We start from the raw sequence: 230,686 nt of genomic DNA, 5'->3' as shown, positions 1-230,686 counted from the left end.
GTTTTTATATAAAACAAAATTAGTATATATCGTCACAAATTTCATATATTTACTGTGACGAATTATCCCATTAACATATGTCTTTATTTTCTGATAATATTAAATACTTAAGAGCCCGAAAAGAAATTTCACAACGTGAAGTTGCCGAAGGCTTGCTCATATCCCGTGATCGTTATGCTAAATATGAGGATGGAAAAAACTCTCCTCCTCCAGAAATATTAGTAGCCATATCGCGCTTTTTTCATATTAGTATTGATATTTTACTTTCGGTAGAAATGAAAAAGATTCCCATGGGAGAATTGCTAAAACTGGGAGATAATCGGATACTATTGCCTATTACGGTAGACCGAAATGGTGATAATTTAATAGAGATTATTCCGCATAAAGCAAAAGCTGGGTATCTTACTGGTTATGCCGACCCTGAGTTTATAGAAAATCTACAACATATATCGCTTCCGTTTTTAGGACACGGAAAACACAGGGCTTTTCCTGTAGAGGGCGATTCTATGCCGCCTCACGAAAATGGTTCTTTTATAGTTGGACGTTATATAGAAAATTTAGGCGAAGTCCTGGATGGCAGAACCTATATACTTATTACAAAAACTGATGGTATTGTTTACAAACGTCTTAACAAAAATGGAAAGAATGATTTAATGGCACATTCTGATAATACTTTTTATCCTCCATATTTAGTAAAGGCTTCAAATATTCTAGAAATTTGGGAATATGTATGCAACATTGGTCGAAATGATAAAGAGCAAAAATCTTCAGAAATCGACGATGTCAAAACGATGTTTTTGGAATTAAAAAACGAAATTAAAGCATTAAAGAATAGATGATTTTTATGCTATCCCATTTTTCTTTTTAAAGTTGGGTATAATATATCTCCAAACTCTTTTATCGCGATTGGCTTGCTTAAAAATTCGGTTACATACTGATTGCTTTTAATACGTTTTATCTCCTCTCTTACTAACGAAGATGAAAGTACGAAGATTTGGGTTTCATATTTTAGATCATCCGAAAGCTTATCGTAAGCCAGCAAAAATTCAAAGCCGTTCATGATTGGCATCTGTATGTCTAAAAGAATAACTAGAGATTGGTTAAAATTCTTCCTATGATTTATAATCCATTCTATTCCCTCTTTACCATTATTAACAGTATTTACATTTGTTACGTCAAGCACTTTTTTTAGTAATTGTTTTATAACAAGTTTATCGATATCACTATCTTCTATTAGCAAAAAAACATATTTAAATTCCATATATAGGTCCTATTTTTTTTTTAGAAATATGTTATCAAGTTTATAATTTTAAATCATACGCAGCTCCTATAATTTAGGAATCGTTACAGTAAATTTACTTCCAATTGTAAATTCAGACTCTAACTCAATTGTTCCATTAAGGCTTTTTATAGCTTCTTGTACTATATAAAGACCTAACCCAGACCCTTTATTACTATCTACAACATAAAACATTTCGAATATATGCCCTTTTGATTCTGGTTTAATCCCAATTCCGTTATCAGTTACTTCAATTTTATAAAAATTCCCTTCAAGATAAGTCTTAATCGAGATACGCATTACATCTTTACTTTCATCAGCATACTTTATGGCATTCGACAGCAAATTATTTACAATAATTTTTAGCCTAAGACCATCAGTCTGAACTTTGTCTGCCATAATATCTATATCAAGCATAATACGATCTGCATTTTTTATATGGGTATGCTGTATTATTGCTCCTTCAAATAAACTTACCAGGCTTACGGTTTCAAAAACAACATCTTTTCTTTTATTTTTAGAGTAATCAATAATATCATTTATAAACTGATCTTGCTTAATTAAGCTTTGACTCATCAGGTTCAGATATTCTCTTATCTGCTCTAAGTCGTCTTCCATTTGTGTAATCTCGATTAATCCTTTAAGCGAAGTAATCGGAGATCTTAAATCATGTGAAGCGCTATAAACAAACCTATCTAGTTCTTTATTTGCAAGCGTTAAATTTTCATTCTTAACTTCAATTTCTCTTTTTGATGCTATTATCCTTTTTACCATTATCGAATAGTAAATGCAAACACTACTTATAATGATTAGAATAAAAAATATATTCGTGAAAATTAATCGATCCTTAATTGTTCGGGTTCCCTCACCTAACGTATTCGAAAAATTACGCTCATTTATGGTTAACCTATCACTTATTATACTAATTAAGCTTAGAAAAGCTTTTTGATCCTCGGGCTTTAAACTAGAGCTCTTTATTTTTTTATCAATCTCTTTTCCTATCTCAGCTAACTGATTAATTAATTGATCTGCTTGCTCCCATTCTTTGATTGCTTTGGCTAAAAAAGAAACTGATCTAAAGTTTCTAAACAGCCATATCATATCATCTAAATCCTTTTCGTGATTGCGTCCGTCTCTTAATCCTTTTTTAATGATTTTAATATCTCCATTAACTAAAAGTAAGATTCTGGCAATCCCATCACCTTGCGGAACCTTTAATTCTTCTTCGTAAAGCTTCCATTGCTCTTTATCTCCTGTGTACAAGTACGTAATAAGATGTCTTACTGCGTCTTTCTGTCCTTTTGAATAATGTGATTCCCCATTAACATAAGCTCTGTTAGCAGATAAAATCTTGATGGTAAAAAAGTTAATAAAAATTAATAATGTACATGATAAAAATACTATAAGTAAAAGAATGTAGACATTAGGAAGTTTTAGGTTTTCTATAATTTTGTTATTCGGCATATTTTAAATAAATCATTTAGAGGCGACATTTAATACCAAGCAATTTTAAATCAATCTAAAATTAAGCATTTATTATACAATTCTAACAAAAATAAAAATCTTAAATAATATATTTAACAAGTCTTATTTTATGTATAATACTAATTTAACTATTATAGTAAAAAAAATGCACACTGTAAATCAAGCAATAAAGCGCAATTACCCTTAAAAATTAACATTTTATTGTTATTCTACTTAACCCATAGATTTTAATATAAACTAAATCTGACTTACATTTGCACCATAATTTAAAGGTCACAAATAAATAAGAAGAGCTAAATCATTTTTAATTCTCTAATAATTAAGTGCTTCCTTTACATTATTTAATGATTACAAATAGCTAGAATATGATAGAATTAAAAAATATAACCAAGAAATTTTACAAAACCGGGAGGGAGATTACTGCACTAAAAGGTGTATCTCTGCATGTACCCGAAGGTAAAATTTTTGGTGTAATTGGTACTTCGGGAGCAGGAAAAAGTACACTTATACGTTGTATTAACTTATTAGAAAAACCAACTTCAGGAGATGTAATCGTTGGAGGGAAATCGTTATTACAACTATCTAATGCCGAATTGGCTCAGGAAAGAAGACAAATCGGAATGATTTTTCAGCATTTTAATTTACTATCATCCAGAACTGTTTTTGATAATGTCGCTTTTCCATTGGAATTAGCCGGGGTTTCTAAAAATCAAATTAAAGACCGAGTAAAAGAATTATTAGAGCTTGTAGGTCTTGAAGAAAAAATAAATGATTATCCAGCAAGTCTTTCTGGTGGTCAAAAACAACGTGTTGCTATTGCAAGAACTTTAGCAAACAATCCTAAAGTATTACTATGTGATGAAGCTACAAGTGCTCTGGATCCTGGAACTACAAGATCTATTTTAAACTTATTAAAAGACATTAACAAGCGCTTAAATATTACCATATTACTTATTACACACCAAATGGAAGTTGTAAAAGCAATTTGCGATGAAGTTGCTGTAATTAGTAATGGTGAATTAATTGAGCAAGGAACAATTGGCGAAATATTTGCAAATCCTAAGCATGCTCTAACAAGCGAATTTATTGCCTCTTCGTTGCATATTGATATTCCAGATTTATACCAGGAACGTCTTTCGGCAGTGTATAAAAAAGGACTAAATCCTTTATTGCGTTTGGAATTAAACGGTAAATCGGTAAACGAACCTATTCTTACTCAAGCAGCAAGAAAATTTAATGTTAATGCTAATATTATAACGGCTCAAACTGCATTTGCTGGCGATGTAAATTTTGGAATTCTTATCGTAGAACTTTCAGGTGATGAAAGTGAGCAAAACCAAGCAATTAATTTTTTTAAAGAGAAACATATTAAAACTGAAATATTAGGCTATGTCTGAATCTATTATAACATTATTATTAAAAGGCACATTAGAAACCATTACCATGACTTTGCTTTCTGGTTTCTTCGGTTTTCTTTTAGGTCTTCCAGCAGGTATATTTTTATTCCTAACACGCAAAGGGCAAATTATGGAGCATGTTTTATTTAACCGAATTTTATCGGTTGTTGTAAACATATTCAGATCAATTCCTTTCATTATTTTAATCGTTTGGATGATTCCTTTTACCAGAGCATTGGTAGGAACTTCTATCGGAGTAAGTGCTGCATTGGTACCGCTTAGTATTGGAGCTGCACCTTTTATCGCAAGATTAGTCGAAAACAGTCTTTTAGGCTTACCTTCGGGATTAATAGAAGCTGCAAGAGCATTAGGAGCAACTCCTTTTCAGATTGTTTATAAAGTATTATTGCCAGAAGCGCTTCCGTCGATTATCAATGCTGCTTCGATTACCTTAATTACACTTGTAGGTTATTCTGCAATGGGCGGTGCTGTAGGTGCTGGTGGTTTAGGACAAATTGGGTATCAATATGGTTATATCGGTTATGATGCTACAATCATGAATACTGTATTAGTTCTTCTTGTTGCGCTTGTATTTATCATACAATTTGCAGGAGATGCACTTTCTAAACGTTTTGATCACAGATAAAAAATAATTTTAATATTAAAATAAGAACATGAATACAAGAAATAAATTTTCAATACTAGCCGGGATAGCATTACTTACATTAGTATTTGCAAACTGTGGAAAAGAGAAAAAAAACGATCCTAATCATATCATAGTTGGAGTTGCTGCAGGACCAGAATTTGCAGTTGCTCAAGCAGCTCAAAAAGTGGCAAAAGAAAAATACGGACTGGATGTAGAGCTTATTACATTTAACGATTATGTGGTTCCCAACGAAGCATTAAATCAAGGTGATATTGATGTAAACGCTTTTCAGCACAAGCCTTATCTTGACGAACAATCTAAACAAAGAGGTTATAAACTAGCTATTATCGGGAAGACATTTGTTTATCCTATTGCTGGATATTCTAAAAAAATAAAAACTCTAGCCGAATTACAGCCAGAAAGCACTATTATAATTCCTAATGACCCAACCAATGGTGGTCGTTCGTTATTATTATTGCAAAAAAATGGTCTTATAAAACTTAAAGATGGTGTTGGGCTTTTGCCAAAGGTGACTGATATTGCAGAAAATCCTAAGAACCTAAAAATAATGGAACTAGAAGCACCACAAATAGCCAGAGCACTAGATGATGCTAATGTAACTATTGCGATTATCAACAATACATTCTCTTCTCAAGCTGGTCTTGTACCATCTAAAGATGCTTTATTTGTAGAAGATAAAGATTCTCCTTACGTAAACTTAATCGTTTCTAGAGAGGATAATAAAAACGAAGAAAAAGTTAAAAAATTCCTTAAAGCATTCCAATCAGAAGAAGTAGAAAAAGCTGCTGAAAAAGAATTTAAAGGTGGCGCTGTTAAGGGCTGGTAGGTTTTAGTATTTAGTACCAGTACTCAGTTACAGTTACAGTTACAGTTACAGTTACAGTTACAGTTACAGTTACAGTTACAGTTACAGTTACAGTTACAGCAAAAGGCAGATATTTTTAAATATCTGCCTTTTGCTTTTTTTTAATACTCCTAAAAACTGCCACTAAAAACTGGTACTAAATACTGCCACTGGTACTAAAAACTGGTTACTAAAAACTAAAAATTAGTACTAAATACTGCGACTGAAAACTATCACTAAAAACTCACTTGCATGATTAGCTTCTTGCCTTTTGTTTTATTCAAGCGAAGAATTTCGTGTGCTTTGGTTACAGTTTCAATATTTAACTCACCGATAATTTCAATATTTGGAGGGGTTACCGATTTCTCTTTTATTAATCGAACTAGCTCTGACAATCCGTTTTTATAATACCCATACTCTTTTTCTACAGAATAGGTGTAGTTAGAAATATTCATGATTATAGCTCCTTTATTAAATAGCGTTTCTCTGGATTCTTCGGTAGAAAGTGCAGTGACATCCAGAAACGTTCCATTTGATTTTAAAAGCTTGGCTGCAATTTCTCCTATTTTATTTCCGACTAAATCCACTACAAAATCAAACTTTTGCTGGTTATTTTTTGCTAAAGCAAAAGTTGCTACATCATCTGTTTTATAATTAATAATTTGACTCTCCTTTACTCCTATTTCTTTTAATGATTGAATGCTTTCTTCATTTCCGGCTGTAACAATAAAGTTTGTGAATTTATTTGCTAAGAGAATTTTTACCAGCATTGCACCAACTCCTCCTGCTGCACCAGTTATTAAAACCGAATCGGTATCTTTTAATTTCATTCGATTAAAAGATTGCAAGGCTGTTAATCCTGCCGAAGGAATTCCTGCTGCTTGCGCAAAAGATAAAAAGTTAGGTTTATGTACCACAACAGATTCTCTAATAGCGATATATTCGGCATAAGTTCCATTGGACCCCATACTTCCTGAACCTGAAAATACGGCATCGCCGACTTTAAAATCTTTGACATTTTCTCCAACCTCAACTACAATACCCGAAAGTTCTCGTCCTAAAATTGGAGAATGCATTAGTTTTCTTTCCAGTTCATTTTCTAACATCTGATAATCGATTGGGTTAAATCCCGAAGCGATAATCTTTATCAATAATTCGCCTTCTTTTATTGTTGGCGTATTGACATTTTCTAAATGTAATTTGCCTTCTTTATCTGCTATAATTGCTTTCATATTTATCGATTTAAAACACAAAAATATTCTGAATATCATTTATATTTACTATTCGTTAACTAATGGTTACTAGTTACTTTAAAGAAACTATTATGGCAAAAATTAAAAGAGATGGTGTTTTGCGTGAAGCAAATTGTACAGAGGAACTACTTGCAATGCGAGATAGTCTGGACGTTTTGGGAGGAAAATGGAAACTGATGATTCTAAGATTCTTAACAAACAGAACGCATCAAGTTATTCATTTTAAAAAAATGCAACGCGAAATCGAAGGAATCTCTGCTAAAATGTTAAGTAAAGAACTCAAAGACTTAGAACTTAATTTGCTTATTACAAGAGTGGTTCAGGATACTAGACCAATTACTGTTGCTTACTCAGTTACTGAATACGGAAAATCAGTTTTACCCGTTACCGAAACCTTGGTACAATGGGGATTAAACCATCGTGAAAAGATTATTGAATCGATTTAATTAGTTAAGTCTAGCGTTTTGATAACTACAATAATCAGGATTCCCATTAATGCCATTCCGAATAAATAATCGGCTATTGTTTCTAATTTTCTCTCCAATTTTTCTTTTAATGTCTTAATCGATAAAAAGGAAAAGAAGCAGGAAAAAATAAGAAATATTGCTATGATCGATGTGAACTCGTCTATATAAGTCGTTTCTGATTTATCAGTGATATGCAAAGACGTTATAACAATCAGGCAAAAACCCAAAAGATTTGCCGATGTGTTTAATATGTGTTGTGAGGTTTTATTAGCCATATCGTAATCATTTTTATTACAAAATTATAAAGCTACATTTTTATTATGAAGAAGGAGCAATTGTTAATTGATAATTATTAATTGTTAATTACTGACGCTCAAGATGGTATAAAATTGGACCAAAGGTTCTCTGTAGAGACGCACCGCAGTGCGTCTACCCAATAAGAGTTAATACGTAAAATAACCTACTTCGAAAGCGGAGACTAAGCCCCGTACGCCCTTCTCCCGAAGTTTCGGGACGCTCAGGGTGACATGCGGTTAGTTTATGGTGTAACATCTTTACTTCTTAACTCACAAGAAACTCAACAAAGATTGTCGAGCTACTCGTGGAGATTGCTTCGCCAGTTCGCTATCGCTCGTGTCTTCCTTCGTCAGGAAGACAAGTTTGGGGGTTAGTTTATGTGTAAACCTATATTGCGTAGACGCACTGCGATGCGTCTCTACAGAAAACCTTTGCGACACTAAACCTTTGTTTCTCAAAACTCTGAACCTTTGAACCTCAGAACCTTTGAACCTCCTCTAACCCATCTCCCCCGCAATCATTTTCCCATTAAAAAACACGCCTTCTCTTTTTGGCAAACGGGCAACTGCTTCGGCTGAACAACTTGCTTTTACCAGAATAAAATTAGCATCATTTCCTACTGCTGGCCATACTCTGGCTCCTGCGTCGTTAAGAGGTAATATCTCGTTTGTAGTGGCAATATGTAAGGCACGACTTAGGCTATATTCGTCTGTCCAACCATATAGTTGTGCACATAATTTTGCTTTTTCGAGCATATCACAAGTCCCAAAAGGCATCCAGTGATCTACGATACTATCTGTACCTGTCATTAATTTTACACCATACTTTTTTAAAGTCGGAATTGGCATAATTGTTCTTCCGATAGGAATTGTAGAAACAACTCCTATACCAAGTGCTCCCATTTGTTCAGCTACTTTTTCCAGATCTTTGGGTTCCATTTTTGCAAGAGCAAAACCATGGCTTATATATGTTTTTCCTTGTAGTTGTTTGTTTTCTTCGGTTCTTTTAATAATATACTCTATAGCGGCTTGCCCTGATGGAAGTCCTTCGTGCAAATGAATATCTATGCCTTTATTGGTATCTATTGCAATTTGAAACATGGTATCCAGCGATTTTTCCATATTGCCATCTACACTTGTTGGGTCTAATCCGCCAATAAAATCTACTCCCATTGCTGCCGCTTCTCGTAATAACGGTTCTGATTGTGAGTATAAAATTCCGTGTTGCGGAAAAGCTACAATTTCCCACCCAAAACTATCTTTGTTATTATCTAATGCTGCAAGCAAATGTTCTAAACTTTTAAGTCCGCTAACAGGATCAATATTGCATTGACAACGGGCAAAATAACTCCCTTGGCTTTGCATTAGTTTTATTGCTTCTTCTGCTTTATGCTGAGAATCTGTAAGCAATTGTGGTATTATCTTTTGCTCCAGCGTTATCATATCTTTTACGGTATATCCTTTTCTTGGCGCAGCATTCCAGTTTCCTCCGTAATAGGTTTTATCAATATGAATATGCATATCACGTAATCCCGGAAGCATCAGAAGTCCTTTGGCATCGACCGTTTTTAATTTTGTAACTGGTTTGCCCGTAGTAATATTTTTTATTTTACCATCGCCAATATGTAAATTATATAAACCCGTTTTGGTGGCTACTACTTCGTTTTTATCGTTGTATTCAAAACTTTCTTCTAGTCTTACATTAACTAAAATATATTCTTTTAAAGCTGCATTTTTTTTATCCTCAGCTTCTGTTTTTGTCATTGCTGTAGCACCAATTCCAGAAAACAATGCAGCTCCTGTTACAGCAGCTCCAAGTCCTAAGAATTTTTTTCGGCTTATTATATTCTCTTCCATAAATTATATTTTATTTTGCTCCGGCTTGTTGTAGTATTTTAATCATTTCTGTATAACCTAATTTCTTAGCATGTCCTAATGGTGTTACGCCGTACTTATCGCCAATATTTACATTACAACCACCATCTATTAAAGCTTTTACGATATTTACATGCACTGGCCCACCATCGCTAAGTAAAACTGCTTCTAACAATGCTGTCCATTTTAAATTATTGATATGGTCTATAGGAAAGTTTGGTGTATTTACTAAAAGTTTTACCACCTCTAGATGTCCTTTTTCTGCTGCTGGAATAAGTGCTGAACCTCCATAACGATTATATACTCTGAAATTTGCCCCGTGTTGTAAAGCTAGTTTTACGACTTCAAGATTTCCTTCTGCACCAGCGTATAAAAACGGACTATTTAGCATATTATCTTGCGCATTTACATCGGCACCTGCTTCAATTAATAATTTTGCTATTTCGTTATTATTGTCATAAACAGCTCTCATCAAAGGTGTTTCTCCTTCTTTGTTTTTTATTTCTAATGAGGGTTTCTCTTTTAAAAGTGTAGTTACACTAACAACATCTCTGGTTTCGACTGCTTCAAAAAGTGTTTTACTATTCATTTTTTCTGTTTTTATATCTGCTTGTTTAGAAGAACATCCGGCTAATAGTAGGACATTCAAAACTAAACAGTATAGCAAATTGCGTCTGTTTTGTATTTTTTCCATATTTTTTTTAAATCATAATTGCTTCTGCAAACAATAATTATTTATCATTTACAAAAATCGCTTAGAATTTTAAACAGCAATGGTATTTTTAATGAGAAGGATGGTAAAGATTATAACTTTCTTTAAAATCGCCTGGTGTTTTCCCAGCATATTTCTTAAATACTTTACTAAAATAGCCATTATCATTAAAGCCTAATTGATACGCTATTTCTTTTATTGATAAGTCGGTGCTTGTAAGCAATCGTTTGGCTTCGAGAATTGTTCGCTCTTTTATTACATCACTGGCTGATGTTTTTAAGAACTTTTGGGAAAGGATATTAAGATAGTTTGGTGTAATGTTGAGTTTATTGGCATAAAAATTTACTGAGGTTTCTGTTTGAAAATTTTTATCGATTAGTGTATTGAAGTTTTTTATTACTTTTTCTGGTCTTGCCGAAAAACTATATTCTGGAAATTGTTTGAGATAGTCTTTTTGCAATAGCTTAAATAATAAATGCAATCGAAGTAAAACTGTTTCTTTTGTAAGCAAATCATTTTGAGGTAATGCAATTTCTATTTCATGCAAATGCTTTTTAAATTCTTGAAATTCTTCTTGAGTTAAAGAAAGACAAGATGGAACGCTTTGCTCAAAAAATGGAAGTTGTGATAAATTTGAAAAAATAGTTATTATCTCTGATGATACCATAAGCTGGAATCCTGTTGTATTTACATTAAGCGACCAATTATGTACTTGCCCTGGTCGTATAAAATATACCTGATTATCGGCTACTGTATGTTGTGTAAAATCTATGCTATGAAATCCTGAACCTTTCTCTACAAAGAACACCATATAAAAATCATGTTTATGTGGTTGCTCGAATGCATTACGTCCTTTTACACTATGCTGAAATAGTGTAATACCCAAAGTTTCTTCGCCAAGTATATTGCCTACTGATAAAGTGGGAATAGGAAATTTGTTCAAGTGTATGGTATATTAGTTATGTATTTTCAAAAATATATAAATAAAGTTATAAAGCCCCACTATCAGTGCTTTTTTCTGAGATTAGCTATTTTACCGTTATTAATTATGAGTACTTACTACTTTTAATCTATTATCCAAAAACTTAAGCAAATAATTATATATACATCAAAGAACTCTATTTTTTTTTATCTAATTCATGTAAATATCTGTAAATCAGTATTATACATATAAATATCACAAGAAACATGTCGAAATAAATAAAAAAACAACTACATTTGATTCACTACCACACTGATACTTAACTATTTAAAATAGTATCATCCTCTAAAAACATTTTCTTCAAAATTTCCCCCATCTATTTTAGAAATAAAATCTAACCATTTAATAACTACTACAATGAAAGAAACATTATTAAAAAATTTAGAAAAAACAAGAGGTAATGATATTTTCCCCTCCTTAGAATTAAAAGAAGAAATTGTCAATGCTTTTTTTCCAGAAAGCACTTCTTCTCTTACCCAAAATTTATCTAATGTAACTGGTGCTTTTTATGGCTTGTTATTAAAAGATATTGGAGAAACTTATGGTTATGATAAAATGGACAACCATTCGAAAAGATTATTCTACGAATTAGGAAAATTAAAAACAATACAGACATTTGGTGTACATCCCAAATTAGAGAAAGATACGAGAGCATTTGCTGCTGTAGTAATTTATGCGCTATACAACTCTAGTCCTGAGTATAACTTTAAAATAATAAAATACACTCCTAATAACACTATTATTGAACTAACGGGAGTTGATCGGTATTTAAGAATATTGACTGAATTAGGTATAGAAAAACATATAACTATCCCAACTCTTTTACCATTTGTAGAAGGGATTAAAGAGATTGTAAATATCAATTGTGAAATAGAATATACTTTTGAAATAACCGATCAAAATTTCAACATTAAATCTGTGTATAACATCAAACAATTATAATATCATGATACCTAAGCCCCAAAAAAACATAGCTGAATTAATAGGCGAAACGCCTCCTTATTTGTTTGAAAATGCAGATAAAATTATATTCAACCAAAGTGATACTGAAATTCCACTTTACAAATCATTTCAATCTTTTGACAAGGAAAATTTCACCGATCTTCTTAAAGTCCTCTCCACATTGGGAAGTCTAAATTTAGCCACTAAATTGAATTCAAATGAGAAGAATTATTTTCTTGGTGAAAAAGTAAGGATAAGAAAAATTTCCTATAACCAGCCATCGGGATCATTAAGTGCCAAAATAACATCTCAATTAGAAAACATTCAAAAAGGAAGGGCTTTAATAGAAGTTGTAGATGAAAAGACTAAAATATTTCAAATGGAAATTGATTATTTCATCATAGATGAACCATCATTTAAGAAAATATTTGATTCTCATTATTCTGCAGGAGAGAACAATCCTCTTACAACCGTATTACCTAATTCTTCTTTTGAATATGTGAATGATGATGAGTTTAACATAAGTATTGACGTATTTACCCGAAATCACTGTTCTGGACATTTTAATAATTATGAAATTGTTCCTGCTGTATTTATGGGTAAATGTATCCTGAAAAACATTTTTAAAACACATCCTGATAGTAATACGGAAATAGAAAATATGGAAATATTTTTAAACAGAGCGATGCCTGTAAACACAGCATTTAAAGTGAACATAAAAACGCAAAATTTGTCAAAGAGTTTAAAAAAATATAAATGTACTGTAAGTGATTCCAATAACGAATACGGGCATTATTTCATTACGTTAAAAAATTTATTTTTAAACTAAAGAAAAGAGGTTTAACTTTAAACAAAGCTAAACCTCTTTATGGCTAAATAAATTCATTTTTTGACAATCTTTTATTCAACATCAATATTACTTATTATTAAAATTTATTATAAACTCGGAGCGTCTGTTTAGTTGATGCTCTTTGTCTGTGCATTTTACTCCATCGCTACATTTATTAATTAATTGACTTTCTCCATATCCTTTACCAGTTACTCTATTTGGTCTGGCTCCTTTATTTAGGAGATAATCTACTGTTGCTTTGGCTCTTCTTTCGGATAATTTAAGGTTATACTCGTTGTCTCCTCGACTATCGGTATGGGATCTAATATCAACTGTTATTGTTGGATAATCTTTTAGAACTTGTACAATCTTATTCAACTCTTTTTCGGAAACAGGTTTTATTCTTGTATCATCAAAATCAAAATAAATTGGTTTTAATCCTAACTTTTTTGTTAGATCTGATCCGTCTGTAATCGATTTGTTATCTTCGGTTGTAAGCTCACTCGCATTAGGATCTGTATCAAGATATTTATTGATTTCAATCATTTGATTTTCGTTCTTTTGAACAATCTTCAAATTTTCTTTTCCTTGCAGATAGCCCACTTTATCATACGTTAGGTGATAATCTCCCGGAGGAACTTTTATAAGATATTCTCCTGCATTATCGGTATAATAATCATCTATCTTTTTTTGATTGGAATCAAACAATGAGATTTTAGTTTTTGGTAATAATTCGCTATATTTTTTATCATATACTTTTCCAAAAACAAGAACATCATACTTTATTTTTAGAGGTTCTAGCTCTACAAAACTATAAATTTGGTCATCGCCTGTTCTGTTAGAAGCAAAATATCCTTTGCGTGTTTGCGGATTAATTATAAGTCCAAAATCATCTCCGGGCGAGTTAATTGGTTTCCCTACATTTACGACTTTGTAGGTGGTATTATCTCCGTTTTTAATTGCTTCGAAAACATCTAAACCTCCTAGTCCCGAATGTCCATCGGAAGCAAAATAAAACTCTCCTGTTATGGATATTGTAGGGAATGTTTCTCTACCAATGGTATTAATCGACGGTCCCATATTTTTGACTTCTCCAAATGTACCATCCTGATTTATTGCTACTTCATACAAATCTGTCTGACCAACTGTTCCCGGTCTGTCTGATGCAAAAATCAAACTCTTACCGTCTAGTCTTAATGCTGGATGTGCATTTGAAAAGGATTCGTTATTAAAAGGTAAATCTTCGATATTGGTCCACTTATCATTTACAAGTGTTGCTCTGTAAATCCTTAATCGGTTAGTTTTTGTATCATCTACTCCATATTTATTACCTAAAAAGTTACTTCGGGTAAAATACATTTGGGTACCATCTTTGGTAAATGCTGGTGTAGATTGATGAAAAACTGAATTTACTTTTCCATTCAGCTTTTTAGCATCAGCCAAGTCACCATCAGCAGTAATTGTAGCTTCATAGAGTTTAAAGAATGGTTTTTTATTCCATCTGTCTTTCATTCTCTCTACCACATTTGTATCTCTGGCTGACGTGAAAACTACCTGATTTTCTTTGTAAAATGTAGCTCCATAGTCTGGCATCTTCGAATTGATACTAACCGGTTTTATCGTATAACGATTGGATTGCCTCTCGACTTCTTTTAGATAATCGGTTCCGGAATTAATAGCTTCTTTTCCTGACTTGCTATTAAGTTCTTTTATGATTTTTGAAGCTTCATCAAATTGCCCATCTGACTTGAGACATTGCGCATAGCGAAACAGTTGCTCATCGGTAAACTTATAATTATCTTTTAATTTACCTATCTGATTATAAGACTTTAAAGCATTTTTGTAATCTCCGTTAAAGTAATAAGAATCTCCTAATTTTGCATAGATTCCCGAAGAGCCAAATTCTTTCTCTACCAGCTTATCATATAAATCGCTTGAACTTACGTATGCATAAGCTTGTTTATCGTATTCTTTTTCTGCTTTATCAACTAATTTAGTCTGCGAATGCATACTAAATAAGCCAAATAATGCTATCCAAAGTAGAAAATGTTTTTTCATAAGTATTTTTTTAATCATTAATTAAAAGAATCTTGGATTTATCATTCGTTTATTTGACTTATTGAAAAGATCAAACCTTAAGAAAATTTCGTGTGAACCTGAGTTATAATTTCCCAGATTTGTAGTTTCATAATCATACGCATACCCAATTTGTATCCCATCGGTAATCTGGAAACCTGCCAAACCACTCACGCTGGAATCTATACGATAGGCTAATCCTAGGGTTAGTTTATTACTAATTAAGAAATTAGCAGATACATCTACAGCTATTGGAGCTCCCTTTACTACTTTTACCAAAACTGCTGGCTTGAATCTTAAATTGGGGCTAAAATCAAAAACATATCCTGCAATACCATAATAATGAGCATTTGTTGTATAAACTGTTGAAGCTACATCATCATAATAATCTGTTTTTAATAATTTAGGAACTGATACTCCTATATACCAATTGTAGGTATGCATATAGAATCCCGCTCCTACATTTGGCAGGAACTTAGATTCTTTTCCGTTTAAATAGGGATCTGGATTTTGAATAGTTAATTTATTATAATCAACTACATAATTATCAAACCCTCCTGAAATACCAAAAGAGAATCTTAAGTCGTTATTACCTATAATTGTATAGGCATAATTAACCATTACTCCTGTATTATTTGTTGGCCCTATCTCGTCACTAACCACATTTAATCCAATACCGTTGGCATGGTACCCTAATGGACTTTGTATTGAAAAGTTCATTGTTTTTGGCGCACCGTCTAAACCAACCCATTGTGTTCTATATAATCCCATTGCACTTACTACTTCCCTTGATCCTGTATAACCGGGATTAAAAGCCATAGTGTTGTACATATATTGCGTATACTGCGATTCTTGTTGTGCCGAAGCATTAAAAACTCCCAATAACAATATTGCTACTATGTAAAATATCTTTTCCATTAGTTTATTTTATTGGTTATTGATATATAAATATCCTGAACTTTCGATACCATCTCTACCATTACTGTATTTTAATACATAGAAATAGGTTCCTGTTGGAAGTTTTGCTCCTTTGTTTACCGTTACGCGCCCATCTGAATATCCTGTGAACATATTATCGCTCTCGTTATATGATCTTGCATCATATACTTTTACTCCCCAGCGATTGTATATCTCCACTCTATTATCTGGATACTTGTTAATCCCTTCTATAAGGAAACTATCATTAATACCATCTCCATTTGGTGATATTGCGTTATTTACAACGATATCAAGGTTAGGATTAATGTCTGGTTTGTTAACTATGGCGATTGTAAAAATTCCATAGCCTCTTACTTGTGAAGTAACTAGTTTTGAATAACTTCCACTAATATTCGGATTGCTTGTAATACCGCCTTCATCTACCCATTTTGCCAAAGCTGTATCCCAACGTACTATAGATAATTTTTTATTGGGATCTGTTACAAAAAAGGCAGCAGGTGTTGTAGCTGGATCTAATGAAAGACTTAAAACAATCTTTTCGCTTCCTAAGTCTTGGGTTGTATTCCAATACTCTACCTCATCAATAGTTAGAATAATATCTTCTTTACTTGTATATGGACGGGTGCTTCCTGCATTATCGAGAAAATATTGGGTTACATAAATATTATTTGCATCTGTACCTACACCATGAAATGAGGGTCTGAAAAACAAATCGTCTCCAACTGGAAACTCAAACAATGCAACTCCTCTTTTTTCTACTTGTCCATCTACAAAGCTCAAATTACTAACATCTATGTGAGTCGCTTTTTCTTTGAAAATTACTTTACCATTATAAGTAGCAGCATCGACAATTCCGCTTTTAAAATCCACCTGCTTCCCTACAGAAATTTTGGTATACAAATGAAAAGGAACTAATGAGGATAGATTATCAAAGACTATATTCTGGAAATCTGAAACTGACCTGCCATCAATATTTTGCGCAGTTGTGCCTGTAAAAAAGGTTGTTCCGTTATTAGCTTCTGTATATCTGACTATTCCGTCATTATTAAAATCTGAATAAACGATGAAATTTCCATCATTTAAAACATTACCCGATATACTATTATTAAAGTCTGATACTGTAGCAAACTGTGTATTAGGCATAATCGTTAGTACTCCCGAATTTGCTGTTTGTGCACCAAGCCTACTTATAAAAAACATCGATATAATAATAGCTTTTATATAAAATTTAATCATATCATTTTATTTAAAGTGTTATCCCTAATTCATGACAAATTGTGTCTTAATTAAAACATTAGAGTTATTAAAACACCTCGATTATCTTATTTATAAAAGAGGTGTTTTTTCTACTTTTATCCTTGATTAAGGAATAACATAGTCTACATCGATATTATCTTGCACATACCCGATAGCCCATGCCATTGAATTAGCATAAAAAATACTATTATAAACTGTTGTACCTCCATTATATGGTTTAGAAAGTGGTAGCCCGGTTGTTGTAATTTTTGCAGGATAATCCGTTGTAGAAGTATTTGTACTTGATGTACCTGTAAGTAAACCTCCATCTCCACAATATACATATCCTAATGTATTGTGTCTAAATGTTGTTACCCTGGCAGGAAGTCCGCTTATTGTTGCCAAACTTATAGTGTTTGCTGGTAGTGTCATAGAATATGAGTTGTTATTATCACCACCTATAGCAAGCCCTTGTATGTTCCCGAAAGGACCATTTAAGATTGGATCAGCAATACTTGCCAACGGATTTATGTAAGTACAATTATTTCTATTAACATCTGCTGCAGTTATTGTAGAACCACAAATTTGATTAACTAAAGTTGCTATACCAGTATTACCATTTTCTTGTGCCTGAATTAATACTCCTTTTTTGTTTTTAACAAAATCTGTCAAAATATTTAAAGTTGTCGCATCTGTCGTGTTATAATTATATCCTAAAACTATGATATCAATTTTATTGTTATTGATTAAGTTTCTTAATGTAGTTCCTGTATTAGTTCCTCCATTAACAATCTTAATTCCATCTACCTGTACTGTACCTGTAGGTCCAAAGTTTGCTAATGAAGCTAATACTGCTCTGGATGCATAAGCCCCACCTGTACCTGGCTGATAAATACCATCTCCTAATCCTAAAACGTTCATTAAACGAATAACGAATGATACGCTTTTGTTACAAGGAGTAGCTGCATTGGTACTATTTGCTGTAATGGCAAATGGATAGTTACCTCCTGATGTTGGTGTACCTGTGGCTGTCATTACCACACTTTGTAATCCTGTCGTTGCAAATGTTCCCGTTGCTGAGAAGCTAATACCATTAACTGTATTTGTTGTAATGGTGTATGCTCCAACATAGGTTACTGTTACAGGAATTGTCATAGTATTTGTTGCATCCATGGCTACTCCTGGTGCATAAGTACCTGCTACTGCTATTCCTCCACAATTTGTTACGTAGGTAACAGGCTGTGAAGCTAAATTTACATTTAATGAACAAGTTCCTACTGTACCTGGAGTTCCCGTAACTGTAAAGGCTATTGCTCCTGATCCTGTTGGTGTTCCTGAACCACTTAAAGTTACATTTTGAGGTCCTAAAACTGATAAATTAATCAGTCCTGATGTAAATGTAATTCCGCTAGCTGTGGTAGTACTTATTGTTGTTTGACCTGTTGCGGTTACATTAATTGGTAAAGTGATTGTATTAGCAGCAATTAAAGGGATATTTTGCATATAAGTTCCATTTTGTGTTGCCGTTGTACAATCCATTGTATAAGCTACTGGAGCAACAGTAACTGGGATACCTGAACAAGCACCTGTTCCAGGTGTTAAAGCATTGGAAGAAAGATTAAAACTATTTGTTCCTGATGCTGTAGGGGTTCCTGTTCCTAATAAATTAACTGTTTGAGTACCTAATGTAGTATAGGTACCTGTTGCGCTAAATGAATATCCATTTACCGTATTGGTACTCATACTCCAAAAACCAAGATTGGTTACATTTACTTCTACAGATAACTTATTTGCAACAGTAAGAGGAATTCCGATATTATAGGTGCCTTGAGGTACTATATTTGCACAATTTAATACAAAATCAACATTGGCTTTTTCTACATAAACGTGAGGCACACATGAAACTGGTACTCCATTTAATGAAATAGTAAGTGCATCTCCCGGATCGCCTACTGTAAAACCATTATTTGGTGTACCTGTACCTGGCAAATTCAAAACATAAGAACCTGCACTAGGAAAAGTTCCGCTAGTTGTAAAATAATACCCATTACTATTTGTTGCTGATATAGTGTAGGTTCCTGGTTGAATTGCTGTAACTGGAACTGTCAAATAATTTGCCAGTGTTAAAGCTACCCCTTGTTTATAGGCACCATTACCAAGTATTTGAAGACATTCGTCTGCCGAAATTCCAAATACTGCTGGCGGAGGCGTACCACAAATACTTAACCATACTCCTTGTATCTGACTCCAATAATCAAAACATCCGGTTGTTGTATTAAATATTAATAATCCATCGGTTAAGTTAGCAACAGCAATTCCATCACGTTGTGCTGTAGTTAATCTTGAAGTTAACATTCCTTTGTTGTTACTTTCTAATTCAAACAATGCTCCGGGAAAGGCTTTGGTTGCCCCGGTACTTATTGTACCGTCCTTTAATTTTGTATTATCCGTTTGTGCAAAAACTGAGCAAAAACTGAGCAAACTAAATAATGTTGCTAGGATAATTTTTTGCGTTTTATATATATATTTCATAATCTTATTTTTTAGTCTAGAATAATATTAGTTGATACTTACGCTTTTTGTACTGAATACTAAAAAGCTGATAAGAACTTTTATCATTTTTTCTCTAGTATTAGTTTTTCTAATTTTTCCAAACGTTGATTCATCGATTCTGAAGCTAATTTCAATTCTTTAATTTCTTTGTCTTTTGCTTCAATTTCTTTGTTTTGCTCGATTATATGAAGGTATATCTCTTCTGTTTTTTCTAATAACTGAATTGATAACTCCGACATATTAAATGAATACCCTTCTTTGGTTTTTTCTAACTCTGTAATTGGAGTTATCCCTGGAAGGTGTTTGTTCTTTTTGATATAATCCTCTACCTCTGATAAACGTTTGAATTTATAATCGGCTTTGATTTCAGAAAAACCTTTAAAATAATCTTCGAATACATAATCCGCATAGTAACTATTGATTGTTGTAATAGCACCATTTACTCTCAATTTTTCATTAGTTGCTGCAGATGGTGTTGTGTATCCAATTCCTACCCATCCGTTTGTATAAATATTTTCGGTATTTAATGTCGCTCCAACATTTGTTGTAGAACTAAACCAAGGCTCTTTTACAGCAGCACTCAAATCTATAGGGTTTACTGTTCCGTGTTCATCAGTAAAATCTAAAGTACCTGTTGCAAGATTTACTTGTAATGTTGTTAATGTTTGCGCATCTCCAACTAAATCTGTCAATTTAAAATCAGAAGAATTTCCTTCTTCATCTTGATAAATCAATGACTGAGTTGTACCATCATAACTCAATGAAGTTAATGTTTCTACTCCTTTAACTAAAACGGATAAATCTATTCCATTAGGAGTACCTACCTCATCTGTATAAGTCAATGTGTGTAAATCCTTAACATTCCCAAATTCATCTGTAACTTGTGTCACAACATCTGTTAATGATGTTAGCGTTTCTTTAATATCTACTGGAGTTCCCGCAGCTTCATTTGTATAAGTTGCAATGGTATTTCCTGTAGTTACTATTGGAGTTATTACTGTTACTGTTTCGTTGGCTTTAATAATAGCGTTATCAACAAAAGCTCCACCATCTGCTCCAACTGTTACAATATTACCAGCATCGGCACTTACAACTTGCGAAGTAACTGCTGTACCGGCTTCATTTGTATAGGTTATTGCTCCTGTAGTTAAATTTTGAGATTCTGTGGTCAATGTTTCCTCTGCTTTAATAACTGTTGATAGCTCTGTTTTAAAAGCTGGATCGTTAAGAATCGTAGAAGAATTAGCAATTACATCGCCTACAACATCTATTGTTGTAGCTGTAGTATTCTCACTGGTATAAACATATTTACCATTATTAGCAGCATCTTTTGTTAATGTGGTCAATGTTTCCTCTGCTTTAATAACTGTTGTTAGTTCTGTTTTAAAAGCTGGGTCGTTAAGAATTGTAGAAGAATTTGTAATTACATCGCCCACAACATCTATTGTTGTAGCTGTAGTATTCTCACTTGTGTAAACATATTTACCATCATTAGCAGCATCTTTTGTTAATGTTGTCAATGTTTCGTTTGCTTTTACAATGGTACTGATATCTACTAATTGTGGATCACCTGCTGCATCGGTATAACTAAATTGATTTGTTGTAGAATCAAAAGTTACTGCACCAGCTGTTTTTGTTGCAATTTCCTGAATTATTGTGGTTACCGCAGGATTATTAGCAATGGTACTAAAGTTTGTTGTTACATCACCAACAACATCTATGTTTACAGCTGTACCTGCTTCGTTATTATAAGTATAAGAACCTGCTCCATTATTTACAAGAGTAGTTAATGTCTCCTCGGCTTTAATAACATTTGTAAGCTCTGTTTTAAAAGCTGGATCATTAAGAATCGTAGAAGAATTAGCAATTACATCGCCTACAACATCTATTGTTGTAGCTGTAGCATTCTCACTCGTATAAAGATATTTACCATTATTAGCAGCATCTTTATCTAATGTGGTTATTGTTTCCTCAGCTTTAATAACTGTTGTTAGCTCTGTTTTAAAAGCTGGATCGTTAAGAATTGTAGAAGAATTTGTAATTACATCACCCACAACATCTATTGTTGTAGCTGTAGTATTCTCACTTGTGTAAACGTATTTACCATCATTAGCAGCATCTTTTGTTAATGTCGTTAATGTTTCGTTTGCTTTTACAATGGTACTGATATCCACCACTTGCGGATTACCTGCAGCATCGGTATAACTAAATTGATTTGTTGTAGAATCAAAAGTTACTGCACCAGCTGTTTTTGTTGCAATTTCCTGAATAATAGTTGTTACCGCAGGATTATTGGCAATTGTGCTAAAGTTTGTTGTTACATCACCAACAACATCAATATTTACAGCTGTACCTGCTTCATTATTATAGGTATAAGAACCTGCTCCATTATTTACAAGAGTTGTTAATGTCTCCTCGGCTTTAATAACATTTGTAAGCTCTGTTTTAAAAGCTGGATCGTTAAGAATCGTAGAAGAATTAGCAATTACATCGCCTACAACATCTATTGTTGTAGCTGTAGTATTCTCACTTGTATAAACATATTTACCATCATTAGCAGCATCTTTTGTTAATGTGGTTAAGGTTTCGTTTGCTTTTACAATAGTGCTAATATCTACCACTTGCGGATTACCTGCGGCATCTGTATAACTAAATTGATTTGTTGTAGAATCAAAAGTTACAGCACCAACTGTTTTTGTTGCAATTTCCTGAATAATAGTTGTTACCGCAGGGTTATTGGCAATTGTACTAAAGTTTGTTGTTACATCACCAACAACATCAATATTTACAGCCGTACCTGCTTCGTTATTATAGGTATAAGAACCTGCGCCATTATTTACAAGAGTCGTTAATGTCTCCTCGGCTTTAATAACATTTGTTAGCTCTGTTTTAAAAGCTGGATCGTTAAGAATCGTAGAAGAATTTGTAATTACATCGCCCACAACATCTATTGTAGTAGCTGTAGTATTCTCACTTGTATAAACGTATTTACCATCATTAGCAGCATCTTTTGTTAATGTTGTCAATGTTTCGTTTGCTTTTACAATAGTGCTAATATCCACCACTTGCGGATTACCTGCGGCATCGGTATAACTAAACTGATTTGTTGTAGAATCAAAAGTTACTGCGCCTTCCGTTTTTGTTGCAATTTCCTGAATAATTGTTGTTACCGCAGGATTATTTGCAATAGTACTAAAGTTTGTTGTTACATCACCAACAACATCAATATTTACAGGCGTTCCTGCCTCGTTATTATAGGTATAAGAACCTCCTCCATTATTTACAAGCGTGGTTAATGTTTCGTTTGCTGCAATAATGTTTGTTAACTCTGTTGTAAAAGTAGGATCATTAAGAATCGTAGAAGCATTACTAATTACATCACCTACAACATCTATTGTTGTGGCTGTAGTATTCTCACTTGTATAAACGTATTTACCATCATTAGCAGCATCTTTTGTTAATGTGGTTAAGGTTTCGTTTGCTTTTACAATTGTGCTAATATCCACCACTTGCGGATTACCTGCGGCATCGGTATAACTAAACTGATTTGTTGTAGAATCAAAAGTTACTGCGCCTTCAGTTTTTGTTGAAATTTCCTGAATAATAGTTGTTACAGCAGGATTATTTGCAATGGTACTAAAGTTTGTTGTTACATCACCAACAACATCAATATTTACAGGCGTTCCTGCTTCGTTATTATAGGTATAAGAACCTCCTCCATTATTTACAAGCGTGGTTAATGTTTCGTTTGCTGCAATAATATTGGTTAGTTCTGTTGTAAAAGTAGGATCACTAAGAATCGTAGAAGCATTTGTAATTACATCGCCTACAACATCTATTGTCGTTCCTGTCGCATTCTCACTCGTATAGAGATATTTACCATTGTTAGCAGGATCTTTATCAAGTGTGGTTAATGTCTCGTTTGCTTTTACAATAGTACTGATATCCACCACTTGCGGATTACCTGCGGCATCGGTATAACTAAACTGATTTGTTGTAGAATCAAAAGTTACTGCACCTACTGTTTTTGTTGCAATATTTTCTATAATCGTAGTTACTGCAGGATTATTGGCAATGGTACTAAAGTTTGTTGTTACATCACCAACAACATCAATATTTACTGGAGTTCCTGCTTCGTTATTATAGGTATAAGAACCTCCTCCGTTATTAACAAGCGTGGTAATTGTTTCCTCGTCTTTAATAACATTGGTTATTTCGGTTTTAAAAGCAGGGTTGTTTAAAATTGTTGAAGAATTTGTAATTACATCACCCACAACATCTATTGTAGTTCCTGTAGCATTTTCACTCGTATAAAGGTATTTACCATCATTAGCAGCATCTTTTGTTAATGTGGTTAATGTTTCATCTGTCTTGATAACATTTGCGAGTTCGGTCGTAAAAATTGGATTGTTTACAATACTTGAAGCATTATTAATTACATCTCCTACAACATCTATTGTGGTGGTTGTAGCATCTTCACTCTTATAAACATATTTACCATCATTAGCAGCATCTTTTGTAAGTGTGGTTAATGTTTCACTTGATTTTACTACTTGAGTAAAGTCAACTGTTTGTGTTACTCCAGACGCATCAACATAAGTAAATTGCTGAGTTGTTGGGTTATAAATAACAGTTCCTGTACTTGGTGCAACTTCATTAGAAATAACTATTCTATTCCATTTGTTATCATACCAATAGTAGTATCCGGCTTTAATGTCTGCAACATTCGCTGTATTAAATACTAATAAACTGTTTTGATTACCATTTGTAATTGTGGTAGCATCCGTAGAACTTGTTAAATTAATTCTTGGGATTAAAATACCTTTGTCACTAGCAACAACTTCTAACTGTGAAGAAGCATTTGGCAATGGTGTTCCGATACCTACCTGTGAGTAAGCCGAATAACTACCTAAGACAAAAAGCAAGGGGAGTAATTTATTCTTCATAAGATTCATTATTGGGGGTTAATAATCTATTTTGAATTTATATTAGAAATAGAGAGACTATCTCTAAAAATATAAGAACTTGAAATTTCGATAAAGTAATAGGTGGTATTCTTCAAAAAAAATATAGTACTTAGAATATGTAGGTTGTTTAAATTCTAAATACAGATTGTCTACAGATATCCCATAGGGAATCCATTTTGGCGTTTAATTAACCTAAGTATTAATTTTGGGTGATGCCAAAAAGACAATATAAATTACAACACTTTAATTGTCTAAGTATTAATTTTGGGTGATGACTAAAGACAATATAAATTACAACACTTTACTTGTCTGAGTATCAATTTTTAGGTGATGACTAAAGACAATGTAAATTACAACACTTTACTTGTCTAAATATTAATCAACAATATATATTATGCTTTTATGTTTTTTCAATATATTTTATAAAATCATCATAAATTGGTAAAGTGATGTATAAACCATTTATGTCTATTTTAATCGTATTGATAAACAAAAGCTTTTTAAATTTTTAACAAAAAAAAATGTTAAAGAGCCTTAAGTGGTATTTCAGTTTTCTTTAACGAAATCTTGTTAAAGTTTCTTTTAACAAAAAACCACACTTAAAATGTAAGTCATTGTAAATAAGAATATTAAAAGTAATAAAAATATAATACAAAATAAAATAATACCTGAATTATTTTTCAACTTAATCTTTTCTTAATATTATAATTGACTCTGTATCTATAAAAAATTCTCAAAAAAAAGCTAAAGCCCCGAATACACAGGGCATTCGGGGCTTTTAATTTTTTAATTTTTGAGTTGAAAACAATTAAAAAAAAACAATTACAACACATTTACAATCAGATAATTGTGTTTTTGTAGTATTTTTTAAGCTAATTAAATCGGATAAACGGCTAAAAACATCGCCAAAGCGTCTTCGTAAATACTCTTTTTAATAAAATTCTTATAAAAAAATAAAAAGTAATTCATTAATAATCAACAGAATTCATTCTACGCATTAAACCCAAAATAGCTAATTATACAACTCAATACTTTTCTGTATGTTTAGCTTAAATGAACCTTATCTGTCTTTGATGATTTAGAGTTAAATTTGAACTTTTATTTTGGTACAACTTTATTTTAGCGTTTCTACATTTCCTGTTCTGGTAAGTACTCCCCAACTCTGGCTTTCTCCTTTTATGGCTCTCCTTAGTGCCTTAAATAAAATGACATACATTAATTGTCGGTAAACAAATCGCTGTGGTATCAACCAGATTAATTTTGTCAATTTTTCTTTCTCAAATATAAAAGCAATAAGGCTTACTAGCATATCTACTAACATGAAAACAAGATAATAAATTCCTATTTTATGCAAACTCTCTATATCGTTATGATTCCAGATTAAACTTAGTATAAGTACTAAATCTGCCAAGGGTGCAAAGACTGGTAATATTATCTGAAAAAGTAATACGTTAGGTAATGCTACCATTCCTAATCCTTTGTATTTAGGATTAAAACATGCATCTCTATTTTTCCAGAAAGCCTGCATTATACCATAGCTCCATCTAAATCTTTGTTTCATAAATTCGTTTAGACTTTCTGGTGCTTCTGTCACTGCTACGGCTTCTATACAATTTATAATGCGGTAATCGCTTCTTAGTATACGAATGGTTAAATCACAATCTTCGGCAAGTGTATCGGTTGTAAATCCTCCTGCTTTCTCGATAGCTTCTTTTCTAAATGCGCCAATTGCTCCTGGAACTACTGTTATTCCATTTATTAAATCGAAGGCTCTTCGGTCAAAATTTTGTGCCGTAGTATATTCGATACTTTGCCATTTAGTAAGCATCGTATTTTCATTTCCTACTTTTACATTTCCTGCAATAGCTCCTATTTCCTGATTGTTTTTTAGCTGCATTCTAAATCCTTTCATCAATTGCGAAATGGCGTCGGTTTTAAGTTGCGTATCGGCATCGATACATACTACAAAATCATTTTTGGTAAGTAAAATTCCGTAGTTTAATGCCGATGCTTTACCTCCATTAGGTTTAGTATGTACTTTTACAATAGTATTATTCTCAAAAGCGTCTTTTACCATTTTAAAAGTACTGTCTTTTGATCCATCATCTACAAAAACAATATCAAAGTCGGGATAATCCTGACGAAGTAAATTTTTGATGGTTTTTACTGCATTTATCTCCTCATTATAAGCTGGTACAATAATACTCACCTTTGGGTAAGAACCTACAATAGAATCATAAGTTGGCGGGTATTTATGGTCTTTCCATTTTTTTATAAATGCCATTACAGCCATGAGTGCAATACGCATGAAGCCAAGAAAAATGGCAACCCAAAATGTGGCAGTTATAAATTGTCCAAACCAATAAGCACAGTCAAAAATAATATTATCCAGCGTTATGTAATCTCCTTTTGCTTTGGGCATAATTTCATCTTTTGTTTTTCCTAACAAATGCGAAACTGTAGTAAACTGAATATTTCTATCTTTAAAATATTTAATTATTCTTGGTAAAGCTTCTACCGTTGCTTGTCTGTTTCCTCCTGCATCGTGTAGCAAAATAATTCCTTTATCGGGATTTGCTTCATATTGTTTTATCGTTCTTGAGTAAATACTATCCGCACTAACACCTATTTCCCAGTCATTAGGATCGATACTTTCTCCTACTGTATAATAATTTTGAATTTTACTTAAAGCAACTGGTCTTAACTCAGCTTCGGTAGTAGGCTCTGCATCTGCATTATAAGGTGCTCTAAAAAGTACGGTGCTTCTTCCTGTTACTGCTTCAATCAATAACCTTGTTGTTTCCATTTCTGCCGAAGCTCTTTCTGGGCTTACCAATGCAATATTAGGATGTGTAAAAGTATGGTTGCCTATCTCGTGTCCTTCATTATAAATTCTTTGCAACAAAGGAATATTGCTTTCTCCCTGCAGTCCTATAACAAAGAAAACTGCTGGTATCTTATCCTTCTTCAGGATATCTAATATTTGGGGTGTATAGGTAGGATCTGGCCCATCATCAAAAGTTAAAACTACTTGTTTATGCACATTTCCAAACTTGCTAATTACATATTTGGTTGGGAATTGTACATAACTTTGTTCTGTAATTATAGACTCAACAGGATCAGTTTCTAGTTTAATTATTCCGGGTTGAGGATCTGTAATTACATCTAGTATTTCTCCATCTCCTATATAATCCGGAGTTTCAAATCTTGTGTTTACGTGTTTGAGTTTTTTAAAATCAAACGGTTTTTCCTGAATGCTTTCATTGGTCAAACTTCGCTGATAAAAACTCCATAATCGTTGGTCTTCACTTCCTAATCTCCACAATGCAGTTCCTGCAACACCGTACTCATCGGCAAATCGTATGGTATTAAAATTTGTGGCTGCATCTGTAAAATAAACTTTATGCTGCTTGCCGTTTCCATCTACGTAACTAAACGAATTATTATAATTATTATCATTAAATTTTATGGTTGCTCCATATTGTTTTGCAAGTGATATTGCTTCGTTATAACTTACTGTTACTCCTTGGCTATTTTGTTGCCAATCGTAACCGTAACCTGCAAAACAAAGTATGATTTTTTCTGAAGGAATATCTTTTACGGTTTCATCCAATACTCTTTCTATCCACTTCTGGCTACTCACATCACCTGGAACACTACCGCCATAATGTTCGTCGTATGCCATTAAAAACATATAGTCATTATACTTGGATAATGCTTTTATATTAAAATCGGTATCGCCAGCCATTATATCCTGTGTAACAAGATATCCTAAAGGATTTAATTTTTGATAGAGTTCTTTCTGGAAGTTTATAATAGGTTCATCACTATTTTCTTTAAACTCTTCAAAATCTATATTGATACCTTGTAATTGGTATTTTTGAAGATTTTTTACAATATCATTAATTAGTCTTTCCCTTTTTACTTTATCATGAAGTATACGATGAATCATATTTCCATCAAATTCGCCTTCGCCTAATGACTCATTAATGTTATTGATTATCGGAATGATTTTTACATGGCTTTTCTTCATAACTTTTAGTGCTGCCGTGTCTATTTCGGTTCGCAATAAATCAGTCTTTGGATCAATAAAAAACCATTCCGGAATAACCATATTAAGCTTATTGATATTCTTCTGTAAGGAGAATAAACTCTGCGGATCCCAATCAACATAAAAAGCAGCTCTAACTTGTTCTATATTTAAAACAGTTGGCTTGGATTTTAGTTTATTGATTTTTCTTTTTTCTCTTAAAAAATAATCAAAGCCTTTATATTTCTTCAATTCTTTGGCACTTAGCTCTACTGGAACAATAGGATTGGACAGACTCTGTTCTGTTTTTACATTACCGCCTAAAAGTGGTAATGGAGGTTTTAATCCTCTTTTTAGGGTAATAAAAAAAATCGGAATCATTAGAATGGCAATAAAAAAAATAAATCTTGTTGACCATTGAAAACTTTTCCAACGGTGCTTAGTGTTGGTCTGAAATACTTGTTTTTTATTGTCCATATATTGTTTTCGTAAAAGTGCTGTTATAATTAATCTTTTTCTGTTACTTGTAGAAATCCACCTTTTTTATCAAATACTAAATCAAGGAATTTTCTATCTTTTACAATTCCTACTTCATAAGTAATAACATTGTTACCATCTATAAGTCTTGCTGCTTCTCTAATAGTTTGATTAGGATAGTTTTTTTGTATGTAGCTTAAAGCTGCTTTAGGAAGTTCTGTTCTGGCAATTGCCAGTTCATATGCTTTTAATATCCCATTATTATCATAAACTGCTAATCCTACAGATGAACCTGTATTAAATTTAGCCAGATAGCGAATGTGATCTGAATCTTCGCCTTCATAATCCTTTGTCCAGGTAGGAACTTTGCCTGTAAACTCTTTTTGAAAAGCAATTGTTACTGCCACAGGAGGAACAACTTCTTTATCTGATTTAACTTCTGTTTGACCAATCATACTTGCTCCATATAAAATGGTTAACGCTAGAAATAGTTTTTTCATAATCACTAATATTTAAAAATTAATAATGGGGGTTAATTTGAATTTAAAATTACAACTGCTAAATGAAAAACAGATTAACTTTTAATCATTTAACACGTATATTTATCATAATTAAAAATTCTGTCATATTCAAAAAATATTGTAATACATTTATACTAAGATAATTAATTAAAACAACATTGAAAACACCATCTAAAATTGATTATTGCATAAATTTTTTCAAAGAAAGAAGTGTGCCGTTATTATCCCGAAACGGGAAAGTGATTACGCAATTTATTGTAACTCTTTTCTTTCTTGGCGTTGCTATTTGGTTTCTGAAACAGGAACAAACAGAATTGCTTCAGGTAAGGAATAGTTTTACAACTGCAAAGCCGCAATGGATTATTGTTGGGATTTGTACAACTGTGCTTTACATCTTACTTCAGGGAGCAATGTATATAAATGCATTTTCGGCAATTGGGGTTAGAATTAAATTAAAACAAGCTCTTGCTTTATTCTTAAAACGAAATTTTGTTAGTGTATTTATTCCTGCTGGCGGGGTTACTTCGCTATACTTTTTTACAGAATCTCTAACTAAAAAAGGGATTGAAAAAGTACAAATTCATTTAGCGTCTGCCATATATGGTTTTATAGGTATCTTATCTGTTATAATTATTGGGATTCCATTATTTATTTACGCTTTATTAAAAGGGTCAATAGCATCTGGTGAGTGGATTGGAATGCTGATAATTATTCTATTAATTCTTGGATTGTTCTTATTATTTAATTCGATATTAAACAAAGGAACTGCCAACAAATTGCTCCTAAAATGGTTTCCTAAAACTGAAATTTTCTTAACCGATTTACAAAACCATACTATAAATCGAAGCCAATTTTTTTATACAATTCTAATTTCTATTTTTATCGACTTAGTGGGAATCGCTCACTTATATATTGCAATGATGGCTTTACAATTTGAACCTTCATTAATCGCAGCATCAATGGGATATATAATCTCTGTTATTTTTCTTATCATATCTCCTTTTCTTCGTGGTCTTGGTCCTGTAGAAGTCTCAATGAGTTTTATATTAATTCGTTATGGATTTACTAATCCCGAAGCAATTTCGATTACATTACTTTATCGGGTGTTCGAATTTTGGATTCCGTTATTTGCAGGAATACTTACTTTTTTATCCAAAATAAATAAACTCTTAATGCGAATCGTTCCGGCATTGTTATTATTTTGTCTGGGAATAATTAATATAATTTCAGTTTTAACACCTGCAATTAGTGGCCGATTAATGCGTTTAAAAAACTTCTTACCTCTAGAAGCAATTCATTTATCTAATTATCTGGTTTTTACCTCGGGATTGTTCCTATTAGTCACCTCATCATTTATGCTAAAGGGTTTAAAAATGGCTTGGTGGTTTGGCTTAGGATTATCTGTAATTTCGATTATAGGAAATCTAACCAAAGCAATAGATTTTGAAGAATCTATTATTGCCTTAATAGTATGTATAAGTTTAATTGCAACTCGCAAAGAATACTATATTAAAACCAATCCCAGGCTTCGTCTTTTGGGTTTACAAACCGCAATTTTAAGCGTAATAGCTGTATTAATTTACGGGGTTATTGGCTTTTATTTTTTAGATAAAAAACATTTCAATATTGATTTTAGCATTGGCCAGTCAATTCGATATACTTTGCAAAATTATTTTCTGCTTGGCAGTTATGATTTGAATCCTCTGGATAATTTTTCGAGACACTTTTTAGCATCAATTAAAATTAGCGGATTTGTTTCTTTTACCTTTTTAATTTATACGTTGATAAAACCATACATTTTTAAAAATCCTGTAACTGCTGCTGAAAAAGAAATTGCGAATGGACTTTTAGAAAAATACGGAAATTCGCCTTTGGATTATTTCAAAACTTACTTTGATAAACTGCTTTATATTTCACAAAACAATGAGGCTTTCCTAGCTTATCGCGTTGCTGGTAATTTTGCTGTAGTACTCGAAAATCCTGTTGCAAAAAACAATGATGAAAGAAAACAATGCATCATCGAGTTTGATAATTTTTGCTATGAAGCAGGTTTAAAAAGTATCTATTATCGTATTCCCGAAGAAAATCTGGAGCTGTATAAATCTCTTGGTAAAAAATATTTTTTTATAGGGCAAGAAGGTGTTGTAGACTTAACGACTTTTAGCCTCGAAGGCGGAAGTAGAAAATCGTTGCGCAATGGATTAAAAAAGATTAGCGATTTAGGATTAAAAGCAACCATAAATTTACCTCCTATAAAAGATGGTTTATTACAAAAAATACAATCAGTTAGTGACGAATGGCTAGAGGAAACTGGACGGAATGAAATCCTTTTTTCTCAAGGTATTTTTTTATGGGACGAATTAAAAAAACAAACTATAATTACTGTCGAAAATAACGAAGAAAAAATTATCGCTTTCCTTAATATCATTCCTGATTATACTAAAGGCGAAGGAACGTATGATCTAATCAGAAAAACTACCGATGCTCCAAACGGAATTATTGATTTTATTATGATTGCACTTTTTGACTACTTAAAATCTCAAAATCTTACTGCTGTAAATATCGGTCTTGCGCCAATGAGTGGTATCGAAAACCCAAATACGATTCAGGAAAAGTCGATGAAATATGTGTATGAAAAAGTAAAATCATTTTCTCATTACAAAGGTCTAAGAGATTATAAAGAGAAATTTTCGCCTTCATGGCATAATCAATATATTGTCTTTTCTGATGATTATGATTTAATACAAATCCCGCAAATACTATCCAAAGTAATTAAACCGTAACTTCTTTTAGCTTTTCGAAAAAGCAACAAATGTTACCTAAATAGGAACGCGGATAAAACGGATTTACTAAAGTAAAGACTCGGATAAAAACAGATTTTTGAAAATTATAAAAATAAAAAAATCTGTGTTTATCTGTGTTTTCGCCTAAGCGAATCCGTTTTATCCGCGTTCCATTTTCCATTTTTTCATAAAGCTTTGCAACGATATACTCTTTTAATAAAAAAGTTTCATTTACTCCTTCCAAGAAAACAAAAAACCTCAAGATTTTTCTTGAGGTTTTACGCAGGAATGAAAGATTATTGCCTACTAATTCAAAAATCTATAACTAATTCCAAGTTCAAATGTATTATTTGCATAAGCTCCTGTATTACCTACGTAATTAGAATACGATAGGAAAAAACCCAATTGATCTAATGCAATTCCTAATGATGTAGAAAAGACCTCATTACTATGATAAAAAACAGATAAATTGATATGATTTTCTGGCATATTAAATCGAGCTCCTACATCTACAATATCTCTGTGTCCTTTTATACTTCTATAAGCAAACATGGGCTCGATGGTAAAGTCATTTTCTCTATTAGACAAGTATATTTTATAACTTATGGCTGAATAAAAAATCGGGATATCGGCATATTTTTTTATATCATTATCTTTTTCAAATAAAAGACTGTTCAGGTTTGGTAATGCTGCTTGTATGGTCAATAATTGTGAAGTATATGCAATACCAAAATCTCCATCTAGAGTAGGATTTTGATTAAAATTCTGTAAAGCCGGATCATCTTGATCTCCTGTTATCTTATCATAATCAAGATTTGCAAAATTAATTCCTGCAGATAGCCCAAAATTCAATTTTTGATCCTTCCCGCTAATTGGTAAATGATACGCATAAGTACCTAATATTCTGGTTCTATTTATTAAACCTGCTTTATCGCTACTTGCTTTAAGTCCTAAACCAACTCTGTCTCCCGAATTATAATCGACTGTAGCGTTCATAATTACCGGATTTCCAGGAACCTGTTCCCATGGTCGTTGGTAGCCTATATTAAAATTCAATCCCTTATCAAATCCTGCCATAGCTGGATTGGTTATAAACTGATTCTGAAAATACATAGACTGAAATTCAGTTAATTGTGCATTAGCTGTATTTGTTCCTACTAAAGTTAAGAATAGGATTATCTGGATATATATCGGTCTCATTGATTTTTTTTTGATTGTACTCATGTCTGTATGGTTATGATATAACAATTTATATTACTTCTTTGTTTCCTTATGAACTCTTGGTTATTAATCCCTTATAATTGTTATGAAGCCTTTAATTTTTGCTAAATCAGGTCCAAGGTCAATAAGATAATAATACGTTTCATTACTCAATGGATCTCCTTGGTAAGTACCATCCCATTCATTGGCATAACTATTTTTAGAATATACTATTCTTCCTGCTCGATCATAAACCGTAACCTTGTTATTTGGATATAAAAGAATGTCTTTAATTTCCCAAAAATCATTCTTGCCATCTCCATTTGGTGTAAGAACATTGGTTGCTATTACCTCATTTGGTGCAACTGCTCTATAAACATCTACAGTATAGGTTTCTTTTGTTGTACCATCTTGTGCTGTAACTACTACAGTAATTTTATTATCTCCTGTATTTAAATTTATTGGAGCACTTGATGAACCATTTGTAACAGCGATACCATTAACGGTGACTGTTGCCGCAGGATCTGTTAGTGTAGGAGTTAATGTGATTGAGCTAACATTGTTTTGTACCGTTGCACCATAATCTGTTATATTACTAGCAAAAGTTGGAGTTAAATCTCCGTTACTAATAGATAAGTCTGATAAAGTTGCATCATTAGAAGTGGCTCTTGTTACAATTATAGTATAGGTTTTAACCGTTACACCATCTGCAGCTGTAACCTGAGTAACTATTGTATTTTGACCTGGCAATAAATTAATTGCATTAGAAGCCGTTCCTCTTGTTACTACTATTCCGTTTACAGTTACTGTTGCCAAAGGATCTTCAGATGTTGGTGTCACACTTTCTACTGTAATGTTATTCCCTACCACAACATTGTATGATGTAATACTTGGTGAGAAAGCTGGGCTTAGTGTTCCGTTACTAACGGTAAGGCTTACTAAATTTGCATCATTTGAAGTAGGTGCTGCCGTTACAGTTAAAATCCCTGTTACATAACTAATAAGATAGTTTAGATCTACTGCTCCACTTGCCGTAATAACATACGTTCCTACTGCACTTCCTGTTACTGCCGTTGTAGTAATTGTAGGTACTGTGGTTAAACTTGCACTGGTATCTCCATTTACAAATCCTGTATATGTTACTGTTAAAGTAGGATTGACAGTTCCGTAAACCTTAGTCTCATTATCAGCTGTTATTACCAAGCTTGCCTGAGTTACCGTAAGTATTGCACCTGTTGTATAACTAATGGTATAATTTGTAGATGTTGCTCCGTTTATTGTAATTGGATAAACCCCAACTGAACTACTCGCAGTGGCTATGGTCGTAACTGTTGGCTGCGTGGTTAAACTTGCTTCGGTATCACCATTTACAAATCCTGTATAAGTTACAGTTAATGGAGGGTTTACATCACCATAAATTTTAGTTTTATTATCCGCTGCAATTGCCAAGTTTCGTGGAGTTATACTAAGTGTTGCTCCGTCTGTGTAACTAATAGTATAATTTGTAGATGTAGCTCCGCTTATCGTAATTGGATAAATTCCTACTGGACTACTCACATCTGCTATAGTTGTAGCTATTGCCTGAGTTGTTAGACTCGTTTCGTCATCTCCATTTACAAATCCTGTATAAGTTACAGTTAATGGAGGGTTTACATCGCCATAAATTTTAGTTTTATTATCCGCTGCAATTGCTAAGTTTCGCGGAGTTATACTAAGTGTTGCTCCAGCTGTGTAACCAATAGTATAATTTGTAGATGTTGCTCCGCTTATCGTAATCGGATAAACTCCTACTGGACTATTCGCGTCTGCTATTGTTGTAGCTATTGCCTGAGTTGTTAAACTCGTTTCGTCATCTCCATTTACAAATCCTGTATAAGTTACAGTTAATGGAGGGTTTACATCGCCATAAATTTTAGTTTTATTATCGGCTGCAATTGCTAAGTTTCGTGGAGTTATACTAAGTGTTGCCCCAGCTGTGTAACCAATAGTATAATTTGTAGATGTTGCTCCACTTATCGTAATTGGATAAATTCCTACTGGACTATTCACGTCTGCTATTGTTGTAGCTATTGCCTGAGTGGTTAAACTCGTTTCGTCATCTCCATTTACAAATCCTGTATAAGTTATAGTTAATGGAGGGTTTGCATCGCCATAAATTTTAGTTTTATTATCGGCTGCAATTGCCAGATTCACTGGAGTTATACTAAGCGTTGCTCCTGTTGTATAGTTAAAAATATAATTTGTCGCTACACCTCCACTTATAGTAATTGGGTAAATTCCAATAGAAGTATTCACATCAGCAGGGGTTGTAGCTATTGGCTGAGTCGTTAAACTCGTTTCGTCTTCACCATTTACAAATCCGGCATAACTAACCGTAAACACTGGATTTGCTGATCCATAAGCTCTAATAATATTAGCAGTTGAAATTGTCAATACAGCTGGATTTACTATACTTATAGCCGTAGGTACATTTACGGTAGTGGCACTATTACTCGTTAAAACTACATCTCCCGAATAAGTGTTTCCTGCTGGAATTGTTCCTTTTAATCGAATATAAACTGGTGTATCTACAATGATTCCAGCGGCTCCAATAGTAATTGCATCGGTAAAAGTAACATTGTCACTACTTACCTCAAATCCTGAAGGTGAGGTTACTAAAATACCACCAAGCATATCAGTTCCTGATACATTAAAAGTTCCCGATGCTGAGGCAGTTCCGTAAGTAGTAGTTAATGCTGATAAAGTACCAGTAGTCACAATTGTTGGTGATGCAATTCTAGTTACTATTATCGTATAAGTTTCTGTTGTTAAACCATCTTGAGCAGTTACTATTGTTGTGATAGTATTTGAACCTATTGCCAAAGCAATTGCTCCCGAAGCACTTCCGCTAGTTACTGCAACTCCATTTACTGTTACAGTTGCATCTGTATCGTTGGTAACTGGTGTTACTGCTAAACTCGTAATTGCATTAGCTACAGTAGTACTATAATTTGTCGTACCTGGTGCAAAAACAGGAGTTAAAGTACCCTCACTTATAGTAAGGTTAGCCAAAGTAGCATCTGTTAATGGCATAACAGTTAATGTTCCTGCAACATAATTAAATGTATAATTATCAGAGGCTGCTCCGCTTACTGTTATAGGGTACGTGCCTACAGGACTGGATGTATCGGCTATTGTCGTTACCGTAGCCAAAGTCGTTAAACTCGTTTCATCATCACCATTTACAAATCCTGTATAGGTGGCGGTTAAAGTCGGATTAACATCACCATAATCTTTAGTCTGATTATCAGCTGTGATAGTCAGTACTACTGGAGTCACGGTTAATGTTCCTGCAACATACGTAAACGTATAATTATCAGAAGTCGCTCCGCTTGCTGTGGTTGGGTACGTGCCTACTGGGCTGGTGGTGTCAGCGGTAGTAGTTACAGTAGCCTGTGTGGTTAAACTGTTTTCATCATCTCCATTTACAAAACCTAAATAGGTTGCTGTAAGTGTTGGGTTCGTATCTCCGTAAACTTTACTTGCGTTGGCTGCGGTTACTGTGATTTCAACTGGTGTTACCGTTAATGTTCCTGCAACATACGTAAACGTATAATTATCTGAAGTCGCTCCGCTTGCTGTTGTTGGGTACGTGCCTACTGGGCTGGTTGTATCAGCGGTGGTCGTTACCGTAGCTTGCGTAGTTAAACTGTTTTCATCATCGCCATTTACAAATCCTAAATAGGTTGCTGTAAGTGTTGGGTTCGTATCTCCGTAAACTTTGCTTGCGTTGGCTGCCGTTACTATAATTGCTACTGGAGTCACGGTTAATGTTCCTGCAACATACGTAAACGTATAATTATCTGAAGTCGCTCCGCTTGCTGTTGTTGGATACGTGCCTACTGGGCTGGTTGTATCAGCGGTCGTAGTAACGGTGGCTTGTGTGGTTAAACTGTTTTCATCATCGCCATTTACAAAACCTAAATAGGTTGCTGTAAGTGTTGGGTTCGCATCACCATACACTTTGCTTGCATTGGCTGCGGTTACTGTAATTTCAACTGGAGTTACCGTTAATGTTCCTGCAACATACGTAAACGTGTAATTGTCCGAAGTCGCTCCGCTTGCTGTTGTTGGGTACGTACCTACTGGGCTGGTTGTATCAGCGGTGGTAGTTACTGTAGCCTGTGTGGTTAAACTTGCCTCATCATCTCCGTTTACAAAACCTAAATAGGTTGCTGTAAGTGTTGGGTTCGCATCACCATAAACTTTACTTGCGTTGGCTGCGGTTACTGTTATTGTTACTGGAGTCACTGTTAATGTTCCTGCAACATAGGTAAAAGTATAATTATCTGAAGTCGCTCCGCTTGCTGTGGTTGGATACGTACCTACTGGGCTGGTTGTATCAGCGGTCGTAGTTACGGTAGCAAGAGTCGTTAAACTATTTTCATCATCTCCATTTACAAATCCGTTATATGTAGCAGTTAAAGTCGGATTGGCATCGCCATAAACTTTACTTGCGCTGGCTGCGGTTACTGTAATTGCTACTGGAGTCACGGTTAATGTTCCTGCAACATAAGTAAAGGTGTAATTATCCGAAGTCGCTCCGCTTGCTGTTGTTGGATACGTACCTACTGGGCTGGTTGTATCAGCGGTCGTAGTTACGGTGGCAAGAGTTGTCAAACTTGCCTCATCATCTCCGTTTACAAATCCATTATACGTAGCATTTAAAGTCGGATTGGCATCGCCATAGACTTTGCTTGCATTGGCTGCGGTTACTGTGATTTCAACTGGTGTTACTGTTAATGTTCCTGCAACATACGTAAAGGTATAATTGTCTGAAGTCGCTCCGCTTGCTGTTGTTGGGTACGTACCTACTGGGCTGGTTGTATCAGCGGTCGTAGTTACAGTAGCCTGTGTGGTTAAACTGTTTTCATCATCTCCGTTTACAAAACCTAAATAGGTTGCTGTAAGTGTTGGGTTAACATCACCATAGGCCTTGCTTGCATTTGCTGCGGTTACTGTTATTGTTACTGGAGTCACTGTTAATGTTCCTGCAACATAAGTAAACGTATAATTGTCTGAAGTCGCTCCGCTTGCAGTTGTTGGGTACGTACCTACTGGACTGGTTGTATCAGCTGTTGTAGTTACGCTAGCCTGCGTGGTTAAACTGTTTTCATCATCACCATTTACAAATCCATTGTAGGTAGCAGTTAAAGTCGGATTGGCGGCACCATAGACTTTGCTCGCGTTGGCTGCGGTTACTGTGATTTCCACTGGAGTCACCGTTAATGTTCCTGCAACATACGTAAACGTATAATTGTCTGAAGTCGCTCCACTTGCTGTGGTTGGGTATGTACCTACTGGGCTGGTAGTATCAGCTGTAGTTGTTACGGTAGCTTGTGTGGTTAAACTCGTTTCGTCGTCTCCGTTTACAAATCCTGAATAACTCGCTGTGAGTGTTGGATTGGCATCGCCATACACTTTACTTGCACTGGCAGCGGTCACTGTAATTGCTACTGGAGTCACGGTTAATGTTCCAGCAACATAGGTAAAGGTATAATTATCCGAAGTCGCTCCACTTGCTGTTGTTGGATACGTGCCTACTGGGCTGGTTGTATCTGCTGTGGTAGTTACGGTAGCCTGTGTGGTTAAACTGTTTTCATCATCTCCGTTTACAAATCCATTATAGGTAGCAGTTAAAGTCGGATTGGCATCGCCATAGACTTTGCTTGCGTTTGCAGCAGTAACTGTAATTGCTACTGGAGTCACGGTTAATGTTCCTGCAACATAAGTAAAAGTATAATTATCAGAAGTCGCTCCGCTCGCTGTGGTTGGGTACGTGCCTACTGGGCTGGTTGTATCAGCGGTCGTAGTAACGGTGGCTTGTGTGGTTAAACTGTTTTCATCATCGCCATTTACAAAACCTAAATAGGTTGCTGTAAGTGTTGGGTTCGCATCACCATAAACTTTGCTTGCATTGGCTGCCGTTACTGTAATTGCTACTGGAGTTACAGTCAATGTTCCTGCAACATACGTAAAGGTATAATTATCTGAAGTCGCTCCGCTTGCTGTTGTCGGATACGTGCCTACTGGGCTGGTTGTATCAGCGGTCGTAGTTACAGTAGCCTGTGTTGTTAAACTGTTTTCATCATCTCCGTTTACAAATCCATTATACGTAGCAGTTAAAGTCGGATTGGCATCACCATAAACTTTGCTTGCGTTGGCTGCAGTTACTGTGATTTCAACTGGAGTTACTGTTAATGTTCCTGCAACATACGTAAAGGTATAATTATCAGATACTGCTCCACTTGCTGTGGTTGGGTACGTACCTACTGGGCTGGTTGTATCAGCGGTCGTAGTTACAGTAGCAAGAGTCGTTAAACTTGCCTCATCATCACCATTTACAAATCCATTGTAGGTAGCAGTTAAAGTCGGATTGGCGGCACCATAGACTTTGCTTGCGTTGGCTGCGGTTACTGTGATTTCCACTGGAGTCACCGTTAATGTTCCTGCAACATACGTAAACGTATAATTGTCTGAAGTCGCTCCACTTGCTGTGGTTGGGTATGTACCTACTGGGCTGGTAGTATCAGCTGTAGTTGTTACGGTAGCTTGTGTGGTTAAACTCGTTTCGTCGTCTCCGTTTACAAATCCTGAATAACTCGCTGTGAGTGTTGGATTGGCATCGCCATACACTTTACTTGCACTGGCAGCGGTCACTGTAATTGCTACTGGAGTCACGGTTAATGTTCCAGCAACATAGGTAAAGGTATAATTATCCGAAGTCGCTCCACTTGCTGTTGTTGGATACGTGCCTACTGGGCTGGTTGTATCTGCTGTGGTAGTTACGGTAGCCTGTGTGGTTAAACTGTTTTCATCGTCTCCGTTTACAAATCCATTGTACGTGGCGGTTAAAGTCGGATTGGCATCGCCATACACTTTACTTGCGCTTGCAGCGGTTACTGTGATTTCAACTGGAGTTACCGTTAATGTTCCTGCAACATAGGTAAAGGTATAATTATCAGAAGTCGCTCCACTTGCTGTAGTTGGATATGTGCCTACTGGGCTGGTTGTATCAGCTGTGGTAGTTACTGTAGCCTGTGTGGTTAAACTCGTTTCGTCGTCTCCGTTTACAAATCCTGAATAACTCGCTGTAAGTGTTGGGTTAACATCACCATACACTTTACTTGCGCTGGCTGCCGTTACTGTAATTGCTACTGGAGTTACAGTCAATGTTCCTGCAACATACGTAAAGGTATAATTATCTGAAGTCGCACCGCTTGCTGTTGTTGGGTACGTACCTACTGGGCTGGTTGTATCAGCCGTTGTAGTTACGGTGGCCTGTGTGATTAAACTGTTTTCATCATCTCCGTTTACAAAACCGTTATACGTAGCAGTTAAAGTTGGGTTGGCATCGCCATAAACTTTGCTCGCGTTGGCTGCGGTTACTGTAATTGTTACTGGAGTAACAGTCAATGTTCCTGCAACATAGGTAAAAGTATAATTGTCTGAAGTCGCTCCGCTTGCTGTTGTCGGATACGTGCCTACTGGGCTGGTAGTATCAGCTGTAGTTGTTACGGTAGCTTGTGTGGTTAAACTCGTTTCGTCGTCTCCGTTTACAAATCCATTATACGTGGCAGTTAAAGTCGGATTGGCATCACCATACACTTTGGTTGCGCTGGCTGCGGTTACTGTAATTGCTACTGGGGTAACCGTTAATGTTCCTGCAACATAAGTAAAAGTGTAATTGTCTGAAGTCGCTCCGCTTGCTGTTGTTGGGTACGTACCTACTGGACTGGTTGTATCAGCGGTCGTAGTTACTGTAGCCTGTGTGGTTAAACTGTTTTCATCATCTCCGTTTACAAAACCTAAATAGGTTGCTGTAAGTGTTGGGTTCGCATCACCATAAACTTTACTTGCATTGGCTGCGGTTACTGTGATTTCAACTGGTGTTACCGTTAATGTTCCTGCAACATAGGTAAAGGTATAATTGTCCGAAGCCGCTCCGCTTGCTGTGGTTGGGTATGTACCTACTGGGCTGGTTGTATCTGCAGTCGTAGTTACGGTAGCAAGAGTCGTTAAACTTGTTTCATCATCGCCATTTACAAATCCATTGTAAGTAGCAGTCAAAGTCGGATTGGCATCGCCATAGACTTTGCTTGCATTGGCTGCGGTTACTGTGATTTCAACTGGAGTTACCGTTAATGTTCCTGCTACATAAGTAAAGGTATAATTATCAGAAGTCGCTCCACTTGCTGTAGTTGGATATGTGCCTACTGGGCTGGTTGTGTCAGCTGTGGTAGTTACTGTAGCCTGTGTGGTTAAACTCGTTTCGTCGTCTCCGTTTACAAATCCTGAATAACTCGCTGTAAGTGTTGGGTTAACATCACCATACACTTTACTTGCGCTGGCTGCCGTTACTGTAATTGCTACTGGAGTTACAGTCAATGTTCCTGCAACATACGTAAAGGTATAATTATCTGAAGTCGCACCGCTTGCTGTGGTTGGATACGTACCTACTGGGCTGGTTGTATCAGCGGTGGTAGTTACAGTAGCCTGTGTGGTTAAACTGGTTTCATCATCGCCATTTACAAATCCATTATACGTGGCAGTTAAAGTCGGATTGGCATCACCATACACTTTGGTTGCGCTGGCTGCGGTTACTGTTAAAACTGCTTTGGTAACTGTACTAGCAACTGTAGGCAGATTTACTGTAACTGCACTATCACTCGTTAAAACTATATCGCCTGAATAAGTACCTGCCGCAATGGTTCCTTTTAATCTAATATGAACTGGGGTAACTGCAATAGCGCCTGCTACTCCAACTGTAATTGCATCGGTAAATGTGATATCATCACTACTTACTTCAAATCCTGATGGGGCTGTAACTAAAATTCCTGCAAGCATATCGTTACCTGATACATTAAAACTTGCTGATGCAGATGGCGTACCATAAACAGTGCTTAACGCTGATAAAACTCCTGTTGTTAAAATGGTTGGTGGCCCTGTTCTGGTTACCGTTACAGTATAAGTTGCTGTTGTTGTACCATCCTGAGCCGTTACTATTGTGGTTATAACATTTGTGCCAATATTTAAGACAATTGCTCCCGAAGCACTTCCGCTAGTTACGGCTGTACCGTTTACGGTTACTGTTGCTGTAGCATCGGTAGTAGTTGGCGTTAAGGTTATGCTTGTAATAGCATTGGCTACTGTAGCGGTATAAGTCGTTGTTGCTGTAGCAAAAACTGGTGTTAAAGTACCCGAACTGATGCTTAGATTGCTTAATGTGGCATCTGTTAATGCCGTTACGGTCAAGACTCCATCTACATATGCAAGGGTATAATTGGCTGAAGCTACTGCGCCACTTGCTGTAATTGGATATGGTCCTATCGGACTGTTGGCATCGGCCAGACTGATAACTGTTGGCGCTGTGGTGATAATTGTGCTGGTGTCGCCATTAGCAAATCCTGTTGGGATTGCTGTAAATGTAGGGTTTGCAGCTCCATAGGCTCTACTGGCATCTACTGCCGTAAAGGTCAAAATAGCTGGGGTTACGGTACTGTTTACTGTAGGTACATTAACAGTTGTTGCACTTGTACTGGTTAAAACTACATCGCCTGAATAAGTACCTGCCGCAATTGTTCCTTTTAATCTAATATGAACTGGGGTAACTGCAATAGCGCCTGCTACTCCAACGGTAATTGCATCGGTAAATGTGATATCGTCACTACTTACTTCAAAACCTGATGGGGCTGTAACTAAAATTCCTGCAAGCATATCGGTACCTGATACATTAAAACTTGCTGATGCAGATGGTGTACCATAAACAGTACTTAACGCAGATAAAACTCCTGTTGTTAAAATCGTTGGTGGCCCTGTTCTGGTTACTGTTACGGTATAAGTTTCTGTTGTAGTTCCGTCCTGAGCCGTAACTATTGTGGTGATAACATTTATTCCAAGATTTAAAGCTATGGCTCCAGATGCGTTTCCGCTGGTTACAGCTGTTCCATTTACGGTTACTGTGGCAGTAGCATCGGTAGTAGTTGGTGTTAGGGTTATGCTTGTAATAGCATTGGCTACTGTAGCGGTATAAGTTGTTGTTGCTGTAGCAAAAACTGGCGTTAAGGTTCCCGAACTGATGCTTAGATTGCTTAATGTAGCATCTGTTAATGCAGTTACGGTCAAGACTCCATCTACATAAGCAAGGGTATAATTGGCTGAAGCTACTGCGCCACTTGCTGTAATTGGATATGGTCCTACTGGGCTATTGGCATCGGCCAGACTGATAACTGTTGGCGCTGTGGTGATAATTGTACTGGTGTCGCCATTAGCAAATCCTGTTGGGGTTGCTGTAAATGTAGGATTGGCAGCTCCATAGGCTCTACTGGCATCTACTGCCGTAAAGGTCAAGATAGCTGGGGTTACGGTACTTAATACTGTAGCTACATTTACTGTCGTTGCACTTGTACTGGTTAAAACTATATCGCCTGAATAAGTACCTGCCGCAATGGTTCCTTTGAGTCTAATATGAACTGGGGTAACTGCAATAGCGCCTGCTACTCCAACGGTAATTGCATCGGTAAAGGCGATATCATCACTACTTACTTCAAAGCCTGATGGGGCTGTAACTAAAATTCCTGCAAGCATATCGGTACCTGATACATTAAAACTTGCTGATGCAGATGGTGTACCATAAACGGTGCTTAACGCAGATAAAACTCCTGTTGTTAAAATCGTTGGTGGCCCTGTTCTGGTTACCGTTACGGTATATGTTTCTGTTGTAGTTCCATCCTGAGCAGTTACTATTGTTGTGATAGTATTTATTCCAAGATTTAAAGCTATGGCTCCCGAAGGACTTCCGCTGGTTACAGCTGTTCCATTTACGGTTACTGTTGCATTAGCATCTGTAGTAGTTGGTGTTAGGGTTATGCTTGTAATAGCATTGGCTACTGTAGCGGTATAACTTGTTGTGCCTGTCGCAAAAACTGGCGTTAAAGTACCCGAACTGATGCTTAGATTGCTTAATGTAGCTACATTATTAAGAGTAGTAACTCCCGCAGGATTACCTGTACTTACTGTGGTTAAATATAATTCTTGTCCAGCTAAACCATTATATTCAACAGTCATTACCTGATAAGTTGTTGCAGGAGCAAGACCTGTTATATCTACGGTTGTTCCCGTGCCATTATAAACACAATACCAACCTGTTGTACCAATTTGTGTTCCTGTTCCAAAAGCTGCATTACCCGTATAAGTAGTATTATCAACTGGTAACGGATTAGCTGCTGACCCTGCATACATAAAAGCTGCTCTTGATGTACCATTACCGTTTGTCCAGCTGGCAGTAGTTGTTGTTTGGGTTGTTGCTCTAAAAGTTACATTAGTGGCTTGTATTGGTGGCGTATTCAATAAATTATTTCGTAAAACAGACATACTAGTTGAAGAAACAGTTACTAAATCTGCTTTACCATCTCCATCAAAATCTCCACTGCTGACACATAAAATTGATCCAACAGAATAATCTACTTTTCCAGCAAAACTAATTGTCCCACCTGATGATGTATTGCGTAAAACAGATACAGAATTTGAACTTTGATTGGCAGTTACAATATCAATATTTCCATCTCCATCAAAATCATCTATTTTAATATATCGTGGCTTACTACCTGTTGCAAAACTAATTTGAGCCCCAAATGCAATATTTCCAATTCCTGAAGATATATTCCTTAATACAGTTGCTGTTGCACCAGAAGTAACATTAACACATGCTAAATCCATCTTGCCGTCTTTGTCAAAATCTCCCGTTACTATATTAAAAGGACTTCCGTTTGCAGGAAAATCAACTTTTGTATCAAAATTGATATTTCCAATTTCCGATGAAATGTTACGAAACACTGATATTGAACTATTTGCATAATTAGATACTGCAAAATCTATCTTACCATCACTATCAAAATCTCCCAAAGTTATGTTGTCAGGATAAGTTCCTGTAGTAAAATCAACTTTAGAACCAAAACTAATATCTCCAATTCCTGACGAAATGTTACGATAAACAGATACATTATTACTACTATGATTTGTTACAATCAAATCTGATTTACCATCGCCATCAAAATCATTAATACCTATACCGTCTGTACCGTTATTAGCAGCATATGTAATACGTGATGCAAAACTAATATCTCCAGCTCCCGAAGATGTATTTCTGAAAATTGAAACTCCATTAGCAGCAGTATTAGATGTTACGATTACATCTAGCTTACCGTCTCCATCAAGATCACCAATATTTATATAATAAGAACTGCTTAATGTAGGGATATCAATCTTAGAAGCAAATGATGCTGTAGTAATAGTTCCGCTTGTTGCGGTATTGCGAAAAACAGAAAATGAACTCCCCGATGTCGAAATTGCTATTATATCATCTTTACCGTCTCCATCAATATCTGCAACCGTCAAATTGCTATTAGCATTAGAAGCAAAATCAACTTTAGGATCAAAACTAATGGTTCCATTATTTGGTGAAAAAGTGACATTAAACGGTACTAAAGAATATCCTATTAAAGTTGTTGTACTATTTATTACAGATATTGGCTGATAGGTAGCGCCAACAGGTACATTGACCGTTAAAATATTTGCAGTAGCATTTTTAACAGTAGCTCTGGAAGCTCCAAAAAACACAATATTTTCTTCTGGTATTACACTAAAACCTGATCCATTTATTATTACCGTAGTGCCTACAGGACCACTAGTTGGAAGAAAACCAGTAACTATTGGTGCCGGTGGAGATGCTGTAGCTCTTGTTATAGTTAATGTATAAGTTGCTGTTGTTAGTCCATCTGTTGCTGTTACAATTTTTGTAATAATATTTGATCCTACTGCCAATGCAATTGTTCCTGAAGTAGCTCCGCTTAGTACAGGAACACCATTCACCGTTATTGTTGCATTAGCATCTGTAGCTATAGGTGTTACTGTTATGCCAGTAGTATAATAATCAACTATTGCAGTATAATTTGTAGTTCCTGATGCAAAAGCCGGACTTAAAGTTCCTGCACTTAAACTCAAATTACTCAATGTAGCTATGTCGTTAGTAAGATTAAGAGTTGTGACTCCCGCAGGATTTCCTGTACTTGTTGCGGTAAGATGTAATTCATTATTCAATGAACCATTATACTCAAGTGTCATCACCTGATAAGTCGTTAAGGGTGATAAGCCTGTAATATGTACCGTTGTTCCAGTACCTTTATAAACACAATACCAGCCTGTTGATCCAATTTCGGTACCTGCAGCAAAAACTGAATCTGCCGTATAAGCAAAATAGTTAAGCGGCGCTGCACTACCACTTGCTCCCGCACGAACAAATACTACTCTGGATGCTCCATTGCCATTTGTCCAGTCGATTTTTGTAGTTGTAGAAGTAGTATTCGAAAAAACAACATTAGTTGCCTGAACCGTTGGTACTCCTACATTTACAATTCCGCTATTCGAAGCAAAAAAAGTTGGATTTATATTTATAGCTGCAGAACCTGTTCCTCCCCAGGTTCCTGTAGAATTTGATCCATTAAGTGATAGTAAAAATGTTGAGTGAATAAATGTTCCTAAATCTGCAATCACTCCAGCTTCAATAGATAAAGTATTATTTACCGCTAAGGCACTATTAAAAGTCTTAATTCCAACACCCGATAATGTCAGATTATGATAAACATAACTCCCCACTGTTTGTGCTACCAAACCATTATAATTTACCTTTCCAATACCCGCAGTTAAAGAGCCACCAATCATAGTGCCTCCAATATTTAACGAACCAATACCAGTAAAAGCTATATTATTCTCAAGTGCAGATCCTGTCATTATAACATTTCCTGCAATATTTGCACTTCCTGTATCAATACTCAAATGACACTTTCTTGTATCATTTACGCCAGCTTCCATAGTAATTCCTCCGGCAGTCAGATTCCCTGATCCTACAGTAAGTGTAGTATTGCCATTATCAACCGTTGGAGCTGTAATCGTAATTTCACCAATAACCGCTAAAGTTCCTGATGAATTAATTGTTAAACTACTTCCCGCTCCCAAAGTAAGTGTAGCGCAAGTAGCACCAGATGCAGAAATTACTGGCTGATTACCTACAGAGGGGATAACAACATTCTCTAATGCTAGCGGAGCTATCCCAAGACTCCAATTTAAACCAGTTTCCCATGCTGTACTTATTGTACCTGTCCAGGTATTAGTCTGTGCATATCCAAAATTAAATAAAAGCAACACCAGTATAGTAAGTATTTTTTTATTCATGTTATTCTATTTTAAATTTATGTAGAAAAGGGGGCTATTCTATTATTGACTTATTGAACTAATGATATTGAGAATAAAAGCAAATCAATTTTTTAATCTATTGATTTTATCTTTTAATGGAAATCTGTGACGAAAATGTTTTTTTTCAGAGAATAATAACCAATACTATTGTGGTATAAAAAGCGTATAATTGGTTAAATAAAAACGGCATGTAAATTACTGAGAATAAAGATAATACCTCATTTGTAAAGAATTTCCTTAATAGTAGTTGCATTTTCGAAAATGAAACGGTTTTAATTTGAAACAATTTTATTAAACCTCAGTAAAATAAGGGCAAATCCATCTGTTATGAAAAAATAGATTTAATCACATAGAATCAAACATTTCTTTCAATTCAAATATTTTTTGTTTAAATTCGTTTATTATCAACAACAAACAACACGCTATTAATTAAATACTTACACATAACCTATATGAAAAATATTTTAAAGCAAGCCTCAGTAATAATGTTATTTCTTACCGTTATTAGTTGTCAGAAAAAATCAGTATCTGATGAGTTAAACGGAAGTTGGGAACTCCGTCATATCGAAGGTATTCAAGTAGCTCGAGTCGATCCTAACTTTAAACCAGGAAACGGTACTTTACTTAAATTTGAAGGGCAAAAATATGAGCGCTATTATGAAGGTGAAAAAGAAGAAGACGGCATCTTTGCCATTACCCCAGAAGATACAGTAATAAACAATAGTAAAGCCAATTACAGTTTTACATTTAATGACAATAAAGAAAAAATATATGTATTATTGGAAGGAAATAAACTAGTAATTTTTAATGGAATTATAGCTGCCGATGGAACAGAATCGACTTATGAAAAACTGTAATTTAGACTATGAGATGATAACCTTATAGAAACAAAACGAATCCTCATCATCTGTATTCTTTTTTAAACAAAAAGCAAAACGCCTGCAAAGAAAATCCTTGCAGGCGTTTTTTATATAATTTATAGTTTTAATCTGTTTTTTGCCACAGATTAAAAAGATTTAAAACTTTGCGTACTTTGCGAAAACCTTTGTGCCCTTTGCGGTTATTTCCCTCCCCCTTCAACAAAGATTATGGAGTTCCTCAAGAAGATTCTTCGACTTCTCTCAAAATGACAATATTGCACAAAACTTTGCCCCTTTGAACCTCTAAAAAACCTTAGAACCTCAGCATCTCAGTATCTCAGAACCTTAAAAAAAAAACCTTTGAACCTCTAAAAAACCTTAGAACCTCAGCATCTCAGCATCTCAGAACCTCTAAAAAAACCTTAGAATCTCAGCATCTCAGAACCTTTGTCTCTTTGAACCTTTGTACCTTCCCTTAAACCTTGAAGCTCTTAACCACATTTAGATGATCCACAATCATTACAAGTAAGGCAACCTTCTTGATATATAAGATTTTCAGAGTTACAATTACTACATTTTTGACCATGAGCTTCTGTACCATCTACGATATAACGTTTAAGGGCACGCGCAACACCATTTTTCCAGGTATTTATAGATTCACCGTCAAGCTGAAGACTGCTAACTAACTCAACAGCTTTATCTATAGGCATACCATGTCGTAAAGTACTCGATATTAGTTTAGCATAATTCCAGTATTCAGGATTAAATTTATGCGAAAGCCCTTCGATGGTTGTTTTATAACCTCTGGTGTTTTTATATTGAAAATCATAACGAGTAGTTCCGTCCTCTTTTTTATTTTTGATAATAAGACCTTCCGAAACCCAACGCGGAATTAAAATTCCATCTTCATCATCTACAAGACCTGTAAAAATTTCATAAGGTCTGCCATCAATTAATCCGATAAAAGCAATCCACTTATCTTTACTATTCTGAAAACGAACCACATCGGCTTCTAATACCTGAGGGCGTTTTGTCGAAAAAATACTTGGTACAGTCGGAGCAGCTTCTTCTTTCTTTTCAGTATTAGCAATAAGCACTCCCGAACGTGAACCATCACGATATACAGTAACACCTTTGCATCCTGCCTCCCAAGCTTCCATATACAATTTATCTACCATTTCTTCAGGCGTTTCGTTAGGCACATTTATGGTAACAGATATAGAATGGTCTACCCATTTCTGAATCTTTCCTTGCATACGAACCTTACTTAACCAGTCGATATCATTACTTGTCGCTTTATAATAAGGAGATTTTTTTACTAATTCATCTATTTCTTCCTGACTGTAATTTTTAGTAATATCATATCCATTAATAAGCATCCATTCCTTAAACCTATGATGAAACACTACATATTCTTCCCAGCTATCTCCTACCTCATCAACAAAATCTACACGAGCATCTTTATCATTTGGATTTACCTTTCTTCTGCGTTTGTAAACTGGCAAGAAAACAGGCTCAATTCCCGATGATGTTTGTGTCATTAAACTTGTTGTTCCTGTAGGTGCTATAGTAAGCAAAGCAATATTACGACGACCATGTTCTTTCATTTCATAATATAACTCTTCATCGGCTTCTTTTAATCGAAGTAAGAACGGATTGTTCTTTTCTCTTTCAGAATCATAGATAGTAAACATACCACGTTCTTTGGCTAAATTTACAGATCCACGATACGCCTCGATAGCAAGTGTTTTATGTATCTTTTCAGAGAATACAACTCCTTCATCGCTTCCGTAACGTAATCCAAGCGCAGCAAGCATATCACCTTCAGCAGTAATTCCAATTCCGGTACGACGACCTTCTTTGGCTTTATTTCGGATATTAAGCCATAAATTTCTCTCTACTAATTTTACCTCATCACTTTCTGGATCAGCATCAATTTTCCCTAATATAGCATCAATTTTTTCTAATTCAAGATCAATAATATCATCCATTATTCTTTGAGCTGCAGCTACATGTTTTTTGAAAAGTTCAAAATCAAAAGAAGCGTCTTTAGTAAAAGGATTATTTACATAAGACAATAAATTGATAGCCAACAAACGGCAAGAATCATAAGCGCAAAGCGGAATTTCTCCGCATGGGTTTGTAGAAAGTGTTTTGTACCCTAAATCGGCATAACAATCAGGCAAAGATTCCTTAATGATAGTGTCCCAAAACAAAATTCCTGGTTCTGCAGATTTCCATGCATTATGAATAATTTTATTCCAAAGTTCTTTGGCTCTAATTTCTTTAGAATACAAAGGATTATCGCTAAATATTGGATATTTCTGAACATATATTCCATCCGCCTTAACAGCTTTCATAAACTCATCATCTATACGCACAGAAACATTTGCCCCAGTAACTTTTCCCTGTTCCATTTTGGCATCAATAAAATCGGCTGCATCAGGATGATTAATAGATACCGAAAGCATCAATGCACCACGACGACCATCTTGTGCAACTTCGCGAGTCGAATTAGAATAACGCTCCATAAATGGCACTAATCCTGTAGATGTCAATGCCGAATTTCTTACTGGCGAACCTTTTGGACGAACATGAGACAAATCGTGACCAACTCCTCCTCTACGTTTCATAAGCTGAACTTGCTCCTGATCCGTTTTCATGATTCCGCCATACGAGTCTGAATTATCATTACCAATTACAAAACAATTTGATAATGACGCAACCTGAAATGGGTTTCCAATTCCTGTCATCGGACTACCTTGAGGAACTAAATATTTAAAATCTTTTATCAAATCAAAAACTTCAACTTCAGATAGCGGATTAACATACTTTTTTTCAATACGAGCAATTTCACTTGCAATACGTTGATGCATATCATTAGGAGATAACTCAAAAATATTGCCTTCAGAATCTTTAAGTGCGTACTTACTTACCCAAACAGTTGCAGCAAGACTATCCCCTTTAAAATATTCTAAAGATGCTTGTACAACCTCTTCTTGAGTGTACATAATCGCATTGTTTTTTGTAGCTAATAATTTGTCCATGATATTGATAATTTTTAGTATTAAATTCTGATGTAAATTTAAAAATAATTAAACTACTAAAAAAATCAAAATAAAAAAGCTTACAAATAAACCAATACAAAAATCTAAAAATCAATACATTAAAAATTTACTAACACCAAAAAGTTAACAAATTTTTATTTTTAATGTAATACCGAATTAATTTTTAATAACAATAAAACTTCTTTAATAAAACAATTTTCATGCTGTTAAAAACCATCAATAATTCATAAAAATTTTGACTTTTTTTACAGAATACTTTCCTTATTAAGAGTTTTAACAAATAATAAATTTTGACGTTTAAAACGTAACGTTGTGCTTCTCCCATAATGCATTTCAGCGTTACGTTAATTTTGGTTCACGCAGATTTTGCAGATTTTGCAGATTTTTTTTGTTTTGGTTTTAGGATTCGGCTTGTGGAATATATTACGGGAGACGCACTGCGGTGCGCCTCTACAAAAAAAAACCATTGAACCTTAGTACCTCAGCACCTTTGAACCTTTGAATAAAAAAAAGAGTAAATACTCTCAATGTTTTAAACACCCTGCTATGCGTCCCTACAAAAACCTTTGAACCTCTGAACCTTTGAACCTCTGAACCTTTGAACCTCTGCCACTTTGAACCTTTGAACCTTTGAACCTTTGAACCTTTGAACCTTTGAACCTTTGAATAAAAAAAGAGTAAATACCCTCAATATTCTAGACACACTGCTATGCGTCCCTACAAAAACCTTAGTACCTCAGCACCTTTGTCCCTCTGCCACTTTGAACCTCTGAACCTCTGAACCTCTGAACCTTTAAACCTCTGAACTAAACCCTCAACATTTAAGACGCACTGCTGTGTATCTCACATAATGCATTTCAGCGTGAAGTTAATTTTGGTTCACGCAGATTTTGCAGATTTTGCAGATTTTTTTTGTTTTGGTTTTACGATTCGGCTTGTGGAATATATTACGGGAAACGCACTGCGGTGCGCCTCTACAAAAACCTTAGAACCTCAGCACCTTTGAACCTTTACTCCTTTGCTCCTTTGAACCTCTGCCACTTAGAACCTTTGAACCTCTAAAGAAAAAAACATAATATAAAGAAAAAATAAATACATATTACATTGACTTTAAACAATATACACATATAACTTAAAATATTTTAACCGAACTTTACTGTAATAAACAACTACATTACAATTAATAAAAATACCCGCTGGGTGTAAATTAATTTAAAAACTGAGCAACAGAGCTTGGTATAAGCAAACAAAACTATTTCTTTCGGCTAATAAGCTATATCTGTTTTAAATAAAGAAAGCGTCTTTTTTTTGAAAGTTAAAAATCATTTCCCCTTTACCTGTTAGATAAAACTTTCATGACGGTAGCGAAGCAAACAGACGGAGTAATTACAGCCTACGAGTTAATAAAATATATTTTATTATGGCAAAAAAAATAAATCAAATAGCATCCGTAATCGTAATATTATTTACTATCCACTCCTGTGCTAACGATACAAGCATTAGCAACGAACCAAAACCTATCCCCATAGTTGTTGTAGAATACAATTACACCCCTATAGAGCTAGAAACAATGGACTTAATAAACAAATACAGAGTTAGCAAAGGCCTAAATACGCTAGGAACAATAAACTATCTTTCACTTAAAGCTGAAGAACATACTAATTATATGATGGCCAATAATGCTGTAAGTCATGATAACTTCGCAGTTCGATTAAAAGACATTGTCAGAACTTTAGGTGTTATTAAAGTCAGTGAGAACATTGCTTATAATTATAATACTCCGCAAGAAGCCTTAGATGCTTGGCTAAATAGTCCCGAACATAAAAAAAACATTATGGCCGATTATACTAACTTTGGTATTTCGGTGAGACAACATCCTATTAATGGAAGAAAATATTACACAAACATCTTTGTAAAATATTAATCTATTAGCTTATACTCTCTGCATTAACTCATCTACTCCAGAATAGAATTTTCAAATCTTATTCCTGTCAACTCTGCTCTCAAAGTTCCTGCTGCATAAGCAATACTTATTAATTCCTGCGAAGATTTCTCTTTCATAGAAAAAACAAAATTACGATTACTTCAAGCATAAACTAAGCCTTTATCTCTCAGAATCTTTACATTACAAAACTTAAAAAAAACCTTATTCTATTGATTTTAAACCCTATACAGATATACATTAAAATAAATTGACCAGACCTTTGCCGTATCAAATAAATCTAGCTGAATCAGTAAATTATTTTTTATTATGGCAAAAAACATAAGTCTAATTATATCATTAATCACAATAGTATTTACGCTACATTCATGCTCTAATGATAGTAGCAATAGCAATGAAACAACAAAGCCTATTCCTGAAATTGTAGTAGACTATAATTATACTCCAACAGAATTAGAAGTAATGGATTTAATAAACGAATATAGAACTAGTATCGGTTTAAATACTTTAGAAAAAATAAACTACGTTTCTGTTAAATCCGAAGAACATAATAATTACATGATTACTAATAATATTGTAAGCCATGATGATTTTGTAGCTCGTTCAGAAGACATCATTAAAGCTCTTGGTGTTATAAAAGTAAGCGAGAATATTGCCTATAATTACAACACCCCAAAAGCTGCTCTCGATGCTTGGTTAGCTAGTCCTGAACACAAAAAAAACATTACAGGAGATTATAGCAATTTTGGTATTTCGGTTACCGAAAACCCTATTAATGGCAGAAAATACTACACCAATATCTTTGTAAAATATTAATAATACAAATCAAAAAGTGAATCCATTTTTTGATTCTAAAATAAATGCAACATCTTTTAAATATTAATACCATAAATACCACATCTTAGATTATTTTAATGTCCAAAAGCAGAAAAACACTCTCAAAAGGAGTGTTTTTTTTTGTTTATTATTCAATAAAAAAAATAAATATAAGATTACTTTAGCATTAACTCTTCTATTTTAGAATAGGAAATCTCAGGATTTGCTCCTGCCGAACCCGCTACTAAAGCTCCAACTGCACAAGCAAGATTTATTGATTCCTGCGGAGATTTACCCGTAAGTAATGAAGTAATTAATGTTGCAAGAAAGGAATCTCCTGCTCCTACTGTATCTACAACTTTTATAGAGTAACCGCTATTATGATACAATTTTCCTTCCCATAATAATGATGCTCCCTCTTTACCCTTGGTTACACACATGGCTTTAGCATTTGTTTTTTTAGCAATAAATGCTATGTTTTCCTCTAAACCAACATAAGGAGACCCCATAGCCGAGGCAATTTCCAGCAACTCTTCGTCATTAAACTTTATAAAACTAGCCGATTGCATTAACTTCTCGATTATATCATACGAGTAATGTGGTTTCCTTAAATTTACATCAAAAACCTTGTAAAGATCATTTTGAAGCAATTCTTCTAATGCTAAACGAGAAACAGAATCCCTACAAACCAGACTTCCGTAAATAAGTACATCGGCTTGAGTAACCAACTTTTTTGCCGTTTCATTTAAAACAATTTTATCCCATGCCGATGGATAATTAATTTCATAACTAGCCGATCCATTTTCATTTAAAGAAACCTGAACTAAACCAGTCGGAAATTCTTCCGATGTGATAATAGCATCGGTTTCAAGACCAAGACTTTTAACTTGATTTATTATCGCTATTCCGTCTGTATCATTACCTACACAACTTATCATCGCAACATTACAACCCAATGCCTTCATACGTAAAGCAACATTAAGCGGAGCACCTCCTATTTTCTTTTCGTTTCCAAAAACATCCCAAAGTACTTCTCCGTAAGAAACAGCATTAAGTTTTTTCTCTTTATTCATTCTAAAATCAATTTAAGTATTGCTATCAAAACCTACATCAGTAAAGTAAAAATAATCTTTTATTTCATGTAACCAAATGAGCAAAAGCTATATCTATAAACAAAAAGACAAGCCTATTTGACTTGTCTTTTATAAATATATTCATTTTTAAACTCTTTGTAATTGCATCACGTATTTTTTTCTTTGTATAAATATAAAGGTAAAAAGTATTCCCAAAAATGACATTCCTACTCCTATTAAATTAGGCGAAGCATAACTGTAACCAGCTATTAGAGGCAATCCTCCTAAAAAGGCTCCTAATGCATTTCCTATATTAAAACTTGCCTGAATTGCTGCCGAAGCAATCATTTCTGCACCCGTTGCTGTCTGAATCATTAACATCTGGATTGGTGCTACAATCGAAAACGAAACACAACCTGTTAAGAAGGTCAAAAATAAAGATGCATACTGATTGTATGAAAAGAAATAAACCAAAAGCAAATCGATAGCCATTACAAAAAGCAACATGATAACAGTAGTTGATGCCGAAAATTTATCAGCTAATTTACCTCCTATAAAATTCCCTATCACCATTCCTAATCCTGCTAAAATCAAGATATAAGGAACATTCTCTGGCGAGAAACCAGATACATTTGTTAGCAAAGGTGCGATATAACTAATCCAGGAAAACAATCCCCCAAAACCTATTGCTGTAATTGCAATTATTAACCAAGCTTCAGTCTTCTTAAAAAACTGCAATTGAGTTTTCATACTTTCGCTTTTATTAGATTCCAGATTTGGCATCCATAAATAAATAAAAAGAAATGTAAGTAATCCGATTACTGCAATAAGTACAAATGTATAACGCCATAAAAAATGATGCCCAATATAAGTTCCGATAGGAACACCTATTAAATTTGCCAATGTTAATCCCGAAAACATAATAGAAACAGCTTGTGCTTCTTTTCCTTTATCAGCAAGTCGGCTCGCTACAACAGCTCCCACCCCAAAAAAAGCTCCGTGAGGTAAGCCCGATAATAATCTCGATGCAAATAATATTTCGTAAGTAGGCGCAATAATCGAAAGAGCATTAAATATAGCCAACATCATTGCCAGAATTAAAAGCATTTTCTTTGGCGGATAATTTCTTCCTATAATAACTAATAGTGGTGCACCAATTACAACACCCAATGCATAAGCAGAAATTAAATATCCTGCTACAGGAATAGAAACATTCATATTCTGAGCAATATCAGGCAATAAACCCATCATCACAAACTCCGTGATTCCAATAGTTAAACCGCCCAATGAGAGCGCAATAAGACTTTTTTTCATTTGATTTTTTATAGAAAAGGAATAGATTTTCTATGGAGCAAATTTACATCCGGCAATGTTAAAATAAGTTGTATATTTACGACATTAACTTGTACATATCGAGCATGCCAAAATTAAATCAATTTGAAACACTTGTTATAGATGAATTTGAAGAAGAAAAATTTCACCTTCCTTTTCATGGTCACACCTATTATGAAATTATTTATATCGTAAAAGGCAATGGAATTCATCATCTTAATCAAAACTTACTTCCGTACAAAACGGGTGACCTATTTGTAATTTCGCCCGAAGATGAACATTGTTTTGATATCAAGAAATGCACTCGGTTTGTATATATAAAATTCACAGATAATTATTTCAATTCTAATAAAAGTCTTTTCTGTGATGATTTATTACTCAATACTCCAGAGTGTTTTATGCGGGATAAACTCCTAAAAGAAACCGTTCTAAAATTAGATGAGCCTTGCAAAACAATCCTAAAAAACACTATAGAAAACATTACAGCTTACAACAGCCGAATAGATGTAACTACTTCTCCAATTGTATTTTATCAAATACTTTCAATCTTTGGACTAATCAAAGAAACCATGCGTGGTATGAATCCTAAAGCACAAGGAAATCATTTTGATAGCGAGCAAATCACATCTTATATCCATCAGAATATTTATTACCCCAAACTGGTTCAGATAAAAGCAATTTCTGCTCATTTTAATATAGCCGAAACCTATTTTAGCGCCTATTTTAAAAGAACATTCGCCATTAGTTATCGTGATTATATCAATAACCTAAGAACGATATTAATCGAAAAAAGAATTACCAACAACCAAATGCCTATCAAGCAAATTGCCTACGAATTTGGCTTTACAGACGAAAGTCATTTATCAAATTACTTCAAGAAAAGAAAAAACATGAATCCTAGCGATTTCAAGAAATTGTAAATTCTAAGACGTGTGTATATTTATTGATTGCCTATAGAGGGAACACGGATAAAACAGATTCGCTAAAGCGAAAACGCGATCCCGAAGCGTCGGGACGGATTTCTTTCTATTGTTTTTTATTTACGTAAAAGTCACAAACTAAGCATCCTTTTGAACCTTTGCCTCTTAGTACCTTAGAGCCTTAAAAAAGAAGTCATAAATCACAACGATTATTTTAAACACAAACTAAGCAACCTCAGAGCCTGTACCTCTGTACCTTTCCTAAAAAAACCTTTGAACCTTTGCCTCTTAGTACCTCAGAGCCTTAAAAAAAAGTCATAAATCACAACGATTATTTCAAACAAAAACTAAGCAACCTTAGCACCTCAGAGCCTTAGTACCTCTGTACCTTTCCTAAACTAAAAATGTCTTATTCAGCTATTTTTATAGCTTATTGCGGCAATAAACCCAACCTTTCTGAGCTTACTTTGTAAAAATCCAGGTGTTTATTATATCGTGAAAACAAGTGTATTTCAGTATAATAACCTCTTACAGTTTAATAAATACCATTTACGGCTTTGATATATACTAAAATTAGATTTTCAGTTCTTTTATTATTTATATTTTCCTTTTCTTATTCTCAAGAAGGAATTCCTATATACTCCGATTATTTATCAGACAACTATTACCTGATACATCCATCAATGGCAGGAGCTTCTGATTGTACTAAATTAAGAGTAACATCACGCAGCCAATGGTCTGGACAAGACGATGCGCCTTCGCTTCAAACATTAAGTCTTAGCAGCCGAATTGGAGATAGAACTGGTGCAGGTATTATACTCTTTAATGATAAAAATGGATATCACTCTCAAAAAGGAATAAAACTTACTTATGCTTATCATATTCTTTTTTCAAGAGATGAAATGGACTTAAATCAACTTTCATTTGGTATGAATGCTGGAGTTATTCAAAGTCAGTTAGACGAAACTTCATTCATTGGGTTTGACCCAATTGTTAACGGAGGTGTCTTAAAAGATTCTTACTTTAATGTTGATTTTGGAGCGTCTTATAATTATCTAAATTTTTATACCCATGCTACAGTTCAAGGTGCTCTCGAAACAAGACGTCAGTTATATACAGAATATGAAAGTAAAAATATCCGAAAATATCTTTTGAGTGCAGGATATACTTTTGGGAGCAAAAAAAGAATATGGATAGAACCTTCATTCCTTTTTCAGCTAGTTGATAAAACCAAAGAAAAAATAATCGACATTAACTTAAAAGCTTATAAAAAAATTGGAGAAGGTAATATATGGGCAGCCTTGTCATACCGAAGAAATTTTAATGGTACCGAATACTATGATGGTATTGATGTTTCTAAACAAAACTTACAATACGTAACTCCTATTTTGGGCGCGAAGTACAAAAATTTCATGTTTGCTTACACGTATTCTAAAGTTATAGGCGATATACAATTTGATAGCGGAGCATATCATCAAGTTACATTAGGAATAAATTTATTCTGCAAAAAAGAACGATATGAATGTGAATGCCCTGCGATAAATTTATAATTCTGATTTAAACAAAAACAACCGATTATAACAAATAAAAAAGCGAATATCCATTTTTAGGCTATTCGCTTTTTAAGTAACTTGCCATTGATATTTTTTTTGCTAATATATTGAATCCTAAAAAACATAAAAAATCTTTTCAAACTTAATTTTGTGATTTTTCAAGAAAACCTAAACCGTTATATATTTCGGTAACATTCACTTAAATTCCATACAAACCTACCCTCTTCTTTATACAGTTTTTTAACTTAAAAAGTTTATCGAAAGCCGAAATGCTTAAATTTGATAAACTATTTTAAATAAAACCGTAATGAACATAAGCGAACTTAATTCCTTAATAATAATTTTGATTTTCGGGTCGCTCATTCTGCTTTCATTTCTTAAGATAACTAATCCTCTGAACGTAAATAAAAAAGCTAATTTTTGTTTCGGAATATTCCTGTTTTTATGGGCAACATTCTGGATTGATGAAATTTCTTTATTCTTAGGCAATCACAAAGTAAGTGAACCTTTAAATTCGTTTATCCACTTTATTCAGTTTACTACTCCTCTAGTATTTTATTTTAGTATTGTGTTTTTTACAAATCCCAATTACAAATTCAGTAAATCCGATTTTAAATACCTCGTTATCCCAATAGTATTCTTTTTTGTATTGCTTCTAAGATCAAAAGAAAACTCAACTTTTCTTAAATTACTTTCGATTACACTTATGCTAACACAATCAGTTTTCTATGCCTTAGCTTCATATTTAAAGATTAGAAAACACAAAAAAAATACACTTCTTTTTTCTTCTAATGCAAATGAAATTGACTTAAATTGGTTAGAATATATTATTTTGTTAATCCTATCAATGAGCTTGATTATTACGGTTTATAATGTGTTTTTTTATTCCTCGACACTAAACGTATTTATAAATAGTGCTTCGTTAATTATAATCTTCTTTATTGCGTATTACTCTCTTAAACAAAAAGAGATTTTTCCGTTGGATGAAAAACAACGCTCAGAGATAATCCTAATAAATGAGCAAGAAGAACTAATCGAAATAAAACGAAAAGTGATTTCTGATGACGAATTGATTGTTATAAAAACAGAGCTAAATCGTATAATGCTTGAGCAAAAACCTTACCTGGATAGTGAACTAAATCTTATAAAATTATCCGAACTCGTAAATCGTACGCCACACCAAGTATCCTATGCTATTAATTCTGGTTTTAACGAAAACTTCTTTCAGTTCATTAATAAATATCGTGTCCAAAAAGCCAAAGAACTATTAGCAAAAGAAGAAATGAACAACCTTTCTATTTTAGGTATTGCATACGAATCTGGCTTCAACTCGAAAACTTCATTTAATAATACGTTCAAAAAAATCACCAATCAAACTCCATCCGAGTACAAAAAGAATAGTCCAAGTTTATAAGTCCGAACTTTTACCTAAAACCGACAACTCATTTCCAAACACTTATATAAAAACAAAACTGGTTCTCATTTATAAACACGAACATTTACGGTTATAATCAAATCTACATTTGCTCCAATAAATTAGAGATTATGTCAGCCGAAAAAAAATTAGAAGAATCATTTGTAGTCATCACAGGTGCAAGTCAGGGATTAGGAAAAGAATTTGCTTTGGAATTTGCCAAAAGAAAAATGAACCTCATATTGGTAAGTTTACCCAATCAGGGACTTTTGGATTTATCCAATGAAATTACTACCAAATACAATGTAAAAACATCTTACTCCGAAACCGATTTAGCTGTTTCTGATAATGTTATAGCCCTTTCTAATTGGATAAACGAAAACTTTAATGTTCATATTTTAATTAATAATGCCGGAACTGGTGGGACAAAAAAGTTTGTCGATGCCAAGGTCGATTATATCAATACCATTATGCAGGTAAATGTTGTGGCAACATCCATCCTTACGCATCAATTATTGCCTAATTTAATGAAACAAAAACAATCTTACATACTAAATGTTTCGAGTATGGCAGCTTTTTCTCCCATTGGTTACAAAACTGTTTATCCTGCATCCAAAACCTTTATCCATTCTTTTTCCAGAGGTTTATATCAGGAATTAAAAGATACAAACGTATTTGTAAGTGTTGTAAATCCTGGCGCAATGAAAACCAACGACGAGATTAAAGCCAGAATAGAAAAACAAGGTTTTTTAGGAAAACTAACTTTATTAGATCCCGAAAAAGTTGCACAATATTGCATCAAACAATTATTTAAAAAAGATAGTGTAATCATGGTAAATCCTATAAGTTGGGCAATACTAAAAATTTTACCAATAGGAATACGATTGCCTTTAATGACACGAGCTATTAAAAGAGAAATTGTATCATGAAAAAAGTATTTGTAACAGGTGTTAGTGGTTTACTAGGTACTAATCTGGTCGAAACATTATTAGACAATGATTTTTTTGTAAAAGGATTAATACGTGATAAAGCCAAATTTGAAGGTCAGAAACATTCAAATCTGGAATTATATCAAGGTAATTTATTCGATGATTTAACCTCAGCATTAAACGACGTAGATTTTGTGATACATATTGCCGCCGAAACAAATCAAAACTTAATTTATTATCGTGATTATCAAAAAATAAATTACGATGCTACTATCCAATTATTCAATGCGGCTATTTACTGCAAGGTCAAAAAATTTATTTTTGTTAGCACAGCAAATACATTAGGGTTTGGTTCTCTGACAGATTTAGGAAATGAAACGAAGAAGATAAAATTACCTTTTACAACTTCATTTTATGCCAAAAGTAAATTAGAAACCGAAGAGTATTTATTGCAAAAAAGTAATAAAATTGAAGTTTTGATAGTAAATCCAACTTTTATGCTTGGTGCTTATGACACTAAACCAAGTTCAGGGAGAATTATCTTAATGGGCTGGAAAAAGAAGATTCTGTTTTATCCGCCAGGAGGAAAAAACTTTGTTCATGTAAAAGATGTTGCTTCAGGAATTATCAAGAGTTTAGAAAAAGGGAAGAATAAAGAAAAATATATTTTGGCTAATAAAAACCTTAGTTACTTCGAGTTTTTCAAGAAGCTCAATATAATTGCAAATCAAAACCCTATTATGATAAAAATCCCAAAACAAGTTTTAATAGGATTAGGCTATTTGGGAGATGGTATTAGATTATTAAAAATTAAAACCAGCATTAGTTCTACCAACATGAAAGCACTTTGTATTGATAATTTTTATTCTAATGAAAAATCCATCCATGAATTAGGAATAAATTACAGACATACTGAAGTCGCTATCAATGATGCTTTAAAATATTTTGAAAGCAAAACTAAATTTAATAAAACCGTTCATCATAAGTAGTAAATAAATCTGTTTATGAAAGACGCACTACGGTGCGTCTCTACAGAAAATCTTTGAACCTCTGCATCTTTGAACCTTTGAACCTTTAAAAAAACATTTATTCCTTAATTTTGCTTCAAAACGAAACCACCATGCAAAAGCATTATTCAGTAGCTATATATCCTCCAGAGGCAACTATCGCTTTGATTAAATCAATGAAAGAACAATTGGCTGATGAAATAAAATGGTTTAACAGCAAAAATTCAGTTGCGCATATCACCATTTGCGAATTTAAAGCTACGGATAAAGAACTTGAAATAGTTAAAGCTAAATTAAGTCGTTTATGCGATTCTTTTGAGCCTTTTGAGGTACAACTCGATAAATTTGATTCTTACCCTAATGGAGCGTTTGTAATAACTCCAAACGAAGTTTCCAGAAACAAATTGAAACCAATTATGAAACGGGTTCACCAATCACTTGTTATTCCGAATATGAAAAAAAGTGATAATCCGCATCTATCTATTGCAAGAAGATTAACTCCTGAAAATATCGAAATTGCAAACCGACTATTTACTACAATTAATACCAACTTTATATGCGATAATATTGTACTAAGACAATTTAACGAAGTTGTAAAACAATTTTCAGTAATCGATACTTTTCAATTCAACAGTAATACACAACCAGAATTAATACAAGGAACACTTTTTTAGTATAAATGCAACCAACAACTTTAAACTATCAACAATCAACTTTAAACCAACAACAATAAACAAATAACCAAATTTCGTATATTTGAATTTCACAAATTATTTGGTATGAAAACAACATCTATAGACGAGTTTTATAAAAATCTCACTGAAGGTTCAGATATTGAACCAAGTTCGTTATTACCGAATAATATAAAAAAAGAAATCGGTCACTTTAATGTTTTCAATACAAAAGAACTTTGGGAAAAACTCCGAGAAAAACCCTTTATGCCTTATGACCGAAGAGCATACTACAAAATAAGCTTAATAAGAGGTAAAAACAGAGCCGAATACGCCGACAAAGTAATTGATATTGAGAAAAATGCTATTCTATTTGCTACTCCAAAAATTCCTTATCATTATGTTCCGCAAGACATCTATCAATCAGGGCATTTTTGCGTTTTTACATCCGAATTTATAACAGGAAATAAAAACGGAATAGAACTCGATGAACTTCCTATTTTTAAATCTGATGGATATCCAATTTTTCTATTAACGGATGAAGAATCTGCAGAAATTGAATTCATATTCCAGAAGATACACAAAGAAATCAATTCTGACTACCTTTACAAATACGATTTAATTCGTAATTATGTATCAGAGTTAATCCATTTTGGGCAAAAGTTACAGCCCATAACAGCTTTATATTCCAAACATAATTCCGCAGCCAGAGTTTCTTCATTATTTATAGAATTACTTGAGAGACAATTCCCTATAGAATCTCCACACCAAAGATTGGAATTAAAAACTGCTAAAGATTTTGCAGCACGATTATCTATTCATGTAAATCATCTTAATAAAGTACTTAAAGAAAATACAGGTAAAACTACTACCGAATTAATAAGTAGCCGACTAACACAGGAAGCCAAAATTCTATTAAAAGAAACGGATTGGAATGTATCTGAAATTGCATATTCACTTGGTTTTGAAGAACTAGCGCACTTTTCTAATTTTTTCAAAAAACAAACTACACTTACACCATTATCATTTCGTACATAATTCGTCTGATTTGAATTTCGCAAACATCAGATTGATATTTGCAACTCTCCAGTTTTACTTCGTTCCTACCTTTGTCTTATCAATTTAAAAATAAATAGAGCAATGGAATTACTGAACAATAAAATACTAATTACTGGTGGCGCAAGCGGTATTGGCTTGGGACTTACCGAAAGATTTATTAAAGAAAATAATACTGTGATTGTTTGCGGAAGACGCGAATCTGTCTTAAAAGAACTTACCGATAAATTCCCGACAGTAATTACTAGAATATGTGATTTATCGATTGAATCTGAACGAATAGATCTTTATAAATGGATATCCGAAAATCACAGCGATTTAAATGTTCTTGTAAATAATGCAGGGATTCAGCAATGGATGAATGTTTCTGACGAAGATTTTTTGAACGCGCAAAAACTGAAATAGCAACCAATATCGAAGCTCCACTACATTTAATTTCGCTTTTCATTAATTTAAAATCGCTTAAAACTGTTATGAATGTTACCTCGGGACTTTCTTTTTCTCCTTATGCCAAAGTACCTGTTTATTCAGCTACAAAAGCCTTTTTTCGTTCATTTACTTTGTCTCTTCGTCATTTGCTAAAAGCAAAAAATATTGAGGTAATCGAGATAATTCCGCCAGCATTAAATACTGACCTTGGAGGTGTCGGTTTGCATAATGCTGCACCAAGTGTAGAAAGTTTTATCGAATCTATCTTTGAACAATTAAAAGAAGGAAAAGACCAACTTACATTTGGATCTAGCGAAACAAGAGCTAATGCAAGTGCAGCCGATTTAAAAACTGCTTTTAACCAAATGAATGCCAATTAATAACAATAAAAGAATCAAAATGACAACAAACACAAAAATAGCCTTGGTAACTGGTGGTAGCAGAGGATTAGGAAGAAATATGGCAATAAGCATTGCTAAAAAAGGAATTAATGTAATACTAACTTATAATAGTAACGAAGATGAAGCTAAAGCTGTTGTAGCCGAAATTGAAAAACTAGGACAAAAAGCAGTTGCATTACAACTTAATACTGGCGGAAATATAAAGAGTTTTGATACTTTTTACAACCAAATTACAACTGTATTAAAAGAGACTTTTAATACAGAACGCTTTGATTTTTTAATCAATAATGCCGGTATCGGAATAAATGCTCCCTTCGCTGAAACTACCGAAGAACAATTTGACCAGTTAATGAATATCAATTATAAAGGTGTTTATTTCCTGACCCAAAAAGCATTGCCTTTTTTACAAGATGGCGGCCGAATAATTAATATCTCAACAGGATTAGCGCGCTTTACAGGACCTGGTTATTCTGCTTATGCTTCGATGAAAGGTGCGATAGAAACATTTACAAAATACCTTGCAAAGGAACTTGGTAACCGAAAAATCACAGCCAATGTTGTAGCTCCCGGAGCAATAGAAACCGATTTTGGTGGTGGAGCCGTTAGAGACATCCAGCAATATAATGATTACGTAAAATCTGTAACCGCATTAGGTCGTGCCGGATTACCAGATGACATTGGTGGTGTTGTAGCTTTTTTATGTACCGAAGATGCCCGATGGATTAATGCGCAACGTATTGAGGTTTCGGGAGGAATGAATTTGTAAAACCATTCACCATTAAGAAATTAAGTTTCATTAAGGATAAACACTTCCCTTTTCTTAATCTCTTAATGGTGAAAAAATATTTAGACAATTAGCTACCTTTATAAAATTATTTTAAAAGTCTTGTCTGTCCATAACAGTAATACAGTGAGAATGCACATTATAAGAGAATTATAAAAATGATTGTATTCCTGATGAGCCATATGAGCTGTAAATGCCCCAACTGCAAAAGGAAACAACAATAGAATCCCAATTGTTTTTATAGGCGGATTAAATAACCCAATAACGATTAGCAAGACACCGATAAGTTCTCCGATGCCAATATAAATTGTCCAAATCTTGTTAAAGCCTAAAGATTCCATGCTTTTCATCATAGATTCTTTTTGAAAAACTTTGAAAAGTGAGGCATACCCAAATACATAGAGATAATACAAATAACTCGCCCAATAAATGATTGTTTTAATAGTTTCCATTTTTTACAAATTTTAATTTTTACCCTGTAAATGTATTTACTAACTTGCATTTATTAAAGTACATACAAAATTGTAGGGTACTGATAAAAAAGTAAGTACACGTTATGAGAAAAGAAAACTCTACCAATAGTATTAATGAAAATTACTTAAACGAAAATTGTGGTATCGCCTACACGCTATCGATAATTGGAGGGAGATGGAAGATAAATATATTAAGCTATCTTATAAATGAGAATAAACTCCGATACAGTGAATTAAAATTCAGACTTACAGGAATTTCAGAGCGTATGCTTATTTCTAAACTTAAAGAATTAGAAAATGATGGTTTAATAAATCGGATTGTTCACGCACAAGTCCCTCCTAAAGTAGAATATGAATTAACGGAACTTGGTAAATCTTTTAAAGAAATTTTAGATTTAATGTCCAACTGGGGAGAGAAAAATAACAAGGTACTAAGGCGCTAAGTTGCAAAAGTTATTCCGCTTGAACACAAAACATTCATCATCTTATCATTCTGAGCGGAGCCGAAGAAAATCCATAAGTGAGTCTATAACCTATTTAGAGTCACTTATGGAGATTGCTTTTTCAACTCACTATAAATTCTTATCTTCTTACGTCAGGATAATATTTCAAGTACTATTTTGTTTGTTTTATGTTCAAACGGAATAACCTTAGAACCTTTCAACTCAGAACCTCAGATAGTACCTCAAAAAGACTAATTCATATATCTATTAAAAGATTGCCAGTATTTGTCTTTGTAAATTTCATATTCAATCTCAACTTGAGAGGCAAATTTATTCTTAATCTCTTCCAGTACTTTTGAAGGTTTTCTAAAATCTTTACAAGCAAAATAAATTTCTCTTAAATTTTCCGCAGTTTCACGCCCTAGATTAAGATATCCTTCGGAATCTTTAAGTTCTTTCATTAAAAAATCATCTTCGATTTCATTTAATAACTGAAATGTTTCATTATCAGGAAATCCGTTATTATCCTCTCCATTATAACCTATTTTTACGGTTACAATCCACGGATGTGATGGTTTAGCATCCCATTCAAACAATGTAGAATTAATAACTGCAATTAGAGGTAAACCACTACTAAGTGTAGCTTCAAGACTAGAATACCCATCATTCTCAGTATTATGCCTTACTCCTTCATACTTCTCTACAAATTCCTTTTGTCTCCAAATCAGAAAATCTTGTAGTTTCTCGATAGGTACTAATTCTTTATTTGCTTCATCTTTACCAATTACATCAATTATATCTATGTTTTCGGTAAAATGTAATTCTCCCAGATAATTATCTAAAAAGATATAAGTTCCGTTAGTTATAATTGGCTTATTCTCTTCATTACAATCTAAATGTACTACTGTAATATCTATTTTATCTGGATATTCCTTATCATCATTTGAGTAAAAAAACAGATTATCACTACCAAAAGTATAATCTCCCATTTTTATAGAAACATTTTTAATATCTGTCGCTGGTTTTAAGGCAGTAAATTTCCAGTTCGGAAGTTTAGGAGCTGCATTAACTAATTCTTCTACAAAAACAATATTCTTTATGTTTCCATCGGCAGTAAGAACCAATTCAGCAGTTTGTTCATTAAGCATTCCAGTCAAAAAGAAATACCCCTCTTTTAAACTTTCTAGTTGGGGAGATAATTTATCAAAAAAATCTTTCTCGATATTTGTACCTCTATTCACAGCGTTGTAAAAATCCTTTTCATTTTTTTCAAACCAATTCCAAAAATCTGCATTTGACTTTATAGCTTCACTCTTTTTTCCAAAAATATTTTTAAGCATACTCATTATATTATTTTCTAATTATTCTTTTAATTTCAATTTATATTCAAATATAACAAAGTGAAAAATTATAAAGAAATTAAAGACATAAAAGGTAACAAAATTATAAAGATTGTTTACCTCTCTCATTTATATAAAAAAACACCTATTTCTTCCTCATTACATCCATTTTCAATTTCTTGAACTAAATAAAATCCAAAAAAAATTGTCGCTTTTTTATTAAAAACATTACGCTTTTAAGTTAATCAAAAAAGCAATTGCTAAATAGCCCTGAAAAGTTATAATAATAGTAGAATAAGTCACATTACAATAGTCTATTTAGTTCATTTTTAAATAGTTAAAAGAAAACAAGAATTCCTAGTTTCAATTAGGAAATTTATCTAACTTTGATTAGTTTTATAAATTTTTTAACCTTTTTCCTACAAAAAAGCAATGATTAATAGTGCCCCAGAAGAAAAACTAAAAGAAAGAATTAAAGAATTATTATGTCTTTATCAGATTTCAAAAATAATTTCAAAATCTAATAATGTTAATAAAGTTACTCTAGAAGAAATCATTTTTTCTGTGGAAAAAGCATGGAGATTTTGTGATGATTCTATAGTCGAAATTCAGATAAATGATTACACACTAGCTACAGCATTAATTCCAAAAAATAATGTTTCCCAACATAGTGAAATAATAGTATCAAATAAAGTCTCAGGATTTATCAAAGTATATTATCCTCAGCCAAAATATAATCTTAATCATTTTCTAAAAGAAGAACAAGAACTTTTAGATACCGTTTCTTTTGAAATTGGTAATTATATTGAAAAATACCAAAATTTAGAAAAAAAAGCAACTCTAAGGAAAACTTTAGAGAGAAAAGACAGACTATCAATTCTTGGAGAAATGACTGCAGGAATTGCACACGAACTTAATACCCCCCTAGCTAACATATTAGGGTTTGCAGAGCTTATTAAAGATGAAACTAAGGATCAAATAATTATTGATGATATCGCCAAAATCATAAATTCAGCAATCTATTCACGTGAAATAGTCAAAAAATTAATGTTTTTTTCTTGTGGTATGCCTCAACAATTACAATTGCTAAAAATAAAGCCAATAGTAACTGATGCTCTCACCTTCCTTAAGCAAAATTTTCAGAAAAAGAGTGTACAATATCAACTTGATTTTCAAGATGATGATATTATTGCAAAAGTAGATTCCATTCAACTTACTCAAGTTTTATTTAATCTACTTATAAATGCAATATACGTAGCCCCAAAGAATAGTATCATCTATATAGGAGTGAATAGTGACGAAGAAAATATGATACTAAAAATAGTAGACAATGGCCCTGGAGTTCCTCATGAAATTAAACAAAAAATATTTGACCCATTTTTCACTACAAAACCTGTAGGCGAAAGCTGTGGTCTTGGACTTAGTGTAGTACATGGAATAATTAAAAATCATAATGGAGATATAGAGGTGATTGATAATACCCCAAGTGGAACGATTTTTTTAATAAAGTTACCATTACAATAATTAAAATGAACTTAAAGAAAGAAAACATACTAATTGTAGATGATAATTATGACATGCTAGATTTGCTTCAGCGCAATCTAAAAGCATTAAATTATCATATCTATAAAGCATCATCAGTAAATGAAGCTTTAGGTATTTTAAAATATACCAGTATAGACCTCCTTATAACCGACCTTAATATGCCGGAAATAAATGGTATTGAATTAATAAAGTTTACTGAAGAACATTATCCATTAATGCCTAAATTGGTAATAACAGGTTTACCATCAATTAATAGTGCCGTAATTTCGATACAAGCTGGTGCATTCGATTATTTGGTTAAACCATTCACAAATGAAGAACTTAAAAAAGCGGTTGAGAATTCCTTTATAAAAACAAGAAATAAAGCAAAAACTCTACTACCGAAAAAAACCTCTATACCAATAGATAATAATTATTCTGGTATTGTAGGTAACTCTGATCAATTAAGAGATTTAATTGAGATAATAAAAAGAGTTAAAAACAACATGGCAACAGTACTTATACAAGGAGATAGTGGTACTGGAAAAGAACTTATCGCTAAAGCAATACATTATAATGGTGTTCTAGCGAAAATGCCTTTTATTACTGTAAACTGCGGTGGAATTCCAGAAGGACTAATGGAATCTGAACTTTTTGGCTATGTAAAAGGAGCATTTACCGGAGCTAATGAATCAAGAATCGGATTGTTTCAAGCAGCTTCTGGAGGAACAATTTTTCTAGATGAAATTGGCACAGCTTCATTATCTGTACAAACAAGACTCCTTAGAGTACTTCAGGAAAAAGAGATTACAAGAGTAGGATCACAAATTCCCGAGAAACTTAATGTTCGAATAATTGCTGCATCTAATACCGATTTATTTCAAATGGTACAAAAAAATGCTTTTAGAGAAGATTTATATTATAGACTAAATGTTGTTAATATCAAGACAACACCTTTAAGAGAAAGAAAAGAGGATATCATTCCTATAATAGATACTTTTTTAAAAAAATACAGTATTGAATATGATAAACCAAACATCTCAATCACCGAAAAAGCGATCGAAATATTACTACGCTACTCTTGGCCTGGTAATGTTCGTGAACTCGAAAATATTATACAGCGTATGATAATAATGAGCGATGATATTATAGATATTCAACAAATTCCAGAGCATCTTAAATATCACATCTCAAGTGGAGAAATAAACATTCTTAAATCACTAAAAGAATATGAAAAAGAACAGATTTTAAAAGTTCTTGCAGCTGTTGATAATAATAAAACTCATGCTGCAAAAATATTACAAATTGACCGTAAAACACTTAATCAGAAAATTATATGAGTCAGAATTGGGTAATTATTCCTCGAATGACACCAAATTCCCATGGCTCAAAAACAAATGATTTTATAAGCTTCTATATCATTAAATTGATTAGCAACTTGTTAACTTTTATATGAGTTTAAGGCATACATTTTGCCTTAATTCATACATAAATACATACAAAAGCAATATTTATATTGTTATATAAAACGAATTAAAATAACCTCAATAAATCAGAAAAAATGGAAAAGATGATGAAAACGAAAATGGATATGATAATGGAAGTGAAAGCTGAAATAAAAACAGGAACTATAAAAAATACATTACCAAAAATTACCAAACAAGAAATTTTAGAAGCAAAAGAAAATACTTGGGATTTTTTCTTTCTATTGCTTTCTAAATATTATGAATTAATGGATGGGCAATATGATGAAACTGAAAATGAATTTAATACTGCCCAGCATACATTAATGGCATATAATATACTATATGGTGAAGTTACTAATGGAGGCTATTTATCCCTAATCCAAAATGGATATGGTGGTTATATATTTGAAACTCTTTTCTCTGAAACAATGAAGGTATGGGGAATAAAAGAAATGGCAATAAATATAGATAAAGCCAAAGAAATTTATTTAGCACATAAGCCTTTTTTAGAAATGGAAAGGACAGAGGAACAATTTTCAAGAATGTATCAAGAGTTTCCACATTTTAATTCTATCGATAAAGATTTCTTCAAGATTATGGACGATGAAAGCGAAAAAATTAAAATACATATCCAGGAAAACATGAGTGATTTCGCAACTGCAATATAATCATCACCTATAAAAAACTGCAAACATCATCATCCTAATCAGGATAAATACGACATGCCTTAAGATTAAACAATGTTGCCATTGTTACTCTTAAAGATTTGTTATATGGTTTTTAACTACAACTTATTTAAGAACGATGGATGCTTATAATTAAACCAACTAAAAAAACAAACTGCTATAAAGCATACGTTTATTAAGTAAAATTAAATTACAATGGAAAATAATAAGATAATAATAGAAGCAAAAGAACTTGAATTATTAAAAGAAATTATATCAACAGCACAAAACAATAGCGATAGAATATACAATCTTTCTATTAAAAGATTATCCAGAGAGCTTGACAATGCAACCGTTATGGCTCATAATCAGATGCCTGAAAAAATCGTAAGAATAAATTCAAAAGTAACTGTGCAAATAGCAACCAACATTATTAAAAATTTCCAGATTGTTGTTCCCGAAAAAAGCAATTTAGATCAGAATAAACTATCCGTAATGTCTCCAATGGGATTAGCTCTATATGGATATTCTGTTAATGATGAAATCTCATGGCAGTTTCCTTCTGGAATAAATAAATTAAAAATATTAAATGTCGAATAAGCAACTTTTCAAATACAAATACTATTTAAAAACAAGTTGTATAACTTTATTATATCAATATTACTGTGAAAATAATTAAACACTCATATGGAACCAACTTAGATTGGGTAGCTCCACTAGCAGAACAATTGGGCGGAAAAGTTGATGGTAATTTTATAATTTCATCAGATACACTTTTCTCTGGAAATAGATATTTTTTGGATTGTGGAGATGATATTGTTGCCTATTATGTCGACGGAACAAGCAATATGGATTTTAACTTAATCCAAAAAAACACTAGCAATGATTTCATCGGAATCTATTATAATTTAACTGAAGGAGGAATACAATATTCGAGTAGTACTTTCGAGCAAGAAATAGGCCGATGGCACTATAATCTAATGGTTATTGATAGTTCACTCGAAACAAATTATTTGATTAAATCGGGAACTAAATCATTTGTTTTTTGCATTTTCATCAAGAAAAGCATGATGGAATCCTACGCCAAAAATAATAATATTACAGTAAAAGATATAGATAAAATTACAGATTCTACAAAAAATACAATGATAAGATTTGACAGGATGAGTAGCGATAGTTATCATATCCTAACCGACTTACAAAAACTAAAAGTTGGTGGTCATATATTTGACTTAAACCTCAAGGGAACTGTACATTTATTGCTATCAAATTTTTTAAAGAAAATGTCAAGCACAAGAATTATTATTCAAACTGTAAACAAAACAGACTTGGCTAATATTGTAGCTGTGCAGATGTTTTTAATCGATAATATTGAAGACCATTTTCCGACTATCAAATTCATTGCGAATAAAGCAAACATGTCTGAGTCTAAGTTTAAAAATTTGTTCAAAAAAATAACAGGTATGACACCTAATGCATTTTTCATGGACAATAAACTACTTAGAGCTAAGGAACTATTAGAAAAAAATCAGCTGTCAATATCACAAGTATCCGATAAGCTTAATTTTACTAACAATTCTTATTTCGCATCAAAATTTAAAGAGCATTTTGGTATTTCACCTAAAACATTTATTAAACAATTATAACATAAAACAAAACTACTTTTTTAATCAACTGTAAAACGATAATACTATATTTTAAAACATAGGACAAGCAAATAAAAAATCCTTGTATGAATGATACAAAACAAAATCACTAGTAAATAACATATAATAAATACTGACAATCAATATTTTAATATAAAAAAACTTAACTTTATAGTGCATAAAAATATATCTCTGTGAAAATAATAGAACATACTTATGGTGCCGACCTGAACTGGGTTGCTCCTTTTGCATTACAAATGGAAGGAAAAACGGATGGTAATTTTATAGTTATACCAGATAGTATCCAAACCGGAACAAGATATGTTCTGGACTGTGGTGATGGCATTATCGCCTATTACATTGATGTAGCTTATAATAAGAGCTTACATTTTATCCAGAAAAACAATACTAATGATTTTGTAGGGATTTATTATAACTTAACCGAAGGAGAAGCTTCATTAAAGAGTAATACCTTTATGCATGATGTTGGTCGCTGGAAATATAATCTGTCAGTTATTGATGGTGGACTGGAATCAAATTATTTTGTTAAGAACGGAAGTAAAACATACAGTCTTTGCATATTTGTCAAGAAAACTACGATAGCTACATTCGCAAAAAAAAACAATATTACTTTTCATAATATTGATAAAATTGCTGATCCTGAAAAAAATACAATTATTAGATTAGACAGAATGAGCAGCGAAAGTTATCACATACTAACCGATTTGCGTAAGCTAAAAGTTGGAGGACCTGTATTTGATTTAAATCTAATTGGTACTGTTCATCTATTACTTTCTAATTATTTAAGAAAAATAGCAAGTCATAGAATTATTATACAAACAGTAAATGAATCTGATTTGGCAAATATTGTAGCAACACAAATGTTCTTAATTAGCAATATAGAAGATCATTTCCCGACAATAAAATTAATGGCAAGCAAAGCAAACATGTCAGAATCAAAATTCAAGAATTTATTTAAAAAAATTACAGGAGCAACACCAAATGCATTTTTCATGAATAATAAAATGCTATTAGCTAAAGAACTACTGGAAAAAAAACAATTATCGATATCTCAGGTTTCTGACAAGCTTAATTTTACCAACAACTCCTATTTCGCTTCGAAATTTAAAGAGCAATTTGGAATAACTCCAAAATCATTTATTAAACAATTATAAAAATACCGGATTAAAAATATCCATAGCAGTGAATAGAAAATAAAAAAGACTAAACAAAAACTTATCTGCAATGAAAAAAATTACACATTTTTATTCTTTAACTCCAGAATGGCAATACAAACTTGCTGAAGAAATGGGTGGAGAACTTATTGATGATAAAATAATTGTTATTCCTGAAACATTAGGACACGGGCAATCCTATTTTACTCAAATAACACCTGGAATTTCTGCATTATTTATGGATTTTGTTTTAACAACTCCTTTAAAAATAAACCGTCTTAAATCTGAAAACGAATTATATATATTCCATTTTGATTTAAGTGATCATACTAATTTAATTAAAATACAAGATATCGATTATGAAATCGGTTCTGCAATAAATGTAGGGCTAGCAATTATAAGTAATGATATAGAGAGCTCCTTTAAACCTGCAGTAGGACATAGAACATTAGCATTACGTCTACTTGTTGATAAAAACTTATTAAACGAATTTGTAGAAAGTCATCCTAGCGAAGAATTTACTAATAGAAGAATAAAAATAAAAAAAACAGTACCTTATTACTACGATAATATGGATAGTAATAGTATATTACTTATCCAATCCCTAAAGAGTAGATCAGTATATGACAGTTCATTTGATCCCTATCTTAAAGGAATTTCTTTAAAATTATTAGGTAATTTTTTAAATAGATATACAGATTCTGAAGCAGTAAAGAATGAAACTACCGAAATTGAAATAGAAGCTATTACCAAGACAAAAAACTACCTTCTAGATCATTTATACAACCCATTCCCTTCTGTACCTTTTTTATCTAAAATGGCTGGAATGTCACCTTCAAAGTATAAAATGTTATTCAAGAAAGAATTTCATAATACCCCAAATAATCTTTTTATAAAAGAAAAAATGCTTCTTGCAAACCGTCTTTTACAAAGTGGAGATTATAACACTTTAACAGAAATAATTTATGAGTTAAATTACACCAAATTAAGCTATTTCTGCACAAAATATTATGACCTTTTTCATAGAAAACCTTCTGAGGATTTTATTAAAAAAAAGAAACAAAAAAACTTTGCTGTTCTTAGACCAGATACTTATCTGTAATTATACAAATACTACTCTTTCTTAGATAAACTAAAAAGAGTAGTATTTAATATTATCTCCTTTTCAATACTTATCTAGCAGTTCAATTTAATCTTTTAGTTTATTCTGTGTTTTACAGACATTGCTATTTATTTCATAATCAAGCATTACCATTCTCTCCAAATATCCGAAATCCCTTTCCCGTTTGCATAAATTTCAGGATTAAGACCAGCAACTAAAGTTATTTCATCTACCAAGTCACATAAATCTTCACTTACACCAAAATCGAATAATCCTTTCTCATCATTAAGTCGATTGAGTGAATTAATAATAATTTCAAACAATTCAATTTTATTTAATTCTGATGCTTTTTCTCCAATTAAGTATAATTTGCCTAGTAAATAGTCAAAAATAGCTTTTGTAGCATCACAATTCTCTTGAGTATATGCTCAATCCCTTTATCATTTTTATCCTCTGTATCTGCCGAAAAATTATCTATCCAGTCATCAAATGGATAATTATCCTTAATTTAATTTTTTCTGATAAGTCATTATACTTTTTTTTACTCAATTTAAATCTTATTGATTTATGCATCTCATATGATCAAAACAAAAAAGTGGATATCATTATAATATCCACTTTTTTTAAAACATATTTCTATTCAAATACCTATTCGTGATGAAAAGAAATAATGAACTCTGAACGTCTGTTTAATTGATGTTGTTTCTCAGAACATTTTACACCATCAGCACATTTATTTATCAATTGAGTTTCACCATAACCTTGGCCTGTAACTCTATCTGCTTTGATTCCTTTACTTATGATATAATTAATAGTAGCTTTAGCTCTTCTATCAGAAAGTTTTAAGTTATAAGCATTATCTCCACGACTATCTGTATGTGACTTAATATCAACTGTTAATCTTGGATAATCTTTTAAAATCTGCACAACTTTATTCAATTCTTTTTCTGAAGATTTTCTAATGTTAGCACCATCTAAGTCAAAATAAATTGGTTGTAAATCAAGAGTTTTTGTTAAATCAGAACCATCAGTAATAGTTTTTCCTCCTTCACCTTCTAACTCTTTTACACTAGGATCAGTTACCAAATATTTATCAATCTCGAAACTTTGATTTTCAAATTTCTTAGGAATCAGTAATTCATGCGTTTGTTGATAATAACCAACTTTATCATAAACTAAAGAATAATCTCCTACTGGTACCTTTAACAAATATTCGCCTGCATTATCAGTATAAAATTCATCTACCATTTTCTTATTTGCATCAAGAACAGTAATCTTAACTTTTGGTAACAATTCATTTTGTTTACTATCATATACTTTTCCGAAAACAACAAGATCATATTTAACTTTAATCGGTTCTAATTCTGTCAAACCATAAATTTGATCATCATTAGTTCTATTAGATGCAAAGAAACCTTTATGTGTTTCTGGATTAATTACAAATCCAAAATCATCTCCAGATGAATTTATTGGTTTCCCAACATTCACAATTTTATAGGTGTTATCAGTATTCTTGAATGCTTCGAAAACATCTAAACCACCAAGTCCTGGATGTCCATCAGATGCAAAATAAAGTTGCCCTGTAGTTGACATAGAAGGAAAAGTCTCTCTTCCTATTGTATTAATAGTTGGTCCCATATTTTTAACTTCACCAAAAGTCCCATCCTCATTGATTGCAACTTCATATAAATCCGTTTGTCCAATAGAACCTGGTCTGTCTGAAGCAAAAATTAAGCTTTTACCATCAGGTCTCAAAGCTGGATGAGCATTTGAAAAAGAATCACTATTAAAAGATAAATCTTCAATGTTAGTCCATTTGTCTTTTACAAGTGTAGCTCTGTAAATTCTAAGACGGTTTGTTTTTGTTTCATCAACACCATATTTATTACCCAAAAAGTTACTTCTGGTAAAATACATTTGATTACCATCTGCTGTAACTACAGCTGTTGATTGGTGGAAAACTGAATTCACTTTTCCATTCATTCTTTTAGCATCAACTAAATCTCCATCATCAGTGATTGTAGCTTCATAAAGTTTGAAAAAAGGTTTTTTATTCCATCTGTCTTTCATTCTCTCTACAACATTTGTATCTCTTGCAGAAGTAAAAATAACCTTATTGTCTTTATAAAAAGATACTCCATAATCAGGCATATTAGAGTTAATACTAACAGGTTTAATTGTAAAACGATTCGACTGTTTTTCAATATTCTGTAAATATTCAGTACCAGCTGCAATTGCTTGCTGTCCTGATTTACTATTAAGCTCTTTTATGATTTTTGATGCCTCTTCAAATTGTCCATTAGATTTTAGACACTGCGAATATCTAAATAACTGGTCATTTGTGAAAACGTAATTATCTTTTAATTTTGCTATCTGATTATAAGACTTTAGAGCATTCTTGTAATCACCATTAAAAAAGTACGAATCTCCTAATTTTGCATAAATTCCAGAAGAGCCAAATTCTTTTTGAACTAGTTTGTCATATAAATCACTTGAACTAACGTATGCATATGCTTGTTTATCGTAATTTTTTTCTGCTCTATTAACTAATCTGTCTTGCGAATAAGAATTATGCAGACCAAATAATACTATCCAAAGTAAAAAGTATTTTTTCATATGTATTTTTGTAATCATTATTAAAAGAATCTCGGATTAATCATTCGTTTATTTGACTTATTGAAAAGATCAAATCTTAAGAAAAATTCATGTGAACCTGAATTATAATTTCCTAGGTTTGTAGTTTCATAATCATACGCATATCCAACCTGTATACCATCTGTTACCTGGAAACCAGCCAATCCACTTACACTAGCATCTACACGGTATGCAGCTCCAATTGTAAATTTATTATTAATTAAGAAGTTTGCAGATACATCAACAGCTATAGGTGCTCCCGATACAAATTTTGCTAAAACTGCTGGTTTGAATCTTAAGTACGGATTAATATCAAATACATATCCTGCAATACCATAAAAATGCGATTTTGTAGTATAGACAGATGATGAAACATCATCAAAAAAATCTGTTTTTAATAATTTTGGAACCGATACTCCAACATACCAATTATAGGTATGTACATATATTCCCGCTCCAACATTAGGTGAAAACTGAGATTCTTTACCCATTAAATACGGATCCTCTGCATTTTTGATATTTAATTTAGAATAATCTACTACAAAATTGTCAAATCCTCCAGAGATACCAAAAGAAACTTTTAAGTCTCCATTATTACCCATAATTGTATAGGCATAATTAAGCATAACTCCAGTATTTTTTGTTGGTCCTATCTCATCACTTACTACGTTTAAACCAATACCGTTAGCATGATACCCCAATGGACTTTGTATAGAAAAATTCATTGTTTTTGGAGCTCCATCAAGACCAACCCATTGCGTTCTGTATAACCCCATTGCACTTACCACTTCCCTTGAACCCGTATATCCTGGATTAAAAGTCATTGTATTGTACATGTATTGTGTATACTGGGACTCTTGTTGTGCCGAAGCATCAAAAATCCCTAACAATACAATTGTTACTATGTAAAAAATCTTTTTCATTAGTTGTAATTATTTTTAATTTAATGATTTTTAATTTTATTGATTATTGATGTATAGGTATCCAGATTTCTCTTTTCCTTCTTCTCCCTTGGTATATCTCAATATGTAGAAATAAGTTCCTGTAGGAAGTTTTTCACCTCTATTTACGGTTACACGACCATCAGAGTATCCTCTAAACATCACATCACTCTCATTATATGATTTTGCATCATATACTTTTACTCCCCAACGGTTGTAAATCTCAACTGAATTATCAGGGTAATCTTTAATACCTTCAATAAGGAAAGTATCATTAACTCCATCCCCATTTGGAGATACAGCATTATAAACAATTACATCATCTAATGGCTTATTATCCTTAACAAGTGCCATTGTAAAAATTCCATATCCACTAACCTGAGCAGTTAATAATTGAGAATACCCAGCATCTTTACTTGTATTAGGAATAGGTTCACTTACTTCTCCTTTTTCCTCAATCCATTTGGACGAAGCTGTATCCCAACGCACAATAACTACTTTCATTCCTGAAGCAACATCAAGAAACTCATTTGGTGTTGTTTGTGAATCTAACGTAAGAGTTAGTACAATTTTATCAGCTCCTTCATCTTGTGTTACATTCCAATATTCCTTGTCATTAATCAATAATATAGAATCCTCTTTACTTGCATGCTTATATTGATTATCTGAATTTTGATGAAAATACTGAGCTATATAGACATTACCATCGCCAACACCTTCCTTAGCATGAAAAGCAGGTCTAAAAAAAAGATCATTCCCTACTGGAAATTCAAACATATCATTTCCTATTTTCTCTACTTTACCATCAACAAAACTTAAGTCACTTGCATCAGTATGAATAGCCTTTTCATTAAAAATCATCCTACTTTCGTTATCAGACTCAATTATTCCTGTTAGAAATTCTGCCTTTCTATTAACTGAAATAATTTGGTTCAGACGAAAAGAAACCAATGTATCTGATTTACTTTCAAAAATCACATCTTGAAAATTAGTCATTTTACGCCCTTCAAGCGTTTGAACTTTTTTACCAGAAAAATAAGTTTTTCCATCACTTATCTTTCTATTCTCTGCAGTCTCCAAACTATAAGTCACAGTTCCATCATTGTTCCAGTTATCAAAAATGTAAACGATTCCATCATTTGTAAAACCTCCCGAAGGCTTGTTAATATATGGTTCATAAACCGATAATATAGTCTTATCATCTACCTTTATGATACCGTCATTAATAAACTGCGCTTGCCCACTTTGAGAAGCCAACAAAACCAGTACAAAACTTAAGATACCACTAGGGTAGCTAACAATTGATTGTTTTGTTTCTTTATATAAGTCATTTTTTTTCATATATAATATTATAATTTATTACACAAATCACACTTTCTATTATGATACAAAGCTAAATCAATCACAAAATCAACTTAACCCGTAAAAGTTATTGCTATATCAAAATAAGACGAATTAATTTCAGCTATATCTAGCTTATATCTCCCTTAAATCTATCCTTAGTATTCACTATCTCATCATTTTATTTCAAGTCATTTCCTTAATACTTAAACCAAATCCAATTAAATAGTTTTTTATAAATTTCAAATAAATAAGAGCTTATAAATCCTCTGAAAAAGAACAAAAAAGAGAACCGAAGTTCTCTTTTCATACAAAAATCTAATCATCAAAAACCATAATATTCAAAATCAAAAGTTGCCCTTCTTTTCACTCAAACACTCTGCTATCAACACTGCAAATTTCTTGTTAACCCATCATACTTTTTACCTCTAAAAGCTTTTAAACTTATAGATTTGGGTATAAAAAAAGAGAGAGCTAAAGCCCTCTCTTCAAAAAAAATAAAAAACTATGTACAAATTGATTGTAGATTAATTTTTCTATAATAAAATATTAGTGTGTTTTATTAAACATCTCTTTTATGATTTCCATAAAAGAGATGTTTTTTTACCTTCACTTACTTCTTACTATTTAAATGTATATTTTGTATTTGTATTATTTTGCGCATAATCTACAGCCCAAGCAAAAAGATTCGCATAAAAAATACTGTTATAAACGGTAACATTACTATCATATCCATAACTAGGTTTTACAACAGGAATACCGCCAGATTGCATTCTTGCAGGGTAATTTCCATTTTGATTATTACTTACCACACCTGCATTGTAACCTGCATCTCCAATAAAAACAAATCCATATGTATTATCTCTAAAAGAGAAAACTTTAGATGAACCTTTTTCAGTAGCTAACACAGTGCTATTCGCTGGTGCTGCAGTAAGAAATATTGAGTTATCAACATCTCCACCCATGTTAAATCCAGCTGTATTACCAAAAGGACCATTTAAAATAGGATCAGCAATATTTGCCAAATCAGTTATATTTCTACCAACTCCATTATTAGCTGCAACAGTTGAAACATTAGTTCCTAAAATACCATTTATAACATTTGGTATGTTAGCATCTCTTTCAGAAGCAAAAATAACCACTCCCTTTTTATCCTTAACAAACTCTGCTAAAACTGCAATTACATCTGCATTAGGCTGGAAGTTGTATGCAATATGAATAATATCAGTATTATCTCTAATAATATTACTTTTAAGTGTACTTGCACTCGGCCCACCGTAATTAACAAGCTTAAATCCTCCTAACATCTGAACTTTACCATTAGGTCCAAAATTATTTGCATTATTTAATACCGCATAAGAAGTTTCACCACTGTTAGCACTTCCAGGGTTATAAAGACCATCTCCAATACCAGCAATAATCATTTGACGGTATGCAAATGTAATTGCTTTAGAACAAGTTACACTACTTGAAGTACTATTAGTGCTAATTGTGTAAGAATATGATCCTCCAGCAGTTGGAGTTCCAGAAGCTTTTAGCGTTATAGTTTGCGCTCCTGTACTCGTGAAAGTTCCCGTAGCTGAAAAAGAGATTCCATTTAATGTATTAGTAGAAATACTATAATCTCCTACATAAGTCACATTTACTGGAACTGCCATTGAGTTTTCACTTGTCATAGCTACATTAGGAACATAACTTCCTGATGTGGTAATACTATTACATGTCATTGTAAATGCAATAGGTTGTGCAGCAATAGTCAAATTATAAAAACATTCTCCACCAGCTCCTGGGGTTCCTGTTACTGTTAATTCTGCTGTAGCTCCACTCGTAGGCGTCCCTGAACCTTTAAGAACAACAGTATCTGCACCAAGTTTTGTCAATACAATTGGCCCTGAAGAGAAAGATACTCCGTTAACAGTGTTGGTTGAAATTGTTGTTGAACCTGTAGCTGTAACATTTATAGGCAATGTAATTGTATTATTAGTTGAGTTAAGCGCAACATTTTGCATGTATACTCCACTTTGTGTAGCTCCGGCACAATTCATAGTATAAGCAACTGGTGCAATTACTACTGGAACTGCATTACAAGATCCACCTGCAACTGTATTGGCGTTTGATGTAAGATTGAAAAGATCTGTTCCAGAAGCTACTGGAGTTCCTGTTGCTAATAATTCAACTGTTTGAAGCCCTGTTGTAGTAAAAGTACCTTGTCCCATAAATGAATATCCGTTTACAGTATTCGTTTTCATACTCCAAAAACCTGTATTTGATACATTAACATCAAGCGTTAATTTATTATCAGCAGTTAAAGCGACACCAATGTTGTAACTTCCTATCGTAGTAAGACTACCACAAGAAATAGCAAAATCAACACTAGCTTTTTCTATATAAATATGTGGCGTACAATCACAAACTACACCATTTAAAATCACAGTTACCACGTCACCTGGATCTCCTGTAGCATAACCTGTATTAGGCCTTCCTGTTCCTTTTAATGTTATATCATAAACCCCTGCAGTAGGAAAATTTCCACTTGCCTCAAAATAATACCCATTGGCAGTTGTAGCTGTCATTGTATATGTACCAGCTTGTGTAACTGTAACAGGAACTGTAAGTGTATTATCTCCTGATAAAGTAACTCCTTGCTTGTACGTACCATTAGCTATAACCAATGAACATTGTGCTGCAGAAACATCAAATACAGCTGGTGGAGGCGTACCACACATACTTAACCATTGTACCCTTAAAGAATCCCAATAATCAAAACAATTTGAATTGGTATTAAATATTAATAATCCATTTGATAAATTAGCCGTAGGGATAGCATTACGTTGTGCTGTAGTCAAACGTGAAATTAACATTCCTTTATTATTACTCTCTAATTCGAAAATAGCTCCATCTTTAGCTTTGGTTGCACCACCGCTAATAGTTCCGTCTTTGATCTTTGCTGTTTCTACCTGAGCAAAAACAGAACCAAAACTTAATAAACATAGGATAACCGCTAAGGCCATCTTCTGTATTTGATTTATATAATTTTTCATATTCTTAAATTTTAATCAGTGTCAAAGCACTTTATAAGTGCTTTGACCAGATTAATTATTAATTGATTTACTATTTATTTGACATTAATTTTTCCAATTTTTCTAAACGTGCATTCATTTCATCAGTTGCTGCTTTTAATGATTTAGATTCAACTTTTAGTTTTTCAATTTCATTATTTTTAGCTTCCAATTCTTTATCCTGCTCAATAATATGTAAATACAACTCTTCCGTTTTTTCAAGTAATTGTATTGATAACTCAGAAACATTAAATGAATATCCTTCTTTTGTTTTCATCAATTCGTTAATTGGTGTAATACCTGGAAGGTGCTTATTCTTTTTAATAAAAGCATCTACTTCATCAAGTTTTTTGAATTTATAATCTGCTTTAATATCAGAGAATCCTTTAAAGTAATCCTCAAACACATAATCCGCATAATAGGAGTTTACAGTTGTTATAGCACCATTTACTCTCAATTTTTCATTTGCAGCTGTAGATGGAGTATCAAAACCAATTCCTACCCAACCTTGTGTGTATATATTGTCAGTATTTAAAGTTGCTCCTTTTTTAGAATCAACACCATACCAAGGTTCTTTTACAAGATCTGCTAGATTTAAAGGATGCAAAGCTTTGTTCTCATCAGTATAATCTAATGTACCTTCATCAGAATTTATCACTAACTTGGTTAATGTTTGATTTGCACCAACCATATCAACCATGTTAAAACTTGTAGTAACACCTGCCTCATCTTTATAATTTAATTCACCTAGAGAACCATCATATTGAAGAGAAGTTAAGGTTTCCACTCCTTTTACTAATGTTGACATATCGATAGGAGAATCTACTCCTGCTTCATCTGTATATGTCAAAGTATGTTTATCAAATACTTGTCCACGCTCATCTGTAGTCTGTGTAACAACATCTTTTAAAGAAGTAACAGTTTCTTTAATAGCTGCTGGATTTCCAGCTGCATCTGTAAAAGTTGCAATCGTATTTCCTTCAGTTACAGTTGGTACAAATGAAGTAACTCCATCAGCTCCTTTTAATCCAGCAAGTTCGTCAGCAGTGAAATCTGCGTATGTAAATGATTTACCATCTTTTCCATTGGCGCCGCTAACTTTAACCCATTCCTTAGTAATTGGATCTAGAACATAAACATTACCAGTAGTAGTATCTATCCAAGTAGTTGTACTTGCTGGTATAGTAACTCCAGGATCTCCAGGAACTCCAGGACCTCCAGCAAAACCAGCAGCCCCGTCAACTCCATCTTTTCCATTTACTTTAACCCACTTATCATTGGCATCTTTAACATAAACAATGCCTGTTTCTGTATCAATCCAAGTAGTGGCATCTGCAGGGATTGTGACTCCAGGAGCTCCAGGAGCCCCAGGACCTCCTGCTAAACCAGAAACTCCATCATTACCATTTATTTTAACCCAGTTTGGAGATTTTGCTACCCATTCTGCATCTCTTCCTGCAACTGTTTTATCTGTACCTGTGTAAACATAAATATCGCCATTTGGTGATTTTATAATCGCATCAAGTGTAGTGATTGAACCCGCAGTACCTGGTTCTCCAGTTGCTCCAGTAATTCCATCTTCTCCATTTAATCCGTTGATTTTAACCCAGTTTGGAGATTTAGATGCCCATTCTGCATCTCTTCCTGCAACTGTATCACTTTCACCAACATAAGCATAGATATTACCATTAGCATCTTTTACAATCGCATCTAACGTAGTAATTGTACCTGCTGTACCTGGCGCTCCATCTATACCTTTAATTCCATCTATACCATTTTTACCTGATAAAGGAATCCATTTGTCATTATTATTTGGATCACGTACATAAACAGTTCCTGTTTCATTATCTATGTAAATAGCCACATTATCTCCAGGATATCCAGTTTCTCCTTTAGATCCAGGAATTCCTTTGCCTCCAATTACACCATCTTTTCCATCTTTTCCATCAAGTCCATTAATCTTAACCCAATTTGGAGATTTTGATGCCCATTCTGCATCTCTTCCTGCAACTGTTTTATCTGTACCTGTGTAAACATAAATATCGCCATTTGGTGATTTTATAATCGCATCAAGTGTAGTGATTGAACCCGCAGTACCTGGTTCTCCAGTTGCTCCAGTAATTCCATCTTCTCCATTTAATCCGTTGATTTTAACCCAGTTTGGAGATTTAGATGCCCATTCTGCATCTCTTCCTGCAACTGTATCACTTTCACCAACATAAGCATAGATATTACCATTAGCATCTTTTACAATCGCATCTAACGTAGTAATTGTACCTGCTGTACCTGGCGCTCCATCTATACCTTTAATTCCATCTATACCATTTTTACCTGATAAAGGAATCCATTTGTCATTATTATTTGGATCACGTACATAAACAGTTCCTGTTTCATTATCTATGTAAATAGCCACATTATCTCCAGGATATCCAGTTTCTCCTTTAGATCCAGGAATTCCTTTGCCTCCAATTACACCATCTTTTCCATCTTTTCCATCAAGTCCATTAATCTTAACCCAATTTGGAGATTTTGATGCCCATTCTGCATCTCTTCCTGCAACTGTTTTATCTGTACCTGTGTAAACATAAATATCGCCATTTGGTGATTTTATAATCGCATCAAGTGTAGTGATTGAACCCGCAGTACCTGGTTCTCCAGTTGCTCCGGTAATTCCATCTTCTCCATTTAATCCGTTGATTTTAACCCAGTTTGGAGATTTAGATGCCCATTCTGCATCTCTTCCTGCAACTGTATCACTTTCACCAACATAAGCATAGATATTACCATTAGCATCTTTTACAATCGCATCTAACGTAGTAATTGTACCTGCTGTACCTGGCGCTCCATCTATACCTTTAATTCCATCTATACCATTTTTACCTGATAAAGGAATCCATTTGTCATTATTATTTGGATCACGTACATAAACAGTTCCTGTTTCATTATCTATGTAAATAGCCACATTATCTCCAGGATATCCAGTTTCTCCTTTAGATCCAGGAATTCCTTTGCCTCCAATTACACCATCTTTTCCATCTTTTCCATCAAGTCCATTAATCTTAACCCAATTTGGAGATTTTGATGCCCATTCTGCATCTCTTCCTGCAACTGTTTTATCTGTACCTGTGTAAACATAAATATCGCCATTTGGTGATTTTATAATCGCATCAAGTGTAGTGATTGAACCCGCAGTACCTGGTTCTCCAGTTGCTCCAGTAATTCCATCTTCTCCATTTAATCCGTTGATTTTAACCCAGTTTGGAGATTTAGATGCCCATTCTGCATCTCTTCCTGCAACTGTATCACTTTCACCAACATAAGCATAGATATTACCATTAGCATCTTTTACAATCGCATCTAACGTAGTAATTGTACCTGCTGTACCTGGCGCTCCATCTATACCTTTAATTCCATCTATACCATTTTTACCTGATAAAGGAATCCATTTGTCATTATTATTTGGATCACGTACATAAACAGTTCCTGTTTCATTATCTATGTAAATAGCCACATTATCTCCAGGATATCCAGTTTCTCCTTTAGATCCAGGAATTCCTTTGCCTCCAATTACACCATCTTTTCCATCTTTTCCATCAAGTCCATTAATCTTAACCCAATTTGGAGATTTTGATGCCCATTCTGCATCTCTTCCTGCAACTGTATCACTATCACCAACATAAGCATAGATATTACCATTAGCATCTTTTACAATCGCATCTAACGTAGTAATTGTACCTGCTGTACCTGGCGCTCCATCTATACCTTTAATTCCATCTATACCATTTTTACCTGATAAAGGAATCCATTTGTCTTTATTCTCTGGATCACGCACATAAATAGTTCCTGTTTCACTATCTATATATATAACTACATTATCTCCTGGGTAATTAGTTTCACCTTTGGCTCCAGGAATTCCTTTGCCTCCAATTACACCATCTTTCCCATCTTTCCCATCAAGACCATTAATCTTAACCCAGTTTCCACTAGCATCTTTAACATAAATATGACCTGTCGTGGTATCAATCCAAGTTGTTGCATCACCAGGAACTGTAACTCCAGTCATTCCAGGTGCTCCAGAGCCTCCAGCCAAACCAGCGATCCCGCCAGTAACTTCACTTGAAATAGCAAGTCTTTGCCAACTATTATCAGATACAGACCAATAGTAATAACCTGGCTTAACGTCTGATACAGTCGCCATATTAAAAACCAGTAAACTTTCTTTGTTACCTTTTGCAATTGTAGTAATATCCGTTGAGCCTGTTAATGTAACTCTTGGGATTAACATACCTTTGTCCGTAGCATATACTTCCAGCTGAGCTGAAGCATCTGGATTTAGTTTTCCTATTCCTACCTGTGAGTAGGCTGAATAACTACCTAAGACAAAAAGTAAAGGGAGTAATCTATTCTTCATATTATTTAATCTTTAATGGGTTATTAAAATTATTTACTTCATTGAAATTGATTCTACTGCAAAAAACCTCATCATGACTTGATATTAAGTCAATTTATAAAGGATTAAAAGCATAAAATCTACTTGCACAAAAAGACAAATCGCCTTGTAGCATCATAGATTTCTCAGCTTTTTTCATTACTTAATAGAATTAATTTTTGCACATTATCAACATCAATGTTCTTCATAATTAAACACTTAGTTTCAAAGCACAAAGTTCCCCGTAAACAAAACTTATTTATACCCTTAAAAGTTTTTATACTTACAATTTAGGGCATACTTACAAAATCTTTAAAACATAGAAATAAGACACTTATAGCATTTGAAATATCTATATCCTCCCATTTACTTTAACCAGTTATTTTTAATACAAATCAGCTTTTTTAATTATTAAAACAAGAAAAAGAACTATGAAATAATATCTTCAAGAAAAAGATATCCAATTTTTCTTTTATCAATGTTTTTTTAATAATATATCAATATCATTCATTTAAAATTCCATAAAACATCCTAAGGTTTATTCATAAACAAGAAAAGGCAGTTCATTTCTGAACTGCCCTTACATCTATAATAAAACCCAATTTAAAATTATGGTTTATAATTTATTCCATTTGTAGTAGCTCTGCTTACTGCCCATGCCATAATGTTACCCCATAATGCAGAGTTTGAACCTCCATTTGAACTAAGTTTAGGTGTGGTTCCATTAAGTAAATTTCGGTTTAACCAACCTCCATCACCTACAAAAAACAGACTAGAACCTGTAGCTCTAAACACTCTTGAACCTCCTGCATTGGTATTGTAATCTACAATTGCTCCCGCTGGGAATCCTTTCATAGCATTACCTCCACCACCATCATCTTCCCAGCCTAAACCGGTTAAATCTCCAAAAGGCCCCTTGATGATCTGATCATTAATAGCGTTAAACGGTTCTACTCTTACTTGACTTACATTTGAGTCCGTGAGAATACCGCTTGGATACCCCATCATTGTTGCTACATTCAACGCAACTTGAGTATTACCAGATTCAGTAAAATAGAGTACTACTCCTCCAGCATCTAGATATCCCTTAAGCAAAGTTGCTTCAGCTGTATTCATATTATACGGATAATGCACTACGATAATATCTGGTTTACTAGCAACCGTACTTGCCATATTACCACTAGTGGAAATAGTAAATCCTTGTGCTTTTACAATACTACTTGTAGAAGTACCAAAATTTGCAGCGGCTTTTATAAGAGCCTGTGCCTCTCCTGAATTGGCACTATAACTACCTCCATTAAAATCAACTAATCTTAAATTAGGAGTTGCTACCGTATAATTCATTGTAATTGAATTAGGACTTAATGTACCATTTGAAGTTATAGTAACTGGAAATGTTCCACCAGCAAGCGGCGTACCTCTACCTGTTAATGTAATAGTCATTGGATTCTGAGTAAAAGTTCCTGAAGATGGACCAAATGTCATTCCATTAACTGTAACAGCAGGAATGGCATATGTAGAACCAAATGCACTAGCATTTCCACTAAGTGAAACAGTAATCGAGTTAGTTGAAGAATTCAATGGTGCATTCACAATCCCAATACCATTAGCGCTTACACCATTAAGTGCAAACATAGGAGCAATAGCCGAAGACTCTACCAATATATCTTTTGTACAGGTAGACTCCGTATCATTCATAGTTACATAAATCTTATCTGGATTTGATACCGTTCTTTCCGCTTTCGGAGAACCCATTCCTCCAATAACAAGCTCTACAGCCCCTGTACTCGAAAACGTACCCGAAGCATTATAATAATACCCATTATCAGGTTTTGCTGCTACTGAAATAATATAAGACCCTCTTTTTTCTACATTTAATTTTAAGGTAAGCGTTGTATTAGAAACACTTTGTCCTTCTTTAAAATCACCTCTTATAACAACATCACTATCACAGTTAAGAATCTTAATCATTGCCTTTGGCGTACCACAATTACCTACCCAGTCATCACCAGTATAGCTTTCAATACAATTGGTCTCTAAATTAAAAATTGTCAATCCAATCGCTGGTTTTGATATCCCATCTCTTTGCTCTGTAGTTAAACGAGGTAATAAAAATCCTTGATTGGAAGACTTTAATTCCAAAACTGCGGAAGCATCTGCTTTTTGAGTTCCTATTCCTATGGGATCTGCATTTTGCGCAAAAACCTGCGCAAAAGACAAGATTGTTATTAATAATACTAAAATATTTTTTTTCATTGTTCTTAATTTTTAACGTTATTTTTCTAGCCATAGCCAATAAGCCTTGGTCAATTGAATGACCAGGCTTACGAACTATAAGTAAATAATAATTTAAATTACATTGTATACGTAATTACGTACCAGTTTACTCCGTTTGACTGTAATGTAACTTTCATGCTTCCTGAGGTTGCTCCTCCAAATAAACTTCCTGTCATATATGTATATCTAGCTTTACTTGAATAACGTATTTCATAATTAAAATTAACTACTATAGGAGTATCATCAGCTTTTACTATATCAAACTGGTTTATCACCAATATTCTACCTTTGCTTAAAGCTGGATCTGGAAGTGTAATCGTAATATCTTTAGTTAAATCTTCTGCAATAACTGTATAATCATCTACTGTTACTACATAATCATCACTAATTACTTGTATTCCCAAAATGTTATTAGGTGCTACTTTTCCACTTACAGCAATCCATTCTCCCGCAGCATCTTTTACATAGATAACTCCATCTGTTGTATTAATCCAAGTTGTAGTACCTTCTGGAATTATAACACCTGTATCGCCAGGCGCCCCAGGACCTCCAGCTAAACCAGGAGCTCCATCAACTCCATCTTTACCACTAATTCTAACCCAGTTTGGAGATTTATCCACCCATTCTTTATCACGACCCGCAACTGTTTTATCAGTTCCTACATAAGCATAAATATCGCCATTTGGTGATTTTACAATTGCATCAAGCGTAGTGATTGAACCTGGAGTACCTGGTTCACCATCTGCACCTGGAATTCCACTCTCTCCATTTAGTCCATTAATTTTTGCCCAGTTTGGAGATTTTGCTGCCCATTCCGCATCTCTTTCTGCAACAGTTTGGCTTGTTCCTATATAAGCATAAATATCGCCATTTGGAGATTTTACAATCGCATCAAGTGTAGTGATTGAACCTGCTTTACCTGGCTCCCCTGTTGCACCTGGAATTCCTTCCTTACCATTTAAACCATTAATTTTAACCCAGTTTGGGGATTTTGCTGTCCATTCGGCATCACGACCTGCAACAGTCTGATCTGTACCTGTATAAGCATAAATATCGCCATTTGGAGATTTTACAATTGCATCAAGTGTAGTGATTGAACCTGGAGTTCCTGGTTCACCAATTGCGCCTGCAATTCCTTCCTTACCATTTAAACCATTAATTTTAACCCAGTTTGGAGATTTATCAGCCCATTCTTTATCACGACCTGCAACTGTTCTATCTGTTCCTGTATACGCATAAATATCGCCATTTGGTGATTTTACAATCGCATCAAGTGTAGTGATTGAACCTGCTGTACCTGGTTCTCCAGTTACCCCCTGAATTCCATCTTCTCCATTTAAACCATTAATTTTAACCCAGTTTGGAGATTTATCAGCCCATTCTTTATCACGACCTGCAACTGTATTATTATCACCTACATAAGCATAAATATTACCCTTACCATCTTTTACAATCGCATCAAGTGTAGTAATTGTACCTGCTGTACCTGGTTCTCCATCTATACCTTTAATTCCGTCTATACCATCTTTTCCAGATAAAGGAACCCATTTGTCATTATTATTAGGGTCACGTACATAAACAGTTCCTGTTTCGTTATCTATATATATAGCTACATTATCACCAGGGTAACCCGTTTCTCCTTTTGATCCAGGAATTCCTTTACCACCAATAACACCATCTTTTCCATCTTTTCCGTTAAGACCATTAATCTTAACCCAGTTTGGAGATTTTGCTGTCCATTCAGCATCACGTTCCGCAACAGTTTGACTTGTTCCTGTGTAAGCATAAATATCGCCATTTGGAGATTTTACAATTGCATCAAGTGTAGTAATAGAACCTGGAGTACCTGGCTCTCCAATTGCACCAGCAATTCCTTCTTTACCATTTAAACCATTAATCTTAACCCAGTTTGGAGATTTTGACGCCCATTCTGCATCTCTACCTGCAACAGTTTGATCTGTTCCTGTGTAAGCATAAATATCACCATTTGGAGATTTTACAATTGCATCAAGTGTAGTGATTGAACCTGGAGTACCTGGTTCTCCAGTTGTACCTGCAATTCCTTCCTTACCATTTAAACCATTGATTTTAACCCAGTTTGGAGATTTATCTGCCCACTCTTTATCTCTACCGTCAACTGTTTTATCTACTCCTACATAAGCATAAATATCACCATTTGGAGATTTTACAATCGCATCAAGTGTAGTGATTGAACCTGCAGTTCCTGGTTCACCAGTTACCCCTTGAATTCCATCTTCTCCATTTAAACCATTAATTTTAACCCAGTTTGGAGATTTATCAGCCCATTCTTTATCACGACCTGCAACAGTTTGATCTGTTCCTGTATATGCATAAATATCTCCATTTGGAGATTTTACAATTGCATCAAGTGTAGTGATTGAACCCGGAGTTCCTGGTTCTCCAGTTGTACCTGCAATTCCTTCCTTACCATTTAAACCATTAATTTTAACCCAGTTTGGAGATTTCTCTGCCCACTCTTTATCTCTACCATCAACTGTTTTATCTACACCTACATAAGCATAAATATCACCATTTGGAGATTTTACAATTGCATCAAGTGTAGTGATTGAACCTGCTGTACCTGGTTCTCCAGTTACCCCCTGAATTCCATCTTCTCCATTTAAACCATTAATTTTAACCCAGTTTGGAGATTTATCAGCCCATTCTTTATCACGACCTGCAACTGTATTATTATCACCTACATAAGCATAAATATTACCCTTACCATCTTTTACAATCGCATCAAGTGTAGTAATCGTACCTTCTTTACCAGGCTCTCCATCAATACCTTTAATTCCATCTATACCATTTTGCCCTGTAATAGGAACCCATTTGGTAGCATCCTTAGGGTCTCTTACGTATACAATACCTGTAGATTGATCAATATACATTTGGATTGTTCCATCTAAACCTGCATCACCTGGTAACCCAGCACCTCCTGAAATTCCGTTTTTACCGTCAAGTCCATTTGTACCATTAAGAGTAGTCCAAGTTCCATCAGCATTTTGCACATAAACAATACCTGATAATTGATCAGTATAAATACTTACATCTTTACCAGGATATCCAACTTCTCCTTTATTACCTGGAATTCCATTACCACCAATGACACCTCCGCTACCTCCGGTAACTTCACTTGATATAGCCATTCTATTCCATTTACCATCATACCAGTAATAATAACCTGGCTTAATATCAGAAACAGATGCAGTATTAAAAACCAACAAACTTTCTACATTTTTATTTGTAATTGTAGTAGTATCTGCTGAACTTGTTAATGCAACTCTTGGAATTAAAATACCTCTATCGCTAGCAACAATCTCTAGTTGCGATGCAGTACTTGGTGATAGCGTTCCTATACCTACTTGTGAGTAAGCGGAATAACTACCTAAAACAAAAAGCAAAGGGAGTAATCTATTCTTCATATGAATTATTATTTAATTGAGTTATTATTTATTTTTAATTTATTACAGAAGTAAAAATTCCTAAATCACGTCACAGTAAGATTTAGCGAACACTATATCTTCTTATTTATTCAAACACAGCTAGTTTAAGGTCACAAAGATCTTCCTTAAGCCTTTTTGTTTTTACCAATAAAAGTTTTTAAACTTATAGAATAGGACAATACTCGTTTATAAGAAAAGTTTTAAATAATAATAATAATAATAATAATAATAATAATAATAATAATGATGAAGAAGAAGAAGTTGTAAAGTACTTATAATATGTTTTTAGCAGAAGCTTAAATAAGCAAAGAGTAGCTAAAAGGAATAAAGGCTTAAAAGACAAAATGAATCTTTTTTCGGATTTAAGAAAAAGATAATATATAATGCTCTTAAAAATAGAAATGAGGAAACCAAAGTTTCCTCATTTTCTAACTAATAACAAAAGCCCAAAATAAAATTGAATTCAAAAAAATTGTTTACCCTACAATTTAAAGTACAAATTTACCCACAAACAATAGCCGTCATGACCACTAAAAGTTTTTTAATCCATAGATTCAGACATTATTTTAAATATCTAAAAAAGGCAAACAACATAAATGTCTAAAATTCAAATCATTATAAAAGTAAATAGACTTTATAATGAATTTTATAATAAAAAAGCTTCCTATTACGATATAAAAAAGCCACAGATTATCTAAATCAAAGAAAGTATAACTGGATTATTACCCAGCAAATCTCTCTCATCACTAAAATCTGTGGCAAAAAAAAATATTCCTAAAAAAAGTATCGCTTTTAAAATCTCATTTCTCTATAATTCATTCTGATGTTTCAAGCTGGAGTACGACATTTTGGTATTTTTCTCCCAAAGAAAAAACCTGTTCTACTAAAAACATTATAATCACAGGAATAATAAAGAATTCAACTTCATCTATGATATATAAAAAGTAAGTTGTACAAATAAAAACACGAAAATATTCTAGATAATAGATCCATTTGCGTTGCTCTAATAAAGCCCCGCAATTAATTAGCGTGATGATAATAAAAACTAAAACAAAAATTTTATCGGATGCATCCAAAGAATCAAAATAATAGGTAAAAATTGTTAGCAAAAAGGTACTTACTCCCAATTGTAAATAAAGATAATTCTTGAACTTAAGCCGATGACTAGGATTGTCTTTGTCTTGCAAAAATCGTTTCTCTAAAATTGGACGAATATCTTGATCCATATCAGCAGGACTTCCAAATATAGCATTCCAACCGTCTTTAAATCCTTTAGACCGTTTCCATAATTCATAAATCTCAAAATAATAATGAAAATGCTGCCAAAGAAAACTATAGCTTTTTAATGGATGAGTCAGTCCGTATTTTGGTTTTTCTTCCTCTTCTTGGAAAGTCCCAAAAAAGCGATCCCAAAACGTAAACATATCTCCATAGTTTTTATCTAAGTATTTCTCATCTGAAGCATGGTGTATTCCATGAACAGATGGGGTAACAAAAACATATTCTAACCATTTTATTCTTCCTATAACCTGAGTATGTGTAAAAAAAGAATAAGCTCCATGCACAATAAGCATCGTAATAACCATCTTGGGATGAAAACCTATAAATGGTAAAACACACCAAAATCCTGTACGGATAATTGCCTGAAAAGTAGTTATTCTTGCTGCTGCTGTAAAATTGAATTCACTGCTATGATGATGTACGATATGAGCCGCCCAGAAAAAATTTACTTCATGCCCTAATCTATGATACCAATACCAAACAAAATCTGTAGCGAGAATCAATCCTATCCATACTAAAAAATTACTCGGTATCTCAAAAAGCCTATAATTATTATAAATCCAATAATACAATTGATAAAAACTAGCAGCAATAAAAAGGTTGATTAGCCGCTCGGCAATACCAATACTTATATTCGAAACAGAGCTTTCATAGTTAAATAATTCGGGCCTGTTACTTCGCTGTGCAAGCCTAAACTCGATATACACAAAAAGAAAAAAAGCTGGCATGGCAAACGCCAAAAAATTAATATGTTCCATTTTTTAAATAGTATGTTAGTATCTAGGGAAAGAGTTATTGTAAATAATTTAAACACTGAAAGTTTTAAGAAAAAGACATTTCCATTGATTATATGAAACCAATGGAAATAATCTTAATCTAGTTGAAAGTCAAATTAGTATCTAATAAATTTAATTCTGTTTGAATTTTTTCTCAATCAATTTAATCTCTTTTACAGCCTGAATATCTGCGACTTTACGCAAAGCAATTATATAAGCCGCAATGCGTGGTGTTACTTTATATTTTCTTGAAGTAGCAAAAACTGTTTCGAAACTTTTCTCCAGTATATCTTCCAAGCGTTTATTAATCTGACTGATTTTCCAGGACTCTAAAAGACAATTCTGAAGCCACTCAAAATAAGATACCGTAACTCCTCCGGCATTTGCTAAAATGTCTGGCACAACCAAAACATTATTTTCATGCAAGATTTTATCTGCATCTGAAGAAACTGGTCCGTTTGCTCCTTCAACAATTATTTTTGCCCGAACATCCCCAGCATTTACAGCAGTAATTACATCTTCTTTGGCAGCAGGAATAAGTACATCTACATCCAATAATAATAAATCTTCATGTTTTATAGCAACTGCATTTGGATATCCGTTAACGCTTTTGTTATTTAGATTATAATACAAAATAAGCTCAGGGATATTAATTCCTTCTGGATTATAAAAAGCTTCAGAAACATCACTAACAGCAACAATTTTCAGTCCTTTTTCGAATAAAAACAAAGCCGAATGAAGTCCTACATTTCCAAATCCCTGAATGGCAGCTGTAGATCTTGCAGGTCTTAATTTTAATTTTTGAAGCGCCAGAATACTAATAATACTTACCCCTCTACCAGTAGCTTCTACTCTACCTAAGGAACCTCCCGAATGCAAATGTTTACCAGTTACAACAGCATGAATGGTTTTACCATGAACTAATGAAAACTCATCCATTAGCCACCCCATCTCGTCTGGGCCAGTTCCCATATCTGGAGCCGGAACATCTTTATCAGGACCAAAAATATCTGATAAAGCATTGGTATATTCTCGTGTTATTTTTTCTAATTCGGATTTAGAATGCAATCTTGGGTCACAGATAATACCGCCTTTGGCTCCACCAAATGGGATTCCTGTAACAGCCGATTTCCATGTCATCCAGGCCGCAAGAGCTTTAACCTCGTCCAGATTAACAGCAGTATCATAACGAATACCTCCTTTAGATGGTCCTAAAGCAGTATTATGAATTACGCGATAACCTTCAAAATTTTGTTCGGTACCATTATCAAGTGTAATCGAAAAATTAACTACTATTTGTTTCTCTGGTCTTTGCAATTTTTCTCTAACCGATTCATTCAGTTGAAGAATGTCGGCTGCTATATTAAAACGATCAATCATCGATTGAAAAGGGTTCTGTTTTACGATTTGTGAACTCATAATTTTATGGGGGTGTTAAATTATATTTTTTATTAAATAAAGTATAGTAATTGAAAATGAACTGCATAAAAAAACCCTTTTGTAGATGTTACAAAAGAGCTCAAAATATTATTTTATAAATAACAGCAACTTCTGCAACAGGGAAGGATTTTCATCTGGCAGCATTGCATCATAATGTTCGTATTTATAGAATATAAGCTCATAATTTATTTTTTATTTTACCATTAAGAAATTAAGCTCATTAAGTTTTAAATATTTAATCTCCTACTTTTTTTAGCATATAATTTTAAAAAAATGAACACAGATGACACAGATTCAAACGGATTTAATTTTTAGCTTAAAAAAACAAGAGCAATACTTAATGAAACTTAATTTCTTAATGGTTTAAAATTTTCTTTTTAAAAATCTTAAGTAAAAAGCCTTTTAAAAGTATTTAAAAAAGGCTTTTTCTTTACTAACTAACCAAACCATAGAATGCCTGTTCATACAATAAATCATACATATAACACATTATCGTGTTACAGTCATAAGGAATTGTATTTTGGCTTTCATTTCTCATTTCTTTTACAAATCTATAAATATATTTCAAATATTCTATAGAATTAGTAGAGTTATTTTTATAAAAATTTAAAATATACTGGTAAACAAGCAATTAATCACTCTTTAACCAGCCCGTAATACTCATTCTTGTGTTTTGGGTAACTAATACTTCATGAACTAATTCATCACTTTTAAAAAAGACAGTTTTACCTTGAGTAGGGCTAATTTTCTGATGGTTATTTAACTGATGAATAAGTAGTTCACCTCCATCACTTTCTTTCCAATCAGCATTTAAATAACTAATCATTGAGTATTTCCTACTCGGATTATTCTTAAATTGATCTAAGTGTTTCAAATAAAAATCTCCAGTTTCATATAAAGAATAATGAAACTCATAACCAGTTATACCAGCATAGCAACTAATGTTTAAATATGCTATAAAAGCTTCGATTTGAACAAAGAATTCATTTTCGAATGCATTATTATGCTTTTTATCAAGCCAGTAAATCGAATCACTACGAATAGCTCCATCATAAGTTACTTTCTCCGAATTTCCTATTCCCGCATCCTGCAGTAAACTTTTAGCATTTAAATCAATAAGATTTTGTTTTAAATTATTTGCTAATTCCGTAGTCAAAAACTGTTCAGATATTCCTACTTTATTTTCAATATAAGTAGCAATCAAAGCCTCAAAGCTATTCTCCATTTGTGTATTTGCTGGAATACAAATGCAACCAACGGGACAAGGTAGACTAATTAAAATATGCAGTACTATAATTGAAGATAAATATCAAAAGCTAAATCTTTTAAATATAAAATAGCATAAAAAAAGGGAGCAACAATTATCTCTCCCTAATTTTAAATCTTTACAGTTTACTGATATAACTACCATACATATCCTTGAATTCATATCCTTCGGAAAAACGGTCTTTACTTAATTTTTTATATTCTACCAATCCCCATAAAATGAACTCTTTCATAAAATAACGATCTTCAACTGGCAATTCAGACTGATATTTTTTAAGCAAAATATCAAGTGGAGGAATCCCATCAAGAATTTTCTTGTATTCGGCATCCGAACAATCATCTAACAATTCAAAACCACTTTCTGTAAAAAACCATTCAATTGTATCGGTATATGGCGTTTTCTCATTTGGTTTTTCAAGTTTTTCAATCTTTGGGAAATATATAGGGAAAAACGTTCGAATAGCATCACCTATTAAGCGTTGTGCAACAATTGCCGCTCCCTCCTGCTCTCCTTCATAAACCAATTCGACTTTTCCTGTAATAGCTGGAATAATCCCCATAAAGTCAGATAAACGCAAAACTGTTTTATCAATGCCTGCACGCAAAGCACGACGCTCAGCAGTACTCAATAAGTTTTCGTAAGCAGTAATACTCATTCTCGCACTCACACCACTTTTATTATCTACAAACTCACTTTCGCGAGCTTCAAAACTTATTTGCTCCAATAAATCTTTGGCCAAACTAGGAATATAAACCGATTCATTCTGGCTTGCATCTAATTTAGCTTCCTGTTCTGTAATCGTTCTGGCGATAGCAACAGTTTCAGGATAATGTGTCAGGATTTGTGAGCCAATTCTATCTTTTAATGGCGTAACTATACTTCCTCGATTCGTGTAATCCTCAGGATTTGCAGTAAATACAAATTGCATATCTAGAGGCATTCTTAACTTAAATCCTCTTATCTGAATATCTCCTTCCTGCAAGATATTAAACAAAGCTACCTGGATTCTTGCTTGTAAATCGGGTAATTCATTAATTACAAAAATACAACGATTGGCACGCGGAATCATTCCGAAATGAATCACACGGTCATCGGCATAAGAAAGCTTTAAATTGGCAGCTTTTATTGGATCCACATCCCCTATTAAATCGGCAACGGTTACATCTGGCGTAGCAAGTTTTTCGAAGAAACGGTTATCTCTATGCAACCATTCGATGGGAGTTGCGTCTCCTTTTTCGGCAATAATATCTTTTGCGAAGCGAGAAATTGGATTAAACGGATCGTCATTAATCTCTGAACCTGCCACAAATGGAATGTATTCATCTAATAATTCGACCATTTTACGAGCCAATCTTGTTTTGGCCTGACCACGAAGTCCTAATAAATTAATATTATGGCGTGATAAAATAGCACGTTCTAACTCCGGAATAACAGTATTCTCAAAACCATGAACACCTTCAAAAACTGGCTTACCTGATTTTATCTTTTCACGAAGATTATTTCGTAATTCATCTTTAATGCTTTTACTTTTATATCCAGAGGCTTTTAATTGACCTAAAGTGTTTATATTATTTATTTCCATTTTTATTGAAATATCAATTTGTTGTTTATTTTATATTTGAACTATTAAACGCAGCTGTGCATCTATGAAACTTTATCTAAAGTTAGACGCACTGCTGTGCGTCTCTACGGTAAATCTTTGTCGCTTTATTGCTCTGAACCTTTGAGACTCTTTACCGAACCCTCTTTTTTCTATTCGCTTCATAATCTTCAAAAATCATTTCGCCAAGACCTTTTAATCCCGTATAGAATGCTTTTCCCTGATTAGCTTCGGTAAAATGGTTGACAAAACGTTGCAAATAAGGATCACTTGCAATCATAAATGTGGTAATAGGAATATGTAGCTTTCTAGCTTGTTGTGCCTGATTGTAACATTTGTCTACAATATATTCGTCCAAACCATTACTGTTCATATAATAAGATCCATCACGCTCACGAACGCAACTTGGCTTACCATCAGTAATCATAAATATTTGTTTGTTTGTATTTCTTTTTCGGCGTAATAAATCCATCGCCAGTTGCAAACCAGCAACTGTATTGGTATGATATGGTCCAACTTTTAAGTACGGTAAATCCTTGATAGCAATTGTCCAGGCATCGTTTCCGAAAACCAGAATATCAAGTGTATCTTTAGGATAGCGAGTAGTAATTAATTCGGCGAGCGCCATGGCAACTTTTTTGGCTGGAGTAATACGATCTTCGCCATACAAAATCATACTATGACTAATATCAATCATTAAGACTGTACTCATTTGCGATTTGTATTGTGTTTCCTCCACAACCAAATCGTTTTCAGTAAGCATAAAACTCTCCACTCCATTATTGATTTGAGCATTACGCAAACTTTCTGTGAGCGAAATTCGTTCTAACCCATCGCCAAAATGAAACTCACGGAATTCCCCCGTATGTTCATCTCCATTTCCGGCATATTTAGTTTTGTGGTTTCCGTTTCCAGAACGTTTTAAATTTCCGAATATCTGATCAAGTGCTTGTTGCCTTATCGCACGCTCAGTTTTGGCAGTAATTCCAATTCCTGAAGAACCATCTTCTTTTATTTCGTCTTTTATATAACCTTTCTTTTTTAGATCTTCTATAAAATCGTCGATAGTATAATTCTCATCTGTAAGTTTGTATTCTTTATCCAACTCACGAAGCCAATCTATAGCTTCATCAAAATCACCCGAAGTATGGGTAATTAGCTCTTTGAAAATACCAAAAAGTTTTTCAAACGGAGACTGATTTGGCGCTTCATACGTTTTAAAATAAAACCCTTTTTTATGTTCCTCTTTCATAATTCTAAAATTACATCATTTTAGAATGTAGCTAAAACAAACAGATATTAATTTTTAGTTAAAAGATTTAATCAAAAATTAACTGATAATCAGTTAAAAACTACTAATTATTCAAACTTTCCTTCAAGATAATACCAAACCCCATTTTCTAGTTTAAAAGCAGAAAACTCATAATGTGTTTGAGGTTGTTTCTTTTCATCCAAGAAGTAAGCCTTAAATGCAACTGTAGTTTCTGTAAAACTTATAATTTCCAATCGCTGCCATTCATTGGCTGTAGCCCAATTTAAGATATCCTCTTTCGAATAATATTTCCTTTCGGAAGAATGGGTCGTAGCCAATAAATAATCGGCATTTTTAATAACATAAGCCGAAAAACGAGAACGCATTAAAGCCAATGCAGTTGGCGCATTTTGATTATTCTTGAGATATAAACCACAACAATTATCAAAATATAAACCTGTATCGCAATAACATTTGGAATTTTCCATAAAGACAAAAATCTAAAATTATTCGGCAGTATTTATCTTTTGATGTAATTGGTTTAATAAAACCTGATATTTACTAATCTCGATTAAATCTTCATCCTCTTCCAAAAAATCGAGCAAATCATCCAAAATATCACTTACTTCTGCCAATTTATTGTTCGCAGATTTATTTTGTTTAGCAGCAATTAAATCTATTATTTCCTGAACACTTTCTTTTAAACCACTGAATTTATCGTTTTCCATAATATTTTATTTATCAGATGAAGATTTATCCTCATTAAACTTCTTTACAATTTGTTTTAATTTCTCCTTACGCGCAATTTCAGCTTGTTTTACTTTGTCTTGTGCCTTGTGCAACTTATCGTTGTGCTTCTTAATATTCCTTTCGTTATTCCTTCCCATTATTCTATTTCTCTTTTAATTTCTTCTAAAGTTTTCTCTGTAAAAATAAGTTCATTTATAATTGCTTTACGCAAAGTATCGATATCTTCATAATCAAAATATTTTGCCCATGAAGTTAATTGTTGCAAGTTTCTAATTTGTTTAATCCTTTTTGATGTTTCAAAACTGGTTCTAAGTATAGCTTTATTATCATATTCTGGATTATTCTTGTGTTGATAATTAACCGTGTTTCTAGAATAATCAGCTTCAATATAATATATTTTATCAATGGCATTATCAGGATAAAAAGAACTCCAAGTCGCAAAACCCAGTTTAAATTTAGATTCTGTTTCAGGTTCCATAGCAACCAAACGCCATTTGCTATTAGCCAATCTTCCCCAATGGTTAGAGAAACGATACATTCCCAAATCGGAATAATAATACCTACTTCCTGCTTTACTTTCAAATTGAATTTTCAAACCTTCAACTTCTTTCGAAGTTACTTCCTGAAAAACACAAAATGTATTTTTGAACGAATTAGGATTTGGTCTAAAGTTTTTTTGCATGTGCAAATATACTTAGATTGTCACGAACTCCCTAAACCAAACAATATATTGATTAACTTTGCAGCTTCAATTTTTAAATAAAAATATCATGACAAAGGCTTCTCAAGAAAAAATGTTACAAAAAGGGGTTTATACTGGGATAATGGAGAAGGATGAAAACAACAACTATTTTTGTGGTGAATACCTTTTAGATTACAAGATAGCACATGCTAATCACGTAGTTGGAGATTGGATTACAATAAAATCTATAATCGAAAACCCAAGTGATATTAGCTATAACAAGTATCCTAAAAAATCAAAAAACTTTGACAAGGCAAATAATAAGCCTGAACAAAAATAAAACAATCATTTTTTAATCTTTTGCTTTTTCAGTACATAGTATTAAGAATCAGCAAACTTATTCTATTTAAAAATCAAGCTTTTACATATTTTTTGAATATTTTTTACTACGAAAGTAAAAAGTTAAAAAAAAGTGTACCTTTGCAAAAAATTTGTCTTTTTTGAATTAAACAAATATTAATTTCAATCTAATAGACAAGTAGTTATCTTATTTATGAAAAAAATAGTTGAATACCGCAAGTTACTAAACGTAGACAAAACTGCAGAATTAAAAGATTTAAAAACCATTTACCGTAATGCTATGAAAGAATGTCATCCTGACAAATTTCAAGGTAACGACGCTGGTTTGAAAGAAGCAGAAGAAAAAAGTAAATTAGTTATTGAAGCTTACCACTTTTTGGTAAGTATCAATCCTGAGACAATTAAACTAAACTTGCCAGAATATACAGAAACAATCGCTACTTCATCTATTACAGATTACAAATTTGTAGAAGGTAGATTAATTATTGATTTCTCAAATGGTAGCGTTTACGAATACATCAGCGTACCAAAAGCTACTTATGTAAAAATGGTAAATGCAGATTCTCCTGGAAGATTTGCAAAAAGACATATTCTTAACTCTTTTACTTGGAGAAAGAAAACAAATCAAGACTAAAATTATAGTCTCTGTAAAAAAGCATCCACCATTGGCGGATGCTTTTTTTTTGCTGCAAAAACACCTAAAATATTATTTTTTATTTTAAAATTAAATCAAAAGAGTCACACATCCTTACAAAAAACACCCTAAACCAACTGACTACAAGGTTTTTATCTTACAAAAAACTATAACAAAATTTTAGGTTACAAAATTATTTATCTTTTATAATTTTAAATACTTTTGTTCCACAAATCAATTAACTAATTAATAATGAAAAAAATATTTTTTTTACTTACTGCTTCTATAGCAATAATTTCATGCAACAAAGTTAAAGACGGTGAATACCTTATTACTGGAACTGCAACAGGAATTGAAAACGGGAAAACTATAATCCTACAAACTCAAGATCAAACTACAGGAGCTCTTATTGCTCTAGACACTGCAAAAGTTGAAAATGGAAAATTTGAAATTAAAGGTAAAGTTACTGAACCTGCATTTCATACATTACAATTACAAGGAGCTCAAGGACCAATTCCTTTTATCCTAGAAACAGGAGAAATTAAAGTTGTTGTGGATAAAGATAGTATCCATAAATCTAAAATTTCTGGAACATACAACAATGATGAGTATGTGAAATTTAATGATGAACTTATGAAAGTTCAGAAAAAATTAGTTGATTTCCAGAAAAAAAACACACAAACTATGAATACTGCTCAACAAGCTAAAGATACAGCAGTAATCAATGGTTTAATGAAAGAATTTATGAAAATCCAAGGTGATGTTCAAACTGAGACTAAAGCAAAATATACCACATATGCTGAATCTCACCCAAAATCTTTCATCAGCGCATTAATTATCAAAGGAATGTTGAATGATCCATCTACTGATGTAAAAAAAGCAGAAGCTCTTTATACTAGTTTAGATGAATCAGTAAAAAACACTAAACCTGGTAAAGAAGTAAAAGAAAAAATCGGTCAAATGAAAATGCCTGCTGTTGGTGCTACTGCTCCTCCAGTTGGTAGCGCAAACTGAAGGTCAGATTTTTCTGCTCCTAATCCAGAAGGAAAAATGGTATCGCTTAAAGAAAGTTTAGGCAAAGTAACTATCGTTGATTTCTGGGCTTCATGGTGCGGACCTTGTAGAAAAGAGAATCCAAATGTTGTAGCTATTTATAAAGAGTTACATTCAAAAGGTCTTAACATAGTTGGTGTTTCTTTAGACAAAGAAGCTAAAGCTTGGAAGGAAGCTATTGCAAAAGATAACTTAACCTGGACACAAGTTTCTAACTTGAAATTTTGGGAAGAGCCAATCGCAGCTCAATACGGTGTTCAATCAATTCCTGCAACATTTATACTAGATGCAACAGGAAAAGTAGTAGGACAAGATTTAAGAGGCGATGAACTTAGAGCAAAAATATTAGAGCTTTTAGCTAAATAACATCAATTTTAGAATAAAACAAAAAAATCTCCCTAGTGGAGATTTTTTTGTTTTTATACATAACCATCATTTTAATCATATGTTTTAAATTAAAGCCTTAATTAAGAGTTAATAACTCTATCCCAATGTTTCTAGCATTTACGCAAAATGCTGCAAAAAAAGCGACTAGAATAGGATTTAAGAGACGATGAATCTAAAAACATTACAATTAGTAATCAATTTAAAATAAAACAGGAATCCCACTAATAAAGTTTCTATTTCATTCAACATCATTTATCCTAAATACAAGTTTATATCTTAAACTCCCTAGGATATCCAATAGCTTTCTTAGAAGATTTTCAATATTTTTTTTGTGTTTTTCAAGTTAGATACATTAAAAAAAGTTGCTCTCAAAAACTAAAAAAACAAAAAAGCTTTGTTCAAAAATATCAGAACTCTCTCCCAAACAATATCGAAATTTAGTACAAAATAAGAAAATTCCCCTTTTTTTATATTTTTTATTTTATTCAATACCAATGGATTAAAAATTAATTAAAAGATAACTTCAAATTAAGTACTATTTTAGTTTGCAGACATCAAAAACGTTCCTATATTTGCAACCGCTTAGAACAACAAAGCGCAACAAAACAAGCTTCGGGGAGATACTCAAGCGGCCAACGAGGGCAGACTGTAAATCTGCTGTGTAAACTTCGCAGGTTCGAATCCTGCTCTCCCCACGAAAAGGGGAAAAGAAGTGAAAAAGGCAACTTTATCAATCTTTTCAAAAAACCCGAAAACGTGTAAAAACCTGCAAATCCAAAGATTCGCAGGTTTTTTTGTTTTAAAGCACTTTTCAATCTTTAAAAAACAGTCAAAAGTTTTGTGGCAAAATCGTGGCACATTTGGATTGGGGTTGATACCTTTTCTACCAAAAAAAAAAGTTAAGCCTATCTATCATTACGATTTAATATCAATAAATTTTGATAGAAACTCATACATACTCTTTCGTTGATTTCATCTTACATTTATTAACACATCAATTATCAATGCTTAGTTTTAGAAATATTCAAATCTATAGAATAAAAAAATCGGAACACGATTACTCCTGCTCCGATTTAATTCACTTAATTTTTGAAACTTCTGAAAAAACTTCAATCATTATCGAATGAAATTTCTATGCTATGGTATATTTTTTTTCTGTTACAGTATTGGTAGTTTCACTTGTTACACTATCTACAAATCGCCATTCAGCTTCAGAAACAGATGACGTAAATTTAAGATATGTGTATCCTCGTTTATACAAATTTGCATATTCTAAATCATCTATCAGCACTGTAAATGCCTGTGCTAATTCTATCGCCTTTTTAGGGTCGGATGTAATTCCAAGATAAGCTTCCAATCCTGGCGATGAAACAGAACTGCACGCTATTTCAGTTCCTATAAATTTCCCTTGCATATCGGTAAGTTTACCCATCCAGGCATTATGAGTATCTCCGGCTAAAACCACAACATTTTTTCCAGAAAGCATCGCATACAATTGTTCTCTTTCTACAAAATAACCATCCCAGGCATCCAAATTATATGGCAAAGTTGTCGTAACTCTCGCAATTTCCTGAGCAGTTAAAGAAGGATCACTTTGTTTATGTCTCATTTTAATAACAACAAGTTCAGAGATTGCACTAATAAGAGCCTGCATGGTCGCTGGCTGTGCACTTCCAAAATGATCCACTTCTGCTAAAACTTGATTCAAAAGCATCAGCAGCTCTGCAGGAATCATCATTTTTGTCATTAAGATCTGTTGGCCCAATACTTTCCACTTAGCAGTATCAACATTGATCTGTGATCCCAGCCAAGTCATTTGTTCGCTTCCAATTAATCTTCTGCTGGTACTTAACAGATCTGTTTTAAATTTTGTCTGATCAAAATTTCCGCCATTATCAATATAATCTGAATAACTCATCTGCTTATCTCTCGCAATAACTCTAGTATCCATCATATAAAGAGAAAGGATATTACCGAAATTAAAACTTCTGTAAATTCTAAGATCTTTTCCTGTTTTAAGCGGAATATATTCACTGTAGGCTTGAAAAGCTGCCATTTTTCTCATCTGAAAATCCCCTTCGGCAGGCTGATGATTTTCTGCACCGGTTTTATAGGTATCATTAGCAAACTCATGGTCATCCCAGACACATATAAAAGGTTTTTTCTGATGAAGCAGCTGAAGATTTTTATCTCCTCTATATTGTCTGTAACGCTCTCTGTAATCGCTTATACCTATAATCTCCCTAGCCGGTTTATGTTCTCTACCCAGCGGATTAGTAAAAGGATTTGTTCCATACTGTCCTGGCGCATATTCGTAAATATAATCTCCAAGATGTACCACTACATCAGCATCTGAAGAAGCAATCGCTCCATATACATTAAAAAGTCCAGCTGGAAAATTAGAACAGGAAACAACAGCCATTTTTACATCATTTACAATATCTGTTTTAGATGGCAGCGTACGTGTTTCTCCGGTAACAGTTACCTGTTTGGTTTTGGCATTATAAAATCTATAATAATATTTTGTATTGGAAGAAATATTCTGAACATCTACCGCTATTGTAAAATCATTTATAGAAGATGCTCCGGCCTGCCCTTTTCTTGTTATTTCAGAAAATGCAACATCCTTACTTAGCTCCCAGGTAATTTCAGCATCTGAACCTATTGAATATCTTGTCCAGATAATCACTCCTGTTTCAGTAGGGTCAAAACTGGCTACTCCTGTCTCAAACCCCTCATTTTTCATTCCGTCTGGCGCACCGCTGTTATCGGTTTTATCATCGTCACTACAGCTTTCAATAAGTGGAGCGATAAAAACTCCTCCGGCGGCCAATAAAGAATTTCTAAGAAACCTTCTTCTGCTTAAATCATTGTTGTTTTCCATAAAAAAATTTTTATATCAAAAAAACAATGTAATATTAAAACAGAGGTTATGGTACTTTTAAAATTACCTTACATTACTATTAACAATCCATTTACTATAATAAATTATTGATCTGTTTAAGAACTTTAAACTGGGACTTGTACCTTTTTTACACTATTAAAGTCTCCTCTTTTTTCTTGTATAAAAATTCCGTCATTTAAAACAATATCGAAAAGCCTTTAGTATATTTTGTAAACAAATCGATTGCAATCAGAATGATAATTAAGAAAATAAGAACTAGTATATAGGTAATTATTTGAGCTTTTTTATTGAGTTCAAAAGTGGCGGGATTTATAAAATAATCAGCATAGACGGCCTGAGAAATTTTTATATGTGGGGAAAATAAAGTAACGCCCTGCAAAAAATGTCCAATTAGATGATATTTATTTTTCGGGATATAGGTCATTCCATTCTCAGGTTTAGAAAAATCAATGGGAATCTGTTTGCCTTCTTTAAAACCGAAAATATATCCCGGAGAATATTTTGTTCCAATTTTTCTATCGATATCACTCACATAAGCTTCTCTGCTCCTTTCAAACTCCTTGTATAAAATACTCTGGATAATGCCATTGTATTGGTGATGATGTATACCATATTTATCTACAGAAATGAGGATGATTTTTTTAAGTTTTTGACGCTTGTAGTTCTTGCAAAGAGCCCAGATACCCCAAAGAAGTATGGAGAAGTATATTAGATCGAAGATCATCTCGCCGATAGATAAGCGGCTATTATGCTCCAGCTGAATGCTCAAAGGAAGTCCTATAAATAAACAAAGCATTGCGATACACAAAAGTCCGAACAGTATATACACAAAAATAGTAGCAGTTAAATTACGTTCAGAAGTTACTTCAGGAAAATTTTCTTTGTTATAAATCATTAACTACTTATTATTTAAAAACATCATTCAAATCAGGCATCGCTCTTTTCCTAAGTTTGTTTTACTACATCAAACCAGTAAAATCCGATATGCTTTTTGTGTCCCAAGCGAATTCTATATTGTTGCAGTTAAAAAGACAAAACCTCTTTAGGTAAGTTAACTATGAGTTTCCATGTTAACATATACCTTTTCTTGAGCTCAGGGGTTTGTTCTAAAACATTTCCGGGATCAAAAATCTAAAAGCGTAAATTCTAATTCTGTTGAGTTACCATACAAATCTACTAAATTTGGAATTTCATAGATCAAATTATTTTTATCAAAGCAATAATTAAACACTTAGCTATTTAGTACTCTTTTCTATTTATCGAGAAATTATTTAATTTTGATTATAAATAAAAAACGAATTACAACATTCATTTTAAAAAAGTTAAACTACAAATTCAACTGAAAAATGTTGATGGAATTATCATATTAACTTTTATGGCAGAATCGCAACACCTAAAATACACATAGAACATCACCTAAGCAACAATAAATACATTAGAGACCCAAAGGAAGTCTTTCATATAATTCTACCTTTATTACTATCGAATTTAATATGTTAATTTACCATATACAAATACCAAATGCCCCAAACTTAAAATAGTGAGCAACATTTTTTACTTTGTCTAGATTCTATTCTATAGTTAATTTTCGAATCAACACTTTTAAATCTTGCGCTATTCATATTGTAAAGCAATTAGAATAGGGACATTTAATAAAAAAAGAGGCTGCTTCACAAGTTATGAAACAGCCTCCTAATATTTTGTAAAGAGAACTCTAATTTAATTTCTAATATAAATAATTCAGAGCTGTAACATCATTAGAATTAAAAGCTCCTGTCTCACTTGAACTAAAACATGCTCTCATATATGAAGTTGCATCATATCCTGAAGGTGTTCCTGGGATCAAAATTGCACCCACACCAGCAGTACCTTCGTTTGAATTCTGTCCACAACTTTGACGGCTGAACCAATCTGTATGACGTAAACCAATACAATGGCCGATTTCGTGTGCAGCAACGTGTGCATTTACACCTGTTGAATACGTATCTAACCCAGAATATAATGTAACTGAATTATAAGGATTTCCACCTGAAGGGAAACCTGCTACTCCACCTGCAGATCCGGTTTGTCTTCTTACAACAATGTTTGCACCTGAAGTACTTGAACTAAAAGTTAGAGTAAATTTAATAGTCAATCCTAAATTATTATATCTGTTTACTGCTGCTTGCAATCCTGCACGCATATTTGTACTTAAAGCTGTTGTACCAGTCCCTGATAATCCAACAATTTTGATAGTTTTTGGAGTAGATACTAAATTAGTAGTACGGTATTGTTCTGTGGTAATACCTCCATGAAGATCCATTTTGTTTAATTGATCTTCCGACATTACAATACATCCTTCTATAAGAAACGCATCCTCAGTGGTACCATCTAACTTAGTGTTTTTAATCACTTGAACATCTGTGGAATTTAATGAAAGGGATCTAATTTTATTTAACACCTCTGGCGTTACTTTAAGAGATCCTTGATTTGATTGATCTGTCTCATCTTCTTTGTTGCAAGATAACAGCGTTAACGCTATAAATGACAAGGCTAAAATTGATTTAATTTTTTTCATAATAGGTTTTTTGGGGTTGTTAATAATAAATTGGTAAATAGGGGGCTTTACAAAATATTAGTAATATTTATAATCAAATTTATATAATTTTTAATCTTAAAATACTGATAAAACAATTATTTAACAAATTTAACATTTTTTGTTAAATTATTTCAAGTGGATTGTTTAGTAATAATTATCCGATTATTAATAGAAGCCCAGTAAAATCAATAATTAAATACAAATCAAGTGGTTACACACAATAATACTATTCAGATATCTTATTTTGATTAGCATGTGTAAAAAAAATACTGTACAATTTTACATAACATTTAGACGAACAGAGTTATAAAAAGAGAATATTACTCGTATAGATTTTGAAGTTTTAGAATGAAATAAAAACTAATATTTTTTTTTCAAATAATTTAATAACTTTGATTTACCTACAACGGATAAACATTTCAGATAGAAATCATTAAGTACAAATTTCATCTTTGATTTATCTAAATTCATTAATAAAAATGTTTAAAATTGCCCCAACATCTACTGTAAATGAAGACACAAATTACTTTTCTCTTTTTTATGATAACGACAATCAGTCTCTCTCAAAGCTCTGAAAAATGGAAACAATACATAGAAAAAGAAAACGAAACAAAATTTGAGAAATACTATTTTACATCTTTAGAAAATGCACATCACAATAAATACAAAGTTGTAAAAAAATTGGATAGTACTTTTTGTATAGTAGAAAATTTAAAATCTAATCAACCTTTAAAGAAAACACGCTCAGTAAATAGCTTATGGAAATTACCATCCAATTTTTCAAATCACACCGAAGACAAGCAATATATAATAGCAACTGATAGTATCAAAGCATTAATTACAGATTTAAAAACAATCAACATTTCTGAGATCGAAATACTAAATAACCAACTTATAATCATAAAAAGTGATTCAAAAAAAATTATTGACCACATTATAACTTTGAGCAGTGTATCTTCTATTTCGCAAGAGTCCCTTCAACCAAAAGTTGAATCTAAAATAATCGATCAAAATTTTAGTATCAATTCTATAAATAAAGCCAATACTAATTTCCCTCTTATAACAGGCGAAAACCAAATTGTAGGCATCAAAGATGATTTATTTGATGTAAATGATATTGATTTACTAAACAAACACATTCCTTCTCAAACAGAATCTGCTATTGTATCGAGCCATGCAACAGCTATGGCAACTATAGTTTCTGGATTAGGAAATAGTTCTGCACTAGGAAAAGGAGTTGCTCAAAAGGCCAAGATACAATCGTCTGACTTTTTGAATATCTATCCTGATGAAATAGCATCTTTTCAAGATGTTACTATTCAAAATCATTCCTACGGTACCAATATTGAGAATTTTTATGGTTCTCTGGCCAATGCTTATGATTCTCAATTATTCTTAAATCCTAATTTGACTCATTGTTTTTCTTCTGGGAATAGCGGACTTCAAGGTTATAAATCTATTACTGGTAATTTCAAGCAATCCAAAAACAGTATCGCAGTAGGGTGTATTGATCAAAACGAAGTAATTATGCCGTTTTCTTCAAAAGGACCAGCTTATGACGGTCGAATAAAACCTGAGTTAGTAGCCTACAGCACGCAAGGAACTTCAAATTCCACAGCAATAGCTACAGGGATTATTGCATTAATGAAACAACATTATAAAACTATAAATAATATCTCTTTATCTAATTCCCTAACAAAAGCAATTTTAATTAATAGTGCAAAAGATTTAGGGAACATAGGTCCAGATTTTACCTATGGTTATGGTAATATCAATGCTGATAAAAGTTTAAGAACAATCAGTGAAAATAGAATTATATCAGGTAATTTGACATCCGGACAAACAAATTTACATACCGTTACCCTCCCTCCAAATACAAAAAACTTAAAAATCACATTAGTTTGGAACGATTTGCCGGCTGCAATCAACAGTAATATAAGTTTGGTAAACGATTTAGATATGGAGGTTAAGTCGGCCGACAACACCACTTTTTTACCATGGATTCTTAATCCTGAGACCCCACAGCAGCAAGCTGTAAGAGGAAAAGATAAAATTAATACTATAGAGCAAGTTACTATTGAAAATCCCGCATCTGGATCTTATACTATCAATATTATTGGCTCATACATATCTAACTCATCTCAGGAATACAGCATCGCATACGAATATGAATTGGAAAATCGATTTGAATGGAATTACCCAGTTAATAATGATAATTTCCCTTATGATGGCAAAACTATTTCCCCTTTCAAATGGAATTCTTCATTTTCTAATATCCCTGGACAATTATCTATTAGTTATAATAATGGGCAGACTTGGGAAATTCTCGCAAATGATATAAATCTAAATACGGAACAATTTACCTATACCCCTGCAGAACAAAAATTTTCAAAGGCAAAATTAAAAATGACCATTGATAATACCGATTATATCTCTGATAGCTTTACAATATCTTATGATTTAAATATCAGTACCAGCTTAGTTTGTGATGGCACAACAGAAATTAACTGGGATAAACCTGCCGATGTTTCTTCATTTAATATTTATCAATTGACAGGAGATTATTTGGAATTTAAAGAACAAACAACAAACACAACTTACACCTATACAGATGAAAAAACTCACACTGTTATTCCTGTATTTGACAATATCGAAGGAATAAAAAGTGAGTCAACATTACAGTATGTACAAAACTCAAATTGTTATTTCGAATTAGCTTTAGCAGAAGTTTATGAAGAGAATAAAATAAAAATTAATGCCAGTCTTTTCAGCTTGTACAACATCAAAAGAATTGAGATAATAAAAATAATTAATAATTCAGAAGGTGTTATTAACACAATAGATAATATCACTTCAAAAACATTCTCTTTTTTAGATATGGCTCCCTTAAAAGGAAGTAATAAATATAAAATAAATATAATTTTAAAAAACAATAATATAGTAAGCTCCCTAATTCTTGATACTAATTATCTAGGCAATGATTTATTTTTTGTACACCCTAGCCATTTAAGCAAAAATGAAGAATTAAATATTGAAGCCAAAAAAGAAGAAAATGCTATTTTTTATTTATATAATATTATTGGACAAAACACTATTACTTCCCCGTTACTTTCTAAAACCAATAACATTAATCTAAAGAATATTGCCACAGGAATTTATATCTATAAAATTATTACAAGCTTAGGCGATATTCAAACAGGAAAAATTGCAGTTTTTTAAGCTATTCTTAGATATTATTTTTTTTGGAAGAGATATTTTCAATATATAAAATCACATGGCATCTTTATACAAAATCGTTGCGCAATTCTTTGCCGCAACATACGTCTCAAAAAACTCAAAAGGGATATCTTATATTCCAGCAATAAGAAAATCATCTCAAAACCTCATTAAATAGCTTTAAGAACCTAAAAAACAAAAAGGATAAGAAAACTACTTACAAATACTAGAACTAAAAGAAATTATCTCATTTAAGAAAGCTTTAATATACTTTCAGATGTAATTGCACAAATACTGAAGAATATTTGCTTATATCGATACATATTAACTAAAAAGGACAAACAAAAAAGATTCTTTGATTCAAATTGCTCAATTATGTCTAAAGAACATAAAATAGATCTATAATCTAGATATATTTTACGTTTGTTTCTTGTATAATGCTTCCGATTTTAACCGCAGAGTAATGAAATAGAAAAACACAAAGGTTCGCAAAGCTATTGATTAAACTTTGCGAACCTTTGTGTAAGCCTTTGCGCTCTTTGCGGTATTTATTTTACCTAATCACTCTCAGCTCTACAAATCCCAAAAAAATAAGTACAAAAAAAATCCTCATCAATTACTTGATGAGGATTCTAAAGAAAGGCGACGACATACTCTCCCACATAACTGCAGTACCATCTGCGCAGGCGGGCTTAACTACTCTGTTCGGGATGGGAAGAGGTGAGCCCCGCCGCAATAACCACCTTAAGGTTGTTAGTTGTTGGGTTTTCGTTGTCGGTTGATGGATTTCTCCAGCAACTATCAACTATTAACCATCAACTGCTCTGCGTCGAGCAAATATCTTAACACACTGAGATAAAGAAAAAAGTATTTTTTAGAAAGTTTCTCCCCCACGCCGAGGCGTGGGGAAAAGCGTACATAAGCTTACGGATTATTAGTACTACTCGACTATGACATTACTGCCTTTACATCTATAGCCTATCAACGTGGTCATCTCCCACGATCCTTAAAAGAAATCTCATCTTGTGGTGGGTTTCGCGCTTATATGCTTTCAGCGCTTATCCCTTCCAAACGTAGCTACTCTGCGGTGCTCCTGGCGGAACAACAGATACACTAGAGGTTTGTCCAATTCGGTCCTCTCGTACTAGAATCAGATCCACTCAAATTTCTTGCGCCCACAGTAGATAGAGACCGAACTGTCTCACGACGTTCTGAACCCAGCTCGCGTGCCACTTTAATGGGCGAACAGCCCAACCCTTGGGACCTTCTCCAGCCCCAGGATGTGACGAGCCGACATCGAGGTGCCAAACCCCCCCGTCGATATGAGCTCTTGGGGGAGATCAGCCTGTTATCCCCGGCGTACCTTTTATCCTTTGAGCGATGGCCCTTCCATGCGGAACCACCGGATCACTATGCTCTACTTTCGTACCTGATCGACCTGTATGTCTCTCAGTCAAGCTCCCTTATGCCATTGCACTCTACGCACGGTTACCAAGCGTACTGAGGGAACCTTTAGAAGCCTCCGTTACTCTTTTGGAGGCGACCACCCCAGTCAAACTACCCACCAAGCAATGTCCCCCGCTTGAGCGGGGTTAGGCCTCAGATAAACAAAGGGTTGTATTTCAACAATGACTCCACAACGCCTAGCGACGCCACTTCACAGTCTCCAACCTATCCTACACATCATTTATCCAAGGTCAATACTAAGCTATAGTAAAGGTGCACAGGGTCTTTTCGTCCCACTGCGGGTAAGCGGCATCTTCACCGCTACTACAATTTCACCGAGCTCATGGCTGAGACAGTGTCCAGATCGTTACACCATTCGTGCAGGTCGGAACTTACCCGACAAGGAATTTCGCTACCTTAGGACCGTTATAGTTACGGCCGCCGTTTACTGGGGCTTCAATTCAATGCTTCTCCGAAGATAACATCTCCTCTTAACCTTCCAGCACCGGGCAGGTGTCAGGCCCTATACTTCATCTTACGATTTTGCAGAGCCCTGTGTTTTTGATAAACAGTCGCCTGGACCTCTTCACTGCGGCCAGCATTGCTGCTGGCGACCTTTCTCCCGAAGTTACAGGTCTATTTTGCCTAATTCCTTAGCCATGAATCTCTCGAGCACCTTAGGATTCTCTCCTCGACTACCTGTGTCGGTTTGCGGTACGGGTACTTATTACCTGAAGTTTAGAGGTTTTTCTTGGAAGCCCTTAGGCGCACTATCTCTTTGACCGAAGTCTCCGAGTACTATCGTATTTCCCCAAGCCGCGTGGATTTGCCTGCGCAGCTTATAGGTAGGTACTTCAACGAACTATTCCGTCAGTTCGCGGCGCTTTCATCACTCCGTCACCCCATCACAGTAATAAGTAGTACGGGAATATTAACCCGTGGTCCATCGACTGTCCCTTTCGGGTTCGCCTTAGGTCCCGACTAACCCACAGCTGATTAGCATAGCTGTGGAAACCTTAGTCTTTCGGTGTGCGGGTTTCTCGCCCGCATTATCGTTACTTATGCCTACATTTTCTTTTCTAACCAGTCCAGCACGCCTTACGACGCACCTTCAACCCTGTTAGAATGCTCCCCTACCACTTTAACTTACGTTAAAATCCATAGCTTCGGTAATATGTTTATGCCCGATTATTATCCATGCTCGTCCGCTCGACTAGTGAGCTGTTACGCACTCTTTAAATGAATGGCTGCTTCCAAGCCAACATCCTAGCTGTCTGGGCAGACAAACCTCGTTCTTTCAACTTAACATATATTTGGGGACCTTAGCTGATGGTCTGGGTTCTTTCCCTCTCGGACTTGGACCTTAGCACCCAAGCCCTCACTGTTGTGAAACATTATATAGCATTCGGAGTTTGTCAGGAATTGGTAGGCGGTGAAGCCCCCGCATCCAATCAGTAGCTCTACCTCTATATAACTTTATGCACAACGCTGCACCTAAATGCATTTCGGGGAGTACGAGCTATTTCCGAGTTTGATTGGCCTTTCACCCCTACCCACAGGTCATCCGAAGACTTTTCAACGTCAACCGGTTCGGTCCTCCACTGTGTGTTACCACAGCTTCAACCTGCCCATGGGTAGATCACACGGTTTCGCGTCTAACACTACTGACTAAAGCGCCCTATTCAGACTCGCTTTCGCTACGGATCCGTGGCTTAACCACTTATCCTTGCCAGCAACGTTAACTCGTAGGCTCATTATGCAAAAGGCACGCCGTCACCCCACGAAAGGGCTCCGACCGCTTGTAAGCGTATGGTTTCAGGATCTATTTCACTCCGTTATTCACGGTTCTTTTCACCTTTCCCTCACGGTACTGGTTCACTATCGGTCTCTCAGGAGTATTTAGCCTTAGCGGATGGTCCCGCCAAATTCAGACAGGGTTTCACGTGCCCCGCCCTACTCAGGATACCACTATCCTTTACACTCATTACCTATACGGGACTATCACCCTCTATGGTTCTACTTTCCAGTAGATTCTAATTCTTTGTGCAAGAAATGTCGTGGTCCTACAACCCCAACATTGCCGTAACAACATTGGTTTGGGCTAATCCGCGTTCGCTCGCCACTACTTACGGAATCACTTTTGTTTTCTTCTCCTCCGCCTACTTAGATGTTTCAGTTCAGCGGGTTTGCCCACCTATCGGTGTACTATGTCTTCAACATAGTGGGTTGCCCCATTCAGGTATTTACGGATCATATCGTGTGTGCCGATCCCCGTAACTTTTCGCAGCTTATCACGCCTTTCATCGCCTCTGAGAGCCAAGGCATCCCCCATACGCCCTTATTTTGCTTATTGTACCAGTCTTGACAAGTCAAGACCGTTTTCTTTATCGTCTGTATCACTACTTTCAATAAAAAATGCTTTCTACTTTTTATTATTTTCTTATCTCAATATGTCAATGAACTTTATTATGCTTTAGGCTTTACGCTTTAGGCATTAAGCTTTTAGCCTACGGCTTATAGCTTTTTGTGGAGAATAACGGAGTCGAACCGTTGACCTCCTGCGTGCAAGGCAGGCGCTCTAGCCAGCTGAGCTAATCCCCCATTTTAATTAAAAATTAAAAATCGTGAATTAAAAATTATGAACTTTATCATTCTTAATCTTTCAACTTCTAAAATTTCCTTTTTTTTTAAGTTTACAGTCTTTTCTTTTGTTTTAAATTCATAATTTATAATTATCAATTCACAACTCTAAAAAAGTAGTCCCGGGCAGACTCGAACTGCCGACCCCTACATTATCAGTGTAGTACTCTAACCAGCTGAGCTACGAGACTCTGTTTTACTTAATTGTATTATTTGAACTAACAGCAGAGTAATATAATCTTCAATTTAACCTATAGGTCAATTCGTCTTCTTTCCCTAACGTGCATTGCTGCTAACATATAGGGCTCTAGAAAGGAGGTGTTCCAGCCGCACCTTCCGGTACGGCTACCTTGTTACGACTTAGCCCTAGTTACCAGTTTTACCCTAGGCAGCTCCTTGCGGTCACCGACTTCAGGCACCCCCAGCTTCCATGGCTTGACGGGCGGTGTGTACAAGGCCCGGGAACGTATTCACCGGATCATGGCTGATATCCGATTACTAGCGATTCCAGCTTCACGGAGTCGAGTTGCAGACTCCGATCCGAACTGTGACCGGTTTTATAGATTCGCTCCTGGTCGCCCAGTGGCTGCTCTCTGTACCGGCCATTGTAGCACGTGTGTAGCCCAAGGCGTAAGGGCCGTGATGATTTGACGTCATCCCCACCTTCCTCACAGTTTGCACTGGCAGTCTTGTTAGAGTTCCCGACATGACTCGCTGGCAACTAACAACAGGGGTTGCGCTCGTTATAGGACTTAACCTGACACCTCACGGCACGAGCTGACGACAACCATGCAGCACCTTGTAAATTGTCTTGCGAAAGATCTGTTTCCAAATCGGTCAATCTACATTTAAGCCTTGGTAAGGTTCCTCGCGTATCATCGAATTAAACCACATGCTCCACCGCTTGTGCGGGCCCCCGTCAATTCCTTTGAGTTTCATTCTTGCGAACGTACTCCCCAGGTGGGATACTTATCACTTTCGCTTAGCCACTGAAATTGCTCCCAACAGCTAGTATCCATCGTTTACGGCGTGGACTACCAGGGTATCTAATCCTGTTCGCTACCCACGCTTTCGTCCATCAGCGTCAATCAATTAGTAGTAACCTGCCTTCGCAATTGGTATTCCATGTAATCTCTAAGCATTTCACCGCTACACTACATATTCTAGTTACTTCCTAATAATTCAAGTTTAACAGTATCAATGGCCGTTCCACCGTTGAGCGATGGGCTTTCACCACTGACTTATTAAACCGCCTACGGACCCTTTAAACCCAATGATTCCGGATAACGCTTGGATCCTCCGTATTACCGCGGCTGCTGGCACGGAGTTAGCCGATCCTTATTCTTACAGTACCGTCAAGGCTCTACACGTAGAACTGTTTCTTCCTGTACAAAAGCAGTTTACAATCCATAGGACCGTCATCCTGCACGCGGCATGGCTGGATCAGGCTTGCGCCCATTGTCCAATATTCCTCACTGCTGCCTCCCGTAGGAGTCTGGTCCGTGTCTCAGTACCAGTGTGGGGGATCTCCCTCTCAGGACCCCTACCCATCGTAGCCTTGGTAAGCCGTTACCTTACCAACTAGCTAATGGGACGCATGCTCATCTTTTACCGTTGTGACTTTAATAATTGCTCGATGCCGAGCTATTATACTATGAGGTATTAATCCAAATTTCTCTGGGCTATCCCTCTGTAAAAGGTAGATTGCATACGCGTTACGCACCCGTGCGCCGGTCTCTGCTCCCGAAGAAGCATACCCCTCGACTTGCATGTGTTAAGCCTGCCGCTAGCGTTCATCCTGAGCCAGGATCAAACTCTTCATCGTATATTTTAATATTATATTGCGACTAATGATTCTATCGGTTTTTTCAAATCTCTCGATTCTATTACTCTTATTTTGTTGTTCTAAGATCTCTCTTAAAACGGCTGTCAATTCAATATGTCTAGGAACGTGTTCTTCTTTTTTAATGTCGCTTGTTTCTCAAAGCGGGTGCAAAAGTAGAAAAGTCTTTTCTAACTGGCAAGAAATTTGTGAAGTTTTTTTTTGGGAAATTTTCGCTTCCGTTTTCTTCTTTCTTATCAATCTTTCAAGGAACTTTGCTTGTTTTGCGGGGTGCAAATGTAACATCCGTTTTCCATTCTCACAAGCTTTTCTAAATCTTTTTTTTTTAGAATTTTATTTCTAATTTGATTCGTAATGCTTGCCAGTATTTAAAGGAACGTTTGTCGTTGTTGCGGGTGCAAAACTACCACCTTTATTCAGTTAATCAATACTTTTTATGGAGTATTTTTTGATTATTTTTTAACAGTCTGATAACGGTATGTTTACGGGTGTGGTTTTTTCTTTCTATCTGGCTTTTTGGACTCTTCCTCTAGGTTTTCCTTGTTTTTACTGGGTTTTGCTAGGTTTCGCGCAAAGTCGCGAAGTCGCAAAGTTTATTATATTGTCTTCCTTATAGGAGTTTTGTTATGTTTTGTCGTCCCTAGCCCTGATAGTAGCGGAAATCCTTGGCCTTTTTTCTTTAAAAAGGTCAAGATTGTAGCGCATAGCAGGAAATAGCTCCTGAAAAAACTTCTCCTATATAGTATAGTAGAATATTGCTCCTATATATAAGGTCATAAAAAAATAGCTACTATATATAATAACTTGATTGGAGTATTCCTGAAACCTATAACTCGGCTTATTCATCAATTCTACCTACTCCTATATATAAGGACGATATCACACCTTATATATGTGGGCATACAAAAAGAAGATTGCCTGTTACCTCAAAAAACCTCATTGAATCAGCCATTATTACTTTTTACAAAACTTAGCCTCTGTTTTGAGACAAGAAACAGCTAAGCAAAAAAAATCCCGCCATTTATAAAATGACGGGATTTACTATTTAGAGGATTTTATTTATTCTAAAATAAAACTCACACTTACATTTGATACAATTTCTATTTCTCCAATAGCAAGCGTTTCATTAGAAGCTGCACCAGCACTATCCATAGCCATAGATTTCATAGCTGCATACATAGGTTGCGGACGGTATCCTTGTGAGTTATCTGAAATAACAATTGCTTTACCTACTTTTTGCCCTAAAACTGAAACATAATCTTCTGCTTTAGACTTTGCATCTTTTATTGCCAATTTTCTAGCTTCTGACTCATGTTGTGCTAGTTTTGAAGATTCGAAAGTAACACCATCGATACGATTGATTCCCTGATCAACCAAACCTTCCATTAACTCATCATACTTTGTTAAATCTTTCAATGAAATTTCTACTGTTTGTGTAGCGTTATAATTATGTTTCTTTTTTTCATAATCATATTGCGGATTTAGTGCAACTTGTTTTGTTTTGAAATCAGCAGTTGGAATATTCATTTTTTTAATGAATTTTAAAACAGCATCCATTTTCTGGTCGTTTTGCTTTTTTACATCTTTAGCATTACTTCCTTTGGTTTCAATTGTTGCTAAAATTGTTGCCTGATCTGGAGCAACTTTTACTTTTCCTTCTCCAGACACACTAATTTGAGGAATTTGCTTGGTTTCTTGAGCGTAAGACATAGTCATAAACATAAGGGTTAAAAATAGAGCTACTTTTTTCATATTTGTATTATTTAATTGTTTTTTGTTATTCCTTTTCAAAAGTTGTGCCATTATAGTTTTCCTAGCTTAGCCATTACAAAAAGTATAACAATTGGTATAGCTAACAAGATAACCATAAGACTGTGATCATAAACTAAAGATGGTTCTTTTATCAATGTAATCATATAACCTCCAATGGCTCCGCCAAAATGCGCTGTATGTCCAATATTATCATTTTTAGCTCTCATCCCGTATATTGAATACAATAAATATAAGATTCCGAAAAGATAAGCTGGCATCGGAATTATAAAAAATATTCCTAACATCATGTCAGGTTGTAATAATATCGCCGAATACAATATTCCTGTTACCGCTCCGGAAGCTCCTACTGCGCGATAACTATAATCATTTTTATGAAACAACATCGTTAGCAAGTTCCCGAAAATTAAACTTCCAAAATAAATCAAAAGAAAAGAAATTGTGCCTAAATAATTTATTACATCTGGTGCAAAAAAACAAAGTGTCAACATATTAAAGATTAAATGCATCATATCAACATGCAAAAAACCTGATGTTAACATTCTTATTTGTTCTCCTGAACGTATACTCCCTACGTGAAATTCATATTTTCTAAAAAAAGAAAGATCGTTAAATCCTTTATAACTAACTAAAACATTGGCAACAATTATTCCTATCAAAATGGTATTCATATACTATATTTATTATGAATTGTAAATATAGTCATTCTCCCAGAAATCACAGTTACTGATTAAAATATATACGTTATCCATTTTTGAGTTATATTTGTAAAAAATAAAACTGCATGCAATTCCTCGTTTATATACTGGCATATCCATTACTTTGGATTATATCTATTCTTCCATTTCCAATTTTTTATTTATTTTCTGATGTTGTTTATTTCATAGTTTACTACTTGGTTAGATACCGAAGAAAAACAGTGAAAGAAAATTTAGCACTTGCCTTACCTCATCTTACTGATAAAGAAAGAAAAACAATCGAAAAGAAATTCTACCAACACATGTGCGACATGTTCTTGGAAATGATAAAAACGATGACTATTTCTCCCGAAGAAATGCGCAGACGTTTTGTCCTTACCAATGTTGAGCTTATAAAAGAATACGAAGAAAAAGGCAAAAGTGTTGTTCTTGTGGCTTCACATTATGCGAGTTGGGAATGGCTGTTAACTCTAAATGCTCAAATAAAATTTAGAGGAATTGGTGTTTACAAAAAAATTGTAAATCCTTATTTTGATAAACTAGTTAGAAAAATTCGCTCTAAATATGACGCTGATTTAGTCGAAACTAAAAAAATAATCCCACTCATGGCACAAAACCAAAGAGATGGTATTTTAAGCATGTATGGCTTAGCGAGTGATCAGTCTCCAAAACTAGACAGGGCTTTTCATTGGGATACCTTTATGGGAATTGAGGTTCCTGTACATACTGGCGCCGAAATGTTAGCTAGAAAATACAACTTGAGTGTTTTATTTGTAAAAGTAAAAAAAGTAAAACGTGGATATTACGAAGCTACTTTTATCCCTATTTGCGATACTCCAAAAAAAGCAGATGGTTTTGAAATTACTCATACTTATTTAAAAGAAGTTGAAAAACAAATCCTGGAAGCTCCTGAGTATTATTTGTGGACGCACAAAAGATGGAAACACAGAAGATAACTCATAAAAAAAGCTCCAAAACTTAAACTTAATGATTTGGAGCTTTTTTTATGTAAACATTTAGATACAATCTGTTTTATCACCAAACAGAGAAAAGAAATAAACTGTTTTTTAAACATTAATAGAAATATTCTCTTGTCGAGATTTTATTATTATTATTATTATTATTATTATTATTATTATTATTATTATTATTATTATCAATACTACTTCTTAAAATTGGAAATCCTTTTGAATTGTATGAGTATTCAAATATACTTATCGTTTTTTGAAGAGAATCTGAGAAAAACTCTTGTATATTTGAAGTAGTTGACGTAGTTTTAACTATGTTATTTCTATTACCATTTAACATACTAAGAAATCGGTCATCATCAAACAATAAATCACAACCCAAAATATTTTTATACGGATTGTTCATCGTATCATATTCTTTTATTGTCGTTTGAATCACAACTTCTTGATTGTCTTTATATACATACTCTTTTTTCACAAGATTACCATTTTTAAATGTGAGAGTACCAGTTGCTTTTTCTGTTTCTGTTGAGTTAAAAACAAAGTACTTTTTAAACGAAACAGTTCCGTCTACGTTATGCGTATAAGCAGTTTTCGAGAAACCATTATCCCCAGTAAATTTTTCTGTATAACTAACTAACTTTCCATTATCATATCCAAACTCATATGTATAGTAAGCTGAAGCCTGTTTAGTAATATAATTTCCTGTATACGTAAAACTAATGTCACCACTACTAACTATTCTATTTCCGTTATATACATTTTCAGAAGAGTATGTCTCTTTATTATTTTCTTTACCAATCTCTTTTCTTAATAAAATATTCGTAGAATCATTTTCATAATCATCATCTTTAGAGCAAGAAGAGAGTATTAGTACAGAAACTAAAAATATATAAAATATTTTTTTCATTATTTTTGATATTATTATTTTTAAATTTAGAATGTTATTTTCGATAAAAATAAAACTGATCTATTCCAATAATTCAAGTTATTGCAATCAAATTAAAGTTTATGAATAAAATACATTTTAAATATTAACGATGACATAGTTCAAATATATAAATCCCAACAAATTTATTAACTAATAAACATCATGTTAATTTCACAAACAAAAATACCCGAAATTGATTTCGGGTATTTTTTATTCCATTTTATCGTGAAAATTAAATTCCTGCGATTGCTTTTATCTCATCTATAATTCTCAAAGCAAGAACATCAGCTTTTTCTTGAGAAGGTGCTTCGGTATAAATACGAATAATTGGTTCTGTATTTGACTTTCTTAAATGCACCCATTCTGTAGCAAAATCAATTTTTACTCCATCAATAGTAGTGATGTCTTCATTTTTATATTTCTCAGTCATTGCAACCAGAATAGCATCAACATCGATTTGTGGTGTTAATTCGATTTTGTTTTTACTCATATAATACTCCGGATATGAAGCACGCAAAGCCGAAACTGTCATTTTTTTGTTTGCTAAATGAGTCAAGAACAATGCAACTCCTACCAAACTATCTCTTCCGTAATGAGATTCTGGATAAATGATTCCTCCATTTCCTTCTCCTCCAATAATAGCATTGTTTTTTTTCATCAACTCTACTACATTCACTTCTCCTACAGCGCTGGCTTCATATTTTCCGCCATGAGAAACTGTAACGTCTCTTAAAGCACGAGATGATGACATATTCGAAACTGTATTCCCTGGAGTTTTACTCAAAACATAATCAGCACAAGCCACAAGAGTATATTCTTCGCCAAACATTTCACCATCTTCACAAATAAAAGCCAAACGGTCTACATCTGGATCTACTACTACTCCTAAATGCGCTTTTTCTTTTACAACTAATTCAGATATATCCGTAAGATGTTCTTTTAATGGTTCTGGGTTATGAGGAAAATGTCCGTTTGGTTCGCAATATAATTTTACTACTTCAACTCCCATTAATTCTAATAATTTTGGGATAATAATTCCTCCTGAAGAATTCACACCATCTACAACAACTTTAAATTTTGCTGCTTTTACTGCTTCAACATCTACCAAAGGCAAATTCAAAACTTCATCGATATGAATATCCATATAAGCGTCATTAATTGTAATTTCGCCTAAACTATCTACATCTGAGAAATCGAAAGCTTCTGCTTCGGCAATTTCTAAAATCTTTGCTCCTTCTGCTCCATTAAGGAATTCTCCTTTTTCATTCAATAATTTTAATGCATTCCATTGTTTTGGATTATGTGATGCAGTAAGTATTATTCCTCCATCTGCTTTTTCTAAAGGAACAGCAACTTCTACTGTTGGCGTTGTCGAAAGACCTAAATCTATTACATCAATCCCTAGTCCTACTAATGTATTTACAACTAAGTTATGAATCATTGGACCTGAAATTCTCGCGTCACGACCAATTACAACGGTTAGTTTTTCTTTTTTAATATTATTTTTAAGGAAGGTTCCATAGGCCGAAGCAAATTTTACTGCATCTACTGGAGTAAGATTATCCCCTACTTTACCACCAATTGTTCCTCTTATCCCTGATATCGATTTTATTAAAGTCATTGTATTGAGTTATGGTTATAGCTACAAATATAAAAAAGTTGCCGAGTAAGTAAGAGAATAAAAAGCCAAGATTTTAAAAAAGTAGTCAAAGCATTCTGTTTTTAGACAAATGAGTTGAAAAGTTTTTATACTTTTACATGAGTAAACTTAGTGCCTTCTGTTTTTAGAACCTTAGTAACTCCTATAAAAATGAATTTCCTAGCTCATATATACCTTTCTGGCGACAATGATTTGATTAAAATCGGCAATTTTATGGCCGATGGAATTCGGGGGAAACAATTTGAAAGTTTTCCTGCTGAAGTTCAAAAGGGGATCATTTTACATCGCGCCATAGACACTTATACTGATGCTCATCCTGTTTTTAGACAAAGCACCAAAAAACTTCATGAAAAATACCATCATTATGCTGGTGTAATTATTGATATATTTTACGATCATTTTTTAGCCAAAAACTGGAAAACTTATTCAGATGAAAATCTCAATGATTTTGTTGATCGATTTTATAATTCTTTGGCTGAAAATCATAGTATTTTAAGCGAAAAAACACAACGCATAATGCCTATTATGTTTCACGAAAACTGGCTGGTAAGTTACCAAACCATCGAGGGGATTAATCATATCCTGACTCAGATGGATCGCAGAACAAAAAACACTTCAAAAATGCAATTCGCTACAGCGGAATTAAAAGAATTCTATACCGAATTTGAAGCTGAATTTACCGAATTTTTTGAAGATTTAAAACAACACGTTAATCACAAATTACTTTCATTATGAAGAAGATTGCCTTTTTATGCTATTTTATCTCGCTTACCTCTTTTGCCCAAAACACAACTAATCAACCAACAGGATTAGTTACCAGCAAAGCAATGGTTGTTTCGGCACGAGCTGAAGCATCCAAAATTGGTTCCGACATTATGAAAAAAGGAGGAAATGCATTTGATGCTATGGTTGCTACCGAATTAGCATTGGCTGTAGCCTTCCCATACGCAGGAAACATTGGCGGAGGAGGATTTATGGTCTACCGAAAAGCAAATGGTGAAGTTGGATCTATTGATTATAGAGAAAGAGCTCCTCTGAAAGCTACCAAAGATATGTTTCTTGATAAAGACGGAAACGTTATTAAAGGAAAAAGTACTGAAACTGCTCTAGCCATTGGAATACCTGGAACTGTTGCAGGAGTTTTTGCAGTACACAAAAAATTTGGCTCCTTACCTATGTCAACAATTTTAGAACCTGTTATAGCACTAGCAGAAAGAGGTGTAATTGTGACTAAAAAACAAGAAGAGCGTTTAAACAATTACCGAGATGTAATTATAGAAAGAAACGGCAAAAATACTTTGTTAGCGACCGTATATAAAGAAAATGATACTATAAAATATTCTGCTCTTGCAGAAACTTTAAAAAGGATTCAGAAAAATGGTCGTGATGAATTTTACAAAGGAAAAACTGCTAAAATATTAGTTGATTATCTTAACAAAAGAGGTGGGATTATCTCTATGAAAGATTTAGCATCATATGAAGTAAAATGGAGAAAACCATTAACTTTTAATTACAAAGATTTAAAAATTACTTCGATGTCTCCACCTAGTAGTGGTGGAATTTGTTTGGCACAAATACTAAAAATGATTGAACCTTATGATTTAGAAAAAATGGGACATAATTCTGCGGAAGCAATTCAAGTAATTGTAGAAGCAGAAAGAAGAGCTTATGCTGATAGAAGTTACTTTTTAGGCGATCCTGATTTTGTAAAAATCCCATTAAAAGGATTACTTTCAGATGATTATTTAAAACAAAGAATGTCTACTTTTAGTTTTGACAAAGCTACTTTGTCTTCGGATGTAAAACATGGAGAAATAAAATATAGCGAAAGTACTGAAACAACTCATTATTCAATCGTAGATCAATTTGGGAATGCTGTTGCAGCAACAACGACAATTAACGATGCATACGGTTCTAAGTATTACTGTGATGAACTAGGTTTTTTCCTAAACAACGAAATGGATGATTTTAGCGTAAAACCTGGAGAACCTAATATGTTTGGATTAGTAGGAAATGAAGCTAATAGTATTGCTCCTCAAAAAAGAATGCTAAGTTCTATGACTCCAACAATTGTGGAAAAAAATGGTAGTTTATATATGGTTGTTGGAACTCCTGGTGGTTCTACAATTATTACATCGGTTTTACAAACTATATTAAATGTGCATGAATACAATTTTAGTATGCAGGAAGCTGTAAATGCACCTCGTTTTCATCACCAATGGTTACCAGACAATATTAGCTTTGAACCAAAAGCTTTTAATTCAAAAACACTTGAATATTTAAAAACCAAAAATTATATCATCAACGAAAAAAATCCTCCTGTAATTGGAAAAGTAGATGCAATTTTGGTTTTACCAAACAAAAGTCTAGAAGGTGGTGCTGATTTCCGTGGAGATGATACAGCTGTTGGTTTTTAATTAAATAACATATAAAATGTCCTTTTTTTTGAAGCTGTTAATTTCTTTCGAGAGATTAACAGCTTTAAAATTATATAGTTTGGGTTCTAAAAGCTAAATTTGCACTATTACATAACTTTTTTAAAACATAATGTTAAAAAAATACATCCGGAGATTTGAATCGATTATTGCTATGCTGCAATCTATATTGACGCAAAAGCAATTTATATTCTTGTCTAGTGTTTTGGTTGGTATTTCGTGCGCCTTTGCTGTAATTGTTTTAAAGACATTTGCCCACAGCGTATTTTCGTTTGCCACTTACATTAATGGTATTTTAAAATTAAGCTTCATCAATAGTATATTACCTATTATTGGTATTTTACTTACTGTTTTTGTTGTAAAAAGAGTTTTAGGTGGAACTATTGAAAAAGGTACTTCTCAGATATTATATACTGTTGCCAAGAAAGCGAGTATTATCCCCAAAAAACAAATGTATGCTCAAATCATCACAAGCTCTCTTACTGTTGGTCTTGGTGGATCTGCAGGTTTAGAAAGTCCAATTGTGGTTACTGGAGCAGCATTTGGTTCTAATTATGCACAAAACTATAAATTACCTTATAAAGACAGAACTTTACTTATAGGTTGCGGTGTTGCAGCTGGAATTGCAGCGGCATTTAATGCGCCAATAGCTGGGGTTCTTTTTGCTATCGAAGTTTTATTGGTCGATGTAAGTATTTCGGCATTTACCCCAATTATGATTTCGGCTGCTACTGGTGCTTTGGTTTCGGCAATTATTTTAGACGAGAGCATCTTATTAAATTTTAAGCAACAACAAACATTCGATTATCATAATATACCTTTCTACGTACTTCTAGGTGTATTAACTGGATTTGTAGCCGTTTATTACGCTAGAAATTTTCAGAGAGTCGAACATTATTTTTCCAAATTAAAATTAAGCCCTTATAAAAAAGCTTTATTTGGTTCTTCGATGTTAGCAGTTTTAATTTTTATCTTTCCAACATTATTTGGTGAGGGATATGAAAGTATAAAAACCTTATCCGAAAGTGATCCCGGAAAATTATTAGATAATACCTTATTTGCAAGCTTCAGAAACAATCAATGGGTTTTACTACTTTTTGTGGGATGTACCATGATGATGAAAGTTTTTGCTTCTGGCTTAACTATTGGTAGTGGTGGTAATGGAGGAAACTTTGCTCCTTCTTTATTTTTAGGTTCTTATTTAGGGTATTTCTTTTCAAAATTTGTTACCCTAATCGGACTTTCAAAATTGCCTATTAGTAATTTTACCATGGTAGGAATGGCTGGAATATTAAGCGGATTATTTCATGCACCTCTTACAGCAATTTTCCTGATTGCAGAAATTACTGGTGGTTATAGCTTAATGATTCCTCTTATGATAGTTTCATCTATAAGTTTTGCTATTTCTAAACGTTTTGAGAAATATTCGCTTGACGTAAAAGGTTTAGCAAAAAAAGGTCATGCTTTTACAAGCAATAAAGATTCTAATATTTTATCAACCTTAGAGATTGATTCTATCATTCAAACTGACTATTTAACTGTTTCTCCAGATGAGCATCTTAGTAAACTAGTCGATTATATATCACATTCTAATCAAGTTGTTTTCGCGGTCGTAAATAATGATGGTGAATTAGTAGGGATTGTACATTTTAATGATATTCGTGAGATTATATTTAATGTGTACCGAGTAAAATACACCTTGATAAAAGATGTTATGAAAACTCCTCCAGCAACTATTTCTTCTATAGATAGTATGGAAACGGTGATGAATAAATTTGAAGCATCTAAAGTGGCATTTTTACCTGTAATAAGAAATGGGAAATATTACGGCTTCATCTCCAAATCTATAGCCTTAGAAGCTTATAGAACTAAGTTAAGATCTATGACAATAGAATAAGCTTAACATCGGATAGATATAAAATTAGATTTATCCGATATTAAGACATACCTTTGGGGTATTATGTGGAATATAGACTTAACATATAGAACAGAATTTCAATCAACATTTGAAAGACTCTACAAAAAAAGACAAGATTTGCAAGCCAGCAGACCATTGCCTAACATTGCTTTGCATAAAATTCGTGAAAGCTTATCGATAGAATGGACATACAACTCTAATAGTATCGAAGGTAATACTATGAGTTTACGAGAAACTCAAATGGTGATTCAAGAAGGGATAACTATAAAAGGGAAATCGCTTCGAGAACATTTTGAAACTCATAACCATGATAAAGCCATTGATTATTTATATTCCATTGTAAGCGATGATTACAAACTACGAAGCATAGATATTCTTTCTCTTCATGGATTGGTGTTACGTTCTATCGAAGATGATTTTGCAGGACGCATCCGTAATGGTGGTGTTCGTATTTCGGGAGCTAATTTTATGCCTCCGAATGCTAGTAAAGTATCTGATTATCTTGATGAATTAATTGATTTTATAAATACAAATCCTTTAGGTTTAAATGATATTGAACTGGCAGCAATTTTCCATCATAAATTTGTTTGGATTCATCCTTTTTTTGATGGTAATGGACGTACCGTCCGCTTGAGCATGAATTTATTATTGATGCGTTGTGGTTTTCCGCCTGCAATCATCCTGAAAAATGATAGAAAAAAATATTACGAGGCGCTCAATCAGGCTAATAATGGTAATTATCAAAAATTGATTCTTTTGATGAGTCAAGCCCTAGAAAGAACACTTAATATTTACCTAAACGCAATGCCTGGTAACGAAACCGAGTACCAAACAATATCTGATATTGTAAGTGAGCCAAGTGCGCCTTACGGTCAGGAATATGTAAGTTTATTGGCTAGAACAGGAAAAATTGATGCTTATAAAGAAGGCAGAAATTGGTATACAACCAAAGAAGCTATTGATGATTATATTTTAACCCGCAAAAGAAAACGCTAACTACTTAAGTTGGCGTTTTTTTTATCTGTGTGAGTAATGGAACGCGGATGAAACGGATTCGCTATCGCGAAAACGCGGATAAAAACGGATTTTTTACAAACTTAGAATCTGTTTTATTATTCTTTTAAAAATCAGTTTTTATCCGCGTCTTTACGAAGTAAATCAGTTTTATCCGTGTTCTATTTTAACGCAACGTATATTAAATCAGTATTTTTAGATGAACATTATATAACAGTAAATTAATTTTATCCGCAATCTATTTTAACACAAACTTCTATACTGTTATATCAAAAGAACAAATCAAAATGGTAACTTTGCTTTTTTGCAAAAACTATGTCGGATACAAATAATACTATTGAAGTTCTTGGCGCAAGAGTTCACAACCTAAAAAACATCGATATTTCTATTCCTCGCGAAAAACTGGTCGTAATTACTGGTTTATCTGGTTCAGGGAAATCTTCTTTGGCATTTGATACTATCTATGCCGAAGGTCAGCGTCGTTATGTCGAAACTTTTTCGGCTTATGCCAGACAGTTTTTAGGAGGTTTAGAACGTCCTGATGTTGATAAAATCGACGGACTTTCGCCTGTAATTGCTATTGAGCAAAAAACAACCAGTAAGAGTCCGCGTTCTACCGTTGGGACAATTACCGAAATATACGATTTCCTACGTTTATTATATGCCAGAGGTGCTGATGCCTATAGTTATAATACGGGCGAAAAAATGGTGAGTTATAGCGATGAACAAATTAAGGATTTAATTATTCAAGATTTTAATGGCAAACGCATCAATATCCTTGCTCCTGTAATTAAGGCACGTAAAGGTCATTATGCCGAACTTTTCCAGCAAATAACCAAACAAGGTTTTTTAAAAGTCCGTGTTAATGGTGAAGTTCAGGATTTAGTTACCGGAATGAAACTGGATCGTTATAAAACCCACGATATCGAGATTGTTGTTGACAGAATGGTAATTGAAGATACTCCTGACAATCAAAAACGATTATCGGAAAGCATAAATACCGCAATGCATCATGGCGAAAATGTATTGATGATTCTGGATCAAGACACTAATGAAGTGCGTTATTTTAGTCGTAACTTAATGTGTCCGTCTACAGGAATATCATATCAAAATCCGGAGCCAAATTTATTTTCTTTCAACTCCCCTAAAGGAGCTTGTGCGCATTGTAATGGATTAGGAACTGTAAATGAAATCAATGTTAAAAAAATAATACCTAATCCTAAGCTATCTATAAAAGCTGGTGGATTTGTTCCGCTTGGCGAATACAAATCATCATGGATTTTTAAGCAACTTGAAGTTATCGGAGAGAAGTTTGGTTTTAAAATTACCGATCCTATCGAAAAAATTTCTGATGAAGCCATGAATATGATTTTGCATGGTGGAAAAGATAAATTCACCGTAAACTCAAAAGATTTGGGCGTTGCTCGTGATTACAAAATAGATTTTGAAGGAATATCTAATTTCATCAAAAATCAGCATGACAAAAGTGCTTCGACTACAATAAAACGTTGGGCGAAAGACTTTATGGACGAAATAAAATGTCCGGAATGTCATGGTTCTCGATTAAAGAAAGAAGCTTTATTTTTTAAAATAAACGAAAAGAATATCACCGAATTGTGTGATATGGATATATCTGATTTGACTGCATGGTTCTTAGATTTGAACAGTCACTTATCAGACAAACAACTTTTGATTGCTTCTGAGGTTGTTAAGGAAATAAAAGACCGTTTGAACTTCCTTATGAATGTTGGTTTAAATTATTTGGCTTTAAGCCGAAGTTCTAAATCTCTTTCTGGTGGTGAAGCGCAACGTATTCGATTGGCAACTCAAATTGGTTCGCAATTAGTTGGTGTATTATACATTCTGGATGAGCCAAGTATTGGTTTACACCAAAGGGATAATGAAAAATTAATTCATTCTTTGGAACAATTACGTGATATCGGGAACTCGGTTATTGTTGTAGAACATGACAAAGACATGATAGAACGTGCCGATTATGTAATTGATATTGGTCCGAAAGCAGGAAAATATGGTGGGGAAATTATTAGCAAAGGAACTCCTGAAGAGATTCTGCAGCACCATACTATCACGGCTATGTATATGAACGGCGAAATGAAAATCGAAATTCCTGCAAAACGTCGTGAAGGAAACGGAAAATTCTTAAAACTTACCGGAGCAACAGGAAATAACCTAAAGAATGTTTCGATTGAATTGCCTTTAGGAAAAATGATTTGTGTTACGGGAGTTTCAGGAAGTGGAAAATCGACTTTGATAAACGAAACCCTTTATCCTATCCTTAACGCTTATTATTTTAATGGTGTAAAAAAACCACAACCGTATAAAAAGATCGAAGGTTTGGAACATATTGATAAAGTTATCGATATTGACCAAAGTCCGATTGGGCGAACACCTCGTTCGAATCCGGCGACATATACCGAGGTTTTTACTGAAATAAGAAATCTGTTTACGATGACTTCCGAAAGTATGATTCGTGGGTATAAAGCAGGTCGTTTTAGTTTTAATGTAAAAGGCGGTCGTTGCGAAACTTGTGAAGGTTCGGGTGTGAGAACTATCGAAATGAATTTCTTACCAGATGTTTATGTAGAATGTGAAACTTGCCAAGGAAAACGTTTTAACAGAGAAACTCTTGAGATACGTTATAAAGGAAAATCTATTTCGGATGTATTGAATATGACGGTTGACGAAGCTGTTCCGTTTTTTGAAATGATTCCTAAGATTTACAGAAAAGTAAAAACAATTCAGGATGTTGGTTTAGGTTATATTACTCTTGGACAGCAAAGTACAACGCTATCTGGTGGTGAAGCGCAACGTATTAAACTTGCTGGAGAATTATCTAAAAAAGATACTGGAAATACGTTTTATATTCTTGACGAACCTACAACAGGATTACATTTTGAAGATATTCGGGTTCTTATGGATGTAATTAATAAACTGGTTGACAAAGGAAATACGATCCTGATTATCGAGCATAATATGGATGTAATAAAACTTGCCGATTATATTATAGATATTGGTCCTGAAGGCGGAAAAGGTGGCGGACAGCTTATTGCGAAAGGAACTCCTGAAGAAATAATTAAAAATAAGAAAAGTTATACAGCGCAGTTTTTGAAAAAAGAATTATCTTAGTATATTGCGCCCCGCTTTAGGGTAAAATAAAATTGATAAAGTATAGCCTAGCCCAGATGGGAACGGTATCCTTTTTATTTTTTCTTTAAAAATAAAAAGATACAAGTGGACAGCTGGAAATAGCTCCAAAAAAATAAATTAATACAAAGAAAATGAGATTAGAAGATTTTGACAATGACGAAGACAAAGTAATCCAAGATAGATTAAAACAAAAAACATGGAACGAAATTAGAACCAACGATAGTTGGGCGATTTTTAAGATCATGGCTGAGTTTGTAAATGGATATGAAAACATGGGACGTATTGGTCCGTGTGTATCTATTTTTGGTTCAGCGAGAACAAAACCAGAAGATAAATATTATTTATTAGCCGAAAAAATTGCCTATAAAATCAGTAAAGCTGGTTATGGTGTAATTACTGGTGGTGGTCCTGGAATTATGGAAGCTGGTAATAAAGGTGCTCATCTTGGCGGAGGAACTTCGGTAGGTTTGAACATTGAATTACCATTTGAGCAACATTTTAACCCTTATATCGACCGTGATAAGAACTTAAACTTTGACTACTTTTTTGTACGTAAAGTAATGTTTGTTAAGTATTCGCAAGGTTTTGTGGTTATGCCAGGTGGTTTTGGAACTCTTGATGAAATGTTTGAAGCTATTACTTTAATCCAAACAAAAAAAATCGGTAAGTTCCCTATTATTTTGGTTGGAACTGAATTCTGGTCTGGATTAATTGACTGGGTAAAAACGGTATTGGTTGAGAAGGAACATACGGTAAGTCCTGATGACTTGAACTTATTTAAAATCGTTGATTCTGAGGATGAAGTAGTTGAAGCTCTGGATAAATTCTATAAGAAATATGATTTAAGCCCGAATTTTTAAATTTTAAAAAAGCTGTGTAAAAACAGCTTTTTTTATGCTTTTTTATCAATAAGTGGCTTTATAAATCCACAATTAATAGTATATTTATTTCGTTAATAAATCTTTAAGGACAATCATTGAAGTTATTTTATAAAATTACGATTTGCACTTTTGTTTTATTGAGCTCGATAAAACAGTACGCACAGCATCATTCTAAAATGACGGTTGCGGTTAATCTCGAGCTAAAAACTCTGAATATCAGACAAGACATTACCTTTAATAATGTATCGAACGATACTTTAATTTCGGTAGTTCTTAATGATTGGAATAATTCTTTTTCGGATAAAAACACACCTCTTGCCAAACGTTTTTCGGATGAGTTTTACAGAGGATTCCACCTTGCTAAACCTGAAGAAAGAGGAAATACTACGATTATAAGTCTGACAGATACAGAAGACGGAGCTTTGGCATGGGAAAGATCAGAAAAAAATCCCGATTATATTGTAGTCAAACTAAATCGAAAATTAGCTCCAAACGAAACGATTGTCTTACATCTTACCTACATCGTTAAGATTCCTAGTGATAAATTTACACGATATGGCTATTCTCAAAACGGAAGCTTAAACCTAAAAAACTGGTTCTTAAGCCCTGCCCGATTTGAAAACCATCGTTTTATAAAATATAATAATTATAATCTGGATGATATTGCCAATGCAGCAACTGATTATGACGTAGAAATTAAAGTCCCTAATAATTATACTATTACTACCGACTTAAATAAGACTTCGCAAGAACAATTTGAGAAATACACCAATACTTTTTATTCTGGTAATAAAAGAACAGATTTAAGCTTGTTCATTGAACCTAAAAATAGTTTTACTAGATATAAAATAAGTTCTACAGAGGTCGTTACTAATTTAAAGAACAACAATTTAAATGAAATCCAGAAAGCACTTGCTATAAACAGAATTGTAGATTATGCTAATAAGTATATTGGCGAATATCCGCATGAAAAAATTACGGTTTCGCAAATAGATTACGAAAGGAATCCGTTTTATGGTCTGAACCAATTGCCTTCGTTTATAAATCCTTTTCCGGATGAGTTTATGTTTGAAATTAAGTTTTTAAAAACCTATTTAAATACCTATTTAAAAAGCAGTTTACGCTTAGACCCAAGAAAAGACAACTGGATTTATGATGGCATACAAATATATGTCATGATGAAATACATTGAAGAAAACTATCCTGATCAGAAAATGATGGGAAGTCTCTCGAAACTGAAGATTTTAAAAAGCTATAAAATAACTAACCTGAGTTTTAACGAGCAATACAGTTATTTTTATATGCTTATGGCTCGCAAAAATCTAGACCAACCTCTGGGCGACCCTAAGAACACGCTTATAAAATTTAATGAACAAATTGCTAGTAAATATCGTGCTGGACTTAGCCTTAGTTATCTAGACGATTATTTGGGTAATAATAGTGTACAAACTAGTATTCAGGATTTTTATGAACTTAATAAAATAGAGCAAGTAAGTCGTAGTAATTTTGAAAGTCTTTTGAATTATAATGCAAAAAAAGATATCAATTGGTTCTTTGATATTATAATAAACTCTAGAGATATAATAGATTATAAGTTTAATAATGTTTCTAAAACTAAAGACAGCATTACATTTTCGTTAAAAAATAAAACAGAAACCTATGTTCCTATTCCTGTATATGGAGTAAAGAAAAAGGAGGTAATGTTTAAACAATGGATTGATCCTAAAACTACAGATACTACATTTACCGTAGAAAGAAAAAATGCAGACAAAATTGTTTTAAACTATGATAATGAAGTTCCTGAGTATAATTTAAGAAACAACTGGAAATCACTAAAAGGTTTTTCGCCAACCAATCGTCCTATAAAATTTAATTTTGCCAAAGATCTCGAAGATCCATATTACAATCAGATAATCTATATCCCTACGCTTAACTATAATTATTATGATGGGATAACTCCCGGAATACGTTTTCATAACAAAACGATATTAGACAAACCGTTTACTTTTGATATTAATCCTGCTTACTCTATAAAGGCAAAAACAATATCGGGTTCATCGGGTTTCTCGTATGTTCAAAATTTTAGAAACAGTACTTTATATAACGTAAAATATTCTTTTTCTGAATCTTATTTTCACTACGCTCCAGATGCAACTTATTTAAAGTTAAATCCATCTGTACAGTTGCGAATAAGAGAAGAAAACTTTCGTGACAACAGGAAACAACTTATTACGTTGCGTCAGGTTATTGTTAATAGAGAAAAGAGCAATTATGTTACAGACAATTCCAGTCCTAATTATTCTGTATTTAATGCCCGTTATTTTAATACTAAAACTGAGGTTACAAATCATTTTAACTTTATGTCGGAAGTACAATTTGCAAGTGAATTCGGGAAAGTAGCCAGTGAAATAGAGTTCAGAAAACTTTTTGAGAACAATCGACAGGTAAATTTAAGAATGTATGCTGGAACGTTTATATACAACAATACCAATTCTGATTATTTTAGCTTTGGTATAGACCGCCCTACAGATTATTTGTATGATTATAATTATTACGGAAGATCTGAAAGTACAGGTCTATTTAGCCAACAATTTATAATGGCCGAAGGTGGATTTAAATCAAAACTAACCCCACAATATGCCAACCAATGGATAACTACTTTAAATGCAAGTTATTCACTTTGGAATTGGATTGAAGCATATGGAGACGTAGGTTTTATTAAAAGTAAAGGTTTTGCAGAAAAATTTATATATGATAGTGGTATCCGATTAAATTTTGTTCCAGATTATTTTGAATTGTATTTTCCGGTATACTCTAACAATGGGTGGGAAATTTCTCAAGATAAATATGGAGAAAAAATACGTTTCGTAGTTACTTTATCACCTAAAACATTAACCAATCTTTTTACAAGAAAATGGTTTTAATCAAATAAAAACCAAACAAAACATAAATTATTATTACTAAATTACACAAAATAATAAAAAAACAACAAAAAAAGCATCCTATTATACCCTTTTAAATACAGATAATTAAATTATATTTTTTTTAACGAATTATGATAATTGCTAGTTTTTAATTAATTTTGTGATCTAACATGACCCATTCCAGATTATGATAAAAGAAAAAAACAATACTACACTTACTTTCGAAGATTTCAAAACCGAAGTTTTGAACGACTACAGAATCGCTATTATTAGCCGGGAATGTAGCTTAATAGGTCGTAAAGAAGTATTGACAGGAAAGGCCAAATTTGGAATTTTTGGCGATGGTAAAGAAGTTCCTCAATTGGCGATGGCAAAAGCCTTCAAGAATGGTGACTTCCGCTCGGGATATTACCGCGATCAAACTTTCATGATGGCAATTGGCGAGTTAACTCCTAAACAATTTTTTGCTGGTTTATACGGTCATACCGATTTAAACTTTGATCCAATGTCGGCAGGTAGACAAATGGGTGGACATTTTGTTACTCATAGTTTAAATGAAGATGGTTCTTGGAAAGATCTTACCAAACAAAAAAACTCTAGCGCAGATATTTCTCCTACCGCAGGACAAATGCCTAGATTATTAGGACTTGCACAAGCATCTAAAATATACAGAAACGTAGACGGAATAAAAATCAAAGATAATTTCTCTGTAAATGGTAACGAGATTGCATGGGGAACTATCGGGAACGCTAGTACATCTGAAGGATTATTCTTTGAAACTATAAATGCTGCCGGAGTACTACAAGTGCCAATGGTAATGAGCGTTTGGGATGATGAATACGGAATTTCGGTTCATGCAAGACATCAAACTACCAAAGAAAATATCTCGGAGATATTAAAAGGATACCAACGCGACGAAAACTCAAACGGGTACGAAATCTTTAGAGTTAAAGGTTGGGATTATGCCGAATTAATTGCAACATACGAAGAAGCTGCAGCTATTGCACGCGAAAAACATGTCCCTGTATTAATTCATGTAAATGAATTAACACAACCTCAAGGCCACTCAACTTCGGGTTCTCACGAACGTTATAAAAACGCAGCAAGACTGGCTTGGGAAAAAGATTTTGACTGTATTCGCCAAATGCGTTTATGGATGATTGCTATTAATATAGCATCACCAGAAGAGTTGGACGAAATTGATATGGAATTAAAAAAAGAAGTTCTCGATGCCAAAAAAGAAGCATGGAACTCTTTTATAGATCCAATTATTCAAGATCAAAAAGTATTGCTTACTTTATTAGAAACTACTGCAAATAACAGTACTGATAATAAGGAACAAATCTTAAAACTAACAAGCGAATTAGCGGCTATAAAATCTCCTCTAAAAAAGGAAATGCTTGCAACAGCCAGAAAAATATTGCGTTTAGTTGTAAATGAAGACAGTAAAACCGAATTAGCAAACTGGATTACTGCATACATTGCAACAACGCAAGAAAGATTCAGCAGCAATTTATTTTCAGATTCTAATCTTAATGTTTTCTCTGTAGAGAAAGTTTTACCACAATACGAGGCAAACAGCCTAGATGTTGATGGAAGAATGATTGTAAGAGATAACTTTGATGCCATCTTTACTAAATATCCAGAAACCTTAATCTTTGGAGAAGATGTAGGAAACATTGGCGATGTAAACCAAGGTTTAGAAGGAATGCAAGAAAAGTATGGAGAACTTCGTGTTGCCGATGTAGGTATTCGTGAAGCAACCATAATAGGTCAAGGAATAGGAATGGCATTAAGAGGGTTACGCCCTATTGCCGAAATCCAATATTTAGATTATTTACTATATGCAATCCAAATCATGAGTGATGATTTGGCTACTTTACAATATAGAACCGTAGGGAAACAAAAAGCACCATTAATAATCAGAACACGTGGGCACCGTTTAGAAGGTATCTGGCATTCGGGTTCTCCAATGGGAATGATTATAAATGCAATACGTGGAATACATGTACTTGTACCTAGAAACATGACGCAAGCAGCAGGATTTTACAACGCATTATTAGAATGTGATGAACCTGCGCTAGTAATCGAATGTTTAAACGGATATAGATTAAAAGAAAAAGCACCTACAAACTACGGAGAATTTAAAACACCAATTGGTGTTGTTGAAACCCTAAAAGAAGGTAAAGATATTACGCTAGTTTCTTACGGATCGACTTTGCGATTGGTAGAACAAGCAGCTACTGAGTTGCAACAAGTTGGTATTGACTGTGAAATTATCGATTTACAATCATTACTTCCGTTTGATATCAATCAAGATATTGTAAAAAGTATTGCCAAAACAAATCGTCTTCTTGTAATAGACGAAGATTTACCTGGTGGAGCTTCTGCTTATATCTTGCAACAAATTATCGAGCAACAAGATGCATACATGCATTTAGATAGCAAACCACAAACATTAACTGCAAAAGCACACCGACCAGCATACGGAACCGATGGCGATTACTTCTCTAAACCTTCTGCCGAAGATATTTACGAAAAAGTATACAGCATGATGAATGAGGTTAATCCTTCTAAATTCCCTAATTTATATTAAGAATTTAGTTTGATTATCAAATATAAAAAAAGCTCCAAATTGTAATGATTTGGAGCTTTTTTTATAGACTTTTTAGATAGATTAATCCCTTTTACTCTTAACAACTCATTTTTATAAGGAGCTATTTCCTGCTGTCCGCTATATCTTTTACTGGCAAAAAAAGCCAGAAAAAGGATGCCGCTACCATCAGGGCTAGGACTTACTTATTTATTAAAGTATATCATAAAAATCGTAAACAACTTATTTTCAGAACCATGAAACGTTTTTTAATAGAACTATACACAATCTTGCCTTTTTGATGAGGAGAAACTCAAACGATATTGAACAAACGATACAAATTAAACCAAAAACACAGATTGCAAACACAAATAATATTTTATAAACATTGCCAACGGTTTCAACCGTTGGAGCGCAATGCATTTCATAATCCGTACCGCACGGTTGAAACCGTGGGCTATGATCAAAATAGAATAGAATTTAAGGACCTAATCCCTTTATGGAGTTTCTTACGGAGATTCTTCGTACCTCAGAAAGACAAGTTTAGCAACAACAAAATTGAGTGTAAATACTCTCAATTTTGTCATTTCGACGCAGGAGAAATCTTCGCGAGAAACTCCACAAACTATGTCGAGCTACTTGATGAGATTCTTCGTACCTCAGAAAGACAAGATTAGCAACAATAATATTGAGAATATATACTCATTACTGCTTATATACTATATTATCAGGCTGAGAAGAGTCGAAGCCACGTTTACAGAATAGACAATAATTGAAAATCTACTTGGCAGAGTTACTCATTGGCAGAGTTACTCACGGAGATTCTTCGTGCCTCAGAAAGACAAGATTGGCAATAACAACTTAAGAACAATTATACAATAACTTCTATTTAGACAACAAAAGCACTCTGGCCTTCTCTAAATCTTCTGGTGTATCAATTCCAATACCTACATGAGTAGTTTCGACCATTTTAATGCGCTTTCCAAACTCTAGATAACGTAATTGCTCTAATTTCTCCGAAGCTTCAAGCGATTTCATTGGCAAGCTATAAAAATCTAATAAAGCTTGTTTTCTAAAAGCATAAATTCCAATATGCTGAAAATAACGCACACCAACAGCTACATCTCTAGGATACGGAATAACCGAACGAGAAAAATACAATGCAAATCCGCTTTGATCTACTACAACTTTTACATTGTTAGGATTATTTATTTCGGTTTCATCTTTAATTTCACGCATTAAAGAAGCCAAATCAACTTTTTTGTCTGAGTCATTTCTGAAAACTTCAATCACTTTTGCTAACGGTTCAGCATCGATAAAAGGTTCATCGCCTTGTACATTTACAACAATATCAACTTCCAGATTCTGGATAGCTTCAGCAATCCTATCACTCCCCGATTCATGTTCTTTAATACTCATAATGGCTTTACCTCCATTTGAGACAATCTCGTCGAATATAATATCCGAATCTGTTACAACAAATACATCATCAAATAAATTGGTTTGTATTGCGGCCTGATACGTTCTTAAAATTACTGTTTTGCCGCCCAAATCTTGCATTAGTTTGGCGGGAAATCGTGTAGAAGCGTAACGTGCGGGAATAACTGCTATTATTTTCATTTCTTGAATGTATTAGTGATAAATCGTAAAAACAAATATACCTATTCACAATCAGGTTTTAAAAAATTATTTCTAACATATTTCTTAAATAATTAAACTTTAATATGTTATAAAATATTTATTTTTATAAGAAAAAAAATATGAAAAGATTATTAGCACTTCTCCCTCTCTATTTCTTTTTAGTAATAAATAATTCATTTGCGCAAAAGAATGAACCCTCAATTATAAACTCATTTTCAGACCGAGTATTTCCTGGTAAAGGATATTTACCATTAGGCGACATTAAATGGAAATTTAAAACCGATGGCAAAATATTCTCTTCACCAATAGCCAAAAACGGAATTGTATTTATAGGTAGCGAAGACGGTTTTCTTTATGCTATCGAAGAGAAATCTGGAAATTTAAAATGGAAATTCAAAACTAATGGAGCAATCCATAGTTCACCAAGTATTTACGAAAACACTATCTTTTTCGGCAGTTTCGATGGCTATTATTATGCCGTAAATACAACAACTGGTAAAGAAGTCTGGAAATTTAAAACAGGTGGAGAAAACTGGTATAGTGATCTTAGAATATTGAGCACAGAGCCAAATAACAAACCCATGGATGATTTATGGGACTTTTATTTATCATCGCCTGTAGTATACAAAGACAATAAATCGGCTTCGGTATTATTTGGGAGCAGTGATGGAAATGTATATTCGCTTGACGCAAAAAAAGGAAGCTTAAACTGGAAATTTAAAACCGAAGGACCAATTCATAGCACACCAGTTCTAGATAAAAATACTTTATACATTGGTAGCTGGGATGCTAAACTATACGCTATAAATTGTAAAACAGGAAAAGAAAAATGGAAATTTACTACCGAAGACAAAATAGGATTCAAAGGAATTCAATCTTCTGTAGCTGTTGCGGATGGAATGGTATATTTTGGTGCCAGAGATCCTCATTTTTTTGCTTTAGATTCTGAAACAGGAAAACTAATCTGGAAATACGATGCCGAAAGTTCATGGATTCTCAGCTCTGCTGTAATACTAAACAATATTATATATGTTGGAACTTCAGACACTTATGCCTTACTTGCTTTAGATTCTAAAACTGGAAAAGAACTATATCGCTTTAGAACAAGCGGATATGTATATTCAAGTCCTGCAATTTCTGGAAACACTATTTATTTTGGAGATTTTACAGGTAATTTCTTTTCATTGGATATTCTTTCGCTTGGCAAAATATCTAATTTTATAAGCACCGATAGTAGAAAAAAACATGCTGCCGAAATTCTAAAAAATGACCAACTAGACTTTACATACGCAGCCAAAAATTCGGATTTATCCCAATATAAAGAAACTAAAAAAGTTATGGATGAGTTTTATAAACTTGGTCCAATTGTTTCTTCTCCATTTATTAGTAACAATACGGTTTATTTCGGGAGTGCCGATGGATATTTCTATGCTATTGGATTGTAAGATTTTTATAAATTCTAACTCTTTGTGAAAGGTACGCGGATGATACTGATTCGCCAAGGCGAAGACGCAGATTAAAACGGATTTTTTTAAAGCAATAAATAGAAAAGACGAAGTAAATCTGTAATTAAATTTTTCTCACGCAGATTTTAAAAGATTTAAGCCGATAAGCGCAGATTTATTTAGGACTAATTTTAAATTAAATCTGCTTTAATCTGCCGAATCTGCGTGAAAAAACATTTTAATCCTTTAATTTTATCTAAACTTTTTTAAGTTAGCTTCCCAAACCAAAGCCCAAAACTGGAACTGTGACTGAAACTGAAACTGTACACTATTTCTGTTACATAATCTTAACCGAAGTCATACTCAATGAACCAGCCAATAGTTTATCATTAAATAAACTTAACTCTTCTGATTTTTCTTTTAAGCCTAACGTATAAAGCAACGGTAAATAATGATCTGGTGTTGGAATCGCTAATTGAATCGCTTTATCCATTTTCTCGTAATTAATAAGCGGTTGAAAGTTTCCATCCAGCAAATAATCATTAATAGTTTGTCGAGCTTCTATCGCCCAATCGTGGCCATAATTATCTCTATCGTAATTATGAAAATCGACTAATCTTAAATTATGGACAATATTACCACTACCAATAATCAAAACTCCTTTATGACGTAAGGATTGTAATTTTTGAGCCAACTCAAAATGATATTGCCCCGATTTTGTATAATCAATACTTAACTGAATCACCGGAACATTTGCTTCAGGATATAAATGCTTTATCACACTCCATGCCCCGTGATCCAAGCCCCAGGTTTCATCTAATTCTATTTCGACAGGAGTAAGTATTCTTTTAGTTTCAACAGCTAATTCCGGACTTCCTTTGGCAGGATATTGTACATCAAACAAGGCTTGTGGAAAACCTCCAAAATCATGAATAGTTTTAGGCATTTCCATCGCCGTAACTTTTGTTCCTTTGGTGTACCAATGTGCTGAAATACACAAAATAGCATTCGGCTGAGGCAATGTTTTTGCTAAGTTTCTAAATCCTGCAACAAACTCATTTTCTTCGATAGCATTCATCGGATTCCCATGCCCTAGAAACAAAACTGGCATTTTATCTGTATTCGAAAACGTAGACGAAATCGAATGTAAATCGTTTAGTGTTGTCATTGTAAAACTGATTTTCTAACACGAATTGCACTAATTTTCACTAATCTCAATCTAAAAAACAATTCGTGCTTATTCGTGTTTTATTCCTCAAAGCTCTCATCTTTAAAGCCTATCAAATATAATTTATTTTTTGCTCTTGTCATAGCAGTGTACAACCATCTTATGTAGTCACGGTCGATACCGTTTGGCAAATAAGGTTGTTCTATAAAGACTGTATCCCATTGCCCACCTTGCGATTTATGACACGTTATTGCATAAGAGAATTTTACTTGTAAACCATTAAAATACTCGTTGGCTTTTACCTTTTGGAATTTCTTATATTTTGTAGTTTCATTATCATAATCTTTCATCACCTCTTCATACAATCTATTCGATTCTTCGAAAGTTAACGATGGTGATTCGCTTTTTATAGTATCCAATAATAAAACCGTTTCAAAAGGTTTCTGATTTGGATAATCGACCATTCGTATTTTTACTTTCGCAAATTTGAAACCGTATAATTCCTGAATACTAAATATTTCCAGAATCTCGATAATATCACCATTGGCAATAAAACCAGCTTCATCAGAATCTTTTAGCCAGAAATAATTGTTCTTAACTACCATCAGGAAATCTCCTGTAGAAAGATCGCTTTCTTTAAACAAAATCTTGGTACGAATTTGTTCGTTATACTGATTGGCTCTTTTATTAGAACGCACAATAAACGCCGTATCTTCAATACTATAATTACTATATGCAGAGTTTATCGCATCCTGAATATCGTAACCATCTGTTAATCGTACAATATCTTTAAACTTCTTTACATCAAACCTAAACTCGGTAATAAAACTTTCTTTTAGTAATTCACGTAATTCCGTAGCATTAAATAAGATTCCTGAGTTTTCCTCCTGACGCATTACTTCGTCAAGTTCTATATGCTCAATTTCTTTGTTATAATTTACGCTTAACGTATGAATATCAAGTGCTGGACTAATATCTAAATTTACTGGTGGCAACTGAGCCGTATCTCCCAATAAAATCATTTTACAATTGGTTCCCGAATACACGTATGAAATCAAATCATCTAATAAAGAACCGTTTTCATATAATTTAGAATCCGAATTACTATCTGAGATCATCGAAGCCTCATCGACTATAAAAATGGTATTTTTATGCTTGTTTTGCTGAATGGTAAACGAAACTCCACCGCCAGAAGATTTCTTAGGGAAATATATTTTTTTATGGATTGTAAAAGCGGGTTTCTCCGAATAATTAGCAATTACTTTTGCAGCACGACCTGTTGGCGCAAGCAAAACATATTTCTTATCAATCTCGGCTAAATTATTTACAATGGTCGAAATTACCGTAGTTTTTCCTGTTCCTGCATATCCTTTTAGTACAAAAATCGTATCATTTGCTGTATCGGTTAAAAATATAGCAATCTTCTGAAAAAAAATATCCTGTTTATAGGTCGGAGAAAAAGGGAATTTTTTTTGTAAAAGACTATAAAACAGGGAAGAACTCATAACGGTTATATTAATGTAAAATTATCATCAAATATAGGTATCAAACGCGAGGGAACCACATAAAATCCCAAATGAATAAAAAAAAATTGTAAGTTTGTCATCACGTTTAATTCTATCTTGATTCTTAACAAGAATTGAATTTTAAATCCATTTATGCAATCACAAAATACAAATATAACATCAAAAAAGTACAAAAAGCTTTCCATTCAGGTTTCACTGGCTGGGCTTTCGTTTTGTTGTTTTGATACATTAAACAATACTGTTTTATCTTTAAACGAAGTCACTTTTGATACGTCTCATAAAACTAGCAAAATTGAAGATTTGTTTGCCGATGCTTTTAGCAAACATCCAGAACTTAAAGATACTTATGATCAAATAACGGTAATACATAACAACAATTTATCGACGTTTGTTCCTACAGCCCTATTTGACGAAAACTTTTTAGGTAGCTATTTACAATATAATACCAAGGTTTTTGAAACTGATTTTTTTGCTTTCGACGAAATTTCTAATTATCAAATGAATGCAGTTTACATTCCGTATGTAAATATCAACAACTTTTTTATTGACCAGTTTGGCACTTTCGAATACAAACACGCCAATAGTATTCTTGTCGAAAAGCTTTTGGATGGATCCAAGAACAATGACGATAAAACAATGGTTGTCAATTTTAATTTGGGACATTTCGAAATAATTGTCGTGCAAAACCAAAAACTATTGCTATTTAATTCTTTTGAATATCAAACTCCTGAGGATTTTATTTATTATTTGCTATTTACAGCAGAACAACTTAATATGAACCCCGAGAGTTTTAAACTTGAATTATTAGGAACGATTTCTGAAAAAGATGATTTTTTTACAATCGCTTATAAGTATATCCGAAATGTATCCTTGTTTGACGTATCTAACTTAGAAAGAAAAAATTCTTTTTCGACGGCTCAAAATCAACAACATTTTATACTTTTTCAATCATGAGAATCATTTCAGGAAAACACAAAGGAAGACGCATATCTCCACCCAAAAACCTTCCGGTAAGACCTACAACTGACATGTCTAAGGAAGCATTATTTAATGTTTTGAATAACCATTTTAGTTTTGAAGGCTTAAAGGTATTAGATTTGTTTGCGGGAACTGGAAACATCAGTTATGAATTTGCCTCTCGTGGTTGCACACCAATTACATCTGTAGATGGTGATTTTGGTTGTGTAAAATTCATCAAGCAAGTTGCAGCCGAATTTGACTTTAATATTGCCGCAACAAAAAGTGACGTATTTAAATTTTTAGAAAGCTGTAAAACATCTTACGATATTATTTTTGCAGATCCTCCGTATGCTTTGGATCAGGCTACATTCGAAAAAATTGTAATGTTAGTTTTTGAGAGAGAGCTTTTGCAAGATGATGGAATGATGATTATCGAACATTCTAAATATACTAAATTAGATCATTTAAGTAATTTTTCATTTAAGAAAAGTTATGGTGGTTCATTCTTTAGTTTCTTCGAATTTGATTCTTCCGAAGATGAAGAAATAAGCCTTAAAGCCGCAACAAAAAGCACCGAAGAAGACGAAGGTTAATAAACACCCAAGTTATCATAATATAAAGAGGCTGTCCGAAAAGTAATTTTCAGACAGCCTCTTTGCTTATTTAAACAAGTTTATGACATTCTAAGTCCCAGAGGGACGTTATATTTATAGAAATTCACAAACCCATTTTATAAACCCCATCGGGGTGACATATATAGCAATCTAAAAAAAATAAAATGGCGCTACACTGTAGCTCTTTAGCAATAGATTCTATAAAAAATGCTATAAACATTATGCTCCGCTGGAGCAATTAGCAATCATGTTTTCAAAAATCAATAAACAAACTATCTAAAATTACTTTTCGGACAGCCTCTTCTGCTTTTAAACACATCATTTATCGAATCCTGTTTGAATCATCTACATTTTTTTCTTTGAACTGTGAATCTTTTATTTTTCCGAAAGAATATTTTATAGCAATCGAAATTTCGTGCCAATCAACCTGATATCTTGCCTTCGAACTAACGTTATTAATAGTAAACTGTTCTTCTTCGATATTACTATTAAAAACATTATTACACGTTAAAGTACAATTCCAGTTTTTGAAAAAAGTTTTAGAAAGCGCCATATCTACAATAAATCTTTCGTTTCGCTCAAAAACGCCTTTGTTTTGTTTAGTCAATCCCCAGCCAGATACAGTAAGAGTAAATCCTTTGGGAAGTTTAAATTCATTATTTGAGTAATAATACAAATAGGGTTTTGAAGCTAAAAACATAGCCGATTTATCTTCTATTTTTTCTAAAATAAAAACCAATGAATTTGTCGTTGTCCAAAATCTATAAGTAAATGGTAATGTGAAATCCAGGTTAAATCCTGTTTCCTTATCAAAATTTATATCTTTAAACGTCATGATATTTTGTTCCTCATCATATATAAAACTATTATAAACTGGATTTATGTTTTGATAATAACTTAGCTTAACCGATTTATCATGAAACTGAAAAGTAGATGAGATTTCATTAATAATAGTCGGATCCAAATTTATATTTCTGCCATATAAAAAGTAAGGATTAATATACGTTGTTCCCTGACTTAAAGAAGAATAATTGGGTCTCGAAATACTTTTGGCATAATTTACACTAATGCTTTTTGTACTATCTATTGGGAAAGTAAGTTGTGCTTTGGGGAAAAAATTAGTGTAATTCTTATCAATCAAAGGCAATAAATCGGTTTTAAATTTTCCGTTTACATTAGTATTCTCCACTCTTATCCCAACTGAAAAATCAACTTTCTTAATCTTTCCCGATAACTGACTATATCCTGCTAAATTTTGCTCTTTAAAATCATAATGGCTCAATACATTTTTATTGGTTTCAGAATAAAATATATCAAAATCTGATTTTGAATCGGCAGAAGAATACAATCCTCCTACTTCAAATTTCATTTCATTTTTAAACTTTTTCTCAATATCAATTCTTCCTAAAAAAACACCAACTTTAAACTTTTGATCTCGGATTTGTGTCAAGCCAAACTCTGTATCATTAAAATTGTTTTCTACTTCACTCCATAATCCCTGATCAAAATTAGAATATTGCAAGCCTGTAAAAACCTGCGTATCGATAGCTTTTATCTTCTTAGAATAATTTAAAAATGTGTTTACAAAATCCTTATTGCTATCATTATCACTAAAGGTTACAACATTGTTTTCGACATTATCTTTTTTATTATAAGTACTCGTATTAATATCAAAAGTGTCTTTTTGCAACTTACTGTTTATACTAAACGAGAAATAATCATCCTCATTTATCTTATAAAATAATCCACCTCCAAAAATATACTGTTTGCGCTTGGTATAAGCTTCAACATCATAATCTGAAACAATATTTGCATTAGCAATCTCATAATCGATACTATGATTTTCCCAAGGTTGCAATTGATTGTAATTAAAATTAGCCTTCCATTCTAGTTTGTTTTTCTTGAAACTAGAATTAAACCCAAGATAATTATTGTATCTTTTTTTAAAAGACGCTACTTCAGAAATGTCCGTTTTAAAACTATCTTTTTTACTAAATTTTCTTGTTATCAAAATCACAGCACGTCCTTCCGCTTCATATTTAGCAGATGGATTCTGGATGATTTCGATATTCTTTATATCATCTACCGATAACGCATTTAAGTCATTCATTCCCACTCTTTGGTTATCAATATAAATAAGTGGCGTTCCTTTGCCTACAATCGAGATATTCTCTTTGTCTGAACTTACAATAATAGTAGGTAATTTAGATAATAAATCTAGTGTATTAGGAACAGAGTTATAAACAGAATTAGCAACATCTATTTTAATATTTCCGTTTTGGTTCGAAAATGTTTTTGGTTTTGCACTGATGACGACTTCTTCTAATTTATTCGAAATACTATCCTTTGGCGTTTCGCTTTGTGCATATCCAAATGCAGAAATAAGGAGACAAATTGCAATTATTATTATTTTAATCATCTTTTAAGTAAGTTAAGAATCCAATTCAAACAATCTTCTGTATCCATTATCGACCAAGAATGCGGATTTTTACTCCCGTTTAATCTCACTCCTTTTCCTTGACTTATAATTACACTTGCATTATTATTTCCCATAACTTTCAATTGGTTTACCATCCCAACTATGTCAATCCCGTTCCAGTCATACAAATCACGGTGTCGTTCATTAATTAGCCAGTTAACATCGAGATCTGTGTACATACGAATAGGCATATTTTTTAAATATTTTGCATTGCCTCCATCTTTTGCACCATAAGAAAAAATAGAACCATCAATATATTTTTCCGGGAATTGATCAGGCGAACCGCCATACAAAGTATCCCAATTATTCTTTATCCATTTTGCCTCATTTGCACCAGCTTCAGAAAAATTTCTTTTAATTTCTCTTTCACAATATTTATAAAAACGAGCTTGATCCAGCGGAGCATCCAAAGCGAAAATTCCTTTAGGAGTTAAGAATAATTTGTTTGGATTTTTAATGGCGTTTTCCGCATAAGTCAAAGAAATAATACCGCCACTCGACAAACCTCCTAAAATAAAATTCTCCTTAGAGACTTTGTACTTTCTTACAACTTCATCAAAAATCTTGTCTAAAAAAGAAAATTCAGCTTCACGACTATCCGTTCCCCAATTTATTGAAGGAATAATTACCAGAATACCTTTTTTAACAGCTAACTCATGCAATGTTATTTGTTTTAATAAATCTTCTGTAGATTCCCCTCCAGAAGGCAAAATCACCAATGCCCCAATAATATCCTTTTTTGGAACCATTTTGTAATAATGCAATGATTGTGAGTCTTCGTCATTGACATATATATCATTGGTATCTAAATAATCAACCGTTACTTTTTCCATTTTTTGCCCATAACAAAATGTAATTCCAAACAGAATCAGCATTGATAATCGTTTTTTCATAATTTGTCTTTTTCTATATATTCGATTGCAAAAATGGTTCTAAAAAACACTGCCGAAAGTTAATCGTAGGTTAATGCAGGGTTAATGCATAAATTAAAAGATAAAAGCTTTATTTTTGGGATGTATTTATTGGATGAAATGAAACACAGAATCAACTTATTAATCTTTTTATCAGCTATCGCTCTGGTGGTTTTATCTGTTGTGCAATGCTATTTGGTAAAAACAACTTATGATTATAAAGTAGCACAGTTTCACTCAGAGATTAAGAATGAAATTGCTTTTATCACAAATGATTATAGCGATATCGATTCGACAATTGTCAACAAAAAAGAACATCTCTACAAGCAATTAGCCGAGAATTATATACATGATAAGAAAACAAAATCGGACATTAAAACCGCTTTGCTTCAAAATGAATTTCGAAGTGAACTAACCCGAAAATTGCAACAGAAGTTTAATAGAGAAATTCCAAATTTTTCTATAGATTTTGCCATTGTACTCAACAAGTTTATCATCTATAATAGTTCTAAAAAAGCCGATACAATTTTCTCCGAAAAGCCATTTATAAAAAACAAATTATATGGTAATCTGGCTTCTTTAGACAATGCCTTTTTAGTCCGAAATTATGTGGGTACAACAAACGGAACAGCGCAAATGCAAGATTATAATTTGCTAACCGAAGATTCTATGTACGTATCGGTTATCGATTGGGAAATGATAATATTAAAAAGGATGAGCATGATTTTATTCTTGTCCCTACTATCAATCTTAACCTTAGTAACACTTTTTGTAATTGCCATAAAAGCATTGATAAAACAGAAAAAAGTAAGTGATATAAAGACCGATTTTATTAATAATATCACACACGAACTCAAAACACCTTTAACGACTCTGGCTATTTCGACCAAAATACTAGAGCGAAAAGACATTCGTGACAACGAAATTCATTTCAACTCGATTCTTAATACCATTTCGCGTCAAAACAACCGTTTACAGAGTTTAATCGACCAAGTTCTGGCAAATTCTCTAGATGAAAATGAAATGGAAATGCAGAAAGAAAAGATTATTACCGAGTCTTTCTTAAATGCAATTATCGAAGATTTTAAAATTGCATACCCTAAAGTTAAAATAGAAACCCATTTTGGTACAAACGAAACTACTCTGGTATTAGATAAATTTCACTTAACAACAGCAATCTTAAATGTGCTCGAAAATGCAGTAAAATATGGCTCGAATACCATTGTTATAAAAACTACATTAATCCAAAACCAATTTAATCTTAGTATTCAGGATGACGGAATCGGGATTTCTAAAAGCAAACATTCTTTACTTTTTGATAAATTCTATCGTGTAGAACAAGGCAATCTACACAATTCTAAAGGATTGGGATTAGGACTTTATTATGTAAACCAAATCATCAAAGCCCATCAAGGTACGATTGCGGTAATAAGCGATTTAGGAAAAGGAGCTAAGTTTTATATTAGTATTCCGTTAAGTTAAGTTTTTAGTTGCAGTTTCAGTTTTCAGTCGCAATGCTTATATTGATAAAAAATATTTTCAACACACAGAAACATAGGTTTTACACCCTCAAAAAAGACGTTTCACTTATTTAAAATTCACATAGCTAATAGCTATGTGAAAGAAATATTTTTCTTTTTTGTATTCTTTTTTACACATAACATCTATGTTCCTATGCGTTAAATCGAATTTTTACGACACGAACGAAACGAAAAAGTCGCAGTAGTTAAATCCAAAGAGCTGATTTTAATAAAAACTTGGTGTCTTTCTGCCTTAGTGCCAAAGATAAATTTATAATCTAAAATGAAAAAAATACTTTTAGCCGAGGATGATTCCGATTTTGCAAACGTACTCAAACAATACCTGGAATTGTATGATTATGATGTTACTTGGGCCGAAAACGGTCAGGAAGCATTAGCTATTTTTCAAACTACAACATTCGATATTTGCGTATTCGATGTCATGATGCCTATTATTGACGGATTTACGCTTGCCGAAAAAATCATCAAAATCAATCCCGAAATTCCATTCATTTTTCTCACAGCAAGAAAACTTAAAGAAGATAAAATAATTGGATTAAAACTCGGTGCAGACGACTACATTGTAAAACCCTTTGAAGCCGAAGAACTTATCTTACGCCTAAATAACATCCTAAAAAGAAGCCAACAAAAAACATCTCTTTTCTCAGAAACCAACGAGTTACAAATTGGAGATTATTTATTTGATACCAAACGATTATCATTAAGAAAGGACAACAAAAACCAACAACTTACAGAGAAAGAAGCTGCGCTTATTCATTTCTTTTACACGCATAAAAATCAAATGCTAAAAAGAGAACAAATCCTAAAATCGATTTGGAAAAATGACGACTTTTTTTCAGGCAGAAGCATGGATGTTTATATCAGTAAAATTCGAAAATACTTTAAAGACGATTCCCGAATTAGTATCGATAGCATCCGTAATATCGGACTGGAATTTAAGATAAGTGATTAAATACTCTCGTGTGTAGCTAATTTATCAAAAATCAGCTGATATGTTGGTGTTTCAATTTCATATTTCAAACCTTCATTTACTACAAATTCAGTAAGAGACGAAAGTTCGATTTTTCTTCCTGCCAACAAATCACGGTGCATAGACGAAGTGGCATCACGAGGTGTTTTCTCCAATTTCAGGATAGTTTGCATTACAATATCATTAGGAAGATTCAGTCCTTTTACAGCCGCAATCATAGTGATTTCATTCAGCAATGAAACATATAAATTTCTACTAGAAGCATTTTCCATGATTTTACCAATATTCTGATTCAAGTAAGAAGTAGCTGAAGCCAAAGACGATATAAAAACAAACTTCTCCCAAACTGTTTCTTCTATGTTATCAACGAGATAACTTTCGATTTTAGCATTTTGGAAAATGGTTTGCAATGCCTTCATTCTATAAACCGAAGCACTATCAGAACCAAAAAATAACTTTTCGTAAATACCTGTTTTTTTAATAACGCCAGGTTCAGCAATCATCGAAACGATGTAAACGCAACCTTGCAAAACTTCATTATCAGGAAAAATGATACTAATACGTTCCGTGGCATCAACGCCATTATATAAAGGAAGAAAAACAGTATTCTTGGTAATACATTTTTTTATGGCATCAAGACTTTCTTCAATATCATAGGTTTTAGTAGCGCAAATAAGGTAATCTAGTTTCCCAATTACATCAGGATCATTAGATACTACAGTCGGGAAAACAATCGTTTCTCCTTCATCAGTACTAATTTTCAGACCCGATTCGGTAATAACTTCCATTGCTTTACCACGCGCAATAAAAATGACCTCTATAGCATCGTTTTCGGCGTAGGCTTTCGCCAAAAGTCCACCAAAATAACCACCTACTCCACCCAATCCTAAAATTCCAATTCTTGTTTTCATATTATTTTTTTTGCCACTCCCAATCTCGACGCTTCAGGACGGGATAAAAAGATTCCACAGATTAAAAAACGTAAATATTCATAATCTACACGTCTTTGTATCATGTTTAATTTCAGAAATAACTAGTGAAGATTTTTCATGAAAATAAATTTAATACTCTCACAAATATAAAAAAATGCAGACCTATAAGCCGGATTCTGTTCTTGTTATTACTAACAATACCTTATCATTTATCTAGACTTACAATTACTCATAAGTTCAAGCTATCTACCCTTCAGCAACGAACGAGAAGCCCTTAAATGCTGATATACTTGATATTTCACCGCATAGAGTTTACCTGTTTTCACTACAGCATTACCTGTACATACTTTCTGCTGCACTTGTCCTAATCCCGATAGCTATCGGGACCGACGGGTGTTACCCGCTATGCTTCTCTGTGGTGTCCGGACTTTCCTCCCCTCACCTAAATGAGCGACGATAAGGCGGTCTGCGGGGCAAATTTAGCGTTTTTATTGCTCTCTTTTCTCCATTATAAAATTTACTTTAACACTCCTTTTACAAACACTTAATTTTAAAATAGTTATCTTTAAACGTTAACCACCAAAATTTCATTTATCATGATTAGAATGTATCACTACGCAACTGTATCCAAAGCTTTGGATCAATTAAACGAAAAAGGATTTACTTATGATTTTAATCTAAATGAAGATGTAATAAAGAAAAATCCTGAAAAATTTGAAATCGTACATGTGTATCGATACGAAGGAGAATCAGATCCAGGCGATGAAGCTGTGGTTTATGGAATAAAATCTACATCAGGCAAAAAAGGTGTTTACGTCGCTGGATTTTCAGCCAATTCCGATTCTGAAACCGCAAAAATCTTAAGTGATTTAAGTATTAGAGGAAGATAATTTTATTCAGGAGCTATTCCTGCTATCCGCTGTATCTTTTTCTGGCTAAAAAAAAAGCCAGAAAAAGGATGCCGCTTCTATCAGGGCTAGGGCTTTGGGTTTTATAAGTAACTATTGTTATTATGAATAGAGTAATTCAACGCCAGCAATAGCTAAGAGAGTATCTCGATAGAAATTTCATTCCGATTTTATTTTAAAAATTTACTTTTTAAATCCATTCTACTATGAAGAATTCTAATAATTTCAACCTCCTCATTTGAAATAACTTGATAAAAAAGAATGTGCTCATTTGATTTAAATCCAAATAATTCCTTTGTTATCTCCTCATAATTTTTACCCATATTTGGATTTTCAGCAATTTCTCTACATGATTCCAAAAGCAGAGAATAATACTTATCAGCTTGCCTTTCAGACCATTCTTCATAAGTATAATTCCAAATTTGAGTTAAATCTTCAACAGCCTTATTGGTTAAATGATATTTAGCCATTTACTTTCTCTTTGCCTTTAAATTTTCAAGATGTTTATTAGGGTCGAAATTTTCAGCTCGTCCACTATTAATACCTTCTTGAACTGCATTTTTCAAAGCCATCAATCGATTTTCTTCTTCTTCTAAAAGGCGTAAACCCGCTCTGATAATTTCACTAGCATTTTTAAATCTTCCCTCTGAAAGACTATGCTCAATAAAATTCTCAAAATGATTCCCCAACGATATGGATGTATTTCTTCCCATGATATATTTGGTGATTTTATGTAAAGTTACCATTTTTTGGTAACTTTACAAATCTATAGTAAAGTTTATTCATGTTGCGATAAATCCCACGCTCGCGACAGCACGGGGAACTATTATAGAGATTGAAGAATCGAAATCAATTCTTCAACTTGATTTATCGGCATTTTAACAACCGATTCGATCAAAGACTCTTCAGAAGCTATTACCAACACACCTTCATTGTCCTCTTCATAACCAACCAACTTAAAAGAATATTTAAGAATAGCAAAACTCATTTCTTTTTTACCATCCTTAAACCAACCATAATTTGCTTCATATGTAATTTTATTTTCAAAAAATTCAATAGTTTCTTCACCATAAGTATTCCATAAAGCAACCCTAAGTAGATAAAATCCCATAACCGAAAATAAACCTATACCAATAAAATAGCCGAATTGCATTCCGCCTCTGCTTATTATATTGATGATCGCTCCTAATAGTGGAAAAACAAAAAAAGCAAAAGCAAAAAAGAACATCACGATTCTAATTCCTAATGGGGATTTTTTTACTTTTAGTTTAAGTATGTTGTTGTTTAAATTAAATTGTTTCATCAAAGAAATTTATAGTTAAAGTTTTTAACCGTAAAAGTATACTCCTAAATTGGATTATTTTATTTAACTAATAAAATTATTTTAATTTATTGTAATTAGTATCTCCGATTTTTTTGTTTAGTTATCCCACGCTAGCACAAGCGTCCCGCTCGTGACTACAATGCTAAAAAAAGCATTAAAATCTTAACTAGCTATTCTTTATTTGGATTATGTTCACGAGCGGGACGCTCGCGCTAGCTAACAACTAAGATAATCAATATGGCGAATAATCCATTTTTGTCAAAACTCGATCTTCAATATTACCTATTAAATCACCAAATTTAGTACTCGTTTGTTTTTTAATTTCTATCCATTCTTTATCGGCTCGAAATTGTTCCCAAGCTTTCTTCATTGTTGCTTCATCACTCCACTCCAATAGATAAACGAATTCTGTTTTCTTATCTGATTTTGATTCCCAAATCGAAGAAATTTTAAAATTGTATTTCTTCATAATCTCCATTGCATTATTTCTAAATCGATCATGAAAACCCTTTTTGTTATTTTCGAATATTTCATAAATACGTAACTCATAAATCGGAGTCACTTTATTATCACCAGATACAGCAATTGTATTTTGACATTTTACAACTGATGTTGTAATTAATAACAGAGTCAATAAAAGTAGTTTCATATCTAAAATTATGGGATTCTATAAAATGCTTTAGAGACAATTCGCCAACCCTCAGAAAATTTATACAGCGTCAGATGATCTGTAAAAATTTTCTTTTTGTTCTTAGATACATTCATAACAACTGTTGCTGCATTTCCAGATACTATTACATTCAAATATTCACTTTCAGCCTTTATTATAGGTTTATCAGCATTTTGCTTACGTCCTTTTTCAATTCCTATTATCCATTCCTCCAATGCAACCGACACAACATCATTGTTATCTAATCGTAGCATCTTAAAAGTAGGATGAAAACCTTTTCGTATATCTTCAATTGGACCTCCATTGTGTATTCCGCCTATATAAGCACTTTCAACAATTGCTTTAATCGAATCCTCATCAGTCTTACTTTGTCCAAAATTTAGATTACTTACCAGAAGTAAAAAAAATAACAATTTTATTTTTCTCATAATTAATTCATTAAGTTCTATTAGTCTATAAATTTCACAGATAAAAATAATAGATTTTAATATAAAAAAAACATTTCTTGATATATATTATACTCATAATAACCAGGCAACCAATTAAGTAACCTATATCCATAAAAAAAGTCCATCATAAAATGATAGACTTTTAAGAATAACAACATAAATAAATTATGCTGTAGGTATTTTTAATTTCCAACCAACTTGTATTAGGTCAGGATTTTTAATCACATCTTTATTAGCTTCGTAAATTGCTTGCCATGAAACCCCATGCGCTTTTCCAATTTTTGATAGGGAATCACCTCCTACAACAGTATAATCTGTTGTTGTTCCCTCAGCAACAGCAATATTCATAACAACATCTGCTGCTCTAAAATCAGGATCAATTTTTCCGTAAACAGCCCAAAGTTTTTCTTTGTCCTCAGCAGATTTTACAGTTCCATCAACATACAAAACATTATCCTGCTCTCTTACTTGCAAATTAGCGATACCTAAATCAGTAGCTAAACTTGTTAATTCTCTGTATTTATCTTGTAAACTCATAAAATCTTTATTTAATAGTTAACTTGTTTTCAACTTTTTTAGGTTTCAATTCTTGTACGCTTTTTATCAAAGCTGGTAATTGGTCTCTTTTAATATCACCTTTAAGTGTTACCACACCATCCAAAACTGTAGCAGTTACACCACTGTACGTTTTTACTACCTCGTTTATCGAAGTATTCAAAACACTATCGGCATTAATTACAACAGGCGCAGCAGTAGCTACAGGCTCAGGAGCAGCAATTTCGCAGTTATTCACTACCGATTTTACTCCTTTAATTCCTTTTGCAATAGCCTCACAGCTTTCTTTGCAAGCAGCATCTTTACAAACTCCCGAAATAGTAGCTATACCATCTTTTACAGTAACTTCCATTCCTGGCATGTCACCCATTTTTGCAGCAATCTCTTTTTGAATATCTGCATCTTTGGGACCACAAGCCACTAATAAAAAAGCTAAACTCATTCCTAACAAAATAGACTTAATTTTCATAATCATGTTTTTTTTTAAATTAATTAAACGATTTAAAGTTAACGAACAAAACAACAAAATATTACAAATTATCTTACAAATTAAATTTTAATCAATTACTAAAAATCAAAGTATTGAATAACTCTAAAACTTTTAGTTATGCAACACCTATTTTCAGTAACTACGAGTATTTCCAACCTAAGAACCATTAATATTATTTCTTAAAAAATTGAATCCAACTTAGTTGTTATAAAATTCAGATTTAGCAAAAAATAGAAATTATCTATAAATATAATAGATAAAAACAACATTTACCAATTATATTTTATTACAAATCAACTAATTATGTAAATCAAATCAAAAATTGTACAACATTACTTCCTTGTGTTGCAACTATATTAGCATCTAACCTTTTAAAGATTTTAAAATGAAAAACAGAAGCATATTACTCGCAATATTATTTAGTATCGGATTATTTTCAGCTTCATGTAGTAGTGATGACAACGAAGGAGAAACACTGATACCTCTATCAGGAAAATGGGATCTTAGTAAAGTAGGTACTGTTGTTAGCGGAACAGAAACTTTGATAGATGCTCCACAAAATCAAACAGGCTGTAATAAGGATTATCTTGAACTTAAACTTGATAATACTGCAACCGAAGGTGATTATGACTCTACAATTAGTGCTTGTGCATTAACAACTAGTGCTGGAATTTATTCCAGATCGCATAATAACTTAACAACAGTTATTGATGGCGAATCTAAAACTCAGGATATAGTAAACCTAACTCTTAGCGAGTTAAAACTAAAAGATGCAGCAGGAATCATAACTGTATATACTAGATAAAGACAATCGTTTATATTAGTATCAACCTAAAACGGAAATAACTTTAAATAGTTATTTCCGTTTTTTATTTGAGTTGCATCGACTTCTAAATACTATAATTAAAAATAGTATTATTGTATTAAAATCAACTCCATGAAATTAAAGTACATCTTATTCTTAGTATTCTTTTGCTATTATAATTATTCTTATTCAAGTGAATTTAGACGCTTAAAAAAAGAAGCAATGGTTAATCAAGGGATTAAGGATGCTGATATAATCTTTTATGGTGAACTAATTAAAATAGATACAATCAATAAAATCTCTACTTTCAGAATTTTAGAATTATTTAAAGGAAATTATAATTCCAAAATTATTAATGCTAAAAGTGACGAAACTGATTATCCCATATATCCTTTAAAAAAGGATTTATGGATAGTTTATGCACTATTCAATAAAGACAAGAAAACAATAACCCTAGATTTAAGATCTCCAACTCAAACAATGGAAATAGGGACTGGTTTTCTTCCTCCAATTCCAATTCATGGTATTTACGGACAGAAAACAACCAAATTAGACTCTATTACTTGCGAAGTAGATAACTTAAAAATAAGAAATGAAACACTCACAACTTTCTTTTATCAATTAGAACAATTAAGAGCGTACAAATCCTCTCAAAATATAATTTCTGAAAAAGAAAAAACAGAGCTAAAAATAGAAAGTTATAGCAGGTATATTATCATTTCTTTGATTGTCAATATACTATTATTTTCATTTTTAATCTTTATAATTCTGAAGAAAAAGATATTCATCAAATAAACAAAATACCTCTAAAAAAATAAACAAAAATCTTATCTTTGCTACCCAATAAACAAACTATGGAACAATTTGTAGTATCGGCTCGTAAGTATCGCCCGCAGACATTTAAGGATGTTGTGGGACAAAAAGCCATTACCAACACTTTACTTAATGCCATAGATAGTAATCATCTTGCTTCGGCTTTATTATTTACAGGACCACGTGGAGTTGGTAAAACAACTTGTGCTCGTATTCTTGCCCGAAAAATAAACCAACCAGGTTATGATGATCCAAACGAAGATTTTGCATTTAACGTTTTTGAACTCGATGCTGCTTCAAACAACTCTGTAGACGATATCCGTAACTTGATTGATCAGGTTAGAATCCCGCCACAAACAGGACAATACAAAGTATATATTATAGATGAGGTCCACATGTTGTCATCTGCAGCTTTTAATGCTTTCTTAAAAACATTAGAAGAACCGCCTAAACATGCCATCTTTATATTAGCAACAACAGAGAAACATAAAATCATTCCGACGATTTTATCTCGTTGCCAGATTTTCGATTTCAAAAGAATTACCGTAAAAGATGCTAAAGAACATTTAGCTGAAGTTGCAACAAGTCAGGGTGTTGTTTTTGAAGACGATGCACTACATATTATTGCACAAAAAGCGGATGGCGCTATGCGTGATGCTTTATCAATTTTTGATAGAGTTGTTTCTTATTGTGGTACTAATTTAACACGCCAGGCAGTTACCGAAAACCTGAACGTTCTAGATTATGAAACCTATATTGCTATCACCGATTTTATCCTAGAAAATAAAATCCCTGAATTATTAATGGCATACAATGATATCCTAGCTAAAGGTTTTGATGGACATCATTTTATTGCTGGTTTAGCATCACATTTTAGAGATTTATTGGTAAGCAAAACTCCTGCTACTTTATCACTTCTAGAAGTTGGTGAACAAGCACAACAAATGTATGGGGTGCAATCTCAAAAAGCTTCTCAGGAATTTTTACTAAAAGGAATTGAAATTGCTAATGATTGTGATTTAAAATATAAATTGAGTCAAAATCAACGTCTTTTGGTTGAACTTAGTTTAATGCAATTGGCCTCTATCAATTTTGATGGAGAAAAAAAAAAGTTGACCAATATATAATTCCGCCTACTTATTATAGAAATCCTACTTTCTCAATCACAGAAGTTAAACCTTCTGCCGAAAAGAAAGAACAAACTTCTGTACCCGTAACTCCCAATGTAGCTCCTGTATCTGTTAAAGCAGAAATTGTAGCCCCACAGAAAGCACCTGTTGTACCAAGCACAACAATATCTGGTATTTCGGCATTTTCATTATCGAGTATTCGCAAGAAGAAAGAATTAGAAGAAAGCAGTAAATCTTACGTAAAGCCTACTACAGCTGATTTACCTACGGAAGATTTTACTGAAACTGAAATGTTATTGCAATGGAATAAGTATGCACAACGTTTAGGTGAAAAAGGATTTAAGATAATGGAATCGTTATTGCTTATAAACGATCCTGTTTTAAACGGAACTTCTATAAGCATCGAATTACCCAACGAAGGTTCTAAACTTGATTTTGAGAAAGAAATGCACGGTATCTTAGGTCACTTAAGAGGTCATTTGCATAATCATGATATCACAATTAATGTAATTGTAAATGAAGCTTACGAAAGCAAAAGAAGCTATAATGACCAGGATCGTTACAACCGTTTATTAGAAATAAATCCAAACATTGAGCTTTTAAAAACAACATTTGGATTAGATTTACAAGGGTAATTTAAAAAGAGGCTCTAAGGTTCTGAGACACAAAGGTTCAAAGGTTTTACGCTAGGTTCTCAATCCCAATCCCGAAATGTTGGGACGGGATAAATCATTTAAATCAGTGGCAAAAAATCACTTATTTTTTAATCCAAGATTATAAACTTTAGTCAACCATTTTTCTCTTTGGTTATTATCAGATGTTTTTATAACTCCGATATAACTTACCTTAACTGGTGTTATACCACAAAATTCTAAAGTCGATTTCTTTAACTGGTTCACACTTGGTCTTCCAAAAACCAATCTGTAATACCAGCCGGGCTGATCGAGAGTTGTAATAATATGAGCCGTTTTACCTTTTAGAAGTTTGTCCCACCAAACAGAATTTTCACGGTACTGAAAAGCCATTCCAGGTAAAAAAAGACGATCAATAAATCCTTTGGTTATTGCTGGCAAACCTCCCCACCAAACTGGATGTATCCAAACCAAATGATCTGCTTTTTTTATTTTGTCCCAAGACTCTATTAAATCAGGTTCTAATTCGGTTCTTTTTTGGTAACCAAATTGTAAATTGGGGCTAAACTTTAAATCGGCAATTGTAATCGTTTCTATTTTAGCATCAGTTTTTAATGCTCCTTTTTTATAAGCTTCGACTAAAGCAAAATTAAAACTCGCTGGATTAGGATGTCCGTTTATAATTAGAATATTTTTCATGTTCTGCTAGCTTATTTTAAGATTGATTGTGTTATAACTATTTAATGCTTCGTAAACTTCTTTAGATGAATGCATTTGATGACTAAAATAGATTCCGCCAGATAAAGTCTCACTTAACATCTTTTCGATATGCAAAACAGTAGAAAATGCAGTTAATTCGGCTTGACCTTTACTACTTTGTAAGCTAATCTTTTTTGTTTTAACCTGAGTTTTAATAACAACTTCAAAAACAGTTTGATCTCCGTTTCCACTTGAGCCAAACATCAATTGTCTTTCTTTTAAAGACATGATATTAAAAAACTTTAGCGATTGAAAATACCCCATTAAACTAGTTACAAATTTAGAATTATAAGTCATCTTAACTGAAACCGTTGGTATCTTTTCTACCTGATTTAAAATAAACAAATCCGGAACATCCAGATTATAAGCTTGGCGTTTTCCTATCCCAAACTCAAAATTAAACTTCTCAGAATCTAAAAAGTGTTTTGCTTCCTGTGGCTTATTATTTTTATAAACGATAAATGGTTTGCAAACATTTTCGGCTAAAAAATTGGCGGAACTTTTCCCAGCTAAATCTTTTACTGAATAATAGATATAAAGATTGGTTTCTTGAATTTTACGCTTATCAGGTTCCACAAAATCAATCAAGCTACCTACAATTCCTCCCATCCAACCTGAGCTAAAAACTATACGACTATTTACATTTTGCTTATTTGCTATAGCCAAATTATAAGCTACAGTTAAATCTGGAGTTGGTTTTGTAATATCAATATAATCGAGTTTGTTTTGTATTGCAAATTGTAAAACTGCATTGTTACTATCTTTAGTACACATTACTATCAAATCGATTTTATTGTGTGTAATCGAATCAAATGTTTTTGAGTTATTCACATCAATAACCAAATCATTAGCCGTATTTCCTAATTGACGGCTCCCTATAAATAGATTGTAATCAGGATTTCTTGCTTTAAGAATACGTAAAATAACTTTGCCTACTAATCCTGTTCCTCCAATTACTAAAATATTTTTTCTCATCATTACTATTGTTTTCAGCAAAATTAATGACGTAATACCTCTCAATAACTAGACAAATGTCCTATAAAATAGCTTTTCTAATTCGGCTTAAATGTCTTGGCGTAACTCCTAAAAACGAAGCTAAATATTGTAACGGAATTAACTGAATATAGTTAGGATGATTTTTAAAAAGTGTTTCGTATCGCTCTTTTCCTGTAAGTTTTTGAAAAGATAAGATGCGTTGTTCTAAGTTTATATATTGCATTTCGGCTATTATTCGCCCTACTTTTTGCCAATATATACTATTCTCATAAAGGTGTTCAATACTGGCGTGACTTATCACTTCAAGCTCAGTATCAAATAATGCCTGGATATTCTCTTCGGTTGGTTTTTGGGTAATAAAACTAGCAAAAGCAGACATAAATTCATTCTCGAATGTAATACAGTTTGTGATTTCTTCTCCTTCGTTATTGATATAAAAAGAGCGTAAAGCACCCGATTTTATCAGAACTATCTCTTTGGATATTTGACTTTCCTGAATTAAAAAATCACCTTTTTTTAATTTTCTCTTGGTAATTAAACCATCTAATTTGTCTAATTCATCCGAAGGTAAAATCTGAAGAGATTGAAATATTGATTTCATTATGTTTTATTATGGGTAAAGTAAAGCGGAAAGAATTGTGAGGTTTTATGAATCGATTGCTTTTTCGGCTGAGATAAAAATATTTTCGATTCTTTTATCTGGAATCAACCATAATAACGCCACTATAAAATAACAAGCTCCAGAAATCCATTCGTTATAAAAAGAACTAATGATTCCTATAGCATACAAAACCATAGAAGCTTTTCCTTTTAAATCTTTACCTAATGTTTTGGCTAAAGCCGAATTTTTACCTTCACTCGAAACAATAATCTTTTGCAAAATAACATAAGCAATTGCAGACAATAGCAATGTAAAACCATATAAAGTCATTGCGGGTTTGGCAAAATTATGCTCTCCCATCCAGCCTGTAGAAACAGGAACTAATGAAAGCCAAAAAAGTAAATGCAAATTTGCCCATAGAATTTTAGCATTGACTTTGGTGAGTCCGTGTAGCAAATAATGATGATTATTCCAGTAAATACCGATGTAGATAAAACTTAAAATATAACTGATAAATTTAGAAAAAAGAGGCATTAAATCCTTAAAACTTTCTCCGTGGGGAACTTTAATTTCAAGAACCATTATGGTAATTATAATTGCCAAAACACCATCACTAAAAGCCTCTAATCTCGTTTTATTCATATAGTATTAAATAGTACAACTCGTGGTTGTAGTTAATAAAAAAATCACCACATAGAAACATAGGGCTTATACCTAAAAAAGAACTCAAACAGAAATACATTTCTTTCACATAGATAGCTATGTTTATTTTAAATAAATGGAATGCCTTTTTAAAGAATGTAAATTCTATGTTTCTATGTGTTAAAATTAATTTCGTTCAACGGGTTAATTTTTACTAGTTATATCTTACCGTAATACATTGCTTTTACAATACCATCAGAAAGACCTATTTTTGGAACATAAATTTGTCTTGCTCCACTCCATTTCATTGCATTAAGATAAATTCTTGTTGCAGGAATGATAACATCGGCACGATCGGGATTAAGCCCTAATTCGGCTATTCTCTGATCATAGCTTAGAGAATTTAAGAAAGCATATTGCGAATTCATATAAATATATGACAACGGTTTCTCTTGTTGTTTCCCCGACATTTTAAACAACTTATTGATGTTTCCTCCTGATCCTATAAGGGTTACTTCCTCATATTCTTCAGTATTTGTTCTGATCCATTTTTCTATTTCATCCCAAACTACATCGCAAACCATACCGTTTAATAATCGTACAGTTCCTGCTTTAAATGATCTTGAAGTTACCATTTTCCCGTTAGAGAATAATGTAAACTCTGTACTTCCACCTCCAACATCAACAAAAAGATAAGTCTGATCTGTTTTTAATAAATGATGTAAATCTGTAGAAGCAATAATGGCTGCTTCTTTTTTTCCATCGATAATCTCAATTTTAATATCCGCTTTTTTCTTGATGATTGCCACCACTTCTTTACCGTTATAAGCTTCTCTCATTGCCGATGTAGCAAATGCCATATAACGTTCTACTTTATGTACTTTCATTAAAAGATTGAATGCCTTCATTGCATCACACATTCTTTCAATATTTTCTTCAGATATTTCTCCAACTGTAAAGGCATCTTGACCTAAACGAATTGGAACACGAACCAGGGAACTTTTATTAAATTGAGGTTCCTTACCCTCTTGTTCTACCACATTGACAATCAACAATCGCATGGCATTTGATCCAATATCGATTGCTCCATATTTTGTTATTTTAATCATTCTCGCTTATGATTTGAAATTAAGTATCTTGATATAAAAGCAGTGTTTATTAGGTTTTACACAACTTCTTCTATAGCATTTACTTTGTTTTGGTAATATTTATATGTTTCTAATTGTGCTCTAAATATGGCGTGATGATTTCTCGCTTTGTATTTATTATCCAGTTTATAAGAATGAAAACGCACTTTTACATTCCCTTTCCAAGCAATATTAAAGTTATCTATTAACTCATTTTTTATTGCCTGATCATAAATTGGACAAGTTACCTCCACTCTTCCGTCTAGATTTCTAGTCATAAAATCGGCTGATGAAATATATACTTCGGTCAATCCGGCATTACCAAAAATATAAACTCTGGAATGTTCTAAGTAATTATCGACAATGCTTATGGCTTCGATATTCTCACTCATTCCCGGAATTCCCGGAATTAAGGAACAAATTCCTCTTACTTGCAATTGTACTTTTACTCCTGCATTACTTGCTTCGTATAATTTATCGATCATTTTAAAATCAGACAAACTATTCATTTTAAGTTTTATATAGGTTTTACGACCAGCCAAAGCGTGTAGAATCTCTCTATCGATTAATTTTACAAATTTTGACCTTGTATAATGTGGTGACACTATTAAGTGCTTGTAACGATGTACTCTGTAATTGATATCAAAGAATTCAAATATCTTGGAGATATCTTTTAAGATTTGCTGATGACTGGTAAACAATGTTACATCAGTATAAATTTTAGCCGTTGATTCATTGAAATTTCCTGTCGAAATAAACCCGTATCTTTTGGTTTTATCCTCATCAACTCTTTCGATTACACATATTTTACTGTGTACTTTTAGTCCTTTTATTCCAAAAATAAGTTCTATTCCTTCTGTTTGCATTTGCTCTGCATACGAAATATTCGAAGCTTCATCAAATCGGGCTTGCAACTCTATTTGTACAGTTACTTTTTTTCCGTTTTTGGCTGCATTAATCAAAGAACTAATAATTTGGGAATTCTTTGCTAAACGATATAATGTAATCTTGATTGATGTAACTTTTGGATCTAAAGCTGCTTCACGCAAAAATTTTGTTACATACGAAAATGACTGATATGGAGCATTTAGCAAATAATCTTTTTTACCGATTTTTTCCAAAATACTTCCTTCCATACTCAATCCCGGAATTGGCAATGGTACATTTGTTTTATATAACAAATCGTATCTCCCCAGGTTAGGAAAATTCATGTAATCACGTCGGTTATGATATCTTCCTCCAGGAATAATACTATCTGTAGAGATGATTTTCATTTTTTCGAGAAAAAACTGCAACGTATCTGGTTCTATCAATTGGTCATAGATAAAACGAACTGGTTCTCCTATTCGTCTATCTTTAACGGATGTTGCTATTTTTTCGAGCATACTTTTACTCAAATCACTATCGATATCTAATTGGGCATCGCGAGTAATTTTTATCATATGTGCTGAAACACTTTTATAATCAAAAATGGTAAAAATGCTACTAAGATTGTGTCGGATAACATCATCTATCAAGATAATATAATGTTTATCGTCATGCGAAGGTAAAACTACAAATCGATTAATAGTTTTTGGTATTTCGATTACTGCATATCGCACTTCTGCGGTATGATTCATCTCTAAACGCACTGCCAAATAACCCAGAGTATCTTTTAAAACAGGAAATTCGGCTAAATCATTTAATATAATTGTAACGAGTTCCGGACTTAATTTTTCAATAAAAAAGTTCTTTAAGAACTCTTCCTGATCTTTTGTAATTTCATTTTCAGTAATTATAAAGATATTCTCTGTTTCCAGTTCTGTTTCGATATTACTTAATATCCTCAAGCTCTCAGATTGCTGCTGAATCACTATCTCAGTAATATCTTTCACCAATTGTTGGGCAGATATTCCACCTAAATATTTTTCGCCAGAAATCCCTGAAAGACTTAATCTTCGGATGGCTGCATAACGAACTCTAAAAAATTCATCTAAATTATTCGAAAATATTCCTAAAAAACGTAATCTGTCTAAAAGTGGTACTGTAATATCGGCTGCTTCCTGTAATACTCTTGCATTAAATGCCAACCAACTTTTTTCGCGGTCTATATATTTTTGTTCGTACACTGTATTCATTTTAAATCTTTGGGGAAAATAGTTTTGAGAGTTCTGCCTTTATCTAATTTGTCCCAACTTTCTGTATCAAACTGTAATGATACAAAACCTGATGTGGGAACATTATCTATAAAAACATCCCCAAATTTATTAACAAAATTTGTAATAGCCTCGTTATGTCCGAAAAGAATAACACTTTCGAAAGCATTATTACATGATTTGATAACCTTTTCCAAATGTTTCTCATCAAATGTATAAAGTTCATCCTTATAAATGATACTTTCTATAGGGTATGAAATATTTTGTGCAAAAATAAGTGCTGTTTCTACAGCTCTAGCAGCTGTACTGCTCCATATCAAATAGGTCTTAGGAAGAAACTTTGAAATACTAGCTGAAACGTCATGAGCATCATGAATTCCTTTTTTTACCAAAGGTCTGTCAAAATCTTTTAAAGGTGCTTCCCAACTTGATTTTGCATGTCTGATCAATATTAAATTTTTCATATTACGGATACTATTTGTTTATATGGAATATAACCTTTTGCTTTTTTACTGTATTTACTCTTTGCTTTTAATCTCAACGACTTCCAAAAAGAAGAAGTATTTATGATTAAATCGCAAAAACAGCTTTGAAAATTTAGCTACAATTTACAAAAGAATTTTATAAGGTCATCTCTTTTGTTGATTTTTTATATTTCTTCTTTATTGTGATGAACTATTTATAGTAAAAAATATTCCTAATAAATTCTTAAAAAAAATCACAAAAATTTTAGCATCCCATTTTGTCAATTACAAATAATCTAAAGATTTAACTTTTTAAAAACATCTCCAGTTTTTTTTATACAGAAAACATGTACTTAGTCTATGATAAATGTATTTCGTCGATGTTTCAAATAAAAATTTAAAACATTCAAATTACTGATTATCAATTAATTACAAATTAATAAAAAATTATTTCTTGCCTAATTTTTTGCAAAAATCACTTCCTAAAAAAATAAAAAATGCAAAAACAAAACGTCTTTTTTGCATTTTTTTAGGTCAAAAATGTCTTTTCAACGAGTATTTGAGTCATTTGCAGGAAAAAAAAATCAATTAAAAATAGACTATATAACTTTGATTATGTTAAAAAATTAAAAATTTCACAAAACATAAAGTTAAATATATGAAGGCAAGAAAAAGGAAAACCAAACAGAAAAAAATCTATTCAAAGGATCTTAATTCCTAAACGCACCAAAATTATATTTAAATAAAATTACACGTAGGATATCACTTTAGAGAAACTATTAATTTTTGAAATTAAAGATTATGAAAAAAATTACTTTATTAACTATTTTAGGATTATTCTTTTTTTCTTCTGGGCTATATGCTCAAGAAAAAAATATTCCAATTAGAATTGGGAATACGCCTTACCAAAATAAATTCACTGCCAAAAAAAGTGCTTTATTAAGTTCTGATGCTGTACAAGCACAAGCACTAGCGGTAGCGGGATCTATAGATGTTGCTAATCCAGCTGCTGGAAACAATGGATATAATGCAGATCAGTTAGTAAGAAACATATTAACTTCTGGCTGTTTGATTGTAAGCAATGTTAGATTTGGTTATTACCAAAAAAGTGGAAATAACTGGAACTGGAATGATCATGTTTGGTCTGGAACCGCTGGTGACAGACAATTAGGATATTACAGTAAAGGAACTTCTACTTTCCCAATTGATGAAGGTCTATTAATTGCAACTGGAAAGATAAACTCTGCAATGGGTCCTAATACCTATACAAATAAATCGGATGCGATGGTTAATAATGCAAGTGATCCAGACTTAACAAATATTTCTGGTGAAACAATGCATGATGCAGCTATTCTTGAATTTAATTTTATTCCTGATGGAAATCTTGTTGAATTTCAATTTGTATTTGCTTCAGAAGAGTATCTTGAGTATGTTAATACTGATTTTAATGATGCTTTTGGTTTTTTCTTAAGTGGTCCTGGAATCACAGGTACGTATACTAATAACGCAGTAAATCTTGCTCAATTACCAAATAATGATGCGGTAACTATAAACAACATCCATTCTGCTGGAACTAATGTAAACAATAATACTTTTCCAGCTAAAAACGCATCGTATTATGTAAATAATGCTCCTGGTGCAACAATTATGGAGTATGATGGATCAACTACTGTTCTTACCGCAACTTATGCAGTTACTCCTGGACAAACCTATAAAATTAAAATGGCTATTGCCGATGCATCTGATCAACTTTATGATGCAGGTGTATTTTTAAAAGCAAAAAGTTTTACCACTAATACTTTAGTAATTACCAATCCTGCTCCAGTATGTTTTCCTAATACGGTAAACCTTACTGCCGCAGCTGTTACTGCTGGAAGTACTGCTGGATTAACTTATACTTATTGGCAAGATGCTGCTGCTACCATTCCTTACAATACTCCAACGGCAGCAACCGCTGGAACTTATTATATAAAAGGAAAAAATCTCACCTCTGGTTGCTCTGATATAAAACCTGTTATTGTAACCGTAAGTAATGTAGTTGTAACCGAAGCTGTTGCATCACATATTAATGTAAAATGTTTTGGAGCTTCTACCGGAGCAATAACCCTTAATAATGCTACTGGCGGTGTTGCACCTTATACTTATTCTTGGAAGAAAAATGGAAATGCTTACGCAACTACTCAAAACTTAACAGGCTTAACTGTTGGATCTTATGAAGTTACTGCAACAGACGCAAATGGATGTAAAGGAATTTTAACTATTGCAATTACACAACCTACAACTGCCTTAGCTGTTACTTTGACTTCTAAAACTGATGTGCTATGTAATAATGATGCTACTGGCGCAATAGACATAGCGGTAACTGGTGGTACTGGTGCTTATACTTATAGTTGGACAAAAGATGGAAATCCATTTGCTCCAACAACACAAGATTTAACAAACCTTCTTTCTGGTGCTTACAACGTAACTGTAACTGATGCTAATGGTTGTCAACAACAACTTCCTGTAACCATAAATAGTGGGGATTCAACTAAACCAATAGTGAATCCATTACCAGCACCTTCAACAATTAATTGTCCACAAGTGCCAGCATTTACCCAAGCTACTGCTACCGATAATAGTGGCACAGTATCTTCATTAACGTTTGTTGATGTAAACACTCCTGGATCATGCGCAGGTACGTATTCAATAACCAGAACATGGACTGCAAAAGATGCTTGTAATAATACATCTCTTCCTGTAAGCCAAACTATTAATGTTGTAGATACAACTCCGCCAACTTGGACAACTGCTCCAACCGCGCTTAATGTAACTTTACAATGTAGCGATGCTGCTGGATTAACAACTGCTCAAGCTAGTGCTCCTGTTGCAACTGATGCATGCTCTACTGTAACGTACACTAAAATAAGCGGTGCTTTTGTTGCTGGAACTTGTGTAAACTCTGGAACATATACTAATACCTGGACCGCCAAAGATGTATGTAATAATACCTCAACTGTATTTACTCAAACAATTACAATTCAAGATACAACAGCACCAACTTGGACAACTGCTCCAACGGCACTTAATGTAACTTTACAATGTAGCGATGCCGCTGGATTAACAACTGCGCAAGCAAGTGCACCCGTTGCAACCGATAATTGTGGCGGAACGGTAACGTACACTAAAATCAGTGGAACTTTTGTAGCGGGAACTTGTGCCAACTCTGGAACATATACCAATACTTGGACTGCGAAAGATGTATGTAATAATACCTCAACTGTATTTACTCAAACAATTACAATACAAGATACAACAGCACCAACTTGGACAACTGCTCCAACTGCGCTTAATGTAACTTTACAATGTAGTGATGCTGCTGGATTAACAACTGCGCAAGCAAGTGCTCCTGTTGCAACAGATAATTGTGGTGGAACAGTAACGTATACTAAAATCAGTGGAACTTTTGTAGCGGGAACTTGTGCCAACTCTGGAACATATACCAATACTTGGACTGCTAAAGATGTATGCAATAATACCTCAACTGTATTTACTCAAACAATTACAATACAAGATACAACAGCACCAACTTGGACAACTGCTCCAACGGCGCTTAATGTAACTTTACAATGCAGTGATGCTGCTGGATTAACAACTGCGCAAGCAAGTGCGCCTGTTGCAACCGATAATTGTGGTGGAACAGTAACGTATACTAAAATATCTGGAACTTTTGTAGCTGGAACTTGTGCCAATTCTGGGACATATACCAATACTTGGACTGCCAAAGATGTATGTAACAATACTTCGACAACATTTACTCAAACAATTACAATTCAAGATACTACTGCGCCAACATGGACAACTGCTCCAACTGCGCTTAATGTAACATTACAATGTAGCGATGCTGCTGGATTAACAACTGCGCAAGCAAATGCACCTGTTGCAACCGATAATTGTGGCGGAACAGTAACGTATACTAAAATATCTGGAACTTTTGTAGCGGGAACTTGTGCTAACTCTGGAACATACACCAATACTTGGACTGCCAAAGATGTATGTAACAATACCTCATCTGTATTTACTCAAACAATTACAATACAAGATACAACAGCACCAACTTGGACAACTGCTCCAACTGCGCTTAATGTAACTTTACAATGCAGTGATGCTGCTGGATTAACAACTGCTCAAGCAAATGCACCAGTTGCAACTGATAATTGTGGAGGAACAGTAACGTACACTAAAATATCTGGAACTTTTGTAGCCGGAACTTGTGCCAACTCTGGAACATATACCAATACCTGGACGGCCAAAGATATATGTAACAATACTTCTACAACATTTACTCAGGTAATTACCATTCAAGATACAACAGCACCAACTTGGACAACTGCTCCAACTGCGCTTAATGTAACTTTACAATGTAGTGATGCTGCTGGATTAACAACTGCGCAAGCTAGTGCTCCTGTAGCAACTGATAATTGTGGTGGAACAGTAACGTATACTAAAATATCTGGAACTTTTGTTGCTGGAACTTGTGCCAACTCTGGAACTTATACTAATACTTGGAAAGCAACTGATGTCTGTAATAATGTATCAACTGTATTTACTCAAACAATTACAATTCAAGATACAACGGTTCCTACTTGGACAACAGCCCCTATTGCACTTAATGTAACTTTACAGTGTAGCGATACTGCAGGATTAACTGCTGCGCAAGCGAATGCTCCTGTAGCAACCGATAATTGTGGTGGAACGGTAACGTATACTAAAATCAGTGGAATTTTTGCTCAAGGCAACTGTATAAACTCTGGAACGTATACTAATACCTGGACAGCTACTGATGTTTGTACTAACGTTTCTTCTGTATTTACTCAGGTAATTACTATTCAGGATACAACCGCGCCAACTTGGACAACTGCTCCAGCTGCGCTTGATGTAACGCTAGAATGTAGCGATACTGCAGGATTAACAACTGCGCAAGCTAATGCTCCTGTGGCAACTGATAATTGTGGCGGAACGGTAATATATACTAAAATCAGCGGAATTTTTGTAGCGGGAACTTGTGCCAACTCTGGAACATATACCAATACCTGGACGGCGAAAGATGTATGTAACAATACCTCAACTGTATTTACTCAGGTAATTACAATACAAGATACAACCGCACCAGCTTGGACTACTGCTCCAACTGCGCTTAATGTAACTTTACAATGTAGTGATGCTGCTGGATTAACAACTGCTCAAGCAAATGCACCAGTTGCAACTGATAATTGTGGTGGAACAGTAACGTACACTAAAATATCTGGAACTTTTGTAGCGGGAACTTGTGCCAACTCTGGAACATATACCAATACTTGGACTGCGAAAGATGTATGTAACAATACCTCAACTGTATTTACTCAAACAATTACAATACAAGATATCACTGCTCCAACTTGGACAACTGCTCCTGCTTCTCTAGATGTAACATTACAATGTAGTGATACCGCAGGATTAAATGCAGCTCAAGCGAATGCTCCTGTAGCAACTGATAATTGTGGTGGAACGGTAACTTATACAAAAGTAAGTGGTCAATTTCAAGGAGGTAATTGCGGAAGCACAGGAACTTACACCAATACTTGGACAGCAAAAGATGTTTGTAATAATACCTCAACTGTATTTACTCAGGTAATTACTGTTCAGGATACAGCTATCCCAACTTGGATTACTCAAGCAGGAACATTAGATGTTACATTGCAATGTAGTGATGTTGCAGGATTAACAACTGCGCAAAATCAAGCACCAACTGCAACTGCAAATTGTTCGATAGTTACTTATACCAAAACTAGCGGTCTGTTTGTAGCTTCTACTTCATGTGCTAATGCAGGAACGTATACTAATACTTGGGTTGCCAAAGATGATTGTGGTAATATTACTGATGCTTTCACGCAAGTGATAACTATCGAAGATACTACTAAACCAACATGGACTACTCTAGTTGGAAGTTTGGATATAACTATTCAATGTAGCGATGCTGCTGGATTAACTACTGCGCAAGCTAACGCTCCTATTGCTACTGATAACTGTGATAGTGATGTAACTAATATCATTAAAACTAGCGGTCAGTTTGTAGCTTCTCAATCTTGTGGCAATGCAGGAACTTATACTAATACGTGGACGGTTAAAGATGAATGTGGTAATACTTCTGACACTTTCACGCAAGTGATAACTATCGAAGATACTACGAAACCTACTTGGACTACTCTAGTTGGAAGTTTGGATATAACTATCCAATGTAGTGATGCTGCAGGTTTAACAACTGCGCAAGCTAGTGCTCCTGTTGCTACTGATAATTGTGATAGTGATGTAACAAATATCGTTAAAACTAGCGGACAATTCGTTGCTTCTCAATCTTGTGGTAATGCTGGTACTTATACTAATACGTGGACAGTTAAAGACAAATGTGGTAATACTTCTGACACTTTCACGCAAGTGATAACTATCGAAGATACAAGTAAACCAACATGGACTACTCAAGCTGGAAGCTTAGATATAACTATCCAATGTAGTGATGCTACAGGTTTAACTTCTGCGCAAGCTAACGCTCCTGTTGCAACTGATAATTGTGATAGTGATGTAACTAATATCGTTAAAACTAGCGGTCAGTTTATAGCTTCTCAATCTTGTGGTAATGCTGGTACTTATACTAATACGTGGACAGTTAAAGACGAATGTGGCAATACTTCCGACACTTTCACGCAAGTGATAACTATCGAAGATACTACTAAACCAACTTGGACTACTCTAGCTGGAAGTTTGGATATAACTATTCAATGTAGTGATGCAGCAGGTTTAACTTCTGCGCAAGCGAATGCTCCTGTGGCTACTGATAATTGCGATAGCAATGTAACTAATATCGTTAAAACTAGCGGACAATTCGTTACTTCTACTTCATGTGCAAATGCAGGAACATATACTAATACCTGGACGGTTAATGATGAATGTGGTAATACTTCTGACACTTTCACGCAAGTGATAACTATCGAAGATACTACGAAACCAACTTGGACTACTCTAGCTGGAAGTTTGGATATAACTATTCAATGTAGTGATGCAGCAGGTTTAACTTCTGCGCAAGCGAATGCTCCTGTGGCTACTGATAATTGTGATAGCGATGTGTCTAATATCGTTAAAACTAGCGGACAATTCGTTACTTCTACTTCATGTGCAAATGCAGGAACATATACTAATACCTGGACGGTTAATGATGAATGTGGTAATACTTCTGACACTTTCACGCAAGTGATAACTATCGAAGATACTACGAAACCAACTTGGACTACTCTAGCTGGAAGTTTGGATATAACTATTCAATGTAGTGATGCAGCAGGTTTAACTTCTGCGCAAGCGAATGCTCCTGTGGCTACTGATAATTGTGATAGCGATGTGACTAATATCGTTAAAACTAGCGGTCAGTTTGTAGCTTCTCAATCTTGTGGCAACTCTGGAACGTATACTAATACCTGGACGGTTAAAGACGAATGTGGTAACACTTCCGACACTTTCACGCAAGTGATAACTATTGAAGATACTACAATACCTACTTGGACTACCCTAGCTGGAAGTTTGGATATAACCATTCAATGTAGTGATACTGCTGGATTAACAACTGCGCAAGCTAGTACTCCTGTTGCAACTGATAATTGTGATAGTGAGGTGACCATCGAAAAAACTAGCGGACAGTTTGTAGCTTCTGAGTCTTGTGCAAATGCAGGAACTTATACAAACAGTTGGGTAGCAAAAGATAATTGTGGTAATATCACAGATACTTTCACGCAAGTAATTACTATCGAAGATACTACGAAACCAACATTTAACGGTGAGCTTCCTACTGATATCACGGTATCATGTGATAAAGTTCCTGAAGCAGCAAATATAACTGCATCTGACAACTGTAATGTTGATGTGCCTGTAGTTTATACTGAAACAAAAACTGGTATAGAAAACGAATGTAGTACCAATTATACACTAACTCGTAAATGGGTAACTAGCGATTGTTCAGGAAACACAACTTCATTTACTCAAGTAATTACTGTTAAGGATACTACTCCTCCAACAGGAACTGTTCCTGCTGATATTACTTTGGAAAACATTGCAGCTATTCCTGTTGCAGATCCTAATGCTGTAATTAATCCTACCGATAATTGTAGCCAAACTGTAAATTTAACGGTAAGCGATTCTGATAACGGTGGTACTGGTTGTGGAGGTAGTCCATATATCTTAACCAGAACCTATACATTATCTGATTGTGCTGGTAATAAAACCATATTGGTACAAACAATTACAGTTAGAAATGAGGTTATACCAACTGCAACTTTTAATAGTGAAGCTTGTAATGCAGATTCATCTACGGTTAACTTATTTAATTTATTACCTAGAAGTACAACTGCGGTTGGTACCTGGATAGATACTGATAATTCTCATGCTATAAACGGTAACATAGTTACTTCTTTTGGACTTCCTGTTGGTAACTATTTATTTGAATACCAAATACAAGATGAAGTTTGTCCAAGAAGCATATTTGTAAACCTTTCTATCAATGATGATTGTAAAGTATTAGCATGCGGAACAATACTGGTACATAATGCATTCTCTCCTAATGGCGATAGCTTCAATAATAAATTTGTTATCGACAATATAGAAGACACAGTATGTTATCCAGATAATACTGTCGAAATATACAACCGTTGGGGAGTACTAGTATTTGAAACTAGAAATTATAACAATACAACAAATGCTTTTGACGGTATTTCAAGAGGAAGAACAACCGTAAAACAATCAGACGGTCTTCCTTCAGGAACTTACTTTTATATTCTAAATTACACTTCTGTGGATGGAAACGGTGCAATTCAGACAAATAAAAAAGATGGATTCTTATATCTAACAAAATAACAAAGAACACAACTCACTGATAATATAACAGCTCTGTTATCAGTGAAGTGTTTTAATAAAAACAAGTCTTTTTTTGATACACGAAGGTATTACTACTTTTTTATCATTAACAAAAAAGAACCAATGCAATAATAAAATAATAAATATCTACTATGAGAACAAAATTATTTTCTTTCGTTTTGATGTTTACAGCTATAGTAAGTTACGCACAACAAGATGCTCAATTTACACAATATATGTACAACACCATAAATATCAACCCCGCTTATGCAGGGTCACGAGGAGCTCTAAGTATTTTTGGTTTATACCGTACTCAATGGGTCGGACTAGATGGTGCGCCCGAAACTAGTAGTTTTTCGGTAAATACCCCAATAAATAACAGTAATCTAGGATTAGGAGTGTCATTGGTTAATGACAAAATTGGACCTACAAATGAAAATACTTTTTCTGTAGACCTTTCCTATACTATACCTACTTCACCAAACTATAAACTATCTTTTGGTATTAAAGCCACGGGTAATTTATTCAATTTAGATGTCAATAAATTAAATCCAGCTGATCAAGGCGATCCACAATTTCAGAATTTAGATAATGTATTTAAACCAAATATCGGAGCTGGAGTATATCTTCATTCAGATAAAGCATACATAGGTTTATCAGTACCAAACTTCATCGAAACCAATCGTTATAATGATAATGATATTGCAATTTATAAGGATAAAATAAATTATTATTTGATGGCAGGATACGTATTTGATTTGGATTATTATCAAGACATTAAGTTTAAACCTGCTTTATTAACTAAAATGGTAGAAGGTGCACCACTACAAGTAGATGTTTCGGCCAATTTTATGTTTGTCAACAAATTTGTAGTTGGAGTAGCTTACAGATGGAGCGCCTCATTAAGTGCGATGGTAGGTTTTCAGGTTAGCGATGGATTATATATAGGATATGGCTATGACCGTGAGACCACCAACTTAAACAATTATAATTCTGGCTCACATGAAATATTCTTGCGCTATGAATTTATCAAAAACAATGGTAAAATGACAACCCCTCGTTTCTTCTAAAAATATTTATTATGAAATCGGCAATGATTCCAAAATAGCCAATAATAAAGAAGAATGGCGATACCATGTTCCTTTAAAAAACAAATAAATAGATCAACATGAAAAATTTTACAATCCTTTACATAACAATAGTAAGTGTTTTTTCTTTAAACAGTTATTCACAACAGAGCAAGATTGCTTCTGGAGATAAAAAATATGACAACTATGCCTATATAGATGCCATTAAAACCTATGAACGTGTAGCCGAAAAGGGATACAAATCTGAAGATATGTTCAAGAAGTTAGGCAACTCCTATTATTTCAACTCCGAATTTGATAAGGCGGCAAAATGGTATGGCGAATTATTTGCCATGAACACCGAGGTAGAACCTGAGTATTATTACCGATACGCACAATCATTAAAATCTACTGGAGATATTACCAAAGCCAATCAAATGCTTGATTTATTTAATCAGAAATCAAAAAAGGATACTCGTGGTAAACTCTATGAAAGCGACAAAAATTATCTTGAACAAATTAAAGCTAACTCTGGACGCTATAACATTGAGAATGCAGGAATAAATAGTAAATACTCTGATTACGGAACTACTTTTTATCAAAACAAAATTGTTTTTGCTTCGGCAAGAGATACTGGTGGTTTAGGGCAACGCAAACACAAATGGACTGGCGAACATTTCACCAATCTATATCAGTCAGATGTAGATCAGGATTTTAATCCCAATGCCCCTAAAAAATTCAAGTCTAAAATAAACTCAAAATTCCACGAATCAACTCCAGTTTTTACAAAAGACGGTAAGACTGTTTATTTTACAAGAAACAATTACATAGATGGCAAAAAGGGAAAAGATGAAAATAAAATAACCTTAATAAAAATATACAAGGCCACGCTAGAAAATGATAAATGGACTAATATAATGGAAGTCCCATTTAATAGTAATAATTATAGTACGGCACATCCTGCACTTAGTCCAGATGAAAAAACATTATATTTTGCATCGGATATGCCAGGAACATACGGACAATCGGATATCTATAAAATAAGTATCAATGATAATGGTGAATTTGGAACACCAATAAATTTAGGTTCATCGGTTAATACTGAAGGAAAAGAAACTTTTCCATATGTAACCAACGAAAAGGAAATTTATTTTTCCTCAGACGGACGCCCCGGACTTGGAGGTTTAGATGTTTTTGTTGGAAAACTAAGTGATAACGGTGTGAGCAATGTTCAAAACTTAGGATCAGATATTAATTCTCCCAAAGATGATTTTGCTTATTTAATCGATACTAAATCACGAAGAGGATTTTTTACATCTAACAAAGATGGCGGACTGGGATCTGATGATATCTATAAGTTTTTAGAAACAAAACCATTACTATTTTGTACTCAGGAATTATACGGAACCATAACCGATTTGGCTACTGGAGAAGTTTTACCAAACACCAAATTGACTTTGTATGACAATAACTTTAAAGTAATTACAACAGGCTATTCAGATCAAAACGGAAATTATACTTTCCCAGTAACATGTGGTCTAACCTACAACGTAAGAGCCGAAAAAGAAAAATATACAACCAAAGAACAAAGTGTTACTATCTTAAACGAAAAAGGAAGAACTCAGTTATCTATAGCACTTGAAAAATCTGATTGTGTTGTAACAATTGGTGATGATTTAGGTAAATGTTTTGGAATCAAAATGATTTATTTTGATCTGGATAAATCTAATATCCGTAGAGAAGCAGCTTTGGATTTAGAAAAAATACTAGATGTATTGAATCAATATCCAAAAATGAAACTTGATATTCGTTCTCATACCGATAGTCGTGCAACGCATAAATACAATGAAGCATTGTCAGACAGAAGAGCAAAATCGACCATAAAATGGTTGATTCAAAATGGTGTTGCTCCAAACAGATTAACCGGAAAAGGATATGGAGAAACCCAACTTGTAAACGGTTGTTCTGATGGAGTAAAATGTACCGAAGCTGAGCATCAAATGAACAGACGAAGCGAATTTATAATTTCGGCTTTATAACAATAAATCAAAGTATAGTTTTAATAAAAAATTGTTAGTTATGTATTAAACCTAAACCAGTGAAATCAACTTCACTGGTTTTTTATTTGTAGATAATATAGTTGAGTCTGATTCTATTTTAACGCAAAGTACACAAGGAAAAAAAACGCAAAGGTTCGCAAAGCTATTGATTGAACTTTGCGAATCTTTGTATAAGCCTTTGCGACCTTTGCGATAAATTATTTCATTCTCACTTTAACGCAAAGCACACAATGAAAAGAACGCAAAGAGCACAAAGCTATTCATTAAACTTTGCGAACCTTTGTGTAATCCTTTGCGACCTTTGCGGTAATTTTTTCGCCTAATTACTAAACTTTCGAACATAAAAAAAAGCTGTCTATAAAGACAGCTTTTTACCACTACAAATTAAATAGCCGTTATTAATTAAAATAACGGCTATTAACCTCAACTTAAATAAACCAGTAACATAAAAAGGGTCTTTTTACTTCCATTTTCTTCTGTAAAAAAAAAATAGATTCAATTATATTTTTGCAAAAATATTAGTATAATATTTTCTTCCGTTTTCTGGATCTTGTTTTATAGCTATACCAAAATGCGTATAGTCACCTACGATATTTTGTTTATGTCCTTCGCTTTCTAACCACGCTTTTAATACTGCCTGTGGTGTATTATAATTGTAAGCGACATTCTCACCTACTTTTTGAGCTCCTAGTACTTTAATAATATTTTCTGATCGAGCGACAAAATCATCATGATTAACTACATTCTTAGCAATCATATATTCATCATGCTCCTCAGATTTAAACGAAATATGATTTATTGCTTTCAGAGAACTTAATCCAACACTAACTCTATATTCATTAATAAGTTGCATTGTTTCAAGCTCTTCCTGATTATAAGTATAATTGGTAACTAGCTCAGAAGAAACACCTGATTCTGGATTTGAAACTGAGTCAACCGAATCAGATGCACAAGAATTCATGGTAAGCGCCGCTATTACCAAAAGCGATAAAAAATGAATTCTTAATTTCATAAATATTAGTAGTTTAAGCTTAAAGTAGATTGTGGGGCAAACTCTTTAAATTGTATTAAATAAATTATGCTTCTTTTTAATTATTAGTTAAATCTACATATTTTATCGTTAAACTACCAAAAAAAATCGATGAACTACACTATAAAATATTTTTATAGTGTATTTTTCTTACTTTTAAGACGAAAGTCGTTCAATCTTCCAAGAGTAATCATCTTGAGCAACATATCTTATTCTGTCATGCAAACGATTTGGTCTTCCTTGCCAAAATTCAACCTCAACAGGAGTAACAAGAAAACCTCCCCAATGTTTAGGTCTGGGAATAGATTTTCCTTCAAATTCTTTCTCTAGTTCTTTTAGGTTCTCTTCTAGAAATGTTCTTGATGGAATAACTTCACTTTGATGAGATACAATTGCTCCTAACTTACTTCCGTCAGGTCTTGAATCGAAATAACCATCAGAAACCGACTCAGATGTTTTAGCTGCTATTCCTTTTATAATAACCTGGCGTTCTGAGCTTGGCCAAAAGAAAGACAAACAAACATGTGGATTATTCTGTATTGCTTTTCCTTTTTCAGAATTATAATTGGTATAAAAAATAAAACCTTCTTCAGAGAATTTCTTTAATAAAACAACTCTCGATTTAGGAAAGCCATCCAATCCTATTGTCGACACTGTCATTGCATTTACCTCATCAACTCCTCCAAAGTCTTCTACTTCATGAAACCATCTATTAAAAAGATTAATAGGATCTTCTGGAATATTACTTTCCAGCAATTCGCTTTTCTCGTAGGATTTTCTATAATTACTTAGATCATTCATTTTTTTTAGACTTTTAGATTGTTAGTTTTTCAGACTACTTAGATTGTTAGACTTTCTTAGATTACTTAGATTATTAGACATCTTAGACTTTCTTAGACTTTCTTAGATTGTTAGACTACTTAGACTTTCTTAGATTACTAGACCTTTTAGATTATAAAAATAGCATATAGATTATATACTATATTAACTTTAAGGATTTGATCCATACTTTTTTCTTTAACACATAAGAACATAGATTTTATGCTAAAAAAAGAATACAAAAAGAAATACATTCCTTTCACATAGCTAGACTCTGTGTCTTTTAAATAAGTGAAACGCCTTTTTGAGAGCCCAGAATCTATGTTCCTATGTATTAAAATTAATTACATCCAGTAACTTATACAAATTATTTGATTTCTTAGATTACTAGACATCTTAGATAGTTAGAATTATTAATCTCATTAATTAGATTGCCTAAAGCTTAAAGCCTTCAGCAGTAGCTCTAAAATTCAAAACTCTTTCCATCATCACCTAATAATACATTAGGAAAGATAGTTTCGGCTTCTTCTCTAAACAATTCGATACTTTCATATCTGGTAGAATAATGCCCCAGAACCAAATGTTTAGCATTGGCTTTTAAAGCTATTGTCGCAGCTTCTTTGGCTGTTGAATGTAATGTTTTTGAAGCCAAAGCTTCTTCCGATTGCAAGAAGGTGCTTTCATGATACAAAACATCTACATTATTTATAATAGGAATTACAGCTTCATGATATACAGTATCAGAGCAAAATGCATAACTCTTAGGAGGCAAAGGATCAAATGATAATTTTTCGTTAGCGATAATTGTACCATCATCCAACTTTATATCTCCTCCGTTTTTAATTTTCTGATAATAACAAGTATCTATATTATAATGCTGAACAGCATCTACATCTAGTTTACGCGGGTCTTTTTTCTCCTGAAACAAAAAACCATTGGTATAAACTCGATGATTTAGAGGTATTGTGGTTACAGTTACTTTTTGATCTTCAAAAACAACTTCACTTTTATCAGACACTAATTCATGAAAGTACAAACCATAGTTTGTCCATGAACTCGATAATTTCAGTTGTAGTAATATGATTTCTTTAATTCCTTTCGGACCATGAATATGCAAATCGGTAGTACGTCCTAAAAGACTAAAAGTAGATATTAATCCGATGAGTCCAAAGAAATGGTCTCCATGTAAATGCGAAATAAAAACGTGATTAATTTTAGAGAATTTCACCTTGTTTTTACGCAATTGTACCTGAGTTCCTTCACCACAATCGATAAGAAACAATCTATTTTTTATTTCTAATACCTGCGAAGTAGGATTAGTAAAAGTTCTTGGAGTTGCGGCATAACAGCCTAATATTGTTAACTTCAATTTTGTTTATTTGTTTATTGGGTAAAATCGTTTAATCGTTCAAGAATAAAACATCAAAATAAATCGACTAAACAGTTAAACAAATAAACAACTAACCCATATTTTATATTAATATATATATCTAAAATTTTAAGATTCGTTCAGTATTTAAAATCCTAAATCTCTTTCTATTTCGTCCATTTCAATAATATCATGCGCCTCTAAAACTGAAGGAACAACAATTAATGCATCTGGAACGGCATTAAAATCTATATCAGAAACAACAATAGCAAAAGATTTTTTGGTTTTTTTTTGTTGTTTAGAAAGAGGTAATAATAATTTGATATCGTTTATGGTTAAATCTTTATGCGCTAATAAATCGATAATAATATTGTGATTTCCGAAGGTTTTAAACTGCTGTGTTATTTTCTCCAGAAAAGAAGTAAAATCTCCCTGAGTATCTTTAATTATTGTTGTATGTCCTTTTTGATCTACTTTCATTTTTTCTCTTGCTTTACATTCATTAATCCCTAAATACCTCTTTGGAACAACGAAGGTAGTTTCTTTTTGGAATTTATTGGATTTTTGAAGCCAAAAGATAAATAACCGCCATACGAACAGCTACTCCATTTTCGACTTGATTTAAAATAACCGAATGTTCAGAATCAGCTACTTCAGATGTTATCTCTACTCCCCTGTTTATTGGTCCGGGATGCATGATTACAATTTCTTTGTTCAAAGAATCTAATAACGCTTTATCTACACCATATTGTTGTGAATATTCTCTTGTAGAAGGGAAAAAGTTAACATCCATTCTTTCGTTCTGCACACGCAACATATTGGCAACATCACACCATTCTAATGCTTTACGTAAATTAGGTTCTACAGTAACTCCTAATGATTCAATATATCTGGGAATTAATGTTTTTGGACCGCATACTTTTACCTCAGCACCTTGCATTTTCAAAGCATAAATATTAGATAAAGCTACTCTTGAGTGTAAAATATCACCTACAATTACTACTTTCTTTCCTGCTACATCTCCTAGCCTTTCTCTAATAGAATAACTATCCAGTAAAGCTTGTGTTGGGTGTTCATGCGCTCCATCTCCTGCGTTTACAATACTTGCTTTTACATTCTTGGATAAAAAGTAAGCTGCTCCAGGATTGGCATGACGCATTACGACCATATCCACTTTCATCGAAAGAATATTATTTACCGTATCGATAAGTGTTTCTCCTTTTTTAACTGATGATTGTGCTGCCGAAAAACTAATAACGTCGGCCGATAATCTTTTTTGTGCTAATTCGAATGAAAGTTTTGTTCTGGTACTATTTTCAAAAAATATATTGGCAATAGTAATATCTCGCAACGAAGGAACTTTTTTAATTGGTCGGTTAATGACTTCTTTAAAATGGTCGGCTGTTTCAAAAATTAGGTTAATATCATTCTCATTGATGTATTTTATTCCTAACAAATGATTTACGCTTAATTCTTTCATCTTTTATGTTTAATTGTTTTATTTGTTTAATGGTTTTTGCTAAACCGTTTAATCGTTTTCTACCGATTAAACAATTAACCGGTTAACCGATTAAACTAATTTGTCACTAAGTAAACGACATCTTCGCCATCATTCTCTTTCCAACTCACAATCACTTTCTCATTATTGATAGCATCCACCTGTCTGCCGCGATAATCGGGTTGTATTGGTAAATGTCGGCTAAAACGCCTGTCGATTAACACCAATAATTCAATTTCTGCTGGTCGGCCAAAGGATTGAATAGCAGTTAATGCTGATCGAATACTTCGTCCTGTGAATAATACATCATCTATAAAAATGACTTTTTTATTCTCTACAATAAAATTGATTTTGGTTTTATTAGCTTCAAGAGGTTTATCTGTTCTTCGGAAATCATCTCTAAAAAAAGTAATGTCTAAATATCCTAATGTAATCTCAGGCGTTTTATATTCTTTTTCTAATAATTCTTTCAGTCGCTCTGCCAAGTAAACACCTCTAGGTTGAATTCCTACCAAAATCGTGTCTGAAAAATCAAGATGCTTTTCTATCAATTGACAGGCCAAACGATGTAATATGATAGTAACTTCTTTTGAATTAAGTAATACTTTTTGACTCATAGTAAAGTGTAGTGTTTGGTTGGGCAAATATACAAAATCAGATTTTATTTGTTGGGGTGTTCGGGTGGGAAATATTTTTTTGTTAATAATAATAATAAGCTATTCCTATTTTTTATCCTAAACATTTAAAAAAATAAGAAACTGTTTACCAACAAATAAAATCTTTTTAAGTAGATAATTTACATCAAAAAAACTTTATTTTAGCTAAACATACCAAAAATAACTAATCAATACATTTATGAACATTTTCAAAAAAATAAACGATCAACAAAAAAAAGAAATTGCTTTACCTAATGAACCCAATGAATTGTTCTATAGTCTAAAAAAAGAAAAAGAATATTCTTATTTGCGAGGAATACAAGAAGAAGCATTAACAAGTTGGTATCAACAAAAACAAAATAGTCATCTATTAATAAAGATGAATACTGGAGCAGGAAAGACTTTAGTTGGCCTACTTATACTTTATTCTAAACTTATTGAAACAAAAAAACGTTCTATTTTTCTATGTCCCGATAAACAGTTAGTAAATCAAGTTTTTGAGCAATCACAAAAATATAATATCCCCACCTGCATAATAGATTATGACAACGAAATTCCTGAGGAATTTTTAAACAATAAAGCCATTCTTATTACAACAGTTCAAAAATTGTTTAATGGTAAAAATATTTTTGATCGTCATAAGATAGAAATAGAGACTATCGTAATTGATGATGCGCATAAATGTGTCGAAAAAATAAAGGATGCATTTACTATTAAATTCAAGAAAGATCATCCTGTCTATAATGAACTTTTTGTTTTACTCGGTGATGAGCTCAAAAAACAAGCAATTGGCTCATATGAAGCTATAAGAACAGAACATCCAGATTATTATATGAAATTGCCTTTCTGGTCTTGGATCGATAATAAAGAAAAGATAATTAAGATTTTTTCAAATTATTTATCGGAACAAGAGACTCTCCTGTTTACTTGGGATCTATTTCATAATAATTTTAATCAATATGAGATGTATATTACATCATCAAAAATTGAAATAACACCAATTAAATGTTACTCACAAAATATTCGAACTTATGCAAATGCGAAATATAAATATGCTTTATCTGCAACATTCGAAAATGACATCTCTTTACTTTTTGATTTAGACTTCCCTTTAAAATCAATCGAAAATCCTATAGAACCAAAAGATCGAAAAGATTATGGTCAACGATTGATATTGACTCCAAAGAGATATTTTAATGATTTTAACAACGATGATATAAAAACAGTAGTAAATCATCACTTAAACAACAACCAGAATATTCTTGTTCTTGTCCCTTCCTTTAGAGAGGCAAGAGCTTGGGAAACTATAGGCGCAAAAATAATTTCTGAAAATATTGAAGAGGAAATTAAAAAACTAAAAGATTCAAAAGGAAACTTTATTGTTTTAGCAAATAGATATGATGGAATTGATTTAGGAGGGGAAGCTTGTAATGTGCTAATCATTCATGAACACCCTAAATATAAATTTATACGAGATAAATATTTAGAGACCATTTTACATACAACTAATACAAATATAATTGCACAAACCATAGAGCAAGGTATGGGAAGGACTGTTAGATCAGGTAATGATTTTAGTGTAATTTATCTTTTCGGAAAAAACATCTTACGCTTTTTAAGACATAAGGAAAATTTTAATTTTTTAAATAAACATACACGAAAGCAAATTGAAATAGGGTTAAATTTACTTAGTCAAGATGAAATATCAGAAGAAAAAGATTACGCTAAAGCGATCTACGAAACAGCTGATTTCTGTCTTTCTCAAAATGAAGAATGGTTAAAGCACTATCAAAATTTCATGAAAGATGATGATGGTGAAAATGTAGAAAGTGAAAAAACCAAAAAATTAAAAATTAAAGACCTCGAAAGAGAAGCAATAATTGAATTCATAAAAGGCAATAATGAAAATTCGGCAAAATTAATTCGGCAAATTCTTAATATGGAATTAACTGATCCAGAATTTGCAATTTACACATTACTCTGCTCCAATGTTATTTATCAAATTAACAAAGATATGTCCAATGATCTAATTATAAAGGCAAGAGAGAAATCTAGACACATGTTTGAACCCTTTTTATCTCAACAATATTTAAAAAAACAATTAAAAACAGGTAATCAATTTTCAAAAGCATTAAAACATATCCAATCCTATTCAACTATGAATGATGTCATTGATACATTTAACGAAGTTTTAGTTAAACTAAAATACCATCACACAAATGATTCTGAAGATTTTGAGGAAGCCATAAAAATTTTAGGAAAAATACTTGGCTTTTATTCTTTACGTCCAGAAAAAGAAATGAATGAAGGAAGTGATAATTTATGGCATATGGAAAATGATTGTTCATTAATAATGGAATCTAAATCAGAAAAACTACATCCAAATTTAATTTCAAAAAGCGACATTAGCCAACTAATGCACTCATTAACTTGGTTTGATAATAAATATTTAAATGAAAATATAGAATATTATGGAGTCACTTTACAATACAATAAACGTGGTGAATCTGATATAGAAGTCAATAGTAAAATCAAAGTTTTAGACAACGAAGGTTTAGAGCGAATCCAAACAGCATTACGAAAGTATATTGTATTCCTTTCTAAAAATAAATTAAATGAGCTTACTGAAGAGAAAATTAGAGCAGAGTTCATTTCATACAACCTTACCAGCAACACATTTATATCCAGTCACTTAAAAAACATCAAACAATAAAAAACAGAACTCTGCTCTGTGAAGCCTCCTGACTTCGTAACGACTACATAGAAAATACTAAAAATAAAAAAATATTGAAACAAGTATAAAGTCCGGAAACTTCGCGTATCATAATAAATTAATAAAACCATAAAACAATGAAAGTAAAAGTCACTTCAATCCCTGTTCAGGACCAAGAAAAGGCATTACAATTTTATACTAACAAATTGGGCTTTATAAAAAAACATGATGAACCATTAGGGGGAGGTAACAGATGGTTAACTGTTGTTTCTAAAGATGAACCAGACGGAGTTGAAGTTTTATTAGAACCTTCACCCAATCATTTTGAACCTGCTAAAACATATCAAAATGCTCTTTTTGAAGCTGGAATTCCGTACACACAAATTAATGTAGATAATCTTCAGGAAGAATACGATAGACTTATTAATCTAGATGTTGAATTTAAAATGACTCCAACAGAAATGGGAAATGTAAAAATTGCTATTTTAAATGATACCTGCGGGAATTATATTCAACTTATAGAAATGTTACAATAATACTTTAAACTTATTCTTTATAAATTCAAAAAGCTTCCACAAATATGGAAGCTTTTTTTATTAAATAACTGTTGTTTTAATTCTCTAACTATTTCACAATTAATTTAGCCGTAAACAATTTACGGGAATGTATTTTTAGGATATAAACTCCTTTTGGTAAATCTTGATTTATTAAAGAGAATTTATTGTTGTTTACATTTTTTGTAGCGTATAATAGTTTTCCTTCCATATTATAAATTTCAATTTCATCAATAGGATATTCCGACTGAATAAAAGTTTCTGCATTACTATTAGTAGGATTTGGATATACTTTTAAACCATTATCGATTTTAAACTCGTCGTTACCCAAAGAACTATCAATTACTTCAAAAGAAACTCTGTTTGATACTTCGTTATAAGAATCATTGGTAAACATTACCAAAAAGTAATTTCCTTTTTCGGTAGGTAACTCTGTGGTAGCAATGGCTTTAGTTCCTTCAGAAAGTCCTTCAAAATAAGTATAACTCACCAATGGCTTTTCATTAGGATTATCGCCTTCATGATAAATTCCCAACCAATCTTTTACGATTCCAGGAGCATCAGTCCATGAAGCTGTAATTTGTTCGCCAAGATCATATACGGGTTTATTAATCCATAATTCGGTAACAACAGCTCCAACTTTAAAGAATACTTTATTTCCGATAGCATTAAAACTATCCTGCAAATAGTATTCGGCATAATAATATCCTTTTGGTAAGTTATTAAATGATTTAGTATCTGCAACTGTGGTAACATATTGCCAACTTGTTGAAGCAACTCCAGATCCTGGATTTACTCCCATTCTATATATACCAATCCAATCCTTTGCCAATTGTGGTCCATTAGTATAATTAACAACTATTGGTGTTCCAACAGAATATTCGGTATTATCTGTAGTTAATACAGGAACTGGCCCAACATAAAAATATTTTCGTGGTGCAATTTCTGTATATCCTCCATTAGAAAATATTACGGCATAATAACGCCCTTTATTAGCCAATCCACTTGGGAAATTAATAAATCCGCTTGGGCTACCATTAGTATATTGCCAAGTTAGCGATGGTGTCGATGATCCCGGTGTTTGCCCTTCTTTATACAATCCTATCCAAGTTTTTGTACTCGCTGGTGCATCGGTAAAATCCACTTTAATAGGTGCGCTTTGCGAATAAGTTAAGGCATCGGTAATTATCTCTGTGTTCACATTATTACTTCCTGCAACAGTAAATGTTTGAGTATCGCTCCAAGGAGACCATTCCAGATTGCGGTCTCTGTATCTTAATTTCACATAATACTTACCATTAGGAAGTGAGTTTGAAGCTAAATCCATCTTGGTAATATCTACACCCAGATTGATATCAACTGTTGAATCTTTTTGAGTTTTATATTTTCCGTATAAATTTTCGAAATCGCGATATACTTCTTTCTTAATTATATCAAATGTTGGTGTCTGTGAAATTAAAAACTGACTTGTATTTAACAACTCATTCGTTGTTGTACTATATCCCGAACCTGAAATTGTTAAAGGCAAAGTAACATTTGCAGCAAAAGTATTTGTAATTGCAGGTTTTACTGGAGCTACTTTGTTTTTATATCTATGGAACTCGTCCATTAACTGGTTGTTTTTCCATTTATCAACGCTTCCGATAGAATAACTTTCGATATCCATTTTTCCGTTAGTAACATCAATATCTACAATTTGGTAAATCCAATTGCATATTGTTTTCTGCACATCTTCAAAATCTTGTTCGGTAGATGATCCCCAATATTGATCCCAAGCTGTTCCGCCCGAAATAATATTATATGTAGGTGTATTTTTTAATTGTCCTCTATGATACAAATGATGGTGTGCACCAATATGCATAGAGTATTTAGGAGAAGTTACCAATAAGGGAACGGCTGTATTACGAACCCATGTAGAGATATCTCCAACATATTGCTCAGCTTGATACGGTCTGTGACTTAAAGAAAAAATCCACTCTACAGTATTATCTGCATTTGCTGCAGCAAGAACCTGTTGCAACCAAGTTAATTGTGCTGCTCCTGTATGTTCTGAACTTAAACTGATAAACAAAACATTTCCTGCTTGTTGCGCATAATAATTCTCTGTTCCTGATGAAATCCCTTTATAAGAAAGTTCACTAATATAGAAATGATCGTAATACGAATTCATTCCAAGTGTTCCATACGTTTCATGGTTTCCTACTGTGGTCTGAATTGGTATATTGCCCGATAATCCTCTGTTCTTTTTAAAGTGTACATTTTCGTAATGATCCAAAGTTCCTACATCGACTTGATCTCCAACCATAAATGTCATCGAAATATTATCTTCTGGAGATAATGTAGAACCCCATTTTTGTTTTATTTTTCTTTTTGCAGCCGATACTAAAGAATCGTAACGAGGTACAGCTTTTAGCTGATTATCTCCCATAATCAAAAAGCGAATATGTCCATCGGCAGTTGCTGCTTGCCCAGGGTTTGGCAATGTTTTAAATGAATAAACGGTAGACACATCTGCACCCGTTTTTATTCTGTAATAATATTTAGTGTTCGGCGAAAGATTCATCAGTTTCGCGCTGTGGTAGAAATAGTTCCCTGGATAACCCGAATCTGTAAAAACGTTAGTATTACCTGTAACTGTAACATTAAGGGAAGATTCGGTTGTTCCGTATTCTACAATAGTTTCTGGGTTGCTATCTGTTTTCCAGTTAACATAAATAGATGTGGGGGTTGCGTTTTGCAAATAAGGGAATAACTTTTGTGCTTGTGCAGCAAAACCTATCCCAAATAGGAATAATAGAAAGTAGAGCTTTTTCATGAGTTGTTGTTTCGTTGTTAGACGAAGCAAAAGTATTCTACCAAAATGCAAATACTTTTAAGACAACATTACCCTTCTTTTATCTTTACTTCTCTTTATTGTAAAGTTAAAAATGCACAGATTGTCTAAAAAAGGGAACGCGGATGAAACGGATTCGCCAAGGCGAAAACGCGGATAAAAACGGATTTTTTTTCTTTGTGATAATTTTAAAAATCTGTTTTCATCCGCGTCTTTACTTTAGTAAATCCGTTTCATCCGCGTTCTATTTTTACAGCATTATATATTTACAACTAAGCTGCAACTGTCTTTTTCTCTTTTCCGAAAGAAATCCATGTTGCTTTATGCCAAATATATTCTAATGGTCCTTGTTTGTGTGTTTTTAACCACCATGTACAAAATCCTAATTGTAACAGAAACAAAATAATACCGATTATCAAACCAAATGTTGCGCCTGTATATTGGTATAATCCTAAACCAAAACGGTAGTATATAAATGACCCTAAAATAGATTGAGAAAAATAACTTGTTAAGCTCATTTTTCCGAATGGGATTAATTTTATCAGAACTTTATTTATAGCTTCTTTTTGATATAACAATACAAATGTGCTTACCAAAACAACCATAAAGGAAACATTAGACCAAGATGTAAAAATGATTAATAAACTATTTACCATGTCTTTATTTGCTATAAGTTCTGGTAAATACGTTTTGAATGCAAATAGCGGAATAAATAATATAATCGCATATACTAATGCTTTTTTCCAAAATGCAATACTAGCTTCCGAAATAACAAAAAGTTGTTTTCTTCCAGCTATCATCCCAAACATAAATAATGCTGGTGCCTGAAAAAATCTTCCGTTTTCCCACGACCAGAATACTGATGCCCATCTTCCTATTGATAAATTACCTATTGCATGATCTACAAATGAGTTCCCGCTTAAGTAAGTTTGCATACTTCCATAATAAGCATTTGATTGATTTGCAGGAAGTATATATTCGGGGTTAAATAGAATATTAAAAAACTTGAACCACTCCATAGGAAGCATCAACAAGAAAGTTGCTATTATTAAAACGTATTTGGTGTTTAAATTACAAACCGGAATTAATATTAATCCTAAAACGGCATACATCATTAATATATCGCCTGAGAAAAAGAGTGTATTTACTAATCCGAAAACAAATAATATTGCCAGTCGCCAAACGTATCTCCATCTAAAATCATTACCTTTTTTACGCTGATTATCGTATTGTATAAAAAAACTAAAACCGAAAAGAAGTGAAAAGATAGCATATGATTTTCCTGCAAAAAGAAAGAATAATGTATCCCAAATTATCTTGTCTAATACCTTGATTGGTTCAGGTAAATATTCGGGCAAATAATAAAAATCAAAGTGTTCTAAATTATGAAGTAACATAATCGCCATAATGGCTAAACCACGTAATGCATCTATGACTTCTATACGGGGAGTTTTTAAACTAAAAGCATTTTCTGACATAATATTTTAAGGATTAATTTATAGTATTTTAACTCAAATATAATTTTATTTAGCCAAAATCTACAATCCAAATCCTCAATTATAGCGCAGTCTAACAGTCTAATTTTCAATTATTCTCAACTATTTTTCATAAAATTAAAAATCAAATAATAAAACATTTTACAGGAATTATATAACGTTCTTTTTGTGGTATTTATTAATTTCACAATAAGACAATAATGATTGTCATTTTTAATTAATTTAAAAACACGAAATCATGAAAAGTAAATTATCTACAATACTAGTCGTTTTAATTATATCGTTATCTCTTACTAGTTGTGAGGCTATTGAAGGCATTTTTAAAGCAGGAATGGGTGTCGGTGCTTTTGCAGTAATTATTGTAATTGTTTTAATAATTTACCTGATTATTAAAATCTTTGGTAAAAAATAATAGAATAAAAAAAATCCCAATCGGTGCGCCGATTGGGATTTTTAAAAATATGTTTTAAGTATTAAGAATACATTTTAACTCTTAATTCTTGTACTTTTTCATCGTCAAGATATTCATCAAATGTCATGTAACGATCGATAACTCCATTTGGTGTAAGCTCTACTACTCTATTACCTACAGTTTGTGCAAACTCATGATCATGTGTTGTAAAAATCACTGATCCTTTAAAGTTTTTTAGTGAGTTGTTAAATGCTGTAATCGACTCAAGATCTAAGTGATTTGTAGGCTCGTCTAGCATTAATACATTGGCTCTTTCCATCATCATACGAGATAACATACAACGTACTTTTTCTCCCCCTGATAAAACTCTACTTGTTTTTAAAGCTTCTTCTCCTGAGAAAATCATTTTCCCTAAGAATCCTCTAATAAAAACTTCGTCACGCTCTTCTTCAGTTTTTGCCCATTGACGTAACCAGTCTACCAATGTTAAGTCGTTTTCGAAAAATGAATGATTCTCTGCTGGTAAATAAGCTTGATTTGTTGTAATTCCCCAATCAAAAGTACCTTCGTCGGCTTTTTGATTGTTATTTAAAATTTCGTAGAATGCTGTTGTTGCACGTGAATCTTTAGAGAATAAAACAATTTTATCTCCTTTTGCCATATTCAAATCAACACCTTTAAACAAAACATCTCCTTCGATTGAAGCGCTTAAGTTTTCAACATTTAAAATTTGATCTCCTGCTTCACGATCCTGATCAAAAATAATTGCAGGATAACGACGGCTTGAAGGTTTAATTTCAGAAATATTAAGCTTACTAATCATTTTTTTACGAGAAGTTGCTTGTTTAGACTTAGCAACGTTGGCACTAAAACGACGAATAAATTCTTCTAATTCTTGTTTCTTTTCTTCGGCTTTTTTGTTTTGTTGTGCACGTTGTTTTGCCGCTAATTGGCTAGACTCATACCAAAACGTATAGTTTCCTGAGTAATGGTTGATTTTACTAAAATCGATATCTGAAATATGTGTACAAACCGAATCTAAAAAGTGACGGTCATGCGATACTACAATTACTGTATTTTCATAATTTGCAAGGAAGTTCTCTAACCAAGCGATTGTCTCAAAATCCAAATCGTTGGTAGGCTCATCCATGATAAGTAAATCTGGATTTCCGAATAAAGCTTGTGCCAAAAGGACACGTACTTTTATTTTTCCCTCTAGATCTCCCATTAATGTATAATGGTGCTCTTCGGCAATACCTAAGTTAGACAACATCGAAGCTGCGTCAGAATCAGCGTTCCATCCGTTCATTTCTTCAAACTGAACTTGTAACTCTCCTATTCTATCTGCGTTTTTATCGTTATAGTCTAAATAAAGTTCATCCATTTCTTTCTTAACTGCGTACAATACTTTGTTACCCATAATTACGGTTTCAAGTACTGTATGCTCATCGAACATGTTGTGGTTTTGGTTTAAAACCGACATACGTTTTCCTGGCTCTAAATGGATATGTCCTGAAGTAGGATCCATTTCGCCTGAAATTATTTTAAGAAAAGTTGATTTTCCAGCACCATTGGCTCCGATAACTCCATAAATATTTCCGTGTGTGAAAGTTGTATTTACTTCGTCAAACAAAATTCGTTTGCCAAATTGTACCGATAAATTATTGACTGTTAACATGAATATCTATATTAATTAATTTTGTGCAAAAGTAGTGAAAAAGGTTCAGAGGTACAAAGAAACTGAGTGGCTAAGTTTTTTTAATATGAAAATAGCTAAAAATGTTTTGCCACAGATTAGAAATATTAAATAGATTACAAAAGAAGTAAACCACAAATTACACGAATTTTCACAAATTCATTATAATTATCCGCACTGTTTGTCATTCAGAGCGGATGCGAAGACACAAGCGATGGCGAACTGGCGAAGCAATCATCGCGGAAAACCCATAATCTTTGTCGAGCTACTAGCGGAAATCCTTCCTTCGTCAGGATGACAATGTAGAGAAAAAGCTTTGTGAACTTTGCGTAATCCTTTGTGCCCTTTGCGGTAAAATATTATAATTTACTTTCTTTTTCCAAAGCTACTTCTAAGCTTTTATAATTATTTAAAACTTTGGTAATTAATCCTTCTTTATTGATAATGAAATGTGTGGGAAATGCATTTAGCTGCAGCGTTTCGTTCATATAGATTTTCATATTTGGAATAACGGAATATGATAATGGTTTTCTAGCCAAAAATACTTTTAATTGTTCGGGAGTATCTTCGGCTAAACTTACAAAAAGAATGTCTTTTCGGTCTTTATATTTCTCTGCCAATTTATTTACATCTGGAAATTCTTTGATGCATGCTGCACAATGAATATACCAACATTTTATAACTATAATTTTTCCTTTCATCGTTTCGTTAGAAACTAAATTTCCGTTTAAATCCTTAAAAGAGAATTTAGGGAAAGGGGTCTTTTCCATTTTGAAATTCTTATACGCATCAAAAGCTTCTTGGTTAATTGTTGCTTTTATACTTGTATCGGAATTGGGATTTATTTTAAATAATTTATAGTAATAAATGGCATCATCCGATTGTAATCGAATAGGAATACTATTTCCATTTGCTAATTGATCTAAAAAAGTCTCTTTTGGTATTTCTCTCGAAAGTGTGTCCAGCGCAACAAAATCTCTAGAAAGCATTATGTTTTTACTCTGATATGTCCACCAACTGCTGTAGTCATTCTGGATTTGTAATGGGTCAACTTCTGGATTTCCGTATTTTGTTTGGGCGAAAGAAAGTGTAAAAAATAAAAATGTGATAATACTACTAATCGATTTCTGCATGGGTTATTTAAGATACAATTAAGCTTCAAAAGTAAAAAATTAATCTTAAAACATTTTTAATTAGATTTACCTATATTCGTTAAAAATTCTGACTAAAAATGACATTCCCCTTTCAATTTGAAATCTTTGAAAAAACATTTTACTGGCATTTTATATTTGAAACATTAGCCTTTTTTGTTGGTATAAGAATCTATTATTTTCTAAAAAAAAGAATTCAGGATCCCATATCAGATACGAATCGTTTGATTATTATGATTGGTGCCATGATTGGCGCTTTAATAGGATCCAGAGCAATTGCTTTACTTGAAAATCCTTCACAAATTGCTCATCAGACTTTTTTAACTTTATATCAAAATAAAACTGTTGCCGGCGGATTTTTAGGTGGGTTAATGGGAGTTGAATTAATTAAAAAATGCATTGGTGTAAAAATCGCTTCGGGGGATTTATATGTTATTCCAATTATCGTATCTTTATTTATTGGTCGAATTGGCTGTTTTTCAATGGGAATCGCTGAACCTACCTTTGGTAACGAAACTACTTTTTTTACAGGAATGAATTTAGGCGACGGATTAAGAAGACATCCTATTGCCTTATACGAAATGGTATTTATGGTTCTGCTTTTTATTTTTTTTGAAAAGATAAAAAGTAAAAAACTGATTAATGGTGATCGATTTAAACTCTTTATGGTTTTATATTTTCTCTTTCGATTTTTGGTCGAATTCTTAAAACCTTACGAACCTTTATTTCTTAATTTAAGCAGTATTCAATGGAGTTCTATATTTATTTTTGGATACTACTGGAAGTTTCTTTGCCGAATGTTTGCCTTTAAAAACAATTAAATTTTTACTTTATAATATAAAAATATTTTAATGAAAACTCGCGATTATATATTTTACGACTATACCAAAAGCTTGTGCCACCACTGTCTGGCTCTTGTAGATACTAAAATTGTATTTCAGGATGACAAAGTCTGGATGCTGAAACATTGTAAAACGCATGGCGAAATGAGATCTATGATTGCAGATGATGTCAATTATTACAAGCAGTTGCGCAATTACAACAAACAGTCTGAAATGCCATTAAAATTTAATACAAAAGTGCATTACGGCTGTCCTTATGACTGTGGATTATGCACAGATCATGAACAACATTCGTGTTTAACAATTGTAGAAGTTACAGATCGATGTAATCTCGCCTGCCCTACTTGTTATGCAAGTTCGGCTCCTAATTATGGTAGACATCGTACTTTAGAAGAAATTGAAAAAATGTTTGATACTGTAGTGGCAAACGAAGGTGAACCAGATGTGGTTCAGATTTCTGGAGGTGAACCTACAGTACATCCTGAATTTTTTAAAATTTTAGATATTGCCAAAAGTAAACCTATTAAACATTTGATGCTGAATACAAACGGTATTCGAATTGCAAAAGACATTAAATTTGTAGAAAAACTGGCTACTTATATGCCTGATTTTGAAATTTATCTGCAATTTGATAGTTTTAAACCCGAAGTATTAGAAAAATTAAGAGGTGAAGATTTAACTGAAGTACGCAAAAAGGCAATCGAACATTTAAATCTATTTAATATTTCGACCACATTAGTAATCACGCTTCAAAAAGGAGAAAATGACGACGAAATTGGTCAGATAATTGAATATGCATTAAAACAAAAATGCGTGCGTGGTGTTACTTTTCAGCCTACACAAGTTGCTGGACGAAATGACAATTATGATGATGTTTCAGGAAGAATAACATTGACTGAAGTTCGTAGAAAAATTTACGAACAATATCCTGTTTTTACTCCACAAGATTTGATTCCGGTTCCTTGCAATCCTGATGCTTTATGCATGGCTTATGCACTAAAAATTGATGGAGAAGTATTTCCTATGACACATTTGATAAATCCAGAAGATTTATTGAATAACTCAAAAAATACAATAGTTTTTGAGCATGATGAAAAACTAAAAACCCATATGCTGAATTTATTTAGTACTGGTATTTCTGTAGATTGTGCCGAAGGTGAATTTAGCGAACTAATGTGTTGTCTGCCAAGAGTTCAATCAGATACTCTCAATTACAATAATTTATTCCGAATTTTAATTATGAATTTTATGGATGCTCATGATTTTGATGTTAGAGCCGTTAAAAAATCATGTGTTCATATTGTAAGCGATAAAATGAAAATTATTCCGTTTGAAACTATGAATTTATTTTATAGAGATAATAAAATTGAAAAAATAAGAGAAAAATTAAATGTTTAATATAACTTTTAAAATATGGAAGGTTTAATATTTATTGGGTTTCTTCTTGTAGCTATGTTTTTAATTGGTCTTGGTGGTTTAATCTTTAATAAAGAAAACAAAAAATTCTTCTTGACGCTTTTGTTAATTCCAATAATCATTATCGTAATAGGATTTGGAACGTGTGTTGTAATAATGAGCAATTGATAATTTTTGATTTAAAATCAGACAAAAAATAAAAAGAATATGGGAGAGTTTTTAGTTTTAATTGGAGGATTAACAGCCTTTATAAGTGTGATGGCTTTTTTTATCGGAATTGGACGTTTGATCTTTATAAGTGATGATAAAAAACTTTCATTAAAAATTATTTTATATTCCATAATAGCCTTTGGAATTGGCTTTGGAACCTGCGCTGCAAATTTTTCTTTAGGCAGTATGCATTAATAAAAAAAACCTGGCACTTAGTGCCAGGCTCATAATGATTTCCTCTAGGTAAAAACCAAATAACAAATTACCTAAATTCAATACATTTATCCAAAATATGAAAAATCAAATTAAAAAATAAATAACCAAACTCAATTTTAACTGCCCCAATTTTTCATTTTTTTGAATTCTTAAAATCTTAATTTAAAAAGTTCATTACCTTAAATGATTTTCTGTTTCCAGATTTATCAGTCACAACTACTATAAATAATTGTTTGGTTGTGAAACTTCTGTTTTCTAGCAACAAATTGTTACTATTTTGTATGTTTTCGTAACTTAATATCGATTGTCCGATTGTGTTATACACCTCAACTTTACCGATATTATTTGCTTCATTAGATATTGCTAGTGCATTATCTTTAAAGTATGCAATTGTTTTATTGCTTGTTACTTCTATCTTATCTTCTGCTTTTATTTTAGCAGTTTGTGATGCAAAATAAGCCGCATATGCTTTAGACAATTCAGATGAATTACCACAAGAAGATGCATCCCAGTTTACAGACCAAGTCATTAAACCTCTCAAAGAAGGGTATGGTCCGCCTGGCTGCATAGTGTAGGTTCTTCCTGAAAAAGTAGTTCCAGTTCTTAAGTAATGCATAGCATTAATTCCTTCTGTCGGTGTTAAATAACCGCTACCTGCTGCACTTGGACAAGCTGGTAATGCAATAAGAACTTTTGAAGCTGGTAAACCATCAAAACGCATTCCTGTTGTAGCAATGTTATACCCTTTTATAATCATATCTGTTAGGGCTGTTACCATGTTTGATTTCTTAGCTGAACCATAATATTGACCATCTAATCCGTTTTCTCCGCCTGTATTATACAATTGTACCGCTAACAAATCTAATTCGTTACGCAAGTTTTGAATGATTGGAAGGAAAGAACCAAAAGTATCATTATAGGTAGAATATCCTCCTTGTACGTATTGTGTTTCTGGAGCTGCAGTTAATAAAAATCCAGGACCATAGTAAGCTTTTAATTCTTTGAAAGCATCTACTACGTTTTTTAATCTTGGATAAGCAGAAATACCCGCATAAGAAATATCTCTTAAAGCTCCTGCATTAAAATTCATCGATCCACCTTCAAAATCAATATCAACTCCATCAAATTGATACTCATCAATAATTGCTTTTAGACCATTAACAAAAATATTTTTTTGAGTTACATTGTCTAAAACAACATGACCATTTTGACCTCCAATAGAGACAATAACAGGAACTCCGCTATCTCTTAAAGATTTTATATCATTTTTCAATAATTGTTTATCGAAAACTCCATTGGTCAAATATCTAGTGTCATTTGTAGTTAATACTGGTGTATAACCATCACGATTAACTGTTTCTACGAAAGAATAATCGACTACGTTAAACTTACTTCCTACCATTTGAGAAAAATATAAAAATGGAGCACCAGCATTTTCCCAAGAATGTGCATATCCTAAAAGAACTTTAGATGGAAGCGGGATAAATCTATTAGTCCCCACTTGAGCAATTTTAATTGTATTATTTAATGTAGTTACAGCAGCTTTATTATCGGTTGCTTTGATTACAACTGAATAATCCTGATAAGCTGATGGTGTAAAATTATACGTATAGGTATTATTTGTACCTGCTGTCATGTTAAATGTACCTCCATTTATTGTAATCGCAACACCTGAAACCGATCCGTCACTATCAACAGCTGTAACTGAAATTGGCACAACTTGAAAAGAATTTTGATATATAGTAGTATTCGATGGTGTATTCCAAGTAATTACCGGCAATGAATTAGGACAAGTTGTTCCTGAACATTGTAAAGAGAATGCTTTTGTATTTTCTGCCGTTGTACCACTTGACGCCGTAACAGTTGCTTTCAAGGTATAATTTTTATTGAAATCTGCTGCAACTGGTGTCCAGTTTGCTACATATTCCGTTCCTGAAAGTGTTGCTGTAATATTTTGTCCGTTGATGTTGAATACAACTGAAGAAATAGTTAAGCTGGCATCTACACTTGCAGTTGCTTTCAGCTGAATCGCTGTTCCTGGAGCAATCGCTACAGTTGCAGCTGAAGGAGCCGTAATGGTAACCTGAGGTGGTGAAACTGTATTTGTATTAAAGTTGTAAACCTGAGGCGTTGTTGGCATAGCAAAGTTTACCAGATTATTTGGAAAATAGGCGGTATTATTATTCTCCCAAGCATTTAATTTTAAACTTAAAACTTGTGTATAACCTGCTGTAACTGTATTATCGTAGCTAAAAACTCCTTGTGCATCTGTTGTTGCAATAACGCTTTTCCAGTTGTGTGTACTATCTGTCCAAGGCACAACTAATTCTACTTTGGCTCCTGATACCGGAGTTGTTCCATTCTTAACTGTTCCGCTAATTATAGTACCTGGTGCAACAAGCTCTTGAGTAACACTTAAAACTTTACTCTCTACCAAGCTTTTATCAACTGTAGTCGCTGATGGAGTTTTAGTTTCTGATACTGCAACTACTTCGCTCGGTACGCTTTCGCCTGCAACTTTTAATGGCGCTACTGTTCCTGTACTAAAGTCATAGACTTGTGATGTAGCTGGAATAGGCAAGTTTGTAAGATTAGAAGGTGAATAAGTAACGTCATTATTCTGCCATGAATTCATTTTTAAACTAGCGATGATTGTATATCCTGAGAATATTGCATTATCAAAACTATATTTTCCTTGCGCATCTGTTGTTGCTAGAAAACTAGCATATGGATGTGCGTTATCTGTCCAATTAAAAATTAATTCTACTTTGGCACCTGCTACTGGGTTTGAACCATTCTTAACTGTTCCGCTAATTTTGCTAGCTGGAGCTGCATTTTGTGTAAAGTTTAAAACTTTACTTGCCGTAAGATTGTTATATACCGTAGAAGCTGGTGAGAATGTTACTCCTGCTTTAGCAATTGTTACTGTATAGTTTGCTCCCGAAGGTAAATTAGCAATACTATACGCTCCTGTAGCACTAGATACTGATGTAAATGTTCCTGCTGTAGAAGTTGCTGTAACTGTTGCTCCAGAAACTGCTGTCGCTCCATTCATTACGCTTCCGCTAATAGTATAATATACCGTTTGAGTAAAATTCAAAACTTTGTTTTCACTTAAAACTGAATATACTGTAGATGCTGGCGTAAATGTTACTCCTGTTTTTGCAGCTGTAACTGTATAATTAAGTCCTGCTGTTAAAGCAGTAACAGTGTATGCTCCGCTTGCATTAGTAACTGCAGTAAATGTAGTTGTTCCTGCTGTTGCAGTAACTGTTACTCCCGAAACTGCTGTAGTTCCGTCTAGTACAGTTCCGCTAATAGTATAAAGCGGTTGTGTTCCCTGAATAACAACGTTGGCTTGGTTTGCAACAAGATTTGTTAATGTTACTGGCGTAAAAGTATATGATGCTTTTAAAGCTGTAACAGTGTAATTTGCTCCTGAAACTACATTGTTAAAAGTATAATTTCCATCTGTAGAATTAACTGTTTGAACAATTGCATTGGTAGCATCTTTTAGCTGAACTGTAACTGCTGGCACTAAATTTGTACCATTTTTTACTGAACCACTTACCGTTAATGTTCCGATAACGGCAGCACTAAAAGTAGTATTTACTTGACCCAATAATGCATTAGGTATTGCTCCTCTGGTATCTTGAGATAATTCCCAAATCATACCTCCTCCTAAGTTTTTGGATTTAATATACTCTGCTTTTAACTCCATCGATTGTTTATCTTCATAACTAATAAACTGATGTAAAGAAGCATTGTATAGGTAAGGAACTTTGGTTGCGTTATCCCAATATCTTACCCATCCTGCAGATGCTGCTGCTGGAGTAACCAACATAGTGTTTGGGTCTAAATAAGGATGTGAGTTTGTTACCGGATTACCTACTAAATCGCAAATCTCGATACTTCCTGATTTTTCGCAAGCTGCGGGACCATCCCATGTTCCTGTTGGATTTTGCGGATTTGTACATCCTGAAACTGCATCTCTTGGTGCTGTAACAAATAATCCTGGCATATTAGGCACTGTATTAGTTGTTCCAACATTTTTAAATATTTTTCCGTAAAAAGGTAATCCCATTACTAATTTATTAGCAGGAATACCGATAACATTTAAATATTGGTTTGTTAACTCATCTAGTGATTCTGATTGAGTTGCGTTGTATAACGGATCATTTGTATTTCCGCTTGGATATAAAGGGGCATTGTAGCATGTTTTGTCATACCAGTTTCCTCCAAAATCATATCCAAAATATGTGATATAATCGCAATAAGTCGAAATATCTTCTGTCATTCCGTATTGTGCTCTATTGTTTGGGCCTAAATATTGTGCTCCTACTTTTCGAACATTATTACCTGCAGCAATTGTAATTAATTTATTAGGCATTGCTTGGCGCATTGCTTTTAATAAATAAACCAAATTCTTGTTATCATCCGGACTGTATTTTTGAGGAGGTATTGGTGCTCCATTAATAACTTCTGTCCCGTCAGTTCCTCCAGAAAGGGGATATTCCCAATCGATATCAAATCCATCAATAAAAGGATAAGTTACCAAGAAATTAGCCATATCTGCTGCCAAAGCTGCTCTAGCAACCGGGCTTGCAGAAATTGGTGAAAGATCTTGTCCTTTTGTCCAACCTCCTACGGAGATTAAGATTTTTAAATGTGGGTACTTTTGTTTAAGTTTCATTAAATCATAAAAATTTCCTTTTACAGGAGCATCCCACGGTATTCCGCCTTCCATATGCTCAAAATCAGCATAGGTATCCAAACATTTTAATTTGGTGTTTTCTGGGTGTGCCGGATCAAAAGTGGTTCCGTAAAAAGAATAATTTAAATGGGTTAATTTACTTCCGTCAATTTTGGGGACATTAAAATCCCTTGCATAAATGGCCCATTGAGCATAGTATCCGACAACTTTTTTATTATGTGCTGGTTGGGCAAATAATACAATCGGAAACAAAAATAATAACAGCAATCTGTAATAATGTTTCATAATTAATAAATAGGTTGGTTAATAAAAAATAAATATCCAATTGGATTTAATGATAGATTGGTAATACAAAAACCAAAAATCACTTTAAACAAATGGTAATCGCTAACTCAGTTACATTTGGGGCAACTGAATCATTTTTAAATTAAAACAGATAAACTTGGGGCTTAGCAATCTTAATTGTAAATCTTTATTATATTTTAAATTTTAATATCTATTTTATCATGGATTCGGTATTCTAAAAATATCCAAACCGAATCTTTACCATAATTTATCTCTCCTGGAAATTCCAGAAGAGATAATTAAATTACTAATTAATTATGGCAACTAAACTTCAACTAATTCAATTATTAATCTAACACAACTTTTAATCTTACTCTATATTAATTTTTTTAAACTTTCATATACTGCTAACTCTACATCTCCATAATCTTTAGAGTTACATTTCTCTAATAATTCATTTAAAACTGCTGGTGCAACTGTTGCTTTATTATCTAAAACATTTACTAATTGCTGTGATAAATCACTAAGATTATTAGCAAGTGGTAAAATTGGCTGGATCAAAGGCGCATTTTCACTTAAACTTGTTAGGCTAGCTTTTAAACCAATCCACTTGTTTAAGAATGAAGTTACTTTAGCTTTATTAGCGGCTGATTTGTCTGCTAAATATTCTTTTACAACTGTATCAAAAGCAATTGCATCTGGTGCGTCTGGTGTGCATGCATCTGCAAAAAGTGTAAATGGTGAATATGTTTGATATTCAACTCCTCCTTTATTTCTCTTATATCCTTTTAAAGGCTCGCATACATTAGAGAAATCACTTAAAGCTGTAATGTTTTGATTGTTTGATATATTTCTTAAGATTACATCTTTGTTTCTAATGTGTGTAATTCCTAGTTCTTCTAGTCTAAATGAAATAACTGCTAATCTTCTGCGCATGCTGTTTAAATCTGTAATATCTTCTGCAGACCATAATCTTTCGGCTATTGCTGCTGTTCTTGGCCAAAGTCTTGAATCCATGGTTAAAGGCGTTACAAGTTCTGTCCACATTGTAGCTTCTCCTCCTAATACTCTTGCTTTTTCTTCTGGGGTAAAGTTTGCGCTTTTAGGTAATGGATCGTTTAAATAATGTGCTTCTACTCCTTGAACTAAATCAATATAATAACCATTGGATAAAACTGTTTTATAACCATTTTTTACAGATTCTGTTAATGATTTTCCAACTGCAACTCCTTCATTTGGTCCTCTCCATGCGTGAATAATTGCATCTTTAGACATGTCTTTTGTCATAATCTCTTCCCAACCCATCAATTGTTTACCATGTTTTTTAAGCATCGGAACTAATTGCATTGTGAAATAAGTTTGCAAATCATGATTGGTTACTAACTTATGTTTCTTTTTAAACTCTTGTATTTTAGGGTTTGAATCCCAGTCTTTACCTTCGTTTTCATCTCCTCCGATATGAAAGTATGCACCTGGAAATAATGGGCATGCTTCATCAAAAATCTCACTTAATAATTGGTAAGTTTTAGGATTAGATGGATCTAATGTTGGGCTAAAAATTCCTGCATTACGCTCTATACTATATGTAGAAACTACTGCTGCTTTTGCACTACTCTCTGAAGTTCCATTAGATATATTTACTACTTTACTTCCTATTTCTGGGTAAGCTGTTAAAATAGCTGATGCATGACCCGGAACATCGATTTCTGGCACGACCAAAATTCCTCGCTCATCAGCATATTTAACAATGTTTTTAATTTCTTCTTGTGTATAATAAAATCCATCCGAAGCTAAATCAGTAAGTTTAGGATGTTTTTTTAATTGTATTCTCCATCCTTGATCATCTACTAAATGCCAGTGAAAAACATTCATTTTCATAGCAGCCAATGCATCTAGGTTTCTTTTAACAACATCTACTGGTTGAAAATGTCTCGCAACATCCATCATTAAACCTCTCCATGTGAATCTTGGAAAATCTGAGATTTGAGAAACCGGAAAGTAGTAAGACGTACTATTGTTTTGTAACATTTGTAATAACGTTTCAAGACCATGTAAAGCTCCTAAATCACTTGTTGCATTAATTGTAATTTTATTTTGCTTTATATCAAGATGATAACTCTCGTCTTCATATAAACCAATTTTACCACTTTTAGTGCAATTTATTTGTAATTGTGCTGTAGGTGCTGAATTAAGTTTGGTCAAAAAATCTTGTTCAAAAAACAATCCTGTTCTACCGTCTAATCTTCTTAAAAAACGAGTTGCCCCGCTAAAAATTCTCGGATTAGGGTTTCCTGTAATATTTATTCTAAAACCTTTCGTTAAAGCAAATGTACCCTCGGATAAATTTATTGTTTGTGGCCATGGCATAAGGTTTAATTGCTCTTTTTTTATTTGAGCATTAGCTACTATACCTGAAAATAATAAAATCAATATATATTTCATATTTTTTGTTGTAAAAGAGTCTTTTGCAATCAATACATATTGACTTAAAAACTCGGGTAAAAACAAAACTCAGAATAAAACCTAACTGAACCTCTTTATCACCAAGGCATTACTCTGAATTTTGTAACTTAAATTATTCTAACTCGTGTAATCTTTTAATAATCAAAACGTTTAAAGGCTTCGATTGCTTCATATTCGGCAAGTCCTAAATCATCGTATAAAATCGCTGTGTTTTTATTACGATCTTCGGCTCTCACCCAAAACTCTCTAGAGTCGTTTCCTTGAAACATTACTCTGTCTTTTTGTGATTGGTGGTATAAAATAGCGTGACGTTTTAACAATACTTCCGATGGGCTTAATGGTACTGCCATGTCTATTTCATGGATATCCCATTCGTGCCAAGCGCCTCGGTACAACCATAACCAACAATCATCCATGAATGGTTTTGGTTTTAATTCTTTCATTGCCGCAAATATGGCGTTCAGACATACTTCGTGTGTACCATGTGGATCTGCTAGATCTCCTGCTGCAAACACTTGGTGTGGTTTTATTTGTTCGATAATGTCCTTTACAATTGCAATATCTTCTGGACCTAACGGATTTTTCTTGATTTGTCCTGTTTCATAAAATGGCAGATCCAGGAAATGGGTATTGCTATCTTTTAATCCAATATATCTTGTAGCGGCATAAGATTCTCTTCTTCTTATTAATCCTTTTAGTTTACGAACTTCCAACGAATCAATCTGATTCTCTGATTTATTGTTCAAAAACTCTATTACTGATTTAAAGTTTATTTTGGTATCTGCATCTGTTATAAAATCATTACTTACTTCTGCAAATTTTAATGCCTCATCATCGGTAACGGCAATATTTCCTGAGGTCTGATATACTACATGTACATCATGCCCTTGTTTTATTAGTTTTGAGAATGTTCCTCCCATCGAGATAACATCATCATCTGGGTGTGGACTAAAAAGGATAATTCTTTTCTTGGCTGGATTGGCTCTTTCTGGACGGTGTGAATCGTCAGTGTTTGGTTTTCCTCCTGGCCATCCTGTAATGGTGTGTTGCAATACGTTGAACATATTAATGTTCAGATCGTAAGCTGAACCTTCCTGAGCCAATAAATCGGACATTCCGTTATTGTTATAATCTCTGTCGGTTAATTTTAAAATTGATTGTTTTGTTTTTTGGCATAGCCAAACAATCGCTTTGCTTTTTAATTCCTGATTCCAAATACATTCTCCTACCAACCATGGCGTTTTAAAACGGGTTAGTTCGGATGCTGCCGATTGGTCCAGAACAAAAGTTGCATTGCCGTGATTTTGTAAAAATGTAGCTGGAACTTCTGAACTGATATCGCCTTGAATTGTTCTCTTGATGATATCGGCTTTGTTTTGTCCCCAAGCCATAAGTACAATTCTTTTAGATCTGAGAATTGTAGATACTCCCATTGTAATGGCCCTTTTTGGCACATTATCAATTCCGTTAAAATCGGAAGAAGCATCTACTCTCGTTATATGATCTAAAGTAATGATACGTGTTCCTGAATTTATGTGTGAACCTGGTTCGTTAAATCCTACGTGTCCGGTACGACCAATTCCTAATAATTGGAAATCGAGTCCACCAGCATTTTTAATATTCATTTCATAATCAATACAATATTGATTTAACTCTTCGATTGCAACGGTACCATCTGGAATATTAACATTATCCGGATTGATATCGATGTGATTAAAAAGGTGTTGATGCATGAAATGGTGATAACTCTGATTGTTCTCTTTGGTCATCGGATAGTATTCATCCAAATTAAAAGTTACAACATTGCTAAAACTTAATCCTTCTTCTTTGTGCATTCTAACTAATTCTTCATATACTTTTATAGGTGAAGAACCTGTGGCTAAACCTAATACACAAGATTTGTTCTTTTCTTGTTTAGATCTAATTAATTGAGCAATTTCCTGCGCAACAATTATCGATGCCTCGGTAGAGTTCCTGAAGATTTCATTGTGGATTTTCTCAAATCGTGTCTCTTCAAACTTACCAGCACTCTTATAGCTAATGTCAGGTTTAATTTCTATAGCACTTTTCATTTTATATTTTTTTATACTATTTATTATAAAGACATGCGTGTTTAAAAGAGGCATAAGTAATTTTCACTACTTATGCCAACTTACATTCTTTTTTTAAAAATCTGTTTTAATTAGAAGTTAGGACCTGTAGTATCCCACCAAACTCTAGTTGCCCCATTATCTGGACCTCCTAGTTTGGCAATTCCTGTTTGAACACCTCCACTGTTAAGTGCTTTTTCAGAATCCGCAAAAGGTAATCTTCTAACACCCAAATTAGTATCAATAATTCCTCCGCTTTTGTTATTACTAATTGGAAACAATTTTGGGTAGCCTGTTCTTCTAAATTCAGTCCAAGCTTCTTGTCCCTCTGGAAAATTAGCAATCCATTTTTGAGTAATAATTTTCTGTAATTTAACTTCATTAGATGCAGCCTCATCCCAAGCTACTGTAACTTTATTGACTGCTGCAATATTATTTTGACTTACTAAACGGTCAACATAATCTCTAGCCATTTTTGTATTATTAGCTAAATAACTATCAGCTCCAGATACTCCTACTTGATCAAATGAAGACTTAACACCTGCCTCATACAATTGTTTAGCGTCACCTCCCATATTCCATCCTCTTAAAGCACCTTCTGCTCTTAAGAAATAAACCTCAGCAGTAGTCATCCAAACACTCGTACCACTTCTGGCAATTACTCCTGTTCTTGAAGTTCCAGTATAAAATCCAGAAGCTGGATATTCAATACCTGTTCTTACACCAACATACTCACCAGGAAATTGTGTAGACTCATCAAAGTATTTTTCAACTCTAGGATCATCATATCCTAATAATATCGATTCCATATCTGCTCCCATATTCAAACCGGCCCAAACATGACTTATTACATCAATTGGATTAAGGTTTTGTGGAGATCTAACTGTCAAAACATCCTGAGGTTTAGTCATAACTCCAATTTCATGACTAATTGCTTTTTCTGCTTCAACTTTAGCTAAAGCAGGGCTAACTTTTACGATATGCATAGCTAATCTTAAACGTAGTGAATTTGCATATTTCACCCATTTTTCGTAGCTTCCTTTGTAGTCAGTCAAATCCGTTTTTTTAAACTGTTGTTCTTCACCCGACTTTATTCTAGCTGTTAAATCAGCTACTGCTACATCTAAATCTTTGAACATTAGATTGTAAACTTGTTCTTGAGAATCATAGCCAATAGGAGTTGTAGTTTTTCCATACTCAGAATATATAACAGGCCCATACATATCCGTTAATCTTTGCATCGATGCAACTTTAAAAATTAACGACCATGCATAAAACTGACCTGCACTACCTTTGGCAGCTTTACCAATTTTCCCTATATTCCCCATTAAATTAAGATAACCATCATCCCAAGGAGTGCTTGTCCATCCTGAGTTTAAAGCATAATCATGATTATTGAAAGCTCCAAATACTACTGGTGTTGTCATATAACCTGACCACATATCAGCATTTAAATTTTGTTGAACTTGATATTGCCATGTCACATCGACAATTAAAAATCTATTAAAAATTGGCGCAAACAAACTTCTAATATGATTATTATCCTGCATTAATTGCTCTTCACTAAATCCTTCAGGATTAGTGTTTATCTCCTCGAAATTATCTGAACAGCTAAATGCTGCAAGTAAAGAAAAGCAGATTGCTGTTCTTTTTATTTTATTTGATATCATGATATTATTAAATTAGAAAGTGAAGTTTAAATTAAGACCAATACTTCTTGTAGACGGCAATCCGTAAATATCTACACCTTGCAAACCTTGACCAGTACTTAATGCAACATTTGGATCAAAAGGAGCATCTTTATAAATAAAGAATAAATTTCTAGCAATTAATGAAACACTTGCTGATTGTAAAAATGGAAGTGACTTAGGATTAAAAGTATAACCTATAGAAACCTCTCTCACACTTACATTTGTAGCATCATACACATACTCACCAGAAGCACCATTTCTACCAGCAACATTAGTGTAATATGCTTGTGCATCCATTGTAGTTACTGGAGCACCAGTTGCAACATTAACAGCATTAACAGCTACACCACCAGCATTTCTAGCATCACCTGTTACTTTTGAAACTCCATTATAATCATTTATAGCTTCTGTTAAACTTAACACATCGCCACCAAAGCGTCCATCAATTAATATACTTGCAGTAAATGGACCATATTTAAATGTATTTGAAAGACCTAACATAAAATCAGGGTTTGCATTACCTACTTCTTCAAAATCAGCATTTCTTTGTATAGTACCATCTTTATTTATTAAAATTCTACCTTGATCATCTCTTTTTAAGTTTATTCCTTCAATTACACCAAAAGGTCTACCTTCAATTATAGAATATCTATAAGTATTATTCCCTGAAGGAGTTAAGATAATTCGTCCACCATCTGTTGGTATATCTTTAACTACATTTTTATTTTGAGAATAATTTACTGTTGCATCCCAAGAAAACTTATCAGTTCTAACAATACCCGCATTTAAAACAACCTCAATACCTTCATTTTGAATTTCCCCTGCATTTATTGCAAAGTTGCTAAATGCTTGTCCACTTGAAGATTCAGCTGGAACTTGTACCAATTGATTTTTTGTTTTTGATTTGTAATATGAAAACTCAAATCCTAATCTATTATTAAACATTCTCCATTCTGTACCTAACTCAATTTCAGATTTCAATTCTGGTTTTAAAGTTTCACCTGCTCTAGGACCAACTCTAGGTATAGTTACAACACCTCCAATTACTGAATAAAATGGAACCGTTAATGTCGCAGGAATATCATTACCAACTTGAGCATAAGTAGCGCGCACTTTACCAAAGTTTATAAAACTAGGCAATGTTGTCATCTCGCTTAAAATAGCGCTTAAACCAACAGAAGGATAGAAAAAACTTAAACTTTCTGTATTTACTAAAGTAGATGACCAGTCGTTTCTTGCAGCTATATCTAAATATAAATAATCTTTATATCCAAAAGTAGTTGTAGCAAAAACGGATTGTACTTCTCTACTAGAACCATTTTGTACATTTGAGAAATTATCACTAAAATTTCCTAATGTAAACCAGTTTGCTTTTGCCAAACCTTCTCCACGACCAGAATCTAAAACATAACCATTTGACTTAAAATTATTAACACTAACTCCGAATGTACTATTAAACGAAATACTTTCTGAGAAACGTGTATCAATTTTTCCTAATAAATCAGCATATTTTTGAATCGAAACTACATTTGTATTAATATATCTTCCTGTTAAAGGAACAAGTGCAAGATTTGACGTTGCAAACATTTTTTTCTCAAAACCATTCTCTGAACGATTATAACTGAATCTTGAAGCTAAATGAAACCATTTTTTAATTTCATAATCTAAAGCAATAGATCCATTAAAGAAAGAACTTACATCTTCAGATTTATTTCTATTAATTAACCAGTAAGGATTTTGGTAATACTCTGAAACAGCAAAAGGATAATTTTGAGCCATCAGATTTCTTACAGGATCATAAACCTCATATGTTTTCAAATCATTAAAGTTTGTTCCTCTTGGGTGTTCATAGACACTTGTTAAAGGATTAAAATATAAACCATTAATCGGTCTATTGTCAATGTTTTGTACTATATAATTACCTGTTACAGCAACATTTAATCTATTATCAAAAAATGTTGAAGTTTGACGAATTCCAAAGTTATTTTTCTTAAGACTGTTTCCTGGCATTACTCCAGAAGCAGTAGTATTTGAATAAGTAAGAGATGTAGATGCACCTTCAGCTCCTTTACTAAAACCAAATGAAGTAATTTGAGTAACCCCTGTTTCAAAAAAATCTTTTACATGATCGTCAGTTTTTCCTGCAGCACCCCAAGTTAAAGTAGATCCTGGAGCAGCTACGTAATCTGTTTGAAATTTAGGCAAATAAGCAGCCGTTTCAAATGTAGTTACAGAATTAGCTGTAAATACTTCTTTTCCAATTTTAGCTTTTTTAGAAGAAAGCAATATAACACCATTCGCACCTTGGCTACCATATAACACAGAAGCTGCAGCACCTTTAAGAACTGTCATTCCATCATAATCATCAGGATTTATTAAAGAGACAACATCTCCTCCATCTTTATTACCTCCTGCAGTATCTCCAAAAGCTTCATTTGGCTGCCCTCCACCTGCATTAGATAATGGAATACCATCTATTACATAAAGAGGTTGTGTATTAGTAAATGACGAGTTACCTCTAATCAATACTTTGGTAGAACCTCCTGTACCTCCTGAACTTTTAGTAACTGCAACACCTGCTATTTTACCAGCAATAGTATTAATAAGGTTAACATCTCTTACTCTAGTTAACTCCTCAGCTTTTAGTTCCTGAGTAGAATAAGTCAAAGATTTTTTTGCTTTTTTGATACCCAATGAAGTTACAACAACTTCATTCAAAGCATTAGAAGCTGCATTTTTTAACTGAACGTTAATTGTAGTAGCATCACCAACTACAATATTTTGTGTTTCTAAACCTACATAAGTAAAAACCAAAGTTTGGCCTTTTTGAGCATCAATAGTAAAAACACCATCAAAATCAGTAACAGTCCCTTTTTGTCCTCCTTTTACTGCAACGGAAGCCCCTGGCAACGGCATTCCATCAGAATCTGTAATCATACCTTTAATATTTTTTACTTGAGCAAGTGAAACTTGCGCCGTAAAAACAATCATAAAGATTAAGAAAATTTTTTTCATGTTTATTTATTTTTGTTAGTTATGGTGTAAATTTATTCTTAAGGGATTGTTAATAAAAATAAATTATACCAACAACCACAAACTTTAAACAAACGACATAAAATAATCAATAATACGTTATACGAAAACGTTTTCCTTGTATGTATTATGGTGTATTTTGTATTTTTTTTAAAGCTTAATGTAAAAAAAGTTAGTTTTATTAACTAATCATTTAAAGTCTCAAAAATATCTTTTTATATTTTTAAATTCCTTTCTAATTATAACAAAATCAATAAAATAAGGAGTTCTTACGAGATTAACTCTCATTCAATTGCAATAAAGTCTTAGACAATTATTAATCTAATACCCTATTAAAACATATTTAACATACGTTTAATACACTCTTTTAATATCAAAACTCAGGTAAAAACAAAACTCAGAATAAAACCTAATTGAACCTCTTTATCACCAAGGTATCATTCTGAATTTTGTAACTTAAATTATTCTAACTCGTGTAATCTTTTAATAATCAAAACGTTTAAAGGCTTCGATTGCTTCGTATTCGGCAAGTCCTAAATCATCGTATAAAATCGCTGTGTTTTTATTACGATCTTCGGCTCTCACCCAAAACTCTCTAGAGTCGTTTCCTTGAAACATTACTCTGTCTTTTTGTGATTGGTGGTATAAAATAGCGTGACGTTTTAACAATACTTCCGATGGGCTTAATGGTACTGCCATGTCTATTTCATGAATATCCCATTCGTGCCAAGCGCCTCGGTACAACCATAACCAACAATCATCCATGAATGGTTTTGGTTTTAATTCTTTCATTGCCGCAAATATGGCGTTCAAACATACTTCGTGCGTGCCGTGTGGATCTGCTAGATCTCCTGCAGCAAACACTTGATGTGGTTTTATTTGTTCGATAATGTCCTTGACAATTGCGATATCTTCTGGACCTAACGGATTTTTCTTGATTTGTCCTGTTTCATAAAATGGTAGATCCAGGAAATGGGTATTACTATCTTTTAATCCAATATATCGTGTAGCGGCATAAGATTCTCTTCTTCTTATTAATCCTTTTAGTTTACGAACTTCCAAGGAATCAATCTGATTCTCTGATTTATTGTTCAAAAACTCTATTACTGATTTAAAGTTTATTTTGGTATCTGCATCTGTTATAAAATCATTACTTACTTCTGCAAATTTTAATGCCTCATCATCGGTAACGGCAATATTTCCTGAGGTCTGATATACTACATGTACATCATGTCCTTGTTTTATTAATTTTGAGAATGTTCCTCCCATCGAGATAACATCATCATCTGGGTGTGGACTAAAAAGGATAATTCTTTTCTTGGCAGGATTGGCTCTTTCCGGACGGTGTGAATCGTCGGTGTTTGGTTTTCCTCCTGGCCATCCTGTAATGGTGTGTTGCAATACATTGAACATATTAATGTTCAAATCGTAAGCTGAACCTTCCTGAGCCAATAAATCGGACATTCCGTTATTGTTGTAATCTCTGTCGGTTAATTTTAAAATTGATTGTTTTGTTTTTTGGCATAGCCAAACAATCGCTTTGCTTTTTAATTCCTGATTCCAAATACATTCTCCTACCAACCATGGTGTTTTAAAACGGGTTAATTCAGATGCTGCCGATTGGTCCAGAACAAATGTTGCATTGCCATGATTTTGCAAAAAGGTTGCAGGAACTTCTGAACTGATATCTCCCTGAATGGTTCTCTTGATGATATCGGCTTTGTTTTGTCCCCAAGCCATTAGTACAATTCTTTTAGATCGGAGAATTGTAGATACTCCCATTGTAATGGCCCTTTTTGGCACATTATCAATTCCGTTAAAATCGGAAGAAGCATCTACTCTCGTTATATGATCTAAAGTAATGATACGTGTTCCTGAATTTATGTGTGAACCTGGTTCGTTAAATCCTACGTGTCCGGTACGACCAATTCCTAATAATTGGAAATCGAGTCCACCAGCATTTTTAATATTCATTTCATAATCAATACAATATTGATTTAACTCTTCGATTGCAACGGTACCATCTGGAATATTAACATTATCTGGATTGATATCGATGTGGTTAAAAAGGTGTTGATGCATGAAATGGTGATAACTCTGATTGTTTTCCCTTGTCATCGGATAGTATTCATCCAAATTAAAAGTTACAACATTGCTAAAACTTAATCCTTCTTCTTTGTGCATTCTAACTAATTCTTCATATACTTTTATAGGTGAAGAACCTGTGGCTAAACCTAATACACAAGATTTGTTCTTTTCTTGTTTAGATCTAATTAATTGAGCAATTTCCTGCGCAACAATTATCGATGCCTCGGTAGAGTTCCTGAAGATTTCATTGTGGATTTTCTCAAATCGTGTCTCTTCAAACTTACCAGCACTCTTATAGCTAATGTCAGGTTTAATTTCTATAGCACTTTTCATTTTATATTTTTTTATACTATTTATTATAAAGACATGCGTGTTTAAAAAAGGCATAAGTAATTTTCACTACTTATGCCCTTTACACTCTTTTTTAAAAATTTGTTTTTGTTTTGATTAGAATTTATTAACTCCTGTATCCCACCAAAGTTTAGTTCCTCCATTATCAGCACCACCAAGTTCTTGAACTCCTTGTGCATATCCTGCTGGATTAGAATTCTTCTCTTGAACCGGGAAGTTTAATCTCCTTACGAAAGTTCCGTCTGGAATTTTACCCGAAGAAAAGTTATTTGTAGGTAAAAATAATTTAGGGTAACCTGTTCTTCTAGTTTCAGCCCATCCCTCTTGACCATCAGGGAAACCTGCAATCCATTTTTGAGTAATAATCTTTTGAAGCTTAACTTCGTTAGATGCAGCATCAGACCATTTAACAGTAACAAGATTTTGAGCAACAATATTATTAGCTGCATTTAAAGGATCTACAAAGTTTTCTGGCAACAATACATCATTATTAATGTAGCTAGTTGCAATACCTGCACCATTCTGTGCGAAAGATAAACTAATACCATCCTCATAGAAAGATTGAGCAGTACCGCCTCCCATATCCCATCCTTTTATAGCTCCTTCAGCTTTTAGGAAACTAGCTTCAGCAGCAGTAAACCAAGGAATTTGCCCACTACTTAGTACTATATCACCAATTCTGGAAAACTGTTTTTCTTTTGCAGTTTTATAATCATCATTAACAAGAGATCCCATTCTGATTCCTTGATAAGTTCCAGTTGCTGTCTTTGTAAAATAACGACCTCTTCTTGGATCATCATACCCATTCATCATAGAAGTAAGGGCTGCTCCAGCTTTAATATCTTTCCACTCGTCAGAGTATGTTTTAACTGGATGATCTGCTAAATAAAATACGTTCTCAGCGTTTGAATTAATAGTACCAAATCCTTTAACAGCTCCTTCTGCTTCAGCTTTCGCCTTTGCTGGGTCAATATTCGAAATTCTCATTGCTAAACGAAGACGTAATGAATTAGCAAATTTAATCCAATTTACGACTATTCCTTTTGCAGTTGTTCCGTCAGTTCCATCTTTTGCATCTACGAAAAAAGTACTTTTTACATCAGCAGTTGCAAAAGGCGTCAAAATATCTACAGCCGTTTTTAACTCTGTAAAAAACTGATCATAAACTACTTTTTGAGAATCATAAGGTACTGTCGCAGCCTCTGATCCAAAAGCGGAATAAACTATTGGCCCATGATAATCCGTTACTTTATGCATTGCATATACTTTTAAGATCAAAGCCCATGCATAATACTTAGGCCCTTTTTCCTTAACTAATCGCTCAACCTTAAGTGCATTAACCATTTCTCTTCTATAGGCATTCTCCCATTCTGCACTATTCCATCCGTCAAGAAGAACATAAGTAGAATTGTTGTTATTACCCTCAAAAGCAGTAGGAGTTGCCATATATCCAGAAAAAATATCTGCATTTAGATTAAACTGTATCTGACCTCTCCAGTCATCTTCGACCAAAATATACATGGCTCTTTGCATGGCTCTAAGAGGTGCCTTTACATTGTTAAAGTCTTGTTCTAAATCTTTATCTGAAAGAGCAGTATCATTAGAATTGACATCGTCAAAATTACTTGTACAGCCTCCAAAAGAAAAAGCCAGGACTGCACCTAAAATTAATAATTTATTTTTCATTTGTAAAATTTTATTGTTGATTAAATTATTTTCATCAATTTATGATTAAGCGTATTAGGCCTCATTAACTATTTCATTTCCATCTTCAGCCCAAACAGTTAAAACATCATAAATCAAAAGGTTTTATCCTTTATAAGAAAACATTCTTAGAATGTTAAATTCAAGTTCACACCAATACTTCTAGTAGATGGAGCACCAAATATGTCAATACCTTGCAATCCTTCACCAGTACTTAAAGTTACGTTTGGATCAAACGGAGCATCTTTGTAAAAGAAAAATAAGTTTTTCCCAACAAGAGAAAGATTCACAGTTTTAAAAATAGTTTCTTTACTAAAATCAAAAGTATATCCAAAAGAAAGTTCTCCTAATCTTACATTTGTAGCTTTGTACATATACTCTCCAGTAGCTCCACTTCTATCCCCTACAACACCATAATATGTTTCAGTATCATATAAACCAGTATATTTAGTACCATCTGCATTTACAGCATTTATAGCAACTCCACCTGCAGCTCTGGCATCTCCTGATTTTTTAGAAACACCATAACTATCCAACATAGCTTCAGTTAAACTCATCACATTTCCACCAAATCTTCCATCGATAAGTACATTTAAGAAAAACTTCTCATATTTAAATGTATTAGAGAATCCCAACATAAAATCAGGATTTGAAGTTCCCATTTGTACCCAGTCAGTTTTTTGGATCTTTCCTTTATCATCAAGTAGAATTTGTCCTTGATCATTTTTTACAATATTTTTTCCTTCGATAATACCAAATGGTTTTCCTTCAATTAAACGGTATCTATAACTATTTGGATCTCCATTTGTTAAAAGAACTCCAGTATCTTTAAATTCTTCACCCAAAGATTTTACTAAGTTTTTGTTTGAAGCATAATTAAGAGCTATATCCCAAGAAAATTTATCAGTAACGATTGCTTTTGCAGATACAGTAATCTCAAAACCTTTATTTTCGATACTACCTGCATTAAAAGCATAATTAGTATAACCGAAAGGATTTGTTAATGGAGCTGGTATAGTTACCAATTGATTTTTTGTCTCATTTTGATAATACGTAAAATCAAGTCCAAATCTATTATTAACAAATCTCCACTCTGTACCAATCTCAAATGAGTTTTGTTTTTCAGGTTTCAAAGAAGTCCCAGGTCTTGGACCTGTTACCGGGCTAATCACACCTCCAAAAGAAAGACTGTTTTCAGGCGAAGTTAAATAAGGAGTAATATCATTACCTACCTGAGCAAACGATGCTCTTACTTTTCCATAGCTTATTGCTTCTGGTAACTTAACCATTTGGCTTACAATAGCAGTAACACCTACAGATGGATAAAAGAATCCTAAACTTTCAGTATTTACCAATGTAGATGACCAGTCATTTCTTCCTGTAACATCTAAGAAAAGCATATCCTTATAACCAAAAGTAGCGCTACCAAATACAGATTGCACTTCTTTTTCTGCCCCAATAGTTTGACTATTTCCTGAAGTTGCAACAAAGTTATTGATGTTAAACCAGTTTGCATTTATCAATCCTTTTACACCCGAGTCATTAGTTACAGTATTATTAACTGTTGATTTAGTAATACTTGCTCCTAAAATAGCATTAAAACTAAAATCACTACTAAATTTTGTATTTACCGTACCAATAAAATCTCCGTATAATTGAGAACTTTCACTGTTTGATAAAATATATCTACCAGTAGTTGCAGCTAAAGTTGTATTTGTTCCTGCATAAACTTTCTTATCATATTTACTGTACATTTTATTGTAACCACCTCTGGTTTTAAAACTTAACCACTCATTAGCCTTGTAAGATAATGCGATAGAACCAATAAAAGATTGGTTAATATCAGTAGTTACGTTTCTATTCTGAATCCAATATGGATTTTGAATAATATCTGTAGTAGCACTAGCCCAATTTTGAGTATTTAAATTTCTGATAGGATCAAATACCTCAATGTTTTCTTTATAGTAATTAAAATCATTCCCTCTTGGAAACAAGTACACCCCAGTAAGAGGGTTATAATACAATGCATTCGTTGGCTTGTTAGTAATTTTTTGATCTGCAAAAGAGAAAGCAGCATCTACATTTACTCTATCTTCAAACAATTTTACACTTTGGCGAATACCAATATTATTTTTCTTTAATTCATTTGTTGGCATAACACCAGCAATGTTAGTATTTGCATAAGTAAGACTTGTAGTAGCTTTTTCACTTCCGCTATTAATTCCAACAGAGTTTATAAAAGTCATCCCTGTATTGAAAAAATTATCTACATGCTCAGGAGACTCTTTAGCAGCTCCCCAAGTTTTTGCACTTTCGGCAACAGATCCATAAGATGTTTGAAATTTAGGTAGCGATATCACATTGTCTACAAAAAGACTTGAAGTATAATTTGCAGTAACAGTCCCAACTTTACCTCTTTTAGTAGTTACAAGAATAACTCCATTTGCTCCCTGACTACCGTATAAAGCAGCTGCAGAAGCTCCTTTTAGTACCGTCATAGACTCGATATCCTCAGGATTCATCATAGACACAGCATCTCCACCATCTCTGTTACCACCAGCTTTATCTCCAAAAACATCATTTCCTTGCGCAGTAGAAGAGTTCAATAAAGGAATTCCATCAACAACATACAATGGTTGGTTGTTTGAGATTGATGAATTACCACGGATAGTTACTTTAACAGAACCTCCAGAACCAGAAGCACTTCTACCTACAACTAAACCTGATACTTTTCCTGATAAACTATTAATAAGATTCGCATCTTTTACACGAGTCATTTCTTCACCCTTTACCTCTTGTGCGGCATAAGTTAAAGACTTCTTAGCCTTCTTGATACCTAATGAGGTTACAACAACTTCATTCAATGCATTCGAAGCAGCGTTCTTTAACTTTACGTTAACAGTGGCAGCATCTCCAACAACAACATTTTGCGTTTCCAATCCTACATAGCTAAAAACTAAAGTTTGCCCTTTTTGAGCCTCAATAGAAAATACACCATCAAAATCGGTAACTGTACCTTTTTGTCCTCCTTGAACTGCAACTGAAGCTCCTGGCAACGGCAATCCATCAGAATCTGTAATCACACCTTTGACATTTTTTACCTGAGCAAGCGAAACCTGCACCGTAAAAGCAATCATAAAGATTAAGAAAATTTTTTTCATGTTTATAAAATTTTTGTTAGTTATGGGATAAAATTATTCTTAAAGAATTGTTAAAAAAAATATTTTATACCAACAACAAAAAACCATAAACAAACGACATTAAACAATCTATAATATGCTAAACGAAAACGTTTTCTACATACCAATTATTCAATATTTTAAGTTTTAAGCTAAACTTAAGTCAATAATATAAACTTTTTAACAAATTATTACATATTTCAAAACAAAACTGAGTAAATAAGCTAGTATATCTAGGAAACAAATCAATTATGCATTTTACGAAAACGTTGTCTAGACTAAATATTTCATGTTTTAAGATATTTTGCAAAATTTTATTCAAAAAAATTGTGTTTTCATTAACTAATTGATTAAAGTTGCAAAATAATATTTTACTAATTACCTAACACAACCAAAACCTACTACTAATTGAATAGAATCAGTAAAATGAAATTCGATATTAAACTTCAAAATCATCTTTGGTTTTGGGGAGTTTATTTTATATTGAATTTCTTAAGATGGGGAGCTTACTTCAATAACTATCAATATTCATTTAAATCGAATCTTATTGAATTCTCATTACATATACCATTAGTATATTTTAATCTATTTGTTTTAGTGCCACGTTATGTATTAAAATCTAAATACATAACCTATACTTTTAGTCTTATAGCGAGTCTATTTGTAATTTATTTAGTAAAAACCGCACTTACCTATTACTTAATATCCCAAAACATTTGGCCAGAGGCAAATCGCGAATACAAACCTTTCGAGATAAATCATATCGTTGCTGTATGTATTGGTGAATTATATGTATTAGCAATGGCATCATCTGTTTACCTGACACTTACATGGTTACGAGAAAGAGAAAGAAACCGATCCTTGAGAGAAAATCAGTTTAAGATTAAATTAAAATATCTTGAAAATCAGATTCAACCTCATTTTTTCTTTAACACTCTAAATAACCTATATGCATTATCACTGGAATCTTCGGATAAAGTTCCAGATGTGATTATCAAACTTTCCAAATTAATGGAATATGTTTTATATGACATAAAAGGAACAAAATCTGTTAAATTAATTCAGGAAATAGACTATATTCATAACTATATTGAGATAGAAAAACTACGATTTCAAAATGTAGAAGTTAGTATTAATTTAGAATCAGATATAGATGATGTCGAGGTACCGCCTTTAATCTTCATCTCCTTAATAGAAAACGCCTTTAAACATGGCGGACTTAATAACCCAAATTTAAAAATAAAAGTAAACTGCAAAATCATTGATAACAAAACACTCGATTTTGAAGTATTAAATAATTTTGTACATTCACAGAATTTTAAGACAAAAAGAGGAATTGGCTTAGTCAATACCCAAAAGAGATTAAAACTAATTTATAAGAATAATTACAATTTAGAATATAAAACTAAATTTAATTACTACATAATTCGCTTGCAAATACCTATTAATAATGAAAATTAAATGCGTATTGATTGATGATGAACCATTAGCAATCAAAGTTCTACAAAACTACTTTACAAATTTTACCGATTTTGAAATTACCGGTACATTTGTTAATGCGCTAGAAGCACTGGACTTTATAAACAACAACAGTGTAGATGCCGTTTTCCTGGACATTAACATGCCCATGATGACTGGATTTGAACTCATTAGCTTAATAGAAAACAAAACCAAAGTCATCATTACTACTGCTTTTAGAGAATTTGCAGCCGAAAGTTATGATCTTGAAGTTTTAGATTATTTAGTAAAACCTATCCCTCTTCCTAGATTTATAAAATGCATCAATAAAATTACGACCGAGTTCAATTTAAAAAACAATATCAAAGTCGAAAATCATCGTGTTGAGCCTCATCTTTTCATCAAAGTAGATAAGAAAATGATCAAGATAAATATAGATGAAATTTTATTTGTAGAAGGAATGAAAGAATATATCAAGGTAGTAACACTTGATAAAACATACATTACACATAAGTCATTAACCGCATTATCAGACGAGTTGCCGGCCGATAGATTTATGCGTATTCACAAATCTTACTTAATAGCAGTGAACAAAGTCAAATCTATTGAAGGAAATCGTATACAAATTCAATCGTTTACCTTGCCTATAGGTAGGAATTATAGTAAAGATGTAAAAAGCAAAATACTAGAATAACCACCTCACAATCACCAAGTTTACTATTTACAAAAATAACACCTTGTTGAATAATTCATGTCGTTGGTATAAATTTAACATTATTTGTTCTGTTTTATTTTTTTTTAAACGAGTTTACAAATATATTTACGCTCATCAAAAAACAAATAAAAAACAAATAAAATTAACTTTATCAGATTATGAGTTCAGAAAATGTACAAACAAAATGGGGACAGTTTATCCCGCTAGTCATCGTATTCTTCTTCTGGGGATTTGTTGCGGCTAGTAATGATATTCTAATCCCAGTATTCAAAACAGCCTTTAATTTATCACAAGGAGAAAGTCAGTTAGTATCATTGGCATTTTATATAGCTTATACTGTTGGTTCTTTAATATACATGGGTATTTCTTACTTAATTAAAGAAGATTTAGTTAATAAAATTGGTTACAAAAACGGATTATCATTAGGTTTACTTATTTCTGCTTTAGGAACATTATTATTTTATCCAGCAGCAAACACAGGTTCATTCCCTTTAATGCTATCAGGTTTATTCATCGTTGCATTAGGATTCTCATTACAACAAACTGTTGCAAACCCACTAGCAATCGCTTTAGGACCTATTTCTACAGGTTCTCAGCGTCTAACTCTTGCAGGTGGTATCAATAATCTTGGAACAACAATTGGTCCATTAATCGTAAGCTTTGCAATCTTTGGTTCAAGCGTAGATAAAACTACAACTTTAAGTATCGAAAGTGTAAAAATCCCTTATTTAATACTAGGATTTGCCTTTTTATTGGTAGCTATTTTATTAAAATTCTCTTCACTTCCAGACAGACCAGCTTTAGTGCAAGAAGATGCAGCCATCGAAGGTTCAATTGTAAAAAAATCAGCTTTACAATACCCACAATTACTAATGGGGATGATAGCAATCTTTTTATACGTAGGAGTAGAAGTATCTACAGCTAGTAACTTACCAGCATATATGGAAACTAAATTAGGCTTCCTTACTCACGAAGTAGCACCATATATCTCTTTATACTGGGCGAGTTTAATGATTGGTCGTTGGACAGGTGCTGTTGAAGCTTTTACAGACGATCTTAGCTTACAAAAAATATTACGTTTCTTAGCTCCATACTTAGCATTTGGTGTATTCTTAGGTGTAAATGCTATTGCTAAGCACGATTTAACTCCATTCTATATCTACGGATTAATTATTTTAGTACTTATCGCAGCCGATATCGCAAGTAAAGGAAACCCTGCAAGAATGCTACTTATATTCTCTACATTAGGAATCATTGCATTAGTAATCGGTATGACAACACACGGTATGGTGAGTGTTTACGCAATTACAAGTGTTGGTCTTTTCTGTAGTACACTTTGGCCATGTATCTTTACATTAGCAGTAAGTGGTTTAGGAAAAAATACGAGCCAAGGTAGTAGCTTCTTAATCATGATGATTATGGGTGGTGGAGTAATCAGTTGGTTACAAGGTTTCGTATCAGAAAGTATCGGAATCCAAGCTAGTTACATCATAGGAGTTTTATGTTTTACTTACCTAGCATTTTATGCTTGGAAAGTAAGCGGAATCCTTAAAAAACAAGGAATTAGTTTCGACAAAAAAATATCAGGAGGTCACTAAAAACCTACCGATTTAAAATAGAAAAAGTCCCATTGCAAAATGGGACTTTTTTATGCTTTACAACTTCCATTAGGAATTAGATTTAACCACAAAGTCCGCAAAACTTAACAATCAAGCTTTGCGGACTTTGTGGTTTTCAGCTTTGCACCCTTTACAGTTAATTTATCTGCCATCGATTTAAATCTTTGCGTCCTTTGCGGTTAAATAATACCACATGATAATATAATCATTTAGCATCAAGAATATTCTCCAAATTCTTTTTAAAAATCACTTTATTCTTTTCAGGAATAGTATATACCACATCTTTATTAGCATGCACTATAATTTGCTTTATATCCAGATCCAAAAGCTTTCTCGGTTCTTTTAACTTCAAGGTACAAGCACCATCAAAATAACCATCATCTTCAATAATTTTTTGAGTTTTAACAATACTTCCATCACCAAATACTGCCGAAATTGTCATTGAATTATTTAATGTTGTAGTATAAAAACCATCCATAACCAACATAACGCGGTAGCTGTTTTTCATTTCCGCCCCTTTAAACTCATGTCGTACAATTGTATAACGCAATCCTTTATCAAGAACCTGAAAGCTTTTTGAACAATCCAGTTCAAATGTAGCCACGTCACCAGCATCATTAATTCCTTTTATTACTTTAGCTTGCGCAGTAACCGACAATCCAACTATTGTAAACGCAAATGCAATTAGTAGCTTTTTCATATGTAGATAGTTAATTTTGAGATACATAAAAATATAAAAAAAAACGCCATGTTTTTGACAAACATGGCGTTTTAAAATAAATTTTAAGAAAAATTACTTATTTCCTTTTTCAAAATCAGCAACAAACTGTGCCAATCCGATATCTGTTAATGGGTGTTTTAATAAACCATAAATTGCAGAAAGAGGTCCAGTCATAACATCAGCACCAATTTTTGCACAGTTTACAATATGCATAGTATGACGTACAGAAGCAGCTAAGATTTCAGTTTCATAACCATAGTTATCATAAATCAATCTAATCTCTTCTATAAGCGCTAAACCATCTGTAGAAACATCATCCAAACGACCAATAAAAGGAGAAACATAAGTAGCCCCAGCTTTAGCAGCCAATAAAGCTTGTCCAGCAGAGAATACTAAAGTTACGTTTGTTTTAATTCCTTTATCCGAGAAATATTTCGCAGCCATAACACCTTCTTTCGTCATTGGCAATTTAACTACGATTTGCTCGTGTAAATCAGCCAATTCTTCACCTTCTTTAATCATTCCGTCATAATCCAAAGCATTAACTTCGGCACTAACATCACCTTCAACAAGATTACAAATATCAACGTAATGTTTCAAAATGTTGTTTTTTCCAGTAATTCCTTCTTTCGCCATCAATGATGGATTAGTAGTAACCCCGTCTAAAACACCTAAAGCTTGTGCTTCTTTAATTTGAGCTAAATTAGCTGTGTCAATAAAAAATTTCATATGTATTATATTTAATTGTGTTCCTAAATAGGGCGTGTTCGCCGCGGCAAACGGGTTTTACATTACAATCTTTTATTTTTTAAAGAAAAAAATAAAAGGATTTCCATTTCACCCCCTCACGCAAAATGAAAAATCGCTGCAAAATTACAACTTATAATGATTCATTAACATCTTTTCATAAACTTTATCAGGAAGAATACGTTTCAAAACAATTGAGAATTTCTGCATAAAAGCCCCAACTTTATAATGTCCTTTAGGCTCTTTAGTTTGCATAATTTTATAAATAGCCTCAGCCATTTCATTAGGATTTCCACCCGCATCTACATGCTCATTCATCGTTTCAAGCGTACGTCCATACACAGTCTCGTAAGCCGAACCCTTTATTACAGGTGCATGATAACGCCCTGCGGCAATATTAGTAGCAAAATCACCAGGAGCAACATTGGTAATATTAATTCCAAAAGACTTAACCTCCATACGCAACCCTTCCGTAATTAACTCCAAAGCTCCTTTCGAAGCCGAATATACACTTCGATAAGGCAACCCCATATAACCAGCAATAGAAGTAATATTAATGATCAAACCTGACTTCTGCTCACGCATTTGTGGCAAAACAGCTTTCATTACCTCGATTGGACCAAAAAAGTTAGTTTCAAAATTATTCTTAATTTCCTCCGTCGGAATTTCTTCCAGAGGACCAGTAATCCCTACACCAGCATTATTAATAACAACATCAAGACGCCCTGTAGTCTTTATAATTTTAGCAACAGCAGCCTTAATCGACTCCACATCACGAACATCTAAAGCAACTAAAGGAAAAACAGAATTTAAAACCTTCTCAGGAGTTCTACTAGTTCCATACACTACAAATCCTTTGTTATGCAAAAATTCTCCAATAGATTTTCCAATCCCTGAGGATCCTCCGGTAATTAAAATGACTTTACTCATGATTTAGGTTAGATGTTAGATGTTAAATGTTATAGTTAAAAGTAAGTGTCTATGCCTAAAATACGATGTTAAAGAAAACTTCTAACATCCCACATATGACTTCTAACTTCAGACAGGTCCAAAAATAAAAAAATCCTCCCGAAGGAAGACTACTTTTAAATTTATTCTAAAAAAAAATCCCGAAACATCGGGAGATTAAAAAAAGGCAAGCGACCTACATCGCATCGCTCAACCACTTACCCTTGCTATGTTCCCATCCTGGGGGAGTCTGCAGGAGCAGATCGTGTAGGACTTGCCGGTGCAAATATACAATCTTTTTATATTTTTGCAAGAGCTTTGTGCCTATAAAAATAACATTGTATATTGGCTACTTCAAATTTTAGACTATGAAAAAACATAACTTCTTAACTTTCATTTTATTAGGAATCACACTAGTTGGTTGTAAAGAGACAAAAAAAGATGAAAATTCTATATTTTCTTTTGATGATTCTAATTTTCCTGCCCATTTTTTAACAAATCAGTCTGTTTCTTTGGGTATTTCAAACCCAAATTCGAAACAAATCGATAGCATTGTGTACTTTGTAAACGACAAAAAAGTTGGTGCAGTAAAAGGTTTAAATAAATTAAACTTTGAATTAAAAGATCAAAAACTAGGCTACCAGAAACTAAAAGCATTAGTTTATTTTGATGGAGAAAACTCAGAAACCACTTCTAGAATCGAATTAGTTTCAGATGTACAACCTAAATTATTAAAATATAAAGTCGTTAATACATATCCTCACGATGCCAAAGCATTTACTGAAGGATTAGAATTCTTTAGAGACACCCTTTATGAAAGCACAGGACAAAAAGGAGATTCGTACTTTAGAAAATACGATTACAAAACAGGTAAAGTATATAAAGAAATCACGCTTGATAATAAATACTTCGGAGAAGGAATTACTATTATCAACAATAAACTGTACCAATTATCCTGGCAAGAAAAAACAGGTTTTATATATGACATCAATACATTAAAACTTGAAAAAACTTTTACCTACGATAAAGAAATCGAAGGTTGGGGAATGACAAATGACGGAAAATACATTTATCAAGGTGATGGAACCGAAAAGATTTGGAAAATGGATCCTGAAACTCAAAAAATGATTGATTATATCAATGTATATTCAGGAAGTTCAAAAATCAAAGCTATAAACGAATTAGAATTAATCAACGGGAAATTCTATGTAAACGTATTCCAAAAAGATGCAATTGCAGTAGTAAACCAAACAACTGGTGCAGTCGAAGGAATCCTAAACATGTCAGGATTACGCAAGCAACTAGCTCCTAGCATAACAATCGATGATGTTTTAAACGGAATTGCTTACAACCCAAAGACAAAAACAATATTTGTAACAGGTAAAAACTGGGACAAAATGTTTGAAATTACAGTTTCTGAATAACATATAAAGACAATATTTGAATTCTTATCCCGAAGCTTCGGGATAAGAATTCGAATATTTCAACACAAATTTTACAAATTTTCACGAATCGATTAGTGTTAATTTGTGACACGAGACCGTAGGGCGAACTGACGAAGTAAATTTGTATTTTATTTCAATACTATAAAAACAATCAGTATCCTTTTTAAAACTAAATTTATACAATGATTACTTTAATTACAAACATAAAAGAGCTTATACAGGTTCGGGAAACTCCAATTTCTAAAGTTACTGGAGCCGAAATGGCAATACTTCCAACCATCAAGAATGCTTATTTAGTTATAAAAGACAATCTAATTGCAGCATTTGGTTCAATGGAAAACATTCCTGAAATAAAAGCCGATTCAACTATTGATGCAACTGGAAAAATGAT

The 230,686-nt window shown here is 33.2% G+C and carries 154 protein-coding genes, 3 tRNA genes, 3 rRNA genes, 2 other RNA genes and 1 pseudogene (1 of these 163 only partly in view); 69 read left to right on the top strand and 94 right to left on the bottom strand.

The window, feature by feature from the left end; translation table 11 throughout:
- Nucleotides 1-77 precede the first annotated feature (77 nt).
- A complete protein-coding gene (locus AC3IPI_RS15110; RefSeq protein WP_086895864.1) occupies nucleotides 78-839 on the top strand; it encodes an XRE family transcriptional regulator in 762 nt (253 codons plus the stop codon).
- Nucleotides 840-847: 8 nt separating this feature from the next.
- Here the strand turns inward: AC3IPI_RS15110 and AC3IPI_RS15105 are convergent, their stop codons facing one another.
- Nucleotides 848-1,240 (bottom strand): response regulator, encoded by a 393-nt coding sequence (locus AC3IPI_RS15105; RefSeq protein WP_409416239.1) that lies wholly within the window; start codon nucleotides 1,238-1,240, stop codon nucleotides 848-850.
- A gap of 87 nt (nucleotides 1,241-1,327) precedes the next feature.
- Entirely contained in the window at nucleotides 1,328-2,743 is a 1,416-nt protein-coding gene (locus AC3IPI_RS15100; protein WP_039119118.1) for a sensor histidine kinase, read from the bottom strand.
- 386 nt (nucleotides 2,744-3,129) lie between these two features.
- Between AC3IPI_RS15100 and metN the strand changes: the two genes are divergently transcribed.
- The 3 genes from metN to metQ are packed head-to-tail and all read left to right on the top strand — an operon-like array spanning nucleotide 3,130 to nucleotide 5,654.
- Nucleotides 3,130-4,161 carry a methionine ABC transporter ATP-binding protein MetN gene (gene metN / locus AC3IPI_RS15095; protein ID WP_039114017.1) on the top strand — a complete coding sequence of 344 codons (1,032 nt, stop codon included), beginning with the start codon at nucleotides 3,130-3,132 and terminating at the stop codon, nucleotides 4,159-4,161.
- A complete protein-coding gene (metI, locus tag AC3IPI_RS15090; RefSeq protein WP_039114016.1) occupies nucleotides 4,154-4,807 on the top strand; it encodes a methionine ABC transporter permease MetI in 654 nt (217 codons plus the stop codon). The genes metN and metI overlap by 8 nt, the downstream gene beginning before the upstream one ends.
- 28 nt (nucleotides 4,808-4,835) lie before the next feature.
- Nucleotides 4,836-5,654 carry a methionine ABC transporter substrate-binding lipoprotein MetQ gene (gene metQ / locus AC3IPI_RS15085; protein ID WP_039114015.1) on the top strand — a complete coding sequence of 273 codons (819 nt, stop codon included), beginning with the start codon at nucleotides 4,836-4,838 and terminating at the stop codon, nucleotides 5,652-5,654.
- Between the two features lie 254 nt (nucleotides 5,655-5,908).
- Here metQ and AC3IPI_RS15080 read toward each other — a convergent pair whose 3' ends face one another.
- The gene (locus tag AC3IPI_RS15080; protein WP_489153743.1) at nucleotides 5,909-6,904 is read right to left on the bottom strand and encodes an NADP-dependent oxidoreductase; all 996 of its coding nucleotides are present in this window, start codon (nucleotides 6,902-6,904) and stop codon (nucleotides 5,909-5,911) included.
- 92 nt (nucleotides 6,905-6,996) lie between these two features.
- Here AC3IPI_RS15080 and AC3IPI_RS15075 point away from each other — a divergent pair, with 92 nt between their 5' ends.
- On the top strand, nucleotides 6,997-7,371 hold the full coding sequence (locus tag AC3IPI_RS15075) for a winged helix-turn-helix transcriptional regulator (RefSeq protein WP_489153741.1): 375 nt from the start codon (nucleotides 6,997-6,999) through the stop codon (nucleotides 7,369-7,371).
- Here AC3IPI_RS15075 and AC3IPI_RS15070 read toward each other — a convergent pair.
- The 4 genes from AC3IPI_RS15070 to AC3IPI_RS15055 form a co-directional block, all read right to left on the bottom strand.
- Complete coding sequence (locus AC3IPI_RS15070; protein ID WP_409416234.1) at nucleotides 7,368-7,667, bottom strand: hypothetical protein; 300 nt, start codon at nucleotides 7,665-7,667, stop codon at nucleotides 7,368-7,370. The genes AC3IPI_RS15075 and AC3IPI_RS15070 overlap by 4 nt on opposite strands.
- Before the next feature lie 519 nt (nucleotides 7,668-8,186).
- The gene (locus AC3IPI_RS15065; RefSeq protein WP_489153739.1) at nucleotides 8,187-9,545 is read right to left on the bottom strand and encodes an amidohydrolase; all 1,359 of its coding nucleotides are present in this window, start codon (nucleotides 9,543-9,545) and stop codon (nucleotides 8,187-8,189) included.
- Between the two features lie 10 nt (nucleotides 9,546-9,555).
- Nucleotides 9,556-10,257, bottom strand: coding sequence for an ankyrin repeat domain-containing protein (locus AC3IPI_RS15060; RefSeq protein ID WP_489153737.1), 702 nt, complete (start codon nucleotides 10,255-10,257; stop codon nucleotides 9,556-9,558).
- A gap of 88 nt (nucleotides 10,258-10,345) precedes the next feature.
- The gene (locus AC3IPI_RS15055; RefSeq protein ID WP_052259454.1) at nucleotides 10,346-11,218 is read right to left on the bottom strand and encodes a helix-turn-helix domain-containing protein; all 873 of its coding nucleotides are present in this window, start codon (nucleotides 11,216-11,218) and stop codon (nucleotides 10,346-10,348) included.
- Between the two features lie 396 nt (nucleotides 11,219-11,614).
- Here AC3IPI_RS15055 and AC3IPI_RS15050 point away from each other — a divergent pair, with 396 nt between their 5' ends.
- Both AC3IPI_RS15050 and AC3IPI_RS15045 read left to right on the top strand, forming a co-directional pair.
- The gene (locus AC3IPI_RS15050; protein ID WP_039114009.1) at nucleotides 11,615-12,199 is read left to right on the top strand and encodes a hypothetical protein; all 585 of its coding nucleotides are present in this window, start codon (nucleotides 11,615-11,617) and stop codon (nucleotides 12,197-12,199) included.
- 4 nt (nucleotides 12,200-12,203) lie between these two features.
- Entirely contained in the window at nucleotides 12,204-13,028 is an 825-nt protein-coding gene (locus tag AC3IPI_RS15045) for a hypothetical protein (RefSeq protein WP_489153734.1), read from the top strand.
- 87 nt (nucleotides 13,029-13,115) lie between these two features.
- On the opposite strand, the gene AC3IPI_RS15040 is transcribed toward AC3IPI_RS15045, so the two are convergent.
- From AC3IPI_RS15040 to AC3IPI_RS15010, 7 genes are all read right to left on the bottom strand, one after another.
- Nucleotides 13,116-15,086 (bottom strand): OmpA family protein, encoded by a 1,971-nt coding sequence (locus AC3IPI_RS15040; protein WP_489153732.1) that lies wholly within the window; start codon nucleotides 15,084-15,086, stop codon nucleotides 13,116-13,118.
- A gap of 21 nt (nucleotides 15,087-15,107) precedes the next feature.
- A complete protein-coding gene (locus AC3IPI_RS15035; protein WP_039116768.1) occupies nucleotides 15,108-16,022 on the bottom strand; it encodes a PorP/SprF family type IX secretion system membrane protein in 915 nt (304 codons plus the stop codon).
- A 9-nt stretch (nucleotides 16,023-16,031) separates the two neighbouring features.
- Nucleotides 16,032-17,279 (bottom strand): T9SS type B sorting domain-containing protein, encoded by a 1,248-nt coding sequence (locus AC3IPI_RS15030; RefSeq protein ID WP_489153729.1) that lies wholly within the window; start codon nucleotides 17,277-17,279, stop codon nucleotides 16,032-16,034.
- 126 nt (nucleotides 17,280-17,405) lie between these two features.
- Complete coding sequence (locus tag AC3IPI_RS15025) at nucleotides 17,406-19,811, bottom strand: beta strand repeat-containing protein (protein ID WP_323490895.1); 2,406 nt, start codon at nucleotides 19,809-19,811, stop codon at nucleotides 17,406-17,408.
- An 83-nt stretch (nucleotides 19,812-19,894) separates the two neighbouring features.
- Complete coding sequence (locus tag AC3IPI_RS15020) at nucleotides 19,895-24,778, bottom strand: beta strand repeat-containing protein (protein WP_489153726.1); 4,884 nt, start codon at nucleotides 24,776-24,778, stop codon at nucleotides 19,895-19,897.
- A gap of 1,135 nt (nucleotides 24,779-25,913) precedes the next feature.
- A complete protein-coding gene (locus AC3IPI_RS15015; RefSeq protein WP_489153724.1) occupies nucleotides 25,914-29,306 on the bottom strand; it encodes a trifunctional glycoside hydrolase family 18/polysaccharide deacetylase/glycosyltransferase family 2 protein in 3,393 nt (1,130 codons plus the stop codon).
- Between the two features lie 29 nt (nucleotides 29,307-29,335).
- A complete protein-coding gene (locus AC3IPI_RS15010; RefSeq protein ID WP_489153722.1) occupies nucleotides 29,336-29,806 on the bottom strand; it encodes a hypothetical protein in 471 nt (156 codons plus the stop codon).
- Between the two features lie 179 nt (nucleotides 29,807-29,985).
- On the opposite strand from AC3IPI_RS15010, the gene AC3IPI_RS15005 reads away from it, so the two are divergent.
- Nucleotides 29,986-32,610: a phosphatidylglycerol lysyltransferase domain-containing protein gene (locus AC3IPI_RS15005; RefSeq protein WP_489153720.1), complete on the top strand. Its 2,625-nt coding sequence runs from the start codon at nucleotides 29,986-29,988 to the stop codon at nucleotides 32,608-32,610.
- A gap of 306 nt (nucleotides 32,611-32,916) precedes the next feature.
- Here the strand turns inward: AC3IPI_RS15005 and AC3IPI_RS15000 are convergent, their stop codons facing one another.
- Together AC3IPI_RS15000 and AC3IPI_RS14995 are read right to left on the bottom strand one after the other, a co-directional pair.
- Nucleotides 32,917-33,810, bottom strand: coding sequence for a PorP/SprF family type IX secretion system membrane protein (locus tag AC3IPI_RS15000; RefSeq protein WP_489153718.1), 894 nt, complete (start codon nucleotides 33,808-33,810; stop codon nucleotides 32,917-32,919).
- Nucleotides 33,811-33,897: 87 nt separating this feature from the next.
- Entirely contained in the window at nucleotides 33,898-48,078 is a 14,181-nt protein-coding gene (locus AC3IPI_RS14995; RefSeq protein ID WP_489153716.1) for an MBG domain-containing protein, read from the bottom strand.
- A 473-nt stretch (nucleotides 48,079-48,551) separates the two neighbouring features.
- Between AC3IPI_RS14995 and AC3IPI_RS14990 the strand changes: the two genes are divergently transcribed.
- Nucleotides 48,552-48,956 (top strand): hypothetical protein, encoded by a 405-nt coding sequence (locus AC3IPI_RS14990; RefSeq protein ID WP_489153714.1) that lies wholly within the window; start codon nucleotides 48,552-48,554, stop codon nucleotides 48,954-48,956.
- Between the two features lie 494 nt (nucleotides 48,957-49,450).
- On the opposite strand, the gene AC3IPI_RS14985 is transcribed toward AC3IPI_RS14990, so the two are convergent.
- Nucleotides 49,451-52,006, bottom strand: a complete 2,556-nt coding sequence (locus AC3IPI_RS14985; RefSeq protein WP_489153712.1) for an adenosylcobalamin-dependent ribonucleoside-diphosphate reductase — start codon at nucleotides 52,004-52,006, stop codon at nucleotides 49,451-49,453.
- A gap of 1,441 nt (nucleotides 52,007-53,447) precedes the next feature.
- Here AC3IPI_RS14985 and AC3IPI_RS14980 point away from each other — a divergent pair.
- Both AC3IPI_RS14980 and AC3IPI_RS14975 read left to right on the top strand, forming a co-directional pair.
- The gene (locus tag AC3IPI_RS14980) at nucleotides 53,448-53,951 is read left to right on the top strand and encodes a CAP domain-containing protein (RefSeq protein WP_489153710.1); all 504 of its coding nucleotides are present in this window, start codon (nucleotides 53,448-53,450) and stop codon (nucleotides 53,949-53,951) included.
- Nucleotides 53,952-54,278: 327 nt separating this feature from the next.
- Entirely contained in the window at nucleotides 54,279-54,785 is a 507-nt protein-coding gene (locus tag AC3IPI_RS14975; protein ID WP_489153708.1) for a CAP domain-containing protein, read from the top strand.
- Between the two features lie 176 nt (nucleotides 54,786-54,961).
- Here AC3IPI_RS14975 and AC3IPI_RS14970 read toward each other — a convergent pair whose 3' ends face one another.
- Both AC3IPI_RS14970 and AC3IPI_RS14965 read right to left on the bottom strand, forming a co-directional pair.
- Nucleotides 54,962-55,858 (bottom strand): carbohydrate kinase family protein, encoded by an 897-nt coding sequence (locus AC3IPI_RS14970; RefSeq protein ID WP_039116253.1) that lies wholly within the window; start codon nucleotides 55,856-55,858, stop codon nucleotides 54,962-54,964.
- 147 nt (nucleotides 55,859-56,005) lie between these two features.
- The gene (locus AC3IPI_RS14965; protein ID WP_489153706.1) at nucleotides 56,006-57,172 is read right to left on the bottom strand and encodes an MFS transporter; all 1,167 of its coding nucleotides are present in this window, start codon (nucleotides 57,170-57,172) and stop codon (nucleotides 56,006-56,008) included.
- A 104-nt stretch (nucleotides 57,173-57,276) separates the two neighbouring features.
- On the opposite strand from AC3IPI_RS14965, the gene AC3IPI_RS14960 reads away from it, so the two are divergent.
- The 10 genes from AC3IPI_RS14960 (at nucleotide 57,277) to AC3IPI_RS14915 (ending at nucleotide 66,336) form a co-directional block, all read left to right on the top strand.
- Nucleotides 57,277-58,110, top strand: a complete 834-nt coding sequence (locus tag AC3IPI_RS14960; protein WP_086895893.1) for an AraC family transcriptional regulator — start codon at nucleotides 57,277-57,279, stop codon at nucleotides 58,108-58,110.
- Between the two features lie 560 nt (nucleotides 58,111-58,670).
- Nucleotides 58,671-59,660 carry a PorP/SprF family type IX secretion system membrane protein gene (locus AC3IPI_RS14955; protein WP_409417941.1) on the top strand — a complete coding sequence of 330 codons (990 nt, stop codon included), beginning with the start codon at nucleotides 58,671-58,673 and terminating at the stop codon, nucleotides 59,658-59,660.
- A 310-nt stretch (nucleotides 59,661-59,970) separates the two neighbouring features.
- Nucleotides 59,971-61,077 carry a helix-turn-helix domain-containing protein gene (locus AC3IPI_RS14950; RefSeq protein WP_489153703.1) on the top strand — a complete coding sequence of 369 codons (1,107 nt, stop codon included), beginning with the start codon at nucleotides 59,971-59,973 and terminating at the stop codon, nucleotides 61,075-61,077.
- A gap of 131 nt (nucleotides 61,078-61,208) precedes the next feature.
- The gene (locus AC3IPI_RS14945; RefSeq protein WP_489153700.1) at nucleotides 61,209-62,006 is read left to right on the top strand and encodes an SDR family NAD(P)-dependent oxidoreductase; all 798 of its coding nucleotides are present in this window, start codon (nucleotides 61,209-61,211) and stop codon (nucleotides 62,004-62,006) included.
- Nucleotides 62,003-62,995 (top strand): NAD-dependent epimerase/dehydratase family protein, encoded by a 993-nt coding sequence (locus tag AC3IPI_RS14940; protein WP_489153698.1) that lies wholly within the window; start codon nucleotides 62,003-62,005, stop codon nucleotides 62,993-62,995. Before AC3IPI_RS14945 ends, AC3IPI_RS14940 begins: the two co-directional genes overlap by 4 nt.
- Nucleotides 62,996-63,126: 131 nt before the next feature.
- Nucleotides 63,127-63,687 carry a 2'-5' RNA ligase family protein gene (locus AC3IPI_RS14935; RefSeq protein WP_489153696.1) on the top strand — a complete coding sequence of 187 codons (561 nt, stop codon included), beginning with the start codon at nucleotides 63,127-63,129 and terminating at the stop codon, nucleotides 63,685-63,687.
- 105 nt (nucleotides 63,688-63,792) lie between these two features.
- A complete protein-coding gene (locus AC3IPI_RS14930) occupies nucleotides 63,793-64,722 on the top strand; it encodes a helix-turn-helix domain-containing protein (protein WP_489153694.1) in 930 nt (309 codons plus the stop codon).
- 102 nt (nucleotides 64,723-64,824) lie between these two features.
- Nucleotides 64,825-65,145 carry an SDR family NAD(P)-dependent oxidoreductase gene (locus AC3IPI_RS14925; protein WP_489153692.1) on the top strand — a complete coding sequence of 107 codons (321 nt, stop codon included), beginning with the start codon at nucleotides 64,825-64,827 and terminating at the stop codon, nucleotides 65,143-65,145.
- Nucleotides 65,142-65,549: an SDR family NAD(P)-dependent oxidoreductase gene (locus AC3IPI_RS14920; RefSeq protein ID WP_489159238.1), complete on the top strand. Its 408-nt coding sequence runs from the start codon at nucleotides 65,142-65,144 to the stop codon at nucleotides 65,547-65,549. Before AC3IPI_RS14925 ends, AC3IPI_RS14920 begins: the two co-directional genes overlap by 4 nt.
- Nucleotides 65,550-65,568: 19 nt before the next feature.
- Entirely contained in the window at nucleotides 65,569-66,336 is a 768-nt protein-coding gene (locus AC3IPI_RS14915; RefSeq protein ID WP_039116281.1) for an SDR family oxidoreductase, read from the top strand.
- Between the two features lie 98 nt (nucleotides 66,337-66,434).
- On the opposite strand, the gene AC3IPI_RS14910 is transcribed toward AC3IPI_RS14915, so the two are convergent.
- Nucleotides 66,435-66,806, bottom strand: a complete 372-nt coding sequence (locus AC3IPI_RS14910; protein ID WP_489153689.1) for a DoxX family protein — start codon at nucleotides 66,804-66,806, stop codon at nucleotides 66,435-66,437.
- A 104-nt stretch (nucleotides 66,807-66,910) separates the two neighbouring features.
- Between AC3IPI_RS14910 and AC3IPI_RS14905 the strand changes: the two genes are divergently transcribed.
- The gene (locus AC3IPI_RS14905) at nucleotides 66,911-67,270 is read left to right on the top strand and encodes a winged helix-turn-helix transcriptional regulator (protein WP_489153687.1); all 360 of its coding nucleotides are present in this window, start codon (nucleotides 66,911-66,913) and stop codon (nucleotides 67,268-67,270) included.
- A gap of 251 nt (nucleotides 67,271-67,521) precedes the next feature.
- Here the strand turns inward: AC3IPI_RS14905 and AC3IPI_RS14900 are convergent, their stop codons facing one another.
- Entirely contained in the window at nucleotides 67,522-68,616 is a 1,095-nt protein-coding gene (locus AC3IPI_RS14900; RefSeq protein WP_489153685.1) for a DUF695 domain-containing protein, read from the bottom strand.
- Between the two features lie 426 nt (nucleotides 68,617-69,042).
- Here AC3IPI_RS14900 and AC3IPI_RS14895 point away from each other — a divergent pair, with 426 nt between their 5' ends.
- From AC3IPI_RS14895 to AC3IPI_RS14865, 7 genes are all read left to right on the top strand, one after another.
- Nucleotides 69,043-70,134 (top strand): sensor histidine kinase, encoded by a 1,092-nt coding sequence (locus AC3IPI_RS14895; protein WP_489153683.1) that lies wholly within the window; start codon nucleotides 69,043-69,045, stop codon nucleotides 70,132-70,134.
- A gap of 5 nt (nucleotides 70,135-70,139) precedes the next feature.
- Entirely contained in the window at nucleotides 70,140-71,474 is a 1,335-nt protein-coding gene (locus AC3IPI_RS14890; protein ID WP_489153681.1) for a sigma-54-dependent transcriptional regulator, read from the top strand.
- Nucleotides 71,475-71,704: 230 nt separating this feature from the next.
- On the top strand, nucleotides 71,705-72,268 hold the full coding sequence (locus tag AC3IPI_RS14885; RefSeq protein WP_489153679.1) for a DMP19 family protein: 564 nt from the start codon (nucleotides 71,705-71,707) through the stop codon (nucleotides 72,266-72,268).
- Between the two features lie 213 nt (nucleotides 72,269-72,481).
- Nucleotides 72,482-72,865: a GreA/GreB family elongation factor gene (locus AC3IPI_RS14880; RefSeq protein ID WP_489153677.1), complete on the top strand. Its 384-nt coding sequence runs from the start codon at nucleotides 72,482-72,484 to the stop codon at nucleotides 72,863-72,865.
- A 65-nt stretch (nucleotides 72,866-72,930) separates the two neighbouring features.
- Nucleotides 72,931-73,911: a helix-turn-helix domain-containing protein gene (locus AC3IPI_RS14875; protein ID WP_086896278.1), complete on the top strand. Its 981-nt coding sequence runs from the start codon at nucleotides 72,931-72,933 to the stop codon at nucleotides 73,909-73,911.
- 194 nt (nucleotides 73,912-74,105) lie between these two features.
- Entirely contained in the window at nucleotides 74,106-75,086 is a 981-nt protein-coding gene (locus tag AC3IPI_RS14870) for a helix-turn-helix domain-containing protein (RefSeq protein ID WP_409416211.1), read from the top strand.
- A 70-nt stretch (nucleotides 75,087-75,156) separates the two neighbouring features.
- On the top strand, nucleotides 75,157-76,188 hold the full coding sequence (locus AC3IPI_RS14865; protein ID WP_323490871.1) for an AraC family transcriptional regulator: 1,032 nt from the start codon (nucleotides 75,157-75,159) through the stop codon (nucleotides 76,186-76,188).
- 146 nt (nucleotides 76,189-76,334) lie between these two features.
- Here AC3IPI_RS14865 and AC3IPI_RS14860 read toward each other — a convergent pair whose 3' ends face one another.
- The 17 genes from AC3IPI_RS14860 to AC3IPI_RS14780 form a co-directional block, all read right to left on the bottom strand.
- Nucleotides 76,335-76,511 carry a hypothetical protein gene (locus tag AC3IPI_RS14860; protein WP_489153674.1) on the bottom strand — a complete coding sequence of 59 codons (177 nt, stop codon included), beginning with the start codon at nucleotides 76,509-76,511 and terminating at the stop codon, nucleotides 76,335-76,337.
- A 325-nt stretch (nucleotides 76,512-76,836) separates the two neighbouring features.
- Nucleotides 76,837-78,804, bottom strand: coding sequence for an OmpA family protein (locus AC3IPI_RS14855; protein ID WP_489153672.1), 1,968 nt, complete (start codon nucleotides 78,802-78,804; stop codon nucleotides 76,837-76,839).
- A 20-nt stretch (nucleotides 78,805-78,824) separates the two neighbouring features.
- On the bottom strand, nucleotides 78,825-79,745 hold the full coding sequence (locus AC3IPI_RS14850; protein ID WP_039120248.1) for a PorP/SprF family type IX secretion system membrane protein: 921 nt from the start codon (nucleotides 79,743-79,745) through the stop codon (nucleotides 78,825-78,827).
- Nucleotides 79,746-79,781: 36 nt separating this feature from the next.
- Entirely contained in the window at nucleotides 79,782-81,104 is a 1,323-nt protein-coding gene (locus AC3IPI_RS14845) for a T9SS type B sorting domain-containing protein (RefSeq protein ID WP_489153669.1), read from the bottom strand.
- A gap of 623 nt (nucleotides 81,105-81,727) precedes the next feature.
- Nucleotides 81,728-84,145, bottom strand: a complete 2,418-nt coding sequence (locus AC3IPI_RS14840; protein WP_489153667.1) for a hypothetical protein — start codon at nucleotides 84,143-84,145, stop codon at nucleotides 81,728-81,730.
- Between the two features lie 70 nt (nucleotides 84,146-84,215).
- On the bottom strand, nucleotides 84,216-88,574 hold the full coding sequence (locus tag AC3IPI_RS14835; protein ID WP_489153665.1) for a collagen-like domain-containing protein: 4,359 nt from the start codon (nucleotides 88,572-88,574) through the stop codon (nucleotides 84,216-84,218).
- A gap of 627 nt (nucleotides 88,575-89,201) precedes the next feature.
- A complete protein-coding gene (locus tag AC3IPI_RS14830; RefSeq protein ID WP_489153663.1) occupies nucleotides 89,202-90,848 on the bottom strand; it encodes a hypothetical protein in 1,647 nt (548 codons plus the stop codon).
- A gap of 98 nt (nucleotides 90,849-90,946) precedes the next feature.
- On the bottom strand, nucleotides 90,947-94,315 hold the full coding sequence (locus tag AC3IPI_RS14825) for a collagen-like domain-containing protein (protein ID WP_489153661.1): 3,369 nt from the start codon (nucleotides 94,313-94,315) through the stop codon (nucleotides 90,947-90,949).
- An 836-nt stretch (nucleotides 94,316-95,151) separates the two neighbouring features.
- Nucleotides 95,152-96,375, bottom strand: a complete 1,224-nt coding sequence (locus AC3IPI_RS14820; protein ID WP_489153659.1) for a sterol desaturase family protein — start codon at nucleotides 96,373-96,375, stop codon at nucleotides 95,152-95,154.
- Nucleotides 96,376-96,525: 150 nt separating this feature from the next.
- On the bottom strand, nucleotides 96,526-97,812 hold the full coding sequence (locus AC3IPI_RS14815) for a Glu/Leu/Phe/Val family dehydrogenase (RefSeq protein ID WP_242667540.1): 1,287 nt from the start codon (nucleotides 97,810-97,812) through the stop codon (nucleotides 96,526-96,528).
- A gap of 652 nt (nucleotides 97,813-98,464) precedes the next feature.
- A complete protein-coding gene (locus AC3IPI_RS14810; RefSeq protein ID WP_489153657.1) occupies nucleotides 98,465-99,058 on the bottom strand; it encodes a 2OG-Fe(II) oxygenase in 594 nt (197 codons plus the stop codon).
- Nucleotides 99,059-99,218: 160 nt separating this feature from the next.
- On the bottom strand, nucleotides 99,219-100,682 hold the full coding sequence (locus AC3IPI_RS14805) for an AAA family ATPase (protein ID WP_489153655.1): 1,464 nt from the start codon (nucleotides 100,680-100,682) through the stop codon (nucleotides 99,219-99,221).
- A 151-nt stretch (nucleotides 100,683-100,833) separates the two neighbouring features.
- Nucleotides 100,834-101,952: a vWA domain-containing protein gene (locus AC3IPI_RS14800; RefSeq protein WP_039115200.1), complete on the bottom strand. Its 1,119-nt coding sequence runs from the start codon at nucleotides 101,950-101,952 to the stop codon at nucleotides 100,834-100,836.
- Between the two features lie 107 nt (nucleotides 101,953-102,059).
- Nucleotides 102,060-102,440 carry a YchJ family protein gene (locus AC3IPI_RS14795; RefSeq protein WP_489153652.1) on the bottom strand — a complete coding sequence of 127 codons (381 nt, stop codon included), beginning with the start codon at nucleotides 102,438-102,440 and terminating at the stop codon, nucleotides 102,060-102,062.
- Nucleotides 102,441-102,458: 18 nt separating this feature from the next.
- Nucleotides 102,459-102,680: a hypothetical protein gene (locus AC3IPI_RS14790; RefSeq protein ID WP_489153650.1), complete on the bottom strand. Its 222-nt coding sequence runs from the start codon at nucleotides 102,678-102,680 to the stop codon at nucleotides 102,459-102,461.
- A gap of 6 nt (nucleotides 102,681-102,686) precedes the next feature.
- Nucleotides 102,687-102,839 (bottom strand): hypothetical protein, encoded by a 153-nt coding sequence (locus tag AC3IPI_RS14785; RefSeq protein ID WP_165572120.1) that lies wholly within the window; start codon nucleotides 102,837-102,839, stop codon nucleotides 102,687-102,689.
- Nucleotides 102,839-103,384 carry a hypothetical protein gene (locus AC3IPI_RS14780; RefSeq protein ID WP_489153647.1) on the bottom strand — a complete coding sequence of 182 codons (546 nt, stop codon included), beginning with the start codon at nucleotides 103,382-103,384 and terminating at the stop codon, nucleotides 102,839-102,841. The genes AC3IPI_RS14785 and AC3IPI_RS14780 overlap by 1 nt, the downstream gene beginning before the upstream one ends.
- A gap of 88 nt (nucleotides 103,385-103,472) precedes the next feature.
- Between AC3IPI_RS14780 and AC3IPI_RS14775 the strand changes: the two genes are divergently transcribed.
- From AC3IPI_RS14775 to AC3IPI_RS14755, 5 genes and pseudogenes are all read left to right on the top strand, one after another.
- Nucleotides 103,473-103,724 carry a hypothetical protein gene (locus tag AC3IPI_RS14775; protein ID WP_039115206.1) on the top strand — a complete coding sequence of 84 codons (252 nt, stop codon included), beginning with the start codon at nucleotides 103,473-103,475 and terminating at the stop codon, nucleotides 103,722-103,724.
- A 213-nt stretch (nucleotides 103,725-103,937) separates the two neighbouring features.
- Nucleotides 103,938-104,378 carry a KTSC domain-containing protein gene (locus tag AC3IPI_RS14770; RefSeq protein WP_039115207.1) on the top strand — a complete coding sequence of 147 codons (441 nt, stop codon included), beginning with the start codon at nucleotides 103,938-103,940 and terminating at the stop codon, nucleotides 104,376-104,378.
- A gap of 252 nt (nucleotides 104,379-104,630) precedes the next feature.
- Nucleotides 104,631-105,392: a DUF4369 domain-containing protein gene (locus tag AC3IPI_RS14765; protein ID WP_035628626.1), complete on the top strand. Its 762-nt coding sequence runs from the start codon at nucleotides 104,631-104,633 to the stop codon at nucleotides 105,390-105,392.
- Nucleotides 105,393-105,410: 18 nt separating this feature from the next.
- Nucleotides 105,411-105,797: pseudogene (locus tag AC3IPI_RS14760) on the top strand (TlpA family protein disulfide reductase); the annotation flags it as partial.
- Between the two features lie 635 nt (nucleotides 105,798-106,432).
- Nucleotides 106,433-106,513, top strand: a tRNA-Tyr gene (locus AC3IPI_RS14755).
- Between the two features lie 437 nt (nucleotides 106,514-106,950).
- Here AC3IPI_RS14755 and AC3IPI_RS14750 read toward each other — a convergent pair.
- The 3 genes from AC3IPI_RS14750 to AC3IPI_RS14740 all read right to left on the bottom strand — a co-directional run bounded on the left by AC3IPI_RS14750 (nucleotide 106,951) and on the right by AC3IPI_RS14740 (nucleotide 111,280).
- A complete protein-coding gene (locus tag AC3IPI_RS14750; protein ID WP_489153644.1) occupies nucleotides 106,951-108,702 on the bottom strand; it encodes an alkaline phosphatase D family protein in 1,752 nt (583 codons plus the stop codon).
- Nucleotides 108,703-108,898: 196 nt separating this feature from the next.
- On the bottom strand, nucleotides 108,899-109,618 hold the full coding sequence (locus AC3IPI_RS14745) for a hypothetical protein (RefSeq protein ID WP_489153642.1): 720 nt from the start codon (nucleotides 109,616-109,618) through the stop codon (nucleotides 108,899-108,901).
- Nucleotides 109,619-110,449: 831 nt separating this feature from the next.
- Nucleotides 110,450-111,280, bottom strand: a complete 831-nt coding sequence (locus AC3IPI_RS14740) for a M57 family metalloprotease (RefSeq protein WP_039115240.1) — start codon at nucleotides 111,278-111,280, stop codon at nucleotides 110,450-110,452.
- Between the two features lie 531 nt (nucleotides 111,281-111,811).
- Between AC3IPI_RS14740 and AC3IPI_RS14735 the strand changes: the two genes are divergently transcribed.
- Nucleotides 111,812-114,520, top strand: coding sequence for a S8 family serine peptidase (locus AC3IPI_RS14735; RefSeq protein WP_489153639.1), 2,709 nt, complete (start codon nucleotides 111,812-111,814; stop codon nucleotides 114,518-114,520).
- A 634-nt stretch (nucleotides 114,521-115,154) separates the two neighbouring features.
- On the opposite strand, the gene rrf is transcribed toward AC3IPI_RS14735, so the two are convergent.
- The 7 genes from rrf to AC3IPI_RS14700 all read right to left on the bottom strand — a co-directional run bounded on the left by rrf (nucleotide 115,155) and on the right by AC3IPI_RS14700 (nucleotide 122,887).
- Nucleotides 115,155-115,264 (bottom strand): 5S ribosomal RNA (gene rrf, locus AC3IPI_RS14730).
- Nucleotides 115,265-115,431: 167 nt separating this feature from the next.
- Nucleotides 115,432-118,316, bottom strand: a 23S ribosomal RNA gene (locus AC3IPI_RS14725).
- Between the two features lie 174 nt (nucleotides 118,317-118,490).
- A tRNA-Ala gene (locus AC3IPI_RS14720) sits at nucleotides 118,491-118,564 on the bottom strand.
- Nucleotides 118,565-118,720: 156 nt separating this feature from the next.
- A tRNA-Ile gene (locus AC3IPI_RS14715) sits at nucleotides 118,721-118,794 on the bottom strand.
- 120 nt (nucleotides 118,795-118,914) lie between these two features.
- Nucleotides 118,915-120,428, bottom strand: a 16S ribosomal RNA gene (locus AC3IPI_RS14710).
- Together the 16S, 23S and 5S rRNA genes with 2 tRNA genes alongside form the textbook arrangement of a ribosomal RNA operon.
- A gap of 1,077 nt (nucleotides 120,429-121,505) precedes the next feature.
- The gene (locus tag AC3IPI_RS14705; protein ID WP_039119921.1) at nucleotides 121,506-122,198 is read right to left on the bottom strand and encodes an SIMPL domain-containing protein; all 693 of its coding nucleotides are present in this window, start codon (nucleotides 122,196-122,198) and stop codon (nucleotides 121,506-121,508) included.
- 50 nt (nucleotides 122,199-122,248) lie between these two features.
- A complete protein-coding gene (locus AC3IPI_RS14700; RefSeq protein WP_489153637.1) occupies nucleotides 122,249-122,887 on the bottom strand; it encodes a rhomboid family intramembrane serine protease in 639 nt (212 codons plus the stop codon).
- Nucleotides 122,888-123,000: 113 nt separating this feature from the next.
- Between AC3IPI_RS14700 and AC3IPI_RS14695 the strand changes: the two genes are divergently transcribed.
- On the top strand, nucleotides 123,001-123,870 hold the full coding sequence (locus tag AC3IPI_RS14695) for a lysophospholipid acyltransferase family protein (protein ID WP_489153635.1): 870 nt from the start codon (nucleotides 123,001-123,003) through the stop codon (nucleotides 123,868-123,870).
- A 118-nt stretch (nucleotides 123,871-123,988) separates the two neighbouring features.
- Here the strand turns inward: AC3IPI_RS14695 and AC3IPI_RS14690 are convergent, their stop codons facing one another.
- Together AC3IPI_RS14690 and glmM are read right to left on the bottom strand one after the other, a co-directional pair.
- Nucleotides 123,989-124,792 (bottom strand): hypothetical protein, encoded by an 804-nt coding sequence (locus AC3IPI_RS14690; protein WP_489153633.1) that lies wholly within the window; start codon nucleotides 124,790-124,792, stop codon nucleotides 123,989-123,991.
- A 253-nt stretch (nucleotides 124,793-125,045) separates the two neighbouring features.
- Nucleotides 125,046-126,434, bottom strand: coding sequence for a phosphoglucosamine mutase (gene glmM, locus AC3IPI_RS14685; protein ID WP_489153631.1), 1,389 nt, complete (start codon nucleotides 126,432-126,434; stop codon nucleotides 125,046-125,048).
- A gap of 189 nt (nucleotides 126,435-126,623) precedes the next feature.
- Here glmM and AC3IPI_RS14680 point away from each other — a divergent pair, with 189 nt between their 5' ends.
- The 8 genes from AC3IPI_RS14680 to AC3IPI_RS14645 all read left to right on the top strand — a co-directional run bounded on the left by AC3IPI_RS14680 (nucleotide 126,624) and on the right by AC3IPI_RS14645 (nucleotide 141,409).
- On the top strand, nucleotides 126,624-127,208 hold the full coding sequence (locus AC3IPI_RS14680) for an acyl carrier protein phosphodiesterase (protein WP_489153629.1): 585 nt from the start codon (nucleotides 126,624-126,626) through the stop codon (nucleotides 127,206-127,208).
- A complete protein-coding gene (gene ggt / locus AC3IPI_RS14675; protein WP_086894077.1) occupies nucleotides 127,205-128,890 on the top strand; it encodes a gamma-glutamyltransferase in 1,686 nt (561 codons plus the stop codon). Before AC3IPI_RS14680 ends, ggt begins: the two co-directional genes overlap by 4 nt.
- Before the next feature lie 130 nt (nucleotides 128,891-129,020).
- Nucleotides 129,021-130,805 carry a chloride channel protein gene (locus AC3IPI_RS14670; RefSeq protein WP_489153627.1) on the top strand — a complete coding sequence of 595 codons (1,785 nt, stop codon included), beginning with the start codon at nucleotides 129,021-129,023 and terminating at the stop codon, nucleotides 130,803-130,805.
- Between the two features lie 63 nt (nucleotides 130,806-130,868).
- Nucleotides 130,869-131,822 carry a Fic family protein gene (locus tag AC3IPI_RS14665; protein ID WP_489153626.1) on the top strand — a complete coding sequence of 318 codons (954 nt, stop codon included), beginning with the start codon at nucleotides 130,869-130,871 and terminating at the stop codon, nucleotides 131,820-131,822.
- 333 nt (nucleotides 131,823-132,155) lie between these two features.
- A complete protein-coding gene (gene uvrA, locus AC3IPI_RS14660) occupies nucleotides 132,156-134,987 on the top strand; it encodes an excinuclease ABC subunit UvrA (RefSeq protein ID WP_489153625.1) in 2,832 nt (943 codons plus the stop codon).
- A gap of 152 nt (nucleotides 134,988-135,139) precedes the next feature.
- Nucleotides 135,140-135,868, top strand: coding sequence for an LOG family protein (locus AC3IPI_RS14655; RefSeq protein ID WP_035628114.1), 729 nt, complete (start codon nucleotides 135,140-135,142; stop codon nucleotides 135,866-135,868).
- Between the two features lie 197 nt (nucleotides 135,869-136,065).
- Nucleotides 136,066-138,813 (top strand): gluzincin family metallopeptidase, encoded by a 2,748-nt coding sequence (locus tag AC3IPI_RS14650; protein ID WP_489159237.1) that lies wholly within the window; start codon nucleotides 136,066-136,068, stop codon nucleotides 138,811-138,813.
- A 187-nt stretch (nucleotides 138,814-139,000) separates the two neighbouring features.
- Nucleotides 139,001-141,409 carry an alpha-ketoacid dehydrogenase subunit alpha/beta gene (locus AC3IPI_RS14645; protein ID WP_489153623.1) on the top strand — a complete coding sequence of 803 codons (2,409 nt, stop codon included), beginning with the start codon at nucleotides 139,001-139,003 and terminating at the stop codon, nucleotides 141,407-141,409.
- A gap of 882 nt (nucleotides 141,410-142,291) precedes the next feature.
- On the opposite strand, the gene kdsB is transcribed toward AC3IPI_RS14645, so the two are convergent.
- Nucleotides 142,292-143,026: a 3-deoxy-manno-octulosonate cytidylyltransferase gene (gene kdsB, locus AC3IPI_RS14640; RefSeq protein WP_489153621.1), complete on the bottom strand. Its 735-nt coding sequence runs from the start codon at nucleotides 143,024-143,026 to the stop codon at nucleotides 142,292-142,294.
- Between the two features lie 140 nt (nucleotides 143,027-143,166).
- Here kdsB and AC3IPI_RS14635 point away from each other — a divergent pair, with 140 nt between their 5' ends.
- A complete protein-coding gene (locus AC3IPI_RS14635; RefSeq protein WP_489153619.1) occupies nucleotides 143,167-144,492 on the top strand; it encodes a beta-alanine-activating enzyme beta-propeller domain-containing protein in 1,326 nt (441 codons plus the stop codon).
- 337 nt (nucleotides 144,493-144,829) lie between these two features.
- Here AC3IPI_RS14635 and ygiD read toward each other — a convergent pair whose 3' ends face one another.
- Entirely contained in the window at nucleotides 144,830-145,660 is an 831-nt protein-coding gene (gene ygiD / locus AC3IPI_RS14630; protein WP_489153617.1) for a 4,5-DOPA-extradiol-dioxygenase, read from the bottom strand.
- An 80-nt stretch (nucleotides 145,661-145,740) separates the two neighbouring features.
- On the bottom strand, nucleotides 145,741-147,165 hold the full coding sequence (locus AC3IPI_RS14625; protein ID WP_039116366.1) for an ATP-dependent DNA helicase: 1,425 nt from the start codon (nucleotides 147,163-147,165) through the stop codon (nucleotides 145,741-145,743).
- 153 nt (nucleotides 147,166-147,318) lie between these two features.
- Here AC3IPI_RS14625 and AC3IPI_RS14620 point away from each other — a divergent pair, with 153 nt between their 5' ends.
- Nucleotides 147,319-148,140 carry a DUF3822 family protein gene (locus AC3IPI_RS14620; RefSeq protein WP_489153614.1) on the top strand — a complete coding sequence of 274 codons (822 nt, stop codon included), beginning with the start codon at nucleotides 147,319-147,321 and terminating at the stop codon, nucleotides 148,138-148,140.
- Nucleotides 148,137-148,739: an RsmD family RNA methyltransferase gene (locus AC3IPI_RS14615; protein ID WP_489153612.1), complete on the top strand. Its 603-nt coding sequence runs from the start codon at nucleotides 148,137-148,139 to the stop codon at nucleotides 148,737-148,739. Before AC3IPI_RS14620 ends, AC3IPI_RS14615 begins: the two co-directional genes overlap by 4 nt.
- Before the next feature lie 343 nt (nucleotides 148,740-149,082).
- Here AC3IPI_RS14615 and AC3IPI_RS14610 read toward each other — a convergent pair whose 3' ends face one another.
- Nucleotides 149,083-151,179 carry a TonB-dependent receptor domain-containing protein gene (locus tag AC3IPI_RS14610; RefSeq protein ID WP_489153610.1) on the bottom strand — a complete coding sequence of 699 codons (2,097 nt, stop codon included), beginning with the start codon at nucleotides 151,177-151,179 and terminating at the stop codon, nucleotides 149,083-149,085.
- Nucleotides 151,176-152,132, bottom strand: coding sequence for a hypothetical protein (locus AC3IPI_RS14605; protein ID WP_489153608.1), 957 nt, complete (start codon nucleotides 152,130-152,132; stop codon nucleotides 151,176-151,178). Before AC3IPI_RS14605 ends, AC3IPI_RS14610 begins: the two co-directional genes overlap by 4 nt.
- 84 nt (nucleotides 152,133-152,216) lie before the next feature.
- On the opposite strand from AC3IPI_RS14605, the gene AC3IPI_RS14600 reads away from it, so the two are divergent.
- Both AC3IPI_RS14600 and AC3IPI_RS14595 read left to right on the top strand, forming a co-directional pair.
- Nucleotides 152,217-153,632 carry a sensor histidine kinase gene (locus AC3IPI_RS14600; RefSeq protein ID WP_489153606.1) on the top strand — a complete coding sequence of 472 codons (1,416 nt, stop codon included), beginning with the start codon at nucleotides 152,217-152,219 and terminating at the stop codon, nucleotides 153,630-153,632.
- A gap of 321 nt (nucleotides 153,633-153,953) precedes the next feature.
- Entirely contained in the window at nucleotides 153,954-154,643 is a 690-nt protein-coding gene (locus AC3IPI_RS14595) for a response regulator transcription factor (protein ID WP_409416162.1), read from the top strand.
- Here AC3IPI_RS14595 and AC3IPI_RS14590 read toward each other — a convergent pair.
- Both AC3IPI_RS14590 and rnpB read right to left on the bottom strand, forming a co-directional pair.
- Complete coding sequence (locus AC3IPI_RS14590) at nucleotides 154,640-155,572, bottom strand: ketopantoate reductase family protein (protein WP_489153604.1); 933 nt, start codon at nucleotides 155,570-155,572, stop codon at nucleotides 154,640-154,642. The two genes, AC3IPI_RS14595 and AC3IPI_RS14590, sit on opposite strands and share 4 nt — an antisense overlap.
- A 170-nt stretch (nucleotides 155,573-155,742) precedes the next feature.
- Nucleotides 155,743-156,066, bottom strand: an RNA gene (rnpB, locus tag AC3IPI_RS14585) — RNase P RNA component class A.
- A 123-nt stretch (nucleotides 156,067-156,189) separates the two neighbouring features.
- Between rnpB and AC3IPI_RS14580 the strand changes: the two genes are divergently transcribed.
- Nucleotides 156,190-156,483, top strand: coding sequence for an SH3 domain-containing protein (locus AC3IPI_RS14580; RefSeq protein ID WP_039116360.1), 294 nt, complete (start codon nucleotides 156,190-156,192; stop codon nucleotides 156,481-156,483).
- Nucleotides 156,484-156,671: 188 nt separating this feature from the next.
- Here the strand turns inward: AC3IPI_RS14580 and AC3IPI_RS14575 are convergent, their stop codons facing one another.
- The 7 genes from AC3IPI_RS14575 to AC3IPI_RS14545 all read right to left on the bottom strand — a co-directional run bounded on the left by AC3IPI_RS14575 (nucleotide 156,672) and on the right by AC3IPI_RS14545 (nucleotide 159,968).
- The gene (locus AC3IPI_RS14575) at nucleotides 156,672-156,971 is read right to left on the bottom strand and encodes a type II toxin-antitoxin system RelE/ParE family toxin (RefSeq protein WP_489153601.1); all 300 of its coding nucleotides are present in this window, start codon (nucleotides 156,969-156,971) and stop codon (nucleotides 156,672-156,674) included.
- The gene (locus AC3IPI_RS14570) at nucleotides 156,972-157,214 is read right to left on the bottom strand and encodes a type II toxin-antitoxin system ParD family antitoxin (RefSeq protein WP_489153599.1); all 243 of its coding nucleotides are present in this window, start codon (nucleotides 157,212-157,214) and stop codon (nucleotides 156,972-156,974) included.
- 113 nt (nucleotides 157,215-157,327) lie between these two features.
- Nucleotides 157,328-157,804, bottom strand: a complete 477-nt coding sequence (locus AC3IPI_RS14565; protein ID WP_489153597.1) for a hypothetical protein — start codon at nucleotides 157,802-157,804, stop codon at nucleotides 157,328-157,330.
- A 253-nt stretch (nucleotides 157,805-158,057) separates the two neighbouring features.
- Nucleotides 158,058-158,474, bottom strand: a complete 417-nt coding sequence (locus AC3IPI_RS14560; protein ID WP_489153595.1) for an NIPSNAP family protein — start codon at nucleotides 158,472-158,474, stop codon at nucleotides 158,058-158,060.
- Between the two features lie 8 nt (nucleotides 158,475-158,482).
- Nucleotides 158,483-158,923, bottom strand: a complete 441-nt coding sequence (locus tag AC3IPI_RS14555; RefSeq protein WP_489153593.1) for a nuclear transport factor 2 family protein — start codon at nucleotides 158,921-158,923, stop codon at nucleotides 158,483-158,485.
- A 186-nt stretch (nucleotides 158,924-159,109) separates the two neighbouring features.
- Nucleotides 159,110-159,481 (bottom strand): LysM peptidoglycan-binding domain-containing protein, encoded by a 372-nt coding sequence (locus tag AC3IPI_RS14550; protein WP_489153591.1) that lies wholly within the window; start codon nucleotides 159,479-159,481, stop codon nucleotides 159,110-159,112.
- 7 nt (nucleotides 159,482-159,488) lie between these two features.
- Nucleotides 159,489-159,968, bottom strand: a complete 480-nt coding sequence (locus AC3IPI_RS14545; RefSeq protein ID WP_086896426.1) for a BON domain-containing protein — start codon at nucleotides 159,966-159,968, stop codon at nucleotides 159,489-159,491.
- A 406-nt stretch (nucleotides 159,969-160,374) separates the two neighbouring features.
- Here AC3IPI_RS14545 and AC3IPI_RS14540 point away from each other — a divergent pair, with 406 nt between their 5' ends.
- The 3 genes from AC3IPI_RS14540 to dnaX all read left to right on the top strand — a co-directional run bounded on the left by AC3IPI_RS14540 (nucleotide 160,375) and on the right by dnaX (nucleotide 162,734).
- Nucleotides 160,375-160,794: a lipocalin family protein gene (locus AC3IPI_RS14540; protein ID WP_489153589.1), complete on the top strand. Its 420-nt coding sequence runs from the start codon at nucleotides 160,375-160,377 to the stop codon at nucleotides 160,792-160,794.
- 132 nt (nucleotides 160,795-160,926) lie between these two features.
- Entirely contained in the window at nucleotides 160,927-161,589 is a 663-nt protein-coding gene (locus AC3IPI_RS14535) for a hypothetical protein (RefSeq protein ID WP_489153587.1), read from the top strand.
- Between the two features lie 59 nt (nucleotides 161,590-161,648).
- Nucleotides 161,649-162,734: a DNA polymerase III subunit gamma/tau gene (dnaX, locus tag AC3IPI_RS14530; protein WP_039116355.1), complete on the top strand. Its 1,086-nt coding sequence runs from the start codon at nucleotides 161,649-161,651 to the stop codon at nucleotides 162,732-162,734.
- A gap of 13 nt (nucleotides 162,735-162,747) precedes the next feature.
- On the opposite strand, the gene AC3IPI_RS14525 is transcribed toward dnaX, so the two are convergent.
- Nucleotides 162,748-162,942, bottom strand: coding sequence for a hypothetical protein (locus AC3IPI_RS14525; protein WP_489153584.1), 195 nt, complete (start codon nucleotides 162,940-162,942; stop codon nucleotides 162,748-162,750).
- Between the two features lie 85 nt (nucleotides 162,943-163,027).
- Here AC3IPI_RS14525 and AC3IPI_RS14520 point away from each other — a divergent pair, with 85 nt between their 5' ends.
- Nucleotides 163,028-163,372: a DNA polymerase III gene (locus AC3IPI_RS14520; protein ID WP_082001868.1), complete on the top strand. Its 345-nt coding sequence runs from the start codon at nucleotides 163,028-163,030 to the stop codon at nucleotides 163,370-163,372.
- A 117-nt stretch (nucleotides 163,373-163,489) separates the two neighbouring features.
- On the opposite strand, the gene AC3IPI_RS14515 is transcribed toward AC3IPI_RS14520, so the two are convergent.
- The 7 genes from AC3IPI_RS14515 to AC3IPI_RS14485 form a co-directional block, all read right to left on the bottom strand.
- Entirely contained in the window at nucleotides 163,490-164,068 is a 579-nt protein-coding gene (locus AC3IPI_RS14515) for an NAD(P)H-dependent oxidoreductase (RefSeq protein ID WP_489153581.1), read from the bottom strand.
- 6 nt (nucleotides 164,069-164,074) lie between these two features.
- Nucleotides 164,075-165,106 carry a saccharopine dehydrogenase family protein gene (locus AC3IPI_RS14510; RefSeq protein WP_489153579.1) on the bottom strand — a complete coding sequence of 344 codons (1,032 nt, stop codon included), beginning with the start codon at nucleotides 165,104-165,106 and terminating at the stop codon, nucleotides 164,075-164,077.
- Between the two features lie 58 nt (nucleotides 165,107-165,164).
- On the bottom strand, nucleotides 165,165-165,725 hold the full coding sequence (locus AC3IPI_RS14505) for a Crp/Fnr family transcriptional regulator (RefSeq protein WP_039119304.1): 561 nt from the start codon (nucleotides 165,723-165,725) through the stop codon (nucleotides 165,165-165,167).
- Nucleotides 165,726-165,770: 45 nt separating this feature from the next.
- Entirely contained in the window at nucleotides 165,771-166,367 is a 597-nt protein-coding gene (locus tag AC3IPI_RS14500; RefSeq protein WP_086896184.1) for a TMEM175 family protein, read from the bottom strand.
- Between the two features lie 218 nt (nucleotides 166,368-166,585).
- On the bottom strand, nucleotides 166,586-167,476 hold the full coding sequence (locus AC3IPI_RS14495; RefSeq protein WP_039119302.1) for a Ppx/GppA phosphatase family protein: 891 nt from the start codon (nucleotides 167,474-167,476) through the stop codon (nucleotides 166,586-166,588).
- 56 nt (nucleotides 167,477-167,532) lie between these two features.
- Complete coding sequence (ppk1, locus tag AC3IPI_RS14490) at nucleotides 167,533-169,611, bottom strand: polyphosphate kinase 1 (protein ID WP_086896183.1); 2,079 nt, start codon at nucleotides 169,609-169,611, stop codon at nucleotides 167,533-167,535.
- Nucleotides 169,608-170,093, bottom strand: coding sequence for a SixA phosphatase family protein (locus AC3IPI_RS14485; RefSeq protein WP_039116346.1), 486 nt, complete (start codon nucleotides 170,091-170,093; stop codon nucleotides 169,608-169,610). Before AC3IPI_RS14485 ends, ppk1 begins: the two co-directional genes overlap by 4 nt.
- 801 nt (nucleotides 170,094-170,894) lie before the next feature.
- On the opposite strand from AC3IPI_RS14485, the gene AC3IPI_RS14480 reads away from it, so the two are divergent.
- The 3 genes from AC3IPI_RS14480 (at nucleotide 170,895) to AC3IPI_RS14470 (ending at nucleotide 182,112) form a co-directional block, all read left to right on the top strand.
- Nucleotides 170,895-179,006: an HYR-like domain-containing protein gene (locus AC3IPI_RS14480; protein ID WP_489153575.1), complete on the top strand. Its 8,112-nt coding sequence runs from the start codon at nucleotides 170,895-170,897 to the stop codon at nucleotides 179,004-179,006.
- 152 nt (nucleotides 179,007-179,158) lie between these two features.
- A complete protein-coding gene (locus tag AC3IPI_RS14475) occupies nucleotides 179,159-180,076 on the top strand; it encodes a PorP/SprF family type IX secretion system membrane protein (protein ID WP_489153573.1) in 918 nt (305 codons plus the stop codon).
- A 98-nt stretch (nucleotides 180,077-180,174) separates the two neighbouring features.
- Nucleotides 180,175-182,112 carry an OmpA family protein gene (locus AC3IPI_RS14470; protein ID WP_489153571.1) on the top strand — a complete coding sequence of 646 codons (1,938 nt, stop codon included), beginning with the start codon at nucleotides 180,175-180,177 and terminating at the stop codon, nucleotides 182,110-182,112.
- 520 nt (nucleotides 182,113-182,632) lie between these two features.
- Here the strand turns inward: AC3IPI_RS14470 and AC3IPI_RS14465 are convergent.
- The 6 genes from AC3IPI_RS14465 to pyrR form a co-directional block, all read right to left on the bottom strand.
- Entirely contained in the window at nucleotides 182,633-183,145 is a 513-nt protein-coding gene (locus AC3IPI_RS14465) for a CAP domain-containing protein (RefSeq protein ID WP_489153569.1), read from the bottom strand.
- A gap of 174 nt (nucleotides 183,146-183,319) precedes the next feature.
- Entirely contained in the window at nucleotides 183,320-183,964 is a 645-nt protein-coding gene (pdxH, locus tag AC3IPI_RS14460) for a pyridoxamine 5'-phosphate oxidase (RefSeq protein WP_489153567.1), read from the bottom strand.
- 481 nt (nucleotides 183,965-184,445) lie between these two features.
- Nucleotides 184,446-185,351, bottom strand: a complete 906-nt coding sequence (locus AC3IPI_RS14455) for a ribonuclease Z (RefSeq protein ID WP_489153565.1) — start codon at nucleotides 185,349-185,351, stop codon at nucleotides 184,446-184,448.
- Between the two features lie 147 nt (nucleotides 185,352-185,498).
- A complete protein-coding gene (locus AC3IPI_RS14450; RefSeq protein WP_489153563.1) occupies nucleotides 185,499-185,831 on the bottom strand; it encodes a ribonuclease Z in 333 nt (110 codons plus the stop codon).
- 73 nt (nucleotides 185,832-185,904) lie between these two features.
- Nucleotides 185,905-186,831 (bottom strand): aspartate carbamoyltransferase catalytic subunit, encoded by a 927-nt coding sequence (locus AC3IPI_RS14445; RefSeq protein ID WP_039112741.1) that lies wholly within the window; start codon nucleotides 186,829-186,831, stop codon nucleotides 185,905-185,907.
- 95 nt (nucleotides 186,832-186,926) lie between these two features.
- Entirely contained in the window at nucleotides 186,927-187,466 is a 540-nt protein-coding gene (pyrR, locus tag AC3IPI_RS14440; RefSeq protein ID WP_489153561.1) for a bifunctional pyr operon transcriptional regulator/uracil phosphoribosyltransferase PyrR, read from the bottom strand.
- Between the two features lie 238 nt (nucleotides 187,467-187,704).
- On the opposite strand from pyrR, the gene AC3IPI_RS14435 reads away from it, so the two are divergent.
- The gene (locus AC3IPI_RS14435) at nucleotides 187,705-190,218 is read left to right on the top strand and encodes a DEAD/DEAH box helicase family protein (RefSeq protein WP_489153559.1); all 2,514 of its coding nucleotides are present in this window, start codon (nucleotides 187,705-187,707) and stop codon (nucleotides 190,216-190,218) included.
- A 137-nt stretch (nucleotides 190,219-190,355) separates the two neighbouring features.
- Nucleotides 190,356-190,754: a VOC family protein gene (locus tag AC3IPI_RS14430; RefSeq protein ID WP_489153557.1), complete on the top strand. Its 399-nt coding sequence runs from the start codon at nucleotides 190,356-190,358 to the stop codon at nucleotides 190,752-190,754.
- Nucleotides 190,755-190,842: 88 nt separating this feature from the next.
- Here AC3IPI_RS14430 and AC3IPI_RS14425 read toward each other — a convergent pair whose 3' ends face one another.
- Together AC3IPI_RS14425 and AC3IPI_RS14420 are read right to left on the bottom strand one after the other, a co-directional pair.
- Nucleotides 190,843-193,587: a fibronectin type III domain-containing protein gene (locus tag AC3IPI_RS14425; protein WP_489153555.1), complete on the bottom strand. Its 2,745-nt coding sequence runs from the start codon at nucleotides 193,585-193,587 to the stop codon at nucleotides 190,843-190,845.
- Nucleotides 193,588-193,877: 290 nt separating this feature from the next.
- On the bottom strand, nucleotides 193,878-195,083 hold the full coding sequence (locus AC3IPI_RS14420) for a DUF418 domain-containing protein (RefSeq protein WP_489153553.1): 1,206 nt from the start codon (nucleotides 195,081-195,083) through the stop codon (nucleotides 193,878-193,880).
- A 256-nt stretch (nucleotides 195,084-195,339) separates the two neighbouring features.
- Between AC3IPI_RS14420 and AC3IPI_RS14415 the strand changes: the two genes are divergently transcribed.
- The gene (locus AC3IPI_RS14415) at nucleotides 195,340-195,513 is read left to right on the top strand and encodes a hypothetical protein (protein WP_489153551.1); all 174 of its coding nucleotides are present in this window, start codon (nucleotides 195,340-195,342) and stop codon (nucleotides 195,511-195,513) included.
- Nucleotides 195,514-195,574: 61 nt separating this feature from the next.
- Here AC3IPI_RS14415 and AC3IPI_RS14410 read toward each other — a convergent pair whose 3' ends face one another.
- Both AC3IPI_RS14410 and AC3IPI_RS14405 read right to left on the bottom strand, forming a co-directional pair.
- Nucleotides 195,575-197,191, bottom strand: coding sequence for an ABC-F family ATP-binding cassette domain-containing protein (locus AC3IPI_RS14410; RefSeq protein ID WP_039120362.1), 1,617 nt, complete (start codon nucleotides 197,189-197,191; stop codon nucleotides 195,575-195,577).
- Nucleotides 197,192-197,568: 377 nt separating this feature from the next.
- A complete protein-coding gene (locus tag AC3IPI_RS14405) occupies nucleotides 197,569-198,342 on the bottom strand; it encodes a TlpA family protein disulfide reductase (protein ID WP_489153549.1) in 774 nt (257 codons plus the stop codon).
- 98 nt (nucleotides 198,343-198,440) lie between these two features.
- On the opposite strand from AC3IPI_RS14405, the gene AC3IPI_RS14400 reads away from it, so the two are divergent.
- From AC3IPI_RS14400 to AC3IPI_RS14385, 4 genes are read left to right on the top strand one after another with little or no spacing between them, the layout of a single operon-like run.
- Complete coding sequence (locus AC3IPI_RS14400; RefSeq protein ID WP_489153547.1) at nucleotides 198,441-199,181, top strand: prolipoprotein diacylglyceryl transferase; 741 nt, start codon at nucleotides 198,441-198,443, stop codon at nucleotides 199,179-199,181.
- 30 nt (nucleotides 199,182-199,211) lie between these two features.
- Entirely contained in the window at nucleotides 199,212-200,600 is a 1,389-nt protein-coding gene (locus tag AC3IPI_RS14395; RefSeq protein ID WP_039112749.1) for a radical SAM protein, read from the top strand.
- A 15-nt stretch (nucleotides 200,601-200,615) separates the two neighbouring features.
- The gene (locus AC3IPI_RS14390) at nucleotides 200,616-200,786 is read left to right on the top strand and encodes a hypothetical protein (RefSeq protein ID WP_489153544.1); all 171 of its coding nucleotides are present in this window, start codon (nucleotides 200,616-200,618) and stop codon (nucleotides 200,784-200,786) included.
- Nucleotides 200,787-200,825: 39 nt separating this feature from the next.
- A complete protein-coding gene (locus AC3IPI_RS14385) occupies nucleotides 200,826-201,023 on the top strand; it encodes a hypothetical protein (protein WP_489153542.1) in 198 nt (65 codons plus the stop codon).
- 178 nt (nucleotides 201,024-201,201) lie between these two features.
- Here AC3IPI_RS14385 and chiA read toward each other — a convergent pair whose 3' ends face one another.
- From chiA to AC3IPI_RS14345, 8 genes are all read right to left on the bottom strand, one after another.
- Nucleotides 201,202-206,043, bottom strand: a complete 4,842-nt coding sequence (gene chiA / locus AC3IPI_RS14380) for a T9SS-translocated chitinase ChiA (RefSeq protein ID WP_489153540.1) — start codon at nucleotides 206,041-206,043, stop codon at nucleotides 201,202-201,204.
- A gap of 375 nt (nucleotides 206,044-206,418) precedes the next feature.
- Nucleotides 206,419-208,485: a beta-N-acetylhexosaminidase gene (locus AC3IPI_RS14375; protein ID WP_489153538.1), complete on the bottom strand. Its 2,067-nt coding sequence runs from the start codon at nucleotides 208,483-208,485 to the stop codon at nucleotides 206,419-206,421.
- A 155-nt stretch (nucleotides 208,486-208,640) separates the two neighbouring features.
- Nucleotides 208,641-210,578 (bottom strand): glucosamine-6-phosphate deaminase, encoded by a 1,938-nt coding sequence (nagB, locus tag AC3IPI_RS14370; protein WP_489153536.1) that lies wholly within the window; start codon nucleotides 210,576-210,578, stop codon nucleotides 208,641-208,643.
- Between the two features lie 110 nt (nucleotides 210,579-210,688).
- On the bottom strand, nucleotides 210,689-212,266 hold the full coding sequence (locus AC3IPI_RS14365; RefSeq protein WP_489153534.1) for a RagB/SusD family nutrient uptake outer membrane protein: 1,578 nt from the start codon (nucleotides 212,264-212,266) through the stop codon (nucleotides 210,689-210,691).
- A 12-nt stretch (nucleotides 212,267-212,278) separates the two neighbouring features.
- Complete coding sequence (locus tag AC3IPI_RS14360; protein ID WP_489153532.1) at nucleotides 212,279-215,302, bottom strand: SusC/RagA family TonB-linked outer membrane protein; 3,024 nt, start codon at nucleotides 215,300-215,302, stop codon at nucleotides 212,279-212,281.
- A gap of 501 nt (nucleotides 215,303-215,803) precedes the next feature.
- A complete protein-coding gene (nagB, locus tag AC3IPI_RS14355) occupies nucleotides 215,804-217,741 on the bottom strand; it encodes a glucosamine-6-phosphate deaminase (protein ID WP_323490745.1) in 1,938 nt (645 codons plus the stop codon).
- A 114-nt stretch (nucleotides 217,742-217,855) separates the two neighbouring features.
- Nucleotides 217,856-219,445 carry a RagB/SusD family nutrient uptake outer membrane protein gene (locus AC3IPI_RS14350; RefSeq protein WP_489153530.1) on the bottom strand — a complete coding sequence of 530 codons (1,590 nt, stop codon included), beginning with the start codon at nucleotides 219,443-219,445 and terminating at the stop codon, nucleotides 217,856-217,858.
- A 146-nt stretch (nucleotides 219,446-219,591) separates the two neighbouring features.
- Nucleotides 219,592-222,624, bottom strand: coding sequence for a SusC/RagA family TonB-linked outer membrane protein (locus tag AC3IPI_RS14345; RefSeq protein WP_039117393.1), 3,033 nt, complete (start codon nucleotides 222,622-222,624; stop codon nucleotides 219,592-219,594).
- A gap of 444 nt (nucleotides 222,625-223,068) precedes the next feature.
- Between AC3IPI_RS14345 and AC3IPI_RS14340 the strand changes: the two genes are divergently transcribed.
- The 3 genes from AC3IPI_RS14340 to AC3IPI_RS14330 all read left to right on the top strand — a co-directional run bounded on the left by AC3IPI_RS14340 (nucleotide 223,069) and on the right by AC3IPI_RS14330 (nucleotide 226,413).
- Complete coding sequence (locus AC3IPI_RS14340) at nucleotides 223,069-224,103, top strand: sensor histidine kinase (RefSeq protein WP_240474703.1); 1,035 nt, start codon at nucleotides 223,069-223,071, stop codon at nucleotides 224,101-224,103.
- Nucleotides 224,093-224,794 carry a LytR/AlgR family response regulator transcription factor gene (locus tag AC3IPI_RS14335; protein WP_039112758.1) on the top strand — a complete coding sequence of 234 codons (702 nt, stop codon included), beginning with the start codon at nucleotides 224,093-224,095 and terminating at the stop codon, nucleotides 224,792-224,794. Before AC3IPI_RS14340 ends, AC3IPI_RS14335 begins: the two co-directional genes overlap by 11 nt.
- A 179-nt stretch (nucleotides 224,795-224,973) precedes the next feature.
- On the top strand, nucleotides 224,974-226,413 hold the full coding sequence (locus AC3IPI_RS14330; RefSeq protein ID WP_489153526.1) for an MFS transporter: 1,440 nt from the start codon (nucleotides 224,974-224,976) through the stop codon (nucleotides 226,411-226,413).
- Nucleotides 226,414-226,639: 226 nt separating this feature from the next.
- Here AC3IPI_RS14330 and AC3IPI_RS14325 read toward each other — a convergent pair whose 3' ends face one another.
- From AC3IPI_RS14325 to ffs, 4 genes are all read right to left on the bottom strand, one after another.
- The gene (locus tag AC3IPI_RS14325) at nucleotides 226,640-227,134 is read right to left on the bottom strand and encodes a hypothetical protein (protein ID WP_489153524.1); all 495 of its coding nucleotides are present in this window, start codon (nucleotides 227,132-227,134) and stop codon (nucleotides 226,640-226,642) included.
- A 93-nt stretch (nucleotides 227,135-227,227) separates the two neighbouring features.
- The gene (gene fsa, locus AC3IPI_RS14320) at nucleotides 227,228-227,884 is read right to left on the bottom strand and encodes a fructose-6-phosphate aldolase (RefSeq protein WP_039112761.1); all 657 of its coding nucleotides are present in this window, start codon (nucleotides 227,882-227,884) and stop codon (nucleotides 227,228-227,230) included.
- Nucleotides 227,885-228,028: 144 nt separating this feature from the next.
- On the bottom strand, nucleotides 228,029-228,832 hold the full coding sequence (locus tag AC3IPI_RS14315) for an SDR family oxidoreductase (protein WP_039117396.1): 804 nt from the start codon (nucleotides 228,830-228,832) through the stop codon (nucleotides 228,029-228,031).
- A 200-nt stretch (nucleotides 228,833-229,032) separates the two neighbouring features.
- An RNA gene (gene ffs / locus AC3IPI_RS14310) (signal recognition particle sRNA small type) lies at nucleotides 229,033-229,130 on the bottom strand.
- An 88-nt stretch (nucleotides 229,131-229,218) separates the two neighbouring features.
- Between ffs and AC3IPI_RS14305 the strand changes: the two genes are divergently transcribed.
- A complete protein-coding gene (locus AC3IPI_RS14305; protein WP_489153521.1) occupies nucleotides 229,219-230,274 on the top strand; it encodes a glutaminyl-peptide cyclotransferase in 1,056 nt (351 codons plus the stop codon).
- A gap of 203 nt (nucleotides 230,275-230,477) precedes the next feature.
- On the top strand, nucleotides 230,478-230,686 hold the 5' portion of the coding sequence (hutI, locus tag AC3IPI_RS14300) for an imidazolonepropionase (RefSeq protein WP_489153519.1). The gene runs 1,030 nt beyond the window's last position; only the first 209 of its 1,239 coding nucleotides appear in the window; it begins with the start codon at nucleotides 230,478-230,480; its stop codon lies off the right edge, out of view.

The organism is Flavobacterium sp. GL_143, from assembly GCF_057834355.1.
Note: the sequence above shows the minus strand (reverse complement) of the source record. Positions and strands in the feature narration are given on the sequence as shown.

Excerpts from the sequence above, each read along its gene's own strand:
- AC3IPI_RS15110 (WP_086895864.1), top strand. The coding sequence starts at position 78 with ATGTCTTTATTTTCTGATAATATTAAATACTTAAGAGCCCGAAAAGAA.
- AC3IPI_RS15100 (WP_039119118.1), bottom strand. The coding sequence starts at position 2,743 with ATGCCGAATAACAAAATTATAGAAAACCTAAAACTTCCTAATGTCTAC.
- metN (WP_039114017.1), top strand. The coding sequence starts at position 3,130 with ATGATAGAATTAAAAAATATAACCAAGAAATTTTACAAAACCGGGAGG.
- metI (WP_039114016.1), top strand. The coding sequence starts at position 4,154 with ATGTCTGAATCTATTATAACATTATTATTAAAAGGCACATTAGAAACC.
- metQ (WP_039114015.1), top strand. The coding sequence starts at position 4,836 with ATGAATACAAGAAATAAATTTTCAATACTAGCCGGGATAGCATTACTT.
- AC3IPI_RS15080 (WP_489153743.1), bottom strand. The coding sequence starts at position 6,904 with ATGAAAGCAATTATAGCAGATAAAGAAGGCAAATTACATTTAGAAAAT.
- AC3IPI_RS15075 (WP_489153741.1), top strand. The coding sequence starts at position 6,997 with ATGGCAAAAATTAAAAGAGATGGTGTTTTGCGTGAAGCAAATTGTACA.
- AC3IPI_RS15070 (WP_409416234.1), bottom strand. The coding sequence starts at position 7,667 with ATGGCTAATAAAACCTCACAACACATATTAAACACATCGGCAAATCTT.
- AC3IPI_RS15065 (WP_489153739.1), bottom strand. The coding sequence starts at position 9,545 with ATGGAAGAGAATATAATAAGCCGAAAAAAATTCTTAGGACTTGGAGCT.
- AC3IPI_RS15060 (WP_489153737.1), bottom strand. The coding sequence starts at position 10,257 with ATGGAAAAAATACAAAACAGACGCAATTTGCTATACTGTTTAGTTTTG.
- AC3IPI_RS15050 (WP_039114009.1), top strand. The coding sequence starts at position 11,615 with ATGAAAGAAACATTATTAAAAAATTTAGAAAAAACAAGAGGTAATGAT.
- AC3IPI_RS15045 (WP_489153734.1), top strand. The coding sequence starts at position 12,204 with ATGATACCTAAGCCCCAAAAAAACATAGCTGAATTAATAGGCGAAACG.
- AC3IPI_RS15040 (WP_489153732.1), bottom strand. The coding sequence starts at position 15,086 with ATGAAAAAACATTTTCTACTTTGGATAGCATTATTTGGCTTATTTAGT.
- AC3IPI_RS15035 (WP_039116768.1), bottom strand. The coding sequence starts at position 16,022 with ATGGAAAAGATATTTTACATAGTAGCAATATTGTTATTGGGAGTTTTT.
- AC3IPI_RS15030 (WP_489153729.1), bottom strand. The coding sequence starts at position 17,279 with ATGATTAAATTTTATATAAAAGCTATTATTATATCGATGTTTTTTATA.
- AC3IPI_RS15025 (WP_323490895.1), bottom strand. The coding sequence starts at position 19,811 with ATGAAATATATATATAAAACGCAAAAAATTATCCTAGCAACATTATTT.
- AC3IPI_RS15020 (WP_489153726.1), bottom strand. The coding sequence starts at position 24,778 with ATGAAGAATAAATTACTCCCCTTGCTTTTTGTCTTAGGTAGTTATTCG.
- AC3IPI_RS15015 (WP_489153724.1), bottom strand. The coding sequence starts at position 29,306 with ATGGACAATAAAAAACAAGTATTTCAGACCAACACTAAGCACCGTTGG.
- AC3IPI_RS15010 (WP_489153722.1), bottom strand. The coding sequence starts at position 29,806 with ATGAAAAAACTATTTCTAGCGTTAACCATTTTATATGGAGCAAGTATG.
- AC3IPI_RS15000 (WP_489153718.1), bottom strand. The coding sequence starts at position 33,810 with ATGAGACCGATATATATCCAGATAATCCTATTCTTAACTTTAGTAGGA.
- AC3IPI_RS14995 (WP_489153716.1), bottom strand. The coding sequence starts at position 48,078 with ATGAATAAAAAAATACTTACTATACTGGTGTTGCTTTTATTTAATTTT.
- AC3IPI_RS14990 (WP_489153714.1), top strand. The coding sequence starts at position 48,552 with ATGAAAAATATTTTAAAGCAAGCCTCAGTAATAATGTTATTTCTTACC.
- AC3IPI_RS14985 (WP_489153712.1), bottom strand. The coding sequence starts at position 52,006 with ATGGACAAATTATTAGCTACAAAAAACAATGCGATTATGTACACTCAA.
- AC3IPI_RS14980 (WP_489153710.1), top strand. The coding sequence starts at position 53,448 with ATGGCAAAAAAAATAAATCAAATAGCATCCGTAATCGTAATATTATTT.
- AC3IPI_RS14975 (WP_489153708.1), top strand. The coding sequence starts at position 54,279 with ATGGCAAAAAACATAAGTCTAATTATATCATTAATCACAATAGTATTT.
- AC3IPI_RS14970 (WP_039116253.1), bottom strand. The coding sequence starts at position 55,858 with ATGAATAAAGAGAAAAAACTTAATGCTGTTTCTTACGGAGAAGTACTT.
- AC3IPI_RS14965 (WP_489153706.1), bottom strand. The coding sequence starts at position 57,172 with ATGAAAAAAAGTCTTATTGCGCTCTCATTGGGCGGTTTAACTATTGGA.
- AC3IPI_RS14960 (WP_086895893.1), top strand. The coding sequence starts at position 57,277 with ATGCCAAAATTAAATCAATTTGAAACACTTGTTATAGATGAATTTGAA.
- AC3IPI_RS14950 (WP_489153703.1), top strand. The coding sequence starts at position 59,971 with ATGAACATAAGCGAACTTAATTCCTTAATAATAATTTTGATTTTCGGG.
- AC3IPI_RS14945 (WP_489153700.1), top strand. The coding sequence starts at position 61,209 with ATGTCAGCCGAAAAAAAATTAGAAGAATCATTTGTAGTCATCACAGGT.
- AC3IPI_RS14940 (WP_489153698.1), top strand. The coding sequence starts at position 62,003 with ATGAAAAAAGTATTTGTAACAGGTGTTAGTGGTTTACTAGGTACTAAT.
- AC3IPI_RS14935 (WP_489153696.1), top strand. The coding sequence starts at position 63,127 with ATGCAAAAGCATTATTCAGTAGCTATATATCCTCCAGAGGCAACTATC.
- AC3IPI_RS14930 (WP_489153694.1), top strand. The coding sequence starts at position 63,793 with ATGAAAACAACATCTATAGACGAGTTTTATAAAAATCTCACTGAAGGT.
- AC3IPI_RS14925 (WP_489153692.1), top strand. The coding sequence starts at position 64,825 with ATGGAATTACTGAACAATAAAATACTAATTACTGGTGGCGCAAGCGGT.
- AC3IPI_RS14915 (WP_039116281.1), top strand. The coding sequence starts at position 65,569 with ATGACAACAAACACAAAAATAGCCTTGGTAACTGGTGGTAGCAGAGGA.
- AC3IPI_RS14910 (WP_489153689.1), bottom strand. The coding sequence starts at position 66,806 with ATGGAAACTATTAAAACAATCATTTATTGGGCGAGTTATTTGTATTAT.
- AC3IPI_RS14905 (WP_489153687.1), top strand. The coding sequence starts at position 66,911 with ATGAGAAAAGAAAACTCTACCAATAGTATTAATGAAAATTACTTAAAC.
- AC3IPI_RS14900 (WP_489153685.1), bottom strand. The coding sequence starts at position 68,616 with ATGAGTATGCTTAAAAATATTTTTGGAAAAAAGAGTGAAGCTATAAAG.
- AC3IPI_RS14895 (WP_489153683.1), top strand. The coding sequence starts at position 69,043 with ATGATTAATAGTGCCCCAGAAGAAAAACTAAAAGAAAGAATTAAAGAA.
- AC3IPI_RS14890 (WP_489153681.1), top strand. The coding sequence starts at position 70,140 with ATGAACTTAAAGAAAGAAAACATACTAATTGTAGATGATAATTATGAC.
- AC3IPI_RS14885 (WP_489153679.1), top strand. The coding sequence starts at position 71,705 with ATGATGAAAACGAAAATGGATATGATAATGGAAGTGAAAGCTGAAATA.
- AC3IPI_RS14880 (WP_489153677.1), top strand. The coding sequence starts at position 72,482 with ATGGAAAATAATAAGATAATAATAGAAGCAAAAGAACTTGAATTATTA.
- AC3IPI_RS14865 (WP_323490871.1), top strand. The coding sequence starts at position 75,157 with ATGAAAAAAATTACACATTTTTATTCTTTAACTCCAGAATGGCAATAC.
- AC3IPI_RS14855 (WP_489153672.1), bottom strand. The coding sequence starts at position 78,804 with ATGAAAAAATACTTTTTACTTTGGATAGTATTATTTGGTCTGCATAAT.
- AC3IPI_RS14850 (WP_039120248.1), bottom strand. The coding sequence starts at position 79,745 with ATGAAAAAGATTTTTTACATAGTAACAATTGTATTGTTAGGGATTTTT.
- AC3IPI_RS14845 (WP_489153669.1), bottom strand. The coding sequence starts at position 81,104 with ATGAAAAAAAATGACTTATATAAAGAAACAAAACAATCAATTGTTAGC.
- AC3IPI_RS14840 (WP_489153667.1), bottom strand. The coding sequence starts at position 84,145 with ATGAAAAATTATATAAATCAAATACAGAAGATGGCCTTAGCGGTTATC.
- AC3IPI_RS14835 (WP_489153665.1), bottom strand. The coding sequence starts at position 88,574 with ATGAAGAATAGATTACTCCCTTTACTTTTTGTCTTAGGTAGTTATTCA.
- AC3IPI_RS14830 (WP_489153663.1), bottom strand. The coding sequence starts at position 90,848 with ATGAAAAAAAATATTTTAGTATTATTAATAACAATCTTGTCTTTTGCG.
- AC3IPI_RS14825 (WP_489153661.1), bottom strand. The coding sequence starts at position 94,315 with ATGAAGAATAGATTACTCCCTTTGCTTTTTGTTTTAGGTAGTTATTCC.
- AC3IPI_RS14820 (WP_489153659.1), bottom strand. The coding sequence starts at position 96,375 with ATGGAACATATTAATTTTTTGGCGTTTGCCATGCCAGCTTTTTTTCTT.
- AC3IPI_RS14815 (WP_242667540.1), bottom strand. The coding sequence starts at position 97,812 with ATGAGTTCACAAATCGTAAAACAGAACCCTTTTCAATCGATGATTGAT.
- AC3IPI_RS14810 (WP_489153657.1), bottom strand. The coding sequence starts at position 99,058 with ATGGAGAATAGCTTTGAGGCTTTGATTGCTACTTATATTGAAAATAAA.
- AC3IPI_RS14805 (WP_489153655.1), bottom strand. The coding sequence starts at position 100,682 with ATGGAAATAAATAATATAAACACTTTAGGTCAATTAAAAGCCTCTGGA.
- AC3IPI_RS14800 (WP_039115200.1), bottom strand. The coding sequence starts at position 101,952 with ATGAAAGAGGAACATAAAAAAGGGTTTTATTTTAAAACGTATGAAGCG.
- AC3IPI_RS14795 (WP_489153652.1), bottom strand. The coding sequence starts at position 102,440 with ATGGAAAATTCCAAATGTTATTGCGATACAGGTTTATATTTTGATAAT.
- AC3IPI_RS14790 (WP_489153650.1), bottom strand. The coding sequence starts at position 102,680 with ATGGAAAACGATAAATTCAGTGGTTTAAAAGAAAGTGTTCAGGAAATA.
- AC3IPI_RS14785 (WP_165572120.1), bottom strand. The coding sequence starts at position 102,839 with ATGGGAAGGAATAACGAAAGGAATATTAAGAAGCACAACGATAAGTTG.
- AC3IPI_RS14780 (WP_489153647.1), bottom strand. The coding sequence starts at position 103,384 with ATGCAAAAAAACTTTAGACCAAATCCTAATTCGTTCAAAAATACATTT.
- AC3IPI_RS14775 (WP_039115206.1), top strand. The coding sequence starts at position 103,473 with ATGACAAAGGCTTCTCAAGAAAAAATGTTACAAAAAGGGGTTTATACT.
- AC3IPI_RS14770 (WP_039115207.1), top strand. The coding sequence starts at position 103,938 with ATGAAAAAAATAGTTGAATACCGCAAGTTACTAAACGTAGACAAAACT.
- AC3IPI_RS14765 (WP_035628626.1), top strand. The coding sequence starts at position 104,631 with ATGAAAAAAATATTTTTTTTACTTACTGCTTCTATAGCAATAATTTCA.
- AC3IPI_RS14750 (WP_489153644.1), bottom strand. The coding sequence starts at position 108,702 with ATGGAAAACAACAATGATTTAAGCAGAAGAAGGTTTCTTAGAAATTCT.
- AC3IPI_RS14745 (WP_489153642.1), bottom strand. The coding sequence starts at position 109,618 with ATGATTTATAACAAAGAAAATTTTCCTGAAGTAACTTCTGAACGTAAT.
- AC3IPI_RS14740 (WP_039115240.1), bottom strand. The coding sequence starts at position 111,280 with ATGAAAAAAATTAAATCAATTTTAGCCTTGTCATTTATAGCGTTAACG.
- AC3IPI_RS14735 (WP_489153639.1), top strand. The coding sequence starts at position 111,812 with ATGAAGACACAAATTACTTTTCTCTTTTTTATGATAACGACAATCAGT.
- AC3IPI_RS14705 (WP_039119921.1), bottom strand. The coding sequence starts at position 122,198 with ATGAAAAAAGTAGCTCTATTTTTAACCCTTATGTTTATGACTATGTCT.
- AC3IPI_RS14700 (WP_489153637.1), bottom strand. The coding sequence starts at position 122,887 with ATGAATACCATTTTGATAGGAATAATTGTTGCCAATGTTTTAGTTAGT.
- AC3IPI_RS14695 (WP_489153635.1), top strand. The coding sequence starts at position 123,001 with ATGCAATTCCTCGTTTATATACTGGCATATCCATTACTTTGGATTATA.
- AC3IPI_RS14690 (WP_489153633.1), bottom strand. The coding sequence starts at position 124,792 with ATGAAAAAAATATTTTATATATTTTTAGTTTCTGTACTAATACTCTCT.
- glmM (WP_489153631.1), bottom strand. The coding sequence starts at position 126,434 with ATGACTTTAATAAAATCGATATCAGGGATAAGAGGAACAATTGGTGGT.
- AC3IPI_RS14680 (WP_489153629.1), top strand. The coding sequence starts at position 126,624 with ATGAATTTCCTAGCTCATATATACCTTTCTGGCGACAATGATTTGATT.
- ggt (WP_086894077.1), top strand. The coding sequence starts at position 127,205 with ATGAAGAAGATTGCCTTTTTATGCTATTTTATCTCGCTTACCTCTTTT.
- AC3IPI_RS14670 (WP_489153627.1), top strand. The coding sequence starts at position 129,021 with ATGTTAAAAAAATACATCCGGAGATTTGAATCGATTATTGCTATGCTG.
- AC3IPI_RS14665 (WP_489153626.1), top strand. The coding sequence starts at position 130,869 with ATGTGGAATATAGACTTAACATATAGAACAGAATTTCAATCAACATTT.
- uvrA (WP_489153625.1), top strand. The coding sequence starts at position 132,156 with ATGTCGGATACAAATAATACTATTGAAGTTCTTGGCGCAAGAGTTCAC.
- AC3IPI_RS14655 (WP_035628114.1), top strand. The coding sequence starts at position 135,140 with ATGAGATTAGAAGATTTTGACAATGACGAAGACAAAGTAATCCAAGAT.
- AC3IPI_RS14650 (WP_489159237.1), top strand. The coding sequence starts at position 136,066 with ATGACGGTTGCGGTTAATCTCGAGCTAAAAACTCTGAATATCAGACAA.
- AC3IPI_RS14645 (WP_489153623.1), top strand. The coding sequence starts at position 139,001 with ATGATAAAAGAAAAAAACAATACTACACTTACTTTCGAAGATTTCAAA.
- kdsB (WP_489153621.1), bottom strand. The coding sequence starts at position 143,026 with ATGAAAATAATAGCAGTTATTCCCGCACGTTACGCTTCTACACGATTT.
- AC3IPI_RS14635 (WP_489153619.1), top strand. The coding sequence starts at position 143,167 with ATGAAAAGATTATTAGCACTTCTCCCTCTCTATTTCTTTTTAGTAATA.
- ygiD (WP_489153617.1), bottom strand. The coding sequence starts at position 145,660 with ATGACAACACTAAACGATTTACATTCGATTTCGTCTACGTTTTCGAAT.
- AC3IPI_RS14625 (WP_039116366.1), bottom strand. The coding sequence starts at position 147,165 with ATGAGTTCTTCCCTGTTTTATAGTCTTTTACAAAAAAAATTCCCTTTT.
- AC3IPI_RS14620 (WP_489153614.1), top strand. The coding sequence starts at position 147,319 with ATGCAATCACAAAATACAAATATAACATCAAAAAAGTACAAAAAGCTT.
- AC3IPI_RS14615 (WP_489153612.1), top strand. The coding sequence starts at position 148,137 with ATGAGAATCATTTCAGGAAAACACAAAGGAAGACGCATATCTCCACCC.
- AC3IPI_RS14610 (WP_489153610.1), bottom strand. The coding sequence starts at position 151,179 with ATGATTAAAATAATAATAATTGCAATTTGTCTCCTTATTTCTGCATTT.
- AC3IPI_RS14605 (WP_489153608.1), bottom strand. The coding sequence starts at position 152,132 with ATGAAAAAACGATTATCAATGCTGATTCTGTTTGGAATTACATTTTGT.
- AC3IPI_RS14600 (WP_489153606.1), top strand. The coding sequence starts at position 152,217 with ATGCATAAATTAAAAGATAAAAGCTTTATTTTTGGGATGTATTTATTG.
- AC3IPI_RS14595 (WP_409416162.1), top strand. The coding sequence starts at position 153,954 with ATGAAAAAAATACTTTTAGCCGAGGATGATTCCGATTTTGCAAACGTA.
- AC3IPI_RS14590 (WP_489153604.1), bottom strand. The coding sequence starts at position 155,572 with ATGAAAACAAGAATTGGAATTTTAGGATTGGGTGGAGTAGGTGGTTAT.
- AC3IPI_RS14580 (WP_039116360.1), top strand. The coding sequence starts at position 156,190 with ATGATTAGAATGTATCACTACGCAACTGTATCCAAAGCTTTGGATCAA.
- AC3IPI_RS14575 (WP_489153601.1), bottom strand. The coding sequence starts at position 156,971 with ATGGCTAAATATCATTTAACCAATAAGGCTGTTGAAGATTTAACTCAA.
- AC3IPI_RS14570 (WP_489153599.1), bottom strand. The coding sequence starts at position 157,214 with ATGGGAAGAAATACATCCATATCGTTGGGGAATCATTTTGAGAATTTT.
- AC3IPI_RS14565 (WP_489153597.1), bottom strand. The coding sequence starts at position 157,804 with ATGAAACAATTTAATTTAAACAACAACATACTTAAACTAAAAGTAAAA.
- AC3IPI_RS14560 (WP_489153595.1), bottom strand. The coding sequence starts at position 158,474 with ATGAAACTACTTTTATTGACTCTGTTATTAATTACAACATCAGTTGTA.
- AC3IPI_RS14555 (WP_489153593.1), bottom strand. The coding sequence starts at position 158,923 with ATGAGAAAAATAAAATTGTTATTTTTTTTACTTCTGGTAAGTAATCTA.
- AC3IPI_RS14550 (WP_489153591.1), bottom strand. The coding sequence starts at position 159,481 with ATGAGTTTACAAGATAAATACAGAGAATTAACAAGTTTAGCTACTGAT.
- AC3IPI_RS14545 (WP_086896426.1), bottom strand. The coding sequence starts at position 159,968 with ATGAAAATTAAGTCTATTTTGTTAGGAATGAGTTTAGCTTTTTTATTA.
- AC3IPI_RS14540 (WP_489153589.1), top strand. The coding sequence starts at position 160,375 with ATGAAAAACAGAAGCATATTACTCGCAATATTATTTAGTATCGGATTA.
- AC3IPI_RS14535 (WP_489153587.1), top strand. The coding sequence starts at position 160,927 with ATGAAATTAAAGTACATCTTATTCTTAGTATTCTTTTGCTATTATAAT.
- dnaX (WP_039116355.1), top strand. The coding sequence starts at position 161,649 with ATGGAACAATTTGTAGTATCGGCTCGTAAGTATCGCCCGCAGACATTT.
- AC3IPI_RS14520 (WP_082001868.1), top strand. The coding sequence starts at position 163,028 with ATGTTATTGCAATGGAATAAGTATGCACAACGTTTAGGTGAAAAAGGA.
- AC3IPI_RS14515 (WP_489153581.1), bottom strand. The coding sequence starts at position 164,068 with ATGAAAAATATTCTAATTATAAACGGACATCCTAATCCAGCGAGTTTT.
- AC3IPI_RS14510 (WP_489153579.1), bottom strand. The coding sequence starts at position 165,106 with ATGATGAGAAAAAATATTTTAGTAATTGGAGGAACAGGATTAGTAGGC.
- AC3IPI_RS14505 (WP_039119304.1), bottom strand. The coding sequence starts at position 165,725 with ATGAAATCAATATTTCAATCTCTTCAGATTTTACCTTCGGATGAATTA.
- AC3IPI_RS14500 (WP_086896184.1), bottom strand. The coding sequence starts at position 166,367 with ATGAATAAAACGAGATTAGAGGCTTTTAGTGATGGTGTTTTGGCAATT.
- AC3IPI_RS14495 (WP_039119302.1), bottom strand. The coding sequence starts at position 167,476 with ATGATTAAAATAACAAAATATGGAGCAATCGATATTGGATCAAATGCC.
- ppk1 (WP_086896183.1), bottom strand. The coding sequence starts at position 169,611 with ATGAATACAGTGTACGAACAAAAATATATAGACCGCGAAAAAAGTTGG.
- AC3IPI_RS14485 (WP_039116346.1), bottom strand. The coding sequence starts at position 170,093 with ATGAAAAATTTAATATTGATCAGACATGCAAAATCAAGTTGGGAAGCA.
- AC3IPI_RS14480 (WP_489153575.1), top strand. The coding sequence starts at position 170,895 with ATGAAAAAAATTACTTTATTAACTATTTTAGGATTATTCTTTTTTTCT.
- AC3IPI_RS14475 (WP_489153573.1), top strand. The coding sequence starts at position 179,159 with ATGAGAACAAAATTATTTTCTTTCGTTTTGATGTTTACAGCTATAGTA.
- AC3IPI_RS14470 (WP_489153571.1), top strand. The coding sequence starts at position 180,175 with ATGAAAAATTTTACAATCCTTTACATAACAATAGTAAGTGTTTTTTCT.
- AC3IPI_RS14465 (WP_489153569.1), bottom strand. The coding sequence starts at position 183,145 with ATGAAATTAAGAATTCATTTTTTATCGCTTTTGGTAATAGCGGCGCTT.
- pdxH (WP_489153567.1), bottom strand. The coding sequence starts at position 183,964 with ATGAATGATCTAAGTAATTATAGAAAATCCTACGAGAAAAGCGAATTG.
- AC3IPI_RS14450 (WP_489153563.1), bottom strand. The coding sequence starts at position 185,831 with ATGAAAGTAGATCAAAAAGGACATACAACAATAATTAAAGATACTCAG.
- AC3IPI_RS14445 (WP_039112741.1), bottom strand. The coding sequence starts at position 186,831 with ATGAAAGAATTAAGCGTAAATCATTTGTTAGGAATAAAATACATCAAT.
- pyrR (WP_489153561.1), bottom strand. The coding sequence starts at position 187,466 with ATGAGTCAAAAAGTATTACTTAATTCAAAAGAAGTTACTATCATATTA.
- AC3IPI_RS14435 (WP_489153559.1), top strand. The coding sequence starts at position 187,705 with ATGAACATTTTCAAAAAAATAAACGATCAACAAAAAAAAGAAATTGCT.
- AC3IPI_RS14430 (WP_489153557.1), top strand. The coding sequence starts at position 190,356 with ATGAAAGTAAAAGTCACTTCAATCCCTGTTCAGGACCAAGAAAAGGCA.
- AC3IPI_RS14425 (WP_489153555.1), bottom strand. The coding sequence starts at position 193,587 with ATGAAAAAGCTCTACTTTCTATTATTCCTATTTGGGATAGGTTTTGCT.
- AC3IPI_RS14420 (WP_489153553.1), bottom strand. The coding sequence starts at position 195,083 with ATGTCAGAAAATGCTTTTAGTTTAAAAACTCCCCGTATAGAAGTCATA.
- AC3IPI_RS14415 (WP_489153551.1), top strand. The coding sequence starts at position 195,340 with ATGAAAAGTAAATTATCTACAATACTAGTCGTTTTAATTATATCGTTA.
- AC3IPI_RS14410 (WP_039120362.1), bottom strand. The coding sequence starts at position 197,191 with ATGTTAACAGTCAATAATTTATCGGTACAATTTGGCAAACGAATTTTG.
- AC3IPI_RS14405 (WP_489153549.1), bottom strand. The coding sequence starts at position 198,342 with ATGCAGAAATCGATTAGTAGTATTATCACATTTTTATTTTTTACACTT.
- AC3IPI_RS14400 (WP_489153547.1), top strand. The coding sequence starts at position 198,441 with ATGACATTCCCCTTTCAATTTGAAATCTTTGAAAAAACATTTTACTGG.
- AC3IPI_RS14395 (WP_039112749.1), top strand. The coding sequence starts at position 199,212 with ATGAAAACTCGCGATTATATATTTTACGACTATACCAAAAGCTTGTGC.
- AC3IPI_RS14390 (WP_489153544.1), top strand. The coding sequence starts at position 200,616 with ATGGAAGGTTTAATATTTATTGGGTTTCTTCTTGTAGCTATGTTTTTA.
- AC3IPI_RS14385 (WP_489153542.1), top strand. The coding sequence starts at position 200,826 with ATGGGAGAGTTTTTAGTTTTAATTGGAGGATTAACAGCCTTTATAAGT.
- chiA (WP_489153540.1), bottom strand. The coding sequence starts at position 206,043 with ATGAAACATTATTACAGATTGCTGTTATTATTTTTGTTTCCGATTGTA.
- AC3IPI_RS14375 (WP_489153538.1), bottom strand. The coding sequence starts at position 208,485 with ATGAAATATATATTGATTTTATTATTTTCAGGTATAGTAGCTAATGCT.
- nagB (WP_489153536.1), bottom strand. The coding sequence starts at position 210,578 with ATGAAAAGTGCTATAGAAATTAAACCTGACATTAGCTATAAGAGTGCT.
- AC3IPI_RS14365 (WP_489153534.1), bottom strand. The coding sequence starts at position 212,266 with ATGATATCAAATAAAATAAAAAGAACAGCAATCTGCTTTTCTTTACTT.
- AC3IPI_RS14360 (WP_489153532.1), bottom strand. The coding sequence starts at position 215,302 with ATGAAAAAAATTTTCTTAATCTTTATGATTGTTTTTACGGCGCAAGTT.
- nagB (WP_323490745.1), bottom strand. The coding sequence starts at position 217,741 with ATGAAAAGTGCTATAGAAATTAAACCTGACATTAGCTATAAGAGTGCT.
- AC3IPI_RS14350 (WP_489153530.1), bottom strand. The coding sequence starts at position 219,445 with ATGAAAAATAAATTATTAATTTTAGGTGCAGTCCTGGCTTTTTCTTTT.
- AC3IPI_RS14345 (WP_039117393.1), bottom strand. The coding sequence starts at position 222,624 with ATGAAAAAAATTTTCTTAATCTTTATGATTGCTTTTACGGTGCAGGTT.
- AC3IPI_RS14340 (WP_240474703.1), top strand. The coding sequence starts at position 223,069 with ATGAAATTCGATATTAAACTTCAAAATCATCTTTGGTTTTGGGGAGTT.
- AC3IPI_RS14335 (WP_039112758.1), top strand. The coding sequence starts at position 224,093 with ATGAAAATTAAATGCGTATTGATTGATGATGAACCATTAGCAATCAAA.
- AC3IPI_RS14330 (WP_489153526.1), top strand. The coding sequence starts at position 224,974 with ATGAGTTCAGAAAATGTACAAACAAAATGGGGACAGTTTATCCCGCTA.
- AC3IPI_RS14325 (WP_489153524.1), bottom strand. The coding sequence starts at position 227,134 with ATGAAAAAGCTACTAATTGCATTTGCGTTTACAATAGTTGGATTGTCG.
- fsa (WP_039112761.1), bottom strand. The coding sequence starts at position 227,884 with ATGAAATTTTTTATTGACACAGCTAATTTAGCTCAAATTAAAGAAGCA.
- AC3IPI_RS14315 (WP_039117396.1), bottom strand. The coding sequence starts at position 228,832 with ATGAGTAAAGTCATTTTAATTACCGGAGGATCCTCAGGGATTGGAAAA.
- AC3IPI_RS14305 (WP_489153521.1), top strand. The coding sequence starts at position 229,219 with ATGAAAAAACATAACTTCTTAACTTTCATTTTATTAGGAATCACACTA.